This window comes from Mucilaginibacter sp. P1_A3, from assembly GCF_056406855.1.
The window spans coordinates 1-185483 of the sequence record NZ_JBFTZJ010000016.1 but is presented as its reverse complement, the minus strand read 5'-3'; the positions used below and the strand labels follow the sequence as shown (position 1 = coordinate 185483).

At 41.7% G+C, this 185483-nt stretch carries 146 protein-coding genes and 1 pseudogene; 56 read left to right on the top strand and 91 right to left on the bottom strand.

Features of this window, described 5'->3' with window-relative positions; genetic code table 11:
* A partial coding sequence (locus AC1D0K_RS28375) for an integrase core domain-containing protein (protein ID WP_477463135.1) occupies positions 1 to 542 on the top strand: 542 nt, incomplete at its 5' end.
* 168 nt (positions 543 to 710) lie between these two features.
* Here the strand turns inward: AC1D0K_RS28375 and AC1D0K_RS28370 are convergent.
* From AC1D0K_RS28370 to AC1D0K_RS28300, 15 genes are all read right to left on the bottom strand, one after another.
* Positions 711 to 1955 carry an NAD(P)/FAD-dependent oxidoreductase gene (locus AC1D0K_RS28370; protein WP_477443718.1) on the bottom strand — a complete coding sequence of 415 codons (1245 nt, stop codon included), beginning with the start codon at positions 1953 to 1955 and terminating at the stop codon, positions 711 to 713.
* Positions 1956 to 2168: 213 nt separating this feature from the next.
* Positions 2169 to 3170 (bottom strand): 4-hydroxyproline epimerase, encoded by a 1002-nt coding sequence (locus tag AC1D0K_RS28365; RefSeq protein ID WP_477399831.1) that lies wholly within the window; start codon positions 3168 to 3170, stop codon positions 2169 to 2171.
* A gap of 73 nt (positions 3171 to 3243) precedes the next feature.
* Positions 3244 to 4182 (bottom strand): dihydrodipicolinate synthase family protein, encoded by a 939-nt coding sequence (locus tag AC1D0K_RS28360; protein ID WP_477463134.1) that lies wholly within the window; start codon positions 4180 to 4182, stop codon positions 3244 to 3246.
* Positions 4183 to 4394: 212 nt separating this feature from the next.
* On the bottom strand, positions 4395 to 5420 hold the full coding sequence (locus AC1D0K_RS28355) for a LacI family DNA-binding transcriptional regulator (protein ID WP_477397965.1): 1026 nt from the start codon (positions 5418 to 5420) through the stop codon (positions 4395 to 4397).
* Positions 5421 to 5634: 214 nt separating this feature from the next.
* Positions 5635 to 7869: a glycoside hydrolase family 2 protein gene (locus AC1D0K_RS28350; protein ID WP_477397963.1), complete on the bottom strand. Its 2235-nt coding sequence runs from the start codon at positions 7867 to 7869 to the stop codon at positions 5635 to 5637.
* Positions 7870 to 8146: 277 nt separating this feature from the next.
* Positions 8147 to 8749: a hypothetical protein gene (locus tag AC1D0K_RS28345; RefSeq protein ID WP_477397961.1), complete on the bottom strand. Its 603-nt coding sequence runs from the start codon at positions 8747 to 8749 to the stop codon at positions 8147 to 8149.
* Positions 8750 to 8898: 149 nt separating this feature from the next.
* Positions 8899 to 10293, bottom strand: coding sequence for an outer membrane beta-barrel protein (locus tag AC1D0K_RS28340; RefSeq protein ID WP_477397959.1), 1395 nt, complete (start codon positions 10291 to 10293; stop codon positions 8899 to 8901).
* A gap of 230 nt (positions 10294 to 10523) precedes the next feature.
* On the bottom strand, positions 10524 to 11864 hold the full coding sequence (locus tag AC1D0K_RS28335) for a sigma-54-dependent transcriptional regulator (RefSeq protein WP_477397957.1): 1341 nt from the start codon (positions 11862 to 11864) through the stop codon (positions 10524 to 10526).
* Entirely contained in the window at positions 11839 to 13014 is a 1176-nt protein-coding gene (locus AC1D0K_RS28330) for a M20 family metallo-hydrolase (RefSeq protein WP_477442958.1), read from the bottom strand. The genes AC1D0K_RS28335 and AC1D0K_RS28330 overlap by 26 nt, the downstream gene beginning before the upstream one ends.
* Positions 13015 to 13020: 6 nt before the next feature.
* Entirely contained in the window at positions 13021 to 13566 is a 546-nt protein-coding gene (locus AC1D0K_RS28325; RefSeq protein ID WP_477442956.1) for a GNAT family N-acetyltransferase, read from the bottom strand.
* Positions 13567 to 13777: 211 nt separating this feature from the next.
* Positions 13778 to 13960, bottom strand: coding sequence for a hypothetical protein (locus tag AC1D0K_RS28320; protein ID WP_477442954.1), 183 nt, complete (start codon positions 13958 to 13960; stop codon positions 13778 to 13780).
* Positions 13961 to 14252: 292 nt separating this feature from the next.
* A complete protein-coding gene (locus AC1D0K_RS28315) occupies positions 14253 to 15596 on the bottom strand; it encodes a deoxyguanosinetriphosphate triphosphohydrolase (RefSeq protein ID WP_477463133.1) in 1344 nt (447 codons plus the stop codon).
* Positions 15597 to 15843: 247 nt separating this feature from the next.
* On the bottom strand, positions 15844 to 17565 hold the full coding sequence (locus AC1D0K_RS28310; protein WP_477463132.1) for an OmpA family protein: 1722 nt from the start codon (positions 17563 to 17565) through the stop codon (positions 15844 to 15846).
* 4 nt (positions 17566 to 17569) lie between these two features.
* Complete coding sequence (locus AC1D0K_RS28305; protein ID WP_477394115.1) at positions 17570 to 18556, bottom strand: PorP/SprF family type IX secretion system membrane protein; 987 nt, start codon at positions 18554 to 18556, stop codon at positions 17570 to 17572.
* A complete protein-coding gene (locus AC1D0K_RS28300; RefSeq protein ID WP_477394113.1) occupies positions 18553 to 21096 on the bottom strand; it encodes a T9SS type B sorting domain-containing protein in 2544 nt (847 codons plus the stop codon). The genes AC1D0K_RS28305 and AC1D0K_RS28300 overlap by 4 nt, the downstream gene beginning before the upstream one ends.
* Before the next feature lie 321 nt (positions 21097 to 21417).
* On the opposite strand from AC1D0K_RS28300, the gene AC1D0K_RS28295 reads away from it, so the two are divergent.
* Positions 21418 to 22911 (top strand): TonB-dependent receptor, encoded by a 1494-nt coding sequence (locus AC1D0K_RS28295; protein WP_477394111.1) that lies wholly within the window; start codon positions 21418 to 21420, stop codon positions 22909 to 22911.
* 24 nt (positions 22912 to 22935) lie between these two features.
* Here the strand turns inward: AC1D0K_RS28295 and AC1D0K_RS28290 are convergent, their stop codons facing one another.
* The 6 genes from AC1D0K_RS28290 to AC1D0K_RS28265 all read right to left on the bottom strand — a co-directional run bounded on the left by AC1D0K_RS28290 (position 22936) and on the right by AC1D0K_RS28265 (position 31686).
* Positions 22936 to 23118, bottom strand: a complete 183-nt coding sequence (locus tag AC1D0K_RS28290) for a hypothetical protein (RefSeq protein WP_477394108.1) — start codon at positions 23116 to 23118, stop codon at positions 22936 to 22938.
* Positions 23119 to 23173: 55 nt separating this feature from the next.
* Complete coding sequence (locus AC1D0K_RS28285; protein WP_477394106.1) at positions 23174 to 25012, bottom strand: alkaline phosphatase; 1839 nt, start codon at positions 25010 to 25012, stop codon at positions 23174 to 23176.
* 56 nt (positions 25013 to 25068) lie between these two features.
* A complete protein-coding gene (locus tag AC1D0K_RS28280; protein ID WP_477394104.1) occupies positions 25069 to 26583 on the bottom strand; it encodes a RagB/SusD family nutrient uptake outer membrane protein in 1515 nt (504 codons plus the stop codon).
* Positions 26584 to 26619: 36 nt separating this feature from the next.
* Positions 26620 to 29976, bottom strand: coding sequence for a SusC/RagA family TonB-linked outer membrane protein (locus AC1D0K_RS28275; protein ID WP_477463131.1), 3357 nt, complete (start codon positions 29974 to 29976; stop codon positions 26620 to 26622).
* A gap of 110 nt (positions 29977 to 30086) precedes the next feature.
* The gene (locus tag AC1D0K_RS28270; protein ID WP_477394100.1) at positions 30087 to 31031 is read right to left on the bottom strand and encodes a FecR family protein; all 945 of its coding nucleotides are present in this window, start codon (positions 31029 to 31031) and stop codon (positions 30087 to 30089) included.
* A 46-nt stretch (positions 31032 to 31077) separates the two neighbouring features.
* Positions 31078 to 31686, bottom strand: coding sequence for an RNA polymerase sigma factor (locus tag AC1D0K_RS28265; RefSeq protein ID WP_477394098.1), 609 nt, complete (start codon positions 31684 to 31686; stop codon positions 31078 to 31080).
* A 554-nt stretch (positions 31687 to 32240) separates the two neighbouring features.
* Between AC1D0K_RS28265 and AC1D0K_RS28260 the strand changes: the two genes are divergently transcribed.
* The 6 genes from AC1D0K_RS28260 to AC1D0K_RS28235 all read left to right on the top strand — a co-directional run bounded on the left by AC1D0K_RS28260 (position 32241) and on the right by AC1D0K_RS28235 (position 36608).
* Entirely contained in the window at positions 32241 to 33710 is a 1470-nt protein-coding gene (locus tag AC1D0K_RS28260; protein ID WP_477394096.1) for a ligand-binding sensor domain-containing protein, read from the top strand.
* 109 nt (positions 33711 to 33819) lie between these two features.
* Entirely contained in the window at positions 33820 to 34380 is a 561-nt protein-coding gene (gene efp / locus AC1D0K_RS28255; protein ID WP_295721565.1) for an elongation factor P, read from the top strand.
* Between the two features lie 225 nt (positions 34381 to 34605).
* Positions 34606 to 34815 (top strand): hypothetical protein, encoded by a 210-nt coding sequence (locus AC1D0K_RS28250; RefSeq protein ID WP_477394094.1) that lies wholly within the window; start codon positions 34606 to 34608, stop codon positions 34813 to 34815.
* A 165-nt stretch (positions 34816 to 34980) separates the two neighbouring features.
* Complete coding sequence (locus AC1D0K_RS28245; protein ID WP_477441664.1) at positions 34981 to 35214, top strand: DUF2630 family protein; 234 nt, start codon at positions 34981 to 34983, stop codon at positions 35212 to 35214.
* 235 nt (positions 35215 to 35449) lie between these two features.
* Positions 35450 to 35923 carry a Dps family protein gene (locus AC1D0K_RS28240; protein ID WP_477394090.1) on the top strand — a complete coding sequence of 158 codons (474 nt, stop codon included), beginning with the start codon at positions 35450 to 35452 and terminating at the stop codon, positions 35921 to 35923.
* Between the two features lie 4 nt (positions 35924 to 35927).
* Positions 35928 to 36608: a YoaK family protein gene (locus tag AC1D0K_RS28235; RefSeq protein ID WP_477394088.1), complete on the top strand. Its 681-nt coding sequence runs from the start codon at positions 35928 to 35930 to the stop codon at positions 36606 to 36608.
* A gap of 91 nt (positions 36609 to 36699) precedes the next feature.
* Here AC1D0K_RS28235 and AC1D0K_RS28230 read toward each other — a convergent pair whose 3' ends face one another.
* From AC1D0K_RS28230 to AC1D0K_RS28220, 3 genes and pseudogenes are all read right to left on the bottom strand, one after another.
* A complete protein-coding gene (locus tag AC1D0K_RS28230) occupies positions 36700 to 37650 on the bottom strand; it encodes a DMT family transporter (protein WP_477394086.1) in 951 nt (316 codons plus the stop codon).
* A gap of 180 nt (positions 37651 to 37830) precedes the next feature.
* A complete protein-coding gene (locus AC1D0K_RS28225; RefSeq protein WP_477394084.1) occupies positions 37831 to 38328 on the bottom strand; it encodes an FMN-dependent NADH-azoreductase in 498 nt (165 codons plus the stop codon).
* Between the two features lie 41 nt (positions 38329 to 38369).
* Positions 38370 to 38489: pseudogene (locus tag AC1D0K_RS28220) on the bottom strand (hypothetical protein); the annotation flags it as partial.
* Between the two features lie 78 nt (positions 38490 to 38567).
* On the opposite strand from AC1D0K_RS28220, the gene pdxR reads away from it, so the two are divergent.
* From pdxR to AC1D0K_RS28205, 3 genes are all read left to right on the top strand, one after another.
* Positions 38568 to 40031, top strand: a complete 1464-nt coding sequence (pdxR, locus tag AC1D0K_RS28215; protein ID WP_477394082.1) for a MocR-like pyridoxine biosynthesis transcription factor PdxR — start codon at positions 38568 to 38570, stop codon at positions 40029 to 40031.
* Positions 40032 to 40122: 91 nt separating this feature from the next.
* Positions 40123 to 40557 carry a carboxymuconolactone decarboxylase family protein gene (locus AC1D0K_RS28210; RefSeq protein WP_477394080.1) on the top strand — a complete coding sequence of 145 codons (435 nt, stop codon included), beginning with the start codon at positions 40123 to 40125 and terminating at the stop codon, positions 40555 to 40557.
* A 143-nt stretch (positions 40558 to 40700) separates the two neighbouring features.
* Positions 40701 to 41147: a GNAT family N-acetyltransferase gene (locus AC1D0K_RS28205; protein WP_477394078.1), complete on the top strand. Its 447-nt coding sequence runs from the start codon at positions 40701 to 40703 to the stop codon at positions 41145 to 41147.
* Positions 41148 to 41341: 194 nt separating this feature from the next.
* Here AC1D0K_RS28205 and AC1D0K_RS28200 read toward each other — a convergent pair whose 3' ends face one another.
* Positions 41342 to 41914, bottom strand: coding sequence for a hypothetical protein (locus AC1D0K_RS28200; RefSeq protein ID WP_477435428.1), 573 nt, complete (start codon positions 41912 to 41914; stop codon positions 41342 to 41344).
* 777 nt (positions 41915 to 42691) lie between these two features.
* On the opposite strand from AC1D0K_RS28200, the gene AC1D0K_RS28195 reads away from it, so the two are divergent.
* Complete coding sequence (locus tag AC1D0K_RS28195) at positions 42692 to 44353, top strand: tetratricopeptide repeat protein (protein ID WP_477394074.1); 1662 nt, start codon at positions 42692 to 42694, stop codon at positions 44351 to 44353.
* Between the two features lie 278 nt (positions 44354 to 44631).
* Here AC1D0K_RS28195 and mnmE read toward each other — a convergent pair whose 3' ends face one another.
* Positions 44632 to 46056 (bottom strand): tRNA uridine-5-carboxymethylaminomethyl(34) synthesis GTPase MnmE, encoded by a 1425-nt coding sequence (mnmE, locus tag AC1D0K_RS28190; RefSeq protein WP_477394072.1) that lies wholly within the window; start codon positions 46054 to 46056, stop codon positions 44632 to 44634.
* 227 nt (positions 46057 to 46283) lie between these two features.
* Between mnmE and AC1D0K_RS28185 the strand changes: the two genes are divergently transcribed.
* Positions 46284 to 47342, top strand: coding sequence for a nucleoid-associated protein (locus AC1D0K_RS28185; protein WP_477394125.1), 1059 nt, complete (start codon positions 46284 to 46286; stop codon positions 47340 to 47342).
* A 140-nt stretch (positions 47343 to 47482) separates the two neighbouring features.
* Positions 47483 to 47767, top strand: coding sequence for a hypothetical protein (locus AC1D0K_RS28180; protein WP_477394070.1), 285 nt, complete (start codon positions 47483 to 47485; stop codon positions 47765 to 47767).
* Between the two features lie 70 nt (positions 47768 to 47837).
* On the opposite strand, the gene AC1D0K_RS28175 is transcribed toward AC1D0K_RS28180, so the two are convergent.
* The 4 genes from AC1D0K_RS28175 to proS all read right to left on the bottom strand — a co-directional run bounded on the left by AC1D0K_RS28175 (position 47838) and on the right by proS (position 53973).
* Positions 47838 to 49838: a KUP/HAK/KT family potassium transporter gene (locus AC1D0K_RS28175; protein WP_477394068.1), complete on the bottom strand. Its 2001-nt coding sequence runs from the start codon at positions 49836 to 49838 to the stop codon at positions 47838 to 47840.
* 441 nt (positions 49839 to 50279) lie between these two features.
* A complete protein-coding gene (locus AC1D0K_RS28170) occupies positions 50280 to 51116 on the bottom strand; it encodes a TIGR02757 family protein (RefSeq protein ID WP_477394066.1) in 837 nt (278 codons plus the stop codon).
* A gap of 77 nt (positions 51117 to 51193) precedes the next feature.
* Positions 51194 to 52333 (bottom strand): cystathionine gamma-synthase, encoded by a 1140-nt coding sequence (locus tag AC1D0K_RS28165; RefSeq protein ID WP_477394064.1) that lies wholly within the window; start codon positions 52331 to 52333, stop codon positions 51194 to 51196.
* 167 nt (positions 52334 to 52500) lie between these two features.
* Positions 52501 to 53973, bottom strand: coding sequence for a proline--tRNA ligase (gene proS, locus AC1D0K_RS28160; RefSeq protein ID WP_477441660.1), 1473 nt, complete (start codon positions 53971 to 53973; stop codon positions 52501 to 52503).
* A gap of 96 nt (positions 53974 to 54069) precedes the next feature.
* Here proS and AC1D0K_RS28155 point away from each other — a divergent pair, with 96 nt between their 5' ends.
* The gene (locus AC1D0K_RS28155; protein ID WP_477393808.1) at positions 54070 to 54993 is read left to right on the top strand and encodes a hypothetical protein; all 924 of its coding nucleotides are present in this window, start codon (positions 54070 to 54072) and stop codon (positions 54991 to 54993) included.
* Positions 54994 to 55011: 18 nt separating this feature from the next.
* Positions 55012 to 56490, top strand: coding sequence for an OmpP1/FadL family transporter (locus AC1D0K_RS28150; protein WP_477393806.1), 1479 nt, complete (start codon positions 55012 to 55014; stop codon positions 56488 to 56490).
* 329 nt (positions 56491 to 56819) lie between these two features.
* Here the strand turns inward: AC1D0K_RS28150 and AC1D0K_RS28145 are convergent, their stop codons facing one another.
* Positions 56820 to 57353: a lipocalin family protein gene (locus AC1D0K_RS28145; RefSeq protein WP_295713424.1), complete on the bottom strand. Its 534-nt coding sequence runs from the start codon at positions 57351 to 57353 to the stop codon at positions 56820 to 56822.
* Between the two features lie 105 nt (positions 57354 to 57458).
* Between AC1D0K_RS28145 and AC1D0K_RS28140 the strand changes: the two genes are divergently transcribed.
* Positions 57459 to 58280 (top strand): SDR family oxidoreductase, encoded by an 822-nt coding sequence (locus AC1D0K_RS28140; protein WP_477393803.1) that lies wholly within the window; start codon positions 57459 to 57461, stop codon positions 58278 to 58280.
* Positions 58281 to 58325: 45 nt separating this feature from the next.
* Here AC1D0K_RS28140 and AC1D0K_RS28135 read toward each other — a convergent pair whose 3' ends face one another.
* The 13 genes from AC1D0K_RS28135 to AC1D0K_RS28075 all read right to left on the bottom strand — a co-directional run bounded on the left by AC1D0K_RS28135 (position 58326) and on the right by AC1D0K_RS28075 (position 77456).
* The gene (locus AC1D0K_RS28135; RefSeq protein WP_477393801.1) at positions 58326 to 60524 is read right to left on the bottom strand and encodes a GH92 family glycosyl hydrolase; all 2199 of its coding nucleotides are present in this window, start codon (positions 60522 to 60524) and stop codon (positions 58326 to 58328) included.
* A 10-nt stretch (positions 60525 to 60534) separates the two neighbouring features.
* Entirely contained in the window at positions 60535 to 62811 is a 2277-nt protein-coding gene (locus AC1D0K_RS28130; protein WP_477393799.1) for a beta-N-acetylhexosaminidase, read from the bottom strand.
* 12 nt (positions 62812 to 62823) lie between these two features.
* Entirely contained in the window at positions 62824 to 63975 is a 1152-nt protein-coding gene (locus AC1D0K_RS28125) for an acyltransferase family protein (protein ID WP_477393797.1), read from the bottom strand.
* Between the two features lie 37 nt (positions 63976 to 64012).
* A complete protein-coding gene (locus tag AC1D0K_RS28120; protein ID WP_477463130.1) occupies positions 64013 to 66799 on the bottom strand; it encodes a family 78 glycoside hydrolase catalytic domain in 2787 nt (928 codons plus the stop codon).
* 149 nt (positions 66800 to 66948) lie between these two features.
* Positions 66949 to 68442, bottom strand: a complete 1494-nt coding sequence (locus AC1D0K_RS28115; RefSeq protein WP_477393793.1) for a RagB/SusD family nutrient uptake outer membrane protein — start codon at positions 68440 to 68442, stop codon at positions 66949 to 66951.
* 50 nt (positions 68443 to 68492) lie between these two features.
* Positions 68493 to 71882, bottom strand: a complete 3390-nt coding sequence (locus AC1D0K_RS28110) for a TonB-dependent receptor (protein ID WP_477393790.1) — start codon at positions 71880 to 71882, stop codon at positions 68493 to 68495.
* 195 nt (positions 71883 to 72077) lie between these two features.
* Positions 72078 to 73238 carry a FecR family protein gene (locus AC1D0K_RS28105; RefSeq protein WP_477393788.1) on the bottom strand — a complete coding sequence of 387 codons (1161 nt, stop codon included), beginning with the start codon at positions 73236 to 73238 and terminating at the stop codon, positions 72078 to 72080.
* 166 nt (positions 73239 to 73404) lie between these two features.
* A complete protein-coding gene (locus AC1D0K_RS28100) occupies positions 73405 to 73536 on the bottom strand; it encodes a hypothetical protein (RefSeq protein WP_477441657.1) in 132 nt (43 codons plus the stop codon).
* Positions 73537 to 73599: 63 nt separating this feature from the next.
* A complete protein-coding gene (locus tag AC1D0K_RS28095) occupies positions 73600 to 74154 on the bottom strand; it encodes an RNA polymerase sigma-70 factor (RefSeq protein ID WP_477393786.1) in 555 nt (184 codons plus the stop codon).
* A gap of 106 nt (positions 74155 to 74260) precedes the next feature.
* Positions 74261 to 74524 carry an Ada metal-binding domain-containing protein gene (locus AC1D0K_RS28090; RefSeq protein ID WP_477393784.1) on the bottom strand — a complete coding sequence of 88 codons (264 nt, stop codon included), beginning with the start codon at positions 74522 to 74524 and terminating at the stop codon, positions 74261 to 74263.
* Positions 74521 to 75228, bottom strand: a complete 708-nt coding sequence (locus tag AC1D0K_RS28085) for a 2OG-Fe(II) oxygenase (protein ID WP_477393782.1) — start codon at positions 75226 to 75228, stop codon at positions 74521 to 74523. The genes AC1D0K_RS28090 and AC1D0K_RS28085 overlap by 4 nt, the downstream gene beginning before the upstream one ends.
* Before the next feature lie 6 nt (positions 75229 to 75234).
* Positions 75235 to 76089 (bottom strand): bifunctional helix-turn-helix domain-containing protein/methylated-DNA--[protein]-cysteine S-methyltransferase, encoded by an 855-nt coding sequence (locus AC1D0K_RS28080; RefSeq protein WP_477393812.1) that lies wholly within the window; start codon positions 76087 to 76089, stop codon positions 75235 to 75237.
* 176 nt (positions 76090 to 76265) lie between these two features.
* A complete protein-coding gene (locus tag AC1D0K_RS28075; protein ID WP_477393780.1) occupies positions 76266 to 77456 on the bottom strand; it encodes a cation:proton antiporter domain-containing protein in 1191 nt (396 codons plus the stop codon).
* A 144-nt stretch (positions 77457 to 77600) separates the two neighbouring features.
* Between AC1D0K_RS28075 and AC1D0K_RS28070 the strand changes: the two genes are divergently transcribed.
* A complete protein-coding gene (locus tag AC1D0K_RS28070; protein ID WP_477393778.1) occupies positions 77601 to 78020 on the top strand; it encodes a hypothetical protein in 420 nt (139 codons plus the stop codon).
* An 86-nt stretch (positions 78021 to 78106) separates the two neighbouring features.
* Positions 78107 to 80527, top strand: coding sequence for a TonB-dependent receptor (locus tag AC1D0K_RS28065; RefSeq protein WP_477393776.1), 2421 nt, complete (start codon positions 78107 to 78109; stop codon positions 80525 to 80527).
* 39 nt (positions 80528 to 80566) lie between these two features.
* On the opposite strand, the gene AC1D0K_RS28060 is transcribed toward AC1D0K_RS28065, so the two are convergent.
* On the bottom strand, positions 80567 to 81277 hold the full coding sequence (locus AC1D0K_RS28060; protein ID WP_477393774.1) for a dienelactone hydrolase family protein: 711 nt from the start codon (positions 81275 to 81277) through the stop codon (positions 80567 to 80569).
* Between the two features lie 194 nt (positions 81278 to 81471).
* Here AC1D0K_RS28060 and namA point away from each other — a divergent pair, with 194 nt between their 5' ends.
* Together namA and AC1D0K_RS28050 are read left to right on the top strand one after the other, a co-directional pair.
* Positions 81472 to 82539 carry an NADPH dehydrogenase NamA gene (gene namA, locus AC1D0K_RS28055; RefSeq protein WP_477393773.1) on the top strand — a complete coding sequence of 356 codons (1068 nt, stop codon included), beginning with the start codon at positions 81472 to 81474 and terminating at the stop codon, positions 82537 to 82539.
* A gap of 104 nt (positions 82540 to 82643) precedes the next feature.
* Positions 82644 to 83063, top strand: coding sequence for an OsmC family peroxiredoxin (locus tag AC1D0K_RS28050; protein ID WP_295713374.1), 420 nt, complete (start codon positions 82644 to 82646; stop codon positions 83061 to 83063).
* 239 nt (positions 83064 to 83302) lie between these two features.
* On the opposite strand, the gene AC1D0K_RS28045 is transcribed toward AC1D0K_RS28050, so the two are convergent.
* A complete protein-coding gene (locus AC1D0K_RS28045) occupies positions 83303 to 83797 on the bottom strand; it encodes a hypothetical protein (RefSeq protein ID WP_477393770.1) in 495 nt (164 codons plus the stop codon).
* Positions 83798 to 84265: 468 nt separating this feature from the next.
* On the opposite strand from AC1D0K_RS28045, the gene AC1D0K_RS28040 reads away from it, so the two are divergent.
* Complete coding sequence (locus AC1D0K_RS28040) at positions 84266 to 84982, top strand: LytR/AlgR family response regulator transcription factor (RefSeq protein ID WP_477393768.1); 717 nt, start codon at positions 84266 to 84268, stop codon at positions 84980 to 84982.
* Positions 84983 to 85226: 244 nt separating this feature from the next.
* Here AC1D0K_RS28040 and dacB read toward each other — a convergent pair whose 3' ends face one another.
* Positions 85227 to 86633 (bottom strand): D-alanyl-D-alanine carboxypeptidase/D-alanyl-D-alanine endopeptidase, encoded by a 1407-nt coding sequence (dacB, locus tag AC1D0K_RS28035; RefSeq protein WP_477393766.1) that lies wholly within the window; start codon positions 86631 to 86633, stop codon positions 85227 to 85229.
* Positions 86611 to 88047, bottom strand: coding sequence for an APC family permease (locus AC1D0K_RS28030; RefSeq protein WP_477393763.1), 1437 nt, complete (start codon positions 88045 to 88047; stop codon positions 86611 to 86613). The genes dacB and AC1D0K_RS28030 overlap by 23 nt, the downstream gene beginning before the upstream one ends.
* A gap of 154 nt (positions 88048 to 88201) precedes the next feature.
* Between AC1D0K_RS28030 and AC1D0K_RS28025 the strand changes: the two genes are divergently transcribed.
* The 3 genes from AC1D0K_RS28025 (at position 88202) to AC1D0K_RS28015 (ending at position 93574) form a co-directional block, all read left to right on the top strand.
* Positions 88202 to 90451, top strand: coding sequence for a sodium-translocating pyrophosphatase (locus AC1D0K_RS28025; protein WP_477393761.1), 2250 nt, complete (start codon positions 88202 to 88204; stop codon positions 90449 to 90451).
* An 826-nt stretch (positions 90452 to 91277) separates the two neighbouring features.
* Complete coding sequence (locus AC1D0K_RS28020) at positions 91278 to 92837, top strand: amino acid permease (protein WP_295713354.1); 1560 nt, start codon at positions 91278 to 91280, stop codon at positions 92835 to 92837.
* A 167-nt stretch (positions 92838 to 93004) separates the two neighbouring features.
* Positions 93005 to 93574, top strand: coding sequence for a MarC family protein (locus AC1D0K_RS28015; RefSeq protein ID WP_477393757.1), 570 nt, complete (start codon positions 93005 to 93007; stop codon positions 93572 to 93574).
* 61 nt (positions 93575 to 93635) lie between these two features.
* Here AC1D0K_RS28015 and AC1D0K_RS28010 read toward each other — a convergent pair whose 3' ends face one another.
* The 5 genes from AC1D0K_RS28010 to AC1D0K_RS27990 form a co-directional block, all read right to left on the bottom strand.
* Entirely contained in the window at positions 93636 to 94775 is a 1140-nt protein-coding gene (locus tag AC1D0K_RS28010) for an acyltransferase family protein (RefSeq protein WP_477393755.1), read from the bottom strand.
* 56 nt (positions 94776 to 94831) lie between these two features.
* Positions 94832 to 95995 carry an RsmB/NOP family class I SAM-dependent RNA methyltransferase gene (locus AC1D0K_RS28005; protein WP_295713345.1) on the bottom strand — a complete coding sequence of 388 codons (1164 nt, stop codon included), beginning with the start codon at positions 95993 to 95995 and terminating at the stop codon, positions 94832 to 94834.
* Positions 95992 to 97239, bottom strand: a complete 1248-nt coding sequence (locus tag AC1D0K_RS28000; protein WP_477393753.1) for an ABC transporter substrate-binding protein — start codon at positions 97237 to 97239, stop codon at positions 95992 to 95994. The genes AC1D0K_RS28005 and AC1D0K_RS28000 overlap by 4 nt, the downstream gene beginning before the upstream one ends.
* On the bottom strand, positions 97196 to 98725 hold the full coding sequence (gene guaA / locus AC1D0K_RS27995; protein WP_477393751.1) for a glutamine-hydrolyzing GMP synthase: 1530 nt from the start codon (positions 98723 to 98725) through the stop codon (positions 97196 to 97198). Before guaA ends, AC1D0K_RS28000 begins: the two co-directional genes overlap by 44 nt.
* Positions 98726 to 99231: 506 nt before the next feature.
* Entirely contained in the window at positions 99232 to 99597 is a 366-nt protein-coding gene (locus AC1D0K_RS27990) for a hypothetical protein (RefSeq protein ID WP_477393749.1), read from the bottom strand.
* A 151-nt stretch (positions 99598 to 99748) separates the two neighbouring features.
* Here AC1D0K_RS27990 and AC1D0K_RS27985 point away from each other — a divergent pair, with 151 nt between their 5' ends.
* Positions 99749 to 100087, top strand: a complete 339-nt coding sequence (locus AC1D0K_RS27985; RefSeq protein ID WP_477393747.1) for a single-stranded DNA-binding protein — start codon at positions 99749 to 99751, stop codon at positions 100085 to 100087.
* Positions 100088 to 100315: 228 nt separating this feature from the next.
* Here AC1D0K_RS27985 and AC1D0K_RS27980 read toward each other — a convergent pair whose 3' ends face one another.
* From AC1D0K_RS27980 to AC1D0K_RS27965, 4 genes are all read right to left on the bottom strand, one after another.
* Entirely contained in the window at positions 100316 to 101755 is a 1440-nt protein-coding gene (locus tag AC1D0K_RS27980) for a PAS domain S-box protein (protein ID WP_477441643.1), read from the bottom strand.
* A 64-nt stretch (positions 101756 to 101819) separates the two neighbouring features.
* Entirely contained in the window at positions 101820 to 102524 is a 705-nt protein-coding gene (locus AC1D0K_RS27975; protein WP_477396704.1) for an SDR family NAD(P)-dependent oxidoreductase, read from the bottom strand.
* 8 nt (positions 102525 to 102532) lie between these two features.
* Positions 102533 to 104308 (bottom strand): aromatic amino acid hydroxylase, encoded by a 1776-nt coding sequence (locus tag AC1D0K_RS27970; protein ID WP_477396706.1) that lies wholly within the window; start codon positions 104306 to 104308, stop codon positions 102533 to 102535.
* A gap of 117 nt (positions 104309 to 104425) precedes the next feature.
* Positions 104426 to 105370, bottom strand: coding sequence for a lysylphosphatidylglycerol synthase transmembrane domain-containing protein (locus AC1D0K_RS27965; RefSeq protein ID WP_477396708.1), 945 nt, complete (start codon positions 105368 to 105370; stop codon positions 104426 to 104428).
* A 171-nt stretch (positions 105371 to 105541) separates the two neighbouring features.
* Between AC1D0K_RS27965 and AC1D0K_RS27960 the strand changes: the two genes are divergently transcribed.
* Genes AC1D0K_RS27960 through AC1D0K_RS27950 form a run of 3 tightly spaced genes read left to right on the top strand, consistent with a single transcriptional unit; the run spans position 105542 to position 107925 of the window.
* Positions 105542 to 106411, top strand: coding sequence for a carbon-nitrogen hydrolase (locus AC1D0K_RS27960; protein ID WP_477396711.1), 870 nt, complete (start codon positions 105542 to 105544; stop codon positions 106409 to 106411).
* A gap of 51 nt (positions 106412 to 106462) precedes the next feature.
* A complete protein-coding gene (locus AC1D0K_RS27955; protein WP_477396714.1) occupies positions 106463 to 106816 on the top strand; it encodes a four helix bundle protein in 354 nt (117 codons plus the stop codon).
* Between the two features lie 5 nt (positions 106817 to 106821).
* Entirely contained in the window at positions 106822 to 107925 is a 1104-nt protein-coding gene (locus AC1D0K_RS27950; RefSeq protein WP_477396716.1) for an agmatine deiminase family protein, read from the top strand.
* Positions 107926 to 108021: 96 nt separating this feature from the next.
* On the opposite strand, the gene AC1D0K_RS27945 is transcribed toward AC1D0K_RS27950, so the two are convergent.
* The 8 genes from AC1D0K_RS27945 to bglX all read right to left on the bottom strand — a co-directional run bounded on the left by AC1D0K_RS27945 (position 108022) and on the right by bglX (position 127432).
* On the bottom strand, positions 108022 to 110817 hold the full coding sequence (locus AC1D0K_RS27945; protein WP_477463129.1) for a glycoside hydrolase family 2 protein: 2796 nt from the start codon (positions 110815 to 110817) through the stop codon (positions 108022 to 108024).
* Positions 110818 to 110979: 162 nt separating this feature from the next.
* Positions 110980 to 112533 carry an FG-GAP repeat domain-containing protein gene (locus AC1D0K_RS27940; RefSeq protein WP_477396720.1) on the bottom strand — a complete coding sequence of 518 codons (1554 nt, stop codon included), beginning with the start codon at positions 112531 to 112533 and terminating at the stop codon, positions 110980 to 110982.
* Positions 112534 to 112624: 91 nt separating this feature from the next.
* Entirely contained in the window at positions 112625 to 114181 is a 1557-nt protein-coding gene (locus AC1D0K_RS27935; RefSeq protein ID WP_477441637.1) for an FG-GAP repeat domain-containing protein, read from the bottom strand.
* A gap of 16 nt (positions 114182 to 114197) precedes the next feature.
* A complete protein-coding gene (locus AC1D0K_RS27930; RefSeq protein WP_477396724.1) occupies positions 114198 to 115517 on the bottom strand; it encodes a vanadium-dependent haloperoxidase in 1320 nt (439 codons plus the stop codon).
* 10 nt (positions 115518 to 115527) lie between these two features.
* Positions 115528 to 119145, bottom strand: coding sequence for a VCBS repeat-containing protein (locus AC1D0K_RS27925; protein ID WP_477396726.1), 3618 nt, complete (start codon positions 119143 to 119145; stop codon positions 115528 to 115530).
* 81 nt (positions 119146 to 119226) lie between these two features.
* A complete protein-coding gene (locus tag AC1D0K_RS27920; protein WP_477396728.1) occupies positions 119227 to 120999 on the bottom strand; it encodes a RagB/SusD family nutrient uptake outer membrane protein in 1773 nt (590 codons plus the stop codon).
* Between the two features lie 24 nt (positions 121000 to 121023).
* The gene (locus AC1D0K_RS27915) at positions 121024 to 124191 is read right to left on the bottom strand and encodes a SusC/RagA family TonB-linked outer membrane protein (protein WP_477441633.1); all 3168 of its coding nucleotides are present in this window, start codon (positions 124189 to 124191) and stop codon (positions 121024 to 121026) included.
* 931 nt (positions 124192 to 125122) lie between these two features.
* Complete coding sequence (gene bglX / locus AC1D0K_RS27910) at positions 125123 to 127432, bottom strand: beta-glucosidase BglX (RefSeq protein WP_477394311.1); 2310 nt, start codon at positions 127430 to 127432, stop codon at positions 125123 to 125125.
* Between the two features lie 198 nt (positions 127433 to 127630).
* Here bglX and AC1D0K_RS27905 point away from each other — a divergent pair, with 198 nt between their 5' ends.
* Complete coding sequence (locus AC1D0K_RS27905) at positions 127631 to 128392, top strand: NUDIX hydrolase (RefSeq protein WP_295713291.1); 762 nt, start codon at positions 127631 to 127633, stop codon at positions 128390 to 128392.
* A 25-nt stretch (positions 128393 to 128417) separates the two neighbouring features.
* Positions 128418 to 129080, top strand: a complete 663-nt coding sequence (locus AC1D0K_RS27900) for a hypothetical protein (protein ID WP_477463128.1) — start codon at positions 128418 to 128420, stop codon at positions 129078 to 129080.
* 12 nt (positions 129081 to 129092) lie between these two features.
* On the opposite strand, the gene AC1D0K_RS27895 is transcribed toward AC1D0K_RS27900, so the two are convergent.
* Entirely contained in the window at positions 129093 to 129329 is a 237-nt protein-coding gene (locus AC1D0K_RS27895; RefSeq protein WP_295713288.1) for a hypothetical protein, read from the bottom strand.
* Between the two features lie 149 nt (positions 129330 to 129478).
* Here AC1D0K_RS27895 and AC1D0K_RS27890 point away from each other — a divergent pair, with 149 nt between their 5' ends.
* Entirely contained in the window at positions 129479 to 131347 is a 1869-nt protein-coding gene (locus AC1D0K_RS27890) for a M1 family metallopeptidase (RefSeq protein ID WP_477394306.1), read from the top strand.
* A 306-nt stretch (positions 131348 to 131653) separates the two neighbouring features.
* Positions 131654 to 132952 (top strand): Na+/H+ antiporter NhaA, encoded by a 1299-nt coding sequence (nhaA, locus tag AC1D0K_RS27885; protein WP_477394304.1) that lies wholly within the window; start codon positions 131654 to 131656, stop codon positions 132950 to 132952.
* A gap of 506 nt (positions 132953 to 133458) precedes the next feature.
* Here the strand turns inward: nhaA and AC1D0K_RS27880 are convergent.
* From AC1D0K_RS27880 to AC1D0K_RS27860, 5 genes are all read right to left on the bottom strand, one after another.
* Entirely contained in the window at positions 133459 to 134532 is a 1074-nt protein-coding gene (locus AC1D0K_RS27880; RefSeq protein WP_477394302.1) for a glycoside hydrolase family 26 protein, read from the bottom strand.
* Between the two features lie 357 nt (positions 134533 to 134889).
* A complete protein-coding gene (locus AC1D0K_RS27875) occupies positions 134890 to 136125 on the bottom strand; it encodes an AGE family epimerase/isomerase (protein WP_477394300.1) in 1236 nt (411 codons plus the stop codon).
* Positions 136126 to 136273: 148 nt separating this feature from the next.
* Entirely contained in the window at positions 136274 to 137461 is a 1188-nt protein-coding gene (locus tag AC1D0K_RS27870; protein ID WP_477394298.1) for a glycoside hydrolase family 130 protein, read from the bottom strand.
* A 13-nt stretch (positions 137462 to 137474) separates the two neighbouring features.
* On the bottom strand, positions 137475 to 139307 hold the full coding sequence (locus AC1D0K_RS27865; RefSeq protein ID WP_477394296.1) for a sodium:solute symporter family protein: 1833 nt from the start codon (positions 139305 to 139307) through the stop codon (positions 137475 to 137477).
* A gap of 241 nt (positions 139308 to 139548) precedes the next feature.
* Positions 139549 to 140427 carry an AraC family transcriptional regulator gene (locus tag AC1D0K_RS27860; RefSeq protein ID WP_295713269.1) on the bottom strand — a complete coding sequence of 293 codons (879 nt, stop codon included), beginning with the start codon at positions 140425 to 140427 and terminating at the stop codon, positions 139549 to 139551.
* Positions 140428 to 141101: 674 nt separating this feature from the next.
* Between AC1D0K_RS27860 and AC1D0K_RS27855 the strand changes: the two genes are divergently transcribed.
* The 4 genes from AC1D0K_RS27855 (at position 141102) to AC1D0K_RS27840 (ending at position 145418) form a co-directional block, all read left to right on the top strand.
* A complete protein-coding gene (locus tag AC1D0K_RS27855) occupies positions 141102 to 141911 on the top strand; it encodes an MlaE family ABC transporter permease (RefSeq protein ID WP_477394293.1) in 810 nt (269 codons plus the stop codon).
* 12 nt (positions 141912 to 141923) lie between these two features.
* A complete protein-coding gene (locus tag AC1D0K_RS27850; RefSeq protein WP_477394291.1) occupies positions 141924 to 142697 on the top strand; it encodes an ABC transporter ATP-binding protein in 774 nt (257 codons plus the stop codon).
* A gap of 21 nt (positions 142698 to 142718) precedes the next feature.
* Positions 142719 to 143714: an MlaD family protein gene (locus tag AC1D0K_RS27845; RefSeq protein ID WP_477394289.1), complete on the top strand. Its 996-nt coding sequence runs from the start codon at positions 142719 to 142721 to the stop codon at positions 143712 to 143714.
* Positions 143715 to 144698: 984 nt separating this feature from the next.
* Positions 144699 to 145418 (top strand): hypothetical protein, encoded by a 720-nt coding sequence (locus AC1D0K_RS27840; RefSeq protein ID WP_477394287.1) that lies wholly within the window; start codon positions 144699 to 144701, stop codon positions 145416 to 145418.
* A gap of 293 nt (positions 145419 to 145711) precedes the next feature.
* On the opposite strand, the gene AC1D0K_RS27835 is transcribed toward AC1D0K_RS27840, so the two are convergent.
* The 4 genes from AC1D0K_RS27835 to AC1D0K_RS27820 form a co-directional block, all read right to left on the bottom strand.
* Positions 145712 to 146071, bottom strand: coding sequence for a hypothetical protein (locus tag AC1D0K_RS27835; protein ID WP_477394285.1), 360 nt, complete (start codon positions 146069 to 146071; stop codon positions 145712 to 145714).
* Positions 146068 to 146709: a TNT domain-containing protein gene (locus AC1D0K_RS27830; RefSeq protein ID WP_477394283.1), complete on the bottom strand. Its 642-nt coding sequence runs from the start codon at positions 146707 to 146709 to the stop codon at positions 146068 to 146070. The genes AC1D0K_RS27835 and AC1D0K_RS27830 overlap by 4 nt, the downstream gene beginning before the upstream one ends.
* Positions 146710 to 146967: 258 nt before the next feature.
* The gene (locus AC1D0K_RS27825) at positions 146968 to 147321 is read right to left on the bottom strand and encodes a hypothetical protein (RefSeq protein WP_477394281.1); all 354 of its coding nucleotides are present in this window, start codon (positions 147319 to 147321) and stop codon (positions 146968 to 146970) included.
* A 301-nt stretch (positions 147322 to 147622) separates the two neighbouring features.
* Entirely contained in the window at positions 147623 to 148267 is a 645-nt protein-coding gene (locus tag AC1D0K_RS27820; RefSeq protein ID WP_477394279.1) for an SGNH/GDSL hydrolase family protein, read from the bottom strand.
* A gap of 461 nt (positions 148268 to 148728) precedes the next feature.
* Here AC1D0K_RS27820 and AC1D0K_RS27815 point away from each other — a divergent pair, with 461 nt between their 5' ends.
* Both AC1D0K_RS27815 and AC1D0K_RS27810 read left to right on the top strand, forming a co-directional pair.
* Complete coding sequence (locus AC1D0K_RS27815; RefSeq protein WP_477394277.1) at positions 148729 to 149424, top strand: hypothetical protein; 696 nt, start codon at positions 148729 to 148731, stop codon at positions 149422 to 149424.
* Between the two features lie 23 nt (positions 149425 to 149447).
* Positions 149448 to 151259 (top strand): hypothetical protein, encoded by a 1812-nt coding sequence (locus AC1D0K_RS27810; RefSeq protein WP_477394275.1) that lies wholly within the window; start codon positions 149448 to 149450, stop codon positions 151257 to 151259.
* A gap of 207 nt (positions 151260 to 151466) precedes the next feature.
* On the opposite strand, the gene AC1D0K_RS27805 is transcribed toward AC1D0K_RS27810, so the two are convergent.
* The 4 genes from AC1D0K_RS27805 to AC1D0K_RS27790 form a co-directional block, all read right to left on the bottom strand.
* The gene (locus AC1D0K_RS27805) at positions 151467 to 152681 is read right to left on the bottom strand and encodes an epoxide hydrolase family protein (RefSeq protein ID WP_477394273.1); all 1215 of its coding nucleotides are present in this window, start codon (positions 152679 to 152681) and stop codon (positions 151467 to 151469) included.
* Positions 152682 to 152805: 124 nt separating this feature from the next.
* A complete protein-coding gene (locus tag AC1D0K_RS27800; RefSeq protein ID WP_295717270.1) occupies positions 152806 to 153258 on the bottom strand; it encodes an organic hydroperoxide resistance protein in 453 nt (150 codons plus the stop codon).
* Positions 153259 to 153489: 231 nt separating this feature from the next.
* Positions 153490 to 154701 carry an epoxide hydrolase family protein gene (locus tag AC1D0K_RS27795; protein WP_477394271.1) on the bottom strand — a complete coding sequence of 404 codons (1212 nt, stop codon included), beginning with the start codon at positions 154699 to 154701 and terminating at the stop codon, positions 153490 to 153492.
* 353 nt (positions 154702 to 155054) lie between these two features.
* Positions 155055 to 155471 carry a LytTR family transcriptional regulator DNA-binding domain-containing protein gene (locus AC1D0K_RS27790; RefSeq protein WP_477394269.1) on the bottom strand — a complete coding sequence of 139 codons (417 nt, stop codon included), beginning with the start codon at positions 155469 to 155471 and terminating at the stop codon, positions 155055 to 155057.
* Positions 155472 to 155934: 463 nt separating this feature from the next.
* Here AC1D0K_RS27790 and AC1D0K_RS27785 point away from each other — a divergent pair, with 463 nt between their 5' ends.
* Together AC1D0K_RS27785 and AC1D0K_RS27780 are read left to right on the top strand one after the other, a co-directional pair.
* Positions 155935 to 156201 (top strand): DUF4342 domain-containing protein, encoded by a 267-nt coding sequence (locus tag AC1D0K_RS27785; RefSeq protein WP_295717275.1) that lies wholly within the window; start codon positions 155935 to 155937, stop codon positions 156199 to 156201.
* A 187-nt stretch (positions 156202 to 156388) separates the two neighbouring features.
* Complete coding sequence (locus AC1D0K_RS27780; RefSeq protein ID WP_477394266.1) at positions 156389 to 156871, top strand: N-acetyltransferase family protein; 483 nt, start codon at positions 156389 to 156391, stop codon at positions 156869 to 156871.
* A gap of 97 nt (positions 156872 to 156968) precedes the next feature.
* Here AC1D0K_RS27780 and AC1D0K_RS27775 read toward each other — a convergent pair whose 3' ends face one another.
* The 4 genes from AC1D0K_RS27775 to AC1D0K_RS27760 form a co-directional block, all read right to left on the bottom strand.
* Entirely contained in the window at positions 156969 to 157559 is a 591-nt protein-coding gene (locus AC1D0K_RS27775) for a nucleotidyl transferase AbiEii/AbiGii toxin family protein (protein WP_477463127.1), read from the bottom strand.
* 55 nt (positions 157560 to 157614) lie between these two features.
* Positions 157615 to 158121, bottom strand: coding sequence for a helix-turn-helix transcriptional regulator (locus AC1D0K_RS27770; RefSeq protein WP_477394262.1), 507 nt, complete (start codon positions 158119 to 158121; stop codon positions 157615 to 157617).
* 197 nt (positions 158122 to 158318) lie between these two features.
* Positions 158319 to 159029 (bottom strand): hypothetical protein, encoded by a 711-nt coding sequence (locus AC1D0K_RS27765; RefSeq protein ID WP_477394260.1) that lies wholly within the window; start codon positions 159027 to 159029, stop codon positions 158319 to 158321.
* 241 nt (positions 159030 to 159270) lie between these two features.
* Positions 159271 to 161178 (bottom strand): SPFH domain-containing protein, encoded by a 1908-nt coding sequence (locus AC1D0K_RS27760; protein ID WP_295717283.1) that lies wholly within the window; start codon positions 161176 to 161178, stop codon positions 159271 to 159273.
* A 622-nt stretch (positions 161179 to 161800) separates the two neighbouring features.
* Here AC1D0K_RS27760 and AC1D0K_RS27755 point away from each other — a divergent pair.
* From AC1D0K_RS27755 to AC1D0K_RS27730, 6 genes are all read left to right on the top strand, one after another.
* Positions 161801 to 161959 (top strand): hypothetical protein, encoded by a 159-nt coding sequence (locus tag AC1D0K_RS27755; protein ID WP_477394258.1) that lies wholly within the window; start codon positions 161801 to 161803, stop codon positions 161957 to 161959.
* A gap of 54 nt (positions 161960 to 162013) precedes the next feature.
* Positions 162014 to 162421 carry a hypothetical protein gene (locus AC1D0K_RS27750; RefSeq protein WP_477394256.1) on the top strand — a complete coding sequence of 136 codons (408 nt, stop codon included), beginning with the start codon at positions 162014 to 162016 and terminating at the stop codon, positions 162419 to 162421.
* 438 nt (positions 162422 to 162859) lie between these two features.
* A complete protein-coding gene (locus AC1D0K_RS27745; protein WP_477442595.1) occupies positions 162860 to 163405 on the top strand; it encodes an RNA polymerase sigma factor in 546 nt (181 codons plus the stop codon).
* Positions 163386 to 163658, top strand: coding sequence for a hypothetical protein (locus AC1D0K_RS27740; RefSeq protein WP_477399154.1), 273 nt, complete (start codon positions 163386 to 163388; stop codon positions 163656 to 163658). Before AC1D0K_RS27745 ends, AC1D0K_RS27740 begins: the two co-directional genes overlap by 20 nt.
* A gap of 30 nt (positions 163659 to 163688) precedes the next feature.
* The gene (locus tag AC1D0K_RS27735; RefSeq protein ID WP_477399152.1) at positions 163689 to 164372 is read left to right on the top strand and encodes a ClpP family protease; all 684 of its coding nucleotides are present in this window, start codon (positions 163689 to 163691) and stop codon (positions 164370 to 164372) included.
* An 81-nt stretch (positions 164373 to 164453) separates the two neighbouring features.
* Positions 164454 to 165116 (top strand): dioxygenase family protein, encoded by a 663-nt coding sequence (locus tag AC1D0K_RS27730; protein WP_477399150.1) that lies wholly within the window; start codon positions 164454 to 164456, stop codon positions 165114 to 165116.
* Between the two features lie 31 nt (positions 165117 to 165147).
* On the opposite strand, the gene AC1D0K_RS27725 is transcribed toward AC1D0K_RS27730, so the two are convergent.
* From AC1D0K_RS27725 to AC1D0K_RS27705, 5 genes are all read right to left on the bottom strand, one after another.
* On the bottom strand, positions 165148 to 166374 hold the full coding sequence (locus AC1D0K_RS27725; RefSeq protein WP_477399148.1) for a multidrug effflux MFS transporter: 1227 nt from the start codon (positions 166372 to 166374) through the stop codon (positions 165148 to 165150).
* Between the two features lie 107 nt (positions 166375 to 166481).
* Positions 166482 to 167705, bottom strand: coding sequence for a BamA/TamA family outer membrane protein (locus AC1D0K_RS27720; RefSeq protein WP_477399146.1), 1224 nt, complete (start codon positions 167703 to 167705; stop codon positions 166482 to 166484).
* A 205-nt stretch (positions 167706 to 167910) separates the two neighbouring features.
* The gene (locus tag AC1D0K_RS27715; RefSeq protein ID WP_295717298.1) at positions 167911 to 168261 is read right to left on the bottom strand and encodes a hypothetical protein; all 351 of its coding nucleotides are present in this window, start codon (positions 168259 to 168261) and stop codon (positions 167911 to 167913) included.
* Between the two features lie 293 nt (positions 168262 to 168554).
* Positions 168555 to 169367, bottom strand: a complete 813-nt coding sequence (locus AC1D0K_RS27710) for an alpha/beta fold hydrolase (RefSeq protein ID WP_477399143.1) — start codon at positions 169365 to 169367, stop codon at positions 168555 to 168557.
* 8 nt (positions 169368 to 169375) lie between these two features.
* Positions 169376 to 170692, bottom strand: a complete 1317-nt coding sequence (locus tag AC1D0K_RS27705) for a gluconate:H+ symporter (protein WP_477399141.1) — start codon at positions 170690 to 170692, stop codon at positions 169376 to 169378.
* Between the two features lie 391 nt (positions 170693 to 171083).
* Between AC1D0K_RS27705 and AC1D0K_RS27700 the strand changes: the two genes are divergently transcribed.
* Entirely contained in the window at positions 171084 to 171443 is a 360-nt protein-coding gene (locus AC1D0K_RS27700) for a response regulator transcription factor (protein ID WP_477399139.1), read from the top strand.
* Between the two features lie 1033 nt (positions 171444 to 172476).
* On the top strand, positions 172477 to 172848 hold the full coding sequence (locus AC1D0K_RS27695) for a response regulator (RefSeq protein ID WP_477398399.1): 372 nt from the start codon (positions 172477 to 172479) through the stop codon (positions 172846 to 172848).
* A 72-nt stretch (positions 172849 to 172920) separates the two neighbouring features.
* Here the strand turns inward: AC1D0K_RS27695 and AC1D0K_RS27690 are convergent, their stop codons facing one another.
* From AC1D0K_RS27690 to AC1D0K_RS27680, 3 genes are all read right to left on the bottom strand, one after another.
* Positions 172921 to 173292, bottom strand: a complete 372-nt coding sequence (locus AC1D0K_RS27690; RefSeq protein WP_295717303.1) for a hypothetical protein — start codon at positions 173290 to 173292, stop codon at positions 172921 to 172923.
* Positions 173293 to 173365: 73 nt separating this feature from the next.
* Positions 173366 to 173872, bottom strand: a complete 507-nt coding sequence (locus AC1D0K_RS27685; RefSeq protein WP_477398397.1) for a GbsR/MarR family transcriptional regulator — start codon at positions 173870 to 173872, stop codon at positions 173366 to 173368.
* Between the two features lie 145 nt (positions 173873 to 174017).
* Complete coding sequence (locus AC1D0K_RS27680) at positions 174018 to 175130, bottom strand: hypothetical protein (RefSeq protein WP_477398395.1); 1113 nt, start codon at positions 175128 to 175130, stop codon at positions 174018 to 174020.
* 264 nt (positions 175131 to 175394) lie between these two features.
* On the opposite strand from AC1D0K_RS27680, the gene AC1D0K_RS27675 reads away from it, so the two are divergent.
* The 7 genes from AC1D0K_RS27675 (at position 175395) to AC1D0K_RS27645 (ending at position 185128) form a co-directional block, all read left to right on the top strand.
* The gene (locus AC1D0K_RS27675) at positions 175395 to 178517 is read left to right on the top strand and encodes a tetratricopeptide repeat protein (protein ID WP_477398393.1); all 3123 of its coding nucleotides are present in this window, start codon (positions 175395 to 175397) and stop codon (positions 178515 to 178517) included.
* Positions 178518 to 178553: 36 nt separating this feature from the next.
* Positions 178554 to 180449: a hypothetical protein gene (locus AC1D0K_RS27670; protein WP_477398391.1), complete on the top strand. Its 1896-nt coding sequence runs from the start codon at positions 178554 to 178556 to the stop codon at positions 180447 to 180449.
* A 36-nt stretch (positions 180450 to 180485) separates the two neighbouring features.
* Positions 180486 to 181595, top strand: a complete 1110-nt coding sequence (locus AC1D0K_RS27665) for an HU domain-containing protein (protein WP_477398389.1) — start codon at positions 180486 to 180488, stop codon at positions 181593 to 181595.
* Positions 181592 to 182305 (top strand): MotA/TolQ/ExbB proton channel family protein, encoded by a 714-nt coding sequence (locus tag AC1D0K_RS27660; protein WP_295717314.1) that lies wholly within the window; start codon positions 181592 to 181594, stop codon positions 182303 to 182305. Before AC1D0K_RS27665 ends, AC1D0K_RS27660 begins: the two co-directional genes overlap by 4 nt.
* On the top strand, positions 182302 to 182703 hold the full coding sequence (locus AC1D0K_RS27655; protein ID WP_477398387.1) for an ExbD/TolR family protein: 402 nt from the start codon (positions 182302 to 182304) through the stop codon (positions 182701 to 182703). The genes AC1D0K_RS27660 and AC1D0K_RS27655 overlap by 4 nt, the downstream gene beginning before the upstream one ends.
* Before the next feature lie 139 nt (positions 182704 to 182842).
* Positions 182843 to 183658, top strand: coding sequence for an energy transducer TonB (locus AC1D0K_RS27650; protein ID WP_477398385.1), 816 nt, complete (start codon positions 182843 to 182845; stop codon positions 183656 to 183658).
* Between the two features lie 129 nt (positions 183659 to 183787).
* Entirely contained in the window at positions 183788 to 185128 is a 1341-nt protein-coding gene (locus AC1D0K_RS27645; RefSeq protein ID WP_477398383.1) for a bifunctional folylpolyglutamate synthase/dihydrofolate synthase, read from the top strand.
* Positions 185129 to 185483: the final 355 nt, after the last annotated feature.

Here is a 185483-nt window from a genome sequence, read left to right as displayed (position 1 = left end):
TCATTAAAGAACGCATGGGCCAGTTAGGACATATCGACTGTCATCACCTAAGTAAAAGTGTGATCAGAGGGCAAAACAGGAGGTTATATCTGCTTTGCGTGCTGGATGATTATTCCCGCCTGGCCTGGGCACAGGTGATGGAAGACATCACCGCGCTGACCACCATGTTCACTGCCATGCATTGCATGCAGGCGCTCAAACGGGAGTTCGGCATCCAGTTCGAGGAGATCATTGCTAATAACGGCCCGGAGTTCGGTACTTCAACAAGTTTGCAAAAGCGGAACCATCCTTTTGAGCGAATGTTAATGGAAACAGGCATCAAACGGCGGTATATGCAGCCTTATCGGCCGCAAACCAACGGCAAGGTGGAACGCTTTTGGAGGACGCTTAAAGAAGACCTTATTGAAGATACCGATTTCGACAGCTTTGAAGAGCTGGAAGATGAACTCCTCAAATATCTTGTTTATTATAACTGGGAACGACCACATCAGGGCATCAATGGTAAAAAACCTATCGATATGGTCACCCTAAACAACAAATAAAAATACCTGATTCTGTTACCGAATTACTAAACCCTTACAATTGCGAGGTACGAAGCAATCTCCAAATAGGTAGATCGACCCTATAAGCCCCTCTGTACAGCTTAGAGATTGCTTCGTACCTCGCAATGACGATCTATTTATTTATTTTTAGACAGCTTCTGGGAACTCTTAACCCCTATCAGGTTTAAAAGCCCCAATACTAATAGTTGTTGGCACTCCCGATATGATCTCCTGGGCTAACAACCCAGTCGCTGCGCCTAAACTCAAACCCATCATTCCATGGCCTGTTGCTATGGTGAGGTTGCTGAATTTATCACTCCTGCCAATGTAAGGCAATCCATCTGCAGATGATGGGCGGAAACCAAACCAGATATCTTTTTCGGCCGGAACCGCGGGTTTTAAATCGGGGAAATATTTGGGCACCGATTCTACAATCCCCTTTACCCGGTTCATGTTGATGCGGTTGTTGATCTTATCCAGCTCCATGGTACCGCCATAGCGCAAGCCACCATTCATAGGGGTTATGGCAACACGGGCTTCGGCCAACAGGGCTGGGATCTGCATAGATGGCACAGCCTCTTTTACATTAAACGAGTAGCCTTTGCCCGGCATCAGCAGTATTTTTATACCCAACAACTTGCCAATTGCCGGCGACCAGGAGCCGCCTGCAATAATATATTCATCGGCAGTAAACTTTTCATCTAATGATAAAACACCGCTTACTTTACCGGCAGTAGTTTCAATTTTAGTAACCTCCTTATTGGTAACCAGGTTTACCCCCGCGCCTTTAAGGTATTTTACCAAAGCCGCCATTAACTTATTTGGCGATAGATGCGCATCGCAGCGGTAATGCACCGCCCCCAACACATCAAGCTTAAGATTGGGTTGCAGTTTAACACAATCAGCCGCACTAAGTACCGCCATATCCAAACCTAATTCACGACCTTTTTGAGCCATGTGAGCTTCTTCTTCTCCTGCTTTTTCTGTTTTATAAAACATCAGGATGCCTTTCTCTACCAAATCGAAATCAAAACCTGGCTCTTTACTCAAATCCTCATAAAGCTTTTTACTTAACAGGGAAAGTTCGGTTAACGGTACCGCCGACCGCTCCACATGCCCAGCATTAGCTTTCTGTAAAAATTTTAGTCCCCAGGAAATTAATTGAGGATTTAAAGATGGCTTAACATAAAACGGACTCTTGCTGTTAAACATCCAACGGATTCCCTGCGTAACCATACCGGGAGTTGCAAGCGGAATAAAATGACTTGGCACAATCATGCCTGCATTGCCGTAAGAGCAGCTATCAGTCATATCGCCTTTATCAAGTACGGTAACCTGGTGGCCTGCCTTATGTAAATAATACGCCGAACTTAAACCAACTATTCCACCACCAATGATCAGCACTTTTGCCATATTTTTTAAGCTTAAAACCCAAAGCACAAAGCTGAAGGGCTTATTTTTTGAATAATTCAATCATTACCGTCATTGCGAGGCACGAAGCAATCTCTAAGCTTTACAGAGCTAATGGAAAAGTGGCGGACCTGCTTATCCGATTTGCTTGTGTAGAGATTGCTCCGTTCCTCGCAATGACGATTTAATTGTTTTTTTAACTCATTCTAATTTTACCTATATCACCTGGAAACCATGCGCGTAGGGATCGTCGTCATCTATCTTGATGGTGTTGTAGCCGTAAACTTTGGCCCAGCCTTCCACACTCGGGATAATGGCATCAATATCATTGATCTTAACCACTTCCTCAACCCTGCCGGTAAATTTACTGCCTATGATACTTTCATGAATGAAAGGCTCACCAACTTTCAGTTTGCCTTTGGCAAACCATTGCGCCATACGTGCAGATGTACCCGTACCGCAAGGCGACCTGTCAATGGCTTTATCGCCATAAAAAACAGCGTTGCGGGCCGTAGCATCGTCGGATAATGTAGCACCGGCCCAAAGGATGTGCGTACAAGTATTGATAGTAGGATCCTGCGGGTGAACAAATTGATATTTCTCGTTGATGCGTTTGCGCAATACCTGGCTCCAGGCAATCAGTTGCCCGGCAGTATAATTTTCAATGCCGGCAAAATTGGGCTGCGGATCAACAATGGCGTAGTAATTGCCGCCGTAGGATACATCAATGGTAAGCGTACCCAGATCCGGGCATTCAACCTCCAAATTTGTGGCGGCAAGGTAAGCAGCCACATTAGTAAGTTTTACTGATGTTACCTTTTTACCTTCCTGCTTATATTCAATTAACACCAGGCCGGCAGGCGCTTCCATACGCACTATACCAGGCACCTTAGGGCTTATCAGCCCTTCTTCAATAGCAATAGTGATAGTACCTATAGTTCCATGCCCGCACATGGGCAGGCAACCGCTTGTTTCTATAAACAATACCGCTACATCATTTGCAGGGTCATGAGGCGGGTACAATATACTGCCCGACATCATATCATGCCCCCGGGGCTCAAACATCAGCCCGGTGCGTATCCAGTCATACTCTTTTAAAAAGTGCTGGCGCTTTTGACTCATGTTATCACCCTTTAGCGTAGGGCCGCCACCAGCCACCAACCTCACCGGGTTGCCGCAGGTATGCGCATCTATACAGAAAAATGTTTTACTACTCATATATAAGCTGAAAGCTTAAGGCCGAACGCAAAAAACCGGCCGAAAGCTTCAATTAATTATTCACAGAAGATTATTAAGCTTCAACTTCAGTTAATTTTCCCCAGCTGCCTACAGGTAATTCCGGGCGAACTGCCAATGCATCGTTAATGATCTTTAGCACTTTTGCACGCTCATCGCCAATTAGTGGCAAACGCGGGGCACGTACATTCTCGGTACCTATACCGGTAGCCACTTCGGCCAGTTTAATGTATTGTACCAGTTTTGGGTGGATATCCAGCTCAAGTACGGGTAAAAACCAACGGTAAATGGTAAGCGCTTCGGCTATTCTGCCTGCTTTTACCAAACGGTAAATGGCTACTGTTTCTTTGGGGAAGGCATCAACCAAACCGGCAACCCAGCCATCGGCTCCCATCACCAAACTTTCCATAGCCAACGGATCAACACCTGTAAACACAGCAAAACGATTACCAAAACGGTTAAACATCCGGGTGATGTTGGATACATCGCGGGTGGATTCTTTTACCGCCTGGATGTTATCATAAGCAGCCAGCTGCTCAAACATATTCAGGGTAACTTCAACCTTATAATCAACCGGGTTATTGTAGATCATGATAGGCAGCGTTGTGCTTTTGGCAACCGCGCCAATATAAGCAAGCGTTTCGCGCTCTTCGCTGTTATAACGCATTGGCGGCAACAGCATCAGGCCATCCGCACCGGTATCAAACGCTCTTTGGGCACAGGCTACAGCGGCTTTTGTAGTTTGCTCGGCAATGTTTAAAATCACGGGCACCTTACCGTCCACATAAGCAATGGTATGTTTTAATAACGCGAACTTTTCATCATCACTAAGCACACTGGCTTCGCCCAATGATCCGCCTAAAATAAAGCCGTCAACACCGGCTTCAAGCTGTGCATTTAAGTTGATGTCAAAAGCATCAAAATCAATTTCGTCACTATCGGTAAACTTGGTTGTTACCGCAGGGAATACGCCTTTCCAGTCAAAAGTTATCATTCTTAAATATTTTTATCAAAAGTAATACAGTATCATATGTTATTGAACTAACAATTTAGCAATCATTAGCCATATTTTAGCAAGAATGACCTCTTTTTGCATAAGAAATAATGAAGGAGCGATAATTTGGGTTAAGATATGGCTAAGCCATCCCCAAAAAGGGAAACCATTAAAACCTGTGTCAAAATAAAAACTTCGTCTGCAGGGGATAATTAACGAAGTTTTCTTATTGATGAATTTCTGATCTGCAAATCCGTTTTTAAAATAATAGCCTGTGATTTTTCTGGTATAGATAACGCGCTAAGTTTTTTTAATAAAACGGTTATCACATTATCTGCAATTGCCTCAACAGGCTGGGCTATGGCCGATATGGACGGTGAGTGCAATTCAAACACATCATGATCATCAAAAGATATTAATGCGATATCGCTATGCACTTGAATATTGAGTTCTTTCATAATTTTAAGGCAACAGATACCAAGGTGATTGTTCCCCGAAAGTATAGCATCAATATCCTGATGTGTTTTTAAAAAATCACGCAGTGGCTCCAGGATCAGTTCGTCGTTTTGGTTAAAGGCTATCTCTTTTACTACAGCCTCCAAATTTTCGCTCTTTATAGCTTCCTCATATCCTTTTACACGATCAACCATTTGTGTTTGCGATGATAAAAAGGTAACAAAAGCTATCTTCTTAAACCCCTGTTCAATAAAATGTTTTGTTGCATTGTAAGCGCCGAAGTAATTATCTACCTCTACAAAATCTGTATTCACCTTTGGCAGGTGCCTGTCAAATAATACCACAGGCATCCCATCGTTTATCAGGGATTGTATATCCTCCTCTATCCCCTCGGGCGGGGCCATGATATAACCATCCACATGTCTGTCTCTAAACATATCTATCAGTTCCCGGGTTTTGTGGGTATCGTTATCGGTACTGCAATAAATAATTTTATAACCATTTTTGTAGGCGCGGTCTTCAATCAGCCTTGCTATACTTGCAAAAAACGGGTTTGATATATCCTCCACCATTAAACCAATGGTATTGGATTTACCTGTACGTAAACTTTTAGCAAGGGAATTGGGCTTGTACCCCACTTCGGCAACATATTTCATTACCCGCTCAATCAATTCGCTACTGATCCGCTTTTCCTGTGCACGCCCGTTCAAAATAAATGAAATGGTAGTTTTTGATACGTTTAGCGCGTTAGCAATATCAACAATTGATAATTTCTTTTTCACCCGTTTATATTAGTTATTTTAAATATAGGTTAATATATCAAATTGAATTTATAACGCGAAACCTTCAACCGATTTATTTTAATTACAATTCGGTTTACTTATTTTAACTAATAATACCTTGCCAAACAGGGACTTTTAGTTCGATAAAATTCAACAAAAAAATGGCCCCTCACAATTTGCAGGAGCCATTTTAAAAATTAAAACTTATAAAACTTTAAGGCTTTGTTTTACTTAAAACCGAGATACCGGCATCAATATACTGCCCTCCTACTGTTTGGTGGCAATAAATAGCGATCACATTTTTACCATTGAGGTTTAACGCGGCCTTGCTTTCTTTACTCATGGGTGCAACGGCATAGCCAGATGTAGCGCCATCAATAGTTGCAGCTTTAACGCCGTTGATATACACCTCGCAATTTTCATCATGGTGAATATATAAAACAAGGTTATCTCTGTCTATATTCTTCTTTTCATTTAAGGTGAATTCCTGTCTAATCCAGATATCATTGGTATTCCACACCGTTTTAACGTTAACGCCCGGTGTAAAGCTTGTGCCAAAACCACCCAAGCCGGTTTTCCACGCGGCATCATTAAACTTACCCGCAAACCAGCTTTCGCCTGGTTTATCAAAGGTGTATTTCCAGGTACGGCTATCGGTTTGGGATGATGGCAAAACATCGTTGATGTACAACTTATCGTTAATTACTTTGGTGTTTGATGCTTTGATTTTTGCTGCGCCGCCTTTATCAATAGCCCTGTCATAAGTGAGTAAGCCATTCAATTCTATTTCCACGTCGGTAATCTCGGTATATACTGCCGCGCTTAAACCTTTATTGGTTTTGTATAGCACCAGGTCATTGGCATAGGTATCGTACAGGTTGGTATAATCTTTTTGGTTATCAATCATGATATAAGTAGGGCCCGATTTCCAGATATGGCCGGGTATAATATAGCCAATACCACCATACTCGCCGCAGGCCAAAACCTGTGTAGTGCTTGCAGGTGCAGCTGGTGGCGGGTAGCTATGAATATCCATATAATCGCCCACACCGAAATGGCCACCCCCACTTGCTTGGTTAATTAAGCGGGAATCATCAAGCTTACGAACCATATTTACCAATCCAGGTGTATTATGCTGCCCCTGGCCTTCGTTAAATACCACCCAGGTAACAATACTTGGCGAGTTCCAGTGTGTTTTTACCATACGGGTAAGCTCAGATGCATAGGCAACAGTATCAACAGGCGGGGTATGCTCTGTGTAGGAGTTTGCTGATGGCATATCCTGCCAAACCATTAAACCCAGCTTATCGGCCCAATAATACCAGCGATACGGCTCCACCTTGATGTGTTTACGCACCATGTTGAAACCATAGTTTTTAATCATTTGCAGATCGTTTTTAATGGCCGCGTCGGTCGGCGCGGTATAAATTCCATCGGGCCAGAAACCCTGGTCAAGCGGACCGATCTGGAACAGGAACTTATTGTTCAGGAACAGTTTTTTGTAGCCATCCTCTACCCCTACAGAGATTTTACGCATCCCGAAATAGCTGGAAACAGCATCTACCGTTTTACCATCTTTTTGCAGGCTGATATCCATATTATAAAGGAAAGGTGAATCTGGCGACCATAGTTTTGCATTTTTTACGGGCACACTGATTTCCTCATCCGCATTGCCTGTAATGGTTTGCACCACGTTTAGCCCATCTTTTACTTTGATAGCAACGCTATAACCAGCACCATTGCCCCCGGTATTTACGGTAAGCTTAACCACCGATTTATCGATATCGGGCGTGATCCTGATATCATTGATATTGGTTACCGGCACAGGTTCAAGCCAAACTGTTTGCCAGATACCCGTAGTGGGCGTATACATAATACCCTGCGGATGCAGACTTTGCTTCCCTCTTGGAAAACCGCCATCATCGGTAGGGTCAAAAATCCTTACGGTTATCTCCTGCGGACCAGCACCTTTGAGGGCCGAAGTAATATCGTAGCTAAAAGGATCATACCCGCCGGTATGCACCCCAAAACTTTTACCATTAACAAAAACTTCTGATTCATAATCAACAGCGCCAAAATGTAGCAGGATATGCTCACCTTTCCAGGTGCCTGGCAAAACAAATTTGCGGCGGTACCAAAGCCTGTCGTGATGCTCCATTACGCCCGAAAGCGCAGACTCAACCGGGAAAGGCACCAGTATTGATTTTGATAATTTACCATCAGGTACAGCTTCACCGGCGTTACCGGGCTGATATTGCCACAGCCCGTTAAGGTTAAGCCATTTTTCGCGGGTCATTTGTGGCCTTGGATACTCGGGCAATACGCTATCCGGATTTACATCTTTAGCGAAGCGGGTCATCAACACCGCTTTTTTAGGCTGCCATTGCTGGGCAAACAAAAGGGAAGGCATAGCTATAATAGCTATGGATAAAAGTTTTTTAATGTTCATAATTTAAGGTCGATGCAGGTTGTTAGTCCAACTCCTTATTCCTTTAAAAAAAGTCACAGGGGTATGGTTCAGGTTACTTTGCGCTAAAATTATATTAAAAAACCAACCGGCTTTAGTAAGGATGAATGATTGATTTGTTTTGAAGAAAAGTTGATACGATTTGTAGGATGCCTGTACTTACGGCAAAAGATAAATTAAAAAGTCAGGCTTTTCCCTATAAAAAAAAGAAGCCCGGCATTACACCAGGGCTTCTGTTCATAAGGGTATCAATAGTTAATTAAAGTGCGGCATGTTGTGCTGTGGAAGTATGTTTATACTCCTGGTACAGGTATTTGATTTGGTATTGCCTGTTTGCCCTGTCAAAGGTGATCAGGTCGGCATCCTGGTGAAAGTTACTTTCTACATTGTAACGGAACCCGCGTTCGGCAGCGAAGCTTTTATAAATATTTTCAAGCGTTAAGCTTAAAACAGGTTTTGCTGTATTTACACTGTAAAAATAGGTTTGGACAGGTTTTGGGCCCTTGCCTTGTTGGGTTAACTGATCTTTGCTGTAAAGCAGGAAACCGGCTGTATCCAATACACGGTAAGCCTCGTCCTGGTAAAACCTAAAATCGCTGTTATCCTGGCGATAGCCAAATATTTCATTTTTAGATAACTTGATTTTTTTGCCCTGAACGGTAAGGCTTACATTTTTGCCCTCTAAAAAACCATTCAAACGCATTTTATCATCTGTACCTAAAACATAGCTTAGCTTGCCGGTTTTATAGTCCTCCTCTGTTAAATAAATACCGGTACTGTTCATTTTACTTTGAGCATATAGCATGTTGACCTGCACGCTGAACACCATTATGGCGACAAGCATTTTAATTGAATTTTTCATTTCATTCTGAATTTATTGTTATGATATACTATTGTAGATAGTAGCCTTATTAAAAAGCCGGGCGGCAAAACCCGGCCTCCAACCTTTACTAAACTTAGCCAAACAATCAAGCGTAAGTTATTGCCGGTTTTTATAATGTTTTTGGGGAATTAAAATCTTACCAGTAACGCTGCGATGAACCTTGTCTCTGAATTAACCAGGTCTGGAACAAAATTCCCTACCGGAGTAGTATTATAACCATCCGGCGAAGTAACACCACCATGGCCTGCAAAATATGGCACATTAGCATGACGGTGCACAACCTCCATTCTAAAAGTGAGGTAATCGTTTGGCATTAAATCAACTGTGGTTGAATAATCATAAGCCTTAAATTTATCGCCGGGATTGGCAGAGAACGGATGGGTACCTACAGCACCGGTATTAATAGCCGGGATTGGGTTTGCATCGCCCGTTGGGTACAATACCAGGTAACGCCCTGGGTTATTCATAAAACCACCGCCAACTGTCCAGCCTAAATGACCTTTTGCCATTACCATTCTGTGATAAAGCATAGCGCTGGCAAAATACTGTGCTGGGCCTTTAACCGGATCTGATGTGAAGCCGTTTACGCCGTCGCCTTTTTCATCACCAAGGTCGCCGGTTACAGAGAATGCAGCACTGTTTACAAACGAGTTTTTGTTGGTGCTTTTGAAATAACGAACCTCGATGCTGTTATCTGTATGGAAACGTTTACGGCCGGGCTTGTCCTGTGTATCGGCACCATAATAGTTGTTTGTTAAAACCTGCAACCACTCTTTTGGGCGCCATAGTATTTGGCCGCCTATACCTGGCCTGCTGTTAAACATGCCGTATGACTGCCAACCGTTGATAAGCCAAGGCTCAATCTTCAACTTATCTGATACAAAGATCTGGACACGTACACCGTTAAAGAACCATGGTGTATTATCTGATGTAAATGATGGTTGATAAGCCCAGTTCTCGGCATTGTAATAGGAGAATAAGCCAACGTATGACATGAAAATACCCGCATCAACGTTAATACCATTCAGCACGTTAAAGTGGTAACCGGCATTGGCCTCGCTCAAATAACGATAGGCTGTTGAAAGATCAAACTGGCCACGGGTAACGCTAAAATCATTACGGGGCACTACAGTGGACCGTGTACCAAATTGGGTAAGTAAACTTGCGCGTACATTATCGTAATGAAAATCACCACCAAAGGCTACGGTTGATATTTCAAACTCATGGTCGCGGGCTAAAGCGGTTGAACCAACCACGGTATGGTCAACAGGGTTATTGTTTGATGCGGTGTAATTAAAATCTAACAAAAAACGGCCGGTAAAATATTTGGTATCCAGCAGGGCTTTGTGCCTGCGGTCGTTACCATTTAGCCAGGTAAAATCGCCAAAGGCAAATGGCTCAGCTTTGGTTTTTACGGTATCTTTAACGGTGGTGCTATCCTTTTTAAGGGATACTGCCTGGTCCTGGGAATAGGCCGTGGTTAATAAAGTGCCTAAGAAAATTGATAAGAAAAATTTTTTCATTTTAAATATGGATATTACTTGTGAGCATAAAGGGCAAAGCGCTTTTGCTTTTTAATGCTCTGCCCTTTTTTGCTGTGTTAATTGTGGCATGGCTGCCAATTGCTATTCCAGATTTTGAGGCTGGCTTGTTTTAATTTGATTATCAGGGAGATAATTATTCAATTACGATTCTTCTTTTGCGGATACTGCTAAAACCTTCTCATTTTGTGATGGTAGCTTTCTCATCCTGATCAGTTCATGAGTATCTGGTACTCCTCTATTTTGCGGTAAAGGGTGGCAAGGCCTATCCCCAGCACACGGGCTGCCTCGGTTTTATTGCCTTTAACATACTTCAATATTCTGCGGATATGGTGTTTTTCCACGCTGTTGAGGTCGAGCGCTACCAGGTCATAATAACCACCGTTATGAAATTCATTGGGTAATAATTTAGGGGTAAGCATTGGCTCATCCATCAGGATAATTACCCGCTCAATCACATTTTTTAGTTCCCTGATGTTACCATTCCACTTATGCTGGTTAAGCAGCCTAAAAAAGCGCTCATCTACACCCGGCTGTTTTTTCTTAACCTTGGCCGAGTATAGTTTTATAAAATGCCGGGCAAGTACTTCTATATCACCTACCCGTTCGCGCAGTGGTGGCAAAACAATAGAAAACCCCGAGAGCCGGTAAAACAGATCCAGCCTAAAATGGCCTTCCTCTGATTCCTTTTGCAGATCGCGGTTCGTAGCGGCGATCAGCCTTACATTTACTTTAGTAGTTTTGGTTTCGCCAATTTTTATGAACGTGCCGTTTTCCAGTACCCTTAACAGTTTAGCCTGCAGGTCGTGGCTCATTTCACCCAGTTCATCCAAAAAAATGGTACCGCCGCTGGCTTCTTCAAACAATCCCTTTTTATCTTTTATGGCCCCGGTAAATGCGCCGGCCTTATAGCCAAACAGCTCACTCTCCAATAACTCTTTACTAAAGGCGCTGCAGTTTACAGCTACAAAGGGTTTATCTTTCCTTAAACTTTCTGTATGAATGGCTTCTGCAAAAACCTCTTTGCCGGTACCGGTTTCACCGAGCAGCAACACCGTAGCATCTGTTTGGGCTACCTTTTTGGCCAGGTCCACGGCTTCCAATATTGCGGGCGACTGCCCCAGAACTATCGGAAAACCATGTTGCACCTCGCTCTGCTTTTGTAATTCACTCACCTGGTATTGCAGGTTGGCCTTATCAATGGCTTTACTTACCAGGGGGATGATTTTATCATTATCATCACCTTTGGTAAGGTAATCAAAGGCCCCGTTCTTGATGGCCAAAACCCCATCACTTATGGAACCAAAGGCCGTAAGATTGATGACTTCTATATAAGGCTTTATCTTTTTTATTCGCTCTACCAGGTCAACCCCATTAGCATCCGGCAATTTTACATCACTTAATACTACCCTTATATCTTCACGCTCAACCAGGCGGATCCCGGCTTTGGCGCTGGAAGCTTGCATTACGTTATAACCTTCCAGCACCAGGATCCTGGCCATCAGTTCGCTGAGCTTTACCTCATCATCAATTATTAATATGTTTGATTTCATTTTTGTATTTGTTGGGATTATTGATCAGCATCAGCGGCAAAGTATCCAGTAACCTGGTGTATAAGCTGATCCCTTTTTTGATCTCTTCGAGGTAAATAAATTCATCCGAAGAGTGCGACCGTGCCGAATCGCCCGGGCCTATCTTAACCGACGGCACCGATAGCCAGGCCTGATCAGACGTGGTTGGCGAGTTATAGGTTTTGCATCCTATGGCGATGCCTGTTTTTACTATCGGATGATCCATCGGAACAGAAGATGCGCCCAATGAGCCCGGGCGCACTTTTACCTGGCATGACACATTATTTTTAATGATATCCAGAATCTGCTGTTGCGTATAGGTATCATCATTGCGGATATCCACAGTAAACTCGCAGCGGGCAGGTACAATATTATGTTGCAAGCCCGCTTTTATGGTAGTAACCGTCATTTTAACCGGCACCAATCCTTTTAACTGCTGCGGGAACTGGTAGCTACGGAACCACTCCAGATCTTTAAGACATTTATGAATGGCATTATCGCCCTCTTCCCTTGCCGCATGCCCAGAACGCCCGTTGCTGATACAATCAATAACCAGGTTGCCTTTTTCGGCAACAGCCATTTGTAACAGTGTAGGTTCGCCAACTATGGCCAGTTCCAGGTTGCCTAATAGGGGCAGAATACATTTGATGCCGTTCTCCCCTGAGTTTTCTTCTTCGGCAGTTATGGCCAGGCATAAGTTAAATCCAAGGCCATGGTAACTGTAAAAATGCAGAAAGGTGGCTACCAGCGATACCAGGCATCCCCCGGCATCATTACTGCCCAGGCCGTAAAGTTTTCCCTCGGCTATTTCCGGGCAAAACGGATCTTTGGTATACCCCTCGTTTGGCATAACCGTATCCAGATGAGAGTTAAGCAGTATTGTCGGTTTGGTTTCATCATAAAACTTATTATAACACCATAAATTATTTCCTTTACGCTTTACTTTAACTGAGTAGCCAAACAAATACTGATGTACAATATCGGCCACATCACCTTCATCCCCGCTAAACGACCGGGTTTTGATCAATTGCTGCAATAAGGCAACAGATTCGCTAAAAAAATGAGGGTTTAAGGGCATGCCTTCTCCAACTCTTGAAAGGCTCCGCTGGTTTAAATCATTTATCATAACCATGTTCAATTAGTTTAATTGAGGATCATACAACATTGCGGTACAAAGGCAGTTGCACCTGTTTTTACTTTGCAATACATCATAGTTCACACAGCTTTTGCAGCTATCCCAAAAGCGGGGCTCCTGTGCTACCTGGGCATAGGTAACCGGTTCAAAACCCAGCTTGGTGTTCATTTTCATGATAGCCAGGCCCGATGTAATGCTGAATACTTTTGCAGCAGGATACCTGGAGCGGGATAATTCAAAAATTTTGGTTTTAATTTGAGAGGCTACACCATTGTTACGGTGCTTGGGGGAAACAATGAGGCCACTGTTGGATACAAATTGCTCATTATCCCAGGCTTCAATGTAGGAGAAACCTACCCATTCGCCATTTTCGGTTACGGCAACGATGGCTTTGCCGTTATCGATCTTTTCTATTACAGAGGCTGCAGACCTTTTGGAGATCCCGGAACCCCTCGCTATCGCAGAACTTTCCATTTCACTAATAATCTGATCGGCGAAGATCACATCAGCGGGAATGGCTGACCTTACAATAATTCGTTCATCTTCCATTGCTTTTGTTTTTAGTTTCAGTTACCAACACTATAATGTTTAATAACTGCGGATACCCTAATGCCAAAAGAATGCCTGTTATGCCAGTCTGTCCCTAATTATAGGTTTAGCCTGTGTAAATGAATAATTTATATTTTATGGCCAGTTAAGCGCACAAAAAAAGCCTATCAAAATGAAAGGCTTTTATTTTCAATTTAAGCGATTTTAATAATTATAGTACCGGGTGATGATTTGCCGGGCTTGAAGAAACAGCCTCCAGGTAACCTTCTCTGTTAACTGCAAGTTTGCCTATATCCCCCTTGGTGGCGCTCTTCTTTTTTTTAGGACCAGATAGTGGAACTATGATAATAGCGATAAAAGCTATTACTTTAAGCACGATATAAAATGATGTCATGACGCAATTTTTTAATATATAAATCAATTGCATCCCACTTAACTATATGCATGCCAAAAATAAATCAGCAGATGTTAATTAGGCCTAACCTATAAAAAAGGGGCAAAAATGTTAAAAACCAAGCCATTGCTTTTTTTTAACCCTATCATTTTGAGAGGAGTGCATTATCAAAATGAAAACCAAGGAGATGGGTAGAATATCCTTTGAAGATACAATTGCACATCACACCTCAGCAAGCCTGAATGGCCTGCGGGAGACGCAATTATGCGCCTCTACAATTCCGTATTAAAATTTAACTCATTGATGGAAACGAGATCCCTTTGATCTTCCTGAATAACTCTACAGCATACAGGTCTGTCATACCCGATACAAAATCCAACACGGTTTGAATTTTTGAATAATCATCCTGTTGCTTGGTCAGGAATTGTTTGGGAATCAACTCCACCAGTTTTTGATGATACTTGGAACTATTTTGCAAATAGGCCGGAATAAATTCCTCCAGTATACCGCCCATTACCTTGTAACCGGCAACCTCTATCTGTACAACCGACGAATAATTATAGATCCTTTTTACCGATAGCTTTGTGATATCTTTCATGATAGAGCGAAAAGGCTCCTCTATCATATCAATCAGCGAATGATTAAAATCACCATCCAAAATGGTTTGTTGTTCCTGGTAAAACAACCTGGAGCAGGCTTGGATCAGCGTATTGATAGACCGGGCACGTAAATAAGCAACTTTAGCATCGGTATCGTCAATATCTTCCAGCCTTACCTTCATTTTAGGATYGTTGCATAACGGAAGCATAATATCTTCCACCTCCTGGTATGATAATATTTTTAAGCGATGAGCATCTTCCAGGTCGATAATGTTGTAGCAAATATCATCTGCCGCCTCTACCAGGTAAACTAAGGGATGACGCTTATAAATAAACGGTGATTCCTGCACCTTGCTCAACTGAAGCTCTGACGCGATCCTTTCAAAACCGGTTTGCTCCGACTGGAAAAAGCCGTACTTTTTGGTATAAATATTTGTTTTATCGTTACCGGCTACAGAAGCACAGGGATATTTAGCAATAGCCGCGATGGTTGTGTAAGTGAGCGCAAAACTTCCATAGCCTTTGCCTGCATACGGGTGGGTTAAAATACGCAGCGCATTGGCATTACCTTCAAAATTAACCAGGTCGCTCCATTGCTCACCGGTAACACTTTTTTGATAACCCATACCATCGCCATCGGTAAAGTAATGAGAGATGGCCGATTCGCCCGAGTGCCCAAATGCGGGATTACCGAGATCATGGGCTAAACAAGCCGCAGATACGATGTTACCGATCTCGCTGATGAGTGGCAGGCGGGTATCCAGGTCGGGCTCTTCTTCCTTTAATTTATTATAATATATCCGGCCCAATGATTTACCAACACTGGCTACCTCCAAACTATGTGTTAGGCGGTTATGAACAAAAATACTCCCCGGCAAAGGAAATACCTGGGTTTTATTTTGCAGCCTCCTGAATGGGGAAGAAAATATAATACGATCATAATCTCTTTGAAATTCTGACCTCGCATCAGCCTGGCTCGCTATATATTTATCCTCATATCCCCACCTCTTAGCTGATAATAATGTTTCCCAATTCATAATATGCGATGTATAAAAATCTTCCTTTTTATTGACCGGCAATATTATTCTATAAATTTCAATAAACTAAACAGTATTGAACATTTTATAGTCATAAGTAACAAGGAGTTGTCTTTTTACTTTTAGAGCAAGGAACAAGGATTAACCTCGTTGAGGACTTACGCCATTTTTGGACAAAAGATAAAGGATACATTTTTCTTCTTTTTGTCTTTCATCAAAAAATCTTTGCTCCTTGCTCCTATCATCCTTACTCCCTATTCAAAATAATCTTCACTTCCGTTCGCCTGTTCAACTGATGATCGGTCTCTGTACATTTTACCTGGTTAGCGCATTTGTTTACCAGGTTGGTTTCACTATATCCCCTGGCCGTCATCCTTACTGGGGCTATCCCTTTTTTTATAAGATAAGCAAGCGCTGATTTTGCCCTTCTTTGCGATAAGGCAAGGTTATATTGATAGGATGCTCTCGAATCGCAATAAGCGGCTAAGGTTATTTTTAATGCCGGATACTGCTTTAAAACATCGACCAGCTTGTCCAGTTCCGCCGCGGCATCGGGCCTGATGAATGATTTGTCAAGATCATAGTAGATCATTCTTACAGAAAAATCGGGGCTTGTTGCCGTAGAGACAGGTTTTGGCAACTCGGCTATAGGCTTTGTGGCTATCGTCTCCTTTAATCGGGTAAACGCGTAAATATCATCACTGCCCTGCCCCTTATCCCGGTTTGATGACAGGTAACCGCTTTGGCCGTCCCGGGTTATAAAACTAAAGTCATCGCTGGTGCTGTTAATGGGATATTCCAGGTTTTTGGGTCTATCCCAATCAGCCTTTTGGCCATGGGCCGCATAAATTTCATAGCCCCCCATACCGGGTAAACCCTTAGATGCATAATATAAAACGCCAGTTTCATCTATAAAAGGAAAACTTTCCTCCTCTTTACTGTTGACGTTTTTACCACAATTCACAGGTTTATCCCATGATCCATCGGCGTTTTTTTCACAATACCACAGGTCTGTTTTACCCACGCTTCCGGGCATATCTGAGCTGAAATAGATCAGCTTACTATCCCCGGATAATGCCGCGTGACCTATAGAATATTGTTGTACATTATTGTACGGAAAGCTGCCCGAGATAACCCAACGATCATTCCTCTTAACGGTCATTACCAATTGCAGGCGGCGGGTGTAAAGCCTCTGCCCGTTTTTACCGGTACGCTTATCTACAGGCAACGTTTTGGCCGCTATTTCGGTACTAAGTGTAATGTAAGCCGTATCGCCTGTATGGTTCAATGCCATCGGACCAACATGATAAGCATCTTTAAACTCAGCGCTGTTCCCGGCATCTAATACCATCTGCCTGGTCTCCTTACTGCTCAAATCGTAAGTGTATAATTTAAACCAGCCATTGCCTGTACGGTTATCCGTTTTTTCATCGTCAGTCCCCCGGTCGGATGTAAATATGATATCGTTTTTGCCATCATAACTGGCTCCCCAGTCAGAAAATGGCGTATTTACATTCCCGGCATTGTTCACCTTGTATAAGGATGCTTTTTTCATCCAAACCATGGCAGAATCACAATCGGCCATTTTTAGCGCCAGCGCACCTGCATCATCTGTAAAATAAAGTTGGTATTGCTGTTTGGCCTTTTCAAACTGCTGGTTCCTGAGCAATACTTCAGCATAAAAATAATGACTGAGTTTTTCGGCTTTGGGATCAGTTAGGGCCTTAGCGTACCACTCTTCGGCTTCCGGATAATGATTGATGTAGCGGTAACAAGTAGCAATGCGTACTAATAGTTTCACATCGGGGTTCTTTTTGTCGGCCAGTTTCAGATAAAATTTCAGGCTTTTAAAATATTCATAGCGATCAAAAAGCCTATCGGCCTGTTGCTTTATGGATAGCTGCTCTTGCCCGCAAGCTACCTTCGCCAGCAAAACCATAAACATCCCGATCAATATAAACTTCTTCATCTGCTTAAAAATATCGTGGACTAACAACCCTTTGACTCTTACCCGGAAAGCTGATACTCAGCGACAACTCATGCGATCCGCTTTGCGAACCGGCCAGTTTACTCGTGGTAAAATCATAAGAATAACCTACCCTGAAATGATCATTCACATAAAACTGTACTATAGCAGCCACCGCGTCGGTTTTATCCAGTCCGCTTTGCAGGTTGCTTTTATTCCATAGGTTAACCCCGGTACGGTAAGATGCACCCAGCCATACCGCTTTGTTCATTACTACGTAATTGCTTACATCAAGATTGGTAGGGCCTTTAAAATCCTCCTTGACCATGATTGAGGGTTTAAGGTCGATAAATTCGCTCAGCGGAATCATGGTGCCGCCGGTTAAATAAACTGTACGCGCTTGTTTATACTGCTGTAAATGATCAACCGCATTGCCCAGTCCCGATAATAAATTAAACACCGATGCCCCAAAATAAACCTTTGGCGAATAATAGTATATGCCGAAACGAAAATCGGGCGTTATGTTACTTTGAATACCTGCGGGCACATTGGCATCACCTTCGTCGGCTGCGTTAAATTTAGTACCATCTAAACGGTATTGTATGGCGCCAAAACCAATACCAAAGCTTAATCGTTTGGTGTCATCTTCATCAAGCCGCAACCTGTAGGCATAGTTTAAATATACCGATGATGTGCTTTCGGGACCCAACCTGTCAAAAGTTGCTATCAGTCCCAATCCTATATTTTGATTAGTGCTGTTTGTTAACCCATCAACCGATACTGTACCCGTTTTAGGTGCATCATTAATACCCACCCATTGTATGCGGCTACTTAAATTAACCGTCCAGTCTTCTTTATAGCCAGCATAGGCAGGGTTCACGGCCAAACCATTAAATACATACTGGCTAAACTGTATACTTTGCTGGGCCTGCAATTTTACCGTGAGTAAAACCAGACCGGCTATCAGCATATATAATTTACAGCAGCGCATCATTTAGTAAGTTTTAAAAACACCCAGCCTTTAAGCGGGGTAATTTCGCCAGTATGTTCTTTTCTGTTCAGGATATAATAATAGGTTGCCTGGGCAAGGCCGCTTCCGTTCCAGTCGTTCTTATAATTATCGGCCCGGTAAACTTCGTTACCCCAGCGGTTAAAGATGAGCAATTGTGAACCGGGATAACTTTCAAGACCCCCAATTTTAAAAACATCGTTTTTGCCATCGTTATTTGGGGTGATGATGTTAGGGATATCCAGGTCGGAGGAGATAACCTTTAGTACCACCGTATCGGCGCAGCCACTGGCATTGGTATAAATAAAATGATACAAGCCTAATTTATTTAAGCCTGTTATGGTGCTGGTGGCGTTTGCCGGGTTGGTAATACTGGCAACAAGCGCGTCACTACCGGCCTGTGTCCAGCTACCTGTTCCTGTTGCGGCCATGGTACCCTGGGCGTATTGAAATATGGTTTGATCGGGACCGGCATCAGGACCAACAACAATATTAACTGTATTGGTTTTAATATTATTACACCCTGTACCAGATGGAGAGGCATCGCATTCCACAGCGGCATCGGCAGGCGGCGAAGCGTCTGGGTTGGTAGCGTCAGGATCGGTCACATCTGCCGGGCGTAAAATTGCCACCGAAACGGTAAGATCACCGCTTGCCGTTAACGCCACTTTGCCGGTGATGGTAAATGTACGTACTGCTCCATTTGCCAAATTTACGCTGGCATGATACGCGTTTGACGTGACCACACCACCCGATGTTGCAGAACTACCGGTAGTTGCCAGGCTGGTAACCGATAACCCACTAATATCCGCAGGGAAATTGAAGCTAAACTGCGCGGCGCTAACATCAGATGGCCCGTTATTTTTTACGATTACCTTGTATGTAACCGGCTGGCCCGAGCAAGCGGCAATAACGGTAATATTTTCAACAGAAAGATTGGCCTCCTGCATCACAAAACTAACCGAAGTATTCACCGGGTTACTTTTGATATAACTCCAGGTATCAATGCATTTGTTATTGCCAAAGTCGGCATCGTTAAGGGGATTACTGGTAGTGCTCCCCCATTTATGGCCGTTTATGGCGCTGCTTAAACCGGTAAGGTTTTTAATGGGGTTTGATGACGTGCCCACAACCGTTATAGGCGTATCATCCCAGTAAAGCGAGTCATCGGGTGCAAAAGTGCCGTTGGTACGGGTAAGTAGCAACCCGTTCACATTTCGCTCCACATCAAAAAACGGAAAATGCACTTCCCCGGCCGTGGTAGCAATAGTTATGTTAGCATTATAAGTTGTTGCGCCATTACCCGTTACCTTATTGCCCAATCCATCTAAACCATCCCAATGTACCTGGTTAGTGCCTGTATTAGCCTGGCCGGTTAATTTCCGATCGATGGCATCGGTATACCGGCCATTACTGTTAACATCAACAGCAATGGTATAGGTGCCATTGCCGGTGATGTTAAAATTAAAATCGGCCCCTAAAGGGCTGGTACCGGCCTTTCCTATTGTCCCTTCCGCCCCGGTAAAGGTTACATTACTAATTGCCGGCACCGCCGCAGCACGTAAAAGCCAGGTTGTGCCCGATGCCGGTGTATTGGCCGAAACCGGCATATCTGCCGCAGGGGCGTTAAAAAATATTTTCTGGGTTATATCTGTTTCCGTATCTGCCGCCCGCGGGTCCTGCACGTTAATGCTGGAACTTAGGCCATTGATACTTTTGTAGGATGCCAAACCGCCGGCATTCCTGAAGCCTTTATTGTTTACAAAAAAGGTAAAACCGTTACCCGCCTGCCCGTTATTGTTGAGTACGTATTGGTAACCATCCTTGGTAAGCACATGAAATATGCCATTGAACCCTACATTGAATGTACCCAATATGCCCGAAAAAACCTGGGTATAAACCCGACCGCTTATAAAGCCGGTGTTAGCAGCGTTACGTACCGATACATCAAAAGCTGTAATGTACTCGGCAGTAGGCTGCGTCCAATTGGCACTGGCGGGTATAGTGGGCGGGTTACCGGCGAGATCAAAACCGGGATTTTCGGCGATAAAGTCAATTTCCCAGATTCCCTCCTGCCCTGCCAATGCTGTTTTAATAAACGGCGTATAGCCACCCGCGTTGGGCAGCGGCCCGGCCACTTCCTGGGCTCGATTTTGGATAAGGCCATTGTTTCCTGCTGCCTCACTGGTATAAGTTGCACCATCCGGCGCCCTAAAATTGATGGAACCTGAATTAATACCCTGGGTGCTTGAACCTGCATAAATACTTTCGCCAACCTTTACATATACCTTCATGGTACCCAAAGTTGGAAAAGGAAAAGAAGCATTGTTTGTTGTATTGCTCGAAAACAGGTAAGCCCGGCTGCCCCCGTTTGAATTGAGCTCTTTACTACCCTCGGCCAGCAAGCCAGTGGGTAATAATAAAAAGACAAGCAAAACTGTAATCACTGTAAAGAAACGACTCATTACAGGTAATCCATAATAATGAAAAGGCTTATAGCTGGTGAGGGGTACGCTTTTCAGCATGCACATTTTTATAAAGCCGTAAGTTATAAAAAGCAGGCGAAATGACGGTAAAAATTTAGGAATGCTCGTTACAAGCAAAAAAAAGATTTTACTGTCCTTAATGACATGCCCTTATTTCCCTTTCAAATCTACTTTCTATATTCCCACATTTGTTAACAATTCATCAAGACTGAAGCAAACGCTGCTATCTAAATCAAAAAATACAGCCTGTTTCCTTGCCTTTTTCCTAATATTTACTTACCTATTACCTAAAAAACCGTAATTTTATACCATCTTATCACTTCCCGATTTTGGTGGGATTAATTAACAAGTAAAACGTGCATGAATAGTATTCATAATAAAGATATAGGGACAAAACAAAAAGCGCTCGCCATTAACCTTGACCCTAAAATTTATGGCTCATTTGCAGAAATAGGCGCCGGTCAGGATGTGGCTGCCAATTTTTTCAAAGCCGGTGCATCATCAGGCACTATTGCCAAAACCATGTCGGCTTATGATATGACCTTTTCTGATGCTATTTACGGGGTACAACAGGTGCGCCGTTATGTAAGTGAATCGCGCCTGATCTCGATGCTTGACCATGAGTATGGCCTGTTAATTGAACGCCTGGCCGAGCAGCGCGGAGATTCGACAACCTTTTTTGCTTTTTCAGATACGGTTTCGGCACTTAACTACAACAAAACAAATGACGGTCATGGCTGGATGGGTGTACGTTTTCAACTGGAGCCAAACGGACCATTTAATGATGTAGTACTGCACGTAAAATTATTAGATAACGACAATAACCTGCAGCAGCAGGCAGTAGGAATTTTAGGCGTAAACCTCATGTATGCCTGTTTTTACTATAACGATATTCCCCCGGTATTTTTACTTTCATTAATGGATAACCTATCCCGGGATAGGATTCAGATTGATATGATCCGTTTTGAAGGGCCCGACTTTACCAAGGTAGATAACCGCCTGATGAGTTTACACCTGGTAAAATATGGTTTCTCTGATGCGGCTGTATTTGGTCCAAACGGTAAAAACCAGCAACCTTCTGACGTTTTATATAAAAAGCATATTGTGGTAATACGCGGACGTTTCCGCCCTATTATTAACGTCCATTTAGATATGCTTAACACGGGTGTTAAGCAATTTATGCAGGAGCCCGATGTTGATAAGACAAACGTTATGGTAATTACCGAACTAACGTTGCAGTCATTAAAAGAAAGGAACGCCGATTTAACTGCCGAAATTGATGAAAAAGATTTCCTTGATCGTGTAGATATTCTTTGTTCACTTGGGCAAACGGTGTTGATCTCTAATTTCCATGAGTATTATAAACTGGTGGCTTACCTGTCAAAGATCACTAAATTAAAACTGGGTGTCGTTTTGGGTTATCCTAACCTGGAGTACATTTTTGCGGAAGAGCATTACCAGGATCTTCCGGGTGGTATTTTGGAGTCGTTCGCTACATTGTTCAGCCGCAAAGTAAAACTGTTTATTTACCCTACTTTACGCAATGCAGTGATCTGGAATTGCCTGAAATTTTCACCGCCACCACATTTAATCGACTTGTACCGTTACCTGATTGCCAATAATAAAATAGAAGATATCAGACATTACAATGAGAACAACCTGCATGCAGAAACTGATAAAATATTACAACTCATAAAACAAGGTGCCAGCGGTTGGGAAGAATTTGTTCCGCCAGAGGTAGCTGCCATGATAAAGGACAAGCGTTTATTTGGCTATGCATCAGAGCCCGAAATTATTAAGGAAGATGTTACAACCAACAATAATGACCCCGAAATTGCTTTAGGTAGCATTTAAATTCGGCTCCAATATTTGATCGATTTACTTATTTAACTTTATAGCTTTTATGCCTGCATATGCAGGCATAACTTGTTTAATAGTACCATTACTATTCAACGGCTTATCAATGCATACCTCGCGGCTATAATCTGCAGCATCGCCCTGCGTTTTAAAGATTTTTTTTAAAAGACAGGGAAATAAATAATAAAAGGATAACCGTTTCATGATTAATATAACGGTTATCCTCTTTTATTTCGGTCAATCCTATCTCCGGATGGGATTACTTCAACAGGGCCTTAATTTTATTAAAGATCTCTGTATTATTAAAAGCTCCCCTAAAATCAAGCGAATGCGGGCCATAGGTAAATATAGGTACAGGCGTGCCGGTATGATCGTTAGTGCTAAAATCGCCCCAAACGTATCCATTTTTAATGCTGCCATCCAATAGCGTTAAGCCACCTGTTTCATGATCGGCAGTAACAATAACCAGTGTTTCGCCATCCTCATCGGCAAAACGCAGGGCATCACCAACCATACGGTCAAAATCACTATTTTCGGTAATTACCTGCTCCAGGTTATTGTTGTGGCCGCCATGGTCAATTTGCGATCCTTCTATCATCATAAAAAAACCATTGGGCGCGTTTTTAAAGGTTTGAGTTACTTTATTAAATGCCAGTGGCAGATAGTTACCTCTGCCCGCCATTTTAGGCCTGGTTACACTATCATCCATCAAAGCGAGAATCTTTGTTGAAGGCGTGGCTAAAAAATCATCAAAATTACGGATGATGGTATAGCCCCTTTGTTTCATTTTATCTATCGGGGTTTCGCCATTTACCTTGTGAGTAAAATCTTTATAGGCCGAACCTAAAAAAATATCAACCGACGATGAAACTATTTGATTTGCAATAGATGTGGAATTGCTCCTTTCAGACTCATGCGCATAAAAGGCAGCAGGGGTTGCATCTGTTAACTCACACACCACTATATCTGCCGTTTTTTTGCCGGCTTCCGCGCTATAATCCGCCAGTGATTTTAATGGCTTGCCGGATGGATCAACACCAATTGCCCTGTCGTTTGTTTTTTGGCCCGAGGCAAAAGCAGTGGCGCCAGCTGCAGAATCTGTTATATAAGCATCGGCCGAATAGGTAATGGAAAAACCAACGTTTAACATCTGGAATATATTCAACTGCCCCCGGTTGGCGGTATAGGTAGCATATATTTGCGACAGGCCCATTCCATCGCCTATACACAAGATGATATTTTTAACCTTTTTTACTGCCCCATCTGATTTATAGGTAGGGTGATATACCGCATACGGTTTGGGAGCAGTATATTCAGATCGTTCTTTTTTATTTAAAAAATCACCAAGCTCTTCAATCTTATCGGCCCCAATTACATCAACACCCAGGCGCATCATAGCCAGCCAGCTACTTTTAGTATCAGGAGTTTCATAAAAACGCACCATTTTACCTGCACGGTGTACGCTGTCAATTCCACCCTTTACCCTGCTGATCTCCTCTGGATTTAATACACCTTTACCGTTCCAGTGCACGTACTTGCTCATGGGGAAGCTCACCAATCCTATTTTTTTCCACTCATCGGGTGTAAAGCCATCTAAATAGTCAACATCAAATGAAATCCAGGCCGGATAGCCGGGCATTGACGCGGCAGGCGGCACAGCGCCCGTCATCACAATTGAGAGCCGGCCCGGATGCCCATCATATGAAAAATATTTTTCGAGCGGTTTAAGCTCTTTGATTACCAGGGGCAGTACCGCTTTATAATCTTCTTTTATTTCGATAAGTAACCTTAAATGCCTTTGCGTGTCGCGGTTAAGTTTTTCAATTAAGGGATTGATATATAAGATCTTTAAAGAGCGGTTAGCACTGATATCCTTTTTATCATGCGCTACCATCAACTGCCCGTTAACCGCGTAAACATCTGCTTCTATCGAGCCAAAGCCTTTTTCATAGGCCCTGTAAAAAGGGATATTATTTTTGTAATCGTTATGGGAGTGCGCGTCTGCTACGGTATATGCTTTAATTTGAGCGCTGGCCCCTATGCTGATATTCAGCAATAATAATACTGTAAGTGTGAGAATTGTAGTACTGTTTTTCATTTCGGTTTTAAATATAAAAAACCGGGCGATGCCCGGTTTTAGGATTTCAATTCAAATTACCAACCTGCATTTTGTTTCAGCTGGCCCTGGCTTATCTGGATATCTTTAGGCGGAATTGGCCATACATTATCCCTTGCCGGATCAAAGTTTCGCGCTTTCCACACCACCGATCCATTGGCGCCGTGTAAGGGTTTTGCGTAAGTTGCCTGCGCATCGCCCCAGCGTACAAGGTCAAAATTACGATCGCTCCACTCACCGGCTAATTCAACACGGCGTTCGTGTTTCAAATTTGCCAATGTTGCGCCCGATATAGCTTTTAAACCTGCCCTGGTGCGTACCATGTTTATGGCGGCATCGGCATTTTTACCCTGCATAATTTGTGCTTCGGCTTTGATGAGTAAAATCTCGGCGTAGCGTAATAAAGGTACGTTCAAATCTGTTGATGGCTCATCTCCATTAGGGCTTACATGTATACCACCTGCATAGCTAAAAGGTTCCATGTATTTGTTAAACTGGTAACCGGTTAAGCTATTGCTTTTGCCGCCAATAGGGTAAGTATACGTTTGACCGAAATATTGAAAACTATCGCCATTTTGAAGGATAGTTGCTGGCAACCTTTTATCGCCGGTTTCAAATTCGTCAACCAATTCCTTAGTCGGCTGATAATAACCAAAGCCATTGTATAAACCCCAGCCTTTATTTTCAAGCATGGCTCCCGGTAAAATGCTCTGTCCGTTTAAATTACTGGCTACAGACCATATATATTCAGAACTATAGTTATTAGCTATTTTAAATACATCGGCATAGTTGGCTAACAAAGCATGTTTGCCACTTAAAATAACCGAATCGGCATATTTTTCGGCATTGGGATAATCCTTTGCGTGCAGGTATGTTTTGGCAAGATATGCCCAGGCAGCAGTTTTATGGGCCCGGCCATAATCAGATGTGGCAAGCTTATCAAAATAAGGCAATAATGAAGCTGCCTTTTTTAAATCAGCCGCGATATAAGCATAATTATCCTTAACTGATGCCAGTTGCGCCGGGAATGCAATTGGATTTGTACGGTTTTGAACCGGTGCACCTTGCTTATCAGTACCATATAAATCGGCAATTTCCAGGTGCATTACGGCGTGTACAAAGTAAGCCTGGCCTAAAATAAAGTTTTTGGCGGCCTGATCCATGGTAATGGCAGGCACATTTGCAATAACATCATTGGCCCTTTTCATTACTACAAAGTGTAATGACCATGGCGCATAAATACTATTTTCATTCCCGGTACAAACAAAGTTTTTAATATTTTCCCTATCGGCAGATGTACGGCCAACTACCATATCATCGCTGGCGTTTATAAACCAGAAGAACCCCCTGCCGTAAAGATCCTCGCTGTTGCTTTGTTTTTCATATAAACCGTTTGCTGCCTGCTGCGCATCATTAGCAGTTTTCCAAAAATTGGTACTGGTTGGCGTACCGGTGGGTTTAATATTATCTAAAGTGCTTTTTTTACAACTTTGCGCAAGCATAATAACCATTATACCCAGCAAGCTATTTTTAATTATATTTTTAAATTTCATCTCAATTATCTCCTTAAATTCTGATTGAATTACTACTTATAAGCCTACGTTAACACCTACTAAAATGATTCTTGATTGCGGATAAAGACCTAAATCGACACCGTTTTGGTTGATGCCAACTTCTGGATCAAGACCTGTGTATTTGGTAAACGTGGCCAGGTTTTGCGCATTGGCAAAAATTCTTGCGCTGCGTATTCCAATTTTGGTGATGAATGCTTTTGGCAAAGTATAACCAAGTGTTACGTTTTTGATACGCATATAAGAGCCATTTTCTACGTAAAAATCAGATACATTACCAAAGTTTCCGTTATTATCGCTTGCAGAAAGTCTTGGTATATTGGTGTTGGTATGTGCTGGGCTCCAGGCGTTCTTAGCATCGGCCAGGAGGTTATAGTTTTGGATAGATGCATTTAAACCGGTGTATTTAACGGCATTAAAAATTTTGTTGCCTAAAATACCTTGTAAAAATATGCTCATATCAAACGGACCATAGTTAAGGTTAGCAGTAAACCCATATGTAAATTTAGGGAACGGGGTACCAAGTATGGTTTTATCGTTTACATTAAGCTTACCATCGTTGTTCAAATCCACAAATTTGATGTCGCCTGGTTTAGCGTTAGGCTGAATAAGTGTACCATCGGCTGCTTTATAGTTATTAACCTCATCCTGGCTTTGAAACAAACCTGCAGTGCGATATCCGTAAAAGGAATATAATGGCGAACCTTTCTGTAAAAGAATAGGCACAAGGTTATCCCGCACTGTTGGATTGCCGGGTATTGTTTGTACGCCAGGTAATATATCAATAATGGTGTTTTTAATGTATGAACCGTTTAGCGCTAAGTTATAATGGAACAGCCCGGCGCTGTTTTGGTATTTAAGACCTAACTCAACCCCTTTATTCTGAATTTTTCCACCGTTTAAAAATGGTGGATTTGATACACCATATACGGCTGCTACCGGTGGCGCAAATAAAAATCTCGTATTGTTTTTTACAAACACATCTCCTGTGATGCTCAACTTATCATTCATCAAACCTAAATCAAACCCAATATCTGTTTGCGTAGCTATTTCCCATTTTAAATTTGGGTTGGCTAAACCATCAATGCCGTAACCGGAAGCAATTGCAGCAGGGCTGCCCAGGTAACCCGACGTTTTGGTTAACGATACGGATGTTGGAAAATCGGGCAAACCGGCGAGATTACCTGATTGACCATAACTTGCCCTTAATTTGGCAAATGACAATAATCCATCAACTGGGAAAAATGATTCTTTACTAACTATCCATCCCGCGGAAACACCAGGGTAAGTTTCTGAGCGGTATTTTCTGCTTAATTTTGATGTAGCATCCCGGCGGAGAATTCCATTAACAAAATATTTCCCTTTATAATCATAACCTATCCTACCTAAGTAAGAAATAAGCGCCGACTCGGTTAGGTTGCCAATCAATGGAGTGCCTGATGGACTCAACGTTCCGTTAATAAGATAACGATAAGCGTCATCCTCACTTAAGTAATTATCAGTGTTTACGCCAAAATTGCTAAACTTATCATCCTGGTAAGTATACCCTGCCAAAGCCGAAATGTGGTGATCTGTACCAAACGTCCTGTCATAAGTTAAGGTTTGCTCGGCAAGGAGGGTAGTTGCCGTATAACTTTCCTGGTACAGGAAGTTATCAAAAAACTTTTTCCCCGGCTCTAAAACCCTTGTGCTAAAATTTTTAACAGTTCCCAAATTTTTGGTAATTCCCAGATTTGAGCGAAATTTTAACCCTTTAAATAAACTTACTTCAACATACGGGTTGATGGTAAAGCTGTTTACGGCCGTACTATTATCCAAACGTTTTAAATAAGCTACAGGATTTATAACATCGCCGTATGAACCTGCATAGGCAACCGGTACACCGCCAAAACTTCCGTCGGCATTATAAATTGAAGCGTTGGGCGGATAAAATATAGCTGTTAAAATTGCACCAGTATAAGCGCTTGACGTATTAGCTCCCTGGCCATTACTGTAAGAGTACGTCATGCTTTCGCCCATTTTTAACCAGTCTTTTATCTGATGATCAGAATTAACCCTGAAGTTGTAACGAACCGAATTTGTATTTAACAGGATAGCATCATTTTTACGATAACTACCTGATACGTAAAATGTTGATTTTTCATTTCCTCCGCTTACATTCAGGCTGTAATCCTGTACATAACCTGTTCTGAAAAGAGCCTCGGGCCAGTTAGTTCTTGTTACGCGCGAATCTGGATTAACCGTAGCATCAAAAGCCGGGAGGCGGGTTTTACCGGCATTGTCATATGCCGTATTGATAGCATCTGCATACTCTGCCGCATTTAAAGCCTGCAATATTTTTAGTGAATTTTGCGTACCTCCTTTAACAGAAACATCCAGGTTGGTTTTGCCTTGTTTGCCGCGCTTTGTAGTAATTAATACCACACCACCCGCTGCCCTTGCACCGTAAATGGCCGCATATGAATCTTTCAACACATCAATCGACTCAATATCATTAGGATCAATTGGCCCGCCATTATAAACGGTACCATCAACTACGGTTAAAGGCCCTTCACTGTTAAAAGAGCTTTGTCCGCGTAATCTTATGCTTGGCGTCGCGGTGGGGTCGCCGCTTTCGTTTATGACTGTAACACCTGCAATTTGCCCCTGCAGCATTTCAGTTACCGAGCCAACAGAACGATCTTTAACGTTTGATACTTTTAGTGAACCTACAGAACCGGTTACATCTGATTTTTTTTGAGTTCCGTAACCCACAACCACTACCGCGTTTAAGCCTGTTACATCGGCAGTTAATGTTACATTAAGCGGCGAATGATCGGCAACAATTTCCTGGCTTTTGTAACCAATAAAAGAAAACACCAGTACCTCGTTGTGCTCAACCGATAATTTAAAATTACCATTTATATCAGTTGAAGTAAAAGCCGGTGAATTTTTGCTACGGATGGCTACACCTGCAAGGGGGCCATCTTTATCAGATACAGTACCGGTTATTACAATCTTATCCGGCGCACGCACAACTTTTTTACGTGAAATAATAATGGTAGCATACTTTTCCCTGTACTCCAATTGGGTGTTGACTATTAAAGCATTAAGTACCTCTTTTAATGGCTTATTGATAAATGTGCCTGCCTTTACTTTTACTAAGGTTACATCATCTAATTTGTAATTAAAGGCAACGGTGGCTAATGCCTTTTTTAATTTTTCAAGTGAAGCATCCATTGTTTCATCGGCAAACTTTACGGTTACCGGCTGATCAACCAGGGATGCTTTACGCTCGGCCAGGGCTTGCCCTGGCAGCAATGAAGTGAAAATTGTTAAGAGCAATAAAATTGCGGTCATTAACTTTCTTGAAATCCGGGTTAAAGTTTTTTCCATACATTTGTTTTTAAAGTGATTAGTAACGGCCGACTTGCTTTTAATTTTTGGCAGTTACACTTAATTAGCCAGTGCTTGTTAGTAGCAGGCATTGGTTTCTCTTTTATATATTATTTTATATTTACTATATCGCCCTGCAGCCTGTATTTTCTGCCATCAATTAGCTGCAGTATATCCAGCACCTGGTTTATACTTAATTTATTTGAAAACCTTACCGAATAATGTTGCTTGCTTAGCTTTTTGCCGGTGTATTTAAAATTCACATTGTACCTGTTTTGCAGGTAAACAACTACCTCTTTAAATTCTACGTTATCTAAAATAAGTTCGTCATGCATCCAACTAAGCGAATGATCGCTGGCAATTAATTGTCTTGAAAAGCTTTGATTTTGTTTATTATAAGTTACCTGTTGCTGTGAGGTGTACATACCAAAAGTGTGCTGCTGATCATGCACCTCAACTTTACCACTTTTAACAAATACCTTTATATCGGGTAGTTCGCTGTAAAACTCAATATTGAATGAAGTACCCAAAACCTGGGTAATAACTTTGCCTGTATGTACCAGGAAAGGTTTTAAGGCATCATGCTTTACTTCAAAAAAAGCCTCGCCATTTAGTAGTGTTACATCTCTCCTGGTTTCGCTGAATTTAACCGGGCATCTGATGGAGCTACCTGCGTTTAATTGAACAAGGGTATTATCGGGCAATAAAACCTGTTTCATTTGCCCTTTGGGCGCCGTAATTACCTGGTAGGCTATTACATCATTGGCTTTGTGGTTAATAAATATCCTGGAGCCCAAAATACCAGCGAAAAGAGCGATCAATACAACCGCCGCAACTTTTAACCAGGTAGTGTTTAATTTTTTAACTGCCCCTTTGGCAATGGTTTGTTTTTCTATTTTATTCCAAAGGGATTGTTTTAACTCAGTTACAGGTGTCTCTATTTCTGTATCCTGGTTAAACTCCTGCATCAGCGTTTGTAGTAACGCTAATTCTTCAGCCGAGCATTTGCCTGCATTAAATTTATCAAGTAGTTGTTTTATTTCCTTTTCTTTCACTTAAAAGCCTTTATACTTATCAAGTGACAGGTAAGGGCGATGTGTACTATAAGAAATTAAAAAAAAATATCAGGAGCAAAAATTCGCGGAAGTTATCGAGAGGAATAACGTTATAATAATGATGTACTATTTTTTTAAGCCGCCCCAATGCACTGCTGATCTGGTTGCGGACCGTTTGATGAGAAATACCTAATTCTGTTGCAATTTGCTGCCCGTTCATGTCCCGCTCCCTGCTACACAAATAAACCTGCCTCATCTTTTCGGGCATATCGGCAATTTCACGGTTTATTAAATAACTCAGTTCGGCAAAAGATAGTTTTTGCGCCGTGCTATCTTCAGCTATCCCGGGTAATTCAATAATATCATTTAAAGATTGTGGCTGCAAGCTCTGCTTTTTATACCATTTATAAGTCATGTAATTAATAGAAACCATTAGGTAGGCCTCCAATGCTCCATTAACCTGTATGGTATAGCGGTTCTTCCAAACAGAAAGGAATAGTTCCTGTACCATATCCATAGCCTCATCCTCGTTTTGAATTTTTTTGAGGGCAAAAGCTATTAATTTATCGGCATAACGTTCATAAATTTCTTTGAATGCGCGGTGATCGCCACTTTGTAATTCCAATAAAAGCTGATCATCGGGGTATTGCTTCACAAAACTTATTTTATAGGGCCAAAGTAACGGTATAGATGTTAAGGTAAATTTAAGTAGGTATTAATGCTTCAGAAAATCCGAAAAAAACTTTTTTTTATAAACAAACCGCACAGGTTAACAAAAATGATACAATTCATTTCGGGTTCATTTTCTGTACTGGTTTATTTTATAAGGCTATAATTGCCGGGCAAATTATTAAAAATAAATGAATCGGCTGCAACTGTTCAATCAAGATTATCTATTTCACAAAACTTCTTATCCAACGCATCAATATACATATATAAACAATAGTAAATCAATGACTTACAAATACAACATATTTAAAAAATGCTAAAAAGTTTATTGCTTTTTAAAGGCTTTTATATGTGAAAAGCTTAAGGCTAAAATGCAAAATCAATATCAAAAAACAATATAATTTTTTAACACGGCTGTACTATCAATCTATTTTCTGCCGGGTTGCTTTATGAGCGTTGCGGCACAGCCTAATACTTTAACCATTTTTAACTATTATAAGTTTGGTGTTTTGAGTTTGCTTTCTTTACTTTATAAACGTAATGTTAGCATTGTTATTCACATCCAAAACTTATAAGCTATCGCTTATATGCCTTTTTATTTTCTTTTTACCTGCGGCGCTTTCCGCACAAAATCTTTTTCTGGAAAAAATAGATTTATGCAGTGCCGAAAACTATTGTATGGATTGCGGCAGTCCGAGAGCAACCTGTTCGCAGTTTACACTTAATCAACTATGCGATAGAATAAACCGCAAATACCAGTTTAAGGATGCCGCCGGTTCAATCACGTTCCAGGTTTTGGTTGAGCCTTCGGGTTTTAGCTGCGTATTGAGCCATACTGATGTTACAAACAGCCCCTTAACTGCTGATTTGATCAGGGCGCTAAATGGTAGTATATGGAAGCCAGCTATCGAAAATGGCCAACGTGTTTCTGCATCGGTGAATGTGATTTTCCGGATAGCCAATGGCAGAATATCAAGCCAGATGCTAAGAATGGACCTTGCCCAGTTAAAGCCCCCCGGCGACCCGGTGATCTATAATAAAAGTACCGTTTACGATAATCCATCTTTAAAAAACTATGAATTTACAACGTGGACAAAGTACAATTCGCCACTGCCGGATAACATAGGTCAATCTTGCGCGATTGATGCCACCGATGTTTTGTGGTATGCCACAGCCCACGGGTTAACCCGCTTTGATGGAACAACATTTAACCCGGTTAGTGAATATAACTCGCCGTTTACCTCTGAAACCGCCGTGCAGGATGTTACGGTAGACAAAGACGACAACAAATGGGTTTACATTGCCAATGGGATATACAAGTATACCGACGCCGGCTGGCAGGTTTATGATTTTAAAAAGTTTATAAAATCAAACGTTACCCACATTTTAAAAAGCCGCAACGGCGAACTTCTTTTTACCACCAAAGATGGTATGGTAGTGGTAAGGAAAGATAAGGTTGTGGTATTGAATAAAAAAACCATACCGCTGCTGCCCTCAAGTAATGTTTATTACGCCTATGTTGATAGCCGGAAACGTTTATGGATAGGTACTTCAAAAGGTAGTATCATGATTGAGAATGACCGTTTGCCAAATACATTTAACACATCAGATACTCCGTTAAAAAACGCATGCATTTCTGGCGTAACAGAAGATGAAAAGGGTAATCTTTATTTTTCCCTTATCGATGATAATAAAACAACCGACGACGATGATAATGAAGGCATAGCTGTACTGAAAGCCGATGGCACCTGGCTGCATTATAATGATAAAAACTCGGGCATGCCATCAAACCATGTTACAAATTTACTGTATGATAAGTTTGAACATGTTTTGTGGATAGGTACAGATCAGTCTGGCCTGGTGAGGTTTGATTTAAATACCGGCTGGGAAAACTATCATAACAACAATTCATCGGCACCAGGTCATACAATTTACCAATTGGTACAGGATTCAAAAGGCGTTATTTATGCAACTACAGCCAATGGCCTGCTAAGAATCAGGAAGAAATAGAGAATTTAATTAAATTTTGAAGTTGATATGGAACTCTGCCAATAATTAAAAACAATAAATAGCCAAAAAGCATCTATCTTTGTGCTCAAATTTTTATAATTATATTTCCATGGCAAAGGCATCTGAAATTAAAGTAGGAAACATTTTACGTTACAACGGCGAACTGGTAACAGTTACGGAAGTTCTGCACCGGACCCCAGGTAAAGGTGGAGCTTTCTATTTAGATAAATTTCGGAACATTAAAACCGGGAAAATTGTGGAAGCCCGCTTAGCTACTGACGAGCAGGTTGAAATTTGCCGTGTGGAAACCAACGATTTCCAATACCTGTATGAAGAAGGCGATTTTATGGTGATCATGGATAATGTTACCTATGATCAATTCAATATACCTAAAGCACTATTCGGTCCGGCGGTGAAATTCCTAAAAGAAGGAATGAACGTGATAGTTTCTTTTGAAAGTGAAGAACCTATTATGGCCCAGGCACCTAACAATGTTGAATTAGAAATTACCTATGCCGAGCCGGCTGTTAAAGGCGACACCTCTTCTGGCGCTATGAAATATGCTACTACAGAAAATGGTGTTGAAATAAAAGTTCCTCTTTTTGTGAACCAGGGCGATAAGGTAAAAGTAGATACCCGTACAGGTGAATACCTTGAGCGTGTTAAATAAGTTTACATAAACGATATACCGAGCGGCTTATAGAAATATAAGCCGCTTTTTTATTGAAGTCTTTCTTTAAAGGTTACTATCAACGGTTAATCGATCCGTCAACCAAATTTCAACAGGGCTTTAACGACACTTTTTGCCCATTGGACGATTTATAGCTATGATTATTATAAAGGCGCTATAATTTCACGTCATCAAATTCAGAGAACAAATTAAAACTCAGAAAAGATGGAAACACAAAAACCTATATCAGCAATTCCGGCTTCGTTGAAAAGCTTTGCGTTGAGCAAAGGCCTATATTCGTCAATTGACGAAACCACCGAAAATCTCCCTGTTGTTAATAAGCAATCTTTAAAAACAGGATGGGTTGCTGTTCACGGGCTGCTGCTTTCAGCTTATATCAATTCCATATATCTGCTGCACCTATTTTACAGATAAAGCATCATCAATGCCATCGTTAAAAGTAAACCCTTCGCCAATCAATGATATATCGTGAGGGCTTAAAGCAACGACACACAAATACAAAACTAAATATCAGTCAGTTAACTAATTGGCCCTTTTATTGAAATCTTAGCCACATCAATTAATCATAAAAAACATATCATGGAAGACAACCAAGTTTTATCCCACATCAAAAACCTAACGATAACCGAAGAAGAACTTTACGGGAAAGAAAACCTGACGGACGAAGACATCAAACAATTGCACAAAATACAGCTCGATCTGGAACAATGCTGGGACTTTTTGAGACAGCGCCGTGCACTGCGCAATGCAGGTGATAATCCTGACGATGCGGAAATAAGGGATGCGGAAACCATTAAAAATTACAAGCGTTAGGCGCTGCAATCTAACTTATTCACTAAAGGCAAATACGAAGCCCAACCTGCCTGTTAATAATTATTCGGTGGTTGGGGTACTATAGAGTGTTTCTGTTTTGCTTTTTAAACTCTAATTTAGATATCGTGAATGAAGCCATCAGAAACCTCCTTTTCGCGGCATCGGCAGCACGTTAAATCATACTATCATTTACTTATTGAATTTTTTAATTAATCAACATAAAACTAAAATTAAAATGGAACCAAAAATCGGAATATCTAAGGACAATTTAGCTAAAGTAGCGCATGCCTTAAACGTTATCCTGGCGGACGAGTACTTATTGTATACAAAAACAAGAAATGCACATTGGAATGTTGAGGGTCCGGATTTTCATAGCAAACACCTGTTTTTTGAAGCTCAGTATGAGCAACTGGACGAAATTATGGATGGTGTTGCAGAAAGGATCAGATCGCTTGGTCATTACGCACCGGCCACGCTTAAACTTTTTTTGGAGCTGACTCATATTTCGGAAACTTTGCACGAAAAAAATGATGGCACCGGTTTTATTACAGAGCTTTTAACCGACCATGAAAGTTTGATCATCCACCTGCGTGAAAACATCAACTACTTTGCCAATGAACTAAAAGACCTTGGAACAAGCGATTATGTAACCGGCTTAATGGAAACCCATGAAAAAATGGCATGGATGCTGAGGTCGCATTTAAGATAACCTTATGGAGACTCAAAAGAGTATATGGTTTGTTACCCTGCTACTTGCAGCAGTGGCCGGTTATTGTGATACCGTTACATTTGTTGCAGCCGATTCCATATTCTCTGCCCACGTAACCGGAAACTTTATCGTTTTTGCCTACCAGATCATTAAAGGGTCAGATTCGCAGGCATGGATCAAGCTTTTAACATTCCCTGTATTTATCATAGCCGTTATAATAGGTGGCCAGATAGCATCCCGGGCATTAAACAGGCACAAGATCCTATTGCTGGAAGGAATAGTATTATTAATAAGTGGCGCGGCTGCAATTGCCTTCGTTCACGTTCCTAAACTGGATTGGGTGGGCTATTCGGTTGTGATGCTGGTTGTACTTGCAATGGGCCTGCAAAATGCATTTGGTAAACTATTTGCCAAAGAAACATACGGCCCTACCACCATGATGACGGGTAATGTAACACAGGCAGCACTTGATCTGGGCAGCATCATTACATCTGGGTTTAAAGATATTTTAACCTGGGAAAGTCTCAAAAAACAAAGCATCACTATTGGGGGCTTCCTGATTGGTTGTCTCCTTGGTGCATTGATGGCCAAAAACTTCGGTTTAGGAGTAATTATTTTACCCGGCATAGCTATGATCATTTGCTATTGGATCACCAATAAAACCGTCGCTGTGCAATCAGTGTAATTTAAATTATACTGAAAATAATATCATGAAGAAGGCCTGTTTCAATGCAGGCCTTCTTGCGTTATCGGGAATAATAGCCGTCACGATTCAATTACAAATCGACCAGAAAAAGTTCAGATTTTTCTTTTGCGTTAACTAACACTAACTCCTCCTTTTTTTCTTTTTTTCCGATATTCATCAACACTACCGCAAACAGGATCAGAATAACACCCACCCATTGCAGAAAGCTGACAGGCTCCTTTAACAGGATGTTTGCCATTAATACAGATACCGGTATTTCTACAGTTGCAATAATGGCTCCCAGCCCCATGCCTGTTAGCGGCATTCCCCTGGTAAACAGCAAGGGCGGAAGGATTGTTCCAAACAATGAAAGCAGAAGACCCCAGCGCAAAAATATGGCATATGAAAACTGCTGATTCAAAGATGAATGAAAAATAAAAGCAATAATGATCAATCCGCCCAGGATCATGTAAAGGCTTCTTTTTAGCGGAGGAAAATGAAGTTCGATGTTGTTTGATGAGTACATAGTTGCTGTGTAGGAAAGAGCGGCCATTATTCCCCAGCCAAATCCAGCCCAGCTGATACTAACGGATTGTTTAAGCAAACTGGTGGCCAGTATTGTTCCGGCTATAATGATAAAAACTGACGCTATCTTACGTAATCCCGGCGCCTTTTTATGCAAAATCATCTCCAGGATAACGCCCATCCACACCGTTTGCATTAACAATACAATTGCAACACTTACCGGTACGTACTGAACCGCCATATAGTAGAAAACGCTGGTTAACCCCATAGATGTTCCCGCAACTATTAACTTAAATATGCTTTTATTGCCTGATGCTTTTGCTTCTGGCACCGCCTCCCGTTTACGGAACAAGGTTAAAATAAAGAGCCCGGCAAATCCCAGACCGAACTGCGAAAGCGTTACTTCTGCTGTGCTGAATCCTTCATGATAGGCCATTTTTACAAAGGTTGCCAGCATTCCATAGCTCGACGCTCCCAGCGCAACCAAAATGCTTCCTTTAAGTGCATTGTTTTTCATTAATGTGTTTTTTATGTCACCTAACATTCCAGATTTAGTTTTCTGTTGCTAAAGCTTCATTTGATACAGCCGGCCCCCAAAATGACCAACGATTCAAAGGTATCTGTAGAAAACTCTTTATTTGTATTGAAAGCAGGAGTTGGCAAAAAAAGGGCTTTTCTGTGACGATGATGACTTTGTTCAATTTTCCAGCACAATGTGCGCCAATTCCATCTCAATCAAATCTTTGATATTTTGGTGCGATGTATCTATCGACTTTTTAAAATCCTCCGGCGCAAATGATTCTCCGTTTATGGCGATCACATGAATATTGCTGATCCCTATAATATTAAATACGGTTTTCAAATAGTTGCTCTGGAAGTTCATATGCTCGTTATATTCTCCTTTTTCATATCCCTGGGCACCTCTTGAAAGTAAAAGAAATAATGTTTTATTTTCAAGCAGACCTATATACGGGTTCTGCATATTGGCTGGGTTAAACTTCCAGGTTTCATTAACCCTGAGAACCTGATCAATATAGGCCTTAAGCGCACTGGGAATTGACCAGTTGTACATAGGAGAAGCAAGAACAATAACATCAGCTTCCCGTAGTTCGGAAATATAAGTATCGCTTGTTTTAAAGCTTCTATTTCTTCTTCTGATCTTGCTGCGGCAGGTTTGAAAGCCGCGGCAATCCAATTCTCGTTGATGTGGGGCACATCGGTACTTCCCAATTCCCGAAAATTGATAATTGGATCGGTATGGATAGTTTTCCAGTGATCTATAAATACTTCGGTGAGTTTTCTGCTATGAGATCTAAGCGCTCTTGCGCTTGAATTAATGACCAATACTTTTTTCATTTCGATAATTTTATATACAAAAGTATAGCGATGCTGGATTATATTTGCATACCAGTTTCTATAAAAACCACAGCCCAGATGTTACCCTACAAATCATTAATCCAAATTGATAGAAATGCAGCTGTATCACTATACATCCAGGTGTGCAATAGTTTTATATCATTAATCACCAGTGGTACGCTACAGCCATCTGATATATTGCCAAGCTCCCGTATACTGGCAGATTTGATTGGTATTAACAGAAACACGGTAAAACTGTCTTATGAAGAATTGATTAGCCAGGGTTGGGCTGAATCTATAGAGCGCAAGGGCGTGTTTGTACTTTCCAGGCTACCGGTACGTTCCAAACGGATACTACCTGAAGCTAACAAAAACAACAGTGCTCAGGAGCCTTTTATATGGACAAATAATTTTGCAAATGCCATACCCACCAAAAATCTACAGAAAACTACGCTCGCTATTGATGATGGCTTTCCCGATGTGCGCCTGGCGCCGGTAGATCTGCTCATGCGCGAATATCGAAGTCTTTCCAGAAGATTTCATGGAAAAAACATTTTGAAATATGGTAGCTCCAAAGGGTCAGAACATCTTCGCGTTGCTATTTGCAAGTACCTTTCCAATACCAGGGGCTTAATTGTTTCTTCTGAAAATATACTGATTACAAAGGGTAGCCAGATGGGAATCTACTTAGCGGCGCAACTGCTGCTCCAACCTTCAGATAATATAGCCGTTGGAATTTCAAACTATACTTCTGCAGATGATGTTTTCAAACATGCCGGTGCCAACCTTCTGCGGATTCCGATTGATCACAACGGAATGGATGTTGATTATCTTGAAGAGATTTTACAACATAAGAAAATAAAGGCAGTATATGTGATACCGCATCATCACTTTCCAACGGCGGTAACCATGAGTACCGAGCGGAGGTTAAAACTATTAAATCTTGCTAAAGAACACCGTTTTGCCATTATCGAAGACGATTATGATTTTGATTTTCATTATGATAACAAGCCCTACCTGCCTTTGGCAAGTATCGATCATAATCAAAATGTAATTTATATTGGTTCGATTTCGAAAACTTTTGCCCCTGCCCTACGCATTGGGTTTATGGCAGGACCATCAGCATTTATTGATGCCGCATCTTCATTAAGAGAGCTGATAGACAGGCAGGGAGACACCCTTTTGGAAGAAGCATTTGCCGTGATGTTTGACGATGGAGAGATGGAAAGGCATTTTAGGAAGTCATTAAAAATTTACAAGCAGCGCAGGAACCTTTTTTGTGAGATACTTAAGTCCGACTTTAAGGATGAGATACAATTCAGAATCCCGGAGGGAGGACTTGCGGTGTGGTCTACTTTTGATAAAAAGATCGATCTGATCAAAATGTCTGAAGACGCATCAAAAAAAGGACTTTATATCGACAATGGAAATTTTTATAAGAACGAATCCTTTGTTACCAATGCGCTGAGGATGGGCTTTGCTTCACTTGAGGAAAATGAAATAGTGGAAGCACTCGGGATTCTGAAAAAGGCAGTGCATTAAGTTCGCTGGGCCATCCTTTATCTCATAATTGGCATATTTAACATCCCTGTTATTGCTCTAATTTTGTTTCAAACAAATAAATTTTTAAGCAATGACAACACGAATTAACATTGAAAAAACAGAGCCGGCAGGATACAGAGCAATTCTTGGACTGGAAAAATTCATTGAAAGCACACCACTGACAAGAAAACATAAAGACCTGATTAAAATCAGATCTTCGCAAATAAACGGATGTGCTTTTTGTATTGATATGCACACTAAAGATGCCCGTAAAGCCGGCGAAACAGAACAACGCATTTATGCGCTCAACGCCTGGCGCGACACTCCGTTTTTTTCGGAAGAAGAACGTGCAATATTAGCCCTGACCGAGGAAGTTACTTTAATTAGCAATCATGTAAAAGATGAAACTTATGAGCAGGCAGCTAAAGTACTGGAGGCAACTTACCTGGCACAAGTGATATTAGCAATTATTACTATTAATGCATGGAACAGAATTGGCATTACAACCAACCTAATACCAGCATAACGTTGATGCTGGATATCGATAATGAAAGCCCTCTAACCGAGGGCTTTGCTTTTATATTTAAGTTCGCTGGGCCACCCTTTATTTTGTATTTGGCATATTTAGCATCCACGTTGGTGGCCTAATTTTGTGGCAAACAAACAATTATGGATAATACATATCAGGTTAAAATAATCAAGACCGATTTTGAAATTGAACAATGCTGGGAAGTCGCATTTTTGTTAAGGCCGCATCTGAATAAAAATAACTGGTCTTCCATGATTTCAGAGATGATGCAACATGAAAAGTACAACATCGCCGGAATTATGGATAATGACAAGGTTGTTGCATTTGCAGGATACCGCACCATGACGTCATTGCACAGTGGTAATATAATTTATATTGATGATCTCTGCACTTTGGAATCTTACAGGGGGAAAGGCCTGGCCTCTCAACTGTTAAAACATGTGAAAGCTATTGCCATATCAAATAATAAAAATGCCGTGGTGCTTGATACAAATTTCAATAATAATACAGCACAAAAGTTGTATCTGAACAATGGATTTCAACTCGCCGCGCTCCATCTCTCCTGTGATTTAAGAAAGCAGCATTAATATTGGGAATTTGAAGGATTTGATTTTAAAAGAGGGGTGTTTAAAACGCCCTTTTTTGTTTTTGTATGGATCGTGATTTTCTTAGGTTAAATGAGACTTTTAAAGGCATTATCGTTATTATCATGATTAGATTTTACAACTTGCATCATTAATCGTGAAGACAGCCGGCTTTTCAATTTTAGTCGGGTAAATATCTATTTTGCCAATTCCAATAAAACTTTTTCCCGCATTTTACTTAATGCGATATTCACACTTTCAATTGTAGCTTTGCATTGATTAGCTTCAACGAGCACTTTCTTTTTGTCGATAAGTTGTTTATTCAATTCATTATCAATGTTGCTAAGATCAACCATTGAATAGCCTACTAACTGGTTTCTTACTCCATTTACATTAAAATCAATACTGGTTTGATTTAGTATAGCGGCCAGGCTATTTAACTCAGTCGTCAGTTTCGAATTGTCTTTTGTGATCTGTGTCAGTTGAGATTTTAAGTCCTCTTGATCGATTTTGGCCTTATTTAGACTAATAGCGAATATATAATTCTCTCCCTGCAGGTTATCAAGATCAAGATTAATATACCCAACTAATCTATAAACTTTGCGTAATTTCTCCTTGTCGTTTATTGAATTAATTGCACTATCAAGATTTTTTATCCATGATAAGAAATTATTAATACTGCTCAAAAAGCTTGGTTGTTCTTTATCCTGAGCAAAAGATGGCATTACTATCGAAATACACAGAAGTGCGGCAAGAATTAGCTTTTTCATTTGAGTTTTGGTTTAGTTTTGTAGAATATTAAAAAAAGCCCAATAACAAATAAAAGTAAGGGAAGTATCAGCAATCCCAATTCGGCATATTTTATGCCCCTGCTAAAAATCGTAGTCACAATATCTTCCCTTGTATAAAAGAAATAAAACGACATTATTAAAGATATAATGCCAATTATTAGTTTCGTTTCTTTCATAAAAACGGGTTATTTTTCGATTTCAATCATCAAAAAAAACAGCTATTAGTATAAAAATATGCCAAAGGGATTTATTTTTAATTACCTGAAAATCTGTTATTTATAAATATAAAACAAGATTTTGGTTCTTGCAAATAAATCATAAATATTAAAAAATCAATTAGTTATTCCGACTATTTGCCGATGCAGAAAATATCTGGACAATGATTATCAGCAAGTTATGAGTTTGATTATTTGAAAACACAAAACACACCGTAAAGAAGGTAAAATTCCTAACGCAGAATACTGGTATAGCAGCACGGAAAATCCGCCCCAACTTAATAATAAATCAGCCCCGCCCTTTATGCATCTTTTTTTACTATTAATTAAACATCTATAAAACAGTATTTTAACTAACTTTATCATAAAATCTAAAACCCTTCTACAATCATACGAGGAGGATTTTGTCTTATAGAAGATCCAAAGTTGAATCATTGTAAACCCTGCAAAAACAATTCAAATGAAATTGAGACATACGTTCATAATAACCTTTGCATTAGTCGCAGTTTTTTTTGTTGCACAATCTTTTTATTACAATTATTTGAAGAAAGTTGCGCCATCAAAACAATTTTTGTTTAAGGATTCTGGCAGGCGTGTTGCCGTATGTGGTTCAGCTTATAACCCTGCAGACACGGATTCAGCTATTCCGGCATTAAAAGGCTGGGGTAACTATCAATGGAAAATTACGACAGCGTCTGACAGTGCTCAATTTTACTTCAACCAGGGAATAAGCATGTATTATGCTTTTCATTCGATAGAGGCAATCGCATCATTTACCAAAGCAATCCGTTTTGACCCAAAGTGTGCAATGGCCTGGTATGGCAAATCACTGGCTATGGGCCCCACTATTAATTATCCTAATGGCTATACTCCTCCCTCTGGTGCTTATGAAGCCTCTGTTCGGGCAAATACTTTCAGCCTTTCTTGTTCTCCACTGGAAAAAGAACTCATTAAAGCGATGCAGCAGCGTTACAGTATGGACAGTACCATCAGCGTAAAGAAGCTGAGAACCAGCTATGCTAAGGCTATGCAACTGGTTTATGCCAAATACCCCAAAAACGCCGATGTAGTAACGCTTTATGCAGATGCTTTACTATTATTACACCCTTGGGATCTGTACGCAGCTAATTTTATACCCAAGCCATGGACACCGCGGATACGCATCCTGTTAGAAAAAGCACTCGCTATTAACCCAAAAAATCCCGGCGCAAATCATTACTATATCCATACCATGGAGGCATCCGCTACGCCGCAAATGGCTTTAAAAAGCGCCTATCTACTGGATACACTGATGCCACAGGTATCGCATATCACCCATATGCCCTCGCACATCTATATCCGCACGGGCGATTATCAGCGGGGAATAAAGGATAATGAGGCAGCAATCCGGGGATATGATCTTTATCTGAAACAATATGCCCCCGTGGTAAACGGTGCTGTATTATACCAGATTCACAACCTCCATTTTAAAATTAACTGCGCGCAAATGGGGGGTAATTATAAAACAGCTATTAATACTTCCGATTCCCTTAAAGCGATCATACCTTCCGCTTATTTATCTTTCCAAGGCGGGGACGGCAATTATTTTCAATACATTTATATGCAGTCCGCGTTAACATTAGTTCGTTTTGGTAAATGGGATGATATCCTAAAAATCAAACCTATCGATACCGTTGCCTATGCCTCCATTCTATTACATTTTTCAAAAGGCTTAGCCTGGTGTGCCAAAAACAATTCGGCCAGGGCCGAACAGGAATTACAACTACTAAATGCTAACATGCACGACGCCTCCTTACAGATACCTATTGATAATTTCAGTTCTGCTTACCAAGCCGCAGGCGTAGCCAGGCTTATCCTGCAAGGTGTTATAGCAAAAACGCAAAAACGTTATGCTTCTGCTGCTGATATCTTAAAAAAGGCGGTAACTGCTGAAGACAAACTCATTTATAACGAGCCCCGTGACTGGCCTATACCTGCAAGGCAATATTTGGGAGACCTGTTATTACAAACCGGCAGGTATTGGGAGGCAATCTCCGTATTAAATAAAGATTTGGCTATTCACCCTAATAATGGTTGGGCATTGACCGGGCTTAAGCTGGCTTATCAGAACATAGGTGATGACTTCGCTTTGAACAAAGTAGAAAAGCAGTTAACAGCCGCCTGGAAAATAAAAGATGCGGCCATTGACAAACCTGTATTCTGATCAATTAACTAAACTTTAAAAATCAAGACTGTAGAACTATATAGCACACAGGTACATTTTTTCTGGAAACACTGGTGACTTATTTTTACCCAACAGTTGTTCATCGTGGCAACCAAAAAAACAGCGAAATTACTTTCAAATAGTAACATAAAGCTTAAATATACCGAATGGTTTTATTTATAAAAGCCTGATATCATGATATTTATACAAAATAAAACAGTGATTTTTATTTTCCATTTTTAGCTTATAACTAATTGAAAATCAATAAATTATTCTGACTACTTGCCGATACAAAACTTACTAAATATATTCTCCAGCAGATCATCGGTAGTTACCACACCCGTAATTTCGCCCAGGTAATGCAGGGCTTGCTTAATATCCATCGATAGGAAATCAGAAGTGATACTGCCATCTATGCCGCCTAAAACTCTTACCAGTGCTTCTTCGGTTTTTTGAAGAGCCTCCAGATGGCGAATATTGGTTACCAGGGTTTCGTCGCCGCTGAGTTGGTCTTTGATGGCAGTGGTGTAGATCTTGTTCTTGAGGTCGTCTATATGCAGCTTTTCTTTGGCCGATATAAAAGTGGTTTGCATATCAGGCAATCCCGAGGTAGTGAAAAAAGCCTGGATGCTTTCCAACTTCAGTATATCCTCATCTAACAGATCCATTTTATTGGCCACCATTAACATGCCCACGCCGGGTTTCTGCAGACTATCCAAATCACTTTTAAGTTCGTCTAAGGTGATGAGTTCGGCATCAAACACATAGATCAATAATGCCGACTGGCTTATTTTTTCCATAGTGCGCTGTACTCCTATCTGCTCAATAGCATCTGTAGCTTCGCGAATACCTGCTGTATCTATCAACCTAAAATTGATGCCTTGTATATTCAACACCTCTTCAATGGTATCACGGGTGGTACCCGGGATATGACTTACAATAGCTCGTTCCTCGTTTAGCAAGGCATTAAGCAGGGTTGATTTACCTGCATTTGGCCTGCCTGCAATAACCGTATTTACGCCATTTTTAATGGCGTTACCCAACTCAAACGATTGGATGAGCCGGCCTACTATTTTGGTAATTTCATGGATTAGGTGTTTCAGCTGGTCGCGGTTGGCAAACTCAACATCCTCTTCGGCAAAGTCAAGTTCCAGTTCAATCAGCGAGGCAAAGTTTACCAGCTGTTCGCGCAGGGTTTGCAGCTGGGTGCTAAAACCGCCCCTAAGCTGTTGTAGTGCCACCTGTTGCGATGCTTTAGAGTTGGAGGCTATCAAGTCTGCAACGGCTTCAGCTTGCGACAAATCAAGCTGACCGTTCAGGAACGCCCTTAAGGTAAATTCACCGGGCTTTGCAGAGCGTGCTCCTTTTTTGATAAACAACTTGATGATACTCTCGATAATGTAACCCGAGGCATGGCAGGAAATTTCAACCACATTCTCGCGGGTGTATGATCGCGGTGCCACAAACAATGATGCCAATACCTCATCCAATACCAGGTCACCATCTACAATATGGCCGAAATGAATGGTATGCGAAGCCTGCTTTGTTAAATCCTTACCCTTCCAAACGCTGTTGGCTATAGCAATGGCATCCAGCCCCGAAAGGCGGATCACCGCGATAGCGCCAATTCCGTTTGGCGTTGCAAGGGCAACTATTGTTTCCTGTTGTGGGTGGTGAGTGACTGCTGAGTTTTGATTATCCATAGCTAATTATCTGAACCTAAGTTTTCAGAATTAATGAATTTTCAGAATTTTAAATTTCTTATAATTCTATAATTCGATGAATTCCGGTTCAGAATGCAAAAGTAAAACAAATTACCATCAACTATGAACCATCCCAAATGAACTACTTTTCAATGACTTAATGGTGCTTCAACAAATGACGAATGAACAGTAACCAATGGCTAAAAAGCTTTAGCTTTGCGCAAATTATGGTAACTTTTTTTGAAGCTTCGCTCGATACTATTTCGGTACATCATGTTGGCAACCCATTGCAGGATGAGATGTACTCTTTATCAGATAATCCGCTGGAATTGAAGGATGAAATTATCCCCAACCTGCTGATGCAGTATTTTTTAAAACCGTTTGAAAAGGTTAACGAGGTTTATCACCTGATGCACAGCAGCGGCGATCTGGCCCTTAACGAGCTACACCATTTTGCCACACAGGCATTTGATGATAAAGAGAAATTTCATGAGGCATCTGAAAAGATAGCCAAGCACTTGTTTAAGGTAACCACCCACCCCAATATTAAAGGTGGCGAACTTTATGTGGTATACTTTAACAAAGTACAAATTGAGGGCAACCCGCTGGATGCCATCGGCATATTTAAATCAGAAAATAAAGAAACTTACCTGAAAGTTTACCCGGATAAGGGCGGTTTCCAAGTTGATTATGAGCAGGATGCCATCAATATCAACAAACTGGATAAGGGCGTTTTGATCTTTAATATCGAAAAAGAAAACGGTTATAAAGTGGTAGTGGTTGATAAAACCAATGGTGGCCAGGATGCCGCCGTATACTGGAAAGATGAGTTTCTACAGCTCAAGATCCGGAACGATAGCTATAATCAAACGAGTAATACACTGGGCATCTACAAAAACTTTGTTACCCAAAAACTCGACGATCAGTTTGAAATGAGCAAAGCCGATAAAATCGACCTGCTTAACCGCTCCATGAAATACTTCAAAGAAAAAGAAACCTTTGATATGGATGAGTTTGGTAATGAAGTAATAGGCAACCCGGAAGCCATAGAATCATTCAAAAACTTCAAAAATCAGTACGAGCAAGATTTTGACACCCCTATCGCCAACACCTTCGAAATCTCCGGCAACGCCGTAAAGAAACAAGCCCGCGATTATAAAAGCGTATTAAAGCTTGATAAAAACTTCCACATCTATATCCATGGTGATAAAGAACTCATTGAAAAGGGCTTTGATGATGGTAAGAATATGAACTTTTATAAGGTATTTTTTAAAGAGGAAGCATAGGAATACGCTTATCAAATAAAATAAACTAAAACCACAAAGGTTTATCAGAAAAATATCTAATCTGATAAACCTTTTTTATTGTTCCAAGTCCTACCCATAATACCGAAACATTTTTTAGTTAACCAAATCACAACATCTCAATGAAAAAATCACTTTTTATTTTATCACTGCTATTTATTATTGCAAGCTGCAAAGTCCCCAATTACGCCATAGGCATGAGCGAAAATGAATTTACTGCTTCTCAAAAATACAATTTAACCTTAGTTGAGGCATCCCGGGGAAGAGCCATTTATAAAAGGGCTGTTGAAAGTGACGGTAAAACAGTAACAGCAAATATGTACTACTATTTTGTAGATGGTAAATTAGTACGTATGGAACGTGTTGAAAACAACCCGGATATTATTATTGAACAAAGAAAAAGCTAAATATTTGTATAGCCTTAATGAATCAGGCTTACAGAATATCATATCCTGTAAGCCTGATTTATGTAAAGGTCTATTCTACCTCAACCAAACTACTTGCTCCATAAGTAACGGGCTCCACCCTTTTCAAGTGTAAATTACTCACCGGCTTCACCACCAACGGTATTTTCTCAATCCGGGTTTCGCTGGTATCAAGACCAAATGCTTTAGCTTCTGACTGGGCCAATTTTTTGATGGCGAAGTAGCTGTTCAAAATAAAACCTTCGCTCATGCTGAACAGGTTGTTATAGCTCAGGAATTTTTCCATGATCACAAACCTGAAATCGGCCGCTATTTTATATCTATTAAGCGACGCATACTGACTGGTAATATCTATCTCCTGACGTTTCACCATATCCTCCACCACATTACGGAACAGCACGTTCACCCTGGGTTGTATCCTGAAACCTAAGCGGTACTCAATTCGGATCACCTTGCCGGGCTCAATCTGGTCTACACTATACTCCATGGTGTAGGGCTCGTCGGTACGCTCAATGTGCACAAACCAGTAGGTATCGGCACGTTTAGGCCGACGGCTCATGATAGAGTATATGATCTTTTCTTCAATCTGCTTGCCGTTGTTGGCTTTAGTAAGGTAAATAAGATGGGTAGCGTATTTATTAACGGTAGTATCGGCGCTAAGCGCATTTAACAGGGGTAATTGTTCTTTGATATCAATAAAATTCAGGAAACGGTTATTGATTTTACGGGCTCTAAACCAGATGTACATGGTAAATATCAATCCTACCTCAAAGCCAACAAAGAATAATCGTTTTAATATTTTAACCGCATTGGCTACAAAAAACGAGAATTCGACCGTTAAAAAAACGCACAATATAATAGTTACCAGCCATACGGGCCAGTGCTTTACATAGCGCATAAAATAGTACATTAAAATGGTGGTGCTCAGCATGGCTATAGTGATACTAAACCCGTAAGCAGCTGTCATGGCGCTGGAGGTGCGAAAATACAGCGAAACTAAAATACAGCCAACACACAAAATCCAGTTAATGCTGGGGATATAGATCTGCCCGCGAATGTTTGATGGGTACTTAATGGTTATCCGCGGCCAAAAGTTCATGCTCACAGCCTCGCTGATCAGCGTAAACGACCCGCTGATTAAAGCCTGGCTGGCAATGATAGTAGCCATAGTAGCCAGTGCAATGCTCGGTATCAAAACCTGGTGGGGCACAATCTCGAAGAAAGGATTCACCCCGGTAAAGTTTTTGCTTGGTGCCTGCGACAACACCCATGCACCCTGCCCAAGGTAATTGAGGATAAGCGTAGTTTTAACAAATATCCAGCTTACCTGAATGTTCTTCCGGCCGCAATGGCCAAGGTCGGAGTATAAAGCTTCGGCACCTGTGGTACATAAAAATACCGCACCCAGCAACCAGAAACCTTTAGGGTGATCCATAAGCAAATGCGCCCCGTAATAAGGATTTAATGCTTTAAATATACTCGGGTAATGCATTACCTGAACGGTACCCAAAACTCCCAGCATTATAAACCACATCAGCATCACCGGCCCAAAAGCCGCGCCCACCACCTTGGTGCCAAACTGCTGAAAAAAGAACAGCAATATGATAATAACAATAACAATTAGTAAAATAAGGTTATTACCAGGTACTATAACACTTGAAAAATACGGAACCAGGTTTAACCCTTCAATAGCGGACGTTACTGATATAGGCGGGGTAATAATACCATCGGCCAGTAAGGTACCTGCTCCAATGATAGCCGGGATAGCCAACCATTTACCATAGCGCCTTACCAGGGCATACAGGGAAAAAATACCGCCCTCGCCTTTATTATCGGCTTGCAGGGTTATTACAATGTATTTAAAAGTGGTTTGTAGCGTAAGTGTCCAGAAGATGCAGGAGATAGAGCCTAAAACCAGATCCTGGTTAACCTTACCACCCTCAACCAGCAGGGTTTGAAAAACATAAAGGGGGGATGTACCGATATCGCCAAAAATGATACCGAGGGTAACTATCATACCCGCAAAAGTGAGGTGCTTAACGTGCGAATTCATTTAATAAGATAAAAAATAGGGGATTGGGAACGTGGCGATCCTGCTGCGTATTGAGCAATTGCCAGCCTTTCTGGTTTTTTTGGCAGCAGCAACAGGAAATATTATCACCATAAACTAATTTTATTGATGAAATCGCTTAGCCAAAACACATGCCTGCCGCGGTTTTATTTTCACAATTACCTATTTTACAAATACTTACATATTAAAAAGCAATTATAACTGAAATGATAAAACCTATCAAAATGATAGGTTTTATCATTTTGATAGCGGATAAGAAGGATTGGATTTTGAAGAAAATCAATTAAAAAAATTGACTTAAAACCAAAAAGTCATGCCGAATTTATTTCGGCACCCCACATGCAAAGTGTACAACATGATGGTTACCTGTCCTGTGAGATCCTGAAACAAGTTCAGGATGACTTCGAAATGTGAAAACTGTTCCTAAAACTGCACGCCCCACCGCTCTTCAATACCTAATCCAAACAAAGCGAAATCATACTTCACCGGGTCGAGGGGATCAAACTGTTTTAGCCTTTGGGTTAGTTCAATGGCGGTTTGCCAGTCGGTTTGTTTGCGGGTGATGAGGAGGAGTTTGCGGGATACACGGTCGACGTGTAAATCAAGCGGGCAGATCAGGTCTGCAGGATTAATGTGATTCCAGATACCGAAGTCTACACCGTTATCATCCTTGCGTACCATCCATCGTAAAAACATATTCAGTCTTTTACAGGTAGATTTTTGCGAGGGCGACGATACGTGCTTTTGGGTACGATGAGGGTAATCTGGCAGAGAGAAGAAATACTTCCTGAAATGGTTGAGATAATCTTCGACCCCCAAGCCTCCCGAAGGGAGAGTTTCTTGATTTACCAGGAGTTTCGCTTGCTCCCCTTTCAGGGGGCTGGGGGGCTGCTGTAAAAAAGCATCCTCCAAAGATTCAAACTTTTCATAATGGCACCTGAAAAACGCTATAAAATACAGTGTATCGATATCATTAAACGTGCGATGCTTAAAGTGTAGCAGCTTTTTAAGGTCAGTTTCTTCATGGTTGATGATGAAATCATGCGGTGCACCATCCATCAATGTAATTAATTCCTTACATTTTTTTATGATGGTGACCCGCTGCCCCCAGGCCAGGGTAGCCGCCCAAAAACCCATAATCTCGATATCCTGCTTTTTGCTGAACAGGTGAGGGATCACGATAGGGTCGTTCTCAATAAACTCAGGGCGATTATATTGGGCAACTTTGGCGTCGAGAAAGGACTTAATATTTTCTATCATAGTTACAAAGAATCAGGAGTCAAGAATCAAGAGGTAAGATTTTTCCCTTCTTGATTCTTGACTCTTGTCTCTTGATTCTAACTCAACGCTTGCTTCAAATCTTCCAATAAATCCTCAATGTCCTCTACACCTACGCTGAGGCGTAAAAGATTATCTACCACACCTGCCTTTTCACGTTCAGCCTTGGGGATTGATCCATGGGTCATGCTTACGGGGTGATTTATTAAAGATTCCACACCGCCTAAAGATTCTGCCAGTGAGAACACTTTGAAAGATGACGCTATGCGGAAGGTTTCCTGCAGATCGGCTCCTTTTAGCACGATGCTGATCATACCGCCAAAATCAAGCATTTGCTTTTTAGCAACTTCATGATTTGGATGATCGGTAAAGCCAGGCCAGTAGATCTTTTCTACTTTAGGATGCGTTTTTAAAAATGCTGCTATCTGGCGGCCATTTTCGCAATGGGCTTTCATACGCAGATGCAGTGTTTTTATGCCTCTAAGTACCAAAAAGCTATCCATAGGGCCCGGTGTAGCACCGCAGGCATTGTAAATAAACCATAGTTTTTTGTACAGATCCTCATCGTTCAGCATCAGGGCGCCCATGACCACATCACTGTGGCCGCCAATGTATTTGGTTACGGAATGCATCACCACATCGGCACCAAGGTCTATAGGGTTTTGCAGGTACGGCGAAGCAAAGGTATTGTCAACCACAAAAAGCAGGTTTTTCTCTTTGGTTATTTTACCGATAGCCGCTATATCCACAATTTGCATGGTGGGATTGGTAGGCGTTTCTATCCAAACCAGCTTAGTTTTATCGTTAGTGTACTGGCGGATAATCTCGGGATCAGAAAGATCAAGGAAATGAAATTTGATACCATAGTTGGCGTATATCTTGGTAAAAATACGGTATGAACCACCATAAAGGTCGTTCCCGGTTATCACCTCATCGCCCGGCGCCAGTAATTTCATTACCGCATCTGTAGCACCCATTCCACTTGAAAAAGCCAGGCCAAATTTTGCATTCTCCAATGCCGCCAAACAATCCTCAAGCGCCTTGCGGGTTGGGTTGGTACCACGTGAGTACTCATAACCCTTATTATCGCCCGGCGATTTTTGCCAGTAGGTAGATGTCTGGTATATCGGCGTCATGATTGCGCCTGTAGTTGGATCGGGCTCCTGCCCTGCGTGTATAGCTTTAGTTGCGAATTTCATGTGGCCCCCTAACCCCCTAAAGGGGGAATTTTTGATTTGCTTCCTTCCCTAAGAGGAAGCCTATTTTGTATTATCCTTTAGGGAAGGATTATTTGATTTAAGCCCAACGATTTTGACTGCTTATCAAAGCTGCACATCAAAAGCTCCCCCTTCAGGGGGTTGGGGGGCTAATACGCCCGTGCAAACAGAACCCTCTGCGTCGATGGTTTACCGGTCAAAATACATTTACCTTCTTCCAGTTTGTTATCCAAAGGTATACAACGGATTGTCGCTTTAGTTTCCTCTTTTATCCTTTGCTCGGTTTCCGGCGTACCGTCCCAATGGGCGCTCAGGAAACCAGGCTGCTCATCAAGCATGCGTTTAAACTCCTCGTAGGTGTCAACCTCGGTGGTATTCTCCGCTCTGAAATTAAATGCCTTTTTGTAAATGTTATTCTGAATCTCTTCTAACAGGGCTTCAATATGCAGCGCCAAACCATCCTGGTTTACAGTTTCTTTGGTTTTGGTATCGCGGCGTGCAAGCTCAACGGTGCCATTCTGCATATCACGGCTGCCAATGGCAACGCGCAACGGAACGCCTTTTAGTTCATATTCTGCAAATTTAGCTCCCGGGCGGTGGGTATCGCGTTTATCAAATTTAACCGATACTCCTTTGGCTTTTAATTCCTTGGTTAAGCCGGCTACAAATGTTGCAATGTTATCCAACTCTTCCTGGTGTTTATATATCGGCACAACAACAACTTGTATTGGGGCCAGTTTTGGAGGCAATACCAGGCCGGCGTCATCGCTGTGGGCCATAATAAGCGCACCTATTAAACGTGTTGATACCCCCCATGAGGTTGCCCAAACGAAATCTTGTTTATTATCGCGGGTTGTAAACTTTACATCGAAAGCTTTGGCAAAATTTTGCCCCAAAAAGTGCGATGTACCTGCTTGCAGGGCTTTACCATCCTGCATCAATGCCTCTATACAGTAGGTATCCAAAGCGCCTGCGAAACGCTCGTTAGGCGTTTTGCGACCCTTTACTACGGGCAAAGCCATCCAGTTCTCGGCAAAATCCGAATAGATCTCCAGCATTTGCTCCGTTTCGGCTATAGCTTCATCTGCGGTAGCGTGGGCGGTATGCCCTTCCTGCCATAAAAATTCGCTTGTGCGCAAAAACAAACGGGTACGCATTTCCCAGCGCATTACGTTTGCCCACTGGTTAACCAGGATGGGCAAATCGCGGTATGATTGGATCCAGCCTTTATAGGTGTTCCAGATAATGGTTTCTGATGTTGGGCGAATGATCAGCTCTTCTTCCAGTTTAGCATCTTCATCAACTATAATATTTCCGTCGCCGTCGTTTTTTAGGCGATAGTGTGTAACAACAGCGCATTCTTTAGCAAAACCCTCAACATGGCTGGCCTCTTTACTAAAGAAGGATTTGGGTATCAACAGTGGGAAATAAGCATTGCTATGCCCTGTGTCTTTAAACATCTGATCAAGCACGGCCTGTATCTTTTCCCATATAGAATACCCATATGGTTTAATGATCATACAGCCCCTAACCGGCGAATATTCGGCCATGTCAGATTTAATTACTAAGTCGTTAAACCATTGCGAATAATCTTCGTCTTTACTAATAACACCTTTGCTCATATTGATTGGATAGAATTTGACTTTGCAATTATTGTATATTGCGCTCAAATTTATAAATTTAAAACTTATTCGAACCCGAACTTTTACAACCTGTATATGAAACGGAACATTGCAATAGGAATTTTTCTCATCAGTGCCCTTGCACTGAGTTCCTGCTCTACTCAAAAACTGGCTACTACCGCCAATAATGATGACGTTTATTTTTCAAATGCCAAGGCGGGCGATGAGCCTATCTACGCTGTACAGCCTGTTTACAATCAAAATGGGGATGAATATCAGCAAGATCAGCAGGATGATGATGATTACTTTTACTATGATGATTATGCATCGCGCATAAACCGTTTCAGTTATTACTCTCCGTTTAGTTATTATGATAATTTATATTACGGTTACAGCAATCCATATTTCAATAACGGCTTTAGCTTAGGTTTTAATTATGGCCCTTATGGCTATGGCTACTCTCCTTATGCTTACGGCGGCGGCTATGGAGGCTGGGGCTTAGGATATGGTTATGGTGGCTGGGGCTCAGGTTTTGGCTCTGGGTACGGCGGATACGGTTATGGAGGCTATGGTGGTTATGGCTACGGTGGTTTATACGGCGGCGGCTTTTATGGTGGCGGCGGTTACGGCGGCGGTGGCTATGTATCATCGGGTACGCCACGCCCGGTGCGTGGCACAGGCAGTCCTTTAAGTGGCCGTGGTACACCGGCAAATAGCGCTTATGGCCGTGGTACCCGTGTTGGCGGTCCGGCGCAAAGCTCAAGAACAGGTATAGGCTATATACCAGGTGGCCGGGCAAACCGGACTACTGACGGCCTCACCCGCGGCAATTCAAATAACAGCAATAGCAGTTACTCACGCGATTCGCGCCCGGTAAGGCAACAAGATACCAGGCCGGCAACACAAAGTGTTGAACGTTCACAACCTGCACAATCACCTTCGCCAAGTTCAAGCGGTGGCTCAAGCAGCGGTGGTGGCTCAAGCAGTGGCGGCGGTGGCGGCAGACCAGTTAGACCATAATTTTATCAGCTTATATCTATGAAGATTAAATATTTACTCAGTGTAATTGCTATAGTAGCATTTACAAAAGATAGTTTTGCGCAATATTCGCAGGATGCCATCCGCTTCAGCACCTTTCAAACGGGGTCAACTTCGCGCATCAAAGCAATAGGCAATGCCGGGACAGCTGTTGGTGGCGACCTGAGCTCGATAAGTGGAAACCCTGCAGGCCTTGGGTTTTTCACCCACTCGGAAATAAGCATAACGCCCGAGTTTAATGGCTCAAAGGTAAACTCAACTTACCTTGGCCAGTTCGGCAACGACAGCAAAAGCAACCTTAATTTCAATAACGCTTCGGTAGTAATTTACCAGCGATTGAATACACCAAAGGGCCGCGACAAAACAAAAGGATGGTTAAGCTTTAATTATGGAGCTGCCTACAGCCGCACCAATAACTTTTACGAAAACATAACCTATGGTGGTAAAAACGCGTCAAACTCTATTGGCGATTATTATGCCAGCCTTGCCAATGCAAATGGCCAGGTAAACCAGGGCGGCCTTGATGATTGGGCTTACCAGCAAAACCTGATAGATAGTTATAGTACTACCGGAGGCGGATCTGAATACCGCAGGAATGCATTTGGCACGGTTGACCAGTTAAGCAATACCATACGTTCTGGAGGCCAGTCAGAAGTAAACCTTGCATTTGGAGCCAATTACAGTAACAAGCTCTATTTAGGTTTAGGTTTGTCGTTATCCGATATCAGGTACAACTCATACAGCGTATTTAACGAAACGGGTAACGCAAACATACTGGTGAATAATATCGGCACAAATGTTGGCTTTAATTCAGGCTTTGTTCAGGACCAGATCACTAAAGGGTCTGGCGGTAATGTTAAGCTGGGTTTAATTTACAAACCCATTAATACCCTCCGTTTAGGTTTTACAGTTACTTCGCCAACGTTTTATAGTATCGACGACTCTTACGATGAAAGCCTTGCAACCAAATTTAATAATGGCAGCGCTTTTGCAAACGGTCCGCAGGATTATTCTTTATCCTACAACATGCGTACGCCCTTTAAATTTACCGGTGGTGCCGCTATCTTTATTGGCAAATATGGCTTCATATCCGGCGACGTAGATTATATTGACTATAAAACCACCCACATCAGCAGTAATGATAGTTATACTGCCGATTTTGACAATGGCAATATTAAAGCGCTTTACCGCTCAACCATTAACGCGCATGTTGGCGCCGAAGCCCGTTTAAACAGCATGCTTTACCTGCGTGGTGGTTACAGCGTACAGGGAAGCCCGCTTAAACAAAATGGCAGCGATATTAAAACAGTAACCGGTGGTATTGGTGTAAGGTTTGGTAATTATTATGTAGATGCAACCTATGCACATTTAAGTGGTTCGCAAACTGTTTACCCATATGAGATAGCCGCTGCAAGCCCATCTGCATATTTAAAAAAGACAAATAACAATGCCTTCCTTACTTTAGGATATAGTTTTTAATTATCCAAAAATATTTTTTTCACAAAAAGCCTTCCGGTAATCCTGGCAGGCTTTTTTTATGCTTAACCCTGGATGACCGACCGAAGTTTTAATGGATAAAATACTTTAAAAAAGACAATTAATATTTACCCTCTGATAATAGGGAAATAGCTTTTAAAACCACTAAGTCATGCCGAATTTATTTCGGCACCCCACACGCAAGTAAGCACGACATAGGTATGCTGTAGACAGGATGTAAACGTTGCAGGTCTGAATGTCCTGTGGGATGCCGAAATAAATTCGGCACGACGTCGGCTTTTGAACTCTTTCAGGGTAATAAATTTACCGGATTAAAAGCCCGATAGATCACCTATCTGCTCTGTCTTTTCCAGGTGCCTTACATCAAAACCTTTGTTGGCTGCCCTTACCACCAGTTGGTTATAAGTTTGATCATCCAGTGTTGGGCGGCGGCTCAAAATCCAAAGAAATCTGCGGTTTGGATGCCCAACTACAGCATAGCTGTAATCTTTTGCCAAATCAATTATCCAGTATTTGCTTTTACAAGGCCAGGAAAACTGAACGGCCAGCTTGGAGTTAGTCCCCTTATCAGTAACAAAAGCTTTTCCTTCAGTTACTTTAAGGCTATTATTTTTTATGCAGCGATTTTTTACAATGATGCTGCCATCTTTATTTAATCCGTAAGTTGCCGAGGTGCATGAGCACCCCTTCTCAAAAGGTTGAGGGAAAGCGGCTATTTCGAACCAGGTACCCAGGTACTTTTTAAGGTCGACATAGTTAACAGTTTCCAATGGTTTTTCCCGGGCTTGCAGTGCCAATGCAGCCAAACCCAGTACAACAGAAGTTGCCAAAATCTCTTTCTTCATACAACCATAACGCCCGGTACACCCAAAAAGTTTAAACAATAAGCACATATTTACCCCTCGCGCCTCCCTGAAATATTTAATTACCTTTGCCACAAAACATTAAAATTGGGTACAACAGCCACATTTCAGGATAAAAAAGTCATCAGCATATTAGGTTGCGGCTGGTACGGGCAGGCATTAGCCAAAACATTGATCAACGAGGGTATACGGGTAAAAGGATCAACCACATCACCTCAAAAAATGGAGTTACTTTTGGCTGATGGCATTGAACGATATTTGATTGATTTTTCTGTTGATGATAAACCTTACGATGCCGAATTTTTTAATTGCGATGTACTTTTAATTGCTATTCCGCCAAAAGCGCGGTCGGGCCAGGGAGCAAATTTTACTAATAAGATCAAGGCCATCATCAACGCTATAAATCAGCATGGCGTTAAAAAAATAGTGTTCATCAGTTCAACCGGCGTTTATGCCGATTTGAATACCGAGGTTGACGAAAACACACCACCGCAACCCAATACCGAAGCCGGTAAAATATTATTTGCTGCCGAAAACCTTTTCAGAGAAGAGAAAACGTTTAAAACTACCATTATCCGCTTTGCAGGATTGATAGGACCAGGACGCGATCCGGGCCGATTTTTTGCGGGTAAAAAAGATATCCCCAACGGAGAGGCACCAGTAAACCTAATACATTTGAATGATTGCATCGGATTAACCAGGGCCATTATCGATAAAAATGCTTTTGGGTATTTGTTCAATGGCTGCTCGCCGAATCATCCTGCAAAATCTATTTTTTACACCAGCGCCGCCTTAAATTCAGGATTTGAAAAACCGGAGTTTATTCATGAATTAAAGGACTGGAAGATTGTTAAAAGTGTACATGTGGAGCCGATATTGAATTATCAATTTAATACCGGTATTCAATAGTAAATACCAATTTAGGGTACAAAAATTATCAGGGCTTTTAAAAGATTAATCGGGCTTTGCCGCCAGGGGCTTATCGCCCATCACAAAAACCAATCTCCCGCCGTTCATGATATCCTGATGACTGATATAATTTTTAAAATAGGGCTTACCATTTAAGCTGATACTCTGAACATACTTGTTAGTTACTGATAAGTTTTGGGCCACAATAACAAAACTTTTATTGCCGGGTAAGGCAAGGCTGATCCGGCTCAATTGCGGTGCGCCAAATACGTACCTTCCATCGGCGGGGTTAACAGGGTAAAAGCCCATTGCCGTAAAAATATACCAGGCCGACATCTGCCCGCAATCATCATTTCCCGATAGGCCATCCGGCTTGTTCTGGTAAAACTGATCTGCTATCTGCCTTACCAGTCGCTGGGTTTTAGCCGGGTAACCGGCCAGTGTGTATAAATAGACAATATGATGATTGGGTTCGTTACCATGGGCATATTGGCCTATCAGCCCGGTAACATCAAGCGTTGAACCTTTGCCAAACACTTTTGAGTCCACACTGAACAACGAATCGAGTTTGGCTATGAAGTGCTCCTTCCCTCCCATCAGCTTTATTAGCCCCGGAATATCATGCTGTACCTGCCAGGTATATTGCCAGGCGTTCCCCTCGGTATAATCACCTCCTATTGCCAGTTGTCCGCTATCCAGGTTGGCAAAAGGCTGCACCCAGCTACCATCTGCCAGCCTGCCCCGCATCAGGCCGGTTGATCTGTCGAACAGATTTACGTAGAACGTAGAGCGTTTATGAAAATAGTTGTAATCTGCCGTTTTGTTAAGTGATTTAGCCAGCTCAGCAGCACACCAATCGTCATAAGCAGCTTCAAGCGTACGGGATACTGCCTCACGTTTTACACTATCTGATGGCAGATAGCCATGCTGCATATAAAGCGACCAATTGTACTTTGGATTTTTATTGGTAGTGAGTGTGGCTTTTATGGCTTCAAACGCCTGCTCTTTATCAAAACCTTTAATACCTTTCAGGCTGGCATCCACAATCACAGGTATCGCATGGTTACCTATCATGGCGTAACTTTCCTTGCCAAACAAGGTCCATACCGGTAATAATTTGGTCACGCTAAAATGCTGCAACATGGTTTCAACCATTTGGCCATCTTTATCGGGGCAAATGAGGGTATACAGTGGATGCGCGGCGCGATAAGTATCCCATAAGGATAGCGTTGAATAATACACTTTATCGGCAGATTGATGTACCCCGCCATCAGCACCACGGTATTTTCCATCTACATCGGCAATGTTATTGGGTTGAATTAAGGCGTGATAAATGCTGGTATAAAAGGCTATTTGTTGTTCTTCCGCACCCTCGGATTTTAGTTTGGCGAAGTAGCTTTCCCAAACTTTAGCGGCATCCGCTTTAACCTGTGCAAATGTTTTATTTGCCGTTTCGGCATCCAGGTTTTTGCGGGCGCCGTCGATACTTACAGCCGATAGACCAACTTTAGCTTCCACCGCTTCGCCGGAATGGGCATCAAAATCAACTACCAAACGGCGATGTGTATCCCCGTCAATAAAATGATGACCGGTAAATGGCTTGCTAAACCTCGCCGTAAAAAACACCTTCTTATCAACCCATTGGCTCGAATACGCGTAGCCGCTGATGGTGGTTTTGCTATTGACAGTGATGTTGCCTTCAGATACATGTTCTTTTAGTTGTTCGGCATCCTCAACCAAACCACTTTGCATATCTATCAGCAAATGCGATTTGCCGGCTTTGTTGAAAACATAACGGTGAAAGCCAGTGTGAGCCGAAGCCGTAAGCTGCACTTTAATGTTATGATCAGCTAAAACCACCTCGTAATAGCCCGGTGAAGCTTTTTCTGTTTGATGTGAGAAAGCACTGGTAAATTTGGCCGGATCGTTCCCCTGGAAAGGAAAAAACAAAACATCCCCCAGATCAACCCCGCCTGTGCCACTTAAGTGTGTATGTGCAAAACCTGTGATAATCCGGTCCTCATACCGGTAACCGGAACAATAATTCCAGCCGAAATTGCCGGTTTCCGGGCTTAACTGAACCAAACCAAATGGCACCGTAGCACCGGGAAAAGTATGCCCTGTTGCTGATGTACCTATAAATGGATTAACATATTTACCATAAGTTTGGGCATAAGCAATAACGCTTGTAAACAAACAGCTGAGTGCCAAAAGTATTTTAAACAAGCTTTTCAATTGCATCATAAACCTGTTATTAATGGAACATATATTTTCCGGGGTCAATCAATTTATCGGTAGCAGCCTCCCTTAACAATAACAAATCCTGCATGCGGTTTATATTATCGGCTATATAATATCCGCTTAAATTGTAAACGCCTTTTTTAAGATGCAGCAGCGCTTTTTGAGGTTCAACGTACGTATTTTTATTTTTATATATCACCGGCTTACCATCCAAAAACAAAGCCGGACTAACCTCAAAACCCGAAGTTAACTCATAATCACCGTCGACATCAATTTTTAGGTAACCGCTCATTTTTACCCAGGTAAGGTCGCCATCGGTAACAGGTAAAACCATTGGATTGGTAGTGTTTACTACCGCGCTTGTTGCAATAACAGTAGTATCCAGTTTGGCGAAATTGGTTTCTTTGGTTTTTATGAGTTCATAGCTTAAGCCGGGGATTAGTCCTGCCTGGTCAACAATACTTGCGGTAATGTTGGCGTGCTTTATAGTTGCCACCTGGAAAATGTGTTGCTTATTCAGGGTCCAGGTAGTGTAGGTTTTTAGCACTAAACTATCTTTAAGCATAGCACTGATATTAACGGGAAATCCCTGTGCCTTTGCGTTGCTATCGGGCATTTTACCGTTGACCGAGTAGCGTATTTGTGCACCCAACAAAGGGTATTGAAGTACCAGCCCAAACTGGTTGCTATTGGTAACAATATTGTCCATACCTACGATATTGGGTAGGCGGGCGTTCAAATTCCATAATTTAAAGTAGCCATATTGCTGCTTGATTTTATACTCAAAGCGATTGATATTCTTGTTTGCCTTTGACGACCATGTGAGCTCGGCCACGGCCAGTGCGCGGGGATAAACCATATACTGGAGGTGCAGTGCATTCGGAACTTTTTCGGCCCAGATATTACCCTGTGCACCTAAAATATATTCGGCCTCCTGCGGACTTAGCTCTTTTGACTGCAGCTCATAATTGTAAACCATCTGCCACGTTACCGGCGGATTCCAGCCAACAGGCTCCAGCTCCTCATTGGCCTGCGGCGCATCAAAATACATATATGGCAATGGTGTCATCACCACATGATGGTGCATTTGAGCCGCTGCTATGCCTCCGGATTCACCCTGCCAGCTCATTACCGTAGCCGACTCGGCCAGCCCTCCCTGCAAGATCTCGTCCCAGCCTACCAACTTTTTGTTTTTGGAGAGCAGGAATTTTTCTATCCTTTTGATGAAGTAGCTTTGTATTTCCTTCTCGTTTTTCAGCCCTTCCTTTTTCATCAGCGCAACGGCAGCAGGGCTTTTCAGCCAGTCTATCATTTCAGCTTCATCGCCCCCTATATGGATGTATTGATTAGGAAAAAGCGCGATCACCTCGGTAAGCACATCTTCCATGAAACCGAAAGTATGTTCGCTGGGGTCCAGCATACGCACGCGGTGTTTGGCCCCGGTTGAGTCCTGGCAGCCCAGTTCGGGATAGGCGAATATGGCAGCTTCGCTGTGACCGGGCATTTCAATTTCGGGTAGTATGGTTACGTACCTGGCTTGCGCGTATTTGATCACCTCGCGGATATCATCTTTGGTATAAAAACCATCGCGACCGCCATCAATCAAATTATCCAGCTTGCGAAACTTGCCCTGCTTTTCATAAAAACTAATCTTTGAGCCCACCTCGGTTAGTTTGGGATATTTATCAATCTGGATTCGCCAGCCCTCATCATCAGTTAAATGCCAGTGAAATACATTCAGTTTGTAATGGGCCATCACATCAATATATTTTTTCACCTCTTCAACCGTAAAAAAATGACGACTAACATCCAGGCTCAAACCTCTCCACTGAAAACGCGGCTCATCGGCAATAGCACATGTAGTTATTTTTAAGGGCGCAATAGCTTTTGCAGGAAGCAATTGCAGCAGCGATTGCACGCCATAAAATACCCCCGCGCCATTGCCTGCTATTTTAACGCTGCCTGGTTTAACATTAAGGCTGTATGCACCTTCTTTGTTACTCACCGTGGTAATCAACTGTATGGCCGTAGCAATCGGTATTTTAGGGTAAACCTTCAATTTTAAATTCAGCTTATAATTTGCTGCAAGGTAATCCTGCAAGTATTTACCTACGGATTCGCTTTCTTTATCAACCCCGATAACTGCCTTCCCGCTTAAAACAAACGCGCCTTTTTGCTCCGTTAAATGCAGCGGCTGCGGGATAATATGCAACTGGGCCTTTACAGATACTGATAAACATAGGCTGAAAATTGCGGCTATATATTTTATTTTGAAGCGAATAATGTTCATTTATGAAGTGGCTTAAATTTTAACAGTGATCTTTTTGGCGTACAATATCCAAACGGGTATAAATATGATGATAACGGTAAGTATGGCCGATATCAATGATGCATTCTCTGGCGAAAAATTTGGCGTAAGCAGGTGAAAGTACATGTACGACCATACATTGGTTTTATGCCCATTATTCATAACCGGGATAATGGATAAAACTTCGGGAATTACATCGGCCAATACATAAGCGGCAATGGCATTACGCCCAAATGCCAGGAAAGGAGGCAACAGTTTTTTATAGCCCTTTACATCAATAAGCCAATAGGAAATGGAAAGAATAATGATAGCCAGCCCCGCGGTGAAGAGTACAAAAGAGCTTGTCCATAATTGTTTGTTTATTGGGAAAAACACGTTCCATATTAAACCGGCAATCACCAGGAACACACCTGTTCCGGTGAGTTTAAAGATCTCCTTAGTATTTTTAAGTTTATCGCTTTTGAGCCAGGCACCTGTAAATACCCCCAATAAACAGGTACCTATAGCGGGAATAGTTCCCAGCAAACCTTCGGGATCCCAGGTTTTTGATTGCGCCCACAGGTGATTACCGGTAAAAATAATTCTATCAATATAAGCGCCCAAATTGGTTTCCTTTTCTAAATTAGGATGATCAACGCCCGGTACAGGAACAAACGTCATTATTAAATAGTAGCCTATTAAACAGCTGGCTGCGATGATGATTTGCGTGCGGGTACTGGTTTTCAGGTACATTATAGCCGTGATGCCAAAAACTATACCTATCCGTTGCAATACCCCCGGAAAACGCAGATGAGCAAACTGAAAATTGCTGATGAGCGGTAAACAAATGCCCAATAACACAATGATAAGTGAACGCCGCAAAATGGAAAGAATCACTTTGTTATGATTGACTTCATCGGCTTTTTTTGCCTGCATCGCGTAAACAATAGATACGCCTACCATGAACAGGAAGAAAGGAAATACCAGGTCGGTTGGGGTGCAGCCATTCCATTTGGAATGCTCCAGCGGCCAGTAAATATGTCCCCAATCGCCGGGGTCATTTACCAGGATCATGGCAGCTACAGTAAATCCACGAAAAAAATCGAGCGAAAGCAGCCTTGGTCTGCTGGTGCTTGTGGCCTTATCGCCAACTACCGTATTTGCCATCTTTTTATTTGATCATCAATAGATTAACCCCGGTGAATTAGTTCTTTTTCCCGGTAACTTTAAGGTTATAAACAAAATGATAGGTGCCCGATACAATATTCACCTGTTCGTCATTACCAACTTTTTTAATTTCCGTAATATCTTCTATCGTGTTTATATCAAGTCCACTCTCGGTAATTTGGTYGGTTACTGATGGCAATACTACCTTAGCTGTGGTATTGGGTGGTATGATAACATCCAAAGTAAATACGCCATTATCCACACTCCATGCCGACTTAATTTTACCGTACAGTGTTTCCAGTTCGGCCTGGGCGCTGGTAAGTTTGCCCCCAAGATGCGGCGCGATGATGATCTTGTGAAATCCGGGATCGTTTTCATCAGTATTAATACCGGCAATTACCCGGTACATCCAATCGCCGATGGCACCGTAGGCATAGTGGTTAAACGAGTTCATCTCCGGATCTTCAAAAGTACCATCTGGTTTAATACCGTCCCATCGTTCCCAAATAGTAGTGGCGCCATTTTTTACCGGGTATAGCCATGACGGGTACGATTCCTTCCTCAGCAAACCATAAGCTACATCACTATATCCAAACCGGCTTAATACATGGCAAATATAAGGTGTACCCAAAAAGCCGGTTGTGATGTGCTCATCATAATCATCAATATTTTTCACCAATCTTTTCGCGGCCGACTGCCTCAGCTCTTCGGGCAGCATATCAAAGTAAAGTGCCAATACATAGGAGGTTTGCGTGCCGGATATCATGCGCCCGTTTGGCGTTACATACTCGCTATTAAATGCTTTTTTTATATTGTAGAGTAGCTGTGAGTATTTTTGCACATCATCGCTTTTGCCCAATACTTTAGCTGTGTTGACGAGCAATTGTGTTGAATGCGCGTAAAATGCCTGCGCTATCAAGTTTTTATCGGTAAGTGCGGCACCATCTTCATAATTGGTACCGGCATAAAACAGCCAGTCGCCAAAGTGATTCCCGGTATCCCAAAGGTAATTGCGGCTATGCACCTGGATATAACCCACCCATGCTTTCATACTTTCATATTGCTCCTGCAAAATCCGTTTATCGCCATAGGCCAGGTAAATATTCCATGGGGCAATAGTGGCCACGTCGCTCCAGCCCGACGCAGCGGCAGATGCGCTATCCAGCATGCTTGGTATTACATAGGGCACTGCGCCGTCTTTATGCTGATCGGCAGTAAGATCTTTCAACCATTTGGTAAAAAAGCCGGCAACATCCATGTTGAAGGTTGCAGTACGGCAAAAAGCCTGGGCATCACCCGTCCACCCCATTCGTTCATCCCGCTGAGGGCAATCTGTAGGTACATCAATAAAGTTTCCTTTTTGTCCCCATTGAATATTGTGCTGCAACTGGTTAATCAATGGGTTTGATGTGGAGAATTTACCCGTTTGAGCCATATCTGAATACAGTGCGTAAGCCGCCAGATTAGTTGAATCAAGCGGACCATCATAACCAACTACCTTCAAAAACCGGAACCCCTGGAAGGTAAAATGAGGCTCGAAGGTGGCAACACTGTCATCTTTAAAAACATAGCTGATCTCCTGTTTGGCAGTACGCAGGTTTTTAGTGTAAAAATTTCCTTTCTGATCAAGTACTTCGGCATGGAACAGCCGGAGGGTATCGCCTGCTTTTGCTTTAAGCTTAAACTGCACCCAACCTACCAGGTTCTGCCCAAAGTCAACTACCCGTTCGCCGGCTGGTGTAGTAAATACTTTAAGCGGCAAAAATTTCTCATGCTTTTTTACAGTTGGCCCGGCAGTGGCTATCAGGTTATCTTTAATAGTTTCATCAGTTTTAACGGTATCCCAGGTAAGGTCGCGATAGGTGGGGTTTGTCCAGCCCGGTTTATCTTTGCGTGCATCGTAAACCTCACCATCAAAAAACGATGAAGACTGGATAGCGCCATAACTTACTTTCCAGCTTTTATCAGAGTTGATGACCTCGCGCTTGCCATTGGTATATAATATCTCCAGCTGACAAAGTAAAGCCAGTTTTTTACCATACACATCCTTTTTACGGTTATAGGTATAACCACGGTACCAACCATCGCCAATGGTTACCCCAACAGCATTACCACCCTTTAGCAACATGGATGTAACATCATACACGTTGTATTGGATACGTTTGTTATAACTTGTCCAACCGGGTGCAAAATAATCGGCACCTATCTTTTTTCCGTTTAGCTGCGCTTCAAAAACGCCGTGTGCGGTTATATACAAATGAGCAGCGCGTACTTTGTGTTCCAGTTTAAATGCCTTACGAAACATGGGGGCAGGCCCTCCTGTTGTATCAGATAAATAAGTATCCTGAATCCATTTGGCTGTCCAGTCGGTAGGTTTTAGCAAACCCATTTTCCAGAAATAAACCATACTCCAGGCGCTTACCTGGTTTTTATTGTTCCATACCCTTACCTGCCAGTAAACTTTTTGCCGCGATGTAAGCATCGGACCACCATAATAAATTTGTATCGACTGATCTGAATAAATCCGGCCGGTACCCCATATAATATCTTTGCCTTTGGTTAATGATACCGCGTTACTGCCTACCCTGATCTCATAAGAAGTTTGCTGAATACCGCGGTCCTGGGTCACCAGCTTCCAACCGAGGCGGGGGTTGGCTGCATCAACAGATATTGGATTGGTTTTATATTCACATATCAGGTTATCAACACTAAAAGGAACGGGAACGGGCTGAACCTGAGTATAGCCCCGGGATTGTAAAAAAAGTAATAAAACGATACTTAAACATGCTTTGTTGAACACGCTTATGAGTTGAGTATAATTCATGCCATTAAATATAGCTTTAGAACGATTTTGTTTTAACGCGCATTACTTTTTTATCCTCAAATTGAGTAAAAATGATGTGGTAATTGCAATACCTCTATATAAACGTAATATGGCCCTGTAAAAGTTTCACAAGGCCACAAATACAGGTATTAATGTTCTAAGGCTGCTTCATTTGCCGGATATTGAAAAAGCAACCGGATGTTGGTATAAGCAGCCGGGTTGATAGTCCAAGCATCCTTCTTTCCTGCCTTTTCCCTGGCTCCATGGGCTGCCATTACCGCGGCCGCCTTTCCTGTGCGCAAAAGATCAAACCAGCGATGATTTTCAAAGGCTAACTCTACCTGCCTTTCATGCGCGATAGCTGCACGGAAAGCATCCTGGCCCGAAACATTTAATGCCGGATCTGCATTGCCGACAGACATGTGCTCCAATCCGGCGCGTTCCCTTACCAGGTTTAAATATTTAAATGCATCGCCGCCACCTGCAAAACCCTGTTCATTCAAACATTCGGCAAGCATCAGGTAAACATCAGCGTAGCGGTATACCGGGAAATTTTTACCTGTTACACCCTGCACAGCGCTTGTAGTTTGGAATTTTCTGATAAAGGGTAAATCAATGCCATATTCATCAGATGTAAAATCGATTAACGAAGCATCTCTCCTGCTATCGCCCTCTTCATAGGCGTTTACGAGGTCTTGCGTTGGGATATTCCAGCCATTTTGCGCGCCGTTGGCTATTTCGAAGCCGGTTACATCACTGTCATAATAATCCCAGGGAATAAAAGTATCCATAAAATTGCTGCCCAGTCCGTTGGGGCCTTCAATATACTGGATCTCAAATATCGATTCGGGACCGTTCTCTTTAGTAATATCAAAGTTATCGGCATAATCGACATTCAGGCTATAAGCGTTTGATGTGATGATATTGCGGAGCAGTGGTATAGCCAGGTCAAATTTCTTTTGGGTCATGTACACTTCGGCAAGCATGGTTTCTGCGGTACCCTTGGTTACCCTTCCTTTGTTGGCCGCACCGCTATACCTTACCGGTAGTTTGGCAATAGCTACCTGGGCATCCGCAATAATAGCAGCATAAACGGCATTAATATCGGCTTTGGTAGCTACCTTAAAGGCATCACTTACCGATTCTACTTCATTAAGCACCAACGGAACCTGGCCAAACATACGCACCATATTAAAATAATTAAATGCCCGTAAAAAACTGGCCTGCCCGGCTATGGTATCTGCAACAGCTGCATTAAGCTTGGCTGCAGGCAGCCTGCTTAAAATAGCGTTACACCGGCCAATGCCTGTATAGCTGGCCTCAAAAAAAGCGCCAACCATATCGTTATTGCTCACTTCCCTGAATTCGTCTATTTCCTCTTTGTTGGTACCAGAACGATCATAAGGATCAAATTCATAGGAGGTATTATCAGAGCGCATTTCGCCCATGGCCCAAAAACTGCCCTTGTATAAACCCTGCAGAGGAGCGTAAGCGCCATTAACAGCCTGGGTAAACTGGGCGGGCGTTTTAAAAAAAATGGTCGTATTTTGAGTTCCTGTTGGCTGCAGGTTAAGGTAATCTTTTTTACAGCCGGCTAAACCAATTGCTGCAAGAATAAGAAAAGTATATATATTAATTTTCATGATTTCAGTTGTTATGGTTTCACCATCGTTCTTTTCAATTCTCATTTTAATTAAAATGTTACGTTGCACCCCAGCGTATAAACCGCAGAAACCGGGTAACCCGTAAAATTCACATTTGGTGAAAGTGAGCGGTTACCATCCTGCCCATCTATGCCAACTTCGGGGTTACCACCTTTATAACCTGTTATGAGGATGGCATTTTGCGCACTGAAATAAACCCTGAAATTTTTACTGAACCTGGTTTTAAAATTGTACCCGATGTCAATATTCTTAACCGCTAAGTACGAGTTACTTTCAACCCAGTAGGATGGGTAATAATCGCGGGCCAGGTTGGTGTTTGAAACGGTTGTAGGCAACAGCCCATCGCCGGGATTGCTTGCAGAACGCCAGCGATGAATAACAGATTCTTCCACATTAAAAACACCATCAAGGTTGGTGGTAAACTGTTTGTACATATCAAATACATGGCCGCCTACCGAACCCGCAGAGATAATGTTCATATCAAAGCTTTTGTATGAAAAATGGTTATTGAAACCAAATGTAAACTGTGCCCAGGGGTTGCCAATATTGGTTTGGTCGTTACCATCAATTACCCCATCCTTATTAATATCCTTGTACCTGATATTCCCAACCTGCTCACCATCAAAATGCGGGTATTTATCAAGCTCGGCCTGGTTCTGGAATATCCCTTCAAAAATATATCCGTAAAACTGGCCCAGGGGCAAGCCTACCTTAGTAATACTGGTAGGGTTATCATTGGCCGGCGCATCATATATATACGGGTTTGGGCCTAAACTTAATACTTTGTTGCGGTTAAAGGAGATGTTAAGATCTGTTGACCAGTTAAACGCGTGCCCAACAATATTTTTGGTGGTTAAAGTAAATTCCCATCCACGGTTGCGCACATTACCAACGTTTGTTAAAGCTGAGCCATGGCCGGATACAATAGGAATAGGGATGTATTGCAGCATTTTTTGCGTAAAACGGTTGTAGTACTCTGCAATTAAATAAATGCGGCCTTTAAGTAAAGAAAGGTCCAAACCTATATCAAGCTGGCGGGTGGTTTCCCATCCAAGTTCTTTATTTCCAATCAGGTCTGTTTCTGAAGCACCCGGAGCAAGTGCACCGCCAAATGTATAATTGGCCGCATCAACAGATGGGATATAGTCATAGTAGCCAACATTGTTGTTACCCGCGAGACCATAGCTGGCGGTAAACTTCAACTGGTCAATAGCTGCTGTTTTAGGAAAAAATGATTCATCAGAAATGCGCCAGCCGCCAGATACGGAAGGGAAAGTACCCCACCTATGCCCTGGGGCAAACCTGGATGAGCCATCACGGCGGATAGATCCGCTTAACAGGTATTTATCCTTATACGCGTAGTTCACCCTGCCAATTAAGGATAGTAAGCGCCATTCTGCATCGGTGGCGTTAGCAGTAATAATAGTTGCATTATTAACCGACCGTATGGCATCATCCGGAAACCCGGTGCCAAAGGTTAAACGATTATGGGAATTTTCCTGCTGGATAGAATAATCGCCTAATACCGTTAAAGTATGGCTACCCCATGTTTTTTTGTAGTTAATACTATTTTCGTTAAGCCAGTTAAAAACATTGCTTGAAGTAAAAGAGCCAACTGCCTTCTGTTGGTTTCCATCGCGATTAGGAACGTTGAAACCACCAAGAAAAGATGGCCTGAAATAGTCCTGCGATTTGGTTTGATAGTCGACCCCAAAAGTAGATTTAAAGTTTAAGCCCTTAAGTATTTCCCAGTCGGCATAAACATTGGAAAGTACCCTAAATTCATTGCGATTATTGGTTGTATTTACCAATTCACTTACCGGGTTAACATTTTGAAATGTACCGGGCGAACCAACAACATTGGTATATGATCCGTCGGGCTGTTTTACCGGGGTGAGCGGGCTTTCCAGGTAGGCCTGGCTTAAAGCACCCGAAATAAAATGGCCGTCTGTTTCCTGTAAGTTCCTTAAACTATAGGTAGGCGCTATACTAAGGCCAACTGTAAAATTTTTGGCTACATCGGCATCCATATTAGCCTTTAATGAATACCTTTTAAAAGCGGTGTTTATCACGGTGCCCTGCTGGTCAAAAAATCTCAAAGAGAATAACGACCGCATTTTTTCGGTACCATTGGCAATAGTAACATCGTAATTTTGCATGGGGGCAACTCGTGTTACCGCATCAAACCAGTCGGTTCCCACACCCAATGATTTAGGATTTTTGTACGCGGCGGGGATGGGGTTATTTGTGCCGTTAACCGCGTTGGCATCCTGTATTGCTTCTGTTCGCCATTGGGCAAATTCAGATGCCGTCATCATTTTAAGCTTGCTCTTAGGGAGGATGGTTTGAATACCGGTTGACGTATTTACCGTAACACTTGATTCGCCTTTTTTGGCCCTTTTGGTAGTGATGAGGATAACACCATTTGCACCACGAGAACCATATATAGCTGTAGATGCAGCATCTTTAAGCACACTGATACTTTCAATATCATCAGGATTAATAGTGCTTATGGGATTTGAATATTGATCAAAACCGGGAGAGATTGGAAACCCATCAACCACGTAAAGCGGATCATCGCCCGCGCCTACAGAACCCGCGCCACGAATGTTAACAGAAACACCGCCACCCGGGGTACCTGTAACCTGGTTTACGGTAACACCCGCAAGCTGCCCGGCAAGCTTCAGATCAATACTGGCGGCCTTTATCTCTTTGATGTTTCCCATTTTAACGGTACCTATGGCGCCGGTAACATCTTTCCGTTCCTGGTTACCGTAACCAACAACCACAACCTCGCTCATCTGCTGGTTATCTTCCTCAAGAGATATGTTAATGACGGTTCTTTTGCTAACCGGTTCTTCCCTGCTTTTAAAGCCCACAAACCTAAAAATCAATACCGCGTTATCATCAACCTGGATGCTGTATTTACCATCGCCGCCGCTTATTACACCCGTATTAGTTCCCTTAACGGTAATGTTTACACCCGGTAAAGGCTGTTTGGCATTATCCAGTACCTGCCCGGTTACAGTTATTTTATCGGGTACAACCAGCTCTTCATCTTTCTTATTTACAATGATGGTTTTATTATCAATAGTATAAGTAAAAGGCTCGTCTTTAAAGCACATGCGCAGCGCTTCATCAAGTGTGGCGTTTTTTAATGATAGGGTAACAGGTTTGGCCTGCTTAATTTCTTTGTATTTGTAAAAAAAGTAAAAGCCGCTTTGCTTTTCAATAGCGGTAAATACTTTATCAATAGCAGTATTGGTTGTGCTTAACGTTATAGTTTGCGAGTAACTTTTAGCGCTAAGCTGTAAACAGCCAATAAAAATCAGAATAACCGTTAACTTCATAGTCAAAAACAGCTTGGAGGTTAGTGTACCGGGGACATAAAATACTTTCCCCCTAAAGTTTAATTGCATAACTTTATTGCGTTTTGGGTTAATGTGTCTGTTAAGGAAACTCAGGAAAAACTTGACCCATACATTTTAACCGGGGGTATTGCAGTACCCCCGGTTTTTTTATAGGTAAGGTAGGTGTAGGGTGTTAATGGAGAGGTCTGTTTTTTTTCATAGGTAAACGATTTAATTTCAAGTGATTGTTATTAATCGATATGGTTAAGGTGATACAATTATTTTTTTGTCTTCTATTTTAAAATGGACGTGGCTAAGTTCCAGTATGTGCAATACCTGCGATAGTTTTGCGTTCCGCTCAATTTTGCCCACAAACTCATCATCGGGCATTTTCCCAGTATAAACTACCTCAATATCGTACCAGCGCGAAAGCTGTTTCATGATATCCTGGATGCCAGAGCGGTTAAATTCAAAAATGCCGTTTTTCCAGGCGACGGATCTTTCTGCATCTACATCAACAACCTGTATATTATTTCCTTTTATTATGCCCTGCTGATCTGGTTTTAACAAGCTAATCGCCGGGCCATTGGTTAATTGAACAGAACCTTCCAGTAAGGTAGTCCTTATGGCGTCCTCATCGCTATAGGCATTAATATTAAAGTGTGTACCTAATACTTTTACATTAAGCGCATTGACATTTACGGTGAATGGTTTTGATGGATTTTTGCTGACCTCAAAATAAGCTTCGCCGGTTAATTCAACATGGCGCTGGTTCCCTGTAAAAGCGGTTGGAAATTTAAGAGATGATGCCGCGTTAAGCCAAACTTTACTGCCATCGGGTAATATTACCTGGTACTGGCCGCCACGGGGCGTGGTGATGGTATTATAGCTCACAACATCGTTTGCCGGTGAATTGCTGTCGCTTTCAACCGTATAGATCAACTGCCCGTCTTTAGTTTTTTTAATATTGATGTTACCTTTTTTGGCAAGGGTGCCGATTCTTGCGGAATCGAGCACCACTTTGTCGCCGTTATCTAAGGTTAGGATTGCTCTATTTTTACCCGGATCAACATCGTGCTTAACAGCGATTTTATTTTGTGCTGTTAAGGGACTTTTGGCAGCGTGCTGAAAGCTGTAATAAACCCCTGCACTGATCAACATGACCACTATAGCAGCGGCAATATTCCGGTAGGCAAAAAGCCTGAATACTTTTGGTTGATCTTGCTTTTTTGATTGCTGAACTGCGCTTTGCAAACGCTGCAACATTTTATCTTCCAGTTGTTGCTTTACGCCAAGGATCCGTTCATCCCAATCTTCATCGGCTTGAAAACTATCAAACAGATCCATTAACAGCTGAATTTCTTCGTCAGATGCCTCCCCGCTAAGGTATTTATCAATTAACTGTTGAAATTCTCGCTTTTGCACAATCCTGGTTTTATAGGGAGAGTATAAAAATGGGGGTATCCCCTATTGGGAGTAAAAAAAAATTATGGGTTATCTCCCCCGGCAACAAACCCCGTCTAAAACACGCTACTGTGCATACACAAGTTTGTTAGCATGGCTATGATTTGGCTAAAGCCACCCGGGCTCTTTATTTACCCGTCCCATAAATGGGACGGCAATGAATTAAACCACTGTTTACCTTCAATTCTTCATTGCCGTTGGTTTCAACCAACGGATAGAAAGCATATGCAATGATGGCTTTAGCGTCAATAATCGGCATTTTATGGCAAATGCAATCTTAATTATTATACCGGTCGCGTGAAAAGATGTGTACACAAAGTAGCTACAACAAGAGGAAACTACCTAAAGAAATACGTAATTGTTTAAGTGCTTTGGTCAAATGATTTTCGACGGTTTTGGTGGAGATGTTTAGCCGTGAAGCAATTTGTTTATGACTCAGGTATTCTTCGCGACTAAGTTTATAAACTTCGCGGCATTTTTGAGGGAGGGCATTTACTGCCGAGCTTACCTGGGCTATTAGTTCTTTGTATTCGATATTTTCATAATCAACCGGTGTTTGCAGCCGATCAAAAAGCGTGTCAAAAACATCGCTGGTTGACATGCTATTGCGTACCTGCCTATACACCTCATAACGGATAGACGCATATAGGTAGGCTTTTAATGATACCGATATTTGAACGCTGCTCCTGTTATCCCAAAGCTTTATGAATAGTTCCTGGATGATATCCTCGCAGGCCTGCTCATCCTTCAAAATATGATAGGCCGATAAATATAACTGTTGCCAATATTTTTTATAAATAGCCGTTAACGCGCCATCATCGCCCGATTTTAATCGATCAATCAGTTGCACATCGCTTATGACTATTTTATCGGCCATCCTAAAAGGGGGTTAATATATCACTGCGCTAAATTTAATAAAAAAATAATTAGCGATTTACTCGTCAAATGAATCATCAATTAACTATCAATTCATTATCAACCCTTTAAATACCAAAATCAAGCCACTTTTTATAAGCGTTGCGCATACAATGCCCACAGGGGCGGTAGTTTTTTTCTATAGCCTCGGTTTCTGATACAAAAAACACCCGGTTTTTGGCTTTCATCCTTTTACCGGAGCCACAACCGAGTGTACCATATATTTTGAGTTTGGCATTACCCGCCAATTGAATTTCGCCGGTATCAAGCAGGTATTTTAGCCTCCTGCTTCTTGAAAAATTAGTATCACCCAATGCCAGGTGTTTTATCATTTAGCGTCGTGAAAAATAATGCCCATGCTGCGGCGTTCACCTTCAGTAATTTCGCCGATGCCATGTTTCATATTTACCCGGTGATACCCCTTGCTTCCCTTTGCAGGCCGGTAATTGGTGGTGAACAATACCATATCACCCTTGGCTGGCTTTAACACCATCGCTCTAGATTGTTCCCTTGGCTTTTGTTCCAGCAAAATAAATTCGCCGCCCTCATAATCCACACCCGGTTCATCCAACACAAATACCGACTGGATTGGAAAAAATACTTCACCATATAAATCCTGGTGCATGGCATTGTAGCCGCCTTTGGTATATTGTAATATAAGCGGTGTAGGGCGTAATTGTTCATGCTCATGGCAGTGCTGCAATAGTTCATCCAACGTAGTGGCAAAACGCAGCTCTTTATTCAATAATTCCATCCAGTTATTTGCTATTGGGGATAAGTGTGGGTAAATATCTTGCCGCAATTGCTGAATGAGCGCCGGCAGCGGATATTTAAAGTACTTATACTCCCCCCGCCCGTAGTGGTGCCGCTCCATCACTACGGTTTTACGGTACAAATTTCCATCAGTATATTGGGCTACCAGGCTACCACACTCATCGGCCGTTAAAACATTTTTAACCAGCGCATATCCTTTGCTATCCATTTGGGCTTTAATATCAGCCCAGTTTAAACCGTCAATTCTTTCTTTAATTTCCATAGCCATTTATATTGATACGGGTTGATTTAGCATTGCTGCTTCCCAGCCTATTATGGCCGATTTACGGGTTGAGCCCCAATGGTATTGCCCCGACTCGCCTGTGGCCCGGATGACCCTGTGGCAGGGAATCAAAAATGCTACTGGATTGGCCCCTATCGCGCTGCCCACCGCCCTGCTGGCATTGGGGAGTTGTATATTTTGCGAGATATCTCCATAACTGCATAATCCACCCATAGGTATTTTAAGCAATGCCTCCCATACCTTCAGCTGGAAACTACTGCCTTTAAGGTGCAGTTTAATAGCTGGCAATTGCGACCAATCTTTTTTAAAGATAAATAAAGCATCCTGCTGGGCCAAGTCAACCACCTGGGTATAAGTGGCATTGGGGAAGTGTTGTTTTAACTGATCAAACGCTTCGGCATGATCGTCGGCAAAAGCCATATAGCAGATCCCTTTAGGGGTTGATGCTACAATGATATTACCAAACGGACTTTGCGCAAAGCTGTAGTTGATGCTTAATTCCTTACCGCCATTTTTGTATTCGGCCGGGGTCATGCCTTCAATGTTGATAAACAGATCATGCAGCCTGCTGGTTCCTGATAGTCCGGTTTCATAAGCGGTATCAAACAAAGTGGCTTGCTTGTCTTTCAATATCCCCTTGGCATATTCCAGGCTCAGGTATTGCAAAAACTTTTTAGGGCTGATGCCTACCCAATCGGTAAACAAGCGTTGAAAATGGAAGGGGCTTAAATTTACCTTTTCGGCAACCTCATCCAAATTTGGCTGGGCTTTAAAGTTGAGTTTTATATAATTTATTGCCTCGGCAATACGCTCATAATTAATGTTTTCTTGTGTGCTCATCATGTTATTTGTTATTTACACCACAAATGTAGGCTGATAAGGAACGCTATAAAACCCGGAACTTGCTCAATAATCTGCATGGAATTTACCGCGTTAATTTTTAACAGACTACAAAGCAAACTTCAATAATTTTTATGCAATTAAAAATTCCGGCAGCTCTAAAACTCTTTAAATTATCATTCAGATATCTTACCAACTGCCTGCCGTTTAGTTATCAATAGCCCCAGGCTCAATATCAAACTTGTACCCAGCACCACTATAAAAAGCAGACCGGTGCCCACCTGTGGTATTTTCAAATTATCGGGCAGGTTGTAGTATAACAAAACGCTGATAAGCCCGCGGGGCACTATCACCAGTTCGGGCATCAGGTCGGTTTTGGATACCAGTTTGATATACAAAAAACGCACCAGGTAAATACACAACAGTATGGCTCCACCGGTTAACAACAGCGTAACATTCTGTAGTTGAAAAACATCTATAGAATACCCAAACACAATAAAAAAGAAGGTACGCATCAGGAAGGCGCTCTCGGCCGAAAGCTGGAACAGCTGTTTAATATCGTGCTGAAAGGTTGGATAGATAAATAACTTTTTGAACCAAGGAAAGGTGATCTGGTTGGCATTGTTCAGAAACAGGCCTAAAGCCAGCACAATAATCAGGGCCGACAAATGGTATGATTGCCCAACCGAATAAACCAATATCAGCAGTGAAATGATAAGAAACGACTTGATATGGTGTTTTAACCTCCCAATTAAATAAAGCAGCAACAAGCATGATATAATGGCAACCAATATGATACCCGCTAGTTCGCCCCCAAGTTTGGCAAAGGATACCACATCAATATGTGGGTTACGTACAATGAAATTAAACAAAACCACCGTAAGGATATCAGAAAACGAGGATTCGTAAATAATAAACTCCTTTTTGCTTTTGCTGAGGTTTGATGCCGAGGGGATAGCCACTGCCGAACTTACCACGCAATACGGAATAGCATTTACAAAACACAGATAAATGCTTTGATTGGTTAAATAGTGAATGATGAAGGTGATGGCTATAGCGCTTACAAGCAAAATGCTTAAAGCCGAAAAGAATGCCTTTTTGATGATGGCATTTTTATTACTGTTGTACCTTAATTCAAGAGCACCTTCAAACACGATAAGTATCAACCCCAGTGTTCCCAGCGTTGGCAGGATCAGTTTAAAATCAAACATCTTCAGTCCAAAATAGTCCACACCCTGCCTGATGCCAATGCCGAGCAGTAACAGTAAAATAACTGAGGGAATTTTTGTTTTGCCGGCTATCAGATCAAACAGGTAGGAGAAAATTACCAGTCCACTGAGTATAATCAGGGTTGTGTATGTAGTCAAATTAAGATAGCTTAATAGGGTGAATACTTAAATCAGCCTTAACGTTCAAATTGAAGTATTGTTTGTGAGGAAATAACAGGGATTAAAATTGCGGCCCTGACCGAAACCCGGGATACTGTATATTTACTTTATACAAACTCATGAATGAACCAGGCACAAATTTATAGTTTAAAGGTATGGCTCACTATGGTGGTATTTGCACCGGCCTTGCAGATGTCGTCAAACGCGATTGTGTTCAATTTAACAACCAGCACAAGAGAATATATTGTCGCTTACCCGTTATCTATGGGCATCGTATTTTTATGCACTTTACCGGTAGGGCTTCTGCTTATCTTAACTATCAGTAAATTAAGCAAAAACATTAAACCCATCCTGTTAAAACGATGGACCACATTAATTATTAGCGTATTAACTATCCTTACATTTCTGGTATGCATTGTGGCAAAAGATGCATATCCGCCCCTGGTTTTATCAATGCTCCTGTTACCTTACTCACTCCCGCTGATATTGGGTGTATGGATTTTTAAACTTGATGATGACGACGATGAAGAACTGGCATCCTGATTTATTCTATATGTAAATACATTTTGAATTTCTGTTTCCTGTTTCTTTTCCTATTATTACCTTAATTTTAACCTGCCCACCCTGCTTTGAGATCTATTTTTACGTTTCTTACCTGCTTATTGCTGCAATTGAACCTGCATGCACAAATAAAACTTACAGGCACCATTACCGATGATGCCTCAAAACATGCGCTAAGCTTCTCCTCCGTCAGCATCATAAACCTGGCCGATCAAAAAAAAATATCGACACAAACAGACGGCGAAGGCCGGTTTAAATTTGATCAGCTTAGCGTTGGTCAATACCTGCTTAGCGCATCCTTTTCAGGCTTTCAACCCTTTGAAAATAAATTAACCCTAAATGCCGATACTACTTTAAATATCGCATTGCAAGCTTCCAACACGCAGTTGGGCGAGGTGGTTATTACCGCGAGTAAGCCGGTTATCCAAAACAACCAGGAAAAGCTGGTATACAACGTATCGGCGAGTGTTACAGCAACCGGCAGCGATGCCCTCGCGGCCATTGGCAAAGTGCCCGGCATCAAAGTATCCGGCGATGACATCAGCATTGCCGGCAAAGGATTGGTGAAAGTAATGGTGAACGACAGGATCATCCAAATGGCAGGTACTGACCTGGTCCATTTTTTAAAGTCAATGTCGGCCAATCAAATTTCGAAAATCGAGCTGATCAAAAACCCTTCAGCTGCCTATGACGCCGAAGGGAACGCGGGCCTCATCAATATTACTACCAGGCACACCACCCAACATGGCTTCTCGGGCAATGTACAATTTAATGACAGGCGCTGGTTACAAAGCCCCGCAACCGTTTATGGAAACAGCAACTGGTGGTTGGCCGGCGGCAGCGCAAATCTTAATTACAACTCCGATAAGTGGTCGGCATACGGAAGTTTAAATATTGCTGCAGATCATGAACTGGAAGGTTTTGAAACGGATGTATTTTATCCTAAACAAAGCTGGATGCAAACTGATACCGGTGATTATAAAATGCATAACTATAATATTGTAGCCGGTGTTGACTATAAACTTAGCTCAAAAACCACTATCGGGATCAGTTACCTGGGCGGCCGGGAAGTTTACATCGGATCTGACAATGTAAACAATCCTATTTACAACAGGGCCGGCGGTTTAGATTCTATTTTAAGAACCTATGCAACTTATCATCCCATCGCACTCAGCAATTCGGGCAATGTGCACGCGTTGATCAAGTTTGATACTACCGGCACAAAGTTACTGCTCAACGCCGATTACTTTAATTATTACCGTACCGACCGATCTGACTTTGAGGGGAACAGCTATTTGCCCAACGGCCAGCTCATCCCGGCCTCTACAACCCGATATTACGATACCAACAAACAAAACATCAAGATATTTACCTTTAAAGCCGATGCCGATATACCAACTTCGTTCGCGAAAATAACATTGGGTACCAAGCTTAACTTTATCAATAATTACAGCAACGCGTTTTATTACGATAAGGACGCCAATGATAAGCTCAGCTACAATACTAACCTGAGTAACGAATTTCGGTATATTGAAAACACACAGGCCGCTTATGTCAATATCAACAGAGAGAAGGGCAAATGGAAATACCAGGGCGGCTTACGGGCCGAATACACAGAAACAAAAGGCCAATCGATAACCCTGAACCAAACCACTCCAAAAAAATATATTAAACTGTTTCCGTCTGTAGCACTAACCTTCCAGGCAGATACCAATAACACGTTTGGCTTTACATTTGGCAAGCGCATTAACCGCCCTACTTTCTGGAACCTGAACCCGTTTAAATCACTATTTACAGCTTATAGCTATGGCGAGGGCAATCCCTTTTTACAACCGGAATACAATAGTAATTTCGAGCTGTCGCACGTTTATAAAAGCGTACTTACCTCTTCTATATTTTTAAATATTACGGATAATGGCTTCAATAATATAGTTATTGCCAGTATTGATACCAACCTGGTGCGTACATTCCCGCTTAACTTTATAAAAACCTACCGCCTTGGTTTATCAGAAACTTTAACCCTCCACCCTGCTTCCTGGTTTGATAATAATAACCAGGTCACTTTTTACCATACAGATGCTAATTCCTCTCTATCGTATATCAAAAGCATCAAAGGCTTCGGTTTGTATATTGCCGCTAATAACACCCTTTATTTTAATGCCAATAAAACTTTTGCCGCGGCTGTAAATTTCTGGTACCAATTCCCGGAGGTTGATCATATCGGCCGATCTGAAAGATACTATAAACTGGATCTTGGGCTTACCGCCATTGCACTGAAAAAGAAACTGAATATAACTCTAAACCTCAATGATGCTTTCCACAGTAGTGCATCAGCAGTAAGCTATACGGTAAATGGCAATAATACCAGGTTTACCAATTTTCAGCTTAACAGGTTTGTACAGCTAACTCTCAGTTACCGCTTTGGTAACGAAACCAGCACCCAAAGCCGGGATACAGGTAATGAAGAAGAGCGGAATCGTATCCATTAAATTTTGATGGATGAAATTTCCGTTTTTACAGTTAACTTTTTACCTGTTATTCTTTAAAAATGCCAGTGTTAATGCCCACGCTTCATTTGATGCCGCTTCGTTGTAACTGGGGCGCTCATCGCAGTTGAAACCATGGTCGGCGTATGATATTTTTACGTTGATATAATCCTTGCCGGCCTCATCAATCGCGTCAATGATGGTGTTGACATTTTCGGTTTTGATGTGTGCATCCCTGCCTCCCCAAAAAAACAGGTGTTTGCCATGTATATCCGCAGCCATTTGGGCAACTTTATCTAAACCACCGCCATAATAAGATACTGCGGCCTTTAATGGTAATAATGCATTGGCAATAAAAGCTACCCTACCGCCCATACAATAACCTATAGCATAAACGGCATTAATATCTACGTTGGTTTGTGTACTCAACCATTGCCAGGTTGCTTCAAGATCGGCCTTAAAACCCTCATTAGTTAGTTTAGAAGTATGCGGAACTACCGTGTTAAAATCAGCATAGTCGCCTGCAAAACCTTTTGGGGCTGTACGGTGAAAAAGTTCGGGAGCAATGGCAATATAGCCTTCGCTTGCAAACCTATCCGCAACGCTCCGGATATGATGATTCACCCCAAATGCTTCCTGCAATACTATGATTGCCGGAGCAGGCTGCTTAACATCAGCGAGAAACGCGGTATAGGCAGCCATGATACCTGCATCAGCCACCGGTAGTTCTACATAGTTTTGGTGATTATTCATGATATTCACAAATTGGCTTAATATTCAAAGTTAACCCATTTTACAAAATAACAACAGGCGGGCAAGGTGCTTTAACCTCACGCTTTATGGTTATTACAGTTCTTTGCGCCCTTCACCTTTCCATCGCATCAATAATTTACAAAACACTGAGGCTGTAATGGATGTTACTTACCATATTTGTAAAAAAGCAATTTATGGCGCATCTATTCTCCCCTCTGAAAATAAAAAATATCGAACTTAAAAACCGCATCGTGGTATCACCCATGTGCGAGTATTCCAGCGAAGACGGTTTTGCTAACGACTGGCATTTTGTACACCTGGGCAGCCGCGCTATCGGCGGCGCCGCTTTAATTATTACCGAAGCCGCCGCGGTATCGCCCGAAGGACGCATTACTTTTGCCGATCTGGGGATCTACAAGGATGAGCATATCGAAAAATTAAAACAAATCACCGATTTTATGCATGCGCATGGCGCTTACGCCGGTACACAACTGGCTCATGCAGGCAGGAAAGCAAGTCACCAACAACCATGGACCGGAGGCAAACAGGTTCCTTCCGATGAGCCGAACGGATGGAAATCCTACGCGCCAAGCCCGGTAGCTTTTATCGAAAGTGAAGAAGCACCGCTGGAATTGGATAAAGCAGGAATTGAAAAAATAAAGGCCGATTTTAAGGCTGCTGCTGCAAGGGCTGTAAAAGCAGGGTTTGATGTGATAGAGTTACATGGCGCTCATGGCTACCTGATTAACGAGTTTCTATCGCCGGTAAGTAATAAACGTACTGATAACTATGGGGGCAGCTTCGAAAACCGAATCCGCTTTTTGTTAGAAGTTATTGAAAGTGTTCAGGAAACCTGGCCTAAAGAAAACCCGCTCTTTGTACGCCTTTCAACAACAGAATGGACCGAAGGCGCATGGACAGTCGATGACTCTGTAGCACTAGCCAAAATACTAAAGGATAAAGGTGTTGACCTGGTAGACTGCTCAACCGGCGGAAACATTGCAGGTGTTAAGATAGCGTTAAAACCAGGTTATCAGGTTGAATTTGCAGAGAAACTTAGAAAAGAAAGTGGTATACTTACAGGTGCTGTAGGTTTAATAACCAAATCGCACCAGGCCGATGAAATTATAAGAGAAGGTGAAGCCGACCTCATATTTTTAGCCCGCGAAATGCTGCGCGACCCGTATTTTCCGCTGCGTGCGGCGCATGAGCTGGGTCACGAGGTAAAATGGCCGGTTCAATATGAACGTGCTAAATGGTAATTCTTTGGAGCAAGGATTTTTAGATAAAGGACAAAAGACTTTTTGATTGCTTTGACAATAATCAATAACACAACAAAAACCATAAACAACAAAAACCACAAACTATGAAACGTACAGCAAACGCCCATTGGAATGGCACTTTACAAGCCGGAACCGGAGAGATCACCACTCAAAGTACCGTACTTAACAAAACTAACTATTCATTTAAAACCCGTTTTGCCGATGGCATTGGCACCAACCCCGAAGAACTTTTAGCCGCGGCCCATGCAGGTTGCTTTACTATGGCAGTTAGTGCAGCTCTTACACAAGCCGGCTTTACCCCAGGCGACCTGACAACTAACGCCATCCTTGACCTGGACATGCAGGCGCTAAGCGTTACCGGCATCCTTCTGGAGCTTAACGGAGCGGTTATTGACGGTGTTGACGAAGCTACATTCAAAGGCATTGCCGAAGGCGCAAAAGCTAATTGCATCATTTCAAAAGCACTAAGTGTGCCTATTACCCTGAGTGTTACTTACGCGTAAGTAATATCACTTGTAACAAAAAACTTTTTGTCATCCTGAACGGAGTGATGGATCTATTATGCGCCATGCTTCTTCGCCTGTAAATCGGCGAATAGTTCCTTCACTCCGTTCTGGATGACAAACCTTTTAAAACCTCATTTCAATCCAAAACTTACGAAGTTTTAAATTACTTCGTAAGTCTTTCGCCGCTTGTTACAAACCTTTTAAAATGTCAGTTCATTGAATCAACTTTCCTGACCTCATGCTTTTTCTTTATTAATTTTGTCTAAGACATCCATAACACCATCTATTACTCTCAGCACATAAAACTGCTTGCCATCTTCAATATTAACAATCCAAGCACTCTTTTCTTCAAAATCTACTTTAACAGTGGAGTTAATTTTATAATCGAAATATTTACTTTTTACAATAGTTCTGATATCGGCAGGCATCTGATTTTCGCTCCCAAAGGCCATATGATACACTAAATTGCCCTTTTTTGTAAATTCCGCCTTGTTTGACTGGTTATTCAGAATAAACCTAACCACATAATTTTTATTAGACTGAAACCATTTAGGCGCTTCAGCGCCTTTAAATAAGCTGGCGAACGAGTCTGAGACCTTTTTTGATACCTCAACTCTGGTTGCTCCACCCGAAATAGTAACTTCTTTCAGTTGGACCTGCGCAGACGCAGTGTTGACCCCTATTGCTAATATTAATCCGCTTAACAAAAAGGGAATAATTAATTTTTTCATGGTGTCTTATATTTTAATTTTTAATAAAAAGATTTTACATCAAACGCAAAACTAAATCACATTTGATGGGTTAAATAATAGTGTGTATAGATGCCGGAAATCTGGATTTATACGACAAGATTATGTGGATTGAATACGTTATTAATTGGTAAACACAGTTTATCCATCGAAATGGGTTGTTGGCTTTACTTTTTAGTTATTTGTCTAAAATCAAAGGCATTCTGTAACTATTTATCAGTTGATGCGTCATATAAGTGATTGATACAACTGTGTTTATTTTAAGTTAAGCGGGTTCTCTTTTTTTTTAATTTCTATTCTTATTAAATACAAATACATCAACACGAAAAATAATAATGAGAACATCTTTGAAGAGCCTATTTTAACTTTTGCAATAGTTTAAATACTGCCTATTTTTATTTACTCCTTGTATGCATATACAATAAGTAAATAAAATAAACTGATTAAAATATGCGGTGGAGATGTTTAATCGTAGATGATGATCCAATTATTTTAATGATAATTAAAAAATGGACCGACATGGTGGAGCAGCTTGAAGTTGTAGCTGTGTGCAACAGCGCCTTACAGGCAATGGAGACCATGAAAACAGAAAAGATAGATTTACTCTTTCTGGATATACAGATGCCTGAATTATCGGGCATTAGCTTTCTAAGAAGTCTACAAAATCCCCCCAAAGTAATTTTTATAACTGCTTATAAAGAATTTGCCGCCGAAGCTTTTGATTTAAATGCGGTGGATTTTTTACTAAAGCCAATAAGCCTGGAGCGTTTTTTTAAAGCTGTTAATAAGGTTATCGAGGCCGGCATTTCTCCTGAAGAAGGACTGAATATCCATGTGGAACGCGAATGCTTGTATCTTAAAGCAAACAGAAAAACAGTTAAGATTTTTTTGGACGAAATTGTTTATGTAGAAAGCGCTAAAAATTATATTAAGATATACAGGCAGCTTAATACACCTTTAGTGGTTAAGTATTCTTTAACAGCATTGGAAGCAAAGTTACCGCATAATTTATTTGCCCGGGTCCATCGGTCTTTTATTGTCGCGGTCAGCAGAATTACTGCCTTTACCAATTACGATGTTGAAATTGGTAAAATCGAAATCCCAATAGGAAGACAATATGTGGGGCAATGGAAAAGATTATCGAAGAAGAGTAAGGTTTTGGCATAAAAACTTAGGGGCAGTTTAAATTTCATTTTGAAATAATCTTACAAAATTAAAACGCCACATTCAAAAAAAACTTTTGTCATCCTGAACGATAGTGAAGGATCTGTTATTCGCCATGCTTCTTCGCTCTGTACAGTCTGTGAATAGATCCTTCGTTCCTCAGGATGACAAACCTTTTTAAAGGTCCTTTCCCCTTCAGAGTTTCGCTAAATTTTAAAACCCGCACTACCATACTTTTATGAGGCCACTACTTCAACACATCCAAAACCCTGAACATTTTCTCCTTAATCCCCCTGCCAGATCCATTGTAGTTGTTAACCATGATGGAAAAACAAAGCTCGCGCCCGTTGTGATTTTGGTAACCGGCATAGCACAGCACGCTGTTGATGCTGCCGCTTTTCATTTTCATGTTATTGTAAACGGGCAGACTCTCATACAGATCATTAAACCAACTTTCCTTTTTGGCAGATTGCAGAATTTTGGCCAGTGTATTGGTAGTTACCCTATCGCCGGGCGATAGGCCGCTGCCATCATAGGTATTGATGCTGTTAGGGTCGATGCCGCGTGCCTGCCAAAATTTTCTGACTTCCTCTGCACCATTGGTCGTGGTTGGCTTTTTGCCCTGCTTCCAGGCAATGGTTTTAAGTAATTGCTCGGCATACAGGTTAATACTTTTTTGGTTGAGCCAGTAAATGATCTTACTCAATGGCGGCGACTGAATGGTTGCCAGGTTTTTCGAAATCAGCGGAGCCTGAAGTCCTTTGGCGGTTAGTGTTGTAACAGATTCGGGGGCATTGCTTATATTAATACCTAATTTTTTCAACGTATCAGCCAAACGCAGGGCGGCATCATAGGCTGCATCGGGCAGGGCGGCCGAGATACTTTTTTTCTCCTGGTCTGTAGCGTAGCTCCCCCGCAAGTACATTACTTTGCTGCCAACCGGCAAAAAGGCATAAGCGTTATCCCCACTCCCTGCCGAACCATTCAGCAATTCGCTTTTAAAGGTAAGGTACGAAATGTTGGGTACGGTGTGCGAGATGCCAATCAGGTTACCGGCAATACCTGTGCGCAATTTAATATCAAACTGATTTTCGCGCCAGCAAAGGCCCGATGTTCCGGCACCATAGTAGTTGCCTATATCTTGCCAGATCCAACCTTCAGGGATTGATTGTGTGCCGAAGATACTGTCATCGCCAATAATTCGTCCGTTTATTTTTTTGATGCCTGCGGTTTTCAGGGCGTCGGTCATTAAAGCCAATACGTGCGCTTCTTTGGTTTGCTCATAACGCCAGCTGCCCAGGGTTGGGTCGCCGGCACCTTTGATGATGACATCGCCGTTGAGGGTACCATCGGTGGTGATCTCTCCACTGTAACCCAGTTGGGTTTGGTATCTGAAATCGGCACCCAAAACGTTAAAAGCGGTTATGCTGGTAATGGTTTTAAGTGTTGATGCCGTAGCCAAACCCATGTTGGGATTAGCGGCAAACACCTGTTCGCCGGTTTTAGCATCGATAACGGTTAATGACAGCGATGCATAAGTACACTGGCTATCGGCCTGTAACCTGTTAAAAGCTGTCGCTAATTTTTGCTGAAGATCCTGGGCGTAAACCCTTCCGCTTAAAATAAATAAACTAACTATTAATAACCGCTTCATCCTCATGCTTAACGTTCCTTTGCGATATATAATATATTGGGATACCTATCAACACGATCCCTAAACCAAATACCGAATAGGTGCTTTTGTAAACCAGCAATAAAATACAAAATGCTATACCCATTAAAATGTAAATGGCAGGCAATACAGGATAGCCAAATGCTTTGTAAGGGCGTTCGGTGTTAGGTAGTTTAGCCCTTAAAATGTAGATACCTACAATAGTAAGTACATAAAATATAACAACTACCAAAGATATCATATCCAGCAGATCGCCATAACGGCCGCTTAAGCAAAGCACTGATGCAACTAAGGCCTGAATCCATAAGCCAAATTCCGGAACCGCAAATTTATTGAGCGTGCCGGTACGTTTAAAAAACACACCGTCCTTAGCCATGGTATAATAAACCCTTGCGCCAGATAATATTAAGCCGTTGTTGCAGCCAAAGGTTGATATCATAATCATCACTGCAATGATGTAGGTGCCTACATTACCAAAAATAACATGCGATGCTGCTACAGCTACCCTATCCTTATCGGCCACAGAAATTTCATGCAGCGAAAGCACACCAGTGTAAACCACATTGGCCAGCACATAAATCAATGTAACAATGATGGTACCAAACATCATGCTTAGCGCCACATCGCGTTTAGGGTTCTTCATTTCGCCGGCCACAAAGGTTACGCTATTCCAGGCATCACTGCTAAAAATAGAGCCTACCATAGCCGCAGCCACAGCACCCAAAGCAGTACCTACGGTTAATTTAGTAATAGTACCATCCTTGTTCAGGTTGTGCAAATCCCAGGCATTTGTCCAGTTGGCTGTCCAGATATCTCCTTTAAATGCCAAAAATCCAAAACCTATCAAACCAAAAAGGCTGATGAGTTTGGTCATAGTAAAAGTTGTTTGTATCAGCTTGCCGCCTTTTACACCGCGGGTATTTATGAATGTGAGGATGATGATCAGTATGATGGATACTACCTGCGCGGCACTGATCTTGATAGAGCCTAAATTGAATAGAATATTATCCTCGCTAAAAGCAGGGATCAAATAAGCCGTAAATTTTGAGAAAGCCACACCTACGGCAGCAATAGTTCCGGTTTGGATCACCGCGAAAAAACTCCATCCGTATAAAAAAGCAATGAGTTTATTATAGGCTTCCTTTAAATAAACGTACTGCCCGCCTGCTTTGGGGAACATACCGCTGAGCTCGCCATAACTTAAGGCAGCGGTTAAAGTCATAAAGCCGGTGATAACCCAAATTGCTATAAGCCAGCCTGCTGAGCCAACATTGCGTATAATATCTGCACTAACTATAAATATACCTGAACCTATCATGGAGCCTGATACCAGCATGGTACCATCCAGCAGGCTCAGTTCATGTTTCATTTTGGGTTGTCCGGAATCTTTTGCCATAAATTGTTTTAGGGTTTAAAGTCCTAAACTATTCAAAAAACTTTAATATTGACAGGCTATTGTAAAGAAAATAAAATCACTATTTTGCAACCACCAATTACACCTGTTATACTTAACACCAAAAAGTACTACATTATAAACCAAACTTGTGACTATGGATTTTCTGAACACTTACTTAATTTATTTGATTCCGGTTTTTGGGCTCATCGGCATTGCCGCAATGGCCATTAAAGCCGCGTGGGTTACCAAACAAGATGCCGGCGATGGCGATATGGTAAAACTATCGGGCTATATTGCTGATGGGGCAATGGCCTTTTTACGTGCCGAGTGGAAAGTGCTGAGCTACTTTGTAGTAGTTGCCGGTGTATTACTGGCCTGGAGCGGCACTACGGTTGCTACCTCAAGCCCGGTTATTGCCGTGTCATTTGTAGTAGGCGCATTTTTATCGGCCTTTGCAGGTTATATGGGTATGCGCATTGCTACCAAAGCTAACGTGCGTACTACACAAGCTGCGCGTACCAGCCTTGCACAAGCTTTAAGAGTTTCATTTACCGGGGGTACCGTAATGGGCCTTGGTGTTGCCGGCCTGGCCATTATTGGTTTAGGCTCGCTGTTTATTGTGTTTTATACGGTATATGTTAAAAACACAGGGGGCACCGTTAATGGCGAGGCCATGGCCAAAGCACTTGATGTTTTAGCCGGATTTTCTTTAGGATCTGAATCCATAGCCCTATTTGCCCGTGTGGGAGGTGGTATTTACACCAAGGCCGCCGATGTTGGCGCCGACCTTGTGGGTAAGGTAGAAGCCGGAATCCCCGAGGATGATGTACGTAACCCTGCTACTATTGCCGATAACGTAGGCGATAACGTAGGTGACGTTGCCGGTATGGGCGCCGATTTATTTGGATCATACGTAGCAACTATGCTGGCTACCATGGTTTTGGGCCGCGAAATTGTATCGCACGACAAATTTGGTGGTATAGCCCCAATATTGCTCCCTATGGTTATTGCAGGTTTAGGCCTGATATTCTCCATAGTTGGTGCATCACTGGTGAAGATTAATAAGGAAACTGATAGTGTACAAAAAGCTTTAAACATAGGTAACTGGGCATCTATCATTTTAACAGCCATTGCCACTTATTTTGTGGTACAATGGATGTTACCGGCTGATAGCTTCCACATGGTACGTGATGAGGATGCCAACCATGCTATAAAAGCAGGGTCGTTGGTGTTTACTAAAAACGGGGTATTTATGTCAATAGCAGTAGGCTTAGTAGTAGGCACATTAATGTCTCTTATTACAGAATACTACACAGCTATGGGTAAACGCCCTGTGCTGAGCATCATCCGCCAGTCATCAACCGGGCATGCTACCAATATTATTGGCGGCTTAGCTGTAGGTATGGAATCAACCGTATTGCCTATCCTGGTTTTAGCATCGGGCATTTATGGGTCATACCATTTTGCAGGATTATACGGGGTTGCTATCGCTGCAGCAGGCATGATGGCCACTACAGCCATGCAATTAGCCATTGACGCTTTCGGACCAATTGCCGATAATGCCGGTGGTATTGCCGAAATGAGTCGCCTGCCCGAGGAAGTACGCCACCGTACAGACAATTTAGATGCCGTAGGTAACACTACCGCCGCTACAGGCAAGGGTTTTGCCATTGCTTCGGCTGCATTAACCTCACTGGCCTTATTTGCGGCATTTGTGGGTGTTGCAGGTATCGAGCATATTGATATTTACAAGGCTGATGTTTTAGCCGGTTTATTTGTGGGCGGGATGATCCCTTTTATCTTCTCGGCATTGTGTATTTCGGCAGTTGGCCGTGCAGCTATGGCGATGGTTGAAGAAGTTCGCCGCCAGTTCCGCGAGATTCCCGGTATTATGACCTATGAAGGCAAACCCGAATATGAAAAATGTGTGGCTATATCAACCAAAGCGTCTATCCGTGAAATGGTTGCCCCTGGTTTGATAGCGCTCATTACGCCAATTATTATCGGTTTCTCTTTCGGCCCCGAAGTGTTGGGTGGTTTATTGGCCGGCGTTACCGTATCCGGCGTACTGATGGGGCTTTTCCAGAGCAACGCCGGTGGTGCATGGGATAACGCTAAAAAATCATTCGAAAAAGGCTGTTTGATCAATGGTGAGATGTTTTACAAAAAATCAGAACCACATAAAGCATCAGTAACCGGCGATACTGTAGGTGATCCGTTCAAGGATACCTCAGGCCCATCAATGAATATTTTGATCAAGCTGATGTCTATCGTTTCGTTGGTTATTGCGCCGCATTTAAACGCAAACCGCGTTGCTCCAACGGCGATGAAAAACGAAGTTAAAAAACAAATTACGGTACAGGCTTTTGTATCGCCTATAACTAAGGTTGATAAGAAAGGTTAATAACCAGTTTGGGATATTTAGGAAAAGCCACCTGATGAGGGTGGCTTTTTTTGTTGTTAAGAAAGTTCTCTATAACGTTATTGCAACAGCTATTTAGGTTCTAACTTTATTTTTTGCATATAAACAACATTGGCCCGCTCAGTTGCCGCGGGAGGGCTGTTACTTTGTCTTGAAACAAAGTAACCAAAATTCAAGTCAGCAGAGAGGTTTCTTTGCCGCACAAGGCCTTTGCCCTGCAAATCGGGCAGAACCACGGGCCGCGAATTTGCCCCACTTTGTTCGCTCATCCCTCTGCGGCAAAATCGCTAATACCCTTTTCCAGTACACAGGCCACCATTGTTCTGCCCTATTTCGCCCGAAACTTATCTGCTGACAAGAAAAGGGGAAATTTATCATCCTATTATAGCATACTCCTGCTTTTTAAAAACCAAACAGCCTTTTCCATCACCCTTGAGTATTGTTATCGGCAACAACAACTCCGGGTGTTAAGATTAATTTGAATAAACAAAACAAGGTTCGGTCAACATTTGCGCTCAAATCTTCTTTATTTACCAAACAATTTCCGCCCAGTTTCCACAACACAATTAATTTTTTTTTCCTTAAAAACAGGAGTGTTATCAAGACACTATTATTTATCCAATTGCACAACAAATGAGGCACTTACTCAGCTACAAGCAAAATCAATCCCGTTCGCTTTTCCCAACTTTAATTGGGGTAATTTATGCGCATCCATTCTTACATTCGGCCCTTTATCTTTTCAATAAATTTAAGTACGTTTGGGGAAATGTAAATTTTTAATTTTTTAGACTGATCTTACTAATTTAAAATGAAGTTATTTATTAAAAAACCTATTGCGCAATTGATGGCTGCTTCGGCAGAAACGGAGAAAACGCTGAAAAGGACTTTAGGCGTTGGATCGCTTATAGCTTTGGGTATTGGTGCAATTATTGGCGCCGGTATCTTTGTGCGAACGGCAGCAGCCGCGGGTGAACATGCCGGTCCGGCTGTTACCATTTCATTCCTTATAGCCGCATCTGGTTGCGCGCTGGCCGGTTTATGCTATGCAGAATTTGCCAGTATGATCCCTATTGCCGGCTCGGCTTACACCTATTCATATGCCACCATGGGCGAGTTTATTGCCTGGATAATTGGATGGGATTTGGTATTGGAGTATGCATTAGGTGCAGCAACAGTATCCATTGGATGGTCTCAGTACTTTAACGAGTTTTTACACACCTTTTTTAATGTGCACATACCCTATCAATGGGCGCACTCGTTTTTTGAAACATCCAACACAACCGCTGGTATGTATGCCGCAGAAGTGGGCACCAGGGGTATTGTCAATTTACCAGCTATCCTGATCCTGTTCCTGTTAACCTTATTGCTTATAAAAGGTACAGCAGAATCTGCCATGGTAAACAACATTATTGTGGTTATTAAAGTTGCCATTGTATTGATGATCATTGGCTTAGGCTGGCATTTTATAAACCCAGCTTTGCATACACCATACATGATCCCTGCTGATGCAGGCACGGTAAAAGTGAGCACAGGTGTTGTAAATTATGGCGATACCTTTAATCATGGCTGGCTTGGTGTATTACGTGGTGCCAGTGTGGTATTCTTCGCTTTTATTGGTTTTGATGCCGTTTCAACTGCCGCGCAGGAAGCAAAAAATCCGCAAAGAGATATGCCTAAAGGTATCCTGATATCATTGGTTATCTGTACTGCACTTTACATCCTGTTCTCTCACGTATTAACCGGTTTGGTATCATACAAAGAATTCCTTATCCAGGGTAAAGAAGCATCTGTAACTTATGCTATTAAAGCTGCTATGGGTCCAAGCTACCATTGGTTGGCTAACCTGGTAACAGTGTCTATCCTTGCAGGTTTCTCATCAGTTATCCTGGTGATGTTAATGGGCCAAACCCGTGTATTCTATACCATGAGTACTGATGGTTTAATCCCTAAGATCTTCTCCAAACTACACCCTAAATTCCAAACTCCTTACAAATCGCAATGGTTATTCTTCGGTTTTGTGTCCTTGTTTGCAGGTTTCATTCCTGACAGGATAGTGGGTGACATGGTAAGTATAGGTACCCTATTCGCATTCGTACTGGTTTGTTTTGGTATCATGATCTTACGTAATACCGATCCACATTTGGTTCGTCCGTTCAAAACGCCTATTTATTACATTGTTTGCCCGCTTGGCGCGCTGATCTGCTTAGGTATGATTGCTTCTGAAGGCTGGGAAAACTGGGCAAGGCTAATTGTTTGGTTACTAATAGGCTTTGTAATCTATTTTGGTTACAGCATTAAACGCTCGCACGTTAGGCATGGCAAGGTTGAAGCCGCCGTTGATCCTATCAATCCAAAATATGTTGAATAACATAGAACTATTTCAATAATAACAAAAAAGGTTCTGGATTTTTCAGAACCTTTTTTGTTGCCCTATATTTATTAGTTCGTAGTATTTTCTTATTATCTTCATACTGATTTTAATTGTAACAGCTTTAAGTTTCCGGTCAAAGTCAAAATAAACAAAACACTATCACCATGCAGCCACTAATTTTCAGGGAAATATTATCCGTTACGATGATCCTCTTTGCCATTATTGATATACTGGGCGCTATACCTGTAATTATCCAGGTGCGCCAACGTGTAGGGCATATCGAATCGGAAAAGGCAAGTATAGCTGTGTTGGTTTTAATGGTTGTTTTTTTGTTTGTTGGCGATGAACTATTAGCTATTATCGGTTTAGATATATCGTCTTTTGCCATAGCAGGTTCGCTGGTGATATTTATTATAGCCATGGAGATGGTGTTAGGGGTCGACTTTTTTAAAGAAGAGATCCCGCAGTCAGCCTCCATTGTGCCTATCGCCTTCCCACTTATTGCAGGTGCAGGAACCATGACTACCCTGCTCTCGTTAAAATCGCAGTATCAAACGCAAAACATTATAGTTGGCATTATACTCAATACCATAGTTGTTTACATTGTATTAAAAAATGTAAAATTCCTGGAAAGGCTATTAGGCCCCGTGGGTTTAAGCATCCTGCGTAAATCTTTCGGAATTATTTTGCTGGCTATCGCGATAAAGCTGTTTAGGGCTAATACGCATTTGTAGATGTGCAGATGATAGATTTCAGATGTGCAGATGGAACTTCAAAAGTAAACTCTACCGTTAGCTATAACGCGGTAACTCTTTTTCCTTTGCTAAACTTTTCCCTTAATGCGGTCATTTTACGCTCGAAGAAATGATATTGCAGATAAGATACAACTATAGTTAATACCCAAACTACAGTAATGTAAGCATACCCGTTCAGCTTCCAGTTAAACTTGTTAGAAAATATGAAAACCACCATGATAACAATAGGATGTAACAGGTAAAGCGAATACGATATGAGGCTAATAAAGGTAACGGGGCCCCGAATAAACTTACTGATCTTATCTACTTTTATTTCATACATCAACGGAATGAGCGCGGCAAGGGACACACTCAAAAAAGTAAACAAAACTGTTTTTTGTAAAATATCTGAGTAAGGAATATGAAGTAAACCAGAACTATAAAAAAAGCTTATAACCCCAATAAACAGGGCTAATCCAATGGCGAAAAATAAGCCTTTATATTTATAAAAAAAGCCTGTGTGGTAATATTTCAGGTAAGATAACAACACGCCTGTGCCAATGGCATCAAGCCTAAGCGGAACCATTTTTCTGAAGCCCTGATCCCATTTTAAATCCATATTATTTAACGCTAAATAAACCCGGAGTAAAAGCGGGAACAAAACAAAAACGAGAGCGACAACTAAAAATGCTTTTGATTTACTTTTAATGAGGTATTGCATCCCAAACAGGAATAACGGAAACAGTAAATAAAACCACTCTTCGATACTTAAACTCCATGATACACCAAATATATTTTCGGGCATTGGGGTAAAAAAGTTCTGTAAAAAAACTAAATAAGTAAAATTATTACTTACGCTAAAAATAAGGTGATGGTAACTTGGATAGTACAACAGTTCATAAATGATAATCACGAGGTAATAGTTGGGGAGCGTTCTGAACCAGCGCCGGATCCAAAATAACTTTATGGAAGAAAAGCTTGTAATGCCCGAATAATTATGGGTCTTTATTAAAATACTTCCGATTAAAAAACCGCTCAGTACAAAGAAAGCTTCAACGCCTATTAAACCCCAATAACGAGTAATGATTTCAAGGGTGGAATTTGCGAATTTTAAAGAAAAAGTATGCGCTATTAATACTAAAATTATCGCGATGCATCTTAAAAAATCAAGCCCGAATACTCTTACTTTTTGATCACCCATGCAGGCCTAAAGATAACAGAAGCAAATCATTTTCAAATCCTCCAATCAGCCATTTTTCAAACTCCTAACAACCTTGCCACAAACATGGTATCAGCCTTATGCTCGTATCCTTTCAGCACCTTGCTTTCTTCAAGCTTTAAACCCAATTCCTTTACCAAATAATCAACCACTTCCTCATTCTCGCCTTTAAAGGCCGAGCAGGTGATATAAATCAATGGCTTGCCGGGTTTTAAGTATTTCACCACGTTTTGCGCGATACTTTTTTGCAGGCGCTGAAAAAATTCAATTTTGGGTGGCATAAACTGAGCTATCATTTCGGGTGTACGGCCCCAGGTGCCCGAGCCGCTGCAGGGAGCATCTAAAATAATACCGTCAAATTCATAGTCATGCAGGGATTGGTCAATGTTGGTAGTCAGGTCCAATACCTTTTTCTGATACTTGGTTAGGCCCGCCAATTGGAAACGTTCATCCAGGTTAGCCAGTACCGACTCCCGGATATCCGATACAACCAATTTTATATTTGGCTCGTCCTCATGCAACAACAGCGATTTACCGCCCGATGCCGCGCAGGCATCCCACCAGCTATCCCAACGCTTTGGCTTAAAAAACCCGCCAGTTTGCTGCGATGACAGATCCTGCACTTCAAACCAATGCTGTTTAGGAAATATGGTTTCTAAGCGGGTACCGTTGGGTAGTGAATAACATCCGTTACCTTCATCCTTAAACGCTATTTCTGCTTTAGTTAATTCGGCTTTTACCAGGTGATCGTAATTATTACGCACGCGTATAAAAAGATCGGGCTGGCAAAAAAAAGATTTTAAAAACGCGTCTTTGTCTATTCCGTCAGAAACCTGATCCATCCACGGAAACACATCCTCCAGCTTAAAAGCCGGGTATGCATTTTTTACAAGAGCGAGCTTATCATCAACATTAAAATTAATACAAGCGGCCCAATCGGGTTTAAAATGCTGTAAAAAGGAATTGCTTTGGGTATTACATAAAAATTCGGCAACAATCAGCCGTTCATCTGTAGCCAGGTTGGGCAGGGCCTGCCCTATGCGGAAATAATTATATATTAAACGATTGGCTACCCGCCTATCGGTAGATCCCATCTGCTTGTTTTGCCTGTAAAACCCTGGTAAAAATTTACTTAATGGCGTATCAACCGGGTATTCACCTATTATTCGCTGAAACGTTTTAAGTTGATTTATTGCCTTCATTCTACCTGTTTTAGCTCAAAGTTACTGTACATTAATATATTGACATGCGTGTTCACCCACCCTAATGGTCCCTTTTTTTCAAAGTGAAAATTATTGTGCAAGCCGGTAAAATCCGCCTTATCCAATGCTTCAAAATTATTATCAATCAGTTGTTTACCAAAAAACAAACCTTCATCAAACCCCTTTATGGCATAATCGGTAGGTTCAACATGGTAAAGCCGGTGATATACCCTGATAAACTCCATACTGGCATCAGACTTGTAATCAACCTGATCTGCAGATGTAATATGGGTTTTTAAGCGCTGCAAAATATCCACTTTCAAAAAACTGTATTTCTCCCAGCTTGGGTGCCCAAACAGCACCACCGGATAATGCCTGTTCAACGTATCTAACGACCGGAGGGTTACGCTTAAAAACGCCTGATCGGTAGCGGCTACAACAAATACATTTTGCTCAGTTCTTGAAAGCTGGGGAATTAACCCGGCTAACTGTCCTTTTGATATGATAACCGTAATTATTTTAACCTTCTTTTTGGTTACGCTATCCGTAGCATTTTTAAAGCCCCTTACATAATCTTGCTCCTGGCTGAATCCCGAACGTAGAATAAAGATTTTTTTAGGCTTTAATTTATTGCAGATATATTGCGCTGCGCCCCAGCCATGATACTCCAAAGGCGGCATTACAGTGATCAAATTACGGCTGTTGATGGTGGCAGGCGATGCAGGTGAAAGCGGTGAAACAATTGGTGCTTTTGTATTAAGCACCTCTGCAAACACTTTTATGCCATCAGGAAAAACAGGACCAACTATCAGGTCGCTATTTTTAATGAGCGGATTAAAGGCAAGGCTGTGAGCCTGTGCGGCATCATCCTTCGAGTCGTATAAATGCAGTTTAAAATTAGCGCCGGCAGCAGTTAATGAATCCAAAGCCATTTTAAAACCCTGGTAATACTCCACGCTCATGTTGGCTTTTGTTAAGCCCGCCGAAGTATATTTCGCCCCCGGTTTCAGGTGATCCAGGCCCATAGGCAGAATCATGGCTATATTTAGCTGTTTTGCTTCCGCCGGTTTGGTAGTTGCTTTTTCGGCAACCTTCTTTTCGGGTTCCTTTTCAGTTTGTTTTTTTACGGGTGCAGTTACCGGCCGCAGTTTTGGAGAACATGCAGCCAGTAACATTACCGCTATAAAAAATAATAACCATTTATTCCCACTCAATTGTGGCAGGCGGTTTCGAACTGATATCATATACTACCCGGTTAATTCCTTTTACGTTATTGATGATCTCGTTACTGATCTTGGCCAGCAGATCATAAGGTAAATGGCACCAATCGGCTGTCATTCCATCCAGTGACTCTACAGCGCGCAGGCAAATTACGTTCTCGTAAGTACGCTCATCGCCCATTACCCCTACCGACTGTACCGGCAAAAATATTGCGCCGGCCTGCCAAACCTTATCGTAAACACCATATGACCGTAAATTGTTGATATAAATCGCATCAGCCTCTTGTAATATAGCAACTTTTTGCGGGGTTACATCACCTAATATCCTGATTGCCAGTCCCGGACCAGGAAAAGGATGCCTGCCTAAAATATTAGGATCAATACCTAATGCTTTACCAACACGCCTTACTTCGTCTTTAAACAGGGTATTTAAAGGTTCAACAACCTTTAGTTTCATAAAATCGGGCAGCCCGCCAACATTATGGTGTGATTTGATGGTAGCCGATGGCCCCTTAACAGAAACCGACTCGATAATATCCGGGTAAATAGTACCCTGGCCAAGCCATTTAACATCCTGAACCTCGTGAGCGGCATCATCAAATACCTCAATAAACACACGGCCTATTGCCTTACGTTTCTTTTCAGGATCGCTTAGGCCCGCCAGCGCATCGTAAAAACGAGTCTTGGCGTCAATACCTTTTATATTTAAGCCCATGTGTTTGTATGAATCAAGCACCTGCTCATATTCATCCTTACGCAAAAGGCCGTTATCAACAAATATACAATGCAAATTTGTGCCAATGGCATGGTGCAGCAATACCGCGGCTACTGACGAATCAACACCACCAGAAAGACCTAATACTACTTTATCATCGCCTAATTTTTCTTTTAGGGCGGCAATAGTAGTTTCGATGAACGAATCGGGAGTCCAATCCTGGTGACATCCGCAGATATCAACTAAAAAGTTCTCCAACAACTGCTTCCCATCAATACTATGGGTTACTTCCGGGTGAAACTGGATACCGTAAGTTTGAGTACCGGTTACCTGGTAGGCCGCAATTTTTACGGTATCAGTACTGGCTATGATCTCAAAGTTATCGCCAATGCTTGATATGGTATCCGCATGCGACATCCAAACTTGTGAGTTCTCGGGGATATTTTTAAACAGCGGATTTGCCTTGTTAACGTATTCTAAATTAGCCCGGCCATACTCACGTGTGCTTGATGGCAATACCTCGCCGCCGTGGAAATGTGCCACATATTGTGCTCCGTAACAAACACCTAAAATAGGCCTTGTGTTATGAAATTGCTCAAAATCAAACCGGGGAGCATCTTCCTGGCGTACAGAATAAGGACTGCCGGAAAGGATGATACCTTTTACAGTGCTGTCAATTTCGGGATAATGATTGAAGGGGTGGATCTCACAGTAAATATTGAGCTCCCTGACACGGCGCGCTATAAGTTGGGTAAATTGCGAGCCAAAGTCAAGAATGAGGATTTTTTCTTGCATGGGCAAAGATAGGATTTTGATATGAGATGTGAGATATGAGATTTGAGATTTTTAAAAATGGGGTATTTTTCCTTCAATTATGTGTCTGAACCGGAATTTTCAGAATTAAAGAATTAACAGAATTTTACCTTGAAGCTGAATATTCAACGTTCAAATAATTCTGTCAATTCCTCAATTCGTTTAATTCCGATTCAGACAAAATCATCCGCGCTATGCAAGTCAACCTTGGTACTTAATACTAACTACTTGATACTATTTTCATGGTGTTGCCGGCGGCCCGGGCTGTTCGCTAATACGCCTGCAGGCATTACGCTTATTGGCCGGTACCACTACCATCCCTAACACGATGTCTGAATCAGAATTTTCAGAATTAAAGAATTAACAGAATTTCACCTAACTTGATTAGCCCTTTTTCAAAACTGGCAACTGGCAACTGGCAACTGGCAACCGGCAACCGGCAACCGGCAACCGGCAACCGGCAACCGGCAACCGGCAACCGGCAACTGCTAACTGCCCTCCCCTTCCCGTTTAACCAGCAACACCTCATCCCCATCCAACAGCAAATAACCATATTCATAACAAAACATATAAGTTGATCCGGTTTTGGTTTGATAGATACTGGTGATATGGTCAAAGTCGAAGCCTTTTGCTGCCAGTTTTTTGCGGGTGGTTTTGGTTTTACCGGTTGGGTTTAGCTCTTCCAGTACGCGGCGGTTGCGGCGCAGGATATTGTTGATATTGCGCACCAGGTTATAACTGTTGCTGTTAAGCTGGTTGTTATAATTATTGCGGCATAGGTCATTACAGAATTTTTTATCGGCCCGGCCGTGCAGCGGTTCGCCGCAATCCAAACAGTTTCTTTCCTGGTTCATAGCATAAAGATACACAATTACCTATCCGTTTGCAAACGTTTACAAACGGAAACTATCGACTATAAACGATTACTATCCGGTTAAATTTTCGGGGTAGCCGCACCTTTGTATCGTTATCAAAACATATATCAAACATTAAAAAAACAAAACGATGAACTCATTAAGAAACAGTGTACGCCTTGTAGGAAACTTAGGTATGGATCCGGAAGTAAAAGTTTTCGACAGCAACAAAAAGATGGCGCGAATATCTATAGCCACCAACGAGAGCTATAAAAATGACAAAGGCGAAAAGATAACCGATACCACATGGCATAATCTTGTTTTGTGGGGAGCCCAGGCCAAACTTGCCGAAGATCTTTTAAAGAAAGGCGATGAGGTAGCCATTGAAGGTAAACTGGCCAACCGCAATTACACCGATAAGGACGGGGTAAAACGTTACGTATCAGAAATTGTAGTGAATGAATTTTTAAAAGTTGGCGCGAAGGGCTGAAGAGCAAAAGGGCAGGAACCAAAAGGAGCGCAATGGCGGGTTGGTTCTGTGGATGATCGCTTTGCGGTATCACCTCCCGATGAAAAATGATGAACTGTTTGTTATCCTGAAATGCAGTGAACTATTCTACCGGCAAGCATTGTATGTTGGCAGGTAGATGTTTCACTGGGTACGGGAATCACGAAATGATTGGCTGAAAGTAATAAAAGGCATTCATTTTTTTAACTATCAAACTTCTGCCCAGGTAGTGTTTACGTTAATAGTTTGTTCAACAATATCATGAATAACTTTATCAAGCTCCCTGGTTGATATGTAGAGGTAGTCGATTATTTCATTGTTCAGCGGATTCATTTCATTGTGCTTATCGAACAAATTTACCAGGCCCAAAATGGTGGCTACCGGGCGCCTTAACTCGTGCGAACTTATATTGGCAATAGCGTGAAGTCTGTTGTTTTGCTCTTTAATATAGGTCTCATTTTTTTTGCTTTCAATTAAAACGCGCAGGATGTTAACCGTGCGTTCAATTAGCCGTAATTCGTCATTGTTGGGCTCACGAACGGTGGTGTAATAAATACCAAATACAGCCAAAACCTTTGTACCCTTTGTATTCATGACCGGTGCAGACCAGCAGGCTTTTAAACCATACGGTTTTACCAGTTGGGTATAATCAACCCACCTGGGGTCATTTTCAATATCACTTACAATAATCTGCTCGCGATAATATACCGCAGTACCACATGAGCCAACATCGGGTCCAATCTCAAGGCCTTCCAGCTGATCACAATATGGTTTTGGCAACCTTGGCGCGGCAAGGTTAAATAGCCTTTCCTGCGCGTGATCTACTTCCAAAACAGAGCAAAGCATATCAGGGAATATCGCTTCAATTCCCTTAAGCAATTCGGTGGTTGTTTGCGCAAGTGTATATTGTGTGGTAACATTCAACTCCAGCACCTTTTTTTCCAATCCCAACACCCATTCCTGGATTTTGATTTCAGTAATATCCCTGATAAAAACCGCTATCTGTTTATGATAAGGGTACATGTTGATGCGAAGCCAGGAATTTGAGTAAGCATTTAAATACTGAAGCTGTAATGATACATTATCGTTTAATGATCGTTTAAATTCGGCTAGTACCTCTGGGGTTAAACCCAGGCTTTCTATCTGAGTAAATCCTGATTGTTTAATTTCTTCGGCGCTTAAATTGGCCAAAGCCAGAAAAGCCGGGTTAAAAACCATGATATTCCAATCGGCATCAAGCACAATAAAACCCTCGTTCAGGCTTTGAATGGTATGTTGTACAATATCGTTACCCGTCAATCCTGCTAGAACAGGCGCATCCATCTGCGGGGTACCCGTAGAATAGATAAGATTATCATCATTTAAAATTACAGACCAGGTAACGCTATAATAGCAGCCATTTTTTGCCTTTATCCTGCTTTGATAGCCCAGCAGTTTCTTATGTAAAAGCAAACTGTTTTGCGATTCCTCCTTTCGCTCTTTATCCGCCGGGTGGCATATATCGGCAATATTAATACCCGATAATTCGGCATCACTATAGCCAAATAAGCTTTGAAAGGAAGGGTTTGTATGCAAAATCACTCCATTCACGTCCATCACAAAAAAAATATCTTTTGAATGAGTAAAAAGGGATGTGAATCTTATATCCATATGGGGTTTTTACGGTTTTTATATCCCGTAAGTTATAAAATATTTGTAATAACTTAATATTATTTTATGGCGTGCTTACTGCAACGGGCAAAACCTTACCATTAAAAAATTTATGACCCGTTAATGCGAAATCTGCAATATACTTACCCATTTCAAATGCCAAAACCGGCGACTGGTACCCAGGAAAAGCCTTCTCCAGCATTTCTGTTTGTGCCGACCCTAATGCCAGGCAGTTTACCTTAATATCCTGATCTGCAAGTTCCTGCGCCAGGCACTCCGTTAACGTGTGCAGCGCTGATTTGCTGGCCGAATAAGCCGACAAACCCGGAAATTTGGCACTACCGGAGTAGCCGCCCATACTGCCAATATTTAGTATATGCCCCCCTGCCGGAATTAATGATAAAAGCGCTTGTATAATACGTACATGACCTATAAAATTACTTTGCAGCATTTCTACAAAATCGGTTTCTAACAACTGGGTAAAAGGTTTATTAATAAGCACCCCTGCGTTATTGATTAAAATATCCACCTTGTTATCAAAATTAACCTCGATAAATTGCTGTAAACCCAGGTAATCATCGTGCACAATATCAAAAGTAAGGGCATATAACTGGCAATCGGGGTTAAGGCCATGGGCTATCTCCAGCAAACGCTCCAGTTTATCCTGCGAGCGGGCAAGGGCAATTACCTTATGGTTTCCTGATAGTATAAGTTCAATTACAGCTTCAAATCCTACGCCGCTGCTGGCGCCTGTTATAATGATGTTCATAGTAGCGACTAAAATACCAATTTTTGCTCAACAGGATGTTCAATAAGGTAAAAACCATCAGTGATAAGTTTTTTTAATTCGGGCTGGTCTTTTACCTTTTGCTTAAGAAAACCACGAATCTCAGCTACCAGTATCGGCTCAATCTCCTCATGTTCCAGCAACTCCAGTATCTCCAGGGCACAAAGCCAGTCGTCATGATGATCTTTTTGCAATTTAAGCCAAACGTTGCCTAAAAAATTATATTCACCTTGTTTTTGACGGCAATCACGCACCTGCTGGTATAACTTGTGCAATTCTATATTTTTAAAGTCATGCTCTACATGATGGGTGGCAGTTTTTGATTTGTAAATAACTTCCTCAAATGCCTCCTTATCAGCTGCACCGCAAAATACCGATGTGATGCTTTCGCCTACAGCCATATCATAAACGCCCCATGACGGATCAAATAGTATTACGCCTTTTTCATCAGTGACGCTACAATTTGTAAAAGTAATTATCTGCGTTTTCCCTTCGGATGCAAAGATATTTTTAACCCTGCCTTTAACCGTGATACCACTTTCAAAATCAAGTATCGCGTCTTTCTTAATTGCAATACCGATGTCTTCCAACTCCGCCAACCCCATGTTTTCTAAAGGCTGCGTATTTTTAAGTTTACCAACAGGCGAGCTGAAGCCATCCTGATGATAATTTTTACCATGACCTTTTAATTGCTTGTTGTTCACTGACAAAACAGATGGTCCGCTGGTTTTTAAAAAATAAGGATCTTCATTTTTACCAACTCTAAAATCGGTAACCGTACCGGAAACCTGCAAGCCTGAGCTATAAACCACCGTACAGGTGTTTTTACTTTCAAAAGCCTTACCCAAACCATAAGCTCCTCCCCTGCGGAACGACATGGAATTGGCAAATTGCTCCAGCACATCTATCAGGTTTTGAAAGTTTGGCGTTACAAATAACTGGGGTTGGGTTTTAGTAATATCATAGCTGTAGTTAAGGGCATCAATGGTATACCAAAGCTTCTTAACTTCGGCCGTCATACAGCTGGCACTTTCCCCAATAGATGACAGCAAGCCTGCACCATATATTTTCGGATTTTCCAATGTACCAATCAGGCCATATTCCACCGTCCACCAATGCAGGCGGCTTAGCAATGCCATTTCTGATGGCTCGCCCATGTTTTCCTGCCTGAAAGCTACCAGCTCATCAGCTTTCCTGATCTCTTCTGGGTCAGCATCTGGCATTTCTTTTAAAATTGATAAGGCCCTAATGGCTTCATAAAGTTCAAAGTCCTGTGCCGAAAACATCGCTTTCGCCCCTATCGAACCAAAATAGCTCAAATATTCATGGTAATCCTTATCGGCAATAATTGGCGCGTGTCCTGCCGATTCGTGTATAATATCGGGCGCGGGGGTATACTCAATATGGCGCAACTGCCTAATGTCTGCAGCTATTACCAGCACCCTGTAGGCCTGGTATTCCATAAAGGCAGCAGGTGGTATAAAACCATCAACAGTAACAGCTCCCCAGCCAATTTTGGCAAGGGCATCATTCATCTCCTGTAAATTGGGGATACGCTCTATAGTTAATCCGGCTTTGGTTAAACCGGGGATGTACGGATAATAAGCAACATCCTTTAAGTAACTATAGTTTTGCCGCATTACATAACGCCAAACCGCATGATCAATGGGCGTGTAATGTTCGTAGTGCTGATCTACTATAAATTGTTTTAAATGACCGGGCAATGCCGCTACCTGCGGATTATTAAAATCATTAAAATGGCTCATTAAAATAAATTGGTTTATATATAGAACGCCAATTTAAGTAAATGGTTGCCGCACTTGCAAAATTCAGAATATGATTCTAATATGAGTTTTAAATTGGAATATTATTCCGACTAACAACTAATTTTCCGAAGTAAATTCCGATGGTTTTTGCAACCCTTTCTCAAGCCGGCTTGGGCGTATCACATAGTAAATACCAATTAAGGCAACAAAAATAGAGACGAGATAAAAGCCAAAGCTTAAATAAACAGCCATATCTTCCGTAAGATTAAACTGACGTGCCAGGGTTAAAAAAAGTGCATCCCTGATACCGCCGCCACCTAAACTAAAGGGGATAACTGCTGCTAATGAAGAGAAGAGAAACGATAACAGGTAAGGCGCAAACTTGCCGTTAAAATCCTGTGCAAGCAGCAGGCATACAATAGTAAGCAATTGCATACTTTGTACACCTATAGCCTTTAAATGGCCTGAGAAAAAGTTATGGGTATAATCCCTGAAAAATTTTCGTGCAACAAAATAATAAATTACTGAACCCACCGACACGATACTCAGCGGAATAGCCAAATGATACGGGAAACTCGGGATTAAAATAATAAGGCCAACCACAATAGCGCCAATAGCCCAAAAGCCGCTTAGCCTATCAAACAAAATAGCCCAGAAAACTTTTTTGGTAGGTAGTTTATAGGTTTTGTGCAGCAAGTAAATTTTATAACCATCGCCGCCTATACCGCCCGGTAGTAACACGTTGTAGCACAGCCCTAAAAAATATAAGCGCAGGTTGAAACGCCAATCCAGCTTAAGGCCAATAGATTTAAAGAAACTGAGTAAACGCCATGACGAAAACAGCATTGAGCCAATGTAGCAAAGAATAGCAGCAGTTAGCCAGGCACGGTTAGCATGAGCAAGGCGGAATTTTATTTTAGCAAAAGGAACCTTGCTAAAAACCCAATAAAGCAGGCCGCCGGTAACCACTATTATTAAAATAACCTTAACTACATTCCAAAGCTTACCTTTCCAGGTTTTATGCTCGGTGCCTTCGTCAACTATATCTTCTATTTCTGTCATTCGGCCGCAAAGATAGTTAATTAGTAATTAGTTAAATTTTATCAACTAATAAATTCACTGTTTGTTCACAAATTATTAATCTCTAATCTAATGGTCAAAATTCTAACTAATCTTTAATCAACTAATCACTAATCTTTAAAAAGAAGTATTTTTGCGCAAATTTTTATCAATATGAATAAAGTAAAGGTTGGCATAGTGCAAATGAGCTGTACTGCAGATAAGCAGCAGAACATGCAAAAAGCCATTGTTAAAGTAAGGGAAGCAGCGGCCAAAGGCGCACAGATAGTTTGTTTACAGGAACTGTTTACCTCACTTTATTTTTGTGACGTTGAGGATTATGACAACTTTAAACTTGCCGAAGCTATCCCCGGCCCATCAACAGATGAGTTATCAAAAGTTGCTGCCGAGCTTAACGTAGTAATCATTGCTTCGCTGTTTGAGAAACGTGCGCAAGGTCTTTATCATAACACAACCGCCGTTTTAGATGCCGATGGCAGCTACTTAGGCAAATACCGTAAAATGCACATCCCCGATGATCCCGGCTTTTACGAAAAATTTTATTTCACCCCCGGCGACTTGGGTTACAAAGTATTTAAAACCAAATACGGCAAATTAGGCGTACTTATTTGCTGGGATCAATGGTACCCCGAAGCTGCACGCATTACCGCATTAATGGGTGCCGATATTTTATTTTACCCAACGGCAATTGGCTGGGCAACCACGCAGGATGAAGCTACTAACGTAGAGCAATACAATGCGTGGCAAACCATTCAACGCTCGCACGCGGTAGCTAATGGCATACACGTAGTAAGTGTTAACCGTGTTGGCGAAGAAGCTGGCGTTAAATTTTGGGGAGGATCATTCTTTGCAAATCCATTTGGAGCAATTATTCAGCAAACCTCACATGACGAGGAAGAAGTTGTTGTGCAGGAACTGGATTTAGATAAATCTGATTATTACAGAAGTCATTGGCCGTTTTTGAGGGATAGAAGAATTGACAGTTATCAGCCGATAACGAAAAGACTTTTAGACGAAGACTAGTCCGAAAGTCGGGAAGACCGAAAGTCCGAAAGTAAAAAAACGTGAAGTCGCATGAGCTTTAAATTTGAAAAGTTGATTATCTGGCAAAAATCTGTGGATTTATCAGCCGATATACATAACCTTACAAAAACTTTCCCGAAGGATGAATTGTTCGTTCTGACTGCTCAAATTAAAAGAGCGGCTGATTCGGTCTCTTTAAATATTGCAGAAGGATCAACCGGACAATCAAATTTAGAGTTTAATAGATTTTTAGGCTATGCCTTACGTTCTAATATTGAAGTAGTTGGTTGTTTATTTTTAGCTCAAAAAAGAGGCTTAATATTGCAACCTGCTTTCACAAAGCTATATCAACAATGCGAGGAAATACTTGTAATGCTTAATGCCTTACGCAATTCTCTTAAATAAAAACAATGCCAACAAATAAACATAATTCTAATTTAAATTCCACTCTTTCGGACTTTCCGACTTTCGGACTTTCGGACTCACCTGCTTCGCAGGGATTTTCCTTCCCAGCTGAATGGGCGCGCCATACAGCAACCTGGTTAAGCTGGCCTCATAAAGAGGCTTCTTGGCCGGGAAAATTAGATACCATCTACACGTCCTACATCGAATTCATCAAGGTATTAACCAAAGGCGAATTGGTTCGCATCAACGTGGTTGATGAAAACATGAAGGCGTCGGTGGCTTTTCAATTGCAAAACGCAGGTGTCGACATGAGCCGGGTGGAACTATTTGAATTTGCTACCAACGATGCCTGGTGCCGTGACCACGGACCAGCATTTTTGATCAATCCTGATACTAAACAAAAAGCGATTGTTGATTGGGGTTACAATGCCTGGGGCGGCAAATATCCCCCCTTTGATCTGGACGATGTGATCCCTACAAAAATCGGAAAACATTTTGGTTTGCCTGTATTTAATCCGGGTATTGTAATGGAAGGTGGCTCTGTTGATTTTAATGGCAAGGGCACCATTTTAACCACCACTGCATGCCTGCTCAACAAAAACCGCAACCCGCAGTTAAATCAGCAGCAAATTGAAGGCTATCTTCGTAATTATTACGGCGCCGAGCAAATTTTATGGTTGGGCGATGGCATTGTGGGCGATGATACGGATGGACATATTGACGATATCACCCGCTTTGTAAATGAAGACACCGTGGTTACCGTAGTTGAAGAAAATAAAAACGACGACAACTATCACTTGCTACAGGAAAACCTGGAAGCATTAAAAACCATGCGTCTACTCAACGGTAAACAACTTAACGTTGTGGAATTACCTATGCCCGATGAAGTTATTCATGACGATACCCGTCTGCCTGCATCATACGCTAATTTTTATATAGCGAACTCGGCCGTAGTAGTGCCTACGTATCGTTCTGCTAATGATGATAAGGCGTTGCAGATTATCCAGCAATGTTTCCCTGATCGCGAAGTGGTGGGTATTGATTCAACAGATATTATCTGGGGATTAGGCAGCTTTCATTGCCTGAGCCAGCAGGAACCGGAGATTTGATGATTTCAGATATGCAGATTATATAAATTATTAAATCTTATAAACAACAACGCCCCGTTCTTTTGAACAGGGCGTTGTTGTTTGTGATGGACCGAACTATTTAGTCGCTAATACAACGGTTTGCTTATCCAAATTCCAGCCTTCTACCAATATGGTCGGCGTAACGCTGCCTAATTTAGCTACCGGGGCGCTTACCGATACAATTGTACTTTCGTGCGGAGCAAGGGTAAAGTAGTTGCCTGTCCAGTAGCTTGGCATTACCTCTTCGCCGTTTTTCATCAATTGCGGGCGAACGAAGAATGCTATCTGATTTGAATTATTTGTAAACTGAACCGTCCATTTGCTTTCGCTTACACCTTTTTCAGTTTTTAAAACTTTTGCGCTTACCTGCGCATGTTTCATACCATTCAATGATTTAAAATCATCATTGGCCGATAACCAGTAAACATTGTGCGATACCGCTTTGCCTGTAGCCGTTTTCAGGTTAAGCACTACAAAGCTTACGCCTTGTGTACCTGCCAGTATATCTTTTAGTTGGATAACTTCCTGTACTCCATTTAAAGCCAAACCAACATGCTCTACTTTTGATGATTTGATGAGCTTGCTGTTGATATCGAAAATATCGGCGGTAGCAACAAGGCTGCCTGTTGCGTGGTGGGTACGGTTAATGATAGCCACACTGGAGTTATCATAGTTATATTGAATATGTACAGGCTCACAGGCATTTTGCATGGAGTAGTATCCCGCGTTGGGTTCCAGGTACCAATCGTATATCTGCCAAATTACACTTGGCAGGGCTGCATTCAGTTTCCACAGCATTACACCACCTGTTTCGTTCAGTTTATGTCCGTCGGCTTCAAAAATACCCTGGTAGCCTATATAATTCATGAACTGCATCTTGTCAGAAAAATTGACAATATCACTCGGCGCACCATACCTTTTGGCCATTTCATCATAGTATTTATCATATTGGCCTGCTCCTGTTGCTGCATCATGATACCCCCAGCTGTTATTCAACGGGAATGGCAGTTTTTTATCCCAGGTAAGATTAGGGATAATTTTAGGTAGCGTGGTATAAGGCGGCTGCGATGGCAAACCTGTTTCATCCTTAAATACCCAGTCTTTGCCGGCATCTGCCAGTTTATAATAATCCTTAGGATCTTTCCAGGCATACGGACCACCACTATAAACGCCTGATGGCATATCATCCGGCCATGAGCCTTTCCATCCTTCGGGCAGTTTGGCAAAGCCGGATGAACTTGGGATGAACGGCCTTGTACCATCCAGTTCGATGATATCATTGCGCATTTTATCATATAGTTCTTTACGGGCGTGGCCTTCGTTGCCCCCCGTCCATACCAGTAAACTTGGGTGATTACGGATCCGGTAAATGGTGCTCTCTACATTTTTTACAAATACGCTTCCTTCCAATGGCCAATCGGGCGAGCCTTTAAACTCACCCTGGGTATCGCCGGTGATCCAAAAATCCGACCATACCATCTGTCCGTACCTATCAGCCGCATTCCAGAATGCATCAGGAGGCGTAACACCTCCACCCCAAATGCGCACTAAGTTTACGTTGGCGTTGCGGCACAGGTGCATCTCATAATCATAACGGGCCGAATCACGGTTCACCATCATATCGGGTACCCATGCACCACCTACCAAATGCACCAACTTACCATTTACGTAAAATTGGCGACGCACAAAACCGTTCACCATACTTGCTTTGGATGATACCTCACGCACCCCAAAAACAAAGGTGGTATCATCACTTATTCCCTTTACATCGGCATATTGCAGGCGGATACGATACAGGTTTGCTTTACCATACCCATTTGGCCACCATAATTTTGGCTGACGAATAATGAGCTGGCTTATCTTATCGGCATTTAATTCTACCATTTTGCCTGAGTTGGCAGCAACGGAAACAGCTTGCATAAACTGAACCGGCAGCCCGGTAAAATTTTCGGGCTTTATGCTGATGGTAAGCTTGCCATTGTTAGCCGCGTTGGTATTATTTGATAATGTTAAATTCAAAGATAGCTTAGCTATACTGGTATCAGGCAGGTTTGGCAGGCTGGTTACCAGTTTCGGCCTTCCAATGGTTACCGCCCCGGTTGTGCGCAAAAAAACTGGTTGCCAGATGCCCATATTACGATCGCGCACCGGGGGGATCCAGTCCCAGCCGGCAGAGCAGAGCATGGTTACGTTTTTACCTATATCTCCGGTCGGGCCGCCATTTTCATAAAACGGACCTAAAGCTTTCAACTGTTCTTTTGCGGGATAACCCGGATAATCCAAAGGGTATATTTTTACAGCCAATGCATTATCGCCACCAGCATTAATTGCATTGCTTACATCCAGGTTATGCTCGGCAAACATGCCTGCCATTTGGGTACTATCGGCAATTTGCTTACCGTTAAGCCAAACTGCAGCGCGGTAATTGATGCCTTTAAATATCAACTGAAACTGGCGTCCTTTATCAGCAGCAGCCACTTTAAAAGTTGTACGGTACCAGTAAGGTTTTTTCCAGGGATTAGGATCATTGGGTAAATGGCTATACTGCTCCAGGTTATATTCCTTGTTAAACTGATCAGATGCATCGGGGATCAGCATATTGTTTAATCCCTGGTAAGGATCGGGATAAATTTTATTGGCAACCAGACCAGTTAATACAGTTGAGGGCACTTTAACCGGAAACCAGTACACGGGCGAATGATATTTTATACTTGACAATTCGGTACCGGTAGCACCCACCAGGGCCGAAGACTGCAAATCAAAATTAGATAACTTAACCTGTTTTACAGGAGCAGACTGAGCCAACAAAAAGGAAGGTAAAACGCTCGCGACTAAAACACCTAAGGCAGCATAAATAGTTTTTTTCATCATAATGATTTTTTAACAGGGGCATGTGACGCTCATTTAATAAATGGGCATAAAAACATCTCCCGATAATAAATAACAGAGGTAAAACTACTTAACAAACAGCATGATGCTATGGTACTAATTTATCCTTTTGTTATACAAATGATACCAAATACAATTTTAGGTCTACTTTTTAAGCGTGTTTTGCAACACGATCACAGGCTGGTACATATTCCAGTTGGGTTTGTAATCTTTTTGATTGATTAGCCCTTCGCCTCCAATAGAAAAATTACCTAAAACAATATCCAAATCGCCATCCTGATCGATATCATTTACATCCATTGCCAACCATCGGCCTTCTGTATTTACTGGAATCTCGTGAACCTTGAATTTGCCACTACTGGTTTGTTCATGATAGGTGAACCCTTCGGTTGGGAGGTATTTAAAATTGGGGAAGAATGCGATCACGGCAAGGTCAAGGTCACCGTCTTTATCAAAATCGGCGGCCATCGCTTTTGAACAACCGTTGATATGATAAAAATAGGTTTGCTTAAATTTCCAGTTACCTGTATTGGTGAAAATGTAAACCCCATGATAAGGCTTAAATATGGGCGAGTAGTCGTTGTTATCGCCGCAGGTATATAAAATATCAAGCTTGCCATCGTGATTAAAATCAACCATTTCAAAACTGCTTGAGCCATATACCGGCGGAAAGTGTAAAAGATTCTGACTCGTAAAGCCACCTTTTTTATCATTCAAAAACAGCCAGACACCTTCATCGGCTTGGGCAAACAGGCACACCATATCTGGCCAGCCATCGTTATTATAATCGCTGATATAAACCTGGGATGGGCCGGGCATCGCCCTGATAGGTTTTCTTATAAAAGTATGATTTGCCCGTTGTTGAACCAGGTACAATCCACCCTGGTTATTTCCAAAACCGCAGGAAACATAATCCATCAAGCCATCTTTGTTAAAATCGGCATAGGCGCTTTTTACGGGGCGCGGCAGGCTATCTGTAATTAACAGGGAATCTTTATTTATTGATCTGCTGTTAAGGCCGATGCTAATCATTTTCCCCTTCAACCGATCATTTGGCGGCAAAATACCTACACAGGTTATGATAGCGCCGTTTTGTTCGGCAGCTGTTTTAAAAAAATTGGCATCAACTACTGCCGAATTAAATTTCTTTACAAGGGTTGATTGAAGATCCTTATCCCATTTATAAAAGTTACCACCGGCATCACCGGTATAAAGGTGCTTATCGTTTACATTATAGGTAACCATAGTGGTTTTGGCCGGCCCATTAGCGCTGTCAACTTTTTGCGGACGTTGGAGGCTAAAAACAGCCCAGTCCTTCACGGCTTCGGGCTTAGGAATAATCAACTTATCGGGCGCCGAATATTTATAATAAACCATGATCTTATGCCAGTCGGCAGCAGATATGGTTGATGCCGAAGAAACCAGGTAATCATCCATAAAGGGCCTTAAGCCAAATTTTGGCGCCATGGCCGGCAGGATGCTTTTATCCCATGTGGTTTTATCCAAAAGCGATGGATCTGGTGCCTGGTGGCAGCTTGAGCAACGTATTTGAGCAAGCTTTTTACCTTCGGCAAGATATTTTTCATCGCTTGAGGATAAACCGTCTCCCCCACAGCTATTGAAAGCCACCAGGATAGTAAACACCGAAAGAATAATTAAACAGATCTTATTCGCAGACCACTTTTGTTTTTTAATCATGTACGCACTTATCACCTTTTGCTAAAGCGATCATTTTAAAAAGCCTTAATTTGATGAATTATAAGTTAAAAATAACATTAACCTATTAATCCTATTTTTTCATGTGATTTTCCAGTACAATGAGGGGCAGGTTACGATCCCATTGCGGTTGCAAGCCGTGAATGAACATAAAGCCATTAGCATAATTACCCAATACAATATCAAGCTTGCCATCGTTATTCAAATCGGCTACATCCATACACATCCAGCGGCCATATTTACTTACCGGTACTGCATGGGGTTTAAAATCAAATGATTTTGATTGTTCAAAGTAAATGAATTCCTCGGCAGGCGTATTTTGCATATCTGCAAAAAAAGCAATGGTAGCGATATCCAGGTCGCCATCGCCATCAAAATCGGCAGCTATGGCCTTTGTACAACCATTTATTGGATAAAACCATTTTTGTTTAAAGTTCCAGTTGCCTGTATTGGTAAAAATATACAAACCATGATAAGGTTTTAAAATACGCGAATCATGATAGTTATAACCACAGGTATAAACCAGGTCGGGATTACCGTCATGATCCATATCTGCTAACTGGAAACTGGTTGAACTGTTTGTTGGCGGGAAAGTTAACAGCTTTCTTGTTGTAAAACCACCTTTTTGATCATTGGTTAAAAGCCATAGCCCTTCATCACCAGTACCGGTTAAAACCATTACATCGGGCCAGCCATCTTTATTAAAATCACCTTTTACAGCCTGTACCGCCCCTTCCTTATCCAGAATAGTTTGTTGCGTATAGGTTTTATCCTTGTTTTGTTTTAATAAATAAACACCACCTTTTTTATTACCCTGGCCGCACACCACCACATCATTAAGCCCATCTTTATTAAAATCGCCCGTTAGGGTTTGTACGGGGCGTGGTAAATCGGATGCAATGTAGGTTTGGCCGCCGTTCGCGTCTTTAGCATCGAGGTTAAGCTTTACTACCTTTCCGTTAGGGAAATCAATAGGCGCCATCCTGCCAATGGCCGAGATAAAACCGATATTATTTCCGGTCTCATCTTTATCAAAACTAATATCAACACCTGCAGAAGGTAAAGACGCTATCGTGTCGGCCTTTAAATTGGCATCCCAGGTATATAATTTTTCATTTACCGCATCGGCGCTGTATAACTTTTTGGTTGCACTGTTAAATGCAATGGTAGTAGTAAAGCTGGTAGCTTTTAATGGCGCCGGCTTTTTTAATGTAAAACCAGCCCAATCCTCAGTTAACGGAACAGGCTTTTTGGCAGGTAATAAGGTATCGGGCGCCATTTTCCTATAGTAATCAACTATGGCTAACCATTCCACAATGCTGGCACCCGTTGTATCTTTAGAATTGCTTTTAAAGAAAGAGCTGCCATAAGTAGAGATATTGAGCATGGGCGCCATACCAACCAGTACATGGTTTAACCAAACATTTTTGGGTAGGGCATCTACAGGTGTTAAGGCATGACACCTGGTGCATTTTAACTGCACCAGGTTTTCTCCATCCACCTTAACGTTCCCGGTTAATTTATATGGCTGTGGTTTGGATTTGCAACCATACATTAAAGTAACAAATGATATTAAAACAGTAAACAAAAGCAGGTAAGTAGTAACCAGGTAACTCTTTTTAAAATTCATAAAAACCTATATACAGTTATTTTTTTAGTTTTAGTTTTTGCCAAATGTATTCGCCAACCTGCCTGCCTTGTGCGGCGCCCTGGTTTACACTGTTGAGATAGTGTATACCACCATAAAAACGACTTATAGAGGTCTCGTCAGAAGCTTTTAAAAACGAATCGAAATGGCGCTGCATCCCTATATACTTTAAATCGCTGGTATCCTGGTAGGCAAAATTATCACCAAACAGGTGGGTAAGTATTACCGCCGAAGCCGCGCTGATATCACTATGACCACTTGGATACTCCGGAAACGGAGGGGTTTGTAACATGGGCAACCAATTGTGGTCAATTTTTTCGTTGATAACGGTTACAGGCCTTATATAGTTAGTTTCATATTTAACCTGCCAGCCACAAATAAAGGCATCAAACAAGGCTATTGATGTAAGCGCGTAAACCTGGGCTGTTTTTACTACATCGGCATGTGTTTGCTTACAGGCAATAGCTGCTATACCAATCCAGTGGCCGCCGGGGGTAATTTTTTTGTTGGCAAACATCATATGCCCGTTATGCTGAATTACAAAAGGGTTATCATCCCAAAAGCGGGCTATTGTTTTTTGCTCTTCAGTAATATTTTTACTCAACTGGTAAACCTCCATATTTTGCTTGAAGAAAACGCTGTTTTTATCTTCGCTAAAAGGAGGTGGCGGCGGTAACTTAAACTGTGTTGAGGTATCAACCGCGAACGTATGCATAGTACCCCAGCAAAACTCAACGCCATCAAGATAGTCTGGTGCAGTAGGACGCCATTGACCCGGCTCTTCATTACCTAAAAAACGAGGTTTGCCACGGGTTTGAGGATAATTATCAACCGCACTGCGTTTTAATATGAATTTCCCCATTTGGGTACCAAACGCTATAGAACGCGCGTAGGTAGAATCGTCAAGATTATCTTTGTACATAGCGTACACCTTATCTTCATATTTCTGCAGTGTATCAACAGAAAAGGTGATCTTGTGGGCTACTGTAAAAAAAGCTTTGGTGGCTGCAAGCGTAAAATTGTACTTTACATCTTTTTTTGGCTCGGGTGGTTTGCCAAAGCCCTTTAATTGTGCCGCTATTGAGTTATAATCCGGGTTGGCGTAGCGTGCGGTTTCGTAAGCTGCCAGGGTAGTATAACCATAAATACGACTTGCTACCGGGGGAGAAAATACGTCATATATGATCACCTGGGTTAACTGATCAACATTGTTATGCAGTACATCGGCATCTTTCAGTAAAGCCGTTTTCTTTTTTTGTGTACAGCTATAAACCAGGAATAAACAGGCAACGGCTGCAAATATTTTAAAACATCTCATATACAAGTAATTAATTAAGCTGTACGGTTCGTTGGTGGCCATAGCCATCAGTTATGGTTACTGATGCCATATTGTCTTCAATATTAAAAAATCTGCCGGATTGCGACAAGAAAGAACTACCATTATAAAACTCCTCCCTGGTAATTTTACCGTTTTTGTATTTTATAGTGGCATAAGCATCCAAAGGCTGTAAACTAACCGTTTTAACAGGGCGTTTAAGTTCAAATAGCTTCATCATATCCCGGTTTTGGGTAGCCGCTAACAGATAATTACCTTTAGCACCCCTTAACTTAACCAGGGCCTTACCATCGCCGGGGATATACAGGCCACTTTGTAAAATACTAAGCGGTTTAAAATTGCCTTTCCCATCACCTTTGAGTATTAACCCGTTAAACGCATCATAACGGCCGGTTGCAACTTCGGTACCATAATCATTTCCGCTCAAGGCTACATCAAGGTTACCATCACCATCAAAATCATCAACTGTTATACCGCAAAGAGCCGACATCTGGGCCTCCATTGGTAATGGTAAAACTGTAAACTTACCGCCGCCATCATTGCGCAAATAGCATGATTGCAGATAATTGGCTTTTAACCTGATGGCACCTTCGCGCATTTTTGGGGTAATTACGGTATCCATCGTAGCTACAGCAAACGATCTGTAGTTCTGAAATCTTATACGCATGCTAATCATTTGCTTAACAATATCATCGCGCCCAAAGGCCGGAAACTCCTGCATCTCACCTTGCTGATCTTTCAGAAAAACAGATGGAAAGGCATCGTAACTACCGTTGTTATCAAAATCCTTGGCTGTAATATAAATAGGATGCTGATCTGATGCCTTGTAAAATGTGTTAAGCCCCGTATTACCAACTATATAATCGATATCGCCGTCATGATCAAAATCGCCGGCTGCAATGGTGTTCCACCAGCCTAATTTATCCTGTACTCCTGTACCGGCTGTTATATTTTTAAATACGCCCTTATCGTTTTTAAGGAAGGTTATTGGCATCCATTCCCCGGTAAGTACCAGGTCGGGCCAGCCATCGTTATTAAAATCGGTAAAGGTGGCATCACATACCAGGCCAATATCTTTCAATGCCGGGGCCATGGCAGCAGACACATCAGTAAACCGTACAACGCCATTCTTACTGTCGTTACGCAATATAAAGCTTGATACCGGTTTAGGATAGTTCCATGGATCAACGCGGCCGGATACAAACAAATCGAGTTTGCCATCGTGATTAAAATCAGCCGCCTTTACGCATAGTTTACTGGTAAGGTTTTTAGGCAGGGCATCTGGTTGCAGCGTAAAGTTGCCTTTACCATCGTTGAGGTAAAACCTATCCTGATAATTAACCGAACCATGTTCGCTCTCAAAACCGCCGCTTGCAATGTAAAGATCGGGATGACCGTCTCCGTTGGCATCAAATAATAATAAACCTTCATCCTTTACTCCCGCTTTTGGCACCACATACATACCCATATCCATTGCGTTATTACCCGGGGCAGTATTTTTTGGCTGAGGTAAAAGATCACGCTGAATAAATTTGCCATTGGGCTGCTGCAAAAGTAATTGTGCCGGATAATGTGTTGTGCCCCCAATTACCATATCATCAAATCCGTTACCATCAACGTCGCCAACGGCTACGGCAGGAGTGTATTGCGATAATTTATGAGGGATTAGTTTTTGTACGTTAAAATCAATATAATCTTTTTCCTGGTGTTTGTAGGTTATTCCTGCCGATTTTGTTACCTCGCGGAACAGTGAATTGGTATTTAACGCCGGTTGTTTAAACGTATAGGGCTCTTTGGCATCGGCCATATTTACCTTAATGGTTTGATTGGTTTTTACATTTTTCAAAACCTGTTTTTTGCCGTTATCCCACCGTATCACAACAGAATCAAGCTGGCTTGTTTTACCCAAACCAAAATGCGCTATATTTTGGATGGTTGATAAATAACCGCGGTATGGCGTATTCTCATACACCTGTTGCTTACCATGATCATAATAAATATTGGCAAAGGCGCCAATGCCGCCCAGATTTTGCGGGCTGCCATGAAATTGTATGTGTAAATAGTTGCTTTCAGTTTTATCTTGTTCGCGGGCTGTGTTTTTGTAGATGAAGGCCTCGTCATCAATATTATTGATGATCATATCCATAGCTCCATCATTGTCCAGATCGGCATAGGCCGCTCCGTTTGAGAATGATGGTGCACTAAGCCCCCAGCTTTTGGTTACATCAGTAAACTGTAGCCCGTCGGTATTTTTAAATGCATAATTGGGTATTTTTACAATCGGGATCTGATCCAGTATCTGTTTGCTTGAAGCAATTGCAAAAGCCTGGTTCCTGAAAGTAATAAAGTCATGATCGGTAACATCGCGCGGATAACCATTGGTGATAATTAAATCGCGTAAACCATCATTGTCAAAATCGGTAAGCATTGGTCCCCAGCTCCAGTCTGTTTGGCCAACCCCGCTTAAAAAAGCAGTTTCACTAAAAATGGGCGCGCCAATAGAGTCATTTTGGCCAAGACGCGGGCCTTTATTAATTTGTAAAGTATTACGGGTGTATTGGTATTGGTAACCGTAATAATCAAAGTTTTGAAATATCTGGTAATTATTGGCCGGCATAAACATCTTTTTACGGAAGTTATCCTCGGGGTTCATATCAACTTCAAACGCGTCAACCAGTCCATCGTTATTTACATCTTCAAAATCCTGCCCCATCGCGCTAAAGGCAGTATGTTTAAAATATTCTTTTGATCTTTCGGTAAAAGTACCGTCGCCATTGTTAACGTACAGTAAGTTATCGGGTAAAAAATCATTGGTTACATAAATATCTTTCCAGCCATCTTTGTTAATATCAACAATACTGGATGCGTGGCCATAACCTTCAATAGTTATGCCTGCTTGTTTTGATACATTGGTAAATACAGCATGTTTTAAAGCTGCATTCCAATCATTGCGGTAAAGCCTGCCAGTACTTTTATGACTGCCATCTTTTATTGTTGGCCTAAATGTGCTTTGATTATCACTGGCTATAGCTTCATTAACGGTGAGGTACATATCAAGGTCGCCGTCGTTATCATAATCAAAAAACGAGGCCATGGTTGAGTGTACATTGATATTTAAACCATACTCCTTAGCCATTTCTTTAAATACAGGTATCCCATCCTTCCCTACTCCCTGGTTCACATATAACAGGTTGGTTCTTTTAACAGAATCATCCAATAATGTATAGCAAACATAAATATCGGCCAGGCCATCATTGTTAATATCAACTACAGCTACTCCTCTGCCCCAGCCGCCTTTGCCACCTACGCCTGCTTTTGCCGTTATATCCTCAAACTTCATATCGCCTTTATTCAGGTATAATTTGTTTGATACGGTGTTACCCACAAAATAAATATCCTGCAAGCCATCATTGTTAAAATCGCCAATGCCTACGCCACCGCCGTTATACAAGTTAAGTTTGGTAAGCGGGTTTATTTTATCATCCTCAACTATCGTATTGCTAAAAGTAATGCCCGATTGTGATGACGGAATGAGTTTGAACAAAGTGGGCTTTTTGCAGGCCGTTAACAAGCAAATAAACAGGCAGCTTAACAGGGGTATATTCTTCATGAATTTTAAACGTAGGCTATAAAAAAAGGTGGAGATAATTATCTCCACCTAAATTAGAATAATCAAACCAGTTATCAAAAATTAATAACCAGGATTTTGTTTTAAAACAATTGGTCCTTTTGAGTTTGAAATGTCAATTTGCGCTTGAGGAATAGGGCGGTATTCGCTCTTATTCTGAGTAAAGTGAGCATCTTTCAAAGTAATATCTATGCTCTTATCGCTTGCAAAGAATGCGTTGATCTCAGCAGCCTGGTAAGCACTACCCCATCTTTGTAAGTCAAAGAAACGGTGGCCTTCCATTGCCAATTCAATTTTACGTTCAAAACGTACAGCTTTACGTGCATAAGTCTGATCAGGGAATGAGGTATAAAGACCTATTTTGTAATTAGCTGCCGGTGTAGTTTGAACAGTATAAATTGATTTAGAAGCATCGTAAGGTGAATTTAAATAAACCCAACCGCTGGTTTTTTGTGCACGTTCACGAACCATGTTCACATCTGCCATAGCAGCGGTAAGGCTACCAATTTCAACTTCACATTCTGCAGCCCATAAAATGATATCCGAGTAACGGATCAGGTTAACGTTGTTTGAAGTACTTAAAGCAGAAGTCCAGGTATTTTCTGTACTTGTGTTAGTACCAACTTCGCTTTTTGAGTATACGTTCTTTTTAGGGCTGAAGTGACCGTCAGATCCAGGGTTACGAATCCAAGCATCACCAGGGTGTGGACCCCAGTCAAGATAAGGGATACCTTTACGACCCATAGTGATATCGATACGTGGATCTAATGTACCTGTATAAGTAACATCTGTTACCACTGGTGCAGCGTTAAAATTATCAAGTAACGGTAAACCAGTTGTAGGATCGGTTTTGTAAGAGTTTGCTAACCATTGTGATGGGTTAAAGAAACCGCAGCAACCACCAGGACCACCATTGTAAGGGAAGTTAAGGTTATCGCCCTGGTTACTGTTATTACCCAATGAACCATCATTTACAGATGCCTGAACAGCAAATACTGATTCTGCACTGTTTTTCTGACCAGCCTCTGGGCTAAAGTTCTGCTGAAAATGATCATTTAAAGCATAATGTTGTCCACCTGCTGTTACAGCAGATGCACCCATCAATGTAGCTAACAATGGTTTTGCATCTGGGTATTTTGCCTCAGCCATGTAAACTTTGGCAAGATATGCCATTGCAGCATATTTGTTGGCACGACCTCTTTGAGGTTGAGTTTCAGGAAGGTTTTCAGCTGCGAATTTAAAATCAGCTTCGATTAAAGGATAAATATCTTTATCATTTTTGATATCACCAACGTTCTTAAGTTCAATTGTTTCATCGGCATATGGAACCATAAAAAAGTTACGGCGCAGCTCAAAGTAGAAATATCCTCTTAAAAACCTTGCTTCAGCAGTGATCCTTTTTACATCATCAGCCGAAAGATCCTTCGCGTTTGGAATGCCACGTAAAACGTCATTTGCACGCTGAACACCATCATACTGAGCCGCATATTTACCAACTATAAACGCATTTGTGGCCGGTAAATTAAAAGTTGCTACCGGGGTCTGGTCATTTGCACCATCTGATGGATCTGAACCTTTATAGGCATCTCCACCGGTGATACTACCAAACATCCAGTTTGATGGGGCTGCAGACTGTCCTGCACCAGCACCACCGTAACCATCCAGCTCCGAGTAAGCACCTATTAATAAACTCTCAACACCCGCTTTGTTTGACAATAGAGCCGGGTCAATCTGACCCAGGGCCGGCTTATCTAAAAAGCTTTTTTTACACGCGTATACTGTACATATTAACAGCAAGCACAGCGGGATAATTAATTTTAATTGAAATTTTTTCATGACTTGTATCTATTAAAATAGTTGTTAAAACGTAGCCTGTACACCTATTAAATAAGTTTTCTGATTGGCTGGATAGTTACCAAAATCAATACCGAAGTTGGTGTTATTGTTCAGGTCAGATGGTTGAATTTCAGGATCTAAACCTTTGTATTTTGTTATTGTGAACAAGTTAGCACCTTGCAAATAGATTCTCAATCTTGATATACCTAATTGTTTAACCTGTGAATTTGGAATGCTATAACCTAAAGTTAACGTTTTCAACCTTAAATATGAACCGCTTTCCATGTAATATGAATTAAATACAGCTGTGTTACTAAAGTTTGCAGCAGCAGTTAACACCGGTATTGTAGCATTTTGATTTGTAGGAGTCCATGAATTAGCTATGATTCCTTTTGCAACGCCACCTTTAAATACTTGTGGAAAATCTGTCCAGTATTTTACATAGTTAATATTCTGGTTACCTTTTGAACCGTAGAAGAATGCATTAAAATCAAAGTTCTTATAGTTAGCATTCAATGTAAAGCCATAAGTGAAATCAGGGTTAGGGTTACCGAAGAAAGTTCTGTCGGCATCTGTGATCTTACCATCGCCATTAACATCTTTATATTTAAAGAAACCTGGCGCAGCACTTTCCTGGGTAGGAGAACTGCTTACATCGGCCGCATCTCTGAATAAGCCCTGAACTACATAACCAAAGAACTCACCCATTGGTTGACCTGGCTGGAACCTGGTAAATGAACCAATACGTGTTGAACCACTGCTGGGGCGATCATAATATTTTTTACCCTCTGGCAAACTAATAACACGACTTTTGTAGCTGGTTATATTACCGGTGATATCGAATTTAAAATCACTACCAACATTACCATGATAGGTTACACTAAGATCAAGACCCTTATTGCTGATGTTACCTGCATTAACAAATGCATTAGTTGCACCACCTTGTGCATTTGGAGGTTCTGGACGGAAAAGCAAACCAGAGATGTCTTTCTTGTAAAGTTCAAAACCAATTTCCAGTTTATTGTTCAGGATTGTTGCATCAAAACCTACGTTGGTAACTTTATCTGTTTCCCAGCTGGTTAACGCGTTTCCTATTTGTGAACGATAAATACCTAAAACAGCGCTGTTACCTGTTCCGCCAATATCATAATATGAGTTTTGTGGATTTGCCGCGTATAAGTTTGTTGCATTAAATTTATCAATATTACTGATAGAACCTAATTCACCATAACCACCACGTAATTTTAAGTCATTTAACCAGCTAACATCTTTCAGGAATGATTCTTGTGAGATCCTCCAACCTGCAGTTATTGAGTAAAATGTACCATAACGGTGTGCCGGAGAAAACACTGATGCACCATCACGACGCAAAGTACCACTTAACAGGTATTTATCACTGTAGGCATAATCTACCTTACCAAAGTATGAGTAAAGTCTTAAGTAATTAATATCGATGTTCTGGTTACTTTGACCTTGTGGCGAACCTGTATCCAAATCTACATATACAGGTGTGGTTGATACACTGTAGTTAGATCTGCCTGCACGTAAACCTCTTTGATTATCGTTAAGTGCTTCTTCACCCAATAACAATTTAACATCGTGTTTACCAAATTTTTGGTTGTAAGTAACCGTGTTGGTCCAGATCCATTTGCTGTGGTAACCAGCGCTTTCCTGGAAAGTATTTGGGTTAGTATTACCTTCGGCGTTTTCAACAGAAGTTGGGTTAAAGCTCCAATAGTAATAGTTTTCAAAAGTACCACCTATGCTTGTACGGGCAGTAAAATGTTTCAGGAAATCAACTTCTGCAAAGATATTTCCCTGCATTGTCCAGTTATAACCTTTATTGTTTTTTGCACGTGTTTGTATTGCAACAGGGTTTGATGAGTTACTTAAGCCAGCAGATTTTGTACCTGCAAAGTTACCCATGATATCATATACCGGAATAACAGGAGGCTGACGATAAGTATATGAAATAGCGTTACCTTCGTTTTGGTTACCAATGGTTGGGTTATCCTTATTGAATAAATAAGCATTTTCACCAACACGGATATGATCACCAACTGCAAAATTTGTATTAACACGCATTGCATAACGTTTTAAATACGTGTTAAGCAATGTACCGTGCTCGTTAAGGTAATTTACCGACATCAAATAGCTTGATTTTTCGCCACCACCACTCGCAGTAATGTTGTGGAATGTTCTTGGTGCAGATTTAAACACTTCGTGGAACCAATCAGTACCAACTTTATTGGTTTTGGTGATCTGGTTACTGTTGATGTTATAGGTAGACGGATCTGTTTTAGGATCGCCAGTGTTTGATGCAGTTGGAGTAATATAATCTTTCAATATAGCACCGCCAGTACCCGGGTACTGTACGCTACCTACTGATCTTTGGAGTGCATCAGCATATTCCTGGCTGCCTGCCATGTGGAAACCATCACTTAATGGTTTTTGGCTGCCATAATAAGCATCGTAAGTAATTGTTGCTTTACCTGCTTTACCTTTTTTAGTGGTAATAACAACTACACCGTTTGAACCCTGTACACCATAGATAGCTGCAGAACCAGCATCTTTCAGTACCTGGATAGATTCGATGTCGTTTGCGTTGATGTCTTCAAATTTTCCCTGAACACCATCAATTACATAAAGCGGGCTTGAGTTACCGGTTGAGGTAATACCACGCACACGTACAGCACTTTGACCGCCTGGAGCACCGCTGTTAATAACGGTAACACCCGCAGCCTGGCCTTGCAATAACGCAGCTGCCTGGCCACCTGGTACAGTTTTTAAGTTGGCAACGTTAACAACAGCAACCGAACCGGTGATGTCTTTTTTACGTTGTGAACCGTAACCTGTTACTACTACCTCATTCAGGGCATTGCTACCCGCAACTAAGGTAATTGATAAAGAAGTACTGGTTCCAACTTTAACTTCGCTGGTTTGATAACCAATGTAAGAAACCACCAGTGTTTGGCCGGCAGTTAATGTAAGGGTGAATTCACCGTTAACATCTGTTACAGCGCCCGTAGTAGATCCCTGGATACGTATAGACGCTCCAATGATAGGCAATTTGTCATCGCTGCCGATAACTTTACCCTTGTACTTTGTTTGGGCTGTAACTACCAATGAAGAAACTAAGCAGCATAGTAGCACGCCAAGGAATCTTCCCTTTAGGAGTAAACTTTTAAACATGAGATTGAGATTTAGTTGATTAATATATTTGATTTAAGATCTTGTGCCTATTTGGTGTTTTTTAAGTTTGCAATTGGGTTATAACATGCCTCATAACGATTTTTTTGGCGAGAACAAAAAAAGCGTGAGGTTGGCGCGCAAAAAGCTGCCGGGCACTAAATGAAGATTTGAAAATGTTGGAATGTAAAAGTCTTATCATATACTAACTTCCTGTAACAAATTTAACTTACGCCGTTACCCTCTTTTCATGTTCCTTAAATATTAAGGTTTACACGACTAAATGTTATAATAATATCAGAATTTGTGTTGTTCCTGGTATTCCAGAAATTTATATTGGCTATGCATCTAATGTAAAGAGAGTGTATTGTTTACACAAGTGAAAAATGCAGATTTGCAAATTAATTATTTATAAAACCTTTAAAGCGTGAAAATTACAAATTGTGAATATTTTATTAATAAATCATTAACAAAAACGCCACTTACTTAAAATTTTTGCAAAGTAAAAATACTGCCGTTACGGATAATGTATCGTCAAAAACAAAGTTTTGACATTTATATTAATGCAAAATGGTTTTAACCTTTTGATTTTTGCTGAGGTTTATGCTATAACAATGTTACACAGTTTATCGCACTTACATGTTAAAATATCATCATGTTTTAGTAGTAATGTCATTGCCACATTTATTATTTTCCCGGCGTTATAAATGTTAATATTACATTTATAAATAAAATAATAAATGTTAATATTACATTTATAGAGTTTTAAGAGAACCATATACATCCGCAAAAAAAGCTTTATTAAGTAAAAAACGCCACACATTTAAGATGTGTGACGTTTTTTATTGGAGGCATTAAACCTTAAAAACTAAAAGACCATATAAGGCATTATATATTATTAAAAAAAATAACTTATCACATAATGGTTGTAAGCTTACTTATTCCACCAAAATGATGCCAAATGAGTATCATTTGAATTTGTACCTATTTGCACAACAAATTTGCCCGGTTCCCAATCATATTTAAGCTGGCTGTTGTAAAACTTCAGTTGCTCCGGAGTAATGGTAAATGATACCTCCTTAGCCTCACCCGGCTTAAGACTTATCTTCCTGAAATTCTTCAATTCCTTTACCGAACGACTAACCGAGGCTTCGGGATCACTGATGTATAACTGCACTACTTCCTCGCCTGCATATTTACCAGTGTTGGTAACCGTTACAGTAGCCGTTAATGTTTCATTCCCTTTCAATTTTGTTTTGCTAAGCTTAACATCGCTGTAACCAAATGTGGTATAACTCAGGCCATATCCAAATGGATAAAGCGGATCATTAGAGATATCCAAATAATTTGATTTGAATTTTGATGGCCCCTTGCCATCGTAAGGCCGGCCGGTATTTTTGTGGTTATAATAAATAGGTATCTGCCCTACACTACGCGGAAAAGTAGCGGTGATTTTACCTGCCGGGTTATAATCGCCAAATAAAACATCAGCAATGGCGTTACCTGCTTCGGTACCGGGTGCCCATACATCAAGTATAGCGCTGGCGTGTTCATCCTCCCAGGTTAAAGTAAGCGGTCGGCCATTGAAAAGTACAATAACCATTGGCTTACCTAATTTTGATAATGCCTTTAACATGTTTTTCTGCGGCTCCGGAATATCGATATCCGAGCGGCTTGATGACTCGCCCGACATGCTTTGCGACTCCCCTACCACTGCAACAATAATGTCTGATTTATTTGCCGCGTCAATAGCTTCCTTCAGCAGTTCGTCGGCAGGTTTTTTATCTACAGAAACCATTCCCGGGCCAAAGTTTAACCGTTTTATAAAAGTGGTATCCTCTGTAATATTGGATCCTTTAGCATAATTAATTGTAACGCCGTTACCCACAACGTTTTTGATACCCTGCATTACACTAATTGATTTTTCCCAATCACCAGCAACAACCCAGGTACCCAGCATATCGCGCTGATTATTGGCAAGCGGGCCTACCAAAGCAATGCTGCCTGTTTTTTTAAGCGGCAATGTTTGCGCATCATTTTTTAGCAATACAAAAGAGTGTTTTGTAATTTCTCTCGCGGCACTGCGGTTGGCCGGCGATAATACATCCGTTGCCTCCCGGGCCTCATCAATCGATTTGTAAGGATTATCAAACAAACCTAATTTATATTTTGCCTCCAACACCCGGCGACAAGCCTGGTCAATATAAAACTGGGTTATTTTACCTTCTTTTAATGATTTTTTAAGCGTGGTTAAAAAACCCTCTCCTACCATATCCATATCCAAACCGGCTTTTAATGCCAGGGCCGATATAGTTTGCAAATCGCCAAGGCCGTGGGCCTCCATTTCGTTAACTGCAGTATAATCAGATACTACAAAACCTTTAAATCCCCATTGTTTACGCAACAGATCGGTTAATAACCATTGGTTACCGGTTGCAGGCACACCATCAATAGTGTTAAATGAGCTCATGAAACTCCCGGCTCCTGCATCAAGTGCCGCTTTGTAAGGTGGCAGGTAATCCTGGTACATTTTAATGCGGCTCATATCTACTGTATTGTACTCGCGCCCCGCTTCGGCACCGCCGTATAATGCAAAGTGCTTTACGCAAGCCATTACCGCATCGCTATTTTTCATGCTGCTGCCCTGGTAACCTTGTACCATAGCTTTGGCAACCTGCCCGCCATACCATGGATCCTCGCCAGATCCTTCAGAGATACGGCCCCAGCGGGCATCTCTTGCTATATCCACCATTGGCGAAAACACCCAGTTAAGTCCTTCGGCGGTAGCTTCCTTCGCAGCTATCTGGGCTGATTGTTTGATCAAACCCATATCCCAGGTGGCCGACATTCCTAACGGGATAGGAAAAATGGTACGATGCCCGTGTATAACATCCAAACCAAATATAAGCGGGATATGTAACCTGGAGTTTTTGGTGGCAACGTCCTGTACTGCTCTTACCTTATCGGCTCCCCAAACACCAAATACGCCGCCGATGTCACCTTTCTTTATTTTCTCTTCAACTCCTTTATTTACTACCGTTCCGGTTGTGGCCGCGCCACTGGTAACCAGGTTAAGCTGACCAATTTTTTCGTCGAGTGTCATTTTCTTCATCAAACCGCTTACAAAAACATTCATTTTTGTATTCTCGGTTTGGGTTTGGGCCATTACCTTATTTAAAGGCAGCAACGCTATACAAAGCGGAATAACCCGGGTTATAAGCTGAGTTGAAAAATACTTTTCCATTATTTAAATTTACGTTGTAGGGATATAGATTTACAAAATATTGGGCAGGTAAGAGCGCCATTATTCACTCTATAACTATTTAATTTAAAATTACCGTTTATAATTGGCTATAATACAACAACATTACAATTGTGTATAAAGTACACAATTGTAATTATTATAATTAAATAATCAAAGTATTTTTGTAGAATAGCACAAATGTTAACCAAACAAGAACTTATTGAGTATTGCGACGACGCCCGTGAAACCTATCTCGATCATATTTCTATTGATTGTGTAGTTTTTGGCTTTCACGAAGGGCAAATGAAGGTATTGCTGCTAAAAACCCATAACGAAGAAAAATGGTACCTGCCCGGTGGCTTTGTGCTTAAACGTGAACCTATTGAAATGGCGGCCAACCGTATTTTAAAGGAACGGACTGGTCTTGCCGAAATATTTTTAGAGCAGTTCCATGTATTTGGTGATCCGGACAGATCAAAAGTGCATAATGATATGTATGCAGATATGCTTCCCCCTGAACGAAACTGGTTCTCCAGCCGATTCTTATCAATAGGTTATTATGCGTTGGTCGATTTTTTTGAAGTAACACCAACACCTGATCGTTTTTCTGAAATATGCGAATGGCGCGATCTGGGTGAGGTGCCCGAGTTGCAACTGGATCATTCACTGATATTTAAAACAGCATTAGATACGCTGCGCCTGCAATTAAATTATCAACCTATTGGCTATAACCTGATGCCGAAGGAATTTACGATGCCCGAACTGCAGAAATTATACGAAACCATACTGGATAAAAAACTCGACCGCCGCAACTTTCAGCGCCGCATACTGGCTTTTGGCATCCTGAACCGCGCCGAAGAACCCCGCAAAGGCGGTGCACATAAGGCTCCATATTTATACTCTTTCGATCTGGAGAATTATCGCCATGCGCTAACTATGGGCTTTAAAGGGGGGTGGTGAATTGATGTTTCTGTAAGTGACCGAAATGAAACCAGAGCAAAGTTTTAGTGCATGTATTATAGGCTTCGTTTTAAGCCTGATATCTTGTTCAAATTATAACCATTCCCCAAATACAAAAGATACAGTTACTATATCTAAACCTACAAATCGTAGTTTCATAGACTCGCTTTCCACTGATGCTCATATATATTCAAAAAATGACAGTGCTTGCGTTATTGTACATAACAAAACTCTTTGCATACCCAAAGACTACCACATTGATTTAGCAAAAACCTTCCCGGGAATATGCMAAATTAAAAACGACTCGATCAAAAAAAGTAGCTGGTTGTTTTTAGGAGACCTTGTTTTTATTGCAATTAATGAAGATACCGGTAGAGGATACACCGATTTATATGTGATAGATACCAAAACCCAAACTTTGGTAAAAGACAATGAATTTAAAAGAGATTACTTATCTGGATTTGGAATTTTCATTATCAACGGCAACAAAATATTCAMAATGAATAAAATCTATTTTGATGAAAAAACGACTATAAGGGCATCTGGTTCGTTGTTTTCAATTAATAACGATAGGTTTAGTTATATCAAGAGCAGGGTAGAAAAAAATGAAATCAATTATGATGATACATCAATTGTCAATTTTTATCGCAAACCTTTAAACAAAAAGGTTTCTACTTCTGTCAATTAATTCGCGCACATCTTATTCAACAATATACTCCAGTTTCACCTGAATATTAAGCCCTTCATTCATTTTGGCAAACTGGCCTGAGTTGCGTGTAAAATCGGCATCAGTATCCATGTACATGTTGGTTATTTTAACCAGTTCGGGGTGTTTCTCGGTGCCTATATTGTAGGTAAGCCCCTCGCCGCCTTCTAAACTTTGTTTAAGTTCAAGGTATTGCTTGCCTGTAATAATGATCATTTTTTCTGCAGTCATCTTAGTTCTGTTATAATTGGTAGTACTTTAAAAAGGAGAATAATGGATCTGCTATGCATAATATATAGCCAATCAAAAGCTAAATTCAACCGAATTATTTCTCTCTTTATTATATTTACCTCAAATATAACTGATATTAATCTGGCTTCATGATCAACCTTAAAAAATTACTCTCCATAGTTTTACTATCGGGTACTACCATAGCATCGGCACAAATAACTTTACCCATAACTACCACCCTGCAAAAAACTTATACCAACGGCACCCGCACCAAAAGCGGCACACCGGGTAAAAGCTACTGGCAAAACACGGCGAACTATACTATCAAAGTAAATTTTGATCCTAAAACCCGCCAGCTTATAGGCACAGTTGGTATTGATTATGTAAATAATAGTCCTGATACGCTTAAGAAGATTGAATTTAAGCTCTATCCAAACATCTATCAAAAGGGCAGCATCAGAGAGATGGCGGTATTACCAACCGACCTGACGGATGGAGTACAAATCAAATCCATAAGTATGGATAACCAGCTATTGGATAGCACAAAACTGCATATTAAGGGCACTAATATGTCATTAAAAATACAGCCTATCAGTTCTAAACAAAAAGTTCATTTGGATATTGCCTACTCCTATACACTAAACAAAACATCGCATATACGTACCGGGCAGGTAGATGACGGTGCTTTCTTTATAGCTTACTTTTTCCCCCGCATTGCTGTTTATGATGACATTGATGGATGGAACGAATATCCTTATGTGGGTTCACAAGAATTTTATAATGATTTTTGTCATTTCAGTGCCGAAATCACCGTTCCCGGAGATTACCAGGTTTGGGCAACAGGTAATCTTAAAAATGCTGATGAGGTTTATAACCCCAAATATGTAAAACTGATCACTTCTGCCGGCACTGATGATAAAGTGACTGATATTGTTACCGAGGCAGATTTAGCTGCTGCTGATATCACTAAAAAGAACCCTGTTAATACCTGGAAATTTGAGGCCGATAGTGTTACCGACCTGGCCTTTGCTACCAGCAACCATTATATATGGAAAGCAAGCAGCCTGGTAGTTGATCCTAAAACCGGCAGGCGCACCCGTGTCGATGCAGTATTTAATCCGGCGCATAAAGACTACTTCGCGGTAGTGAATTATGCCCGCAAAACGGTGGAGACTATGAGCTATAAATTCCCTAAATGGCCATATCCATACCCGCATGAAACCGTTTTTGATGGCCTTGACCAGATGGAATACCCCATGATGGTGAATGATAACCCATTGGAGCAAACTGAGGATGCGATAGAACTGACGGATCATGAGATTTTCCACACCATGTTCCCGTTTTATATGGGGACCAACGAAACCAAGTATGGCTTTATGGACGAGGGCTGGGCAACTATTGGCGAGTGGCTCATCAGCCCGCAAATTGATCCTAAAATTGTAGACTCCTATGGCATGAGCGCGGTAAATGCCTCTGCCGGCTCGGAGCAGGACGCACCTATCATGACACTTACACCCGCGTTAACGGGGATAGCCCGGTTTACCGATAATTACCCTAAACCCGGCCTGGGATACCTCTATGTAAAAGAAATGCTGGGTGATCAATTGTTTACCAAAGCCCTGCATAACTATATCAGCCTTTGGCATGGTAAACACCCTATGCCCTTAGATTTTTTCAATTGTATGAATGCCGGCGCAGGCACCAACATGAACTGGTTCTGGAAAAACTGGTTCTTCGATAATGGAATACCAGACCTGGCTATTACTAAAGTTACCCATGTGGCATCAAAATACAAAGCTACCATCACCAGCATTGGCACAAAAATGGTACCCGTACACCTCACTGTTTTTTACGCCGATGGCAGCAAACAATCAGTAGGTACAAGCATAGCCTGCTGGGCAAAGGGCAACAAAATAACCACACTAAGTTTCACTGCAAAAGGGCCAATAAAACAAATAGTATTGGGCACTACTTATGATGCCGACTCGGACAACAGAAATAACGTTTGGAAACTGTAGGTTAGAGCAAAGATTGTTGGAGTAAGGATTGTTGGAACAAGGATAAAGGATTGGAAAATAGCGAGCCCGAAGCAACCGGTTACGGATTGAAAACGTTCTCTGATCGTCATTGCGAGGCACGAAGCAATCTCCAAGCTTTACAGAGAGACCCTATAAGGTCGACCTGCCTGTGTAGAGATTGCTTCGTGCCTCGCAATCACGGCTCTAAAAACCGCAAGGACGGTTCTGAAAACTTATCTATAACGCAGCGCGAACCTTCTGTTTGAATACTAAACCGTGATACTAATTAATTGATACTTTAAAATAATGAGGCAAAAGCTACCAATTGATAAGTTCACCGAGCCGGTAAATAAGTTCATTCACCAGGAGCACACCAGTGGCATTGTACTTTTCATCAGCGTTTTGGCAGCTATTGCCTGGGTAAATTCGCCGTTCGCGCATTCATATCATCACCTTTGGGATATTAAATTTTCATTAGGTTTTGGCAGTTATATGCTCGATCATCCACTGCATTTATGGATAAATGACGGCCTGATGGCATTATTTTTCTTCGTGATAGGCCTGGAGTTAAAGCGCGAATTTATGGCAGGTGAGCTATCTACCATAAAAAAAGCATCATTGCCTATGGTAGCCGCTTTGGGCGGGATGCTGGTACCCGCACTCATTTACTTTTTCATCAATAAAGGCACCGAATCTGAACATGGCTGGGGCATTCCGATGGCAACTGATATTGCTTTCGCACTTGCACTGCTTTCTCTTGCAGGTAAACATATACCAACCTCTGTAAAAGTATTTTTGTCAGCATTAGCCGTGGCCGATGATCTTGGCGCTGTACTGGTAATAGCCATATTTTATAGCACGCATATAGCGCTTGTTCCCTTAACAATAGGTATTTGGTTATTGGTAATACTGCTCATTGGCAATAAAATGGGCATTCGCAGCATCGCGTTTTATTTGGTAATAGGCTTTGCTGTTTGGGTGGCATTCCTGCTTTCGGGAGTTCATGCTACTATCGCCGGGGTATTGGTAGCCTTTACTATACCCGCACGCACCAGGATCAACGAAAAAAATTATGCAGAAAGCTTAAAGAAGTTGCTTTTTGATTTTGAAAAACAGATCCCTAACAACAGCACCCTAACCACGGCCGAACAGCACCATACCATCGAAAAAATAAAGGAACTAAGTATGGATGCCGAAACCCCGCTTCAAAAAGTAGAGTATTTACTGCATCCCTGGGTGGCTTTTGTGATCATGCCGCTTTTCGCGTTAGCAAACGCTGGGATTATTATTGGTGCCGATTTTTTTACATCCATAAGGAACCCGGTAAGTATGGGCGTTGCCATTGGTTTGCTGGCGGGTAAATTTGCAGGGGTTTTAATGGCCACCTGGCTGATGGTTAAATTTGGTGCCCAACTCCCAGCAAAGGCCAACTGGAAACAAATTACGGGCGTTGCCCTACTGGCAGGCGTTGGTTTCACCATGTCGCTTTTTATCTCGGGACTTGCTTTTACTCATCCGGAAATGGTTGACCAGGCCAAGTATGGCATTTTGTTGGCTTCATTATTGGCGGGTGTATTGGGGGTTGTTGTGTTGAAAAAATCGTAATTTACGTCCCCTCTGGTCTCTCCAATGCAATTAAGTTGACGAGTTTCTCCCGCTGTTAGAAGTCTCCGACTTCGAACAGCGGTGTTATTTGCAGGCGTGTAAAGTTGTGGCGTTTTGTTCAATATGATCATCTATCCTTTTTAGAAAGGAAACAGGCAGGCAAGATTCTATAATTAAGGGAAGGCTGTTTTCAAGCAACCTCCCCAGGTGGCTAAGAAAAGGTTGCCTGAAATCAACCTCCCCAAAACCATTTCATTATTCAAATCTAATTTCAAAATAACTATTTGATAATTAAAGGCGTAGTGATATTATGTAACTAAAGTGTGAAGTTTTGCAAGAGGGATTTACAATCCCTCAGGGCCTGATCCTGAGGTTCCATGCAAGTCGAAAACGCATCGTTTATACCAATCAAGCGGCCTCAGGGTCCCTTTTCAAGGAGACCCTGAGAGGACGAAAGATCAAAAAGTCTCCCATACCAGGGGAGATTTAGAGAAGGCTTTTGTTCCCTACTTCCCCAAATTAGGTTTCCCATAAACACTCAACGGTGTTAACCTGTTCTGAAATATCGTCTGAGGACTATTGAAAAACTTTACGAAATCGTCAGCGCTTACCTGGCTGGGATAGGGTACGTAGTAATGATTAACATTGCCATTTCGCCAGGCCATTACGTATGTTATTTTATGTTGAAGCATGGTTGGCAATAAAACCTTTGTCCACCAATCAACTTGCGGAATCTGTACATAACCCGTTTCGGGCAGGCAGGCCAGCTTGTGATGACTTGTAGCAATAACATCTAAAATACCAAGGCGTTTATCCAATTTGGCTTGATAGCCAGTTACACTTTTGGTACAGTAATTATCAAAACCAATAAAATCTGCATAATCATCGCCTGGGTATCGTTCCAAAAACTCAGCTTCAGAATCAAAATCGGCGGCTGAATAAACGATCAGTAAATTATGAAGCTTTTTGTTATTGCGCAGGTAATCAATAGTAAACTGCCATAAAGCTTTAAATTCTTCGGGAGTATTTTGCTTCTTCCCCCACCAAAACCAACTACCCGTAAGCTCATGAAATGGCCTGAAAAGTAAAGGAATAGCCTCGCCGTTTTTTCCTTTCAACTCCTTCAGGTATTCTGCGGCCCTATCCAGGTATTGAACGTAAGTTTCATGGTAAATACCGCCGGAAATTAAATCTTTTATGGTATTGCTCGTAGTATCCCATGCGGTTTTGCCATTGGCAGGGTTATCCATATGCCAGCAAAAGGTATTGATACCGCCGCGCTCATAAGCATCTTTAACCAATTGCTTTTGCAATTTAAATGCTATGCCGTTTATATCGTGAATACTATCGTGCTCAATACGGGCCAGGTCCCAGCCGTAAAGGGAGGGGTATGATCCTGTAACACTTTTCACGTCAGATCTATCAGCTTCAAACCTCCATCCCACTCCATAAGCGGTATCATCGTGATGGCCAAACATCACCCCTGCCCCCAGCAAGCGCTGCATGCTGTAGAAAAGTGCCCTGGTTTCGAGGGTGGCTTTCTTATCTGCAGGAGCATACATTTGTTGCGCATTTGCCATCGAGCTACAAATTATCAATATTAAAATTACGCTATAAAAAATCCTCATAATAAAACGCCAGCTTTTATTTTAAACTTACGGCTTAACAAGCCTCAAAACAATAACAGATTGCGGCTTGCAATTCGCAAACAAATATGCAATAAATGCCCTTATCAAAGCCTTTTTTATATATCCTCCTACCCATGACGTATTGGATTTTGAGGCGTGTGGGTCTGTCAGTCTGAGCCTGTCGAAGACTCGCGCGTAGAGGCTTTTGCCCGCTATCCTTCGACAGGCTCAGGATGACAGCCATTTTTGTTACGTCATTCTCTCCTTTAGAGGCCACCGGATTTTACAACTCACTATGCCATTAATTTTCTAATTTATCCGTTTTATAATTTCAATACAAGCCCTGCTGTTATGGTAAGGGCATTTCCAAAGGCCAACTTTATCCTCTCCGGGCATAATGCTGCCGTCATCTTTAATCCCCCAGAACCATTCTCCATTTTGCTTGTCCAGTATTTTAGTCTTGACAAAAGTCCAGTTATTGATGGATAGATCGAGGTATTTTTGATCGCCGCTGATTTGCCAGGCATTATAAAAACCAACCATTGCCTCGGCCTGTACCCACCAGTGTTTTTCTTTGATGAGATGATCATTCGCAGGTTCATACTCGTACCATAAACCACCATCGGTATCCAAGCCTGTTACGGTTGCATCAGCAATTGCCAAACAGATCTTTTTGATCTGCTCCACCTTGCCCTGGTCCGCAATTACTTCGGCAGCCTCCAGCAATAGCCAGGTTGCTTCAATATCGTGTCCGTAAGAAACCGTATCCGATTTACGGTTCCAATCCTCATCAAAAAATAATACGAGGTGATGAGTTTCGGCATCAATAAAGTGATCGCCAAAATTATTTATCAGCGTTTCAATTTGCTTTTTAAGTTCGCTATCAGGCCAAATGCGGTACAGGTTGGTATAAGCTTCCAGTACGTGCAAATGAGTGTTCATGGTCTTTTTTTCGTTGGCATCTTTGGGACTCAAACGCAGGTCGTTTATTGGCTGCCAATCGCGGGCGAAGGCTTCCATGTACCCCGTTTGATGCTGATCATAACTTTTATCAACCAACAAATGATACAGGGCAATAGCCTGATCTTTAACTACCGCTAAACCAGAGGCCATATAGTATTCGCTAAGGGCATAAAGCGTAAACGCGCTGGCATAAACCTGCTTTTTAGTATCCAGCATATTGCCCTTATCGTCAACAGACCAATACACCCCGCCAAATTCCTCATCAATAAAATGAGCATTGATGTAGGCATAAGCCCTGTTAGCCATTTCCAAACTGGCTTCATCGGGCTTCAAATTACAAGCCGCCGAAAAACTCCACAAGATCCTGGCGTTTAAAACCGAGCCTTTAGGTGCATCGGGCGTTACGTAGTTATCGTTATCTATCTTACCAGCAAAGCCACCATTTACTTCGTCGGGAGTATATTTTTGCCAATAGGCGACGATGTTGCTTAACTCGCTGGTGAGCTCAGTTTTATAATTTTTTAATAATGTTCGCTGTGCAGTCGATAATTTGTGCAGTGGCAGGGGTGTGTTATCCGTCATACTTGTAAATCAAATGACATTTTTAATGAGGCAATTTTCTGTAGAGACGCATATTTGCGTCTCCCACCAGACGAGCGGAATTGCATTTCCGATTTGCACGCGGGAGACGCAAATAGGCGTCTCTACGGAGAATAGACACTTACGAAACCTACAATATTTCCTGTGCTATATTTTTGTTCTTATCAACAATCCCGTAAACCTTATCCACCGAAGTTGACGATTTAAAGCCATCCTCAGGTGTATTCATCACATAATCTACCAGTTTAGCAACCGTAGTGGTGGCTACATGCATACGCGTATCCGATGATGCATAATAGATATAAACCGTTCCGTCCTCATCGGCTATCCATCCGTTACAGAATACCACGTTAGATACATCACCCACACGCTCCTCCCCTTCAGGCGCTAAGAAATAGCCTCCGGGTTTGTGCGTAACCTGGGTGAGGTTGTTTAAATCGGTCATAAACATGTACAGTACATAGCGCAAGCCGGCCGCTGTATTGCGTACACCATGAGCCAGGTGCAACCAGCCTTGATCGGTTTTGATAGGTGTCGGTCCCTGGCCGTTTTTTGCTTCGTAAACGGTATGGTAATTTTTATTATCGATGATAGTTTCCTGGTCAATAACTGCATTTTCCATATTATCGGTCAGGCCGAAACCAATGCCACCGCCGGTGCCGGCACTAATAAAACCATCCTGCGGGCGGGTGTACAGGGCATATTTACCATCTACAAACTCCGGGTGCAATACTACGTTGCGTTGTTGCGGTGAATTGGTTTTAAGATCGGGCAGACGTTCCCATTGCACCAGGTCTTTTGTGCGCGCTATACCACAGGCCGCAACAGCCATTGATTGATCATGTGCAGGGGCGGCAGGGTCGCGCCTTTCGGTGCAGAACAGGCCATAGATCCACCCGTCCTGATGCTGTGTTAAACGCATATCATATACATTGGTATCAGGCTCATCTGTTTGCGGCAGATTGACAGGATATTCCCAAAAAGTAAAATTGCTGACTCCATCAGGACTCTCGGCTACGGCAAAAAAAGACTTGCGATCCACTCCCTCAACGCGCACCACCATGATGTACCTGCCGTTGAATTTTATAGCACCGGCATTAAAGGCGGCGTTAATGCCAAAGCGCTCCATGAGGTATGGATTGGTTGCCGCATCCAGATCATACCGCCAGTAAATTGGAGTATGCGCAGCTGTTAGCACCGGGTTTATATAACGATCAAAAACACCGTTGCCGGTACCTGATATTTGGTTAGGCTTTGTTATCAGGTGATGTTGTTCCTGCTGCAACAGGGTTAATCTTTGTTTAAATTCAGGGGTCATATATGTCTTTCTATCAATAGTCTTTTAATTTATTCCACCATGTCCTTTTCAGTATCAGCATGATCACTGCCAACAATGCCACGGTTACAAGCAAGGGTAATTTTTGGTTGAGAATGAGGTACATGGGCAATATGGTAAGGCATAATTGAGCAATAGTCCCTATTACCACATTAAACATGTTCAGTCTGAAATTTTTATTTGGCACAAAAGCTTCATCTTCGGCCATTACCAGTTTTTTAACGGGTTCCCAAAAACCCCACGGGCGTACATTGCTGTAAAAGGATTTTAATACAGCCATGTCTGTTGGCGCACTGGCGTAGGAGCCCATAACCGAACCAGCCATGGAGATGAAGAACAAAAGCGGAAACCAATACAACAGCTCGCCGGATGGAATAAGCAGCGAAAACACCATAGAGGATAGAATACCAGCCAGCATGCCGTAAAAAAAGCCATTGGCATTAAAGCGCCACCAATGCCACTTGAGCACATTTGATGCTACGTAGCCTCCATAAAGCGCCGATACGATCCATTGCAGTACGCTGTTTACATCTTTTACAAAGAAGCCAAGAATAACCCCTACCGCCACCACAACCACACCTACCAGGTAATTCATGGCGATGATTTTTTTGGTAGATGCCGCAGGGTTAAAATATTTAATGTAGATATCATTTACGATATAAGCCTGTGCCGCGTTCATCGTACCCGAAAATGTGCTCATGAAAGCGCCAAGCAAACCGGCCAACAGCAACCCAACCAGGCCAACAGGCAAAAAATTATTGATAACAGCCGGCAATATCCTTTCAAAATCGATAGCGCCGGTAGCATCCTTCAGGTTCATTTGATTATAATACAACAGGCCGAGGATGGTTAAGCTTACGATAAGCGAGTAACGGATGGGTAACAAAATGATACTCACAAAACCACTCATTTTACTGGCTTCCTCAGGCGACCGTGTCGACAGGATCTTTTGCATATCATAATTAGGCGCCGGACCAGCCAACGCCGCGAAGAATCCCTTAAAGGTCATCATCATAAAAAACAAGCCGAACAGCGAGTAACCATCATCCTTAATTTTCTGGTTAACCTCATTAATAATACCCGACCAGCTCATGCCCAGGTTTTTCCCAAAAAATGGGCTATACCAACCATCAGGCACATTTAAATGATGACCTACTAATTTATGAGCAGCAATAAAACCTATCCAGATACAGGCAATAGACATGATGCCGTATTTGACCATATCGCCCAGAACAATACTGTGCATACCGCCCAAAATGGAGTAAAACATAGCAAATAGCGTAAATACAATACCGTAAACATGCGGTACATACTGCGGCGCAACGTTGAAGGGAACATAGGCTTTAACCAAATCCCAGGGAATAAAAATTTCAATGAATTTACCCAGCCCAATAAATCCGTAGGCTAAAAATCCAAGACAACTAAGCAGCGCAAACGCGATAACAATTATATGTGAATTGCCTACGCCCGGTCCTGTTTTGCCAAACCGGGTGGCCAGCCATTCGGCACCTGTGGCAGCGTTTGAGCGGCGCAGCCAACGCGAGAGGTACATCATCAAAAACACCTGGTTAAATACCGGCCACAACCAGGGGATCCAGATACTTTTCATGCCATATACAAAGCACAGGCTCACCATCCACATGGTGCCACTGATATCAAACATATCGGATGCATCACTTAGCCCCAGCTTATACCAGGGTAATGATTTACCCCCCAGCATATAGCTTTCCTTATTTTCGCGGGCTTTTTTGCGGTACCACAAGCCGATAAAAATGGTGCTCAACAGGTACAAAACTATGATGGCAGCATCAAGTGCGTGTAGCTTCATTTATTTGACATGATTATTGTTTTTTCTTTGTGATTTTTTGATTTTTTTTTGAAATTCCTTCCAGAAAAACCCTCAAAAAATTACTGACTTTTTATCAAAATCCGCCAGGCATGCCGCCTTCACAGTTTAAGTTAAATTGGTTGATTCAAAAGTGAACTTATTAAGGTTAATTTTATAATACTTTTTTAACATTATATTTTAATATCTACACAATTCCGCCATCCTTAAATTTTCAAATCGCTTAAATAAAAACCCGGTTGCCGGTGTAGGTTTCCCTGAACTCTTTGGGGATACACAGTTTTTTGCGTTTAAAAATCCTGTTGAAATTGGAGATATTGTTAAACCCGCATTTGTAAGCTATCTCGGCAACCGTAGCGGTGGAGTCTATCAGCATGCGGGAGGCATGGCCGAGCCTGATTTCGTTTAGGCTATCGATAAAAGTTTTACCTGTGCGTTTCTTGATGAACCTGCTAAAAGAAGCCTCGGGCATGTTGGCAATTTTTGATACCTCGGCCAGGGTAACCTGTTTGTTATAGTTCACGTTCATGTGCTCAAACACTTTTTCGATGCGGCGGCTGTTGTAATAAAACTTATCGTTGCTAAAACTTGGATCCGACAACATCTTCATATTGCGGGAGATAGACAGATCATGCAAGATAGACATCAGCTCCAGCACCGAATCAAAACCACTCTTTTTATCCAGGCTGATGATCCTATCTTTAAGGGCAAGTATGGTTTCGGGCGAAAAAACGATGCCGCGCTGCGAGCGCTCCAGCATGCTTTTCACAAAGCTCAACTGGTTCCGCTTCAGAAATTTTTCATCAAACAGATCTTTATGAAATTGAATGGTTACCTCGGTGATCTCCTCGCTAAGGCATTGATGGGTAAACCAGGCATGATACAAATTAGGACCAACCAGCGCTAGTTCCACATCATCAATTACTTCTATATGGCCGCCTACAACCCGCCTGGCGCCTTTGGCATTAATGATCAGGTTAAGCTCATATTCATCATGATAATGCAAGGGGAAGTCGAACTTTTTTTTAACTCTCGAAAAAATGGTAAAGCAATCACTGGGGGTAAGCGGCGTTATTTCACGCATCACATTACTTGTCGTCATAAATTGTATAGGTTTAAAAAGAAGAAAATCCTGATACGAATTTAACCAAATTATATTAACTATTTACCATTTCGTAATTTTCAGATTATAATTCAGTCTTATTTCATTGCTTTTCAACCTCAAATATCCTCTTAAAAGACCTTTTTTCTATCAATAAACAATCAATCTCCAACTAAAATTCGCCCCTGAGCAGCATTTTATTCTATCAATAAACTTCCAATTTTCATCCCCAAATACACCCCAAACAGCATTTTTCACCATCAATAAACTTCAATAATGAGCTATAAATTGCCAATAATGAGCGATCCGCGCCAATAAAAGAGCGATAAATTGCCATTAATGAGCGATAAATTACTGTATGTAAAACTATCATTATTGGTTATTAAAATTTTACACTCCATTAACCGGCATGTAAACTGTAAGCATTAGGTTTGCACCCAATTGGTGTTTTAACATTTAACCCAAACGGTCAATACTTAAAACTCCGGCTTATGCCAATAAAAGCCCGTATATTTAAACATCCTTTTATTATGGCATTAAATTAGCACAAAAAACAATAGTCATAACAGTTTAACATTATGCCCTATAATATACTCACCAGCAAAACAATTGGTAAATATTTATTGTAGATTAACCATAATATAAATGAATCAAAAACTACTATATCATATTTAATGGATACAGCAGAAAGCACCACACCGGCGGCAGTAAAAAAAAGATCGAAACTAAGACAAAGCATCACCGACTTTTTTATCAGCTTATACCGCATCAACCAATTCATTCTGCGCTTTTTCAGAGAGGCCTTTATGCCCCCTTTTGAATTTAAAGAAATAATGAAGCAATGCTTTGAAGTAGGTGTACGCTCATTCACATTAATCACCGTAACCGGGTTTATAGTGGGGGTGATATTCACCAAGCAATCAAGGCCTTCGCTTTCACAATTCGGGGCTCAATCATGGTTGCCTTCCCTGGTATCAATAGCCATTATGCGGGCATTGGCTCCTTTAGTTACGGCATTAATAGCATCGGGCAAAGTTGGCTCAAGCATCGGGGCCGAGTTGGGTTCCATGCGGGTAACCGAGCAAATTGACGCCATGGAAGTATCGGGCACCAAACCTTTTAAATTTTTGGTATGTACCCGCGTAATTGCCACCACCCTTACCATTCCTATTTTGGCTACCTATACAGGTTTTATTGCTATTGTGGGGGGCTTTTTAAATGTAAATCAAAACGAGGGCACTACCTGGAGCACTTTTATCCAGGAAGTATTTGATCCCTTAACTTTTACCGATTTTGTGGCATCGCTTGTTAAATCCATTGTGTTTGGGTTTACTATTGGGATAGTAGGTTGCTACCAAGGCTTTAACTCCAGCAAGGGAACCGAGGGTGTGGGTAAAGCAGCCAACGGGGCTGTGGTTACCGCCATGTTCCTGGTGTTTATTGAAGAAATTATTATAGTACAGATAACCAGCTGGTTCCGTTAAACAAAGGGAAACATGGAGAAGAAAATAGTTAAAGCAGACCATACCAACCCGGTTATCAGCGTAAGGGGACTTGAAAAGTCCTTTGAAGATTACGCTGTTTTGCGCGGCATCGATCTTGATCTTTACCAGGGCGAAAACCTGGTGGTGCTGGGCCGCTCGGGTTCGGGAAAATCTGTGTTGATCAAAATAATATCTGGTTTGCTAAGTCCTGATAAGGGCGAGGTGAATGTATTGGGTCATAACATTGCCCATATCCGCGAAGAAGAATTACAGGAGCTGCGCGTAAGGATAGGTTTCTCGTTTCAAAACAGCGCCTTATATGATAGTATGACGGTGCGCAAAAACCTGGAATTTCCCTTAGTACGTAACCGCAAGGGCATTACCCGCCAGGAAATAAACACCGCTGTTGAAACTGTTCTTGATGCCGTGGGCCTGTCACAAACCATTAACCAGATGCCTTCGGAGTTATCGGGCGGCCAGCGTAAGCGGATCGGGATAGCGCGTACCCTGATCCTGAACCCCGAGATTATGCTGTATGATGAGCCTACCGCCGGCCTCGACCCTATCACCTGTATCGAAATCAACGATCTGATTAATGAAGTACAGGAACGCTACAACACCTCATCCATCATCATTACGCATGATTTAACATGCGCCAAGCAAACAGGCGACCGCATTGCCATGCTGCTCGACGGGCAGTTTCAACGTACCGGATCTTTCGAAGAAGTATTTGATACTACCGACAGCCGGATTAAACCTTTTTTTGACTACAACTTTATTCAATAGAAAAGACATTATACCATTATCATGGACGCATCAGAAAATAAAAAAGCAATTACGGTAGGCCTATTTTTAGCTCTCGGCTTAATCCTGTTTATCCTTGGCGTATTCACACTTGGCGGGCAGCAAAAGTCTTTTGTAAAAAACATCAAGCTCAGCTCCGTTTTTAGCGACGTTGCCGGGCTAAAAAAAGGGAACAACGTTTGGTTCTCGGGCGTAAAGGTAGGCACCATCAGCGCAGTTAGGTTTACCGGACCATCACAGGTACAGGTTTTTATGAGTATCGACCAAGCCTCCCAGCAATACATCCACCGCAATGCCCAGGCAAAAATCAGCTCGGATGGGTTGATAGGTAATAAGATTATTGTGATTGATGGCGGTAGTCCGCAAGCCCCCGAGGTGCAGGATGGCGATGTGCTGCAGGCCGAAAAAATGCTTTCGACAGATGATCTGCTCAAAACCCTACAGGAAAACAACCAGAATCTGCTTGCTATAACTACCGATTTTAAAGCCCTCAGTCACCAGATACTGGCCGGGAAAGGTACCGTTGGCGCTTTAATGGCCGATAACACCATGGCTGATCAGTTACGCGCATCGATGCTTAACCTACAGGCAGCCACCCAAAGTGCAGCCCGGATGGCCGTACAGCTTGATCATTTCGGCAATAAATTAAACACCAAAGGCGGCCTTGCCGATAACCTGCTTACCGATACCGCCACATTTAACCGGATCAGGCTGGCAGTAAACCAACTGCAAAGCGCCGCCGCCAATGCATCAACCCTAACCAATAATCTCAACAAAGCCAGCGATAAGCTGAACAGAACAGATAACGCCATTGGCGTATTACTCAACGACCCCAAAGGCGCCGTACAGGTACAAACCACCCTCAACAACCTGCAACAAAGCTCCATCAAACTAAACGACGACCTGGAAGCCGCACAACACAACTTTTTCCTGAAAGGATTTTTTAAGGATAAGGCGAAGAAGGCTAAGGCCGATAGTTTGAAAAAGGCGGGACAGTAAAATTCAAGGAGCGTGAAGGGACAATGACATCTCCATCAAGTCATGCGGAACTTGTCAGCACCCCACGGAACAGGTAGGTGATTTGATTAGCAGCCGGCTTAGCAAATGGGATGTTGAAACAAGTTCAACATGACGGGAATTTATTATGTCGTTACCAGGAACAACGCAATCTCGTACTGTGCAAAGCCAACAAGCAAATGCTCCTTTTGTCTGAACCTGGATTTATAGGATTAACAGATCCTCACGATTCCAATTTTCCTGAGCCTTCTCCCACCCGTCACCCTCGTAAGATACGGGAAGCAATAAAGTATTTGCCATTGCAATGAACGAAGCAATTCCTAAGCTCAGAGCCGCTTTAAGCCTGAGCTTTGCGCCACTCTGTAAAGAAGTCTCAAATCTATAATATGGCGTTACCTGCGGCCCGCGCTTTACGTTCATACTGCACAAGCCTTAGCCACATTGGCCGGTATCCGCTGCAATCGCTAACGCAAACTTTAAGTAGGCAAAAATGCTCCGTCAGGAGCTACCTGTTTGTAGCAAACAGACAAATAAATAAAATTTGCGCCGTAGGGGCTACCCTAAATTTTGCAAAGTAACCAACATGCTGGCAAAGGGTAATGGCGTAATTTTTCGCCCGCTGCCGCAAAGAGCCCCCCTTATCACCCATGTCTTGAGTACAATCCAATATGATTTAAAATTAATGTACCCCAGTAGACTCACCTTAAATTTAAAATCCAGGATGAAACTAACATCCGGGATTTGCATATTCATTACCTTGCATGCGGGCGCACAAGCCAAGAGGCTTGCGGCAGCGAGAAGAAAAATGTTTGCGGTAGCTGGGAATTTTACACCGAAAGAAAATTGTCGGGAAATAATGTTCATTTTTCGTTAGAATGCCCCGGGCAACAACAACGGCTGTTATACGGGTTTTTAGATTTTAAATTTATTTGTTTTTTTATCTTTGTTCAGTAAAATATCCTTATCATGCCTCATATCCGTAACATCATACTTTTTTTTACGATAATTATTTTATCCAGCTTTTCTGCTTATAAAGCGTACGCCCAATATCCTGGGATGGCAGCAGTTCGTGCACAACAGAACCAACAATTCATGAATATGCAAATGAATATGCAGATGCAAATGAACATGAACAGAAATTGGCGAAAAAATGCGGGGCAGGGACAAGGATATATTGTGATATTAAAAGACGGCGATATAAAAAAGATCAAATCTTACATGTACCTGGATACCGTTCTGCATAAAAATTTCCTGGTATTTGTAGATAAGAAGTTCCCGAAATCAGACACCCTGCATCGTTTTCAGAAAATTTATCCGGATCAAACATCAAATATAACTGCATTGATACCCGATAATCAAGGCTATGAAGAAACAAGACCCGGATTGCCGACTGATAGCGGGTGGACTATAAAAGTAATAACAGGTGCAATAACTGTTTATGCCAAAAGCGGCACTTATCTTACCGTGGTTGGCACCCCTGCATTTGGGGCACCTAAAATGGATTTTGTTTCTGCTGAAATAATTGGCATCCAGCTAAATGATGGGCCAATTGAAAAATTATCAAAGGATAATGTGTTGAAAATTGTTACCGGTAATTCCAAGGCTACTGAATATGTCGAAAAAAAGGGATTGTATGAAGCCGTGAAAAAATACAATCATGATGCAGAGAAGGTCGCAAAAAAGTAGACGCTCTCCGGGAACGGGTAACCCTCCGCTGGCGCACGCGTGTCGAGCCCCGCTGATAGGTCTGCAACATTTTTCCATCGTTTATAGTTTAAGAAATGGGTTAACGACCAGGACACACTCGACACGCGTGTGCCCCGCGTTTAGGTCGCAATCATTTGTAGATGTAATAATGATCAAAGAAACTCCAATACTTTACGTTCATCTTCCAAGCAATTCGACTTGTATGGTGGGGTACACGCAGCACGCGTGCACCAGCGTAAGGAACTGCGGGATGACTTTTTTAAGATAGATAGCTAATCAACTATCCAAAAACCTTCCAGGTAAAGCATATAACGGCCGGGTTGAAATTCGCCGTAGGCAAAAACAACTATGGTGTTACCTTTTTTATGGTAATACAACCTGAGGTTATTGCTGTCTTTATATAGATTCAGGAAGCCGCCATCGGTAACAAAAGCTCCGGTTTTTATAATGAATTCAAAGTCGGCGGCACTGATAGCGTGCTGTAGATCTTCGAGGGTATTATTGGCAAAGTCGCCTAGTTTTATGGGGGTGATCAGGGTGGTTTCACGGCTCAAATCGAATGATTTGTGCAGTATCTCCTGTTCGGGGCCATCAAATATGAGCGACTTTACCTTTTTATAATTGGTTATCATTTGGGCCGTTCTTTATCTTTTTGTTCGGCAATATACCCTCCTTTTTTCAGATCATTGATATTATAAGGTAATTCAAACTGGATACCTAAACCGGGCTTATTAAACCAGGGGATAATCTGACCTCTTTTTACACTGTCGATAGGTTTTACAATTTTATAAACCCTGTATGGCGATTGTAAGGTTTTATCGGGCAAAGCGCGTTGCGGAAACGGCACATCTACCTTGGATACAAAGGTACCGCGGTCCTGGAAAACGCTGTCGGCATCGTAATAACCTCCATAGCGATCAACCAACAGGCCGGCCTGCAACGTAATCATTTTTAATGACAGGGCGCCACGGTTTGGGGGCCAGCCGCCATTGAGGTTGTTTGTGCTGAAAAACTGTTCCAGTTCGGCCCATTTTTCGTGCTTCCATAATTGCCAGGCAGTTTTCGCAAGCGGCCTTTTGGTGCTATCGGCAAAATCGGCAACAGAGGCTACAAAAACACTAAACGAAACGCCGCGTACAAGGCTGTCGTTTTTATGATGTTCCCTTCCAGAGCCGGCTACGTGTTTGTGTGTGTTTTTGGAATGCTCCGTTTGCGCGTTGACAACAAAAGGCAGCAATACTGCCAACAGCAATATTCTCATTGTTTTCATAGGACAAGATGTTTGGTTTATTAACTAGCTAAATATAATATATGCAAATATTTTATCAATGCAAATCGGTATATTTATTTTTAATAATATGTTGATATTATTGATATACATATATCTTGACTTTTTTCATTTTTAATTACCAGTCGATTTTCCGATACTTCACATTGCTGGCGCCACGTGTCGCATGAAACCCATCTGACAACCAACCACCAGGCTTTTGATCCTATATAGAAATTGTAAGGGCCTGCCTCCTACGCTTCAACTCTCCTCATAATCGAGCTCCCTATAAGGCAGGAATAAGTATATAACAGCTACTGTTTCTACCAGGCTTATCGCGATGTTAGGTAGTTGTAACAACATATTTGTCTTAAGCATAAATAGACCTATAATATACAAGGGAACAGATATTATCGATAAAGAGAGTAAAACCCACCTGGTCCATTTGTAACCTTTTCGTATTAAACGTGCGATTAGAATAGTGAAGGCAAGGGTAAGGAATTCTATGATTATTCCTGGCCTCGGTTCAACTATAAAATAAGTGGCCGCGTTAATAAACGCAGATGCTCTCACCAGGTTTGAAGCAACTATCAGGTTATGGTTGGCAGTGTTCATCTCCGATTGATTTAGGCGGAGTAAGATAAGAAACTTTGGATAAGATTATTTCAATCTCCTCACCAAAATTAGCTTTTACATCAGTGTATAGTCATTTTAGTCTCTCCGGTCGGTATTTTCACCGCACCAGCATGAGGTCTGGATATGCATTTAATACCCGATTACAGCCGCAACAACTTTACATGGAAACAGTGACGGTTAAAGCCTTTTAGAAAACGAGATCATCAACAAATAGTGCGGCGAAAACAACCACCATAAGCTAAAACCGTTACCTCTTTTGCAGAATGCCCCGAAAAGTAACTTATTGAACCAAAATATCATATTTAGTATAAATAGCTTCGGCTACATAACCATAGCCTTTATTATTTAAGTGCAGGAAATCTGAACGAAGGGTATATGGAATAACATCATTTTTTGCATTCTGTACATCATTCATATTTGTTGAATCTCTCTTTGAAATTAAATAAGGTTTAATATCCAAATAGTGTAAACCATATCTCGCTGCAAGAGTATCGTTAATAGCTTTAATACGCTTATAATAAACTGCGCCTTTTAACTCGTTCGGGGTATCACCGTTTATTATTCCTAAAATTAAGTAATGTGAATGCCCTAACGAATTTACCATCGAAGCGATATCGTTAAGTATCGTATCTGAATGCATATAGTTATTTCGCCCTGCCCAAATGATAGTGGGATAGCTATGTAAATTTGGTGCCGCAAACATTTTGTTTTTAATTGATGTGCTGGTTGCACCATTTACACCTTCATTGATAACATCGCGACCTGTTAGTTCCGCTAGTTTTTTTGGATATGATACACTCCCCCCTCCCGAACCTTTGGTTAAACTATCACCCCAACTAATTATTGAATTTGGATTGATATATTCCTCCTTTTTACAAGACACGAAGATGATTATACAAATAAGTAATAAGTAATTTTTTTTCATTATAATAATTGCGATTTACGGTTTTCGTCTAAAAATTTAACGGTAGTATTTCGCAATTAAGATAACATTTTTCCCAGACATATATATTAATACCCCATCATAATTAGCAACAGAATAGAGATATTTCAAAATTTAAAGCAAGCGATTCAAACTGCCTAATTTAAGGCAGAAAATTAAGAGTAAAGAATAGTCATTCTCCCCACAAAATTAGCTAATACATCAGCGCTGAACTGACACACTTCAAGATAGTAGCACAAGAATGAATATTCCATTGGCTGGGAAGCCTTCCGCGTTTTCTTTACTCTCTACCTGGCCTTAGTGCTGCCATCCTGCCAACTGACGTTCATTAAATAAAGATACCTGAATAGCCATTTCGCTACTATAGAAAGTTAACAAATATTTATTAAATTGGCATCGGAATGTGGCTAAACTCCTCACTCCGATAACTTAAACCGTCGCAAGTGAAAAAAATTATAACTGCACTTTTTGCTTCAGCTGTCATTTGCAGTGGCTGCTCTAAAAACCATACTGAAATACCGGCAAATTCTAAAACATTTAAAGTTTCGTTCAAGTTAGCGGTAAATGCTGTTGTAAGCAGTACCTGGCAACAAGTTTTAGGCGGGCAGGCCAGTATTGGTTTCGCGGCTAAAAATAATGACTCGTTAACTGCGTCTTCATTAACAGATGATCTCGATCTTAGTAAGCTATCTACTTATACTAAACCTGTTATCGCAGGCACTTATGATGTATCATTAAAAACAAAAAGCACAGCAGTAGCTGATACCTTTATAAGATTTAACGCCCTTGCCCAAAATGTGGTGATAAATAAAGATGTTGCCATTAATATGCCGGCCACTACTACTGATGGTGTTATTACCATAAGCAAAAAACTTATAGATAGTACCACAGTGCCAACTTTTATCCCAACCGGAACAAACACAACCTATAATTTAGGTGTAGCCAATGGCTATTATTTCATTTACGTTGTGGGATCAAAGGGAGGCAAAGTAACCTTTACCGAAGCCAGCAGCGGCGATCTTTTTATTGCCAACGTAACTGTAGCTGCAAATAATCAATACAATTTAACCGCAATTGTAACTAAAACCGGCTCGGTTGTTAAGCACACCTACGCCTTTAAATCAAGCAACCTAAATTAAGTTTTGGTGGAAACCTTATCGAAATGAAAAAATACTTCCCTGTAATAACAGTTATACTCTTTATATTCTCCGGGTGTGCAAAACACGATTCAACCATGGATCCTGTACCGGTTACGCCCCAGATAACCATTAAAGATATCAGCTACCCTGCGTTTATCAACAGTACCTGGAAAAACGTGGTAGGCGGTAACTTAGCGTTCGAATTTGATTTAAAAGATGCAAAGGATTCTGTTGCCTCCCGTATAAAGGACAGTATCGATATTAAAAACATTACTACTTACACCAAAATAGTTGATAAAGGTAAATATGATATAAACATATCTGCAGGAAACCCTTCGGCAATTGCCGATACCTTTTTGCGGTTTAAAGGGCAGGTGAAATCATACACCGTTGATAACAAAGAGGCTGTTTCATTAACCGTTACCAGTAACGACGGCCTGATAACGATAGATCAAAAATTTATTAAGGATAATACCATACCAACATTTAAGGCAGATAACGGGCCAGCAGTTTATAAACTCGGCCTTAGTAACGGTTTCTATTACCTCTATATAAAAAACGGGGTTCAGGGTGCTATCTCCTTTGTTTCAAAAGAAACCGGCCAGCTGGTGAGCAAACGGCTAAGCATCGTTACACTTAACCAATACAACATGGCAGTAGTGGCCAATAAAGGTACGTTGCAGGTTGTTTTTAGTCCGTTTGCCTATAACGATGTGCCTGTTGTGTCAAGCACCCTGCTCACGTTGAATCTAATACCTGATGGCTATACAGCTACCACTACTTATTTTGTTGCTACAGATGAAACCGGAAAAATATTAGTTGAAACGAAATATATACCCGGCACAAAATCTTTTAAGCTTTCAACAACAGAACCATTTACTAAAGACCGCTTTAATTTTTATGAGATAAGAATTTCGGATGACATACATACAACTCCCAATATCACCGGTTACTTACAGGTAAAAAAGGGAAGTGTATACGTCAATACCCGGACTTATACTAATCCGCCTTTCTCAATGGTAAAGCTGCATTTAAAAAATGTATCCGGTTTTGATAAATTAAACATAAGCACTGATATGGGTAGCGCAGAAATTAACACGCCGGCCGATAGCAGTTCTTTGTCGCCAATACAATGCTCTGATAAAGGCAAACTATGGGTACAGATGTTAAAAAATAACAAAGTGACCTACAACTTCTTCACAATACCAGTCGGAACTACAGATTATAACCTTGATCTGAGCAAAGTAACCAGTTCGCCCATTATAAAAAACTACACCACACCGGGGGATAATTTTTATTTGCGTGTTTCTGCCAAACAAGATAAATCTTCTGATAACGCATATGCATTTGGCCACATCAGCAGCAACTCAAACCAGCTCGACTTTTACTATCCCAATGAACCTTTTCAGCAATATACCACAGTCGCGAATTATAGAATAGGTGAATTATACTATACCATTAAACAAGTAGAAACCGGCATCCCCGCCGCTATCAATACTTTTGATCCCTCGTTTTTAAAGCCGGGGACATCAATGGCTAATTTCAAACCATCCATTACCGGTACCTCCGATTATTATTTTGCCAATTTTATCGATTTTACTTCTGCCAAATACCTTCAGCTTAATTTATATTCACCTGCAGCGGGCTATCTTACGCCTGTTAAACTCCCTGATTTTTCTAAATATTTAGGAGTATCATCTGTAAATCTGAACGCTTTACTGTTAAAACAATTTGGGCTTTACCAGGCCGATGGCTTTAATGAGGCCCGTTTTTATTATGATCAGCCGGGAAGTGATACTAATTTAAACAGCAAATCAGTAGTGGCTTATTATTAGGTAAATGCTATTAAAAACAAACTCATTTAACTTATGCTGTTGCAAAATAACCTTGCGGTCGTTGCAAGGTCTGCACTATGCTTTCAAAACAATTCTCTATATAAAATACACTAAACGGTTCTTCGCAACCACCCTCCACTAATAGAAAAACCGGAACGCTCTAAACAGCGGCCCGGTTTAAAAATCCCTTAATCTTGTTTTATCAAATCAGCGAAACGACTTGAAAGATGCCCGGATTTCGTCAGTGAAGATCTTAGGCTGTTCCCAGGCTGCAAAATGCCCGCCTTTTTCCACCTTGTTGTAATGGATTAATTTAGGAAACGCCTGCTCTGCCCAGCTCTTCGGGGCCGGATAGAGTTCGTCAGGGAAAACGCTTACGGCAACCGGGATAGTGAGACCTTTAGCAGTGAAGTACCCGAGTTTGTTCTCCCAATACAAACGGGCGCCAGAGATTGCCGTATTTGTTAACCAGGTGATCGTGATATTGTCAAGAATGTCGTCGCGTGTGAGGCCTTCAGATTGTCCGTTAAAGACGCGCTTGATGAGTTCATAGCTGCGCGCGTCGTGATCAAGGAAATAAGCTGCCAGACCAACCGGTGAATCCGCGAGTCCGTACATCGTCTGCGGGCGCAATCCTAATTGAAAACCATATCCGATACCCTTTTGATATACGAACTGCAAACGCTCGTAAGCGAGTTTCTCGTCGGCTGAAAGACCTGAGGGAGCCGGCGCCCCGGAAAATGCAGCGTTGTTAATGTCCTCCTGAAATACGCCAGGCATATTGGTATGAATAGCCAGCAACTCCGGAGGTGCAAGCAGGCCTATCTGCTCGGTGATGAGCGCGCCCCAATCGCCGCCTTGTGCTACAAATTTTTTATAGCCAAGGCGCTTCATCAGCACAACCCAGGCACGTGCGATATGTTGAGGGTCCCAGCCGGTAGTAGTTGGCCTGCCCGAAAATCCGTAACCCGGTATGGAAGGAATTACGACATCAAACGCGTCCTCCGCCTTTCCACCATGTGCAGTAGGATTTACAAGCGGGTCAATAATCTTCATTTGTTCGATGATAGAACCGGGCCATCCGTGTGTAACGATCATTGGCAACGCGTTTTCGTGTTTCGAACGAACATGAATAAAATGAATGTCGAGGCCATCGATTTCTGTTATAAATTGGGGCAAAGCATTCAGTCTCGACTCCACGTTACGCCAATTATAACTTGTGCCCCAGTATTTTGCCAGTGCCTGAATAGTATCAAGTTGCACACCCTGCGTTTGATCGTCTACGGTTTCTCTTTCGGGCCATTTTGTTGCTAAAATGCGGCGTTTTAAATCATCCAGGTCGGTCTGCGGAAAGGTAGTCTGGAAGGGGTGGATCAATTCCGCCGATCCAACTTCTTCTAAAGTGTCTGTGATTGTTTCCATTGTTTAAATTTTAAAATTGCTTTCTTAATTTATTTTAGATGTAAACCGTAGTCTATCAACAAATTGGTTAGGCAGACTAAACGGCGTTGTAGTATTCAGACTATTTATCAACGGAGTATCCGGCTTAAACCACGTTGATCTCTACATTAATATTACCGCGTGTGGCTTTTGAATACAGACAGGTTTGGTGACCTGCATCGGCCAGCGCCTGAGCAACTTCGCGTTCCAGACCAGGTAAACTAATGTTGAGGCGTGCCTGCAGGTGGTAATCCTCCCCGGTTTGGGCCAGGTCCACTTCAGCATCAACGGCGGCATCTGCCGGAAACCTTACCTTCATTTTTGCAGCAGCAATCTTCATCGCACTCATGAAACAGCCCGACCAGCCGGCGGCAAACAACTGCTCAGGATTTGTTCCAGTACCTGGAGTGCCGGGACTGGAAAGTTTAACGTCCAGGCGACCATCAGAGCTAATAGCTGATCCGCCATCGCGGCCTCCGGTAGTGTGAGTTTTGCCTGTGTACAGTACTTTTGTGAGCTGGGTATCCACTTGTGGATCTTCTGTATGTGTATTTTCCATTGTTTTGATTTTTAATTATATGTATTGTTCAGTTTTCACTTCCACTTTGTGCCAGTTATACTCCGTAGCCCTATAGTTGGCAAGGAACTTCATTGTCGCGAGCGGCACCCCCTGCGTTGATCGTTCATAATTGCTTTCTTAAAATTTATCCTCCATGTAAACAATATTTAGTTATCAAATTGGTTGAGCGTTCTAAACAGTCTTATGGTATTTAAACCATTTCCCAACAGATTAACGGAGCGAACTAAAAGCCGCACGCATTTCATTAACAAACAGTGTTGGTTGTTCCCATGCAGGAAAATGCCCTCCTTTGTCAAGTTTATTGTAATGAATGAGATTTGGATATGCCTTTGCAACCCAACTGTGTGGCGCCACAAAAAGCTCATCAGGAAAAACACTCACGGCAACGGGGATAGTGATCCCCTTTGGGCTAAAATAGGCCAGCTTATTTTCCCGGTAAAGACGCGCGGCTGAAACAGCAGTATTTGTTAACCAGAAAAGGGTGATGTTATCAAGAATCTCGTCTCGTGTAAGGGATTCATTTTGCCCGGCAAAGGCTCGTGAGATAAGATCTAAACCGCGGGCGTCAAAGTCGATTAAAAATGCCGCCATACCAACCGGCGAATCTGCTAACGCGGCCAGTGCCTGCGGGCGCGATGCCATGTAGGCGGCATAGTATACGTGTTGGTATACAAATACCAATTGCTCATAGGCCTGTTTTTCCTCTCCGGATAACCATGAAGGAGTCGGCACACCTGTAAATGCGGCCTCGTTAAGTTCTGCCGGAACCGCCCCGGGCATGTTTGTATGGATCCCAATCAATTCGGGCGCCGCCTGTACAGCCATCTGTTCTGTGATAAGTGCCCCCCAATCTCCACCCTGTGCCACAAACTTATTGTAGCCAAGTCGTTTCATCAGCACAACCCAGGCTTTCGCTATACGCTCCGGTCCCCAACCTGTACTTGTTGGCTTGCCAGAAAATCCATAGCCAGGCATCGATGGAAAAACGACATCAAAGGCTTCCTCCGCCATTCCCCCAAACGCTTCAGGATCGGTTAGCGGACCGATGATTTTCATCTGGTGAGTTATAGAAGCGGGCCAGCCATGAGTTATAATAATTGGAAGGGCATTCGGATTTTTTGAACGTACATGTATGAAATGAATATCCAATCCATCAATATTGGTTATAAATTGCGGAAGGGCATTTATTTTTGCTTCTATTTTACGCCAGTCGTAGTTTGAAGCCCAATAGCCGGCAAGTACCTGCAATGTGGCCAGTGGCGTACCCTGCGAAAAATCATCTACCGTTTCTTTTTCAGACCACCTCGTGGCTAAAATACGGCGATTCAGATCATCAAGGTCGGCTTGCGGAAAGTTGAACCGGAAAGGACGGATCAACTCGCCTGATCCCACTTCCTCTAAAGTTGCTGTGCTGGTTTCCATTGTATAGATTTTAAAATTTCTTTCTTACATCTATCCTCCATGTCAACTGTATTCAATTAGCAAATTGATGGCGTATGCTAAACGGTTTTGTAGTAAATTTTAAGGTGTCATTATTTTTTGGCAAAGATATTTATATCATCAACCGGCATCCAGCACCAAATAGGTTAAGTGGACTAAATACCTCCTGAGGTGGACATTTTTAAACTCGAAAATTTTTTAACTTTTGCGATGATTATAATTTCCAGAAACGAAATTTACGTATTAATAGCCTCCAGGGAATGAGGGGAATAATTCAAAGAAGATCGTACTTCTTTTTTAAGGGTGACCTGAAAATTGCCTGTTTTTTGTAAAGATTACCGGTTATCGAGCCAGTGCAAAAAAACACTTACCTTTTCTTTAGGAACCACCAATTTATCGGAAACAGGTATAATGGGATTAACCAATAGTTTCCTTGCAAAATAATGCTCAACATCCTTTATTAACTGAAAACTTATCAAGTATTGCCTGTTTAACCTGAAAAACTGACTGTTTGCCAAAAGTTTCTGAATCCGGTCCAATGAATAGTTTACAGCATATTCCTGCTGATCGAAGCACACAAGTGCTGATGATTCGCACGTGACATAAAAAAAAGCAATATGATCAACGGGCACTGTGCTATATTTATTTTGCCTGAAAACAAGGAAGCTTGTTTTACCCCCGCGTTTTTCTAACACATCATCAGAATAAGATCCGCCATTTTGTTGGGTGACTTTCATGACTTGCGTTTCCATCTTATTAGGTTTTATTTTTCTTAACCATCCGCCTGCCCAGGTTTATTACATCTTTAATCAGTCAAAGAATAAACTCGGCTACTGCTATCTACCTTGGGGGCCAAAAACCAAATGTCCATGTTCTGTGAAATTCTATTCAAAAATAGTAAAACAGTAAACTCCAAAAAAGATTAAAATGATTAAAAACGTAATTGCAGCAAGGTAGTGGCCGGAGTTTACAAACAGTGTACTATCATAACACTTTTTATTAGTTCATAATACTTAACCTCATGAATAATTAATGGAGAAAACCTGCTTTATGCGTTAATGATTGCCTGTACGGTAAGCCATTTGCCTATTTATTATTTGAGGCGAAATTTTATTGGTAACAAATTCAACAACTTAGCGTCAAAAGGTTATCAATATAACCTGCAAATTTTACTGAATTTATTATTAAACATTAACCCCATAAAAACAACCTGTCATGACCTCAAAAGAATCATTCTCCCTAAACGGGGATATCCTGCTTAAAAAAGTAAAAGAACTAATTGCCGAAGGCAACATCAGGAAAATAACCATAACAGATCATTCCGGTAAAGAATTGATGACATTTCCTTTGGCCGTAGGTATAGTAGGCATTTTCCTGGCACCAGTATTGGCAGCCGTAGGAGCAGTAGCCGCGCTGATTGGCGAATGTACAATCACCGTTGAACGGGAGGAGCCGGAAGCAGAACAAAAGGACGAATTGTAAATTGCTGCAAATGCAATAGGTTAAATGCATGCAACGGCAGTTGGAATTTAAAAACAAACATTGCTGTTGTATGCATTTTTATTGATGCTTTTCCCATCACTGGCGAACACCTGCCGCGTAAATCCCGCTGGTAAAATTCAACAATATGATGCATTTTTACAATTGCATCAGCACACTTCTATAGGTTATGGAAATAAGACCGGCCACTCAACAAGATTATGATTCAGTTTGGGAAATATTCTCAAAAGTTATACAAACAGGAGATACGTACGCGTTTGATCCTCAAACTCCAAAAGCCGATTTACAAAAACATTGGTTTGCAAGCCCCATCCAAACCTTTGTTGCCGAAGAGGACCATAAAATATTAGGCACTTATATCATGAAGCCCAACCAGGTGGGGCTGGGCAATCACATAGCCAATTGCGGTTATATGGTACATCCTGATGCCAGGGGCAAAGGTATAGGAAGCCTGCTTTGCCGGCACTCTATGCAAATAGCTAAAGAACAAGGGTACCAGGCTATGCAGTTTAACATTGTGGTTTCAACCAATTATGATGCGGTAAAGCTTTGGCAAAAAAATGGCTTTACCATTATTGGCACTACCCCTAATGGTTTCAGACACCTGCAATTGGGGCTTGTAGATACCTATATCATGTACAGGCCACTGTAATACACATTCAAGTTTCAACAACTGATTACCGGCCCCCATTAGCGCAAGTCTTGTGTGGTGGACAGAGTAGTGGCTGACTTGTGTTTAGTACAATACCTTATCTACCAGCAACTGCCGCTTCAATATCTTCCTTAATAAATACCCATTCCTTACCTTTTAAGCAAATGGGATCCAAATCATCATTGGCATCAGCAAAATCCGAGAAATTATTTATAATCAGGCGTTCATCATGTGTCCATTCAAAACGTCGCTTGTGGAGAATGATCATGGTCGCGACGCTGTATTGACTTAGTAATTCATGCAAATCCCAAAAATCTTTTTTCCTGCCGCCCCTTTGTACTACATCTATTTTCATGGCAACAATCTCTTCCATAGTTGCCATGCGCACACCATCTTGCAGAAACACATCTTGAAAAAAAGGATCCATGGAATAGTATAAATCCAGTTTGATAGCGTTATCCGGATCAGTTCCAATAAGGTAAGATTTTCCCATGCCCGGATTACCTCCAAACTCACCATCTACATGCCCGAAGCTTTTGTTGAGAAATCTTTCAATAGCGACAAAATCAATAGATCCATAATTTGCATCGGTAAAAAGATCTATATCCACAGACATTCGGTGTCCCAAATACAAGCTCAACGCCGTGCCGCCAACAAGTCTGAAGTCTTTAAGTTCTTCAGCCTCCATTAATGTCATTAAACAGTGTTTTAAAAGGGCATTTACAGTATTCCAATAGAGCATGTTATTTTGCTTTTACGTGTCCCATTACGGGCAGTGTATTATTTGCAATCCTGGTACTGCCAGTAATAGCCTTAATTTTATCTTTACCGTAGAACCTCAGCATTTCTTTTTTTTCATCATCATTTCCCCGTTCAAACACACGTTGAATAACTGCTTTATACTGCTTTTCCCAATCAATCTTAGTGATATCTGTATCCCAGAACAGCGTTTTTCGAATAACTGAAAGATCAGGACGTTCCCCTAAATTAGCTTTCTGCTGTTCCTTTTTTATTTCGTAATAAGTCTGAAGCAGAAGCATTGTTCCCTCTTCTAATCCTAAAGCTTTGTCAATTTTTAAAGATAGTGCAGGCGTCAGTCCGCGTTGTCCTTTAGTAATGCTGTTTAACGTTTGAGGATATTCATGTAATGAAAGTGCAAAAGGGCCTTTTTTGAGGTTCCTTTTCTTAAGCTCACGTTCCAGAATAACTCCTGGATGAATGCCCTTATATTTTTCTATTACAGTTTCCATATGACTAATATAAACAAATTTGTTTATAAAATTATAATTATACAAATATGGTTATAAACGAACTATTATCCTCTCAACTTGTTATTAATAGATTCTTAATTGTAGGGTTGTGGAATGTTATAGTGAACCGTTAAACCAAGGTTGGGTGAAGGCCTTTGTAAGAATAATTTTTGTTAAAAGGTTTCCCCTTGCAGAAATTATTGATCCAGCTGCGTATTCCTTTGATCAGCTGGGATCTTCAAAAAAGCCTTATAACTGGTATCCAGATAAACCACAAGGTTAAAATCGGCACTAAAATAGGTTTTTGCCGATGGGGTATAAAGAACTAAAAAGTCGTCCATATCCTTGCCTTTTAAAGGCAGGTACTTGGCTATATTATCGGCATTAAAAACCTTGACTATTTGATCCTGTTGGTCCTGGTTTATTGAAAAATCCTGCTGTTGCTTGCGTTTGCGCTCGTCCTTTTTAAAATACTTTAACCTTAAAATGACGCCGCCATCATAATCACCATTCTTATCGCGATGATACACCACCGTTTGGTTATGAAACTCGGGCGCGGCGAATGAGCCGGCATGTATGGCTTCTGTAGCAGTTACATTTACCTCGTTAAGCATATTATGCTGAGGCGTCAGGAATATTTCAAGCGGTTTATTGCCGGTGAGCAGCACAGTATCCGGCTTATAAAAAGCACCACTAAATACCAGCAGTTCGCCGGCTTTGCCGCCTATACTAAATGCACCGGTTTTATCAGTAATAACAACCTTATTGCTGCCTAGGTTTTCAACCCGTATATTTTGCAGCACCACGCGTGTTTTATTCTCATATACAACACCGCTATGCAAACTTTGCCCCAATGCAACTGCCGAAATTATGCAGCCCGTAAGTAACAAAAACACCCTTTTAAGCATATATAAAAATAAACATAAAATTTAAACTACAATTATACAAAACAGCATTTAACTAAAATTAACAGCTTTGCAATCATATAAAACATCAATGAAAACTCTTTAACATTGAGTGCCTGATGGTTGCACTTTATCGCTGACTTATACGCTATAACCAAAGTATAAAAAAAAGGTGCACCCGAAGATGCACCCTTTATAAAAACCATTATTGCAAAGCAATAAAATAGTACTTATTTATCATTCATTATTCACCTTTAGTCTCACCGCTCACTATCCCTCCACTCACACCGCCACCTTCATTAACGCGCTGTAACTTTTTCAGCATTTCGCTGCCTATCAGGGCGTCTATCATACCGTTGCCGCCGCCGTCTTTACCGCTTACCAGTATTTCGGGAACTAACTTAATTCCATTGCTGGCAAGGGCCTCGGCTACACGTACAATGGCATATTGTTCGGTACCCATGGCTTCGGTTTTTTGTTTGGTTACTTCGGCTTCGGCCATACCTATGGCTTTTATTTTGGCACCTTCGGCCAAACCATTTACCTCTGTAGCGTTAGCATCAGCCTTGGCGTTTACAGTTTTAGCTTCGGCATCTGCTTTAGCTATCGTGATCCTCACTTCGGCATCGGCCTTAGCGTTAATAGTTTTGGCTTCGGCCTCACCACGTGACGCGGCAACCCTTGAAGCGGCCATCTGGGTATTGATCTCTACCTGGCGGGTTGATTTTACAACCTCCGGCTGCATATCGGCGCCTGCCCTGGCACTTTCAAATTCCTTACGCTCAATTTGCGCATGGCGTTGTATCTCGTAAGTAACCTTTTCCTGTTCGGCTATTTTACGGTCGGTTAAGGTTTTCATTAAAGCAGCAGGCGGCACTATGTCACCTATCAATGTATCTACGCCTACCACGTTGTAAGAGGACAATACTGTGCTGATGTGTTCTTTAGCATCATTTTGCCTATCTATACGATTGGCCAAAAAGCCAATTACATCACTCTTTTGTGCCGAGTTACGGAAATAGTTGGCAATAGTAGGTTCCAACACCTGCGATACCAGGTTTTTCATTTTACCAAACCGGGCTATTACTTTCGGAGCCTCGTTACGCGGTACGTGTATGATCTGTGACACATCCAGATTGAATGTAAAACCATCGCTTGATCTTACCGTAATGGTACACAGGTTTTTATCCAGTTCATGCGCTTCGGTACGGCTATCGGCCCAGTTTAATACAATGTTGGTAGTAGGCACAATTTCAACCGCGTGGGTATAAATGTTAACCGGATGCTTACCGGGGTCAAGTGGCTCGTCCCAAACACCTTTTTGGTTTCGTTTAACAATGTTACCATGCTTAAAGGCATCCCCGCTGGTATCCTTACCCTCTGGCCCAACAAAGGAGTTAACCACACCCACATAACCAATCGGGATGTAGATCATATCCACCTGTTCCACCAAAACAAACCATGGGTTAAGGTAATAAGTACCCGCCAAAATTACATCCTCCTGCAAACCCTTACGGCCGCCGGCATTAATGAATGCAATAGGGTCCTGGTAGTTTTTATGACCTTCAACAGAGTAGCCTGCAATTTCGCCTTTTGCCAAAGGTTCACCATCAAGGGTTGTAATAATACCCACCTTGTTTTCCTGGATCTGTGTAATAGGCACCATCACAATCTCGAACAAAAAGGTATTGATACGGTAACTACCCGGTGTAAGGAAAGCAGCCTGCGGACCTTTTTGACCATTGTTATCCAAAAACGCTATCGCATCCTGGAACTTATCGCAGTTTACCGGTTTACCCAGCACACGGCCGGTATCAAACGGTGCACCATCCTTTGCCTTTACCAGCCCAAGCTTATTTTGTTCAATAATTGTAAACGACTCCATGGTAATCCCATACTGCCACGGCCACATACCCCAGTATAAACCCGGCGCAAGTGCTTTAGCCTGCATACCGGCCTCGCCGTTGGTAGCAATGATACGTCCATCGGGCAAGCGCATTTTTCCCGAAAGGGTAAACTTTTTAACCACCAGGCCAATACGGTCATCAGGCACTATCACCATACCAAAAAACACCCGTAAAACAAACTTGTACATTACAAGCACCAAAATTACAGGCACAGCATAAAATAACATCACAATTGATTTGTCCATTTTTTTAAAAGATTTAAATATTTGATTTTTTTAACGGAACCCTTAAGGTGCGGGTCCTCACAATACTTAATAGCATACCTTTTGGAAGGGAGTCCTTGGCTATTTAGTGTCATTTAGACAGTTACGGTTATAGGTTGTTACAACAATTTTAAAAATTATTTTTTGACCGGTGATGATTTACCACTAATTTATTTTTGTCCGCTCATTCCGCCTGAACCTGAATTTCCGGGATTAATTGATAGACAGGACTTTAACACCGATACTTGCATCCTCGCCACCGGTATTCAAAAGTTTTTTTTTAATTCTCTCCCAACGGGAGGGGTGCGGTTGAAATGCGCGCAATGGCAGGGAGGGGTTTTGCCGATATACATGCTGCAATCGTACTTGAACGCCTGACTTAACCCCTACCTCCCCATCCCCGAGGCAGGAATCTCACATTGCCCCTGCTTTTTTATTTCTTCCTAACACCTATGGTATCCACACAAGCAACCATTCCCAACTTTCACAACACTACTTATTGTCAATACTTTAACCGGCCGACCGATTCTAAAAAAACAATTCCCGATCCCAATGGGTTGATATAGTTAATACCTCTCTATATAATATCTAAAGCACAGCAATCATGTCCATATCAACATCAAAAAATAAAACAGACGGCTCAAAATCAACAGAAAGCAGCAGACCTGCCAGCAAAGAACTTAAAACCGATTTTCCGATGAGTGAAAAAGACGAGCTAAAAAAAGCCGAAGAACAGATGAGAAAACGCGCAAAAGGCAAATAGTTTTGTTTTTAATTTTAAAGGCAATTGCATAGCTTGGCTAAAATATTACCTGTCATGATTAAACATAGCTTTTTACTATTAGCCGTTGTATTGTTCCTGCTAACATCATGCAAGCCATCGGTTAGCGTTACAACTCTTACCGGCAAATGGAAATACGTAAAGGTTGAACATCCCAATGCCAGTCCGCCGGATACAATGAAAAAGGCCGACCTGGATGAGGTTGTCCCCTATATTCAATTTACCCCCGAAATGAAATTCCTTATTGTATGGGGTGGTAAATTCCTGGCGCACGGCAGTTTTACCCTTAATGGCAGCAATATGAACATAACAGAAGTGCTACCCGACGGTAAAACACGCAGTTATGTTTTCACCGTATCGGAGTTAACAGAAAGCAAAATTGTTTTTGAAACGATAGGAGCAGATGGCTCCAAAGTAACTGCGTTACGGGCGAGTAAGTTTTAGGAGGTTCGTGTTGCGGGTGGCGTGTTGCGGGGTTCGTGTAGTTAAAGTAAATAAAGTCATATCCTCCCGCTGTTTGTGTCCTCACAAACAGCTTGCACAATTAACGTGGTAGCAGCAGTTTGTGGGGACACAAACTGCGGGAATAGAATAGATTTCCTGAAGTTTTTTAATTCCCTCCCCAATGGGAGGGGTGCGGTTGAAATGCGCGCAATGGCAGGGAGGGGTTTCGTCGACATTCCATCTGCAACCGCGCTTTGAATCCTGATCTAACCCCTTCCTACCTCCTTGTCCAAAAACTGCGTAACCACTCAACGAAGTTAATCCTTGCTCCTTCGTCCGAAAATCCTTGCTCCCTAATCCAAAAATCCTTGCTCCAAAAATCTTCAAAAAAAGGTGATATATCTTCCTTAACTTGCACATAGTAATAAACAGTAAACAATGGATGCGGTTAAATTACAGGAACAGGCGGCAAAAAGGCAGGAGCTTTTTATAGCCTTATATCAAAAAGTTTTCCCGGCTGTGGCGAAATATGTATCCCGCTGCGGCGGGTCATTTGATGAGGCTAAGGATGTTTTCCAGGATGCCTTGCTCAGTTATTACGAAAAAACAGCTTCTACCGGCTTAGCCATAAACAACAGCAATGGTGCCTATATTTATGGCACCGCAAGATACCTGTGGCTCAAACGCTATAAGGAAGGCAGCCAAACATCGCCTCTTAATGAAGCTCAGGTAGCTAACTCCACGACCGAAATTGTATCCATACCGGATGAACATAAGTTGCTTCGCTTTTTAGAAACTGCCGGTAAGCGCTGTATGGAACTGCTCCGCTCCTTTTATTACGATAAATTACCGATGACGGAGGTGGCAGCAACATTCGGTTTTTCGGGCGTGCGCTCGGCAACGGTGCAGAAATACAAATGCATCGAAAAAGTGAGGGAAACTGTTAAACAAAAAGCATTAACGTATGAGGACTTCCTTAAATAACATAGCGCAAATAGAAGCCCACCTGCTTAACAAACTGCATCCTGGTGATACATTATTATTTGATGCCAGGCTATTGCTGGATACTGAGCTGCAAGCTAGTGTATCAGCCCAAAAACAGGTTTATACTTTGGTGCAGCAGTATGGCCGCAGGCAGCTAAAACAAGAGATAGAAGCTATACATCAACAATTATTCACCCAACCAGAACACCTCAGTTTCAAACAAAAAATAGCCCGCATATTTTTAAACAGGTAAGGCAAAGCTTACCACAAAACCAATATTTTCATGAATATCGATAAACAGGAATTCCGCAAATATGCGGTCATGCACCATGCTATTGCCGGTTCGCAGGTAGATAGTTATATCTCAGGGGTCGAAAAAAGTGCCTTGCCTACGGCCATGACGCCCTACATTACCGAAGAGCGCGAAATGCGCGTAGCCCAAATGGATGTATTCTCGCGCCTGATGATGGACCGCATCATTTTCATGGGCCAGGCAGTTGACGATAATGTGGCCAACATTATACAGGCACAGCTGCTTTTTCTGCAATCCACAGATGCTAAAAAAGATATTCAGATGTATATCAACTCACCGGGCGGCTCGGTATATGCAGGTTTGGGTATTTATGATACCATGCATTTCATCAGCCCCGATGTGGCAACCATTTGCACCGGGATGGCCCTATCCATGGGCGCGGTGCTGTTATGCGGAGGCGCAGCAGGCAAACGCGCGGCCTTACGCCATTCCAGGGTGATGCTGCATCAGCCATCTGGCGGCGCGCAGGGTATGGCATCTGATATCGAGATTGCATCCCGCCAGGTACTCAAAATAAAGCAGGAACTATACGAGATCATTGCCAAACATAGCGGCCAGCCTTACGAAAAGGTTTACGAAGTATCAGACCGTGATTACTGGATGATAGCCGACGAGGCTAAGGGATTTGGGATTATTGATGAGGTGCTGATGTAAATAAAACTTTGACGGGGTTTGAAAAATCTGTGCTTTTATATTTAACTTTAATGTACCGATTTTTCAATTAAACCTACCGAAATGAACCGTAGCCAATTTATCTCATTATTAGGTATCCCTTTTTTTGCAGGTCTTTTTTCTTCAACAAAAAACAACCCTGCAAAAGATCTTTTAACAGATTGCGATGATCCTATCACCCCGCCCGTACCGGAAGGCCCTTACTATAAAAATGAAAAATTAAATCGTGCAAATATTGTGGAGCATAAAGCAGGTACGTCGGTAAAATATATTTTCATGGTTGAGGATAAGCATTGCAAACCCATTAAAGGCGCTATAGTAGATATCTGGCAGTGCGATAGTGAAGGTCATTACTCGGATTTTAAAGCAGAAAATACATTAAATGAAACCTGGCTAAGAGGTTACCAGGTAACGGATGACAAGGGTAAATGCGAGTTTACATCCATATTCCCTGGTTGGTATACCAACCGCTTAACACATCTGCACGCCAAAGTTCACATCAATGGTGAAACTGTACTTACTACCAACCTGTTTTTTGATAAAAAAGTCGAAAATACGATCCACAAGCAACCACTATATCCTAAAGGGCCCAACCCCACAACAATTACCGAAGATTACGAATTAAGGGTTGATAAGGACACTAAAAGACACGATACCCTTATCATGAATATAACAGCCAACAAAAAAGGAGAATTAACGGGATATTATAAAGTAAGCGTGGCCTAATAATACAAACACCATTTTTAGCGCTTTATCATTAGTGACTAACAACAGCCGCACCCGCCACTGCTTCCACCTTGTTCTTAATAAACCTCCTGCCAATAACCAATATCAGCAAAGCCAATATTGATGATGCGGCCATTACCCCTGCCATTGGCAAAGTGGTTTGGCTTTTTATCAGCGTAACGCCAACAGATGCCAATGAACCCACAGCCATTTGAAACGCCCCTAAAAGCGCCGAAGCGGAGCCTGCATTTTTAGTAAAAGGAGCAAGCGATAGCGCCGATGTATTTGGGCTGCAGATACCAACACAGCATAAAACCCCAAATATCATAACAATGGCGCCTCCCATCCCAAACCAACCATTAAAGGACCCTATTAAAAACACTACCGAAATAACAACCATACAAATCAAAAATGCATTTACCAGTTGTTCGCTGCTGTATCTCCTCACCAGCATGCTGTTCACCTGGCTGGAGCCAATAAATCCAACCGAAAGCCCCGCGAAGATCCAGCCAAAGGACTTCTGGCTCACTTTAAATACCTCTATAAACACGATAGGCGATGAGGCAACATAGGCAAACAAACCTGCAAAGGCGAAGGCACCGCTTATGGCGTAGGTAAAAAACTGTGGATTTTTCATCACTTCCCAAAAGTTGGTGATGATGGGTTTGGGTTTTAGGGAAAATGAGGGGTCGGGCTGATAGCTTTCCGGTAAAAAGAATATAACGGCCAGCAATATTAACACGGCTATAATGGTTAAGATTAAAAATATTACCTGCCACTCAAATGCAGCTGTTATATAGCTGCCCACAGTTGGCGCAACCATGGGCGAAGCGCCAAGCACCAAAATAAGCAAGGCAAATACCTTTGCATTGTCTTTTACCGGGAACAGATCACGTACCATGGTCATGGAGGCCACCCCTGCCGCGCAACTGCCCACCGCCTGGAAAAAACGCATAATGATCAGCATCTCCAGCGAGGTGGAAAAGAAACAGCCTATAGATGTTACGATGTACAGGCATAAACCAAAATATAAAGGCTTTTTGCGCCCGTACCTATCCAGCAAGGGGCCATATAATAACTGCCCGGCAGATATGCCTATAAAAAAGCTGGAAAGTGATAGTGCCACCTGATCGGTACTGGTATGCAAATATTTTGCTATCGCCTTAAAACCAGGCAGGTACATATCTATTGAAAATGGCCCTAAAGCGGTGAGCGAACCTAATATGAGGATTAAAAAAAAGTATCGTTTTTTGGTCATATGCTATTAGTTGATGGTCGATTGACCGTGGTCAACGGGTTTTAAGGGTATTAAAATTACGGGCCAAAGATACCACTAACAATGGACTATTGCCCATGAACCCGGACTTAAAAAGTTTCGCCCAGATTGAGGTTTATGGACGAATAGTTGCGGCTTACCCCATAATCGAGGCTGATATTTGTGCCAGCTTTTTTGTTGAATTTAAACCGCAACCCCGAGCCAGCGGCCGGGTGCCAAAAGGTAAATTTCATATTATCGGGCTCGGTAACGGAGTTTACGTTTGCAAATAACACAAAGCCCAGCAAACCGTTACGGGTAATATCGCGGCGGTATTCGGTTTCAAAATAGGCAAGGCGCTGGCCCCGGTAGCGATTCTGTTTAAACCCTCGGCCCGATCGCTGGTAAGGCTCCCAACCCAGGCTGGGCAGGTTGAGGTAGGGCGTTCCAGGTGTAAGCGATGTCCAATAGTATGACCAGAAGGCCAGCACATTTTTAGGTCCCGAATTGGTTAGCGAAACGTACTTACGCACATCAATATATAACGATTGCCAATTGGTATGGCTGCCCAGCAACCTGGTATTAAACCTGTACGATATATTAGCGTAAGCTCCGGGTAATGGATCAATGGAGTTTTTACGGGTATCGTACAATAAATTCAGCGTAGCCCCTGATGAGAAAGCATCCTGGTTTGTGGCCGTGCCATATTTATAATTGCTAAAATTACGCAGGGTATTGTCACCCTGGTTTTCAATATCCACATAGTAATCCAGGTTATAACCTACACCCGCGTAAAAATATGGCTTTATTTTTTTTAGCACTGTTTGGTAAAAACGTACATAGTTGTAATTAACCAAAAATTTATGATCTTCGGGCGCATTGCCACCCAAGCCCCAGGTGAACTGTGGGTAAACCAGCAAACGGGTATCGCCTGTTATGTTCCATTGGTTATTATTAAGCCAAATGTTTGATCTGATAGGCAAACCATAGCGGCCTTTTAAATTAAAATAAGGCGTAAATACAAAACTGGAAAGGTTGGTTGTTGCCGGGTCGCCAAGATAAAAACCGGCTGTGGTTGAAGTGAATAAAGCCCTCCCGCCGCTTCGCCCGTCTGATGCGGATATGGGTAAAATAGAAAAATAGAACTTTTTCTTCTCAACGGTTGATACCTTTCTGGGCTTAATATTAAACACAGATCTGAAAATATCTATCAGGTCTCTTTGTGCAATAGTATCCGTTTTGCTTTTAAGGGTATCGGCAATGGGAATGGCGTTTTGTGCCATCACAACGTAGGGAATTGAACAAAATAATAATACTATAAACGCTTTACCCATTATATATTAAACGGAATACTTAAATATGCTGTTTGGTGTTTTTTAATAATTTACTCAATACTTTAACGAATAATTTGATTGTTAAGCATTTAATGAAACTTATTCCTTAAGCCCCCATTTATGCGGTGGAGCCTTAAGATAGCAAGAAAAAGCCCGCGATTGAAATAACCGCAGGCTTATTAAGTTATTTTAACTTTTTTTAACCTTATTGATATTTAACAGTGGTTACAGTAGTGGTTTTACTGTAAGGACGGTGATGCCTTGGATGCGCCCTACGCCATGCAATACGGCGCGCACGTTCCTTTTTCTCCCTGGAACGGCGAATTTCATTACCAACGATGTAACCACCGCCGGCACCAACCGCGCCGCCAAGTAATGCGCCGCCAACGTTATGCCCTATTAAGCCACCTGCAACGGCACCGCCGGCGCCGCCTATAATGGCTCCTTTACCCTGATCGCTGATTCCTTTTTTCCTGGTGGTTTGCGCTTGTATGTTTGATGCGAACGTGAGCAGGAACGCAAAACACAAGCAAGCGAATATGATTAACTTTTTCATAACAATGTATCTGATAAGTGTGACAAAATATACATTTGATACCCATGCAAATAACAAGCCGAAATATAGTTTGTGATGAGCGCTGGGCCGTTTGGAGCGCCCGGCAGGAGATTATTTGAATTTAATCGCAAGAGTTTGCTATAGCCAGCTTAGCTTTTATTTTTAAGTAAAAAACTAATAAACAGGCGATTGAACATAAGCAATTCAACTCCAATCAGAAAAATCACACTCCGCTAACAGCATCCCGGTTATTCGTAGCTGCAAAAATCCTTGCCGCTGCTGCAACTGCATTTTTACTTCAGAAAAGCCAATACTGTATCAGAAAACTGTACACTTTTGCCTGCAATATTATGATCGCCGGGAATGTAAGTTAATTTAGCCCCCGGTATGGCTTGCTGAAGCCCTTCTTCAGATCCACCGCCTTTGTCCTCTGTTCCGCAAATTATTTGTACCGGTATTTTCACTTTAGCCAGTTCAGCCTTACTGGTTGATGGCTGGTATTTTTGTTGCAGGGCAAGCGCGGTAACATCAAACAAGGGATTGCTATGAATGTATTTGATCATGCCATCCACATCGTGAAAAGTGGTATCGCCCGTGAGTGCCTTATACGCATGCACACGCCTTGGCCAATCGGGGTTGGTGTATGCATCGCCCATACCACCCATTACCAGTTTTTGCACCCTTTTATCTAAAACCAATATACGCGATGCAATGATTGAGCCGCGCGAATAACCCACTACATTATATTTTTTGATACCTAAACTACTTACCAGGCCCATAATATCTTTAGCTTCGGCATCATGAGCGTACCCGGCGTCGGTATGTGGCTTGTCTGATCGGCCATTTCCACGCTGATCCAGTATGATCACTTTATAGCCGGCGTTCAACAGATCATTAAAAAGCGGACCGTTCTTCCAGCCCTGCCCCGTACCCGAAAACCCATGGATCAGCAAAACGGGAAAGCCCTCCCCCTTAACTTCGTAGTAGATCTTAGTGCCATCAAACGAGGTATAATAACTCCCGGCAGTACCTTCCTGTGCAAAGCCAACATGGTACATCAGCAGCATCAGCGTTAATATGGCTCCTGCCTTAAATAGCTTTTTCATGGAGATGATTACTTTACAAACTGGTTAATGATCAATACACCCACTAAACCGATAACCGAAACCAATGTTTCCATCACCGACCATGATTTAATGGTATCTTTTATACTCAGGTTAAAATATTCTTTATACAGCCAAAATCCAGAATCGTTAACATGCGAGAACGCCAGGCTCCCCGCGCCAATAGAAAGCACCATTAAATTAGGGTTCACATGGTTTTGAAGCACTACCGAAGCTACAATGCCCGCGGCCGTTAATCCAGCAACGGTAGCCGAACCTAAACTAACACGAATTATGGCGGCAATAACCCAGCCCAATATCAGCGGAGGCAGGTTAAAGGCCTGCAACTGGGTAGCTATCTGGTTGCTCACGCCACTGGCAGTTAATACCTCCTTAAAAGCACCCGAACCTGCAATAATGAGCATGATTAAGGAAATATCTTTTATAGCATCCGTATAATTAACGGCCAGCTGGCTCATTTTTTTCCCTTGTTTTATGCCCAAAGTGTAAGTAGCTACTAAAAGCGCAATCAGCATTACAATAGATGGATCACCCAGGAAGGCCACAACCTTTAATAATTCCTTGTTTTTGAAACCCAGGTACGGAAAAAAAGCGGTTAGCATCAATAGCATAACCGGCAGCAAGGCAGTAAAAAAGCTATTGAAGCCACCCGGTAATTTATCTGCGGGCAATTCTTCTGCTCTGAATGTAGCAAGCGGCTCTGATGGTATTTTTTTTAGGAATTGAGCAAACACCGGTCCTGCAAGTATAATTGCCGGGATGGCAATCATTAAGCCATAAATAAAGGTAGTGGCCATATTTGCATGAAACAGCACCACCAGTGCCGATGGTGATGGATGCGGCGGCAAAAACCCATGAGTAACTGATAAGGAAGCCAGCATAGGCAAGCCAATATATACCGCCGGGAGCTTATATTTGTACACTACCGAAAATATGAGTGGCACCATCAGCACAAAGCCGATGCCATAAAACAAGGGTATGCCTATAATAAACCCGGCAGTAACCAGTGCCCATTGAATGTATTTTTCACCAACGGCTTTAACTAATACTTCGGCAATTTTTTGGGCAGCGCCACTCACCGCTACCAATTTGCCCAGCATGGCGCCCAGGCAAATAATGATGAGCAATTGACCCATAATATCACCCATCCCTTTTTGTACCGATGCAGTAACCTTGTTTACAGGAATCCCCAACATTAAGCCGGCAGCTATGGAAACAATCAGAAATGCGATAAAGGGATTTAACTTAATCCAGCTCACTAATAAAACAAGCAGAATTATACAAACAAGAATAATTAATAGTGCCATTATATCAAACTGTTATACGTTTAGGACGGGGACTTTACTAAAAAGCAAATATTAGCGGCCTAAAGTAATAACAATATTTGAGTTTAGGATTTATATGCGCAAACCTTTTACAATACAATATAGATCAGGAAACCATTCCTGCCTATCCCGATTAAGTATAAAAAGCAAAACCGCAGAGCAAAAAAAATCTTTATTTAATAATTTATTAATTAGAACAAAAAATAAATTACTAAAAACCAATTGTAATTACCAATACTTAATAGAAAAATGATTAAGTTTGTTTATTGATCTATTAAACAAATTTTTAGCCCTGCCATCGCGCTAACTGATTCAAATAATTTATCAGCGTACTTAACTACATTTTAGCCTTTACACTTTTTCACTGTTTTTTATGTCAAAACGTATTTTAGTATTAGATGATAACCAGGACATTTTAGAAATTGTTCATGAAACCCTCACGTATGAGCAATTTGAAGTAATCAGCACTGCTGAGAGCGATAAAGTATTGCCTTTGATTGAAGAGTTTAATCCCGATCTGGTTATATTAGATTACCGCGTTGCCGGCACAAATGGGGGCGAAATTTGTAAAAGCATTAAGCTTCATCCTAAGTTTGCCAATATTCCTGTTATTATTTTTTCTGCTTACGTAAGTAATACAGACCAGCTGCTAAATTATGGCTGCGATGGCATCATTAATAAACCCTTTGATCTTATTGAACTTGTTGAAAAGGTTAATAGCCTGATTAAATAATATTTAAAGCATCCTCAGCTCAGTTTCCAGCCCATAACTGTGGGGTATAAAACTACATCCAGGTTTATCAAATTACCTATCTTCTCCAGGCAAAATCGATAAATATTAAAAAAAGTGGTATAAACGCCTCTCTTATTAAGAATATCTCAATTTTATTAGCCAATAATCAAAATCACATAATAATTTATACTGATAGTTAAGATATTAGCAATTTTAATATCTTTGTTTAGTAGATTTTTAAACAGATTAGTAAATACAATAAACCCCTGATTGTATTATGGTTGTACCGATAAATTCTCATGAAAGCGTCAGCGCGGGCCCCAAAAAGCTCCCTATATGTCCCAAATGCAAAATAGAACTCGACAATAGGGTTCCGAGAGGTTTCTTTGTAAAACACCTGTTATTCTTTCTTCCTACAAAAAGATACATTTGCTATAGATGCCAGCGTAAACGATATGTATTTGTTTAATTAATTGTTAAATAATTAAACTACCAAAACACTATACTAACGTATTCGTATTTTTTTTATAACTTTTACATCCGTTATAATTGGGATATCGTAATTTGGTAGCCCCGCCTATTTTTATAAAAGGCAGGCACTATAAAACAATGTCGAGAAAAGTATATTATTGCGGAAAATGCGGAAAGCAATTCCATTTCCAAATGCACAGAAGCTGGTTCGCCAAAAATATTTTATTTTTTTTACCTATCAGAAAATACTTTTGTGCAGGTTGCAAAAAATCAAGCTATGTGTTTACCGGGCATAACGAATAATCAGTTAAACTGCAGCTTTGCAGCAATTTCCACCACCTTAGTGTAGTATTTTTTTTTATTGTTGACCTTTTTTAAGGAAATATTTGAAATTATTAAAAAGTTATTACACTATTCCAACAAAAAAAAGTGTGTAATTACCTTATTATTCTCATTTTAAGTACCACTGCATAAACTTGGTATAACATTTGCTTCTATTATCATGATGCGTTTTATTAACTAATAAGCACACCATTTAATAGAATACATAATAAATATTACCATGAGAAGGATATTAGCGGTGGACGACGACAACGATATATTAGAGGTTTTAAAATATATACTTGAAGATTCTGGCTATGAGGTGGAAACACTATCAAACGGGTACAACCTGTTTAACACGATAAGAGAACATCAGCCAGATTTGATACTGCTGGATATTATGCTTGGCGGTTTAGATGGCCGCGACCTATGCAAACATCTCAAGGCCGGTAAAGAAACGCATGATATCCCTGTTATCCTGGTTTCTGCAAGCCACTATGTTTCCTCCGGTTCATTAAATCAAGAAGGATGCCCCGATGATTTTATAGCCAAGCCCTTTGATATTGATGTTTTACTGCGCAGTGTAAAAAGACAGTTGGGTTTAGCAGCTTAAATAAATTCATTATATAAAACAAAAAAGCAGGCGCAATTTGCAGCCTGCTTTTTTGTTTTATACAACCTATATTTAAATATTAACATCAAAAGCTTTATCCCTTTTGGCGCGGTTACGCAATTTAAAAAACACTACCAGGTTTAAGAAATGCATAGCTCCTAATATCAGGATGATCCAGCCTAATTTATAGCTCAGTACCTCAACCACTACCTGGGTATTGGGTATGCCGCCGGTTTCTTTCAGGGCCAAACTCATATAGCCTATATTGATAAGATAGAAACCAACTACTAATAGTTTATTTACAGAATCGGCCAGTTCATTATTTCCGTGAAAAATATCTACCAGGAAAATGCGCCCGTTTTTAAATAATACCCTGGCAACCCATACTGTTAATGCAATGCTCACCAACAGGTAAACAAGATAAGTTAAAATAAAGTAGTTCATGATTGTGTGATTTTTATTATATATAAATTATTGAATTTTCAGGAAAAATTGAAATATAAAATTAAAAAAAATGTTACTTGAACATTTTAAATATCGATCCAAAAAACCAGCTCTCTTCGGCTTTCAGCATGGTCTCCAGGGTTTTGTTCACATTTTTTGCCAGCTTATTAATATCCGCAACAGATGTTTTAAAAGTTTTATAGGCCGGATCTTTTTCATCCCCTTTAACATCTGATAACTGCGACAGTATTTTTAAAACCGGATCAAGCTCGCGTTTTTTACGCTCTTCGGCTACCCGGCGTGCAATTGCCCAGGTGTCTTTTTCAGCGTAAAAAAACTCCTTGCGCTCACCTGTTTTATGTTGTTTTTCAACCAGGCCCCAGTCAATCAGGTCGCGCAGAGTCATGTTGGCATTACCACGGGATATACTCAATTCGGCCATTACTTCCTCGGTAGTTAAAGCCTCCGGCGAAACCAGCAGCAAAGCATGCACCTGGGCCATAGTACGGTTTATCCCCCACTCCGATCCCAACTTACCCCAGGCCTCAATAAACTTAAGCTTTCCTTCTGCCAATTCCATGTACAAATATAACGAAGTTTTTAAACTTTCAAAAATAAATGAAAATTAAAGTTGTAGCAAATAGTTAGTAGCAAAACTTTTCAAAACATATCTGGATAGTAGCACTCTAAAACCTCAATGCAGCTGTCTTGATACTTGATACTAACTACTTGATACTTCCCAATTCCTTATCAATCTTCTTGTTCCATTGTTCCTGTGCATCATGGTCAATCCCGTGGCTGGTTTCGTCATCATAGCGCTTTTCCATATCGTTCATTTCACGAAACGAATCCAGGAACTGCACATTAATTGGTCCATCATAATTTTCAATGGTCAGCTTTTCTTTTAGCAATAGTTGCTTAAAATGCATGGCCACTATTTTTACTATATCAAAATGCCTTTGCTCGTGATTAAGGTTGTAGGCGGTTTGTGCCCCCTCCTTTACCCAGCAAGCACTTTTAGGAAGGTAACTTTTTAAACTCAAATGAATATTAATTATTCCTTTTACCATCTTCACTTCCTCGTCATAACCAAAGCTGGGAAAAACCTGGGCCTCATACTTACTTGTGGGCGGCTTTTGCTGAAAATCGGTCCATTTTATCGGCCGGTTAGCCGCATAATAAATGGTATCACCTTCGGGTTGTTCTGTGTACTCAGTAAAAACAAGTTTTACCCCTTTAGCCAATTTGATGTTGGTATCAGCCTGTTTGTTTATCCAGGTATTAAAATAAACCATTCCACCCTGAATTACATTACCTAATAACCCGACTACATCCATTTGCTGCCCCCAGGTGCGTACATAGTTTGATCCTCCTTTGTAATCAATCAGTTGCACATCATTCCCGTTCCGGCGTAACACAAAAGAAAATACCACGCCCAACTTTCCATCAATTCGCCCCCCTGCCTGTAGCGTTTCTTCCAGTCGCAGCTTCTTAATATGGATAGTGATGGGGCGCAGGGCCTTATTAACAGCAAGCCCCTTGTTGATGAATTGTTTAATAGATGATGAGGCACCATCTTTCAGGTCGAGGGTGTATTTTGACGCCGGCCCGTTTACCTGTGTGGCGGGGAGTAACCAGGCTACAGCACTACGGTCATCACGGTCATCAACCACATCGGCTATATAAAACTCCGTTGCCGAAAACAAAAATTGCTGATCATTTAAAACAATCGGGCCGTTTGTTTTTTGTGCTTTACAAAACATAGCGTGAACCAAAATAATCATCAACATGACCATCCTGTACATTAAGCGTTTTTTACAATTGTTTATCAGGATCATAGCAAAAATTAAACAAACACCCAGCAAAATATATCATTCCTCACGTCCAATATTCAAAAAAATTGCAGCAAATTATGGTAATTAGTTACTTTTGGCCCAAACGCCAAACGGCTGTGGAATGTGCTTCAATTTTAAAGTTTTCCACACACATATCATGTTTAGTATTACCTTCGTTAATAAAAGTGTTTTCCACATTTGTTAACTACTTATGTGAATTACCCTTTTTCGTTTCGCTATTTTAGCACCATCGTTAGTATGCGCTTTATGATCAAAAAAAGATACATCCCCCTGCTAATCCCGGTATTTATTGCTTCAAACGCCCTTGCCCAGCAAAACCCATCTGCCAAAGTTTACCGCACTTATCACTCAGCTATTGATCTGATGGATAAAGGTAAATACGTGTCTGCTGCCGAGCAATTCCGCCTTGTCGAAGCATCCCGGCTTAAAACAACAACCCAACCGCAGTTTGAATCAGACCTATCGCTGGTTAAAGAAAACAGCCAGTATTACGAGGCTTTTTGCGCACTCAATTTAAATAATGACGATGCCGAAAGCATGTTTTTGCGCTTCATTAAAGAACATCCCGAAAACCCGCTTACCAGGCAAGCTTATTTCCAGATTGGTAAATCGTACTTTAAACAGGGCAATTATGAAAAATCATTGGAATGGTTTGACAAAGTACAGGCAGTTGAACTTAACGGGCACGATAATACCGAATACAAGTTTAGAAAAGGCTATGCCTATTTTTCTATAGGTAACTTTAAGGATGCCCAATTGCTTTTTGCCGAGGTAAAAGCCAAAAAGACTGAATTTACCGAGGATGCCACCTATTACTTTGCTTACATAGCTTACCTTAATAAAGATTATCACCTGGCTTTGGTAAATTTTGAAAGGCTAAAAAATTCAAAAAAATACCAAAACAGCTATCCTTACTACATATCTGCCGTTTACTTTTTAGATAAACGCTATGATGATGTGATCCATTACGCTGTCCCTATTGTAAACAGCACACATCAGCAAAACGAAACCGAAATGCTGCGCATCATAGCGGCATCATATTTTGCTAAAACAGATTATGATAACGCGGTTAAATACTATGGCCGTTTCCAGGACCGCGACCAGGGTCGTACCCAAAACACGCAGGATAGCTACCAAATAGGCTATACCTTTTATAAAGTTGGTAATTATGCACAGGCGTCTACCGAGCTGGAAAAACTGGTGGAGCAAAAAGATATATACAGCCAAAGCGGTAATTACACCCTTGGTGATGTTTTCCTGAAGATGAATAATAAGCAAAGCGCCCGCAACGCTTTCCTTAATGCATCAAGGCTTACTTATGATAAGCAACTACAGGAAGATGCCTTGTATGAGTACGCCAAATTATCATACGAGCTTGATTTTAATACTGATGCACTTGCGGCTACAAGATTATACCTTAAAAATTATCCGCGCTCGCGCCGTAACGATGAAATGAAGGTATTACTGGGCGAGGAACTTTTAAACTCCCGCAATTACAAGGAAGCGGTTGATATACTGGAACCCATCCCCAATAAATCGCAAAGCGCGCAGATAGCCTACCAAAAAGTTACCTATTACCGCGGATTGGAGTTTTATAATGAACGCGCGTTTGAAAACGCTATCGGCATTTTCCTGCGTTCGTTAAAAAACCCTGTTGATAGTAAAACAGAAGCACTTACCACCTACTGGATGGCCGAATCCATGTATGAGGTACGTAAATACACCGAATCGGTTGAAACGTTTGAACAGTTTTTGGCCATGCCCGAGGCTAAAGAAACAGATGTGGCCAACTACGCCAACTATGCTTTAGCTTACGCCGCGTTTTATGGCGAACAATATAAAAAGGCCGCTAACTACTTTGAGAAATTTTTAGCCGGCGATGTAAAAGATGCAAGCACACAAAACGATGCTATAACCCGTATTGGCGATAGTTACTTTGTGTTAAAAAGCTACGGCAAGGCATTGGAATATTACAACCGCATTATTGCCATGCACAACCAGGGCGAGGATTACGCTTTATTTCAGCGTGGTATGATCCAGGGTTTACAGGGATCACTTGATACCAAGATAAGTACACTGAATGATGTGCTGAACAAGTTCCCTAATTCTGATTACGCGGATGATGCATCATTCGAGATTGCTTATACCTATTTCCTGAAAACTGATGGGGATAAGGCCAAAACAGACCTGCAGGCCATGATCCAGAAATATCCGCGCAGCAGCTACGTGCCGCGTGCGTTGGTTACCATTGGCTTAATTGACTACAATGCCGGCAATGATGACCTGGCTGTAGAATCATTTAAAAAAGTGATACAGGACTATTCATCAACCGATGAAGCCAAGCAAGCTCTTAAACAGATAGAAAAAATATACACCGATAAGGGCGACGCGCAAACATTTATCAATTACGCTACTACTACCCCAATTGGTAACTATACCACTGCCGACCAGGAGAGCATCATGATCACCGCGGCCAATAACCTTTATTTAAAAGGCGACTGGCAAGGTACCTTAGGTGCTGTAAATGCCTATTTTGATAAGTTTCCGGCAAAACAGATCTATGAAAAACAAGCAAGGTTTATAAGGGCGCAAAGCTTAACCAACCTGAACAGAACGCAGGAAGCCGTTGCCGATTACAATTTGATACTAAACGACTGGACAAGTGCCTACAGTGAAAAATCGCTCATAGCGATGGCCAAGTTGTACATCCAACAGAAAAAATATAATGAAGCCGTAGTGTTCCTGAAAAGGTTAGAAACAAACGCCGAATACAAGGCCGATTATACTTTTGCCGTTAATAACCTGATGCTTTGCTACGCTGAAATGCAAATGCCAGATGATGTACTTAACTACGTAAAACTGGTTAGGGAAAACGAAAAATCGGCACAGGAAGATAAGTTCCGCACCGGTTTATATGCTGGTAAGGCTTACCTGCAACGCGGCGATACCACAACTGCTGTTAAGGAACTTAATTACACCATTACCAACACCAAAACAGTAGCCGCTGCCGAAGCAAAATACAATGTGGCTCTTGTAGAGTATTTAAAAGGCCGTTACAAAACATCGCAAAAAATGTGTTTTGACCTGGCTAAAGAAATGCCAAACTATGATTACTGGATAGCTAAAACCTATATTTTGCTGGCTGATAATTATAAGGCTTTAAAAGATAATTTCCAGGCTAAGGCAACGCTGCAAAGCATTATTGATAACTATAAGGCCGACGATGAGATACTATCAACAGCCAAACAAAAACTGGATGTATTAAATGGAGGCAAAACAAGCAAGACCGCTGCACCTGCCGTTCCTGCTACTGACGATACTAATAAATCGGCACCGGCAGATACCACTAAAACTCCATCTCAAAACTAACAGGATCCCAAAGAATAATAAAAAAGAAGACAAGCAATGAACTCAAGATACACCTACACGCTGCTTACCTTAATAATAGCATTATACTTTGTTCCTGCACAAGCGCAAACAAAGAAACCCGCGAAAAAGGCAATAGTAAAAACAGCAGCTAAAGCAAAGGCAAAAACCCCGGCTAAAGCAACCGCCAAACCCGTAAAAAAAGCAACTACAAAGCCGGGCACAAAAAAAGCTGATGCAGGCGCTTCAAAAAGCCTGGGCGATGCAGCGGCAAAAGCAAGCCAGGATACTACCAAAAAAGGCGGTAATGGTACAAACCCATCAAATGGCAGCAGTGTTTCCGAAGAAATAGTGATAACCACAGCATACAAACCGGTATTAGCCGATGCTGTTAAAATTCGCCGCAACCCCGATCTGGAAGATAAAGCGCCGTTTAAAGCACCGCTTACCTATACTACTTTAGATAAAAAACTTGACCAGGATTCTGAAATAAAACACCTCGACCCACAAAAAAGACCCGCCGAGCAGGATTCTGTACTACTTAACAATTATGTTAAAGCTGGTGTTGGTAGTTTAAAAACCCTACTTGGCGAAGCCTATTTTGGCAACGGCCGCGACCAGGCTTTGCAGGTTGGTGGTTTCCTGAAACATTTTTCGCAAGCCGGATCATGGGAAAAACAAAACGAAAGCAAGGATGAGGTTGGTGTATTCATTAAAAGCATCAATTCAGAAAACAATATCAGTGGTCGTATCAACTACAAACGCCAGGGCGTTTATTTTTATGGTCACCCTGATTCCATCCCGTTAACATTCGCTCCTCAAAAACAACACTTTAGCGAAATAAGCGGTGAAGTTGAGCTGGCCAAAAACTTTAAAGATGTTGAAAACGATTTTACATACGCTGTAAAATTAAAAGGTTATTCGTTTAGCAATGCTTACCAGGCAAAGGAAAGCAACATTGTGTTATCCGGATTTTTAAACCAAACCATTAAGCAATTTTATACTGGCTTAAGCGCATCTATTGATTTAAGCAATCCAAAGGATAGCCTTTACAATTTAAACAACAGCATCCTGAGGTTAAACCCCTATATTAAATTCCAGGGCACCAATTATAAAATTGACGCGGGTGTAAACATTGAAAAGGAATTTGGTGATTTTAACCGCTTCTTCATATTCCCGGCAGCTAAGCTGGAGTACCAGGTGATCCCTAAATATGTGCGCCTGTTTGTAGAAGCCAAGGGCGATATCAACCGCGCGTCCATCCGTGATTTTGCCGCCATCAATCCTTATATCGATAAAAACATCCAGCTTAAAAACTCTGTTGATCAGTTGGATATCAGCGCCGGTTTAAAAGGCACGTTGGCTCCCGGGCTTAGTTTCAAGGCATCGGTATTTCGCAATAGTGTAAAAGATATGCCGCTGTTGGTAAGCAATCAAACTAATGAAGGCTATAAATTTATTGTGATATATGATAATGGCCGCTCGCGCGTAACTGGTTTTAATGGCGAGCTGGACTTTAAAGCAACCGATGATGTAAATATTTTTGGTCGCGTTGAGTTTAAGGACTATAAAATGAACACCGAAAAAGAGGCCTGGAACCTGCCCAAGTTTTTATTAACCGCCGGTACCGCCATACATATCAATAACAAAGTGAGCATAACAGGCTCATTACTGATCCGTGGAGACGCTTATGACAGGCCTTTCGGAATTGTGCCAGGGCCATTAGGTACGCCTACCCCAAACACCAATTTGTTAACACAAAACCGTTCTATCAGCTCATTTGCCGATCTGAATGGAGGTGTTGAGTACCGCGTAACACCGGTAATTACCGTGTTTGCACAGGCAAATAACATTTTAAACTCAGGATATCAAACCTGGATATACTATCCTAACTACGGATTTAATATCTTTGGCGGCGTCGGTTTCTCGTTTTAAGAATTTGATATTTACAATAAACCGTACTTTTAGCAAATGGATATAGCCAACTATTTAAGTGAACTGTTGGGCCAGCACGGCGAAATAAGCGTGCCAGGCCTGGGCTATTTTGTGCACGTACGTGTAAGTGCTACCTATAATGAGGCAGAGCGTAAATTTTATCCGCCCGGTTATAAAATACAATTTGATCCGCAAACACTTGAGGGCGACGATACCTTAACCCAGTACATTGCCGAAAAGAAAAAGATTTCGCTGGCTTCATCAAAGTACTTTACTGATAAATATATAACCGCTTTAAAACAAGAAGTTTCACTGCAGGAAGTACCCTTTGCCGACCTAGGCTGGTTTTATATGGATAAGGGCAAAATCGCCTTTAAATCGCAGGTAACCAATACCGATAATGCGCTTTTTTATGGTTACGAAGCCGTTAGCATAAAAAAATTAAACCAGGTTGCGGAACCCGAAGTACAAGCATCTGCACCGGTACCGCCACCAATACAGGAAGCTGCCGCTGCAGTTACTGCAACAGAGCCTTTGCCGCTTCCACCACCAATAAGGGAGCTTCAAGTGCCTGTAGAGCCAGTTGATTTGCCAGAAGAATTTACTGAAGAAGAATCTGAGCCAAAACGTGGTATAAGCATCTGGGTCATTATTTCAATTATAGTAGTGGTTTTGGCGGCTGCATTATTCGGGGTTTACAGATACAAACCCAGCCTGCTAAACTTTTCTAAAGGCGAAGAAATTCAACTACCTACTGTGCCAAAGGCAACGCCGGTGGTTAAACCCGATACTGATACAGTAAAAAAAGCCAATACACCGATAGATAGCACAAAAGCAATTTCCCAACCCGATTCGGCGTTAAATAAGCCTGTGGCAAATACAGACACTGTTGCTAAACCTGTTTTCGTAATTTATGCGGGCTCATTTAAAACAGCAGCAAAAAGCGAGCTGTTTGTAAAAGACCTGAAAGCAAGGGGAGTTGAAGCAAGAATATTAACAGGCCCGGGCACCGGTCCGCGGATTAAGGTTATTATTGGCAGTTTTGCCTCCTCTGCTGAAGCCGAAGCAGCAAGACAAAAATTAATTGATTCAAAAAAAATATACAAAGATTCATATTCTCAACAACTCACTAACACTCAGAAATGACTTTATTATTCATACAGCAAGTAACAGATACAGCAAAACATTTAGTAGATACCGCTAATCATACAGCCACACAGTTGGCACAACCTCCAGAGGAATTACGTTTTGGCGATCTGTTGATAAAGGGTGGTTGGGTAATGGTGCCTATCGGTATACTGGCCGTACTGGGCCTGGTTATATTTTTCGAACGTTTTTTCACCATACGCAAAGCTTCACGAGACGAATCGAACCTGATGGTCCAGGTACGTTCAAGCATACACACCGGTAATTTAGAATCGGCCATTGCTATTTGCCGCAACAGTAATTCGCCTTTGGGCCGCATGCTGCAAAAAGGTTTATTACGTATCGGTCGCCCTATAAAAGATATTGAAGGCGCTATTGAAAACGTAGGCAAGCTGGAAGTATCCAAGCTGGAAAAAAACATAGGGATATTGGGTATTGTAGCCGGTATTGCACCCATGTTTGGTTTCCTGGGTACCATTGCCGGGGTAATTAAAATATTTTATGATATTTCAAAAACAGATAACATCAGTATGGGCGTTATATCTGGAGGGTTATATGTAAAAATGGTAACATCGGCCGCTGGTTTAATGGTGGGTATAGTTGCTTATGTTTGCTACCATATTTTAAATATGATGGTTGATAAGGTGATCCTGAAACTGGAAACCGATGCTATTGAATTTATTGACCTGTTAGAGGAGCCGAGCAAATGAATTTAAGAAAAAGACATAGAGGTGCATCGGCAGAGGTTCACACCTCGGCCATGAACGATATCATGTTCTTCCTGCTTTTGTTTTTCCTCATCGCGTCAACAGTTACAAACCCTAACGTTATAAAACTGGTATTGCCCAAATCATCAAGCGGGCAATCAGTATCAAAAAAAACAATAACAGTTTCGGTAACCAAGGATCTGAAATATTACGTTGATAAAAAAGAAATACCGGTAGATGCCCTGCAAACTACCCTTTCGGGTTATAAAACACTGGCAACAGAACTTACCATTGTTTTATATGTTGATAAAACAGTAGCCATACAGGATGTGGTACAGGTAATGGATATAGCACAAAAATTAAACATCAAACTGGTTCTGGCAACAGAGCCGAAGGGATAGAAAGTATCAAGTAGTTAGTATCAAGTATCAAGATTTTTTTTATGAGCTTACAATCAATTATTGCAGCCGTCCTGATACTTGACCCTATACTAACAAAGACGCTGTCTTGATACTTGATACTAAATACTTGATACAGAAAATGGAATACAGGGAAGAAAATAACTATCCGAAAGCGTTTTTAGCAACAGGCATAATCATGACTGTGTTGATAGCCGCGTGTTATTTTATCGTGTTTCAAAACCCACCCAAAACCGAGGATGGTACCGGTGGCATATTGGTAAATTACGGCACGGTTGATGAAGGTATGGGCAGCGACTATATGAGCACCGAAGAGCCTTCTGTAGCCGAAAAAGCAAACCATACCAAACCGGATAAGGTTACCCCCGAAAAACCAACCGAAGAAAAACCGCAGCCAGAAAGCAGCGACAAAGCTGTTGTGACCCAAAATAACGAGGACGCCCCTGAAGTGGCGACTCCAACCAAAAAGCCTACCAATACGGTAACCGCGGCCCAGCCTACAAAAACTGTAGCTAAGCCTGTAGTAAACCAAAACGCGCTATATAAAGGCAAGGCAACCACAGGCACCGGTGAAGGCGACGGAACAGGCGCCAAACCCGGCAACCAGGGTAAACCAACCGGAACAACCTTAACTAATAACTATAACGGAACTGGATCTGGCAACGGCGGTAACCTCAACATGTCGCAACGTAGCTTTGTAAGCCGTCCTGCTGTGAGTGATGATAACCGCCAAAGCGGCAAGATTATGGTTGATATCAGGGTTGATAAAGATGGCAACGTGGTTTATGCACGTGCCGGCGCGCGCGGTACAACCATATCTGATGCAGCGCTGCTCCAGAAATGCGAAGATGCCGTTAAAAATTCCAAGCTTAATCCGCTCGACTCCGCACCAGAAACACAGGTAGGTACCGTTGTATTTGTATTTAAGGTGAATTAATAGTCATCAGTTTGCAGTAGGTAGTTTGCAGTTTGCATAGTCAATTAATAGCTTTGCATCTTTAATTAACAATAGTTGCTGCTGAACTCTCTACCATCATCTGCCAACTGAAAACTGCCAACTTCCCAAATGAACTACTCAGATACCATCCAATACCTTTACACCCAACTCCCCATGTTTACCCGGGACGGGGCTTCGGCATTTAAAGCCGATTTACATAATACCATTGAGCTTTGTAAACGTTTGGGCAATCCGCAGGATCGGTTTAAAAGTGTACATGTTGGCGGCACCAATGGTAAAGGTTCCACATCGCATATGCTTGCCGCTATTTTACAAACTGCGGGCTATAAAACGGGTTTATATACATCGCCACATTTAAAAGATTTCAGAGAGCGGATCCGCATAAACGGGCAGATGATCAGCGAGCAAACGGTGATTGATTTTGTTGCCGCCCACAAAGGTGATTTTGATGAGATAGCGCCCTCCTTTTTTGAAATGACCGTGGGCCTGGCTTTTGAAATCTTCGCTAATGAAAAAGTAGACATTGCCGTTATTGAGGTCGGTCTTGGCGGCAGGTTGGATTCCACCAATATCATCACTCCCCTGTTATCAGTAATTACCAATATCGGCTGGGACCACATGAACCTTTTGGGCGATACGTTACAACTCATCGCATCAGAAAAAGCCGGCATCATTAAGCCGGGCATCCCAGTAGTTATTGGCGAAAATCAGCCCGAAACAGCTCAGGTATTTATTGATAAAGCGGCAAAGGAAGTGACTGATATTTTGTTTGCATCTGATACGTGGGAGTCCGAAAGTCCGAAAGTCGAAAAGACCGAAAGTGAAAAGTTGGATGGTTTTACGGAAACCGGACCGCGAAACATCAAAGTCAAAAAAAACTTTCCGACTTCCGGACTTTCCGACTATCCGACTATAGATTTAAATCTCGACCTTACCGGCTCTTATCAGCTTAAAAATGTAAAAACGGTTTTATCTGCTGTTGAAGAATTACGCTCGCAGGGATTCAATATCAGTGATGACCATATCCGTAAAGCGCTCTCCCAGGTAAAAACCTTAACCGGCTTGCACGGTCGTTGGGAAACATTGAACCAAAACCCACTTACCATTTGCGATACAGGGCATAACCCAGATGGCATTGAGGAAGTAATGAAAAATATTGCCGCTGTTGACTACCAGCACCTCCATTTTGTAATTGGTATGGTGAACGATAAGGATATTACCAAAGTATTAGCCATGTTGCCCAAAGATGCTACCTTCTATTTCTGCAAACCAGATATCCCACGGGGATTGGAAGCCGAAAGCTTAAAGCTTAAAGCCGAAAGCTTTAATTTGCACGGGGAGGCTTACCCTTCGGTAAAGCAAGCCCTGCAATCAGCGCAACACAATGCCGGTGAAAATGACCTGGTTTTTGTGGGGGGAAGTACTTTTGTGGTGGCAGAGGTTGTATGATTTAGATTATCTGAACCGGAGTGATAAACAGATCGCCATTGCGAGGCACGAAGCAATCTCTAAGCTCTACAGAGGGGACTATACAAGTTCGACCTGCCTATGTAGCGATTGCTTCGTACCTCGCAATTGTAAAGGTCAACTAATTCGGTAACAGAATTAGCTTTAAGGAATAAAGCTAAATGTTATGCGAAACATTAACAATGACCTTACATTAAAGCGGAACTACCTGAATAAGTATCGTTTTCTAATTACAGAATATGAGCAGGTAAAACGCGGAGAGCACTCCATTTTTAGGTTTGCCAAGGATTTCTATTCAGCACATGATACTGATCCCCGAAGTTTCTTAAAGTATTAC

Bases quoted from the DNA above. Each gene is read 5' to 3' on its own strand.
- AC1D0K_RS28310 (WP_477463132.1), bottom strand. From the start codon at position 17,565: ATGAAGAAGTTTATATTGATCGGGATGTTTATGGTTTTGCTGGCGAAG.
- AC1D0K_RS27965 (WP_477396708.1), bottom strand. From the start codon at position 105,370: ATGACAGAAATAGAAGATATAGTTGACGAAGGCACCGAGCATAAAACC.
- AC1D0K_RS27955 (WP_477396714.1), top strand. From the start codon at position 106,463: ATGAGCTTTAAATTTGAAAAGTTGATTATCTGGCAAAAATCTGTGGAT.
- namA (WP_477393773.1), top strand. From the start codon at position 81,472: ATGGCGCATCTATTCTCCCCTCTGAAAATAAAAAATATCGAACTTAAA.
- AC1D0K_RS28305 (WP_477394115.1), bottom strand. From the start codon at position 18,556: ATGATGCGCTGCTGTAAATTATATATGCTGATAGCCGGTCTGGTTTTA.
- AC1D0K_RS27825 (WP_477394281.1), bottom strand. From the start codon at position 147,321: ATGAACACTGCCAACCATAACCTGATAGTTGCTTCAAACCTGGTGAGA.
- AC1D0K_RS28340 (WP_477397959.1), bottom strand. From the start codon at position 10,293: ATGAAAAAATTTTTCTTATCAATTTTCTTAGGCACTTTATTAACCACG.
- AC1D0K_RS28170 (WP_477394066.1), bottom strand. From the start codon at position 51,116: ATGATAGAAAATATTAAGTCCTTTCTCGACGCCAAAGTTGCCCAATAT.
- AC1D0K_RS27800 (WP_295717270.1), bottom strand. From the start codon at position 153,258: ATGGAAAATACACATACAGAAGATCCACAAGTGGATACCCAGCTCACA.
- AC1D0K_RS28020 (WP_295713354.1), top strand. From the start codon at position 91,278: ATGAAGTTATTTATTAAAAAACCTATTGCGCAATTGATGGCTGCTTCG.
- AC1D0K_RS28365 (WP_477399831.1), bottom strand. From the start codon at position 3,170: ATGAGTAGTAAAACATTTTTCTGTATAGATGCGCATACCTGCGGCAAC.
- AC1D0K_RS27710 (WP_477399143.1), bottom strand. From the start codon at position 169,367: ATGAAAAAGCTATTTAAGGCAGGAGCCATATTAACGCTGATGCTGCTG.
- efp (WP_295721565.1), top strand. From the start codon at position 33,820: ATGGCAAAGGCATCTGAAATTAAAGTAGGAAACATTTTACGTTACAAC.
- AC1D0K_RS28300 (WP_477394113.1), bottom strand. From the start codon at position 21,096: ATGCTGAAAAGCGTACCCCTCACCAGCTATAAGCCTTTTCATTATTAT.
- nhaA (WP_477394304.1), top strand. From the start codon at position 131,654: ATGAGGCAAAAGCTACCAATTGATAAGTTCACCGAGCCGGTAAATAAG.
- AC1D0K_RS27990 (WP_477393749.1), bottom strand. From the start codon at position 99,597: ATGAACCAGGAAAGAAACTGTTTGGATTGCGGCGAACCGCTGCACGGC.
- AC1D0K_RS27740 (WP_477399154.1), top strand. From the start codon at position 163,386: ATGAGGACTTCCTTAAATAACATAGCGCAAATAGAAGCCCACCTGCTT.
- AC1D0K_RS28090 (WP_477393784.1), bottom strand. From the start codon at position 74,524: ATGATAAAACACCTGGCATTGGGTGATACTAATTTTTCAAGAAGCAGG.
- AC1D0K_RS27770 (WP_477394262.1), bottom strand. From the start codon at position 158,121: ATGGAAACTGTAATAGAAAAATATAAGGGCATTCATCCAGGAGTTATT.
- AC1D0K_RS27935 (WP_477441637.1), bottom strand. From the start codon at position 114,181: ATGAATTTTAAAAAGAGTTACCTGGTTACTACTTACCTGCTTTTGTTT.
- AC1D0K_RS28085 (WP_477393782.1), bottom strand. From the start codon at position 75,228: ATGGAAATTAAAGAAAGAATTGACGGTTTAAACTGGGCTGATATTAAA.
- AC1D0K_RS28135 (WP_477393801.1), bottom strand. From the start codon at position 60,524: ATGATGCAATTGAAAAGCTTGTTTAAAATACTTTTGGCACTCAGCTGT.
- AC1D0K_RS28325 (WP_477442956.1), bottom strand. From the start codon at position 13,566: ATGGAAGATGAACGAATTATTGTAAGGTCAGCCATTCCCGCTGATGTG.
- AC1D0K_RS27905 (WP_295713291.1), top strand. From the start codon at position 127,631: ATGTTAACCAAACAAGAACTTATTGAGTATTGCGACGACGCCCGTGAA.
- dacB (WP_477393766.1), bottom strand. From the start codon at position 86,633: ATGAAGCGGTTATTAATAGTTAGTTTATTTATTTTAAGCGGAAGGGTT.
- AC1D0K_RS28125 (WP_477393797.1), bottom strand. From the start codon at position 63,975: ATGGCAAATACGGTAGTTGGCGATAAGGCCACAAGCACCAGCAGACCA.
- AC1D0K_RS28200 (WP_477435428.1), bottom strand. From the start codon at position 41,914: ATGAAAAAGCTAATTCTTGCCGCACTTCTGTGTATTTCGATAGTAATG.
- AC1D0K_RS27950 (WP_477396716.1), top strand. From the start codon at position 106,822: ATGCCAACAAATAAACATAATTCTAATTTAAATTCCACTCTTTCGGAC.
- AC1D0K_RS28130 (WP_477393799.1), bottom strand. From the start codon at position 62,811: ATGAACATTATTCGCTTCAAAATAAAATATATAGCCGCAATTTTCAGC.
- AC1D0K_RS27670 (WP_477398391.1), top strand. From the start codon at position 178,554: ATGAACTCAAGATACACCTACACGCTGCTTACCTTAATAATAGCATTA.
- mnmE (WP_477394072.1), bottom strand. From the start codon at position 46,056: ATGGATAATCAAAACTCAGCAGTCACTCACCACCCACAACAGGAAACA.
- AC1D0K_RS27870 (WP_477394298.1), bottom strand. From the start codon at position 137,461: ATGACCCCTGAATTTAAACAAAGATTAACCCTGTTGCAGCAGGAACAA.
- AC1D0K_RS28045 (WP_477393770.1), bottom strand. From the start codon at position 83,797: ATGAAAAAATTAATTATTCCCTTTTTGTTAAGCGGATTAATATTAGCA.
- AC1D0K_RS27890 (WP_477394306.1), top strand. From the start codon at position 129,479: ATGATCAACCTTAAAAAATTACTCTCCATAGTTTTACTATCGGGTACT.
- AC1D0K_RS27735 (WP_477399152.1), top strand. From the start codon at position 163,689: ATGAATATCGATAAACAGGAATTCCGCAAATATGCGGTCATGCACCAT.
- AC1D0K_RS27680 (WP_477398395.1), bottom strand. From the start codon at position 175,130: ATGATCCTGATAAACAATTGTAAAAAACGCTTAATGTACAGGATGGTC.
- AC1D0K_RS28280 (WP_477394104.1), bottom strand. From the start codon at position 26,583: ATGAAATTTAAAAATATAATTAAAAATAGCTTGCTGGGTATAATGGTT.
- AC1D0K_RS27930 (WP_477396724.1), bottom strand. From the start codon at position 115,517: ATGAGATGTTTTAAAATATTTGCAGCCGTTGCCTGTTTATTCCTGGTT.
- bglX (WP_477394311.1), bottom strand. From the start codon at position 127,432: ATGGAAAAGTATTTTTCAACTCAGCTTATAACCCGGGTTATTCCGCTT.
- AC1D0K_RS28030 (WP_477393763.1), bottom strand. From the start codon at position 88,047: ATGGCAAAAGATTCCGGACAACCCAAAATGAAACATGAACTGAGCCTG.
- AC1D0K_RS27795 (WP_477394271.1), bottom strand. From the start codon at position 154,701: ATGGAAACCAGCACAGCAACTTTAGAGGAAGTGGGATCAGGCGAGTTG.
- AC1D0K_RS28175 (WP_477394068.1), bottom strand. From the start codon at position 49,838: ATGAATTCGCACGTTAAGCACCTCACTTTTGCGGGTATGATAGTTACC.
- AC1D0K_RS27730 (WP_477399150.1), top strand. From the start codon at position 164,454: ATGAACCGTAGCCAATTTATCTCATTATTAGGTATCCCTTTTTTTGCA.
- AC1D0K_RS28210 (WP_477394080.1), top strand. From the start codon at position 40,123: ATGACAACACGAATTAACATTGAAAAAACAGAGCCGGCAGGATACAGA.
- AC1D0K_RS27665 (WP_477398389.1), top strand. From the start codon at position 180,486: ATGGATATAGCCAACTATTTAAGTGAACTGTTGGGCCAGCACGGCGAA.
- AC1D0K_RS27835 (WP_477394285.1), bottom strand. From the start codon at position 146,071: ATGATAACCAATTATAAAAAGGTAAAGTCGCTCATATTTGATGGCCCC.
- AC1D0K_RS28060 (WP_477393774.1), bottom strand. From the start codon at position 81,277: ATGAATAATCACCAAAACTATGTAGAACTACCGGTGGCTGATGCAGGT.
- AC1D0K_RS27865 (WP_477394296.1), bottom strand. From the start codon at position 139,307: ATGAAGCTACACGCACTTGATGCTGCCATCATAGTTTTGTACCTGTTG.
- AC1D0K_RS27915 (WP_477441633.1), bottom strand. From the start codon at position 124,191: ATGTTTAAAAGTTTACTCCTAAAGGGAAGATTCCTTGGCGTGCTACTA.
- AC1D0K_RS28330 (WP_477442958.1), bottom strand. From the start codon at position 13,014: ATGGTTATGATAAATGATTTAAACCAGCGGAGCCTTTCAAGAGTTGGA.
- AC1D0K_RS28235 (WP_477394088.1), top strand. From the start codon at position 35,928: ATGGAGACTCAAAAGAGTATATGGTTTGTTACCCTGCTACTTGCAGCA.
- AC1D0K_RS28165 (WP_477394064.1), bottom strand. From the start codon at position 52,333: ATGAAATTCGCAACTAAAGCTATACACGCAGGGCAGGAGCCCGATCCA.
- AC1D0K_RS28015 (WP_477393757.1), top strand. From the start codon at position 93,005: ATGCAGCCACTAATTTTCAGGGAAATATTATCCGTTACGATGATCCTC.
- AC1D0K_RS28095 (WP_477393786.1), bottom strand. From the start codon at position 74,154: ATGGCCGATAAAATAGTCATAAGCGATGTGCAACTGATTGATCGATTA.
- guaA (WP_477393751.1), bottom strand. From the start codon at position 98,725: ATGCAAGAAAAAATCCTCATTCTTGACTTTGGCTCGCAATTTACCCAA.
- AC1D0K_RS27790 (WP_477394269.1), bottom strand. From the start codon at position 155,471: ATGGAAACGCAAGTCATGAAAGTCACCCAACAAAATGGCGGATCTTAT.
- AC1D0K_RS27855 (WP_477394293.1), top strand. From the start codon at position 141,102: ATGGATACAGCAGAAAGCACCACACCGGCGGCAGTAAAAAAAAGATCG.
- AC1D0K_RS27945 (WP_477463129.1), bottom strand. From the start codon at position 110,817: ATGATGAAAAAAACTATTTATGCTGCCTTAGGTGTTTTAGTCGCGAGC.
- AC1D0K_RS27745 (WP_477442595.1), top strand. From the start codon at position 162,860: ATGGATGCGGTTAAATTACAGGAACAGGCGGCAAAAAGGCAGGAGCTT.
- AC1D0K_RS27660 (WP_295717314.1), top strand. From the start codon at position 181,592: ATGACTTTATTATTCATACAGCAAGTAACAGATACAGCAAAACATTTA.
- AC1D0K_RS27720 (WP_477399146.1), bottom strand. From the start codon at position 167,705: ATGGGTAAAGCGTTTATAGTATTATTATTTTGTTCAATTCCCTACGTT.
- AC1D0K_RS28010 (WP_477393755.1), bottom strand. From the start codon at position 94,775: ATGGGTGATCAAAAAGTAAGAGTATTCGGGCTTGATTTTTTAAGATGC.
- AC1D0K_RS27970 (WP_477396706.1), bottom strand. From the start codon at position 104,308: ATGAGCCATTTTAATGATTTTAATAATCCGCAGGTAGCGGCATTGCCC.
- AC1D0K_RS28025 (WP_477393761.1), top strand. From the start codon at position 88,202: ATGGATTTTCTGAACACTTACTTAATTTATTTGATTCCGGTTTTTGGG.
- AC1D0K_RS28295 (WP_477394111.1), top strand. From the start codon at position 21,418: ATGAATAGTATTCATAATAAAGATATAGGGACAAAACAAAAAGCGCTC.
- AC1D0K_RS28000 (WP_477393753.1), bottom strand. From the start codon at position 97,239: ATGATATCAGTTCGAAACCGCCTGCCACAATTGAGTGGGAATAAATGG.
- AC1D0K_RS27695 (WP_477398399.1), top strand. From the start codon at position 172,477: ATGAGAAGGATATTAGCGGTGGACGACGACAACGATATATTAGAGGTT.
- AC1D0K_RS27830 (WP_477394283.1), bottom strand. From the start codon at position 146,709: ATGAAAACAATGAGAATATTGCTGTTGGCAGTATTGCTGCCTTTTGTT.
- AC1D0K_RS28100 (WP_477441657.1), bottom strand. From the start codon at position 73,536: ATGCCGATTATTGACGCTAAAGCCATCATTGCATATGCTTTCTATCCG.
- AC1D0K_RS28240 (WP_477394090.1), top strand. From the start codon at position 35,450: ATGGAACCAAAAATCGGAATATCTAAGGACAATTTAGCTAAAGTAGCG.
- AC1D0K_RS28115 (WP_477393793.1), bottom strand. From the start codon at position 68,442: ATGAAAATTAATATATATACTTTTCTTATTCTTGCAGCAATTGGTTTA.
- AC1D0K_RS28050 (WP_295713374.1), top strand. From the start codon at position 82,644: ATGAAACGTACAGCAAACGCCCATTGGAATGGCACTTTACAAGCCGGA.
- AC1D0K_RS28335 (WP_477397957.1), bottom strand. From the start codon at position 11,864: ATGAAATCAAACATATTAATAATTGATGATGAGGTAAAGCTCAGCGAA.
- AC1D0K_RS27940 (WP_477396720.1), bottom strand. From the start codon at position 112,533: ATGATTAAAAAACAAAAGTGGTCTGCGAATAAGATCTGTTTAATTATT.
- AC1D0K_RS27675 (WP_477398393.1), top strand. From the start codon at position 175,395: ATGATCAAAAAAAGATACATCCCCCTGCTAATCCCGGTATTTATTGCT.
- proS (WP_477441660.1), bottom strand. From the start codon at position 53,973: ATGAGCAAAGGTGTTATTAGTAAAGACGAAGATTATTCGCAATGGTTT.
- AC1D0K_RS27650 (WP_477398385.1), top strand. From the start codon at position 182,843: ATGGAATACAGGGAAGAAAATAACTATCCGAAAGCGTTTTTAGCAACA.
- AC1D0K_RS28250 (WP_477394094.1), top strand. From the start codon at position 34,606: ATGGAAACACAAAAACCTATATCAGCAATTCCGGCTTCGTTGAAAAGC.
- AC1D0K_RS28145 (WP_295713424.1), bottom strand. From the start codon at position 57,353: ATGAAGAAAGAGATTTTGGCAACTTCTGTTGTACTGGGTTTGGCTGCA.
- AC1D0K_RS27985 (WP_477393747.1), top strand. From the start codon at position 99,749: ATGAACTCATTAAGAAACAGTGTACGCCTTGTAGGAAACTTAGGTATG.
- AC1D0K_RS28245 (WP_477441664.1), top strand. From the start codon at position 34,981: ATGGAAGACAACCAAGTTTTATCCCACATCAAAAACCTAACGATAACC.
- AC1D0K_RS27875 (WP_477394300.1), bottom strand. From the start codon at position 136,125: ATGACGGATAACACACCCCTGCCACTGCACAAATTATCGACTGCACAG.
- AC1D0K_RS28285 (WP_477394106.1), bottom strand. From the start codon at position 25,012: ATGAAAAACAGTACTACAATTCTCACACTTACAGTATTATTATTGCTG.
- AC1D0K_RS28180 (WP_477394070.1), top strand. From the start codon at position 47,483: ATGAAAAAATCACTTTTTATTTTATCACTGCTATTTATTATTGCAAGC.
- AC1D0K_RS27775 (WP_477463127.1), bottom strand. From the start codon at position 157,559: ATGGAGGCTGAAGAACTTAAAGACTTCAGACTTGTTGGCGGCACGGCG.
- AC1D0K_RS27805 (WP_477394273.1), bottom strand. From the start codon at position 152,681: ATGGAAACAATCACAGACACTTTAGAAGAAGTTGGATCGGCGGAATTG.
- AC1D0K_RS27840 (WP_477394287.1), top strand. From the start codon at position 144,699: ATGCCTCATATCCGTAACATCATACTTTTTTTTACGATAATTATTTTA.
- AC1D0K_RS28290 (WP_477394108.1), bottom strand. From the start codon at position 23,118: ATGAAACGGTTATCCTTTTATTATTTATTTCCCTGTCTTTTAAAAAAA.
- AC1D0K_RS28370 (WP_477443718.1), bottom strand. From the start codon at position 1,955: ATGGCAAAAGTGCTGATCATTGGTGGTGGAATAGTTGGTTTAAGTTCG.
- AC1D0K_RS28005 (WP_295713345.1), bottom strand. From the start codon at position 95,995: ATGAAGGCAATAAATCAACTTAAAACGTTTCAGCGAATAATAGGTGAA.
- AC1D0K_RS27810 (WP_477394275.1), top strand. From the start codon at position 149,448: ATGAAAAAATACTTCCCTGTAATAACAGTTATACTCTTTATATTCTCC.
- AC1D0K_RS27860 (WP_295713269.1), bottom strand. From the start codon at position 140,427: ATGACGACAAGTAATGTGATGCGTGAAATAACGCCGCTTACCCCCAGT.
- AC1D0K_RS28260 (WP_477394096.1), top strand. From the start codon at position 32,241: ATGTTAGCATTGTTATTCACATCCAAAACTTATAAGCTATCGCTTATA.
- AC1D0K_RS28070 (WP_477393778.1), top strand. From the start codon at position 77,601: ATGAACCAGGCACAAATTTATAGTTTAAAGGTATGGCTCACTATGGTG.
- AC1D0K_RS27755 (WP_477394258.1), top strand. From the start codon at position 161,801: ATGTCCATATCAACATCAAAAAATAAAACAGACGGCTCAAAATCAACA.
- AC1D0K_RS27760 (WP_295717283.1), bottom strand. From the start codon at position 161,178: ATGGACAAATCAATTGTGATGTTATTTTATGCTGTGCCTGTAATTTTG.
- AC1D0K_RS27700 (WP_477399139.1), top strand. From the start codon at position 171,084: ATGTCAAAACGTATTTTAGTATTAGATGATAACCAGGACATTTTAGAA.
- AC1D0K_RS28320 (WP_477442954.1), bottom strand. From the start codon at position 13,960: ATGACATCATTTTATATCGTGCTTAAAGTAATAGCTTTTATCGCTATT.
- AC1D0K_RS27780 (WP_477394266.1), top strand. From the start codon at position 156,389: ATGGAAATAAGACCGGCCACTCAACAAGATTATGATTCAGTTTGGGAA.
- AC1D0K_RS27850 (WP_477394291.1), top strand. From the start codon at position 141,924: ATGGAGAAGAAAATAGTTAAAGCAGACCATACCAACCCGGTTATCAGC.
- AC1D0K_RS27685 (WP_477398397.1), bottom strand. From the start codon at position 173,872: ATGGAATTGGCAGAAGGAAAGCTTAAGTTTATTGAGGCCTGGGGTAAG.
- AC1D0K_RS27980 (WP_477441643.1), bottom strand. From the start codon at position 101,755: ATGGATATAAGATTCACATCCCTTTTTACTCATTCAAAAGATATTTTT.
- AC1D0K_RS28205 (WP_477394078.1), top strand. From the start codon at position 40,701: ATGGATAATACATATCAGGTTAAAATAATCAAGACCGATTTTGAAATT.
- AC1D0K_RS28350 (WP_477397963.1), bottom strand. From the start codon at position 7,869: ATGAACATTAAAAAACTTTTATCCATAGCTATTATAGCTATGCCTTCC.
- AC1D0K_RS27645 (WP_477398383.1), top strand. From the start codon at position 183,788: ATGAACTACTCAGATACCATCCAATACCTTTACACCCAACTCCCCATG.
- AC1D0K_RS27725 (WP_477399148.1), bottom strand. From the start codon at position 166,374: ATGACCAAAAAACGATACTTTTTTTTAATCCTCATATTAGGTTCGCTC.
- AC1D0K_RS27820 (WP_477394279.1), bottom strand. From the start codon at position 148,267: ATGAAAAAAAATTACTTATTACTTATTTGTATAATCATCTTCGTGTCT.
- AC1D0K_RS27715 (WP_295717298.1), bottom strand. From the start codon at position 168,261: ATGAAAAAGTTAATCATATTCGCTTGCTTGTGTTTTGCGTTCCTGCTC.
- AC1D0K_RS28275 (WP_477463131.1), bottom strand. From the start codon at position 29,976: ATGGAAAAAACTTTAACCCGGATTTCAAGAAAGTTAATGACCGCAATT.
- AC1D0K_RS28150 (WP_477393806.1), top strand. From the start codon at position 55,012: ATGAAGATTAAATATTTACTCAGTGTAATTGCTATAGTAGCATTTACA.
- AC1D0K_RS28360 (WP_477463134.1), bottom strand. From the start codon at position 4,182: ATGATAACTTTTGACTGGAAAGGCGTATTCCCTGCGGTAACAACCAAG.
- AC1D0K_RS27750 (WP_477394256.1), top strand. From the start codon at position 162,014: ATGATTAAACATAGCTTTTTACTATTAGCCGTTGTATTGTTCCTGCTA.
- AC1D0K_RS28040 (WP_477393768.1), top strand. From the start codon at position 84,266: ATGCGGTGGAGATGTTTAATCGTAGATGATGATCCAATTATTTTAATG.
- AC1D0K_RS28155 (WP_477393808.1), top strand. From the start codon at position 54,070: ATGAAACGGAACATTGCAATAGGAATTTTTCTCATCAGTGCCCTTGCA.
- AC1D0K_RS28345 (WP_477397961.1), bottom strand. From the start codon at position 8,749: ATGAAAAATTCAATTAAAATGCTTGTCGCCATAATGGTGTTCAGCGTG.
- AC1D0K_RS27785 (WP_295717275.1), top strand. From the start codon at position 155,935: ATGACCTCAAAAGAATCATTCTCCCTAAACGGGGATATCCTGCTTAAA.
- AC1D0K_RS27655 (WP_477398387.1), top strand. From the start codon at position 182,302: ATGAATTTAAGAAAAAGACATAGAGGTGCATCGGCAGAGGTTCACACC.
- AC1D0K_RS27960 (WP_477396711.1), top strand. From the start codon at position 105,542: ATGAATAAAGTAAAGGTTGGCATAGTGCAAATGAGCTGTACTGCAGAT.
- AC1D0K_RS27845 (WP_477394289.1), top strand. From the start codon at position 142,719: ATGGACGCATCAGAAAATAAAAAAGCAATTACGGTAGGCCTATTTTTA.
- AC1D0K_RS28080 (WP_477393812.1), bottom strand. From the start codon at position 76,089: ATGAGCACACAAGAAAACATTAATTATGAGCGTATTGCCGAGGCAATA.
- AC1D0K_RS27975 (WP_477396704.1), bottom strand. From the start codon at position 102,524: ATGAACATCATTATAACAGGCGCCAGCAGCGGCGTAGGATTTGAAGCT.
- AC1D0K_RS28110 (WP_477393790.1), bottom strand. From the start codon at position 71,882: ATGCAATTAAACTTTAGGGGGAAAGTATTTTATGTCCCCGGTACACTA.
- AC1D0K_RS27925 (WP_477396726.1), bottom strand. From the start codon at position 119,145: ATGAAGAATATACCCCTGTTAAGCTGCCTGTTTATTTGCTTGTTAACG.
- AC1D0K_RS27895 (WP_295713288.1), bottom strand. From the start codon at position 129,329: ATGACTGCAGAAAAAATGATCATTATTACAGGCAAGCAATACCTTGAA.
- AC1D0K_RS28230 (WP_477394086.1), bottom strand. From the start codon at position 37,650: ATGAAAAACAATGCACTTAAAGGAAGCATTTTGGTTGCGCTGGGAGCG.
- pdxR (WP_477394082.1), top strand. From the start codon at position 38,568: ATGTTACCCTACAAATCATTAATCCAAATTGATAGAAATGCAGCTGTA.
- AC1D0K_RS27920 (WP_477396728.1), bottom strand. From the start codon at position 120,999: ATGAAAAAATTTCAATTAAAATTAATTATCCCGCTGTGCTTGCTGTTA.
- AC1D0K_RS27690 (WP_295717303.1), bottom strand. From the start codon at position 173,292: ATGAACTACTTTATTTTAACTTATCTTGTTTACCTGTTGGTGAGCATT.
- AC1D0K_RS27705 (WP_477399141.1), bottom strand. From the start codon at position 170,692: ATGGCACTATTAATTATTCTTGTTTGTATAATTCTGCTTGTTTTATTA.
- AC1D0K_RS27880 (WP_477394302.1), bottom strand. From the start codon at position 134,532: ATGGCAAATGCGCAACAAATGTATGCTCCTGCAGATAAGAAAGCCACC.
- AC1D0K_RS28185 (WP_477394125.1), top strand. From the start codon at position 46,284: ATGGTAACTTTTTTTGAAGCTTCGCTCGATACTATTTCGGTACATCAT.
- AC1D0K_RS27765 (WP_477394260.1), bottom strand. From the start codon at position 159,029: ATGCTTAAAAGGGTGTTTTTGTTACTTACGGGCTGCATAATTTCGGCA.